The organism is Ensifer sp. MJa1, assembly GCF_037026475.1.
Taxonomy (GTDB): Bacteria; Pseudomonadota; Alphaproteobacteria; order Rhizobiales; family Rhizobiaceae; genus Ensifer.
Genome location: NZ_JAKUMO010000008.1, coordinates 55,764 through 250,856 on the forward strand (window position 1 = coordinate 55,764; position 195,093 = coordinate 250,856).

The window sequence follows — 195,093 nt, forward strand, 5'->3', positions numbered from 1 at the left end:
GCGGCATCCTGCAGACGGTTCTGCGCGACCTCGCCGCCTGATTGGTCGCGACCTGAGGAAATGATGAAGCCGGGACGCCGCAAGGCGCCCCGGCTTTTCTTTGGAGCATCGCCGGCTAAAGCCGAGGCGCGCAGCGCCGCTCACTTGCAATCTCACTCCAACGTGACTTCCCGTTGACGCGTAGCCGTCGTATGTAATGACCTCCCCAATAAGGAGTAGGCCGACGGCCCCAACGAAGTGACGCCATGACATCCGCAGACCGTTCTTTCATTCGCCCTCTTGCACTGGCTTTGGGGCTGCTTGCAGCCACAGGTGCACCGGCCGGAGCGCAGGACGGACAGGCGATCAAGGGCGTCGTCGAACTCTTCACCAGCCAGGGCTGCTCCTCCTGTCCGCCGGCGGATGCGGCACTGAAGAAGCTGATCGACGAGGGCGATGTGGTGGCGCTTGCCTACCACGTCGACTACTGGAACTATCTCGGCTGGGCCGACACACTTGCATCCAAGGAGAATACCGAGCGGCAATATGCCTATGCCCGCATGCTCGGCCGCAACGGCGTCTACACGCCGCAGGCGATCCTCAATGGCCGCGACCATCTGAACGGCGGCAACCTTCAGGCCATCAAGACGCGGCTCGAGACGATGACGGCAGAGGGCAAGGGGCTCGCTGTTCCCGTCGAGGCCAAGATCCTTGGCGAAGAAATCCAGATCACCGTTGGCAGCGGCATCGGCAAGGCGAATGTCGTGGTCGTCTATTTCGACCGTGCAAAAATCGTGAAGATGGAAAAGGGCGAAAACATCGGCAAGGAAGTCCCCTATTGGCATGCAGTGCGCGACATTCAGACGATCGGCATGTGGGACGGAAGGCCTGCGACCTTTACCCTTCCCGCAACTGTGTTGACCGAGCGCCCGGGAAATAGCGGCTGCGCCGTTCTGTTGCAGTCGATGAAGGACAAGGAAACACCGGGAGCCATCGTCGGTGCGACGGCTGTGCTCGCCGGCCCCCAAGGCAAGCTCTGAGCCCGACAAGCGGACAGGAGCGCGAAGCGCAAGGGGGTGGTTCGGCCCGGCAGCATCGAGGGGCTGGGGCTGAGGGTTCGAAGTTACCGGACCGAACCGGCCATGGCTGCGTTCGATAACTCCCGCAGCATGACGACCTGACCGGACATACGGTGGCAACGACTCTGTCCGTCAGCGCCCGCGAGTTTTGCGGTGAATTGGGGCGGCGATTTGACTGAATTGGGGCAGAGGCAAGAAATGCCCTCATCGTCCAACCGCTTCCAGCTTGCTTTTCGGCTCGTGTCAGGCACACTGTTATCGTTCTGTCACAACAGAAGGCCGGATTGCCGATGACCGATGAGCCGGACTTGCCGCCAGGCGAGGCGCGACATCAGCGCCACACCACTTCGGATGTGGTTGTCGATCTTCACGAATACCGAAATGCCAAGGACCCCCTCCCCGTCACCTTTCATCGCCGCGAACTCGACCAGATCCTCTGGGTCTATGGTCGCATGGTTGGCGAAGGTGAATGGCGGGACTACGCCATCGACCACCTGAAGGACCGCGCCGTCTTTTCGGTGTTCAAGCGTTCGGGCGAGATGCCGCTCTACCGGATCGAAAAGAACCCGAAGCTGGCGGCCAAGCAAGGCGCTTACAGCGTTCTCAACGTCCACGGCACGATCCTGAAGCGTGGTCACGAACTCGCTCAGGTGCTCAAGGTATTCGACAAGGTTCTGCGGCTGGTGGAGACCTAGAGCATCCTGCTCTGAACTGGATTGGCGGAGACAGTTCTAGAATCCAGGTTCCAGAGCGTCCTTTGTGCGTTCATCCGAACGCAAGGCGCTCTCGATCGGGCATCATCCTGCGCCTCACTTTGATCCGCTGCAGGCACTGCTTGGGTGTCGCCCGGCCCAGCTGTCGGATCGCACCGGCAGTTCGCGGCACGGGCGCGCCGAATCAGCCCCTGTAGAGCGAATCCGGATAAACGTCTTCCGGAGGGTCGCTTGCCTGGCCGTCGCCCAGCGCCAGTTGCATGATCGCGGTGTCGAGCCAGCGGCCGTGTTTGAAGCCGGTCGCCTTCATCGTGCCCTGGTGTTCGAAGCCGGCAGAACGATGCACGGCGATGGACGCCGGGTGGGCGCCGCCGATCACCGCCACCATCTGCCGAAAGCCGAGCTCGGTGCAACGCTCGACCAGGTGCGCGAGCAAGGCCTTGCCGGCGCCCTTGCCACGCGCGTCCGGCGCCAGATAGATCGAATCCTCCACCAGGAAGCGATAGGCCGTGCGCGTGCGGAAAGCCGACGCATAGGCGTAGCCGACGATGACGCCGCTGCCGTCGAGCGCGACGACGTAGGGGTAGCCGTTGCTGATGATCGTCTCGAACCGGCTTCGCATCTCCGCCTCGGACGGCGGCGTGATCTCGTAGGTGGCCACACCGTTGAGAACCGATTCACGATAGATCTCGGTGATGGCCGAAAGGTCGGCGAGCGTGGCGTCGCGTAGGGTCAGGGACATGGTGCTGAGCTGGGTCTCGAGGTTACGTCTGTTCATCACTCCCACGGAGCCTCGGTCCGATCAAGCCGGTTTCAGGCAACAAAAAAGGCGGCCGAAGCCGCCTTTCCCGTCTGTCGTTTCAAGCTTAGTTGTTCCGGTTGCCCATGAACTGAAGCAGGAACATGAACAGGTTGATGAAGTCGAGGTAGAGCGTCAGGGCGCCCATGATCGCCTTGCGGCCGGCGACAGTGCCGTCATCGGCTTCAAAGTACATTTCCTTGATCTTCTGCGTGTCGTAGGCGGTCAGGCCAGCGAAGATCAGCACGCCGATCACGTTGATCGCGAAGGCGAGCGCCGAGGAGCCAAGGAAGATGTTGACGATCGACGCGATGATGACGCCGAACAGACCCATGATCAGGAACGAGCCCATGCCGGACAGGTCCTTCTTCGTGGTGTAGCCGTAGAGCGACAGAGCGCCGAACGAAGCGGCGGTCACGAAGAACGTCTGCACGATGCTCTGGCCGGTGAAGACCAGGAAGATCGACGACAGCGACAGTCCCATCAGGGCCGCATAGATCCAGAACGTCGTCTGCGCGGCAGATACGCTCATGCTATTGATGCGGAAGCTCATGAAGAACACGAGACCCAGCGGAGCGAGCATGACGACCCACTTCAGCGGCGACGCGTAGAGAAGTTGGGCGAATGCCGGGTTGGAGGCGGCAAGCGCATAGGTTCCGTAAGCTGCCACGCCAGTGATCGCCAGGCCCAGGGCCATCAGGTTGTAGACCTTCAGCATATAGGCGCGAAGGCCCTCATCGATCATGGCACCCGCCTGAGCGCCGGCGGGCGACATTCGGGTTTGGTAGTTTCTCAGATCAGCCATTGTTTCCTCGTTTAAGCTCCGGTGGAAGTTACGGTGTCGGGCGGCGAACAGTCTCGCCTTGGAAGACTCGCTTCCACGCCCAGGCGCCGCTGCGGAGCTCCAGCATGCCTGTGGATAAATATGAGGCCGAAACCCTTTGCATACAAGACCCGAAGCCGCCGGATTTGAGCGAGCCGAACCGATTCAGGCCTTGTGCGACAGGGTTTTACGGTTAACTCGCCCCATCAAAGTTCGCGCAACACAGGCGCCGCCTTCTGCCCGAGAATACGCCAGGTGCCGGCAAGACCGATGCCGACGGTCAACACCAATGCGCCGAGCACCGTCAGGATGGCGACGTCAGGCAGGAAGCTCGAGGGCAACGTCATGACCCGGCTGACGACGAACCAGGCGGCGATACCGCCCGCAAACAGGGCAAAAACCGCCGTCGCGAGCCCAAGAATGATGTATTCGTAGCTGAATGCCCTGATGAGCGTGGCCCGTGTCGCCCCCAAAGTCTTAAGAACCACCGCGTCGTGAACCCGCGCCCGGTTGCCGGCGGCAAGCGCACCGGCAAGCACCAGAACCGAGGCCACAAGGGCGACCGCAGCAGCAGCCCGGATCGCCGTTGCAAGCTGCCCAAGCAAGCCATTCACAATGTCGAGAGCATCCTTCACCCGGACGCTGGTGATCGTCGGATAGGCGTTGGTGACCGCCTTCAGGACCGCCGCTTCCTCCGCCGGCGTTGCCGCCGGATCGATGACGGTCGCGAGCCACGCATGCGGCGCGCCGGCAAACGTGTTCGGCGAAAACACCATGACGAAGTTGATCGACAGCGACTCCCACTCGACATTGCGAAAGTTGGCAATCTTCGCCGTGATGTTGCGCCCGAGCACGTTGACGGTGACCATGTCGCCGATCTTCAGGCCAAGTTCACCCGCCTCTTCGGCCGAGAACGAGACCAGCGGCTCGCCGCTATAGTCGGCCGGCCACCAGCTGCCTTCGGAAAGCGTCGAGTTCTCCGGTTTGTTCTTGGCGTAGGTGATGCCGCGATCGCCGCGCAGCACCCATTGGCCGCCGGGCGGCACGTTGCGGCTGTTCACGTCCTCGCCGTTGAAGGCAATGATCCGCCCGCGCAGCATCGGCACCTCGATGATCTTGCCCTTGGGCATCGTCCGTTCGAGCACCGAGCGGAACCCGTCGATCTCGCTGCTCTGGATGTCGACAAAGAAGAAGTTCGGCGCCCGCTCCGCCATGTTGCCGGTGAGTTCGCGACGCAGGTTGCCGTCGATCAAAGCCAGCGTCACCAACAGTGCCAACCCCAGGCCAAGCGACAGCACCACCGAAGACGTCAGCGCGCCGGGACGGTGGATGTTGCCGATCGCGAGCCTGAGCGCCGGCGAGTTGACGCGCGGGCTCCGGCGCGCAAGCCACGCGATCGCGAGCGCCACCGCGCGTAAGACGACGAAGGCGAAGGCGATCGCACCGAGGAACACCAACGAGATGGTGCGATCATAGGCGGTCCAGATCGCCAGGCCCGCAAGCGCTGCGAGGCAGGCGAATGCGCCGAGCAGATAGGGCCAGGCGGGAAAGCCCGAGGGATCGAAGCCTTGCTGGCGAAAGAGCGCCGTTGCCGGGATGGCGCGCGCCCGGCCAAGCGGCAGGATGGCGAAGGCGAGGGCCGTCAAAACGCCGAAGAGGGCTGCAAGGCCGAGCGCACCGGGATAGAGCCGGAACGTCGTCGGAACCGGAAGCATGTCGGCGAGGAACTGCGCAGCGACGAAGGGGATCAGTGTCCCGAGCACAAGGCCGATGGCGATGCCGATCGATGCAATCAGCAGGATCTGCGCGAGATAGATCATCGCCACCAGCGCGGCCGGGGCGCCCAGGCACTTGAAGGTCGCAATCACGCTGCGCTTGGCATCGAGATAGGCGCGCACCGCATTGGCAACGCCGACGCCGCCGACGATCAGCGCCGTGAGGCCGACCAGCGTCAGGAACTGCGAGAATCGGGTGATGTTTGCCGTCAGCGACGGTGCGGCATTGCCACTGGTGCGGATCGACCATCCAGCCGACGGGAAACGTTTTTCAGCATCGCTGCGGATGGCCGTGATCCTCGTCGGATCGGCAACCCTGACCTTGTAGCTGTGCTCGACAAGGCTTCCGGTCTGCACCAGGCCGGATGCGACAAGCGCCTCCGACGACATCATCAGCCGCGGCGCGAAACCGAAACCGTCCGACAGCGCATCCGGCTCACGCACGATCGTGCCGTCGATGCGGATACGGGCATTGCCGAGCAGGATCTCGTCTCCGATCTTGGCCCCGAGACGATCGAGCAGCAGCGGCGCCACAACGCCACCGAACACGTCGCCGTCGCGCGCGAGAAGTTGAGCGAGCGGGCGGTCCGGTTCGCTTTGTACTGTGCCATAGAGCGGATAGACGGAATCGACCGCTTTCAGTTCGACCAGCGCCTGGTTGGAGCCATCGGGCAGCCGGGCCATGGAGCGCAGGCCGGCGGAAACGGAAACCTGCCCGAGGCTATCGAGGTAGGCACGTTCATCCACCGTCGCCACCCGGTTGTTTAGCTCGAAGCGGATGTCGCCGGCGAGCAGTTCCTGCCCTTGGGAAGCGATGGTCGCAGTGATCGACTGCGACAGTGAATTGACGCCCGCGATCGCCGCAGTGCCGAGCGCGATACAGGCGAGGAAGATGTAAAAGCCCTTGAGGCCGCCGCGCATTTCGCGCAGCGCCAGGCGAAGGGCAAGCAGCGGCTGGAGCCGAACCGGTGAGATGCCGCTCATGCCGAAGCCGCCTCCTGCCGCAGCGCTGAAGGCAGCACGTCCGCTTCGCCGTCCGACACGATCTCGCCCGAGCGCACCCGCACCTGCCGCACGCAGCGGTCGGCAAGGGCGGCATCGTGCGTCACCAGAACGAGTGTCATGCCCCGGTCACGCTGTTCGGCGAAAAGCAGGTCGGCGATCTGCCGCCCGGTTTCGGCGTCGAGATTGCCGGTCGGTTCGTCGGCGATCAGCAGTTTCGGCGAGGGCGCCAAGGCGCGAGCGATCGCCACGCGCTGCTGTTCGCCGCCCGACAGCTGGCCCGGATAGTGGCTCATCCGCTCGCCGAGACCGACGGCGACGAGTTCCTTGCGGGCAATCTCGAAGGCGCCGGCAACATTGGCAAGTTCGAGCGGAACGGCAACGTTTTCCAGCGCCGTCATATTGGGAATGAGGTGGAAGGACTGGAAGACGATGCCGATGTTGCGCCCACGAAAATCCGCCACCCGGTCTTCGTCGAGGCGATGCAACGGCGTGCCGTCGATGATGATCTCGCCACGGTCCAATCGCTCGAGACCGGCAAGCACCATCAGCAATGTCGACTTTCCCGAACCGGACGGACCGACGATACCGACAGACTGGCCGGCGTCGATCGTCAGGCTCATGCCTTTCAGCACATGCACGGACGCTGCCGCCTCGCCCAGGGTCAGATCCGCATTTTTGAGTTCGATGATGGTGCTGGCCAAGCGAAACAACCCTATATGAAACTGAAGTGAGAAAGCGAAAGCGGCATCCGGGATTTAGGAACAGGCCCATGGCATTAAAAGGATTTCAACGGGTTTTCTTGGCACTGATGATGACAATTGCGTTATCATCAATAGCACGCGCCGAGACAATCAGCCTTGTCGGCTTCGGCGACAGCCTGATGGCGGGTTATCAGCTCCCGCCGGAGGATGCCTTTCCGGCCCGACTTGAAAAGGCGCTGAAGGAAAAGGGGCTCGATGTGACGATCGCCAACGCCGGTGTTTCCGGCGACACCTCGTCCGGCGGCCTTGCCCGCATCGACTGGTCTATTCCCGATGGCACCAAGGGCGTGATCCTCGAGCTTGGCGCCAACGACGCGCTGCGCGGCATCGCGCCCGAAGAGACCCGCAAGAACATCGAAGCAATGATCACCCGGCTGAAGGAGCGCGGCATCGAGGTGCTGCTTGCCGGCATGATGGCGCCGCCGAACATGGGCGCCGACTATGCCGCCCGCTTCAACCCGATCTTTCCGGAACTCGCCAAGAAACATGGGCTGGAACTCTATCCGTTCTTCCTCGATGGCGTGGTGACGGAAACAAATCTCAAGCTCGAAGACGGCATGCACCCCAATGCCGACGGCGTCGGCGTCATGGTCGGCAAGGCGCTGCCTGTCGTCGAGAGGTTTCTGGCAAAGCTCAACAAGACGGAGTGATGACATCGTCCACAGTTAAGAGAACCTTAATATTCGTAAGCGTCAAATAGTAGTTGCCTGCAGACTCGATGCGTGATTCGCTGAGACATCTGCAAGAGATTCGGGGAGCTCGCCATGCCGAGACTATTCACCGCCCTCGAAATTCCGCGCAATGCTGCAATGAGTCTTTCATTGCTGCGCGGAGGTCTTCCCGGAGCTCGCTGGATCGATGTGGAGAACTACCACATCACCTTGCGCTTCATCGGCGACGTCGACTGGCGTACCGCCGACGAGATCATCGACAAGCTCGACCGGATCGAACGTCCTGAATTCCAACTGCAATTGACCGGCACCGGCGCCTTCGGCTCGAAGAAGCCGCATTCGGTCTGGGCCGGCGTCAGCAACCATCCGGAAATGTATGCGCTGCAGGCCGAGATCGAGCGCATCTGCCAAAGGCTGGGATTGCAGCCGGATCCACGCAAGTTCACGCCGCACGTGACACTCGCAAGGCTGCGCTCCAGCCGGGTCGAAGACGTCGTCGAGTATCTCTCCGGGCGCGGCAACTTCATGACCTCGACCTTCAACGTCTCGCGCTTCTTACTGCTCTCCTCGAGAGACTCGGTCGGTGGCGGCCCCTACCTGACGGAAGAAGTGTTCCCGCTTCACGAGGCCTACGCGCCGAACCTTTCGAGCAACGACGAGCATCCGGCTTCGAGCATCTGGTAAAGCGCCTCGAACGCTTCCGGCCCTTCGTAGTAGGGGTCCGGCACATTCTGGCTGCGGCCAGTGGCGTAGCTGAGGAAGAGATGCACCTTGTCCGCCGTGCCTGAGGGAGCAATGCGCGTGAGCGCCGCGACATTGCTCTCGTCCATGCCGAGGATCAGGTCGAATGCTGCAAAATCCAGAGCACCCACCTGACGTCCGCGAAGCGCGGAAATGTCGATGCCGTGGCGACGCGCCACCGCGATCGAGCGGCGGTCCGGCGGATCGCCGACATGCCAGGCGCCGGTACCGGCCGAATCGATCAACAGAGCCGATGCGAGCCCCTTCTGCGCCGCGAGCTCGCGCAAGACGCCCTCGGCAAGTGGCGACCGGCAGATATTGCCGAGACAAACAAAAAGAACTCTGACCGATTTCATGCTATGCAAATCCAGGGTTACTGCATGTTTCCTTTAATCCTAGCGGATTGAAGGATAAAAACATGCTGCACTTCAAGGTGCTACGGCGACCTTTGCGCGTCTGACAGACGCGCGGCGCTGTAGGGCGATCAGCGCCTGTACGCGACAGCTCGGTCACGGAGCAGTGGGGCCGCGAGGGAGAGAGACGATGAGACCGGACAAGCTGGACGAAGCAACGATTGCCGAGCACCTGCACAAGATGGAAGGCTGGGTCCGGGCCGAAGACGGCAACTCGATCTGGAAGGCGTTCCGGTTCAAGAATTTCGTCGAGGCCTTCGGCTTCATGACCGAATGCGCGATCGTTGCCGAAAAGCTCGACCATCATCCGGAATGGTTCAACGTCTACAACCGCGTCGACGTGACCCTGACCACCCATGACGCGCAAGGGCTGACCGAGCTCGACTTCAAGCTTGCCGCCAGAATGGACAAGGCGGCCGCCGGCCGTATGCCCGATCATTTGAAATAGGGTCGGCAATCCCCATATCAAAGCATGTCGCGCAAAACTGCGCAGCGGCTTTGCGGTAACGACATGCGAGAAGTCAAATGCTTAAGGCGCAAGACGCGAATCTGTGATTGGCGACGCGCTTTGAGGGCAGCGCTGCAACAGCGGAAGCGGGACAATGGACGACATCAAGATCGGTGAAATTCTCTTGCCTGGCGAAGAATCCGAGCAGGAGCGCAGGGAAAAGCGCGTCAAGCGCCGCTTCTGGCCGACCTTTCGCCGTGCCGCCCGGCAGATCCCCTTCAGCCGCGATCTCGTCGCGGCCTACTTCTGCGCCATCGATCCGAAAACGCCGACACGCACCCGTGGCATCCTCCTGGCAGCGCTTGCCTACTTCGTGCTGCCGCTTGATTTCGTCCCTGATGTGCTGGCGGTGGTTGGCTTCTCCGACGATGTGGCCGTGTTGACTGCGGCCTTTGCCGCCATCAGCGGGCAGATCCGGGAGACCCACTACACCAAGGCCGACGAGACGCTCGCCGACACGCCAGAAGACTAACCGCGCGCAAGGCTCGACGGTTGTGGCGCCCCATTCCCGCCTAAAAGTCAAACTCTTGCCCAAATCTTTGTGGCATAGACATGCAAATGATGCTGGTCGTGTTTCTCGACAGGGCGGGCGTCATTCAATGGCTTGGGGCAGGAATCCTTCTGGAGCAGCTTTCCGAAGCGACACGCATCCGGCATCGATCCTTGGTTTCGCGACTGCGCGAATCACGGTCGAGACGTGCCGGAGAAATGGGGCAAACTGCCCCGTTTCGGGGCTAAACCCGCGGTTTTCGGCCATCGTTGACGGTTTGGTAACCTGAATTAAGTCAAAACAAATTCAAATGATGACTACGCGTCGCCCGTCTGACCTGTTTCGGGTGATCGAAGAGCAAGAAAAGCGGCAGGACCTCATGTTTGTAAGAAAGATCGCAACCGCAATCGCACTCGTTCTGGCAACCGCCAGCATGGCTGCCGCCCAGTCTCCGACGCGCATCCAGCAGTTCAACGCCTGGGGCGCCTACTCCTACAACGCCGGTGGCGGCAAGGTCTGCTACGTGCTCTCGGTTCCGAAGGACAAGAGCCCGGCCGGCGTCGACCATGGCGACATCTTCTTCCTCGTTTCCCAGCGCCCGGGCCAGAACATCAGCTACGAGCCGCAGGCGATGATGGGTTATCCGCTGCAGGAGAACTCCAAGGTCAACGTCGTCATCGACGGCCGCACCTTCGTGATGTTCACCAAGGGCAACTCCGCCTGGGTGGAGAACGCCGCCGAAGAGCCGGCACTCGTTGCCGCGATGAAGAACGGCAAGGCCATGTCAGTCAACGCCAAGTCGCGCAAGGGTACGGCAACCTCCTACTCCTATTCGCTTTCTGGCATTTCGGCGGCACTGAAGCAGATCGAAGCCTGCAAGTAATTCTGATCTTGGCATCTGAGATTAGGCCGGCTGCAAAGCCGGCCTTTTGCGTTCTTGGGCCTGCCACGTGACTCCGAGCCAAAACAATGCTAAAGCGCGGCCAACTTGAGAGCCTCCGCGCCCCGATTGGCCGCTTTCGATGGCTCGACCGATTTCAATTCGCGCATCAGGACGAATTCCGGACCCGCTCTCCGGACGGCCTCTCGCTGTACGACAGGACATCATGAGCATGGCAGCCACTGAAATTCTGAACCGGGTGGAGATCGCTGGGGCACCGCAGGTGCGTGTTGCTCCGCAGGCCGAGAAGCCGTCGCTGATCGGCCTGTTGCGCGAGGACATGGCCAAGGCGCTCGTCGAGAAGGGTATTCCGGAGCGCCAGGTCAAGATGCGTGTCAGCCAGCTGTGGCACTGGCTCTACGTGCGCGGCGTCTCCGATTTCGACCATATGACCAACGTGTCGAAGGACATGCGTGAAATGCTGAAAGAGCACTTCACCATCGCCCGGCCCGAGATCGTCGAGGAGCAGATCTCTGGCGACGGCACCCGCAAGTGGCTGTTGCGCTTCCCGGCCCGCGGTGCCGGCCGCCCGGTCGAGATCGAGACCGTCTACATTCCCGAGGAAGGCCGCGGCACGCTCTGCATCTCGAGCCAGGTCGGCTGCACGCTCACCTGCTCTTTCTGTCACACTGGCACACAGAAGCTGGTGCGCAATCTGACGGCAGAAGAAATTCTCGCCCAGCTGCTTCTTGCCCGCGACCGGCTTGGCGACTTCCCGGAGCGCGACACGCCGCAGGGCGCGATCGTGCCGGCCGAGGGCCGCAAGATCACCAACATCGTAATGATGGGTATGGGTGAGCCGCTCTACAATTTCGAGCACGTGAAAACCGCGCTGCTGATCGCCTCTGACGGCGAGGGCCTGTCGCTCTCCAAGCGCCGCATCACGCTGTCGACCTCCGGCATCGTGCCGGAAATCTACCGCACCGGCGAAGAGATCGGCGTCATGCTGGCAATCTCGCTGCATGCGGTGCGCGATGACCTGCGCGACATGCTGGTGCCGATCAACAAGAAGTACCCGCTGAAGGAACTGATGGACGCCTGCCGCGCCTATCCGGGGCTTTCCAACGCCCGCCGCATCACCTTCGAATATGTGATGCTGAAGGACGTCAACGACAGCCTGGAGGACGCCAAGCAGTTGGTGAAGCTCTTGAAGGGCGTACCGGCAAAGATCAACCTCATCCCCTTCAATCCCTGGCCGGGCACCAACTACCAGTGTTCCGACTGGGAGCAGATCGAGAAGTTTGCCGACTTCATCAACCAGGCCGGCTACGCCTCGCCGATCCGCACCCCGCGCGGCCGCGACATTCTCGCCGCCTGCGGCCAGCTGAAGTCGGAATCCGAGCGCATGCGCAAGGTCGATCGTCTTGCCTTCGAGGCGATGATGATCGCCAATCACGGTGAGGACTGAGCCCCCGCACACCAGCGGTTCTTGGGTCGTGGCCTCACGCCATCGATGAAGAACTTTGATGGATGATGCAGTTCCTATCGATTGATTTCATGCCACCGGTTTCCTAAAGAAAGCGGGAAATCAATTGGAGGACAACCCATGCGCTCACTTCTCATCGCCCTTGCCGCTACGGTGGCATTCACCCTGCCCGCCCGTGCCGATGAGGTGACCGTCGCCGTAACCGCGATCGTCGAGCATCCGGCGCTCGATGCTGCCCGTGACGGCGTCAAGGACGCGCTGGCCGCCGCCGGCTACAAGGAAGGCGAGAACCTCAAGTTCATCTACGAGTCGGCCCAGGGCAACCCGGCAACGGCCGCCCAGATCGCCCGCCAGTTCGCTGGCGAAGGCCCGAACGTGATCGTGCCGATCTCGACGCCGTCGGCCCAGGCGGTCGTCTCCTCGACCCGCGACATCCCGGTCGTCTTCACCGCCGTTTCCGACCCGCTCGGCGCGCAGCTTGTCAAGGACATGGACAAGCCCGGTGGCAACGTCACCGGCCTCTCCGACATGTCGCCGGTTGCCGAGCACGTGGCGCTGATCAAGGAAATCCTGCCCAGCGCCAAGTCGATCGGCTACCTCTACAACTCTGGCGAAGCCAACTCCGTTTCGCTGCTCGCAGTGCTCAAGGCCGAAGCCGAAAAGGCCGGCCTGACCGTCGTTGAATCCGCAGCCACCAAGTCGGCTGAAGTCCAGGGTGCCGCCCGCGCCCTCGTCGGCCGTGCTGACGCGATCTACGTGCCCACCGACAACACGATCATCTCGGCACTCGAAGGCGCCGTCGCCGTTGCGGAAGAAGCCAAGCTGCCGCTCTTCACCGCCGACACGGATTCGGTTTCGCGCGGTTCGCTCGCAGCCCTCGGCTTCAACTACTACGACGTCGGCAAGCAGACCGGCGACGTGGTCGTGCGCATCCTCAAGGGCGAAAACCCTGGTGATATCGCCGTCAAGGTTGCCGCCGGCTCCGACCTGGTGATCAACAAGAAGGCCGCCGAAAAGATGGGCGTCACCCTTCCGGAAAGTGTCGTAAAGCGCGCAACGCGCGTTGTTGAGTAAGGCTTTCGGCCTTTTCAGGTTCAAGTTTGTTGCGTTTTGCCCGCCTCCGTTCCATACGGGGGCGGTTCGCTATAAGGGCCCTCGGATCCAGGGATGTGAAGGCCCTCCAAAGTTCCAAGCCGCACATGCGCCCGGCCACAGATGGCTCCCGTGTGCCAAGCCGGACGTCGCGCTTCTGGTATCGACAACGACGCGCGGAGTTAGAGAAGAGGGTCTGGGGTTGAGTCTTATCGCTTTCTGGGGAGCCGTGGAGCTGGGGCTGGTCTATGCCTTCGTCGCCCTCGGCGTCTTTCTCGCATTCCGGGTGCTCGATTTCCCCGACCTGACGGTCGATGGATCGTTTCCGCTCGGGGCCGCCGTTACCGCGGTGCTGATCATCGCCGGCGTCAATCCGTGGCTTGCCGCCTGCGTGGCGATGGTCGCGGGTGCTGCGGCCGGCATCGTCACGGCGATGCTCAACGTGCGCTTCAAGATCCTCAACCTGCTTGCCTCGATCCTGACGATGATCGCGCTGTTCTCGGTGAACCTGCGCGTCATGGGCAAGCCGAATGTAGCGCTGATCAATGCCGACACGATGCTGTCGCCCTTCTACGGCCTCGGCCTTCGCGATTTCTACGTCCGGCCGCTGTTCATCGGCGTGCTTGTCGTCATCGCTGTCATCGTCGTCTGGCGCTTCCTTGAGAGCGATGCCGGCCTGGCGATGCGCGCCACCGGCGCCAATGCCCGCATGGCCCGCGCGCAAGGCGTCGACACCAACCGACAGATCTATCTGGGCATGGCGATCTCCAACGCGCTGGTCGCCTTCGGCGGCGCGCTGTTTGCCCAGACCAACGGCTTTGCCGATGTCACTTCGGGCGTCGGCACCATCGTCGTCGGTCTTGCCGCCGTCATCATCGGCGAGACGCTGCTTGGCGCGCGCGGCATTCTGATCGCGTTGATCGGCTGCGTGCTCGGCTCGATCCTCTACCGCATCGCCATCCAGCTGGCACTGTCGACCGACATGCTCGGCCTGCAGGCCTCCGACCTCAATTTCGTGACGGCAGCACTCGTGACCTTTGCCCTCATCCTTCCCCGCCTGCGTCGCGGAGGTGCGGCATGATCAGCGTCAACAACATCCAGGTCGTCTTCGGCAAGGGCACGCCGTTGCAGAAGCAGGCGTTGAACGGCGTCGACCTGACGATCGAGCAGGGCTCCTTCGTTACCGTCATCGGCTCCAACGGCGCCGGTAAGTCGACGCTGCTCGGCGTGCTCGCCGGCGACGTGCTGCCGAGCGCCGGCCAGGTAACGATCGGCAAGACCGACGTGACCCGCAAGGGCACGGCTGCCCGCGCCGGCCTCGTCGCCCGCGTCTTCCAGGATCCGCTGACGGGCAGCTGCGGCGCGCTGTCGATCGAGGAAAACCTGGCGCTCGCCGCCAAGCGTGGCGAGGCCCGCGGCCTGACCGCCGCCCTCGGCCCGAAGCGCCGCGAGCATTTCCGCGAGCGCATTGCCGAACTCAATCTCGGGCTCGAGAATCGCATGGGCGACCGCATGGATCTCTTGTCCGGCGGCCAACGCCAAGCGGTTTCGCTGGTCATGGCAACGCTTGCAGGCTCGGAAGTGCTGCTGCTCGATGAGCACACCGCAGCACTCGACCCCGGCATGGCCGAGTTCGTGATGAACCTCACCCAGAAGATCGTTTCCGAGCGTAAGCTGACGACGATGATGGTAACGCATTCCATGCGCCAGGCGCTCGACTACGGCCACCGCACCATCATGCTACACGGCGGCGAGATCGTGCTCGACGTTGCCGGCGACAGCCGCAAGGAACTGCAGGTCGAGGACCTGATCGCCATGTTCCGCCGCATCCGCGGCCAGACGCTCGACGACGACGCGCTGCTGATCGGCTAAGTAACCGCCTTCAGGTTGCCCCTCACCTGCCGCCGGCATATTCTCCCCGTTCTCACGGGGAGAAGAGACAAGCGGTGATCGCTCGGCCGCCAGCCACCGGCCTAAGCAGCAATCGACCAGCCCTTCCAGGCTTGCCCACAACGCCGCTGGCGGCCGCGTTTCGCGCCGCACGGTGCGGCATGCGCTCTTCTCCCCGCCTGCGGGGAGAAGATGCCGGCAGGCAGATGAGGGGCAAGCCCCCGAAAACGCGTCCTACCGCGCCGTCGCCATGAAGATCTTCACCGCAAACACCGAGAAGACGCCGGCGAAGCTGAAGTCGAGCGCCCGCATCACGCCTTTGTTGCGCTGCAGCCAGGAGGCCAGCCAGTCGGCGGTGAAGACGACCAGCATGTTGACCGGCATGCCGATCGCAATGAACAGCATCCCGAGGAACAAAAGCTTGCCGGTGACCGAAGGATCGTCGGCGCTGACGAACTGCGGCAGGAAGGTCATGAAGAAGATGATGACCTTGGGGTTCAAGAGGTTCACCCAGAAGCCGGCAGAGATGTTCGCAAGTGCCTTGCCTTCCGTAGCCTCGACCTTCTGGACCGAGATGGTGGAGCCGTAGCGGATTGCCTGGATGGCGAGCCACAGCAGGTAGGCGGCGCCACCAGTTTTCAGGATCGTGAAGGCGGTGGGCGAGGCGGTGATCAGCGCCGAAATACCGAAGGCAACCAGCAGCGTATGCACGACGATGCCGAAGCTGGTCCCGAGCACGACGAAAAGCGCCGCCTTCTTGCCCTGCGCCAGCGCCCGGCTGATCGAAAGTGTCATGTCCGGGCCGGGCGTCGCCGCCAGAAGCAGCGTTGCTGCCGCGAAGGTGAAGAGGGTTGCAAGGCTCGGAATGAAGTCCATCGTCGGTCTCCGTGGCGCTGGGTCGCCTTGCGTAATCCCGCGCCTGCGCTTTTGCCAGCGGATTCGCGACATCCGGCGTTCTAACGCTTGTATCGCCGCAGGTTCTGGCTAAAGTGCCGCAGATTTGCACGCGGCATCGCCGCCCTCCCCAAGACCAGACGGACGGAAACCATGGCATCGCATAAAGACGTGAAAAAAGTCGTTCTCGCCTATTCGGGCGGCCTCGACACCTCGATCATCCTGAAGTGGCTGCAGACCGAACTCGGCGCGGAAGTCGTCACCTTCACCGCCGACCTCGGCCAGGGCGAAGAGCTCGAGCCGGCCCGCAAGAAGGCCGAGATGCTTGGCATCAAGGAGATCTATATCGAGGACGTCCGCGAGGAATTCGTCAAGGATTTCGTCTTCCCGATGTTCCGCGCCAATGCCGTCTATGAAGGCGTCTACCTGCTCGGCACCTCGATCGCTCGGCCGCTGATCTCCAAGCACCTGATCGACATCGCCAAGAAGACCGGCGCCGACGCGATCGCCCACGGTGCCACCGGCAAGGGCAACGACCAGGTTCGCTTCGAGCTTTCGGCCTACGCGCTGAACCCGGACATCAAGATCATCGCCCCCTGGCGCGACTGGTCGTTCAAGAGCCGCACGGACCTGCTCGAATTTGCCGAGAAGCACCAGATCCCGGTTGCCAAGGACAAGAAGGGCGAAGCGCCATTCTCCGTCGACGCCAACCTGCTGCACTCCTCCTCCGAGGGCAAGGTTCTCGAAGATCCGGCTCAGGAAGCCCCTGAATACGTGCACATGCGCACGATCTCGCCGGAAGCCGCTCCCGACAAGGCGACCGTCATCAAGATCGGCTTCGAGCGCGGTGACGCCGTCTCGATCAACGGCGTACGCCTGTCGCCGGCGTCCCTGCTTGCCAAGCTCAACGAATACGGCCGCGACAACGGCATCGGCCGCCTCGACCTCGTCGAGAACCGCTTCGTCGGCATGAAGTCGCGCGGCGTCTACGAGACCCCCGGCGGCACGATCCTTCTTGCCGCTCACCGCGCGATCGAATCGATCACGCTCGACCGGGGTGCTGCCCACCTCAAGGACGAGCTGATGCCGCGCTACGCCGAGCTGATCTACTACGGTTTCTGGTTCTCGCCGGAGCGCGAGATGCTGCAGGCGGCAATCGACAAGAGCCAGGAGCATGTGGAAGGCGAAGTGACGCTGAAGCTCTACAAGGGCAACGTCATGACCATCGGCCGCGAGAGCGACAAGTCGCTCTACTCCGACAAGCTCGTCACCTTCGAGGACGACCAGGGCGCCTACGACCAGAAGGATGCCGCGGGCTTCATCAAGCTCAACGCGCTGCGCCTGCGCACGCTGGCTGCGCGCAACCGCTAAACCGGCGCCGTCGAAAAACCAAGCCTCCGCGACCCGCTCGTGGAGGCTTTTTGTTGGCCTTACTCGGCCGCCTCGGGCAGCGGATCCTCGCGGTCAGCAGGCACGGCGAGCGGCCTCAGCCGAACCATGTGGCGGTACCAGAGATAGCTGAGGATGCAGACAAGCCCAAAGCTCGGGATGATCGTCCCGAGTGCCAGCACCGGCGCGCCGACCGCAACGGCAATCGCCCCGCCGAGAAGCCCTGAGCCCATCTGGACGAAGCCCATGACAGCCGAAGCCGTACCGGCGATATCCGGGAAAGGCGACATCGCCGCCGTCATCATATAGGGCATGACGAAGGCGATGCCGAAGGCATAGACGCCGATCGGCAGCATCACGGAAAGGAAGCTCGGTGAAAGCGCATGCATGGTATAGGCGAGTACGAGGCTGGCCGCACCGATGAACACGAGTCCCGCCGGTACCAGCGCCTGCGGCGTGAACCGCCGCATCAAGAGCCGCACCACCACGGTCCCCGAGAAGAACAGGCCCGACTGCATCAGCATGCCGACGCCGAACTCGGTCGGCGCCAGGCCGACTTCGTTGATCAGCACGAAAGGCAACATGGTCGCCCAGGCGTAGAGCGCACCGACCGCTCCGCCGATGACGAGAGTCGAGGAGATGAAGCGGCTGTCGCTCACCAAGCGCCGATAGGCCGCAAGGATCGGCTTCAGGTGGCCCTTGGCCGGATCCGGCGTCGAGGTCTCTGCCATGAAGAACTGCACGGTGAAGCAGGCCATGGCGGCAAAGCCGACCATCAGAAAGAAGATCGACTGCCAGCCGAAAAGGCCGAGCGCCAGCCCACCGAGGGTCGGCGACACCGCAGGCCCGAGCGCCAGCATCATGCCGATCATGTTCATGATCCGCGCAGCCTCAGTGCCTGTGAACTGGTCGCGCACGATCGCGCGTGCCACGGTCATGCCGACCGATGCGCCGATGCCCTGCACCAGCCGCCCGGCAAGCAACACCGCCACCGAAGGCGCAAAGGCGGCCATCAGGCTGCCGAAAAGATAGATCGCCATGAAGATCAGCGTCGCGCGACGCCGGCCGATGACGTCGGACAGCGTTCCGGAAACGAGCTGGGCAAAGGCAAAGCCGGCGAAATAGAGCGACAGCGTCATCTTGATCGCCGCCTCGCTGGAAGAGAAGGCGCGCACCAGTTCCGGCATCGCCGGGGTGTAGAGGGCCATGGAGACCGGGCCGAGCGCAACCAGGAAGGCGCCGATGATGCTCGTGCGCCGCTCGCTCATGCGCCGCGTCATCGCGAAGCTCCGGACTTCTCCTCGGTCTCCTTGCCGGCGAGGCACGGATCAAGCTCACGCAGGTTGTGGCGCAGGATGCGCAGGTTGGCACAGAGGACTTCGCGTGTCGCCTCGTCGAGCCCTGCCGTATAGGCGTTCATCATCTCGCGCAGTCCTACCATCAGCTCCGTGAGCAGAGGCGTGGCCTTTTCGGTGATCACGACATTCTTGGCGCGACGATCAGCCGGATCGGGCACGCGGGCGACAAGCCCCATCGCCTCCAGGCGGTCGAGATAGGCCGACAGCGTCATCGGCTCGATGCCCATGCGGGTGGCGATCTCGGCCTGCTTGATGCCTTCTGTCAGCGCCACCTGGATGAGCGTGCGCGCCTCGCCGGGCGTAATGCCCAGATCCATCGCATTGACCTTGCGATCGAAAGCCCCGCGCAAAAGGCGCGAGACGTCGGTCAACAGCATTCCGATGGTTTCGGATTCGAGTTTGAAGGGCATCCGGATCGTTCACAATTGAGATAATAAGTTTTACTTATCATATCTCCTGGAAACCTTCAACGCACCGGACGTTGTCGCTTAGCCCTCGAGTTCCTCGCGCAGCATCTCGAGTTCCAGCCACTCTTCTTCCATGCGGGCAAGATCGGCGCGCAGCTTCTCCAGTTCCTGGGCGAGTTTCGCAAAGGCGTTCGGGTCCTTGGAGAAGAGGTTGGGATCCGCCATCTTTTCCTCGCGCTTGGCGGCCTCCGCTTCCGCCTTGGCGATCTCCTTCGGCAGGTTTTCCAGCGCGAATTTCTGCTTATAGGAGAGCTTGCCCTTGGTCGCCTTCGGCGCCTCCGCGGCAGGTGTTGCTGCCTCGCTCGCCTTGGCCTTTTCCGCTTTCTCGGCCCTACGCTTCTCCTCGATCGCGCCCTTGCGCTGCGCCATCATGTCGGAGTAACCGCCGGCATATTCGATCCAGCGGCCGTCCGGCTCCTCGGGATTGGCCGGGGCAATCGTCGAGGTCACGGTGCGGTCGAGGAAGTCGCGGTCGTGGCTGACGAGAATGACTGTTCCGGCAAAGCCCGCAACGATCTCCTGCAGGAGGTCGAGCGTTTCGATGTCGAGGTCGTTGGTGGGCTCGTCGAGGATCAAAAGGTTCGTCGCCCGCGACAGGATGCGCGCCAGCATCAGCCGTGCCCGCTCGCCGCCCGAAAGCTCACGGATCGGCGTGCGCGCCTGCTCCGGCTGGAACAGGAAGTCCTTCATGTAGCCGGTGACGTGGCGCTGCTCGCCGTTGACGAGAAGATTGTCGCCGCGCCCGTCCGTCAGGTAGTGCGCCAGCGTGTCGTCGAGGTTGAGGTCTTCGCGCTTCTGGTCGAGCGTTGCCATTTCGAGGTTGGTGCCGAGCTTGACGGTGCCCGTGTCCGGCTCGATCTGACCGGTCAGCATCTTCAGAAGCGTCGTCTTGCCGGCGCCGTTCGGGCCGACGAGACCGATGCGGTCGCCCCGGTGCACGCGGATCGAGAACGGCGCGACGATGGTGCGGTCACCATAGGCCTTGCTGATCTTTTCGGCCTCGATCACCAGCTTGCCGGATTCCTTGGCGTCGGCGGCGGTTGCCTGCACGGTGCCCTGCGGCCCCTTGTGGCCGCGATAGGCTGCACGCATGGTCTGCAACTCGCCGAGGCGGCGCATGTTGCGCTTGCGTCGCGCCGTCACGCCGTAGCGCAGCCAGTGCTCCTCGCGCTCGATCGCCTTGCCGAGCTTGTGCTGCTCCAGCTCTTCGGCTTCAAGCACCTCGTCGCGCCAGGCCTCAAAATGGGCAAAGCCACGGTCGAGCCGCCGCGACTGTCCGCGGTCGAGCCAGACGGTTGCGGTCGACACCTTCTCCAGGAAGCGCCGGTCGTGCGAAATCAGAACCAGCGCCGAGCGGCTACGGATGAGCTCGTCTTCCAGCCATTCGATCGTCGGCAGGTCGAGATGGTTTGTCGGCTCGTCGAGCAACAGAATGTCCGGCTCGGGCGCCATGACGCGGGCGAGCGCCGCGCGGCGTGCCTCGCCACCCGAGAGCTGCTTCGGATCTTCCTCACCGGTGAGGCCCAGATGCTGCAGCAGGTAGGCGACACGGTAAGGATCGTCGCTCGGGCCGAGCCCCGCCTCGGCATAGGCCTGCACCGTGTCGTAGCCGTCGAAGTCCGGTGCCTGGTGCAGGTAGCGGATGGTCGCCGACGGATGACGGAACACCTCGCCCGTCTGCGCCTCGGCAAGCCCTGCAGCGATCTTCATCAGCGTCGACTTGCCCGAGCCATTGCGGCCGACGAGGCAGATGCGGTCGCCCGGCTCCACTTGAAAATTGGCGCCGGCAAGCAACGGCGTGCCGCCGAAGGTGAGGAAGATATCGTCGAGTTTCAGAATGGGAGGCGCCAAGGCTCAGGCTCCGGAAAGGTCATAGGGGCGGGCAAGCACGATGGCGCGTCCGCTCTTGAGAGTGAAGCGAAGGGGACCCTCCGCGACGTTGGAAACGGTTCGGGATGAGCCGAACGGCAAGGTGAAATCATCGAGCGGATAACGCGCATTGACGATCGAAAGACCGGTCAGCTCGGTCAAACCCAGCACGGAAAAGAGGCAGCCCTTCGGCAGATCGAGATCGAACGCTCCGGCAAGCAGCGGACAGGCCTCCTCCTCTCCCGAAGTCATGAGGACTGGAAGGCCGCGTTCGGCAAGAGCAACGGCCTGCAGCAGGTGCAGAAAGGCGTGGTCGCTGCGGGTGCCGCCAAGCGCACCGGCAAAGATCAATCGGTCGGCCCCACGCGACAGCGCGGCTTCAACCGCAATTTCGCCGTCCGTCGCCGCCTTTGCCGCCGGATAAGGCTCACGCGGCACGGCTGAGAATTCGGACAGCAGGGCTTCTTCGGTCGAGTCGAAATCACCCACCCAGACATCGGGCACCACGCCCAGGGTCCGCGCATGGCGCATGCCGCCATCGGCCGCGACGAAGCGGCTGTCACGGAGCTGCTCTGTCAGCCGGTCGGAGGGCGTCAACGCGCCGCCGAGAAGAATGGTGTAGGTGGATCGAGCCATGGCAAAGCCCATAGCGCAAAGGAGGGCAGAAGGAAAACGAAGAAACGCACAGCGCTACCCTCGTTTTGCAGCCGGATATCAATCGCTCTCGGCCACAACCTCGGAAGACAGCATGCCCGCATAGACACCGGGGGTAGAGTCCGGAATTTCGATCGCGCCGGCCACGCGTTCGTAGAATTTTGCCGGGCCGACGCCACCGATGACCGCATAACCGTAACCGGCATCCCGCATCGCCGTCAGGCTTTCCAGCAGCAGCACTTCGCCAATCCCCTGCCCGCGCATGCTTTCATCGACCCCCGTCGGACCGAAGAAGCCGAGCGCCGTCACGTCATGGCAGGCAAAGCCGACGACCCGGCCTTCGAAAACAGCGATGTGAATGCGCGTGGGGGTCGAGGAGAAAGCGCCTTCCGCCTCGCTCGCCCAACCGGCGCCAAACGTCTTTTCGATCCAGGAAACGACCAGGCGGCGCTCCGGCGCCATCGCGCGGCGAATGCTGATGCCTGGGCCAAGCCGCGACCGGGATTGCGACGGCAGGGCATAGAGTCGAACAAGCATATCGGGCATGACGGTCCTCCGCAGGGTCTTTGCACGCTGTCATAGCGCAGATGCCATCATGCGCAAACGCATGACGTGACGTCGCTTGGCAAGCATCACGGCCACAATCTCGACTTGCCATCAAACCGCCGTGGCGGTAAATCTCTTGCCGCTCTAACGGGGTGCCTCCCGACCGCATGGCGGCCGGAGGCTGAGAGGCGTCGAAACGCCAACCCGCGGAACCTGATCCGGCTCATACCGGCGGAGGGATTAGACGCGATCGCACCGATACGCCCTTTTCCCGTGCAACAACGAACTTTGGGAGAGAGGTGCTTTCCATGTCCAAGTTTTCACTGAAAATGTTTAGCCGGCTAGCGCTGGTAGCAACGGCTGGTCTTGTAACAGCCGGTACCGCTGCCGCGGCCGACAAGACGCTGACCGTCTACACCTACGAGAGCTTCATCACCGAATGGGGCCCCGGCGCCAAGGTCGCCGAGGCCTTCGAAAGGACCTGCGAATGCAAGGTCAACTATGTTGGCGTCGCCGATGGCGTCGAACTCTTGACGCGCCTGAAGCTCGAAGGCGAGGCTTCAAAAGCCGACATCGTGCTCGGCCTCGACACCAATCTCGTCGCTGAAGCCAAGGCCACCGGGTTCTTCGCGCCGCACGGTGTCGCCACCAAGGACCTGAAGGTCCCGGGCGGCTTCGCCGACGATACGTTCCTGCCCTATGACTACGGCCACTTCGCTGTCGTCTATGACACCGAAACGCTGAAGGCGCCGCCGAAGAGCCTCAAGGAATTGGTCGAAGGCGACGCATCGCAGAAGATCGTCATCGAGGATCCACGCACCTCGACGCCGGGCCTCGGGCTGCTGCTCTGGGTCAAGGCCGTCTATGGCGACGAGGCAGGTGCCGCCTGGGCGAAGCTTAAGGATCGCGTCCTGACGGTCACGCCAGGCTGGTCGGAAGCCTACGGCCTCTTCACCAAGGGCGAAGCGCCGATGGTGCTCTCCTACACCACCTCGCCGGCCTACCACATGGTCGCGGAAAGCACCGAGCGCTATCAGGCGGCGGCTTTCTCCGAGGGGCACTACATCCAGATCGAAGTCGCCGGCATGACCAAGAATGCCAAGGAGCCGGAACTGGCAAAGCAGTTTCTCGCCTTCATGACCGGCCCTGAGTTCCAGTCGATCATCCCGACCACCAACTGGATGATGCCGGTCGGCGCCACCAGCGAACCGCTGCCGGACGCCTTCAGCAAGCTGGTCAATCCGGAAAAGACCTTCCTTTTGCCATCGGAAGAGGTCGCGAAGAACCGCAAGGCCTGGATCGACGAATGGCTTGCCGCGATGAGCAAGAACTGAGGCCGGCTTGTTCGCGCTTCGCGAAAACCGCATGACTGTCGTCGCCGGGGCGCTTTGCCTCGGCGCCTTCCTGCTCTTCGTCAGCCTGGCGATCGCAGCCTTGCTCGCAGAGACCGGCGGCGCGAACGAGAGCACCCTGTTCGACGCCTATATCTGGCGCGTCACCCGCTTCACGCTCCTGCAGGCAAGCCTTTCCACTCTGCTATCCGTGCTCTTCGCGATACCCGTGGCGCGGGCGCTCGCACGGCGGCCACAGTTTTTCGGGCGCATCTGGCTGTTGCGGCTGATGGCGTTGCCGCTCGGCCTGCCCGTCCTCGTCGGCGCGCTCGGGCTGATCGAGATCTGGGGCCGCCAGGGGCTGTTGAATTCCGGCCTGCGCCTCATCGGACTGGAGCAACCGGTCAGCATCTACGGCCTGTTCGGCATCCTCATCGCCCATGTTTTCTTCAACATGCCGCTTGCGGCCCGCCTTTTCCTAGCCGGGCTTGAGCGCATTCCCGCAGAATACTGGCGCTCAGCCGCCAATCTCGGCATGCCCTCCCACGCGCTTTTCCGCTTCATCGAGTGGCCCGTGCTTCGCGGCCTGTTGCCGGGTGCGGCCGGCCTCGTGTTCATGCTCTGTGCCACCAGCTTCACCCTGGTACTGACGCTTGGCGGCGGGCCTGCGGCAAGCACGATCGAAGTGGCGATCTACCAGGCGCTCCGCTTCGATTTCGACCCGCCGCGCGCCATCGCCCTTTCTGGTCTGCAGATCGCCATCACCGGGCTGCTGCTGCTCATCCTTAGCCATCTGGCGACGGAACCGCAGCAGGGCATGACCGGCGGCCGCACCGTCCGCCGCTTCGATGGCGTGACATCGCTGTCACGCCTCAACGACGGGGTGTGGATCGCCCTGGCACTGCTGTTCCTCGCCGCGCCGCTGATCGCCGTCATCGCCTCCGGCCTTCAGGCCGACCTGCTCAAGCTCGCCCGCGATCAACATGTCCACCGTGCCCTGGCGACGAGTGCCGCGATCGCGCTCGGCTCGGCCCTGACTTCCGTGGCCATGGCAGCGGTGATGATCCGCACAGCTTCAACCATGGTCGCGTCACGTCACGCCGGGCCGTTTGCCCGCGGCTTTGCCGGCGCCATTGGTGCCAGTACCTCGCTCATCCTGCTGGTGCCTCCGGTGGTGCTCGGCGCCGGCTGGTTCCTCTTGCTTCGCCCCTTCGGCGACGTCGCGCGCTTTGCACCCGTCATCGTCGTGGCGATCAACGCGCTGATGGCGCTTCCTTTCGTCCATCGCATTCTGGCGCCGGCCATGGCGACCCATGCGGCGCGCTCCGGGCGCTTGACGGCAAGTCTCGGCATCCGCGGTTTCCATCGCCTGCGATGGATCGACTTTCCCGCCCTTCGCCGGCCATTGCTGATGGCGCTTTCCTTCGCCATGGCCCTGTCGCTCGGCGATCTTGGCGCCGTGGCGCTCTTCGGCTCGCAGGACATGGTCACCCTGCCCTGGCTGCTCTATAGCCGCATGGGCAGCTACCGGACCGCTGATGCCGCCGGTCTTGCCCTGTTTCTCGGGCTTCTGTGCCTGATCTTCACGATTCTCGGCACGGCGGAAGACGGCCGCCGGCCCGAAGGACGCAAAGCATGACCCATCCTGCCGCAGCCATAGAACTCCGTGACGTCGAGATCCGCTTCGAGACGACGACGCTGCAATTCGATTGCACCATCGCCACGGGCGGCATCGTCGCCGTCGCCGGCGCCTCGGGATCCGGGAAATCGACGCTCTTCCACCTAGTGGCCGGCTTAGAAGACCCCGACCGCGGCGAGGTCCGTATCCTCGGCCGGAACGTGACGACGCTGGCGCCGTCGGAGCGACCCGTCTCTATGATCTTCCAGGAGAACAACCTCTTCGCCCATCTCGATGTCGCGACCAATGTCGGCCTCGGCATCAGCCCGGCCCTGCGCCTGACGCCGGCCGACCGGGAAAAGATTGCCCACGCGCTCAGCCGTGTCGGTCTAGAAGGCTTCGAGCAGCGGTTGCCGCCGACGCTCTCCGGCGGCGAGCGCCAGCGTGTCGCGCTTGCCCGGGCGCTGGTACGACATCGCCCCGTTCTGCTTCTGGACGAGCCTTTTGCCGCACTGGACCCGGGCATGCGCGCTGGCATGCGCGCGCTGCTTGGCGAGCTTCACGCGGAAGAAGGCAACACGATCCTGATGATCACGCACCATCCCGAAGATGTGAAGGCACTGGCCGATCGCGTGCTTTTTCTCGACCGGGGGCGTATTATCGCCCATGACACGCTCGACCGCTTTCTTGAGCGGCGGGACAATGCGGCGATCGACCGCTTTCTTGGCAACGAATGATGGCAAGGACCGGGATTCTCGGCGCCTTCAGCCATTTGCCACAATTTGACCGCGACGCCATGCGACGCGCGAAACATCCGGCAGGCGCGAATATTCGCGCATCCGTTGCCGTGATACCACGGGGCAACTATTTCTACTGGGACAAACTAGGCAGGTGGCGCTGAAATCAGATACAGCAAGACCAGGGCTGACACAGTTACGGCAGATTGATGCTACCGGGCTGAAAAAGTAGGACTTTCGACGCCGCCGTTCCAATGTCTCGCTGAGTGCGGACGGTGCGGCGGACGGGAAACGGGCTGAGGCATGGAAAGGCATACAGTCATAAACGACCGGTTCCCGCCGAAACGCGGGCGAATGCCTGCACGCGCCGTGGTTGCATTGCTCGCGACCGCGCTTCTCTCCGCATGCCAGCCGCTGATCGAGCAGAGCTACGAGCCGACCGTCTCGCCCTCATCCAATCCGCAGATCGTCGACGAGGTCCAGAAAAACGATCCGCGTGCCAAGATGGGCGCCCGCGAGCATCCGCGCATCGTTGCGAGCTATGGCGGCGAATACAAGGACGCAAAGACCGAGCGACTGGTTGCCCGCATCGCCGGTGCATTGACCGCGGTCTCGGAAAACCCGCAGCAGTCCTACCGCATCACCATTTTGAATTCTCCGGCAATCAACGCCTTCGCTTTGCCGGGCGGCTATCTCTATGTCACCCGCGGCTTGCTGGCGCTGGCCAACGATGCATCGGAAGTCGCTGCCGTGCTCTCGCATGAAATGGCCCACGTCACCGCCAATCACGGTATCGAGCGCCAGCAGCGCGAGGAAGCCGAGGTGATTGCCAGCCGTGTCGTCTCCGAAGTGCTGTCTTCCGATCTGGCCGGCAAGCAGGCGCTGGCGCGCGGCAAGCTCAGGCTCGCGGCCTTCTCGCGCAACCAGGAACTCCAGGCCGACGTCATCGGCGTGCGCATGCTCGGCGAGGCCGGCTACGACCCCTACGCCGCGGCACGCTTCCTCGATTCGATGGCCGCCTATAGCCGCTTTACGGCCGTCGACCCGGAATCCGACCAGAGCCTCGACTTCCTCTCCAGCCACCCGAACGCGCCGCAGCGCGTCGACCTCGCGCGCCGCCATGCCCGCGCCTTCGGCCCGGAGGGCACCAGCGGCGATCGTGGCCGCGACTACTACCTCGCCGGCATCGACGGGTTGCTCTATGGCGACAGCCCCCAGGAAGGCTATGTGCGCGGCCAGACCTTCCTGCACGGCCAGCTCGGCATCCGCTTTGACGTGCCGGCCGGCTTCCAGATCGATAACAAGGCCGAAGCCGTTCTTGCGACAGGAGCAGGCGACATTGCCGTGCGCTTCGACGGCGTCGCCGACACCGGCGGACGAAGCCTGACGGACTACATCGCCAGCGGCTGGGTCACCGGCCTGCAGCCCGACACGATCCGGCCGATCAGCGTCAACGGCCTGGAAGCCGCGACGGCGCGTGCCTCTGCCGATCGCTGGGATTTCGACGTTACGGTTATCAGGATCGATACCCGCATCTACCGCTTCCTGACGGCGGTGCCGAAAGGCTCGGCCGCGCTGGAGGCGACCGCGAACCAGTTGCGCGGTTCGTTCCGCCGCATGACACCCTCCGAGGCGCAATCGCTGAAGCCATTGCGTATCCGGGTGGTGACGGTGAGGCCCGGTGAGACGATCGCGACGCTGTCCGCCCGCATGATGGGCACGGACCGCAAGCTCGACCTGTTCCGGGTGATCAACGCGATGCAGGTCACCTCGACGATAAAGCCGGGTGACAAGGTCAAGATCGTTGCCGAGTAAGGCCTACTGCATGTCTCCTTAAATCGACCTCGATTTAAGGAGAAAGACATGCAGCAAATCAAAGTGTTACAGCGACCTTTGCGCGTCTGATTAGACGCGCGGCGCTGTAGCTTAATCTTCGAAGGTTCCTTTGTGGCGCGCGGAACTTGCGGTCGTCTGCGGCCGTTGCGACACGCCTTGTCCGAAGCACTGCGCCACGGCACGCTCCCGCGCGCGCCAGTCGCCTGCGCCGGGTCGACAGCGTGCTATACGTCATCAGATCGCGCCAACGGGGATCACGCGGAGCCACCTGCGCGGCCCCAAGCCATCCGCGGCCTCAAGCCATCAATGAACGCCTGCCGTCAGCGCCGGTGCCCTGGTCGCAAGCGCTGCCCTGAGCTTTTCCAGTGCCCGTGTCTCGATCTGGCGAACGCGTTCCTTGGATATGCCGAGGTCGATGCCGAGCTCTTCGAGCGTGGCACCTTCTTCCGACAGCCGCCGGGCGCGAATGATCCGCATCTCCCGCTCGGTCAATGCGCCCAAGGCATCACGCAGCCAGATACGGGCGCGCTCACCATCGATCATGTCGCTGACCTGCTCGTCCGGAAGCGGCGCGTCGCTTGCCAGGAAATCCAGCCGTTCGCCGCCATCGGAATCGTTGCCGCCGACCGGCGCCTGCAGCGAGGTGTCACTGCCGGAGAGCCGCGCGTCCATGGTCTGGACATCAGCGATGCTGACCCCGAGGGCCGCCGCGATTTCCTCATGCATAGCTTGCGATGTAAGCTGCCTGTCGCCCTGTGCGAGCCGGGCGCGCAGGCGCCGCAGATTGAAGAACAACGCCTTTTGCGCCGAGCTGGTGCCGCCGCGAACGATCGACCAGTTGCGCAGGACATAGTCCTGCATCGACGCCCGGATCCACCAGGTCGCGTAGGTCGAAAAGCGCACTTCGCGGCTCGGCTCGAACCGGGCTGCCGCCTCCAGGAGGCCGATATGCCCCTCCTGCACCAGGTCGCCCATCGGCAGGCCGAAGTTGCGGAACTTCGCGGCCATCGAGATCACCAGCCGCATATGCGACATGGCAATCTTGTTGCGCGCTTCCTGGTCATTGTCGTTTCGCCAGGCCTGGGCCAGGGCGTGTTCCTCGTCGCGCTCGAGATAGGGCGCCTCCATAGCGATCTTGATCATCCGCCTGTCTGCAGTGAGAGTCTTCATCGGTCACTCCGTGACGGCGCCGGGCGCCTTTGCGTGTGAAGTCCAAATGGCCAGACGGGTGGTGGGGCGTCCGGCAGCAGGGGCGTCTGGCGCCGCAGCGTCGCGCTTGAAGAAACGACGCGGCGCCCTAGTTTCGAAACTACGAACCTGAACAGTGACGGATCACGGAACCAAGATCGCCCGGCCCGAAAGCGGCGCATTTCTGCCGGCCAATATAAATGCGCCCAGCCGCGAAAGGTTCCATTCGATCAAAGAAAAAGCCCGGCACGAAGTCCGGGCTTTTTTGTAGGCATTGCTGCGGGCAAAAGCGCTTATGCGGCTTCGTCCTGGGCGTCGTCTTCGTCGATCGTCTTGCCGCGCTTGGGGCCCTTGCTGAGGTTGGCTTCGACAAGGCGGACAGCTTCGGTTTCCGACATCTTGTTCACGGCAGCGATCTCGCGCGCCATGCGGTCGAGGGCAGCTTCGTAGAGCTGGCGTTCGGAATAGGACTGCTCAGGCTGGTTTTCGGCGCGATAGAGATCGCGGACGACTTCCGCGATGGAAATCAGGTCGCCGGAATTGATCTTGGCATCGTATTCCTGCGCGCGGCGCGACCACATGGTGCGCTTCACGCGAGCCTTGCCCTGCACAACCTTCAACGCGCGATCGACAAAATCGGTTTCAGACAGCTTGCGCATGCCGATGCTGACGGCCTTGGCCACCGGCACTTTCAGACGCATCTTGTCCTTCTCGAAATCGATGACAAAAAGCTCAAGCTTCATGCCGGCGACTTCCTGCTCTTCGATCGCTACAATCTGGCCGACACCGTGGGCCGGATAGACGATCGATTCACCGGTCTTGAAGCCCTGGCGTGTCGGAGATTTTTTCTGCTGGGTCGTCATTCGTTTCAAAAACTCCCTGTTTCGCGCCGGCCATTCTGGCCGGGGCCGGGTCAGTGAGGCCCGGGATAGACGGGGATACCGCCGGGTGGGTACATCCTGGTCCGTCCAAGGAACGCAAGCAGCCTCATCGAACGCGGTCACAACAGTGCAACGCAATGCTGCGTATTTGGGAAAACCGCGTTTTGGAGATCGTTTGCTTTCGTGATGGTTTTCGGGCGCGCAAAAACACCCTCTGTGGATCAGTAGAAGGAACCTATCACAAAAAAGTGCCGAAATCAATAATTTGCTGCATGGCGGCCATCAAGCCGCCATTCTCGCAACTGCGAGCACGGGACCCGTTTTCCCCAGCTTTGACTTGCGTGACCGTCGCCGCTTCGTCAGCACCGACGAACGGTCGCGGTCACTTCGCGTCAGTCGCCCTGGCCAGGTTCGGCAGAGAAATACTGCTCGTACTTCCCTTCGACGCCGTCCATCTCTTTCGCTTCCGGCATCGGATCGCGCTTGACGGTGATATTCGGCCACTTCGTGGCAAAATCAGCGTTCAATTTCAACCACATATCAAGACCCGGCTCGGTATCCGGCTTGATCGCCTCGGCGGGACATTCCGGTTCGCAAACGCCGCAATCGATGCATTCGTCGGGATGGATGACGAGGAAGTTCTCGCCCTCATAGAAACAATCCACGGGGCAGACTTCAACACAGTCCGTATACTTGCAGCGAATGCAATTGTCGGTCACGACATACGTCATGAGGTACTCCAGCCGATGCTCACGTTTGATGGCAGACGGCAATCAATGGTGATGCTCGTCGTCCGCGCATGCTAGGAATGTCCGGCGCGCATAGCTGCCGAAGCAGGCCCGATGCACCCAACGTGGGTTGTCAGGTAAAGGCTTTATGGACCCTTTGCAAGAATATTCAATGCGCGAAACGCCGCGGAAAAGGCAGAGTTTTCTAATCCTCGCCCGGATCGAAACCGGACTTTAGCCGATCGGTTTCCCGCCGCTCTTTCTTTGTCGGGCGCCCGGCGCCACGGTCGCGCGTTGCGAGATCAAAAGCTGACAGCTTTTCCCTCGGCTGCTCCGGCGTCAGGTCGTCGTAGAGCAGCCGCGCCTCCTCGAACGGACCGCGCCGTTCCCCCGGCGCCAGAACGCGCACCACGAGGTCACGGCGATCGAGAGCGAGTTCGAGCACGTCGCCCGTCTTCACCTGAAACGAAGACTGCGTCACACGCTGCTCATTGACGGCAACACGGCCGTCCTCGATCGCTTTCTGCGCAAGCGACCGGGACTTGATCAGCCGCGTGAAGAACAGCCACTTGTCGAGACGCTGGCGTGAGGCCGGGTTGGACGCGGGCTGTTTCTCCATGGTCTTCCTACTTCTTCATCTGCTCCTTGAGAGCAGCAAGCTTGGCGAAGGGTGAATCCGGGTCCACCGGCTTCTCGCGGCGCGGCGGGCGCGCCTCGAATTTGGCCTGGTTCGGCTTGCCGCCGCGGTCGTGACGATCGTGGCGATCGCCACGCTCCTGGCGCTGGCCGCCCTCGGGCTTACCGCCCTCATGGCGCTTGCCGCGTGCGGCCTGGCCGCCCTTGCGGCCGCCGTCACGCCCCTCGTCACGGCCCTGGCCGTGACGCTGGCCACCGCCGCGACGGTGTTCACCTTGCGGACGGCCGCCCTGGCGCTGGTTGTCCTGGCGGGTGCCGGGACGCCACAGGAGGACAGGCTTGGCTTCGGCGGGTTCGCCACCTTCAGCAGCCTGAGCTTCGGCTGACTGCGCGTCGATCGAGGCTGCAGCAGCTTCGGCTTCGCCGGCAGCAGCTTCCACGACCACCGTCTCGGCTTCGACCGCGCCGTCAGCGGCGTCCGCATCGTCTACCGCAACCGGTTCGGAGACAGCCGCGGCAGCGGTCGCCGTGCCATCCTGGCCGGCGAGGAAGGCTACGGCTTCTTCCGCCTTGACGCTGTCGGCCCTATAGCCGAGCCCCTTGAGGATCTCTTCCATGTCGTCCGGCGTCGCGCCGAGGATCGACAGCATCGACGTGGTCGCCGTGAATCGACGGCCGTCATAGGCGCCTTCCGGACGCGGCTGGGTGCCGGGCTTCCACTGCAGGAGCGGACGGATGATGTCTGCCAGGCGCTCCAGGATATCGATGCGTACCGCGCGTTTTCCGAGGAAACGGAAACCGGCGAGCTTGTAGAAGGTGCGCTCGAAGGACGGATCGGTGACAACAGAAGTGCGGCCGGCCGCCAGCATCGGGATGAGGTCACCGTAGCCGGGCTTGTCGAGGCCGTCGTTCTTCAGCGCCCAGAGAAGCGTGATGAGTTCGGCCGGAGCCGGCTTCAGCAGTGCCGGCAAGAAGATATGGTAGGCGCCAAAACGGACGCCGTACTTGCGGATCGAAGCGCGGCCGTCCTGGTCGAGCGACTTCACCTCGTCAGCGACATCGCGACGGAAGAGCACGCCGAGGTTCTCGACAAGCTGGAAGGCGAGGCCCTTGGCCAGGCCCTCAAGATCCTCAGCGCGCGAAATATCGTCGAGCGGCTTCAAGACCGTGCCGATGTGGTGGTTCACGAAGCGCTCGATGCGGGCGAGCACGTGCTCGCGGGCATTGGCCTGCAGCTGATCGTCGGCAAGAAGGATGACGCGCGGCCGCATGACATGGTCGCTGGCCGCAAGGCGCGCCACGGGATCGCCGAGCCAACGGACGAGACCATCCGACGACAGCGCCAGGTCATTGTTGCCGGACGCATGCAGACGGGCAGCCCGCGCTTCGAACTCGAGCGCCAGCGCCTTCTGCGCAGCACCCTGCACAGCCTTGGCATCCGGACCGTCGCCGCCGGTCGCCAGCGTAAACCGGAAACCGGTTAGTTGTCCTACGTGATGTCCTTCGACGAAGACATCACCATTCACACTGATTTCAGCTTCCAGCATAGCATTCTCTCTCAGGCGCTTCATGAGCACAGATGTCCTGCGATCAACAAAGCGTTTCGTCAACCGTTCATGTAGTGCGTCGGACAATCGATCTTCAATTTCCCGCGTCTTTTCTTGCCAGTGTGTCGGATCGGCCAGCCAGCCCGGCCGGTTCGACACATAGGTCCAAGTCCTGATCTGCGCGATTCGCGCCGAAAGTGTGTCGATCTCACCATCGGTATGATCGGCACGCCGAACCTGCTCAGCCATGAAATCCTCGTTCACCGTACCGCGGCGAACCAGATCTGCGTAGATCGTCGAGATCAAATCCGCGTGCTGAGCCGGCGTGATGCGCCGGTAGTCAGGCAGCGCGCAGGCCTCCCAGAGCTTTTCCACCCGCTCGGCATTGGTGGTGATGTCGACGACTTCGGGGTAGCGCGCCAAATGCTCGAACGCCTGCTGATCTACCGCAGGTAGCGCACGGGCAAGGCCCGGGACCGTGGGCGCAGCATCGAGACTTTTCTTCAAGCCGGCAAGCGACGAGTAGTCGAATGCTTTCGAGCGCCACTGCAGCACCTTCACCGGATCGAACTCATGCGCCTCGATGCGGTGGACGAGCTCGTTGTCGAACGGATCGACCCGGCCGGTCACGCCGAACGTGCCGTCGCGCATGTGGCGGCCGGCGCGGCCGGCAATCTGCGCCAGCTCGGCCGGGTTCAGATGGCGGAACTGGTAACCGTCGAACTTGCGATCCTGGGCAAAGGCGACGTGGTCGACGTCAAGGTTCAGGCCCATGCCGATAGCGTCGGTCGCCACCAGATACTCGACGTCGCCTTCCTGATAGAGCGCGACCTGGGCATTGCGGGTGCGCGGCGAAAGCGCGCCGAGCACCACGGCGGCACCGCCACGTTGGCGGCGGATCAGTTCGGCAATCGCGTAGACCTCGTCGGCCGAAAACGCGACGATCGCCGAGCGATGCGGCAGCCGGGTGATCTTCTTCGAACCGGCGTAGAGCAGCTGCGACATGCGCGGCCGCTCGACCACGGTAATGCCGGGCAGCAATTGCTCCAGGATCGGCCGCATCGTTGCAGCCCCCAGAAGCAGGGTTTCGCCGCGCCCGCGCAGGTGCAACAGCCTGTCGGTGAAGATATGGCCGCGCTCCAGGTCGCCGGCAAGCTGGACTTCGTCGATCGCGACGAAGGACGCTGTCGTCTCGCGCGGCATGGCCTCGACGGTGCAGACCGAATATCGTGCGCGATGCGGCGTGATCTTCTCTTCGCCGGTAATCAGCGCGACGTTGTGGTGCCCAACCTTCTCGACGAGACGCGTATAGACCTCGCGCGCCAAGAGTCGCAACGGCAGACCGATGACACCGCTGTCATGGGCGACCATGCGCTCGATCGCATAATGCGTCTTGCCGGTATTGGTTGGCCCGAGCACCGCAGTTACACCGCGGCCGCTCAGGATCATGGGGTGAACGGACACGTCATCGATCCCGGGCATTCTCAAGATTACGGCAGCGTCTTTTCACGCTGGCGGCAAACACATGCCCACGCGCCGAGCCAAACGCAAGGGGCGCAGACAACTAAAACCATTCAGCAGCGCTTTCCGCACCGCCACACCAGCTGTTGTGGCCGGCGCAGCCGGCATGTGGAACAGCCGTGGAACGAATCGGAGACGAATCGCAGACCCTGTGTGATTCACTGTATGTTCACGACTACATTTAGATTTCAACGACGAAGATTGCACCACATGCTGAATCTGGCGGCGACTCTGTGCTTTGTCGTCTGCGGCATGCGCCAAAATTGCCGGTTTGGCGGTCCGACAGCCCCAAGGATTCGGAATCCAAGACTCTGGAAAGCCTGGAAAATTTTTAACGAATTTGGCTGGAGATTCGCCGAAGCAGGAGAATGAGAATCGCTCTTGGCCACCGCCCTCAAAGCGGGAAGATCTGACGGCGACTCGTCGGGCGCGTATAAGTCCGCTTTTGTTCTCCACAAGATCTAGTAGGCGGGGTGCGCTCCGACAACCGATTGGCCGACCCGGTTTCAGCGATTTGGCACCGCCGAATCCGCGCGACTGCCTGCGGACCGGCATGAAAAACGGCGCCTCGAAGGGCGCCGTTCAACAGCATTCGGCACGTGTTCGGATCAGACGAAAAACTGTCCGCCGTTCGCCGAAATCGTCGAGCCGGTGATGAAGCCGGCATCGTCGGAGGCGAGGAACACGACGCAGCGAGCGATTTCTTCCGGCTCGCCGAGGCGGCCGACCGGGATCTGCGGGATGATCCGCTCGTTCAATACCTTCTCCGGCACCGCCCGCACCATCTCCGTGCCGATGTAGCCCGGGCAGATGGCATTGACGGTGATGCCCTTGGCAGCGCCTTCCTGGGCGAGCGCCTTGGTGAAGCCGAGATCACCGGCCTTGGCAGCGGAATAGTTGGCCTGGCCCATCTGGCCCTTCTGGCCGTTGATCGACGAGATGTTGATGACACGGCCGAAGCCACGGTCACGCATCGCCGACCAGAGCGGATGGGTCATGTTGAAGAGACCGGTCAGGTTGGTGCCGATCACCTCGCCCCACTGCTCCGGCGTCATCTTGTGGAACATCGCGTCCCGGGTGATGCCGGCATTGTTGACCAGGACCTCGACCGGGCCGAGATCGGCCTCGACCTTGGCAATGCCTTCAGCGCAAGACTGATAGCTGGAAACGTCCCACTTGTAGACCGGGATGCCGGTATCCTGCTTGAAGGCCTGAGCCTTCTCGTCATTGCCAGCATAGTTGGCGGCCACCCTATAGCCGGCATTCTTGAGTGCGATGGAAATTGCAGCACCAATGCCGCGCGACCCACCCGTGACCAATGCTACCCTGCTCATGTAAGCCTCCCACTTGATCAGTTCAGTTTCTCGAATGCCTTCTTCATCAGCTTTTCGCCGACCTTTTGTCCGTCGATTTCGGCAGCAGACTGAAATTGCGGCGTCGAAAGCACGGATACTCCCACATCGCACTTTGTCAGCGCGAGGTTCATCATCAGGCTGGTGAGCTGAACCAGCGACGCCTTCAGCGCGCCACTGTCATCCTTCAGCGCAGCAGCCATCATGTCCTTGAAAACGACCTCGTCGTCAGAAGTCGTATGTTCCAGCATGCACTCGACCTGCCGCGCCTCATCAAGAGGCGCGGGATTGGCATGTGCAGATACGATCGGCGAACCGGCCAGCAAGAGGGAAAACGGAACCCACCTGGCGCTGTTCATGCCATCAAACCGACTAGAGCCGTTCGACGCACATGGCGACGCCCATGCCGCCACCGATGCAGAGCGTTGCAAGCCCCTTGGAAACGCCGCGGCGCTTCATCTCGAACAGCAGCGTGTTGAGCACGCGGGCGCCGGACGCACCGATCGGATGGCCGATGGCGATCGCGCCGCCGTTGACGTTGACGATCGACGGATCCCAGCCGAGGTCCTTGTTGACCGCGCAGGCCTGGGCGGCAAAGGCCTCGTTGGCTTCGACCAATTCGACATCGCCGATCGCCCAGCCGGCTCTCGCCAGCGCCTTGCGCGAAGCCGGGATGGGCCCGGTGCCCATGACCTGCGGATCGACGCCGGCCGTCGCCCAGGAAACGATCCGGGCGAGCGGCTGGATACCGCGCTTGGAAGCCTGCGCCTCGGTCATCAGAAGGGTTGCAGCAGCACCGTCGTTGAGGCCGGATGCGTTGCCGGCGGTGACGGTGCCTTCCTTGTCGAAGGCCGGACGCAGCTTGGTCATCTGGTCGAGCGTCGCACCATGGCGGATGTATTCGTCCTGGTCGACGGTAACGTCGCCCTTACGGCCCTTGACGATGAAGGGAATGATCTCGTCGGCGAAACGCCCGGCCTTCTGGGCGGCCTCAGCCTTGTTCTGCGAGGCGAGCGCGAAAGCGTCCTGCTCCTCGCGGCTGAGCTGCCACTGGCGGGCGACATTTTCGGCCGTGATGCCCATGTGATAGCCGTAGAAGGCGTCGGTGAGACCATCCTTGATCATCGTATCGATCATCTTGAAGTCGCCCATCTTCACGCCGCCGCGCAAGTGCGAGCAATGCGGCGCCATCGACATGGATTCCATGCCGCCGGCGACGATGATCTCTGCATCACCGGTTGCAATCTGCTGCATGCCGAGGGCGACTGCGCGCAGGCCAGAGCCGCAGAGCTGATTCATGCCCCAGGCGGTTTTCTCCTGCGGGACGCCCGCCTTCATCGCGGCTTGACGCGCCGGGTTCTGGCCTTCGCCGGCCTGCAGCACCTGGCCGAGGATCACCTCGTCGACCTCGCCGGCTTCGACGCCGGCGCGCTCGAGCACGCCCTTGATCACGGCCGCGCCGAGTTCATGCGCTGGCGTATTGCCGAAAGCGCCGTTGAAGGAACCGACCGCCGTACGGGCGGCGCTGGCGATCACGATGGAGGGATTGCTCATGGGACGTTTCCTCAGATCTTCTTGCCTAATGGAGGCAGACTGGCAAAGCGCGCGGCGCAAGTCAAACGCCTTGATGCGCTGCCACAAAACCGTCATCTGAGGTTGAACCGCAAGATTTCGCACTTGCGTCGCCGCAACGCACAAAGACATTGTCAGCAGCGCTCTTTTGCGGATACTCTGAAAAACGCAATAAAGACGGGACGATGGGTGAGAGGAGACCCTGATGGCGAAGCACGAAGGCCAGATCGTTATAAAAAAATATGCGAACCGGCGGCTCTACAACACCGGGACCAGCACCTATGTCACGCTCGACGACCTGGCAGTGATGGTGAAGAAGGGCGAGGATTTCGTCGTCCAGGATGCCAAATCCGGCGAGGATATTACCCATTCCGTCCTGACGCAGATCATCTTCGAGCAAGAATCGAAGACCGGCAACACGCTGCTGCCGATCTCGTTCCTGCGCCAGCTCATCTCGTTCTACGGCGACCAGATGCAGATGGTCGTGCCAAGCTATCTCGAGCACTCGATGCAGGCTTTTACCGAGCAGCAGTCGCAGATGCGCGAGCAGATCAACAAGGCCTTCGGCGACACCCCGCTTGGCAAGAACCTGCAGGTTCCGCTGCAACTTGTCGAAGAGCAGGTCCGTCGCAACACCGAGATGTTCCATCAGGCGATGCAGATGTTCTCGCCGTTCATCACCGCCGCTCCGGTCAAGGAGACCAAGAAGGCGGAAGCCAAGGACATCGACGAGCTCAAGGAGCAACTCCGCGCACTCCAGACCAAGCTCGACAATCTCGGCTGAGCCCAGCCGCTATCAATGTCCGCGAGATTGAGCACGGGTCGCCCCCGTGCTCGAATGATCAACTTGATCCAAAATTTCGTGCAGGCAGTCTCCCAGGAGACTAGGCGCGCCACCCGACGCCCACGACGGGCCGCGGCTTCAAAGCCCGATCGACACATCCCGGCCGGCCGAGCGCATCGAGACGGCGAAGCCGGCGATGACGTCGATGAAGCTGATCGTCATCAGGATGAAGAAGAGTTGCGTCGCTGCCGGCGCCAGCAGCAGGAATTCGATCAGAAAGACGATAAAAAGCACCATCGACAGAAGGTGATCCATCAGCGCGCGCGAGCTCGTGCGCGTAGCCTTCAACAGTTCGACGAAGAGCAGGATCAGCGCCCCGACGATCAGGAGGTCTCCGAAGCGCATCGTCCAGGTCGCACCTGAAAGCATCGAGAGCGAAAGCATCTCGGCGTTAAGCCCGGCAATGCCGCCGAACATTCCGATCATAGCGAGATTGTACACTGCGAACGGCAGGATCAAGAGCGGGACGGCAGCAAGCATCGGGCACGGACTCCTTGGCCGCATCAGCGGCTTTTCCACGATAGGACGCCAGTCGTAGCACCACGTCCGAGCAAGAAAATGTCAGATGCAAAACAAAAGGGCCGGCAAAGCCAGCCCTTTATGACTTAATCCGCAAAAGGAAACGCTTATGCGTTTTCCTTCGGGGTCAGAACCTGACGGCCACGGTACATGCCGGTCTTCAGGTCGATGTGGTGCGGGCGGCGCAGTTCGCCGGAGTTCTTGTCTTCGACGTAGGTCGGAGCCTTGAGGGCGTCAGCGGAACGGCGCATGCCACGCTTGGACGGGCTCGTTTTTCTTTTCGGTACAGCCATTTCATTCTCCACTTATCGGGCAAACACTGTTCAGCAGCCGAAATGGCCGTGTAAAACAGATGTCAATCACGGAAATTTGGCGCGCTTATACATGGCCAACTCCCGTTTGACCAGTCCCCAGCGGCAATTTTTCGACTCGGCCCATTCAAACCTCGTCTTCGGCAACGACCCAGGCTTCCGCGCGGGCTGCCTCTTCCCATTTCCGGAAAGCGGGGTGTGCCTTCACGCGCTCCATGTAACCGAGCGTTTCTGGATCCGCAACGAGATCATAGACGTCGAAGCGGTTGACCACAGGAGCATACATCGCATCGGCCGCGCTGAAAGCGCCGAAGAGGAACGGGCCACCGGAGCGGGCAAGCGCCTCCTTCCAGATCTGTTCGATACGGGCCACGTCAGCGCGAATATCTGCCGCGGCGTCGAGCGCCTGCTTCTGTCGACGAATGTTCATGGGGCAGGCACCGCGCAGCGCCCGAAACCCCGAGAGCATCTCCATCGAATAGCTGCGCGCCCGGGCGCGTGCCTGACCATCTGACGGCCACAGGTCGGCATCGGGGAAGAGTTCCGCGACGTATTCGATGATCGCCAGCGATTCCCAGACGAGAAGATCGCCATGGCGCAGCAGCGGCACCTTTCCGGTCGGCGAGATCGCGCGGATCTCGGGATTTCCGGCGGCGAAATCGAAAGGAATGACCACGTCCTCGAAATCGATTCCAGCGGCTGTCAGTGCCAGCCAGGGCCGCATCGACCAGGACGAATAGTTCTTGTTGCCGACATAGAGAGTAAGTCCGGTCATCTGTTTTCCTTGGTTGCTGGCCTGGAACGCCGTGCGTTCAAACGAACTCACAAGGGACGCTCCAGCACTCTGATTTTAGAGCATCCCGCTTTCAAGCGATTCCACTTGAAAGCGGGATGCTCTGGCCCGAAAAAACGATCAGTTCCTCGAAATGGTTCATGTCCTCAAACGAGCAGAAGGCCGGCGGATCGAGTTCGATCACCGGTGTCTGCTGACGGAGAAAGGCAAGTTGCTCGTTCAGCATCACCTGCCAGCGCGGCAACGCTGCATCGTCCAGCCAATCGATGGGATAGGCGTAGGTGATGTGGAATTCGTAGTCGTCATGATCGGGATGGCGATAGCCAAAGCCTTCAGCGAAGGCATCGCGCCAACGTTTCAGGCACGAGCGGTCGGCGGCGCTGTCGCCCTCGAGCGTGAGGCCGGTCGGTGTGATATCGGTCACCCGGGCGCGAAAAGGCTCCAGCGGCGCAAAATCCTCGAGCGCCGTGCGATAGTGCTCGGTCATCGCGTCGATCGGCGTGTCGAGCGCGATGTCGGCAGGCCAGTAGGGCAACCTGCGGCGATATTCGATGATGCCCTGGAAAATCGTCATGTGCAGACTGGACGGATGCGTGAAGGCAAACTGCCGGGCCTCGGGCATCGCCATCAAGTGCTCGCGCACGGCGAGCACGGCCGTTTCGGAAACTGATCCGGCAGCGACGTGGGAGACAACCGTGTTGCCTGGCTCGCGCAGAAAACGACCATCCGCAGTGTAGCGCGTTCCCAGATGTCTTGGCGGCGCCTGGTTGGCGCTGCGGCCGAAGGCGAGAAGCGACGGGGAAATAAAGGTCATGGGGTGATCGGGCCTTCTAGAGTGGAGAGAGGCCCGGATGGCAGAACTCTACTACGCCAGGATGACATCGCCCGGCTGCGGCATCCAATGAAAAGGTCTGATCTCAATCATAAAGGCAGGTGATGTAGCCGCCCGAGCGGCTGGCGCGGCGCTCGATCAGGTTCGCCAGGCGCTTGAGCCCCCGGCCGGGCTTGCCGGCGTTGCGCTCCTTCGGATTGGGCAGCGACACCGCAAGCAGGGCGGCCTGCCGGCGTGACAGGTTGGCGGCAGAAACCCCGAAGTGGTGGCGAGCCGCCGCCTCGATGCCGTAGATCCCGTCACCCCATTCGGCGATGTTCAGGTAGATCTCCATCATCCGCCGCTTGCTCCAGACGAAATCGGCGGCAACCGCCAGCGGCAACTCCATCCCCTTGCGCAAGAACGAGCGGCCGTTCCACAGATAGAGGTTCTTGACCGTCTGCATCGGTATGGTGCTGGCGCCGCGGGTAGATTCGCCTTCGAGCGCATCTTCGACGACGCCGCGCATCTGCCCCCAGTCGACGCCGCCATGGGCGCAGAACTGGCCGTCCTCCGACATCATCACCGACTGTACGAGCACCGGCGCGATATCGTCGAACTCGACCCATTGGCGATCGTAGCCGCGCAACAGGACAAGGTCGCGCAACATCAGCGTCGAGACGGGGTGGATGAACTCGACGAGATAGAGAACAATCAGTGCATAGGGCAGGACCAGGAAGCCGAGGACTGCAAGCACGATCTGGCGGCGGCGGGTCCGCAATGTCCGTCGGAGCGAAGACCAGCGACTAGAAGGCACCTCGCCCTCCTCGCGCGCTTCCGGAACGACGTTCACGGCCTGACTGTCCACCTCACTGTCCATCCGCTTCTCTTAGTGTATAGGCCGGCAAAGTTGAACGGCCTTTCTGGCAAAAGGCAAGGCGCACGCGTCGCTGTCCCATAGAAAGCGCGCCGCTGCGACACGAATCCCCGTTGAAAGGCCTCATCGCTCATGCCAAAGAGCGCTGCATGAGACAGGACACACCGACTTTCGCCAGCCGGCTTGCCGGCAATGCCCGCGCCGTCGAAGCTCTGCTCGAGCGCCTGCTCGACGCCGCGACCGAGGTGGACGAGATCGCGCGCCCGGCAAACCTGCTCGCTGCCATGCGGCACGGCGTGCTGAACGGCGGCAAGCGGCTCCGCCCCTTCCTGGTGATCGAATGCGCCGATCTCCTCGGCGGCAACCGTGATGCCGCCTCACGCGTCGGCGCTGCACTCGAATGCGTGCATTGTTATTCGCTCGTCCACGACGACCTGCCGGCGATGGACGACGACGATATCCGCCGGGGGCAGCCCACCGTGCACAAGGCCTTCGACGAGGCGACCGCGATCCTTGCCGGCGACAGCCTGCTGACCTTCGCCTTCGACATCATCGCCGGCCCGGAAACGACGCTGACGGACACCCAGAAAGTGGAATTGATCCTGGCGCTCGGACGCGCCGCCGGCCACGGCGGCATGGCCGGTGGACAGGCGCTCGATCTGGCCGCGGAAAAGAACGCGCCCGACGAGGCCGGCATCGTCACGCTGCAGGCGATGAAGACAGGGGCTCTCATCCGCTTCGCCTGCGAGGCAGGTGCCATCGTCGCCGGCGCTTCCAAGGACGATCGCGCGCGGCTTCGCGCCTTCGGCGAAAAGATCGGCCTTGCCTTCCAGCTTGCCGACGACCTGCTCGACCTCACCGCCGATGCCGAGACCATGGGCAAGGCGACCGGCAAGGACGCCGCCCGCGGCAAGGGCACGCTGGTCGCTCTGCATGGGCAGGCCTGGGCCGAGCAGCGACTGGAGCAGCTTGTCGCAGAAGCCGAAACCCTGCTCGCACCCTATGGCGAGCGATCGCCCATTCTCATTGAAACCGCCCGTTTCGTCGCCAACCGCAGGAACTGACCCCGTGAGCAAATACTGGTCGCCGATCGTCTCCAAGCTGAAGCCATATGTGCCAGGCGAACAGCCGCGCATCGACAACCTCACAAAGCTCAACACCAACGAGTGTCCCTATGGCCCTTCTGGCAAGGTGATCGATGCGATCCGCGCGGCGGCGAGCGATGACCTGAGGCTCTATCCCGACCCATTGGCGCTGAGGCTGCGCCAGACGATCGCGGCACGCTACGGCGTGACGGCCGAACAGGTCTTCGTCGGCAACGGTTCCGACGAGGTGCTGGCGCACATCTTCGCGGGCCTGCTCAAGCACGACGCGCCGCTGCTTTACCCGGATATCTCCTACAGCTTCTATTCGACCTATGCGCGGCTCTTCGAGATCGACGCGGTCGAAGTGCCGCTGAACGATCGCTTCGGGATCGATCTCGCTGACTATGACCGCCGTTGTGGCGCGATCATCCTGCCGAATCCGAACGCGCCGACCGGCATCGTCCTGCCGCTCGCCGACATCGAACGGCTGGTCGCGAGCCATCCAGACCAGCCCGTCGTCATCGACGAGGCCTATGTCGATTTCGGCGGCCAGTCGGCAGTGGAACTGGTTTCGAAATACGAGAACCTGCTGGTCGTGCAGACCTTCTCCAAGTCGCGTGCGCTAGCCGGCCTGCGCGTCGGTTTCGCCATCGGCCAGCGCCCACTGATCGAGGCGCTGGAACGCGTCAAGGACAGCTTCAACTCCTATCCGCTCGGCCGCCCGGCCCAGGCCGGCGCCACTGCCGCGATCGAAGACGAGGCCTGGTTCGACGAGACCCGGGCAAAGATCATTGCGTCACGCGAGCGCCTGACGGCGGATCTCACCGCGCGCGGCTTCGAGGTTCTGCCGTCAGGCGCCAATTTCGTCTTTGCCCGCCATCCGGATCATGCGGGCGACACCCTGATGAAGGCGCTGCGCGAACGCGCCGTGCTGGTGCGCCATTTCGCCAAGCCTCGCATTTCCGATTTCCTACGCATCACCATCGGTACCGATGCGGAATGCGCCCGGTTGATCGAAGCGCTCGACGAGATCCTCTGAGATCTTGTCACCGTCACATTTCGCCGTTTCAAACAGGCGATGAACTGATCTAGCCTCCGGCGACCGAGCCGGAGCTTTTCTCGCATGTTCGACCCGACGCCCTATCTACCGCAGCTTCTCGTCGCCTGGACCGCTTACCTGATCGCGACGGCATCGCCGGGGCCTGCGATCCTCGCGATCATCACCACCTCGGTCAGTGAGGGGCGAAAGGCGGGTCTGGCGCTCGCCTTCGGCGTACTCACTGGCAGCTACACCTGGGCAATGCTGACCGCGTCCGGCCTCTCGGCGCTGATCCGCGCCTATGGACACGCGATCATTGTCTTGAAGATCGCCGGTGCCTGTTATCTGTTCTGGCTCGCTTACCATGCGCTGCGCGCCGCCATGCACAGCGACAAGACGCAAATCGTGCCGGTGGCGAAGGCGCAGACTTCGCTGAAACGGCTCTATCTCAAGGGTTTAGGCATCCACCTGACCAACCCGAAGGCGATCTTCTCCTGGATCATGCTGGTCTCGCTCGGCATGCCGGAGGGGGCACCGGTCGGCGTTACCGCCACCTTCATCGGCGGCTGCATGGTCTTGGGCCTGATGACCTTCTGCGGCTTTGCGATCGTCTTTTCCCTTTCGCCGGTGCACCGCGCCTATCTGAAATCCAGACGACTGATCGAAAGCCTGATGGCCGGATTCTTCGCCTTTGCCGGGCTGAAGCTGCTGACGTCGCGCCTATAGCTCGAACCGCGCGCATCCCAGCGGGACGCACGTCGTTGCATTCGAGATTTCTTGAAGTAGGCCGCAACAAAGTGCGACCACAAGCGGGGTCACCTACTCGGCGGCCGCCTGGCCGCGGCCGTAGCGCTTTTCGATATAGTCAGAGACCAGCGTCTCGAAATCAGCCGCAATGTTCGGGCCGCGCAAGGTCATCGCCTTCTCGCCGTCGATGAAGACGGGAGCTGCCGGCATTTCGCCGGTGCCCGGCAGCGAGATGCCGATGTCGGCATGTTTGCTTTCGCCGGGGCCGTTGACGATGCAGCCCATGACCGCGACCTTCAGGCCCTCTACACCGGGATATTTCTCGCGCCAGACCGGCATGTTGCGACGGATGTCGTCCTGGATCTTCTGGGCAAGTTCCTGGAACACCGTCGACGTCGTGCGGCCGCAGCCCGGACAGGCGGCAACGACCGGGATGAACTGGCGGAAGCCCATCACCTGCAGCAGTTCCTGCGCCACTTGCACCTCGCGGGTGCGGTCGCCGCCGGGCTCCGGCGTCAGCGAGATGCGGATCGTATCGCCGATGCCCTGCTGCATCAGGATGCCGAGCGAGGCCGACGAAGCGACGATGCCCTTGGTGCCCATACCGGCTTCGGTAAGCCCAAGATGCAGCGCATGGTCGGAGCGGGCCGACAGCATGGCATAGACGGCGATCAGGTCCTGAACGCCGGAAACCTTGGCCGAGAGGATGATGCGGTTGCGCGGCAAGCCGATCTCTTCGGCAAGTTCGGCCGAAAGCAGCGCCGACTGCACGATCGTTTCGCGCGTCACCTCCTGGGCGGTCAGCGGGAATCCGTTGGCCTTGTTCTCGTCCATCAGCCGCGTCAGCAGCTCCTGGTCGAGCGAGCCCCAGTTGACGCCGATGCGCACCGGCTTGTCGTAGCGGATCGCCATCTCGACGATCTCGGCGAACTGCTTGTCCTTCTTGTCCTTGAAGCCGACATTGCCCGGGTTGATGCGGTACTTGGCGAGAGCCTCGGCGCAAGCCGGATGATCGGCAAGCAGCTTGTGGCCGATATAGTGAAAGTCACCGACGAGTGGCACGTCCATGCCGAGACGCAGCAGCCGTTCGCGGATTTTTGGCACGGCGGCAGCACTCTCGTCGCGGTCGACCGTGATGCGCACCAGTTCCGAACCGGCCTTGTGCAGGGCTGCCACCTGCGCGACCGTCGCATCGATATCGGCCGTGTCAGTATTGGTCATCGACTGGACCACGACCGGCGCCCCACCCCCGACGATGACGCCGCCGACATCGACGGCGACGGAGCCACGGCGAGGTTGCGGGTCAAAATCGAAGGCGGAAGACATGAAGGCCTCTTCGTGGTCACTAAGCCGGGCGAGAATGCGGGCGGAACCCAGATGGATTTTCCTCATTCCGCCTTGGCCATTTGCCTTTCAGGTGGATGAGGAAAGCTTGATTGTCAACGGCGACATCATGCCCTGACGGCGATTTGATGGCCGCCTTGGGCGTGAAGGCCCCTCAGCCCGCTGCCGCGACCTTCTCCTCGCCTCAGTGTCCCTTGGCGTGATCCGCGTGCACCGCATGGTGCGACAACAACAGCACGACGATGAACAGCACCGGTACCGCGGTAAAGACGATGGCAAAGCCCGTATGCTCGGCGACGAAGCCGATCACCGACGGGGCGAAAAGCATGCCCGAATAACCCATGAATGTCGCAACCGAGAGGCCGATGCCCGGCTGCAGGCCCGGCATGTTGCCGGCTGCCGAAAAGGCGATCGGCACCATGTTGGAAATGCCGATGCCAGCAATGGCAAAGCCGAGGATGGCGCTGTAGGCGTTCGGCGCCGTGCCGGCGATGATCATGCCGACGAGAGCCGTGACCGTGCAGATGCGCAAGGTCCGCTTGGCACCGAAGCGATCGCGCACGAGATCCCCGGCAAAACGCATCGTCGCCATGGTTGCAGAGAAGGCAGCAAAGCCGAAGCCCGAGAGCTCAACGGAAGCGCCGAGCTCATTGCGGAGATAAAGCGCACCCCAGTCGAGCACCGTTCCCTCGGGCACCATCGAAAACAGCGCCATGATGCCGATAAGCCAGGGGAGCGGCGTCATCGGCAGGCGCAGCTTTTCCTTGGCGGCAGCCGGATGCGGCTCGTCGGCAAGGATCATCGGCCAGGCGATCGCGATCAGCGCAAGGCAGATCACCGTGACGACCAGGACATGCGGCAGCACGCCGAAGCGCGCCATCAGGAAACCGCCGATGCCGGCGCCGATCAGGCCGCCGAGGCTCCAATAGGCGTGGCAGGACGACATGATCGCCCGACGCATCGACTTTTCGACCTCGACCGCATTGGCGTTCATGGCGACGTCCATGGCGCCGACGAAGCCGCCGAGCACGAACATGCCGATCGCCGCCGTCCAGACGTTGGGCACCAGCGTCAGAAGCAGGAGCAGCGGCGACAGGACGATCGCCGTGACCTTGACGACCTTCTGCGAACCGATGCGGGCGATGTAGCCGCCGGCAATCGGCATCAGAACCAGCGAGCCGATGCCGAACATCAGGATCAAAAGACCAAGCACGCTTTCGCTGATACCAAGCCGGTCCTTGAACTCGGGGATTTTGGGCGCCCAGCTACCGGTGACAAAACCGTTCATCAGGAAAAGCAGCGAAACCGCCAGCCGGTTGCGGGTCATGTAGCCCTGGCGGACAGTCGCGGTAGGAGTACGTTGGTCCATGGTCTTGCCTCTGCGCCGGATCGGCCGGCTCAAACAGTAATTTCGATCAGATTGCCATCGGGGTCGCGAAGGACTGCCTCGTAGAAGCCGTCACCGGTGAAGCGCGGCTTTGCGATCAAAATTCCGTCCGCCTCGGCGCGCGCGGCCATGGCATCGACCGCCTGCTCGCTTCCAAGCGACAGCGCCACATGGGCCAGGCCCACGCGCTCTTGCGCCGGATCACCCGGAGCAACCCAGGGGCCTTCCATGATCTCGATCGCCGGGCCGTCGCCGAGCGTCAGGAAGCGCGAACGGAAGCCCGGTCGCCGCCGGCTTTCGTAGATCTCGCCGACCTCGGCGCCAAGGAACGTCGACCAGAAGCCGGCAATCGTCTCGAGGTCGCGGGTCCAGATGGCCACATGGGTAATGCTCATTGCTCGGTCCCTCCCGTCAATAGAATGTCTGCGCCTGTTGCCGCGAACGCCGCGCGGTGTTCAGCCGGCGCGTCCGCCTCAAGCAGCAATGTCGCCTTGCCGTCGATGTCGACGATCCCGTGGGCGGCGGCCGTGCCGAGCTTGTCGTTGGTGATGGCGACAACAAGGCGGCGGCTTTGCTGGGCAATCAGTCGCTTGAATTCCGCATCCTCGAAATAGATCGCCGTCAGACCCAATTGCGCATCGGCGCCGCAGGTGCCGAGAAAGCAGAGGTCGGGACGGAGCAACTCCGCATCGCGCTGCGCCCGCGCACTGATCGCCGCACCGACCGCACGGTTGAGTGGACCACCCAGCAGGATGAGATCGACTCCGGGCTTTTCCATAAGGGCGGCGGCGATCAGTGGCGTATTGGTAACAACGGTGACCCGTTGCTCAGGCTCGATCAGTTGAGCAATCGCAAGGTTGGTCGAACCGGCATCGAGAAACACGGTCATGCCGGGCTTGATCAGGCCGACGGCCGCGCGGGCAAGCGCCGCCTTGCGCTCCGGCGCCATCGCCACACGCTCGACCAACGTGCGATGTGCCGCAGGCACGACCGGAAGAGCACCGCCATAGACGCGCTCGCAGAGACCGGCCGCCGCCATCTCCCGGAGGTCCCGGCGGATCGTGTCTTCAGAGACATGGAGCTCGGCGGCGATTTCCGCCGCCAGCACCCGGCCATTGGCCTTCAGCCGCTCCTGGATCAGCGTCTTTCGCTCGCGAAGGAGGAGTTCACCCGACATCATTTACCAATCGTGCATAAACGTGTATGAATCGCTATAAATGTGCATATCGACTTTTGAAACCGATTTCAAGTCCTGGAACGGCTCCGACCAGGCAAGCCGGGAAAATCGCGCAAACCGTGGCTTTTGCCCGCGCTCGGCGACGTTTTGAGGAAAATTCTTCATCAAAATGCTCAGGAATTGGTGTTTTATACGCTCAGATCGCCGATCTTTTATGCGATTGTCCGCTCAATCCGGACGACGGGCCGGGCCAGAAAGAAGATGGAAAATCACGATGAAACTCCTCCCCACGCTGTTTGCCGCTGCTCTGATGCAGGTTGCCGCCCTTTCCTCCGCTCAGGCCGGTGAGAACCTCGGCGCGATCAAGTCCGCCGGCGTGCTCAAGATCGGCACCGAGGGCACTTATGCCCCCTTCACCTATCATGATGCCTCCGGCGCGCTCGTCGGCTTCGACGTCGAGATCGGCCAGGCGGTTGCGGAAAAGCTCGGCGTCAAGGCCGAGTTCCTCGAAGGCAAATGGGACGGTCTGATCGCCGGCCTCGACGCCAACCGTTACGACACGGTCATCAACCAGGTCGGCATCACCGAGGAGCGCAAGAAGAAATACGACTTCTCCGAGCCCTACATTGCCTCCAAGGCCGTGCTGATCGTTAAGTCCGACAACGAAGAGATCAAGGGCTTTGCCGATCTCAAGGGCAAGAATGCCGCCCAGTCGCTGACCAGCAATTTCGGCAAGCTCGCAACCGCATCCGGCGCCGAGCTCGTCGGCACCGACGGCTTCGACCAGTCGATCCAGCTCGTTCTGACCGGCCGCACCGATGCGACGATCAACGACAGCCTCTCCTTCCTCGACTTCAAGAAGAAGAAGCCGGACGCACCGGTGAAGATCGCTGCCGAACAGGCCGACGCCGACTTCTCCGGCATCATCATCCGCAAGGGCGAGCCCGAGCTTCTCGAAGCGATCAACAAGGCGCTCGTCGACATCAAGGCTGACGGCACCTACGACAAGATCTCGCAGAAGTACTTCGGCGCCGACGTCTCGAAGTAAGTTCCGACCGACTTGGTGGCCGGTTTTACCACCCGCCATTCTCGGCTATGAAAAGCGATCCGTTCCGGTCCCCGGGGCGGATCGCGCTTTTTGAAAGGCCCGCCCCTTGCCCACCTGGCTCCAACTCATGCTGGATTCGCTGCCGTCCCTGCTGTGGGCCGGCCTCACCTTCACCATCCCGTTGACGCTGCTTTCGTTCATCTTCGGCCTGATCCTCGGGCTCGCCACCGCCGTTGCGCGCCTGTTCGGGCCGGCGCCGGTCGTCGCGATCGCCAGGTTCTACGTCTGGGTGATCCGCGGCACGCCGCTGCTCGTCCAGCTGTTCGTGATCTTCTACGGCCTGCCGAGCGCCGGCATCCTGCTTGATGCCTTCACCGCCGCCCTCATCGGTTTCTCACTGAACGTCGGCGCCTACACCTCCGAGATCATCCGCGCGGTGATCTCCTCGGTGCCGCGCGGCCAATGGGAAGCCGCCTATTCGATCGGCATGAGCTGGAGCCAGGCGATGCGCCGCACCATCCTGCCGCAGGCGACCCGGGTTGCCGTGCCGCCGCTATCCAACACCTTCATTTCGCTGGTGAAGGACACTTCGCTTGCCGCCGCCATCACCGTGCCGGAGATGTTCCAGACGGCGCAGCGCATCGTCGCCACCACCTACGAGCCCCTGATCCTCTATATCCTGGCGGCGCTGATCTACCTTGCCATGAGCTCCGTGCTCTCGGCCCTTCAGGTAAGGCTGGAACGACGCTTCGCCCGCTATGGCGGCTTCCTGGAGGCACGCGCATGATCGAGCTCTCCCACATCGAAAAGCGCTTCGGCGACAATCTCGTGCTGAAGGACATCTCTGTCACGCTTGCCGAGGGTACGGTGACGGCCCTTGTCGGCCCTTCCGGCGGCGGCAAGAGCACGCTTTTGCGCTGCATCAACTTGCTCGAGATCCCGACGTCCGGCTCGATCCGGCTCGGCGACGAGAAGCTCGATTTCTTGCCGGGCCGCAAGGTCGGCTGGGCGGCCATCCAGCGCCTGCGCCGGCAGACCGGCATGGTGTTCCAGAACTTCCAGCTCTTTCCGCACCAGACGGCGCTCGGCAATGTCATGGAAGGCCTCGTCACCGTGCTGAAATGGCCCGCGGACAAGGCAAGGGCGCGCGCCATGGAACTCCTGGAAAAGGTCGGCATGGCGCACAAGGCGGACGCCTGGCCGGCGACGCTGTCGGGCGGCCAGCAGCAGCGCGTGGCGATCGCCCGGGCGCTCGCCCCCTCGCCGCGCGTGCTGCTCTGTGACGAGCCGACCTCGGCGCTCGACCCGGAACTGGCCGAAGAAGTGGTCGAAGTCCTGAGCCGGCTTGCCCGCGAAGGCACGACGATGGTGATGGCGACCCACGATCTGAGGCTCGCCTCGCGCGTTGCCGACAAGGTGATCTTCCTCGACGGCGGCCTCATCGTCGAAAGCGGCGCGCCGAAGGCGATCTTCTCGACGCCCGAGCGCGAACGCACCAAGAAGTTCATCGCGTCGCTGAGCGCTCCGCACGATTACGAGATCTAGGCGCGCGGGGCGATTGGCTTGACAACTCTCTCGCGTAGCGGGCGAGGAACGACATCCCTCTCGATCGTCATCCTCGGGCTTGACCCGAGGATGACAGAGGCGTGGCCGGAGCCGAGCGCATTCACAGCAACCTCGCAAAAACAAACGGCCGGGCAAAACCCGGCCGCTTCTGTTTGCAATGATGAAGGCCTCAGGCCTCGTAGACGATCAGCAGGTCCTTGGCGTCGATCTGGTCGCCGGCGCGCACCAGCACCTCGGCGATCGTGCCGTCCTTCTCGGCGTGCAGCGCCGTTTCCATCTTCATCGCCTCGATCGAAAGCAGCACGTCGCCAGCCTTGACCGCCTGACCGGCGGCAACGGCGACGGTCGAGATGACGCCCGGCATCGGCGCGCCGAGATGCGCGGCATTGCCGCCCTCGGCCTTGCGGCGCACGGCGCTCGTCGCACTGCGGTTGCGATCCGGAACCTTGATCAGGCGCGGCTGGCCGTTGAGTTCGAAGAACACCTTGACCATGCCCTTCTCGTCCGGTTCGCTCTTGGCCTGGTGCAGGATGACCAGCGACTTGCCCTTCTCGATCTCCGGCTGCAGTTCTTCGCCCGGGGCCAGACCATAGAAATAGGCCGGCGTCGGCAGCACGCTGACCGGCCCGTAGGTATCGGCGGCAACCGCGTAGTCGGTGAACACCTTCGGATACATCAGGTAGGAGGCGAACTCGAAGTCGTCGACCTTGCGTTCGAGCTTGTCCTCGATCGCTTTGCGCTCCGCATCGAGATCGGCCGGCGGCAGCAGAGAACCGGGAACGGCGGTATAGGCCTTCTCGCCCTTCAGCGCCTTCTTCTGCAGTGCTTCCGGCCAGCCGCCCGGGGGCTGGCCGAGATCGCCCTTCAGCATCGAGACGACCGAATCCGGGAAGGCAATGTCCTTGGCGGGGTTTTCGACATCGGCGACCGTCAGGTCCTGGGAGACCATCATCAGCGCCATGTCGCCGACCACCTTTGAGGACGGCGTCACCTTGACGATGTCGCCGAACATCTGGTTGGCGTCGGCATAGGCCTGGGCGACGCGGTGCCACTTGGTTTCGAGCCCCAGCGAACGGGCCTGTTCCTTGAGGTTGGTGAACTGGCCGCCCGGCATTTCGTGCAGGTAGACTTCCGAGGCTGGTCCCTTGAGGTCGCTTTCAAAGGCGGCGTACTGGTTGCGCACCGCTTCCCAATAGAAGGAGATGCGGCGGATCCATTCGGGATCGAGGCCAGGATCGCGGTCCGAACCCTTCAGCGCTTCGACGATCGAGCCGAGGCAGGGCTGCGAGGTATTGCCCGACAGCGCATCCATCGCCGCATCGACCACGTCGACGCCACTCTCGACCGCGGCAAGCACGGTCGCGGCCGCAATGCCCGAGGTGTCGTGCGTGTGGAAATGGATCGGCAGGTCCGTCGCCTCGCGCAGCGCCTTGAACAGCACCCGGGCTGCGGCCGGCTTCAAGAGGCCCGCCATGTCCTTGACGGCGATCATGTGCGCGCCGGCCTTTTCAAGCTCGGCGGCAAGGGCCGTGTAGTACTTCAGATCGTATTTCGGGCGCGCCGAATTCAGGATGTCGCCGGTATAGCAGATCGCCGCCTCGCAGATGCGATTCTCCTCGGCAACCGCCTCCATCGACACGCGCATGTTGTCGACCCAGTTGAGGCAGTCGAAGACGCGGAAGACGTCGATGCCGCCCTTGGCCGCCTGGCGGACGAAGTATTTGACGACATTGTCCGGGTAGTTCTTGTAGCCGACGCCGTTGGCGCCGCGCAGAAGCATCTGCAGGAGCAGGTTCGGCGCGTCCTCGCGGATGCGCGCGAGACGATCCCACGGATCTTCGGTGAGGAAGCGCATGGAAACGTCGAAGGTCGCACCGCCCCAGCATTCGAGCGAGAACAGTTGCGGCAGGGCACGGGCATAGGTGCCGGCGACCCGGGCGATGTCGTGCGTGCGCATGCGGGTCGCAAGCAGCGACTGATGGGCGTCGCGCATGGTCGTGTCGGTCAGGAACACCTGGCTCTGGCCCCGCACCCATTCGGCGAACTTCTTCGGCCCGAGTTCGTCGAGCTTCTGCTTCGTACCGGCGGGGATGTCACCCTGGATGAACGGTATGACCGGCTTTGCCGCGTCCGCGGACGGCTTCGGACGGCCCTTCGCTTCCGGATGGCCGTTGACGGTGACATCGGCGAGATAGGTCAAGAGTTTCGTCGCACGGTCCTGGCGCTTCACCTGCTGGAACAGTTCCGGCGTCGTATCGATGAAGCGGGTCGTATAGGTGTTGTTGCGGAACTGCTCGTGGCCGATGATCGCCTCGAGGAAGGTCAGGTTGGTGGCGACGCCGCGGATACGGAATTCGCGCAGCGCCCGGTCCATGCGGCTGATCGCTTCCTGAGGCGTGCTGCCGGAAGCCGTGACCTTGACCAGCAGCGGATCGTAGTAGCGGGTGATGTAGGCGCCGGTATAGGCCGTGCCGCCATCGAGCCGGATGCCGAAGCCGGCGGCCGAGCGGTAGCCGGTGATGCGGCCGTAGTCCGGAATGAAGTTCTGTTCCGGATCCTCTGTCGTGATGCGGCACTGCAAGGCGTGGCCGTTGAGACGGATATTCGCCTGGTCAGGCACGCCCGATGCCGGCGTGCCGATCGCCTCGCCGTCGAGAATGTGGATCTGCGCCTTGACGATGTCGATGCCGGTGACGACTTCGGTGACGGTATGCTCGACCTGGATGCGCGGGTTGACCTCGATGAAGTAGAACTTGCCGGTGTTCGCATCCATCAGATACTCGACCGTGCCGGCGCCAATATAGTTGGTCGCCTTGGCGATCTTCAGCGAATAATCGGCCAGTTCCTGGCGCTGTGCGTCCGAAAGGTAGGGCGCCGGTGCGCGCTCGACGACCTTCTGGTTGCGGCGCTGGATGGAGCAGTCGCGCTCGAAGAGATGCACGACATTGCCGTGGGTGTCGCCGAGGATCTGGCTTTCGACGTGGCGGGCACGCTCGACCAGCTTTTCGAGATAGACCTCGTCCTTGCCGAATGCGGCCTTGGCCTCACGCTTGGCTTCGGTCACCTCGCGGATCAGGTCCTTCGGGTCGCGGATGGCGCGCATGCCGCGTCCGCCGCCGCCCCAGGAGGCCTTGAGCATGACCGGATAGCCGATCTCGGCGGCCAGGCGATGGATTTCCTTCTCGTCATCCGGCAGCGGGTCGGTGGCAGGCACCACCGGTACGCCGACGGAAATGGCGAGGTTGCGGGCTGCCACCTTGTTGCCGAGCTGGCGCATGGTCGCCGGGCGCGGACCGATGAAAATGATGCCGGCGGCGTCACAGGCGTCGACGAATTCAGGGCTTTCCGAAAGCAGGCCGTAGCCCGGGTGGATGGCATCGGCGCCGGAAAGCTTGGCGACGCGGATCACCTCGTCGATCGACAGGTAGCTCTCGATCGGGCCGAGGTCGCGGGCAAGATGCGGACCACGGCCGATCTGATAGCTTTCGTCCGCCTTGAAGCGGTGCAGCGCGAGTTTATCCTCTTCAGCCCATATCGCGACCGTTTTCAGACCGAGTTCGTTTGCAGCGCGGAAAACGCGGATGGCAATTTCAGAACGGTTGGCAACAAGGATCTTCGAGATAGGCAAGTCGGTCTCCTCAATGACTTGATATTGCGGGAAATGCTGCACCCGCGAAATAAAGTATTAGCGAGTCACCGAGCAGAGCGCAATTTCAGATACGACAGGAAACCGATTGCCTTTGCGTCAGGAGATCAAACCCAGCCTAAAGGCGATCGCCACGACGTGGTGACGGTTCTTGGCCTTGAGCTTCTCCTGGATGCCGTTCATGTACCAGTCGACCGTGTGGCTGGAAATATCGAGCACCTTGCCGATGTCGTTGGATGTCATGCCGTCGGCGAGATAGTTGAGCGCTTCCATCTCGCGCCGCGTCATCTGCACCTCGACACGTGAGCCGAGTTCGGCCGAGACCTCCGGATCGGTCAATTCCAGCAACTTCCAGAACAGCCGCTTGGCGATGGCGTCGAACAGGCTGACCTCGACCGGGCTCAGATCGACGACGCGGCCACCGACCGTCAGGTTGCCGAGCAGGCCGCGCCGGCCATGTACCGGGAAGATGTAACCATCGTAGAGACCGTGGTTGCGCGCCTCGATCATCATGCTTTCCATGCGCTTGCGATGCGGATCGGAGCGGAAGGCAAACAGTGTGTCGCGCCAGCGGAAGCCGCGTTGTGCATGGCCGAGGTAGCGAATGGTCGGGTCGATCACTACATACTTCTTGCGGATGTAGATCTGCGGCCAGCCTTCCGGCCAGCGACCGGCGAGCAAGAGCCTCAGCGGATTGTCGTGTGGCTTTGGTTGCCGGACGACGCCGTAGAAGTCGAAGCCGCAGCGGTCGAGCAGGCGCTCGAATTCCGGGATGATTTCCTCGCGTGTCTTCATCTCCTCCAGAAGCGCGAGAAACTGTACGAGCAGCGTAATGTTCATGGATCACCTTCCAGGTCGATGCAGACGGTCGCGATTCCGGATCCGGACATAAAGGCACCGTTCAGCGACCATTCATGTTGCACCCGCGATAATCCGTCATACCACGCCCGGTCTTATGCGAAATATGCAAGAAATCGGAGTTGGGCACGACAGATAGCAGACTATGAATATTCTCGCCAAGCGCGCTTAAGCGTGAAACGGGAAAACGAGTGGCTGTCCATGCGTCCGGCTACGGCTTTTCTTTGTCGCCAAAGACCGTCTCAGCGCGGCCCCGAGTGTCTGGGAGCGGAATTTGAAATCCGCATTTCGAGCCTCGAGGTCGCAGGTGCATCCGCCGCAGAAGGACTGCGGCGCGTCAAATCCGGTACCCGGAAGGGGTGAGACAAGTGTCATTGTTCCAGGTGTATGCAAGAGCGCTCAGTTATCTTGCGGTTCACAAGTTCCGTGTCTCGGCGATCGTGCTCGCCAACGTCGTTCTGGCCGTCATCACGATTGCCGAACCGATCCTGTTCGGCCGCATCATCGACGCCATCTCGTCGAAGGGCGAAGTCACGCCGATGCTCTTGATGTGGGCAGGTCTCGGTGTCTTCAACACCGTCGCCTTCGTTCTGGTCGCCCGCGAGGCGGACCGGCTGGCCCATGGCCGCCGCGCCACGCTTTTGACCGAGGCCTTCGGCCGTATCGTTTCCATGCCGCTCGCCTGGCATAGCCAGCGCGGCACCTCGAACGCGCTGCACACGCTGCTGCGTGCCTGCGAAACCCTGTTCGGCCTCTGGCTCGAATTCATGCGCCAGCACCTGGCGACCGCCGTTGCGCTCGTGCTGCTCGTTCCGACCGCCTTTGCCATGGACGTGCGCCTGTCGCTGGTCCTCGTCGTGCTCGGCGCACTCTACGTGCTGATCAGCAAGGTGGTGATGAGCCGCACCAAGGAAGGCCAGGCTTCGGTCGAGAACCACTATCACACGGTCTTCTCCCACGTCTCCGACGCCATCAGCAACGTCTCGGTCGTGCACAGCTACAACCGCATCGAAGCTGAAACCCGCGAGCTGAAGAAGTTCACCGAGCGGCTGATCTCCGCACAGTTCCCGGTGCTCGACTGGTGGGCGCTCGCAAGTGCCCTGAACCGCGTCGCCTCGACCATCTCGATGATGGCGATCCTCGTCATCGGCACCGTGCTGGTGCAGCGCGGCGAACTTGGCGTCGGCGAAGTCATCGCCTTCATCGGCTTTGCCAACCTTCTGATAGGTCGCCTCGACCAGATGAAGGCCTTTGTGACGCAGATCTTCGAAGCCCGCGCCAAGCTTGAGGACTTCTTCACGCTCGAAGACGCCGTGCGCGAACGCGACGAACCGGCTGGTGCGACCGAACTGCCTGCCGTTGCCGGCGAAGTCGAGTTCCGCAACATCTCCTTCGACTTTGCCAACACGAACCAGGGCGTGCACAACGTCTCGTTCACCGCCAAGGCCGGCCAGACGATCGCCATCGTCGGCCCGACCGGCGCCGGCAAGACGACGCTCGTCAACCTCTTGCAACGCGTCCACGATCCGCGCGACGGCCAGATCCTGATCGACGGCACCGACATCGCGAAGGTGACGCGCAAGTCGCTGCGCCGCTCGATCGCCACCGTTTTCCAGGATGCGGGCCTGATGAACCGTTCGATCTCGGACAACATCCGCCTTGGCCGCGACGATGCGACGATCGAGGAAGTGATGGCCGCCGCGGAAGCTGCTGCCGCTTGCGACTTCATCGAAGGCCGCACGACCGGCTACGACACGTTGGTCGGCGAACGCGGTAACCGCCTGTCGGGCGGCGAGCGTCAGCGTGTGGCGATCGCCCGCGCCATCCTCAAGAACGCGCCGATCCTGGTGCTCGACGAGGCGACCAGCGCGCTTGACGTCGAGACCGAGGCCCGCGTCAAGGATGCGATCGATGCGCTGCGCAAGAACCGCACGACCTTCATCATCGCCCACCGCCTGTCGACGGTGCGCGAGGCCGATCTGGTGATCTTCATGGATCAGGGCCGCATCGTCGAAATGGGCGGCTTCAACGAGCTCAGCCAGAGCAACGGCCGCTTTGCAGCGCTGCTTCGCGCCAGCGGCATCCTGACGGACGAGGACGTCCGCATGAGCCACACGGCGGCGTAAGTCACCCGCCAAGATGTACCGATTTCCAATCCACCCGCTACAGAGCGGGTGGTTTTTTTTTTGTTTCCGGCTTTCTGCCAACGCCGCTTCCAGCGGCCTTGTCATTGCAAGAAATGTTGGTAGACCGGAATTCCGGCTTCAATTCCAAGGGAATCACCATGCCGGACATCTCCACCATTGCACTTTTCGCCGCGGCCAGCCTCGTGCTCACCGCTACCCCCGGGCCTGACATGCTGCTCATCGCCTCGCGCAGCATCAGCCAGGGACGCGCAGCCGGGTTCCTCACCTATGCCGGCATCGCGCTCGGCACCTATTGCCACGCGCTCGCTGCGGCGCTCGGCCTTTCCCAGCTGTTCGTGACCGTGCCGATTGCCTACGAGGTCGTGCGCTGGGCGGGCTGCGTCTACCTGCTATACCTCGCCTACAAGACGATCCGCGCGGAGGTATCGAGTGCTGCGCCGACGTCGACGCTCAAGCGACGTTCAGCCCGGCGGATTTTTGGGGAGGGCCTGATGACGAACATCCTCAATCCGAAGATGGCCCTCTTCGTGCTCGCGCTGTTCCCGCAGTTCGTGAAACCTGATAGCGGGTCGATGGTCGTGCAGATGCTTCTGCTCGCGACGATACTGAACGGGATCGGCCTCTTCGTGAACGGATCGGTCATCCTTGCCGGCAGCCATATCCGCCGGCGTCTGTCCGGTTTCAGCCGCTTCCCGAAGCTGCCGCAGTATCTGCTCGCCGGCGTTTTCGCAGGGCTAGCGTGCCGCCTCGCGCTCGGCGCCAGAAACTAGCCAAGGCTGCAAGCCTGCGGGCGGCGTGCCTCACGTCGCCCGCAGCGGCTTTGCCGCTGTCAGCCCCTTCAGCCATTCGAGATAGTAAGCGTAGGCAAAATGCAGCCCGATGCCGAAGAGGACGAAGAGGCTGCCGATGATCGGGTTGCGCCCGGTGACGAACAAAAGCACCTGGCCAGCCATCGCCAGGATCGTCCCGAAGATGAAGACGGCCAGCGAATGGCGGCCGACGACGGCGAGCGGACGATCGCTTTCGAGTTTAGCGAGACCGCTGATCCGGGGTGTTACGGCGATGATATAGGCGAGTGCCAGCACATGCAGGAGCCGCGGCAGCGAAAGGAAAGTCTTGTCAAAGCCGGTCAAGACGGCGGGAAGGCCGAAGGAGAGGTCGATGTTCCAGAAAGAGAACAGCACCCAGACTGCGGAGACCGCCAGATAGAGGCCCGAAAGAACGACCAGCCAGGGCCATCGCGGCAGCGATCCGCCATTGCGTAGATAGGTCATCATGACGACGCCGATGACGAAAAGAAACTGCCAGGACCAGGGGTTGAGGAACCAGTAGCCCTCGTCGAGGAAATTGGACGGCACGAACTTGAAGATGCCCGCCGCAAGCCACAGGGCAGCTGATAAAAGCAGCAGCAGTTTCTTGCTGATGCCGTTCAGCCAGAGGATGGCCGGCAGCATCAGGAACAGCGCCGCATACATCGACAGGATGTTGTTGTAGCCAAGCTGATGTCCGAGCAGCACCATGGCAACGATGCCCTGTTCGGTCTGCTCCACCATCGGGCGGATATTGATTTCGCCGATCAGGTCCTGCCTGCCGAAATAGAGTGCGCCGCCGGCAAAGATCGCCAGCGTGACGATGCTGGTCATGATGTGGGCGATGTAGAGTGCCAGCGCACGGCGCCAGATCTTCAGTGTCATCGCCAGCCGACCGCCGGCGACGAATTTGCCGCCATAGGCGAGCCCGACCGAGAGGCCGGAGATCAGCACAAAAGCCTCGGCGGAATCGGAAAAGCCAAAGTTCTTGTGCGTCAGATATTCGAGATATTGTCCGGGAACGTGATTGACGAAGATCGTCAGCAGACACAGCGCCCTGAAGACGTCGAGGCGGGTGTCGCGCTCCCTTGGAACCATCCGGGTCTGCGTGGGATTCACGCGACCCTGAAATGTCTTTTGCAGCATGCAGTCCGTTTTCCAGGATTTGGCGCCCCGCCCCATCCCTGTTGAAACGGGCGCCGGCGGCCGATACCGTCCGTCAGACGGAATGGCCGGCACCATGAGGAGCGGCACACCGCACAGCTTGAAACGCGCGGGGTCGCAGCTTGAATTGACACGACACCCGGCCTTCGAGGTCGTACCGCCGGTGCCTGCGCAAAGAAAAACCGGCTTTGCCCTTGCGGGAACAAAGCCGGTTTCATCCTGTCATCCATACCGGCCGTTACAGCAAAATGCCTTCATGCGCGTTTTTTGTGACACTGTTGTTTACGCTGACGATCGGCTCGCCACTTTTCTTGTCGCGCTGCACTGAAATCTTGTGCCGCGCCCCGTTGAGCGTCACCTCTGCGGAGTATCCGTCCCAGGCAGCCGGCAGCACCGGTCGAATGACCAGCTTGTCGCCCTGCCTGCGGATGCCAAGGATACCCTCGATGCCGACGCGATAGAGCCAGCCGGCAGAACCCGTATACCAGGTCCAGCCGCCGCGTCCCGCCAGGTCGCCTTCGCCATAGATATCGGCGGCCACGACATAGGGTTCGACGCGGTAGTGTTCCGCCGCCTCGCGGTTTTGGGCATGCGAAATCGGGTTCAGCATCTGGAACACGCGCCAGGCCTCCTCCGCCCTGCCCTGTTCGGCAAAGGCGAGAGCCACCCAGGTGGCCGCGTGGGTATACTGACCGCCGTTCTCGCGCACCCCGGGCGGATAGGCCTTGATGTAGCCCGGATCCTGCGACGTCCGTTCGAGTGGCGGCGTGAACAGGCGCACGATGCGCTGGTCGGGATCAACGAGTTCCGCCATGACAGCATCCATCGCCTTCAGCGAACGCTGCTCGTCGCCCTCGCCCGAGAGTACGCTCCAGGACTGGCCGATCGAATCGATCCGGCATTCCAGCGCCTCGCTCGTGCCGAGCGGCGTGCCGTCGTCGTAATAGCCGCGGCGATAGTAATCACCGTCCCAGCCGGCCGTGGCGAGCGCCGTCTTCAGAGCTTCGAGATGCGCCTCCCAGCGGGTGACGCGAGCCTCGTCCTTGCGCTCGCGAGCGTAAGGCAAGAAGCCGCGCAGCGTGCCGGCCAGGAACCAGCCGAGCCAGGTGCTGGTGCCCTTGCCCGCCTCGCCGACCCGGTTCATGCCGTCGTTCCAGTCGCCGGCGAGGAACAGCGGCAAGCCGTTCTCACCGGTCCGCTTGACCGCAAGATCGAGCGCCCGGGCGCAATGTTCGTAGACGTCGCCGACCTCTTCGGAGATCTCCGGCTTGTAGAAGGCGTCGTGCTGCCCCTCCTCCAGCGCCGGCCCCTTGATGAAGGCAAGGCGCTCGGCAAGCAGGTCGGAAGTCCCGGTCACCGTGTTGTAGCGGGTCACGGCGTGGGCGAGCCAGACGACGTCGTCGGAGATCATCGTGCGCACGCCGGCCCCTGTTCCAGGCAGCCACCAATGCTGCACGTCACCCTCGGTGAACTGCCGCGAGGCAGCGTTGAGGATCTGCGCACGCGCAAGCTCCGGACGATGGATCAGGAAGGCCAGCGTGTCCTGCAGTTGGTCACGGAAACCAAAGGCACCGCTTGCCTGATAGAAGGCCGAACGCGCCATGATGCGGCAGCCCAGGCTCTGGTAGGGCAGCCAATGGTTCACCATCGCGTTGAAGGCCGGATCGGGCGTTTCGACCTTCACGATGTCGGTGAAATCGCGCCAGAACGTCTTGTTCGCCTCGAGCACGGTGTCGAACGCGGTCTCACGCAATTCGGCAATGATGGCGCGAAGCTGGTCCTCCGTATCGGTATCGCCAAGGAAGAAGGTGACTTGGCGTTCGGCACCGGGCTCGATCACGAGATCGGTTGCGAGCACAGCGCAAGGGTCGCCATCGACGTCGACGGAACCCGAGAGCTCCGCACCCGAAATGACCGCCTGCGGCACCAGGATGCCGCCGATCGCCCCCAGGAACTCCCGACGGCTCGCCGTGTGGTCGGCGCCCTGACCACCCTCCACCGCGAAGAAGGCAGAGCGGCCGGCAAAATCGATGCTGTAGGGGTTGGTTGCCACCAGCGCCTCGGCCGTCTCGTCCCATTTGGAAAGCACGAAGGGTGCCGAGCGGGCGCGGTTGTTGCCGAGCACCCACTCATTGTAGCCGTAGAGCCGCAACTGTCGCGCCGATGCCGCACGGTTGCGGATCGACACACGCACGAGCTTGGCCGGAAGGCTGCGATGCACCGTCTGGGTGACCTCGATCTCGAGATCGTCCTGGGTGCTGCGGAAGGTCGAGTAACCGAGCCCGTGCGCCGTCTCGAAGACGACGGAGCGGCGGCGCGAGAGCGCCGCATAGGGCGTCGAGACCGTGCCGCTTACCATGTCGCGGATGAAGATCGCCTCGCCCGGACGATTGACGACCGTGTCATTGGTCCAGGGTGTGAGCTGGTAGTCGCGCGAGTTGCGGCTCCAGGAATAGGCAGCGCCTTCCGCCGCAATGTGGAAGCCGAAACCATCATTGGAAATGACATTGATCCAGGGCTGCGGCGTCGCTTCGCCGCCGCGCAGACGCACGACATATTCGCGACCGCCTTCGGCAAAACCGCCGAAGCCGTTCCAGAAGGAAAGACCGTCGCCCTTGATTTCCGCCGGAACGGCATCCGCGTTCTCCTGCGGCGCTGCCAGCAGCGGGCCTGAGAACTCGGCGGTCTTTTCGGAGCCTTTCACCGGTGCCGGCGAATAGAGCGAGTTGGCGCGGGCAATCTGGTCGGAGATCGTGCCGTTGCGGGCATGGAAGACGGCGCGCGAGGCCGACAGCAACGTCGACCAAGTTTCCGCTTCCATGAGATCGCGTCGTACCGAGAAGATATGCTGGCGCGGACCGTCGGAGAGGCCGCGCAGCCTCAGGTTTTCGCACATGGAATCGAGCGCGTGCTGCATGTCCTGGGCATAGGACGAGGCCCGCTCGTTGATAATGACGAGATCGGCGGTGATGCCGCGGGCGCGCAGGTATTCCTGGGCGCGCAGCGCCTCACGGGCGATGCCGAGATCGCCGTCGTCGTTGATCCTCAGGCAGAAGATCGGGTAGTCGCCGGAAATCGCCAGCGGCCAGAGCTTCGTCTGCGAATTGAGGCCCGCTTGCACGGTCGCCGAATCGGCACGCAAATGCATGTCCGGATAGACGAGATAGCGGCCGAGCATCTGGAAGCTGGCTGCTTCCTGCGAGGTCACGCCGACATGGCGCATCTGCACCTGGCTGCGGGTCCAGGCGTGGATGAGCTCCTGGTTGAAGGTTTCCGGATGGCGGTAGCGATCGATGGCGCGATCGACCTCTTCGCGGCTTGGTGCTGCGATCGTCCAGAAGACGACGCTCACCTTCTTGCCGGCAGGCACGCGAACGACGCGGCGCAGCGACATGATCGGATCGAGCGTGAAGCCGTGCGTTCCCGAAAGCACCGCGTCGGCATCGAAAGCGGCTGCTTCCGCAAGCGTGCGGCCCGGGCCGATAAAGCGGCGACGGTCGGTCTCTGCTTCCGTATCGCGGTCGCTGCCGGCATTGTCGGTGACGAGATGGGCGACTTCCATGTCGGGGTCGCCGGCACTGCGCTTGTTACGGCTGACGCGGATGACGTCGCCGCGACGGCTGATTTCCGTGCGCAGGAACATCTTCGAGAACGCCGGATGGGCGCTGTCGGCCTCATCGGTCGAAAGCACGGGCTCGGCATAGGAGGTCACTTCGATGAAGCGATCCTGGGTGCCGGTGTTGAGCAGGATGACGCGACGCCCTTCGGCATCGTGTTCGGTGGCGACGATGCATTCGACCTCGCTGGTGAGATCGCCGACCGTCTTGACGAACTCGGCCTTGTCATCACCGAAGCGGGTCAGCATCTTTTCGCCAGGCGCACGTCGCGGTTCCGATGTCGCCGACCACCATTCGCCCGTCGTCGTGTCACGCAGGAAGATGAAGGTGCCGGTGCGGTCCTCGACCGGGTCGGGCTTCCAGCGGGTGACGGCCTGGCCATTCCAGCGGGCATAGCCGGCGCCGTTGGCCGTCAGCATCACCGAGTAGTGACCGTTGGAGAGAAAAACCGTCTCGCGGTCCTGTGCCAGCGGGTTCTCGATAACGCGGACTTCCGGACGCAGAAGGTCGTCCTGACCCTTGCCGACCGATTCCGGCTCACGCTTGGCATTCATGATCGGGATGTCGCGCGGCGCCTTTTCCTGCAGCAGCAGTTCGGCCGCCTCGATCACCGGATCGGCGTGGAACCACTCACGCAGTCGGCCATTGAAGACGACGTTGGCGACAGCCGCGATCGACATGCCATGGTGGTGGGCATAGTAGTTGCGCACGACGGCGCATTTCTGGCCGTCCGGCACGCGCGTCGGCGTGAAGTCGACGGCGTCGTGGTAGCCATATGCGCCAAGCGCACCGACTTCACGCAGGCGTGCGAGGTTGGCGAGCGCCGACTTTGGGTCATACATGCAGGCAAGGATCGAGGCGTAAGGCGCAATGACCGCATTCTGGCCAAGGCCACGCTTCAGGCCGAGCGTCGGCACACCGAAGTTGGTGTACTGGTAGGTGAGTTCGTGGTCGCGTGCGTTGAACGCGGCTTCCGAAATCCCCCACGGCGTGCCCAGACGACGGCCGTGATTGATCTGCTCCTTCACGACCAGATTGTTGGTCTGGTTGAGGATACCGCCCTGCCGCTCCTGCATCACCAGCGGCGGCATCAGGTATTCGAACATCGAGCCGGACCAGGAGATCAGCGCGCCGCGGGCGCCGATCGGCACGATCGGCCGACCGAGCTTGTACCAGTGCTCGGTCGGCAGGTCGCCCTTGGCGATGGCGAACAGACTGGTCAGGCGGGCTTCGGAAGCCAGAAGGTCGTAGCAGGCCTCGTCGAGCTCGTTGGCGTTGACCCGGAAGCCGATCGACAGCAGCCGCCGTTCCGGCCGGAACAGGAAGCCGAAGTCCATCGAGAAGGCGATGTCGCGAGCGCGATCCTTGAGCACCAGCAGGCGCTGGCGCAGCGCCTCGATGGCGCTAAGATCAAAGACGCCATCGGCGATATGAGCTTCGCAGGTGGTCACCAGCGAGTTGGCCCATTTCGTCACTTCGCCGCTCTGCGGCGTGCGCACCTCGTGATCGAGATTGACCGTGAGCTTGTGCATGTCGCGCGCAAGCACCGCGAGATTGATCACTCGGATCGAGGCGAACTCGTGCTCGCGCTTGACCGCGGCGAGCGCGTTCTGGAAGCCGACGATGCGCTCCTCGATCAGGCGGCGCAGCGGCCGCACCGTCTTGCGGTCGTCAGGCAGGTCGCGCAGCACCTCCTGAAGGATCGCGACGACGTCGCCGATACCATCGAGGCTGCCCTGGACGTGCGCCGACGGCGCCTCGGCCCAGTCGCGGCACATCGACGAGACGGCGATCAGGTGGCCGGCAAGGTTGCCGCTGTCGACCGCCGAGATATAGCGCGGCTCCATGGTTTCGAGCGTGTTCGTCCGATACCAGTTGAACAGGTGGCCACGGTATTTCGGCAGGCGGTCGAGGGTGGAGATCGTCTGCTCTAGGCGTGTGATCGTCTCTTCAAAGCCGATCCAGCCGAAATCGCGTGCCGACATGACCGACAGCAGGTAGACGCCGATATTGGTCGGCGACGTCCGCTCGGCGAGCACCGGCTGCGGCGTTTCCTGGAAGTTGTCCGGCGGCAGGTAATGCTGCTCGGCGGTCACGAAGGTCTCGAAGTAGCGCCAGGTGCGCCGGGCGATCAGGCGCATTTCCTCGATCGCTTCGTCCGTGACGACAAGCTGGTCCTCGGTTTCTGCCGACTGGCTGACGAACCATGCAATAGCGGGCGACAACGCCCAGAGCAGTGCAAAGGGAATACCGATGAAAGGCAGGCCGGTGTCTGAAACCGCTGCAAGCGCCAGCGAGATCGCCGACAGCGCCGGCGCGATCCACATGGCGCGGTAGTAGTCGCCGATCGTGCCGTGGCCGGCGCTCTGGACCTGCGCGGCCGTGCGCCATTCGAGCATCAGCTTGCCGCTGACGAAAGTGCGGTAGAGCGAGCGTACGATCGCATCACCCATCATCGCCGCATTGTGGGCGATGAAGACGATACGCAGCGCCACTTGCGCATTGGCGGCGCGGATTTCGGTCAGCACAGCATGAAGATGGGCGCGGGCCACGATGTCGTTTCGGCGTGGCAAGAGGCCGTTGATCAGCGAGAGGGTCGGTGCCACGAACAAGCTGAAGATCAGCACGATCTGCCAGATCAGCGCTTCGGTCGGCTGCATGTAGTACCAGCCCATGACGGACGCGACGAGCCAGGCGAGCGGGATCAGCGAGCGGCGAAGGTTGTCGTACATCTTCCATCGGCCGAGCATCGACAGCCCGTTCGACAGATTGAAGATGTAGGGCAGCAATTGCCAGTCGCCACGCGCCCAGCGGTGCTGACGCGACATCTCGACCTCGTAGCGGGTCGGGAAATCCTCGACGAGCTCGACGTCGGTCACAAGTGCGCAGCGCACATAGGAGCCTTCGAGCAGGTCGTGGCTGAGAACGGCGTTTTCCTTGATGCGGCCCTTCAGCGCCGCCTCGAAGGCGTCGACCTGATAGAGGCCCTTACCGGTGAAGCTGCCTTCGCCGGCGATGTCCTGATAGACATCGGAAACGGTGAAGACGTAGGGGTCGATACCGCGGTTGGCCGAGAAGATGCGCTGGAAGGCCGAGGCTTCGCTGCCGGTGGTCAGCGACGGCGTCACGCGCGGCTGCAGCAGGCTATAGCCGGCAATAACGTCCTGAGTTTCGGGATCGACCACCGGACGGTTGATCGGGTGATACATCTTGCCGACGAGCTTCGTTACCGCATCGCGCATCAGGCGCGTGTCGGAATCGAGCGTCATGACGTATTGTACATTCTCCGGCACCATGTTGGCGCCCTGCAGGAACGAGGTGTCACGGTCGCCACGCAGGAGCATGTTCAGCTCGTGCAGCTTGCCGCGCTTGCGCTCCCAGCCCATCCACACGCCTTCCTGCTCGTTGTAGAGCCGGCGGCGATGCAGCAGATAGAAGCGGGTCTTGCCGTCATAGGCGTAACGCGCCGAGAGCTGGGCGATCTCGCGCTTGGCGTAGTCGAGAACGTCCGTATCGGTGCCGGATTCCTCGACCTTGCTGTCGGCCCAGTCGCTGACGAGCGCGAAATAGATCTCGCCACGCGGATTGGCGAGGTAATGCACCTCGAGATTGCGCACCAGTTCGTCGACATGGTCGCGCTTGGAGATGAGGCAGGGCACGGCGACGAGGGTACGGGCGTGCTCGGGAATGCCGTCGATGAACTCGTAGCCGACAAGCCGGGACGGTTTGACGAACAATGTCACCAGCGTGTTGAACAGCCCCATCGCGCCTTCCGAGGCCGGCAGTGCGAAGAGCAGCAACATGATCAGCTTCGCGCCGCTTGGAATATCCATCGGGCTGACGAAGGAGTAGACGGCGATCATCGCCAGGATGGTCAGAAGAATGTTCGGTCCGGCGATCGCGAACCAGTCCAGCTTGCGGCTGAAGCGGATGATCGTCTGCAGCAGCGACGGTCGGTAGTTGATCTTGTTTTCAAGCATCTTGCGCTGCTTGCCGACGAGGAAGGAGCCAACATTCGGCTCCTGCAGCGGCGCCTCGGTCTCAGCCGCGGCTTCAGCCTCGCGAACCATCTCGACGGCGATCTGGGTCACCTCGTATTCGCTGTGGCCGGAGCGGCGGGCCAGCTTCTCGATCGTGTCGCGATACTTGTTGCGCGAGCCGAAATCGAGCGCCGCATAGTCGGAGCCTTCGCGCAGCGCCGCATCGATCTTGCTGACGCTTTCAAACCAGACCGCCCAGTCGGTGTCGTCGATCTCGCGCAAGGAGCGGATGATGTTGCTCATCGTCGCGTTGCCGGACGACAGGCGGTTCTGCTCGGCAACCAGCGCGCTCTCGACGTCGCTGCCGCGCTTTTCGAGCCGCTCTTCGATCCAGGCGATCACGGCACCCGAGGTCTGAGAGCCGTCCCGCATGCGGTAGAGCAGCTGCGCTACGAAGGTGTTGTCGGCCGCCAGCGCCTCCGATTCGGCGAGCAGGGCCCGGCATTTTTCTGGGTCGTTCAGACGGATAATCTGGTCGGCGACGTCGTTTGCCTTGCGGCGCATGCCGCGCGAACGCTCGACGCGGATGGCGATCCGACGCAGGTTCTCGATCAGCACGAAACGCAGGATCGACGGCAGCGCCCAGAGTTCACCGATCTTGAAGGTCTCGTGCTTCTGGAAGCCTTCAACCATCGCCGTGATGCTTTCACGCGTCACCGTGCTGTGGGTATGGGCGACATAGAGCCAGGCAAGCGCCATGGTACGCGGGATGACCGTTCCAGAAACCGACAGCGTCGGAAGCTGACGATAGAACCGCCGCGGGAAATCGCGCCGCACTTCCTGGATCGCCTCTTCGACGACGTGATGGTTGTCGAGCAGCCACTCGGCGGCCGGCGTGATCGTCGCCCCGGCCTCCACGTCTGCAGCCGTTGCCCGGTAGACCCGCAGGATCTCGTTCTCGTTTTCGCGGTGCCGCGGCCGGAACTCGAACGGAAAGAAGCCCGGCAGCGAAGAGACGCCCTTCAATGCGAGGTCTTCACCGCATTGCCGGAGGTCCTCCATCGAGAAGAAGGTTGCACGGATCGAATCGTTGTAATCGATCTGCTTCGCTTCCGGTTCGCGGGAAGAGGCGGGCGGCGTAGTTTGAAGCTGCATGGGTACGGGTTCTGAATCCAACCGGGGTTGATCGGCCCGGCCCTCGTTGGGGTGCCGGGTTGGCTGCGGACCTGAGAAATCAGGCTGAGCCGGCGCGTTGCTAGACACGGTCATGTGTCCTCCCATCCACCGTCATCTCCCGGGAAACCGGGAACTGGCGGCAACAGGCACCGCCCGCGACTGGGCATCGGAGATTGCAAAGCCGGCGGCGCATTGGTTTTCAAGGCCGCGGTGATGCATGAAAATGGCATTTTTTAGCCGTGGTGCCAACAGCTTGCAAGGATTGCTCATGTAAGTTTGGACGAATTGCGCACAGGCGTTTCGGCCCCAAACCGGCCGCCGCGCGCGCCCCGATGGCACGTAGTTCCAGCTATTTCAAATGCCCCCTTCCAGGCCTCATCGCGTATGGCAGACGATGTCAAACGTGAAGCGACGAGGAAGGTTCCCTCGAAATCAATAAAAGCGCGAGCGGTATCAGCCCACCTGCTCGGTAATCCACTCGCGAAAGGCAAGGCTGATCGGGTTCTCGAGTTTGCCCTCGGGCACGGCAAGATAGTAGCTGTTTTCCGTCTGCATCGGCCGATCCAGCACGATCTGCAAGGTGCCCGCGGCCAGTTCCTGCTCGATCAGGTAGCGTGGCAAAAGCGCAAAACCGAGCCCGGCGGTCGCCGCCTCGATCACCATGGCGAACTGGTCGAAACGGTTGCCGCGATAGGCGCCCCTCCCGTCCATGTCGTTGGCCTCGAACCATTGCGCCCAGAGCTTCGGCCGGGTGGCGAGATGCAGCATCGGCCCTGTGACGATATCTTCCGGGGATGCAACCGGATGCGCTGCCAGCATGGCGGGACTTGCGGCCGGCACGATGATCTCGCTGCAGAGGTAGCTGCAAGTCGCTCGCGCCCAGACGGGCTGGCCATAATGAATGGCGAGGTCGAAATTCTGTTCCTCGAAATCGAACGGCGCCGAGCGCGAGGCGATGTTGATCACCGTGTCCGGATGGCGCTTGAGGAAGTCGGGAAGCCGCGGCACCAGCCAGCGACTACCGAAGGTCGGCAGCGATGCAATCGACAGCGTCGAGTCCGCCCGCGCCGACGCCATGGCCCGCACCATCAGTTCCTCGGTCTGGTTGAGCAGGCGCCGGACCTCGGGCAGGAACTTCTGTCCGGCATCCGACAGGATCACGCGCTGGCGCACGCGCTCGAACAGGAGCACGCCAAGCTGGTTTTCGAGATCCTTGATCTGGCGGCTGACGGCACTCTGGGTCAGGTTCAGCTCGGCCGCGGCCTGCGTGAAGCTGCCATGTCGCGCCGCGCACTCGAACGCCTGCAGCGTCGTTACGTCGGGAACCAGCCTGCGGCTCAACTTCATTCCGCCCTCGCATCAACATAGTCAGAAGCAACGCGATCAATGGCCAGTTCGATCGGATATCATCCGAAATGAGAATGACCTTGTCCTTCACCCATAGCGCGAGGCGAGCCCCAGTGAAAGAGAATAGTTTCGTATCGGCCGATGACATCCGTTCGGCCTTTTCCGCCGCCATGTCGGTCATGTACCGCGAAGAGGTGCCGGCCTATGGCACGCTGATGGAGCTGGTTGCCAAGGTAAACGACGATGCGCTCGCCGCCGACCCGGCCCTGAAGGAGCGTCTTGACGCGACTGACTCGCTTGATCGCATTTCCGAAGAGCGTCACGGCGCGATCCGGCTCGGCACGCCGGCCGAACTTGCGATGATGCGCCGCGTCTTTGCCGTCATGGGCATGTACCCGGTCGGTTACTACGATCTGTCGACCGCCGGCGTCCCGGTTCATTCGACCGCCTTCCGCCCGGTCGGCGAGACCGCGCTGAAGCGCAACCCCTTCCGCGTCTTCACTTCGCTGCTGCGCCTCGACCTGATTGCCGACGAAGCGTTGCGTGCCGAAGCCGAGATTGTCCTTTCCGCGCGCCATATCTTCACAGCCGGCGCCGTGAAACTGACGGAAAAGGCCGAACGCGACGGCGGCCTCGACAAGGCGGAGGCCGAGCGCTTCGTCTCGGAAGTGCTTGAAACCTTCCGCTGGCACGACAAGGCCAATGTCAGCGCCGACATGTACAAGCGCCTGCATGACGCCCACCGCCTGATCGCCGATGTCGTTTCCTTCAAGGGCCCGCACATCAACCACCTGACGCCGCGCACGCTCGACATCGACAAGGTGCAGGCGCTGATGCCGGAATATGCGATTGCCCCGAAGGCCGTCGTCGAGGGCCCGCCGACCCGTAAGTGCCCGATCCTGCTTCGCCAGACTTCGTTCAAGGCGCTGGAAGAGCCGGTTTCCTTTAGGGATGCCGACGGCACCTGGAAGGCCGGTTCGCACACCGCCCGCTTCGGCGAGATCGAACAGCGCGGCATAGCGCTGACGCCGAAGGGCCGCGCGCTCTATGACGACCTGCTCGACGCCTCGCGCAAGATCGTCCGCCCGGCTGCCGACGGCTCCAATGCCCGCGAATACGAAGCAGCCCTTGCCAAGGCTTTCGAGCCCTTCCCGGACACCTGGGCAGGCATCCGCGAAGCCGGGCTCGGCTATTTCAGCTACTCGCTGACGGAAAAGGGCCGCAAGGCCGGGATTTCCGCCAAGCGCGACATCGAAGCGCTGATCGCCGACGGCCTCGTCCAGTTCGACGCCATCGTTTACGAAGACTTCCTGCCGGTCAGCGCCGCAGGTATCTTCCAGTCGAACCTCGGCGACAGCGCCCAGCAGGACTTCGTTGCCAGCCCGAACCAGAAGCGCTTCGAGAGCGATCTCGGCGCCACAGTTCTCAACGAGTTCGACCACTATGCCGGGATCGAACAGGCTTCGATCGAAAACTGCATCCGGGCCTTGACCGGTGCCATCGCTGCGGAATGATGCTTACCCCATGATCGACCAACGGCACATCGACGCGCTCGCCGGCATCCTTGGAGACAAGGGTGTCGTCACGCGTCCGGAAGATCTGGAAGCCTACGAGACCGGCGCGCGCTATGATCGCGGCCGGACATCGCTCGTGCTACGGCCGGCGACGACCGAGGAGGTTTCCGCCGCCGTCGCCTATTGCGTGGCGAACGGCATCGCGCTGATCCCACAATCCGGCAACACCGGGCTTGTCTCCGGCTCGACCCCGGATCAGTCCGGCGATGAAGCCGTGCTCAGCCTCGACCGGCTGGCGAAGCGCTTCGAACTCGACCTCGACAACCGTTCGGTACGTCTCGATGCCGGCTTCCGGCTGTCCGATCTCAACCGGCGGCTGGAAGAGCACGGGCTGTTCTTCCCGATCGACCTTGGTGCCGACCCGCGCATCGGCGGCATGATCGCCACCAACACCGGCGGCTCGCGCTTCCTGAAATATGGCGACGTACGCCGCAATACGCTCGGCCTCAAGGTCGTGCTGGCGGACGCCGAAGGCACCGTGCTCGACCTGCAATGTGACCTGCGCAAGAACAACACCGGCGTCGACTGGAAACAGCTTTTCGTCGGCACGTCAGGCGCCTTCGGCATTGTCACCGAGTGTGTGCTCAACCTCGAGCGCCTGCCGCAGCAGACCGCGACCGCGCTGCTGGTTCCGGCAAGTGGCGCGCAGGTGCTGCCGCTGCTGCGGGCCATGGAAGAGCGCCTCGGCGCCTATCTCTCGGCCTTCGAGGGCATGTCGAGCAATTCCGTCAGGGCCGCCTTTGCCCACGTGCCGTCTCTGAAAAACCCGTTCCAGGGCGGTAACGTGCCTGATTACGTCATCCTAGCCGAGATCAGCCGCACCTGGGCCCCGCGTGAAGGCGAGCAATCGCTCGACGCCGTGCTTGAGACCGCACTCGCCGAGATCTGGGAGATGGAGGAGGCACCGCTCGCCGATGCCTTCGTCGGCCCGCCACACGAAATCTGGGCGCTGCGCCACGCGCTGTCCGAGGGCGTCAAGCATCTCGGCAAGCTGATCGCCTTCGACGTCTCCTTCCGCCGGGGTGACATCATGGCCTTCTGCGACCATATGAAGGCCGAAATGCCCTCGAAATTCCCCGATGTGACCGTCTGCGATTTCGGCCATATCGGCGACGGCGGCGTGCACTTCAACCTCGTCGTTCCGAAGGACAGCCCGCTTCTCAAGGACGAAACCTTCGAACCGCGGCTTCGCGAATGGGTTTTCGCCGTCGCCGTCGAGGAGTATCACGGCAGCTTCAGCGCGGAACATGCGATCGGCCGCCGCAATCAGGCCTATTACGACTTTTATACGCCAGACAAACTCAAGGATATGGCCGCGGGCCTGAAGACGCTGACCTCACCGGGCAAACTCGGCAGCGTGCGTTTCGGATAGGCCAGAGTGGATTGAGGAAAAGCGTGTGCGGTTTTCCGCCCGCATTCCGCTCCAACGAATGATCTAAACCAATAAAACGGGAGTCAGACCATGAACATCGCAACCAAGAAAGTCGACGTGACCAAGGAAGCTGCAGCGCTTCTCGAAAAGATGGGCGTCGCCAAGGAACTCTACACCGGCGGCGACATGCCGTCCTACAGCCCCGTCACCGGCGAAAAGATCGGCAATCTCAAGACGGTTTCGGCCGCCGAAGCCGCCGCCAAGATCGAAAAGGCCCATGAGGCCTTCAAGGCCTGGCGCCTCGTTCCGGCGCCGAAGCGCGGCGAGCTGATCCGCCTGCTCGGCGAAGAACTGCGCGCGTTTAAGGCCGACCTCGGCCGCCTGGTTTCGATCGAAGCCGGCAAGATCACGTCGGAAGGCCTCGGCGAAGTCCAGGAAATGATCGACATCTGCGATTTCGCCGTCGGTCTTTCGCGCCAGCTCTACGGCCTGACGATCGCCACCGAGCGTCCCGGCCACCGCATGATGGAAACCTGGCATCCGCTCGGCGTCGTCGGCGTGATCTCGGCCTTCAACTTCCCGGTCGCCGTCTGGTCGTGGAACACGGCGCTGGCCCTCGTCTGCGGCAACTCCGTCGTCTGGAAGCCGTCGGAAAAGACCCCGCTGACGGCCCTTGCCTCGCAGGCGATCTTCGAGCGCGCCGTCGCCCGCTTCGGTGATGCCCCGGAAGGCCTGTCACAGGTGCTGATCGGCGATCGCGCCATCGGTGAAGTCCTCGTCGACAACCCGAAGGTTCCGCTCGTATCGGCCACCGGATCCACCCGCATGGGCCGCGACGTCGGTCCGCGCCTTGCCAAGCGCTTCGCCCGCGCCATCCTCGAACTCGGTGGCAACAATGCCGGCATCGTTTGCCCCTCGGCCGATCTCGACATGGCGCTGCGCGCCATCGCCTTCGGCGCCATGGGCACCGCCGGTCAGCGTTGCACCACCATGCGCCGCCTCTTCGTACACGAAAGCGTCTACGACCAGCTCGTTCCGCGCCTGAAGAAGGCCTATGGTTCGGTTTCGGTCGGCAACCCGCTGGAATCGACCGCCCTCGTCGGCCCGCTGGTCGACAAGGCTGCCTTTGACGGCATGCAGAAGGCAATCGCTGAAGCCAAGTCGCACGGTGGCAGCGTCACCGGCGGCGAACGCGTCGAGCTCGGCTATGACAACGGCTACTACGCCAAGCCGGCTCTCGTCGAAATGCCTGTCCAGGCCGGCCCGGTCTTTGAAGAAACCTTCGCGCCGATCCTCTACGTCATGAAGTACAGCGACTTCGACGCCGTTCTTGACGACCACAATGCGGTCGCAGCCGGCCTGTCGTCCTCGATCTTCACCCGCGACATGCAGGAATCGGAACGCTTCCTCGCCGTCGACGGCTCGGATTGCGGCATCGCCAACGTCAACATCGGCACCTCGGGCGCTGAAATCGGCGGCGCCTTCGGTGGCGAAAAGGAAACCGGCGGCGGTCGCGAATCCGGCTCGGACTCGTGGAAGGCCTACATGCGCCGCGCCACCAACACGGTGAACTATTCGAAGGCTCTGCCGCTGGCGCAGGGCGTGTCGTTCGACATCGAATAACCGGCGCACCCAGGTAGGCAACGACCATGACCATCAACCAAACGGTCAAGGAGGCGGGCTTTCAGCCCGCCTCGCGGATCTCCTCGATCGGAGTGTCCGAAATCCTCAAGATCGGCGCCCGCGCGCAGGCGATGAAGCGCGAAGGTCAGCCGGTGATCATTCTGGGCGCCGGCGAGCCGGACTTCGACACGCCGGATTATGTCAAGGATGCCGCCTGCGAGGCGATCAAGCGCGGCGACACCAAATACACCGCACTCGACGGCACGCCGGAGCTGAAGAAGGCGATCCGCGAAAAATTCCAGCGTGAAAACGGCCTTGCCTACGAGCAGGACGAGATCACGGTGGCAACGGGCGCCAAGCAGATCCTGTTCAACGCCATGATGGCGTCGATCAATCCCGGCGACGAAGTGGTCATCCCGACGCCCTACTGGACCTCCTATTCGGATATCGTCCAGATCTGCGAAGGCAAGCCGGTCCTGATCCCCTGCAATGCCTCCTCCGGCTTCCGGCTGACGGCCGACAAGCTCGAAGCGGCAATCACGCCGAAAACGCGTTGGGTGCTGCTCAACTCGCCGTCGAACCCGTCGGGTGCCGCCTACAGCGCTGCCGACTACCGGCCGCTGCTCGATGTTCTCCTGAAGCACCCGCACGTGTGGCTGCTGGTCGACGACATGTACGAGCACATCGTCTATGACGGCTTCCGCTTCGTCACGCCGGCCCAGCTCGAGCCCAGGCTCAAGGACCGCACGCTCACGGTCAACGGCGTTTCCAAGGCCTATGCCATGACCGGCTGGCGTATCGGCTATGCCGGTGGCCCGCGGGATCTGATCAAGGCGATGGCCGTGGTTCAGAGCCAGGCGACCTCCTGCCCCTCCTCGGTCAGCCAGGCCGCTTCGGTGGCAGCGCTCACCGGTCCGCAGGAGTTCCTGCATGAGCGCACCGCGAGCTTCCAGCACCGTCGCGATCTGGTCGTCAATGGCCTCAACGCCATAGCCGGTCTCGACTGCCGCGTTCCGGAAGGTGCGTTCTACACCTTCTCCGGCTGCGCCGGCATGCTCGGCAAGGTCACGCCCTCGGGCAAGAGGATCGAGACGGATACGGACTTCTGCGCCTACCTGCTCGACGACGCCCATGTCGCCGTCGTTCCGGGCTCGGCCTTCGGTCTCTCGCCGTTCTTCCGCATCTCCTATGCGACCTCGGAAGCGGAGCTGAAGGGAGCGCTGACGCGCATCGCCGACGCCTGCGCGCGGCTTTCTTAGTCGGGTCATAAGCGGGCGCTCTGAACTCGGAAACGCCCCTCACCCTAGCCCTCTCCCCGCTTGCGGGGAGAGGGGACAGCGTCGAGATCGCTGCACCAACCCCTTTTCCACACGACGAATCTTCTGCCTTCGCTCCGCACGGAGCGCAGCTGCTTGGCGTGCCCCCAGGTATTGAGAGGGATATGCGGCAGCGGGATGAGGGGCAGTCCCGAACTCCTCCCCGTCAAAACGTTGGCGGCGTACAGGCGCTGATCACTTCGCAGGGCACAGGCCCGACGCAGCGAAACCGATGCGGTCGCCGGCTTTCGAAGTAGTAGGCATCCCCCGGCCCAAGAATGCGCCGCTCGTCGTCGACCGTGACCTCGATGCGGCCCGAAAGCACGATGCCCCCCTCCTCGCCGTCATGCACCAGCGGCACCTTCCCGGTGTCGGCGCCCGGCTGATAGACCTCTTTGAGGATCTGCAGGCTGCGGCCGAAGAGGTTTTCGCCGATCTGGCGATAGGAGATCGGTCCCTTGCCGATCTCCACCAGTTCTTCCGCCGCATAAAACGCCTTGCGCGGCTTCTCCGGCTCGAAGGAAAAGAACTCCGCAAGCCCGATCGGGATGCCGTCGAGAATGCGCTTGAGCGCGCCGACGGACGGGTTGGAGGCGTTCGATTCGATCAGCGAGATCGTCGAGTTGGTGACGCCCGCCCGCTTGGCGAGTTCACGCTGCGACAGATTGTGCATCAGCCTCAGATGGCGAAGCCGGTTTCCGATGTCGACGCTCACGGTGCACGTTTCCCTGTTCAGGTTGTTCGGAATAGCGCAAATACGCCATACCATAGCATTTAAAATCAATGCTTTAACTGACAGCAGAAAAGGACTTGTTTGGCAAATCAAATCATGGCGTCAATCGCCGACTTCAGGAGGATGCCATGAACCAGCACACCAAACCCAACGCCCCCGTTCTCGACAGCTATTGGATGCCGTTTACCGCCAACCGGCAGTTCAAGCAGGCGCCGCGCCTGCTCGCCTCGGCCGAAGGCATGCACTACACCAGCACTGATGGCCGCACGATCCTCGACGGCACCGCCGGGCTCTGGTGCGTCAACGCCGGCCACGGCCGCCGCCAGATCGCGGCCGCCGTCGAGCGCCAGCTTTCGACCATGGATTTTGCCCCCTCCTTCCAGATGGGCCATCCGATCGCCTTCGATTTCGCCGAGCGCCTCGCCGAGATCGCGCCCGGCCCTGAAGGCCAGAAGCTCGACCGCGTGTTCTTCACCGGATCCGGCTCGGAATCGGTCGACACGGCGTTGAAGATCGCGATCGCCTACCAGCGCGCGATCGGCCAGGGCACCCGCACGCGCTTGATCGGCCGCGAGCGCGGCTATCACGGCGTCGGTTTCGGCGGCATCTCGGTCGGCGGCATCCTCAACAACCGCCGCGTCTTCCCACAGCTGCCGGGTTCGGACCATCTGCGCCATACGCATGACCCCGCCAAGAACGCCTTCGTCAAGGGTCAGCCGGAACACGGCGCCGAGCTTGCCGACGATCTTGAGCGTCTGGTGGCGCTGCATGGCGCCGAGACCATCGCCGCCTGCATCGTCGAACCGGTCGCCGGCTCCACCGGCGTGCTGATCCCGCCGAAGGGCTATCTCGAGCGCCTGCGCGCCATCTGCGACAAGCACGGCATCCTCCTGATCTTCGACGAAGTCATCACCGGCTTTGGCCGCCTCGGCGCCGCCTTCGCCACCGACTACTTCGGCGTCACCCCTGATATGGTGACGGCGGCCAAGGGTCTCACCAACGGCGCCATCCCGATGGGCGCAGTCTTTGCCAGCCGCAAGGTGCACGACGCGCTGATGCATGGCCCGGAAAACGCGATCGAACTCTTCCACGGCTACACCTATTCCGGCCACCCGGCCGCCTGCGCCGCCGGTATTGCCACGCTCGACATCTACCGCGACGAGGACCTGATGACCCGCGCCGTCGAGCTGCAGGACGCTTGGCACGACGCCATGCATTCGCTCAAAGGTCTGCCCAATGTCATCGACATCCGCACGATCGGGCTCATTGCCGGCATCGAGCTGCAATCGCGCGACGGTGCGATCGGCGCCCGCGCCTATGACGTCTTCGTCGATTGCTTCGAAAAGGGCCTGCTGATCCGCGTCACCGGCGACATCATCGCCTTCTCGCCGCCGCTGATCGCCGAAGAAAAGCATTTCGGCGAGATCGTTTCGATCCTCGGCGATGCGCTGAAGCGCGCCAAGTAAGTCTAACCGAAACAAGTCAAAACAACGTCGCCGCCGAAGACTTCGGCGGCGGCGTTTGCTTTTCGAACGGCAGGCCGAATCCGGCTAATCTTTCGCGAAAGAACCGCGCCCTAACGGATCAGCAGCGCCCGGAAATCGTTGACGTTGGTGCCGGTCGGTCCCGGCACGAAGAGATCGCCGCTCGCCGAAAAGGCCGTCCAGGCATCGTGGCAGGCGAGACTGAGCCGCGGATCGATGCCCGCTGCCCGCATGCGGGCGATGCTCTCGCCATCAGCAAAGGCCCCGGCATTGTCTTCCGAGCCATCGATGCCGTCCGTATCAGCCGCGAGCGCATCGATCCCCGACACGCCATCGATATCGAGTGCCAGCGACAGCAGAAACTCGCTGTTGCGCCCGCCCTTGCCGTAATCCTTGCCGGAAATTGTCACCGTCGTCTCGCCGCCGGACAAAAGCACCACCGGCTTGTCGAAGGGACGGTTTCTCAGCGCCACCTCGCGGGCAAGGGCCGCATGCATGCGGCCGATGTCGCGCGCCTCGCCTTCGATCGCATCGGAAAGGATGCGCGTCTCGATGCCGAGTTCGCGTGCCTTGGTGGCGGCCGCCTCGAGCGAAACGCTCGCCGAAGCAATCACATGGCATTCATGCCGGGAAAACCGCGGATCGTCGGGGTCGGGTGCTCCAGCCGCCTCCGAACGCAGATGCATCATCACACCGTCGGGAAGTTCCATCCGGTAGCGAGCAACGATCTCGAGCGCCTCCGCCGCCGTGCTGCGATCCGGCACGGTCGGGCCCGAAGCAACGAAGGCCGGGTTGTCGCCCGGCACGTCAGAGACGACGAGGCTGACGACACGCGCCGGAAATGCCGCCGCGGCGAGCCGTCCGCCCTTGATCCGTGACACGTGCTTGCGCACGACGTTCATCGCCGAGATCGGCGCCCCTGAGGCAAGCAGCGCCTTGTTGACGGCAATCTCATCGGCAAGGGTCAGACCCGCGGGTGGTGCCGGCAGCAACGCCGAACCGCCGCCGGAGATCAGCGCGATGACGAGGTCGTCCGAGGTCAGTCCAGCAACGGCCTTGAGCAACGCATTCGATGCGGCAAGCCCAGCTTCATCCGGCACCGGATGGGCCGACTGCAGCACGGTGATCGACTCGCAATGCTCCACCGGACCGTGGCGCGCCACCACCGTGCCACTAAAGGGGTGCTGCCAAAGCTTCTCGAAGGCGGCCGCCATCTGGCTCGCCGCCTTGCCGGCGCCAACGACCACCGTCCGCCCCTTCGGCAGGTCGGGCAGATGCGCCTGGATCGCCTCGTAGGGGTCGGCGGCTCGAACGGCTTCCTCGAACAACCGGGTCAGGAAGGGGCGCGCTTCAATCATGGCTTTCGCTCAGTCGGCTATTTCGAGGTCGTAGACGAAGATGCCGGCAATGCCGCCTTCGGCCGCTGCCACGATCTTGGCGCCGGTCTTGCGATGCTCCTCGTCCTCCAGATAGGCGTCGCGTGCGGCCGCATCGGTAAAGTCGACGATGAAGCCTTCGCCAAAGCCTTTGTCCATGCCTTCCTCCGGGCTGACATTCGCGCCGATATGGGCGGCGAGAAAGCCGCGCAAACGCGCCTTCAGCGCGGCGATCTCCGCAAAGATGGCCGCTTTCTCCTCGCTGGAAATTTCGGGGCGGAAACGGATGAAGACACAGTGGCGGATCATGGGGACCTCAACGGATATCGGCGCGGGCGCGCGGGCGGCTGTCGTTTCGTTCGTGGGCGAAGATCGCCGGCGGCAGGGGTTGATGTTCACGGATGATGTCTGCGCCCTTCTCGCCCATCATGATCGTCGGCCCGTTGGTGTTGCAAGAGGGAACGCGCGGCATCACCGAGCTGTCGCAGACGCGCAGGCCTTCGAGCCCGCGCACCTTCAGGTCGAGACCGACGACGGCCGTCGCATCCGTACCCATCTTGCAGGTGCCGACGGGGTGGTGGTCGGTCTTGGCGTTGGCGCAACCATAGTCGAAGAACTGCTCATCGCTGACGACCGAATTGCCCGGAAGACGCTCCGCCAGCACGAAGGGCTTGAGGGCTGCCTGCTGCATGATTTCGCGAGCGATCTTCAGGCCCTCGATCGACATCTTGCGGTCGTGCGGGTCTTCCCAGTAGTTGGGATCGATCAGCGGCGCTGCGGCCGGATCGGAGGATTTGAGCCGCACGGTCCCGCGCGAGCGCGGATGCAGATAGGCCGAATTCAGCGTCACGCCCGCATTCTTCAGCTTCTCGACGCCGGCCTCGATGCCGGAACCGAGACCCAAGTGGAACTGGATATCGGGCGAACGGGCGTTCGGATCGGCGTACCAGAAGCCGCCGGTTTCAAACAGCGAGGACGCGACCGGCCCGGAGCGGAAGAGCACATATTGCAGCCCAGCCCATAGCGTACGATGGAGTTTCGCCACGCCGTCATAGGTGTGGTCGCCGGTGCATTCGGAAATCACGAAGAGATCGAGGTGATCCTGCAGGTTGCCGCCGACGCCCGGCAGGTCATGTTTCACCGAAACGCCTGCTGACTTCAGGTGATCGGCCGGACCAATGCCGGATTGCAGCAGTAGCTTCGGCGATCCGATGGCGCCGGAGGAAACAAGCACCTCCCGCTCCGCCCGGACGATCTCGCTGCCCTTGGCCGTGACAACCTCGACGCCGACGGCGCGTGTGCCTTCAAGCACGATCCGCGCCACGCGCGCGCCGGTGCGAACCGTCAGGTTGCGCCGGTCCTTGATCGGCGAAAGGTAAGCAAGCGACGCACTCGAGCGACGGCGGTTGCGCTGGGTGAGCTGGTAGAAACCGACGCCCGCCTGCTGGCGGCCGTTGAAATCATGGTTGTAGGGAATGCCGAGCTCCTGGCCGGCACGGATATAGGCGTCGCAGATCGGTAGCGCCGAAACCGGCATCGAGACGCCGAGCGGCCCGCCATAGGCATGATAGTCGTCGGCAAAGCGCTGGTTGTCTTCCGAGCGCTTGAAATAGGGAAGCACGCTGCGATAGTCCCAGCCGGTGCAGCCGTCCTCGGAGGCCCAAAGGTCGTAGTCGGCGGCATTGCCGCGGGTGTAGAGCTGGGCGTTGATCGACGAGCCGCCGCCGATGACCTTGGCCTGGGTGTAGCGCAGTACCCTGCCCTTCATGTGCTTCTGCGGCACCGTTTCCCAGCCCCAACTGGCGACCCCTTTGGTCATCTTGGCAAAGCCCGCCGGCATGTGGAACAGCGGGTTCCAGTCGCCGCCGCCGGCTTCCAGCAACAGGACACGCACCGACGGATCCTCGGACAGCCGATTGGCAAGAACGCAGCCGGCCGGGCCGGCACCGGTGATGATGTAGTCGTAGCTCATTCCCTGTTTTCCTCCACCGCCGCCATTTGGAACGTTCCAAATTTTCGGCGTGTTCAACTCAGTTCCGCCCGTACTGACGAGCCCATATTTCCTGCGCTATTCCTAGAGTCGGCCGATCGAAAGCCCGCCATCCGCCTGGATGACCGAGCCCGTCGCAAAGCCGAATTTGCCGCCGGCAAGCGAGGCAGCGATGTTGCCGATATCGTCGGGTTCGCCCCAGCGGCGCATCGGCACCAGCCCGCCGTCGATGAGGGCGTCGTATTTTGCCGAGACGCCGGCGGTCATGTCGGAGCGAATAATGCCCGGCCGGACCTCGAAAACGGAGATGCCGGTGTTGGCAAGCCGGAGCGCCAGCCCCTGGCTGAAAGCGGCAAGACCGGCCTTGGTCATGCAATAGTCGAGCCTCTCCGGCGAGGTCATCGTTGCCGAAACCGAGGTGATGTTGATGATCGAGCGTGGTGTCGGACCGCCCGGATCGGTCAGCATCGAGAGCAGAACGGCCTGGGTGAAAAACACCGTGCCGCGCAAGTTCGTGGCGACGATCGTGTCGAAATTCTCCGGCAGAAGGTCGAGGAAATCGCCGCGGACCACCGAGGCGATGCCGGCATTGTTGACGAGGCAGCGGATAGGGCCGAGCTCGGCGCGAATGCGCTCGACGGTCGCCGCATGACCGCCGACATCGGCAAGATTCGCCTCGATGTAGATGGCCCGGCCGCTATCGCCCGCAAGTTCGGACAGCGTCTGCGCGGTCGTGGCATCTGCGGCACCAAGCCCGGTAATCGCGATATCGAATCCTTCACGGGCAAGCGCACGGGCAACGCCGAGACCGATGCCGCGGCGACCGCCGGTGACGATGGCGACGGGACGCGTCGATGACGTCATGATCGGATCTCCTTCGCAAGGATATGGTCGGCGACCCTCAGCGCCTGGGCGGCAATTGTCAGCGCGGGGTTGACGGCGGCGGACGTCGGCAGGCAGCCGGCATCGACGACGAAGAGATTGGGATGATCAAAGGCGCGGCAGTAGGTATCGAGCGGCGCGTCCTTCGGGTCCTTGCCCATCCGAACCGTGCCGCACTGGTGCGACGGCGTGCGCTTATCAAACGGCTGGGACAGAACGATCGGATAACCGGCCGCCTTGAAATGCTCCCGCATCTTTGCCTCGAGGCTGGAGAGCGCTTCCATGTTGGAGCGCCGCCACTGCATGATGATGCCCTTGCCGTCGACCATGATGCGGCTTTCCGGGTTCGGCAGGTCCTCCGTCATCATGTACCAGTCGACCGCATGACCGGCCATCAGGTCGAAGGCGAAGCGTGGACCCCAGACCGGTGCATTGGCCTTGAGGATGTCGGCGTTGATCTTGCCGAGCAGTTGCACATTGCCGAGCGGAAGATCGTTCCTGCCGCCGGTCAGGTAATAGTCGTTGAGCATCAGCGTCTTCTGGTAGACGCTGTCATTGCGCTTGAACGGGCTGATCGCCAGCATGGCGCTGCAATTGTGGTTCATGAAGTTGCGACCGACCTGGTCGGAGGCGTTCGCCAGCCCCTTGCCGTCGCCGGAGCGCAACAGAATGGCGGCCGAATTGATCGCGCCCGCCGACAGGATCACCAGCTTTGGCGACAGCTTCTTCTTCTCGCCTCGATGGGTGTAATGGATCGCCCCGATCCGGCCCCCCGGACCGGCCTCCAGCGTATCGACATGCGCCGAGGTGATCAGCTCGATGTTCGGATCGTTCAGCGCGGCAGCGAGCGGCGCGGTCTCGGCGTCCTTCTTGCCCTTTCCGGTGTTCGGAAACCCGTCCCAGGGCGTGCGCCCGCCGGCAAGCCACGTGTCGATATCGACGCCGAGCGGCAGCGTCGCCGGATGCAGCCCCTGCGCCTTCAGCTCAGTGCGGGCACGGGCGATGGCCGGCTCGTCCGGTACCGGACCAAAGCTATAGGGCGAGCTATGGAACGGCTCCGTCGGGTCGTCGCCCAGTTCACCACGCACCTCGAACAATCGCTCGGCCTTGCCGTACCACGGTTCCAGCTCCTCGTAGGGGAAGGGCCAGGCCGGCGAAATGCCGCCGAGATGTTGCATCTCGGTGAAGTCCTCGGCGCGGTAGCGCAGGAGCACCGCGCCGAAGAGCTTGGAGTTGCCGCCGACGAAATAGAAGTTTCCCGGATTGAACTCAGTCCCGTCAGGCTCGCGCCACATCTCCCTCGGCCGGAAGTGACCCTTGACGAAGATCGAACTGTAGTTGCGCGCCTCCGGCGTATCGGGCAGCCGCTCGCCGCGCTCGAGGATGGCGATGCGGGCACCGGAGCCAGCAAGCCCCGCCGCAAGCGTGGAGCCGCCGATCCCCGACCCGATGATGACGATGTCCGGCTGCTCCTGCATGATCGGTTACGCGATCCGCTGCTGGCTCTGCGGATCGAAGAACACCGCCTTGTCGAGGTTGAAGGCAAGCCGCGACGTCTGGCCGGCCGCGATACGGGCATCGGCTCTGAGCCGGGCAACGATTTCCTTGCCACCAAGACGGGTGACCGCGAAGGTGTCGGAACCGGCAGGCTCGACCACCTCGATCAGGCAATCGCCTTCGGCGACGACCTTGGCATTGCGGTCGGCACCGTCAGGATCGGTCAGCGCTTCCGGGCGGATGCCGAAGACCACGTCCTTGCCGGCATAGGCCGAAAGCGCGCCGTTGGCATGTGGCATCGCGAGCTTCAGCGGTTCGGCATTCGGCCGCGCCAGTGTCACGGCAACATCGGAGCCGCTCTTTTCGATCCGTGCGGTCAGAAGGTTCATTGCCGGCGAACCCATGAAGTCGGCGACGAACATGTTGGCCGGGTTGTTATAGATCTCGGCCGGCGTTCCGAACTGCTGCAGCACGCCGTCCTTCAGGACCGCGATCTTGGTCGCCAGCGTCATCGCCTCGATCTGGTCGTGGGTGACGTAGACGATCGTCGTCTTCATGCGGTTGTGCAGCCGCTTGATTTCCGTGCGCATGTCGACGCGCAGCTTGGCGTCAAGGTTGGAAAGCGGCTCGTCGAACAGGAAGACCTGCGGGTTGCGCACAAGTGCACGGCCCATGGCGACGCGTTGGCGCTGGCCGCCGGAAAGCTGGCTCGGCTTGCGATCGAGGAGATGGCCGATCTGCAGCATGTCGGCGACTTGGCGGATCGCCTTCTCGCGTTCTTCCTTCGGCACGCCGCGGATTTCCATGCCGAAGGCGATGTTCCCGGCGACCGTCATGTTCGGATAGAGCGCGTAGGACTGGAACACCATGGCGATGTCGCGCTTCGACGGATGCAGATCCGAGACCGAGCGACCCTTGATGGCGATGTCGCCCGAGGTGATCGGCTCCAGCCCGGCAATGGTGTTGAGCAGCGTGGACTTGCCACAGCCGGACGGGCCGACGAGCACCAGAAAGCCGCCTTCCTCGATCTCCAGGTTGATGTCCTTCAGGATCTCGAGCGAGCCATAGGATTTGCGCAGGTTGCTGATTTTCAAGAAAGACATGAGCTTATCCTTTCACGGCGCCCGACATCAGCCCGCGAACAAAGTAGCGGCCGGACACGATGTAGACGATGAGCGTTGGCAGGGCGGCAAGGATCGCGCCCGCGAAGTGGACGTTGTATTCCTTGACGCCTGTCGAGGATGCAACGAGGTTGTTGAGCGCGACCGTCATCGGCGTCGAATAGGGTCCGGAAAAGGACGCGCCGAACAGGAAGTCGTTCCAGATGTTGGTGAACTGCCAGATGACCGAGACGACGATGATCGGGCCGGAGGACGGCAACAGGATGCGCCAGAAGATCTGGAAGAAGCTGGCGCCGTCGATCTGCGCTGCGCGCACCAGCTCCGTCGGGAAGGCCTCATAGTAGTTGCGGAAATAGAGCGTCGTGAAGCCGATGCCGTAGATCACGTGCACCATGATCAGGCCCCAGATCGAACCGGCAAGCCCGAGGATGCCAAGGATGCGCGCCATCGGGATCAGCACGATCTGGAACGGGATGAAGCAGGACAAGAGCAGCATGCCAAAGAAGATGTTGGCACCGGGAAAGCGCCACTTCGTCAGCACGTAGCCGTTCAGCGCCCCGACGATCGTCGAGATCGCCACGGCCGGCACCACCATCAGGATCGAGTTGATGAAGAAGGGTTTCAGGCCGGTCGGCTGCACGCCGATCTGCGCCGTCGACCAGGCCTGAAGCCAGGGCTCGACCGTGAAGGTCTGCGGCAGGTTGAGCATGCCCCCCTGGCGGATCTCGTCGAGCGGCTTCACCGAGTTCACCAGCATCACGTAGAGCGGCAGCAGCGAATAGAGCGCAAAGAGGATCAGTGCGGTGTAGATCAACGCCCGGGTGAGGCGGTTGTGCGAGATGATGTTGTCTGGGCTCGGAGTGCTCATCAGCGTTTTGCTCCGCGGATTTCGGAATAGAGATAGGGAACGATGATCGAGAAGATCATCACCAGCATGATGATCGCCGAGGACGCGCCGATGCCCATCTGGTTGCGGGTGAAGGTGTAGGAATACATGAAGGTCGCCGGCAGCTCGGTCGCCTGGCCCGGGCCACCGCCGGTCAAGGCGATGATCAGGTCGTAGGCCTTGATCGCCAGATGCGCGAGCACCACGAAGGCCGAGAGGAACACCGGCCGCATCAGCGGAATGATGATCCGGCGATAGATCGTCGAGGTCTTGGCGCCGTCGATCTGGGCTGCCTTGATGATCTCGTTGTCGACGCCGCGAAGGCCCGCCAGGAACATTGCCATGATGAAGCCGGTCGACTGCCAGACGGCGGCGATCACCACACAGTAGATCGCGTAGTTGCGATCCTTGATCCAGTTGAAGGAGAAGCTCTCCCAGCCCCACAGATGCATGGTGTTTTCAAGCCCGATGCCCGGGTCGAGGAACCACTTCCAGGCCGTTCCCGTGACGATGAAGGAAAGCGCCATCGGATAGAGATAGATTGGCCGCAGGAAACCTTCGGCGCGGATCTTCTGGTCGAGCAGGATCGCCAGTCCAAGGCCGAGCACGGAGCAGATGGCGATATAGAGTGCTGCGAAGATCGCCAGGTTGCTCACCGCCCGCCACCAGTGCGGCAGGGCCCACAGCTTGCCATAGTTGCTCAAGCCCACGAAATTGTAGGACGGCAGCATCTTGCTGTCGGTCATCGACAGGAAGCCGGTATAGGCAATGAAACCATAGACAAAGATCAGGACGATGAGGAAGCTCGGGGCAAGGACCAGCTTCGGTATCAGGTCCTGCAGTCGACTGCGGCTATCCATGAACGTTCACCACTTCTGGCGCGGCCGTCGGGAACAACCCTGATATCGGCATCCGCGCGAGGTTCTGGGTATCAAAGCGCCTTTCCGCGCGTCCCATTGGCCACGGCGGTTCGACGGCGCCTGCATGTCGGAATGGGTGTCCGGGGCGCGCTTGCAGCGCCCCGGAACGAGCCCGTTACTTCGCGGCTTCGACCGCCGAGACGAGTTCCTTGACGGCCTCGTCGGACGTCAGTTCGCCGTTGAACTCACGCGTCACGACGTCGTAGATCGCGTTCTTGACGGCAGCCGGGTTGGCATGGCCGTGCGCCATGGAACCGAAGAGCTTGCCGCTGGCATTGGCTTCGGCGAGGTCCTTGATGCCCTTCTTGCCGCAGGCGTCGAAGTCCGTGTCCGGAACGTCGGTGCGGGCCGGGACCGAGCCCTTGACCACGTTGAAGGCCGACTGGAAGGTCGGGCTTTCGATGGCCGAAGCCATGGCGAGCTGTGCCGGCACCTTGTCGTCGGCAACCTTGAACATCGCGAACTGGTCGGAGTTGAAGGTAACAGAGCCCTGCGTGCCCGGGAAGCGCATGCAGACGAAGTCGGTGCCCGGCACCTTCTTGGCCTTCAGGAACTCACCCTTTGCCCAGTCGCCCATGAACTGCAGGCCGGCCTTGTTCTCGATGACCATGGCCGAAGCGAGGTTCCAGTCACGGCCGGAGAAGTTGTCGTCGACATAGGAGCGCAGCTTCGTCATGCGATCGAAGGCTTCCTTCATCTTGTCGCCGCCGAGCGCTGCCGGGTCGAGATCGATGAAGGCCTGCTTGTAGAAGTCCGTGCCGAGCGAAAGTACGACGGCGTCGAAGATCGTCGCGTCCTGCCAGGGCTGGCCGCCATGGGCGATCGGGGTGATGCCTTGAGCCTTGAAGTTGTCGAGAAGCGCGATCAGCTCATCCCAGTTGGCCGGCTCCTTGCCGCCAGCCTTGTCGAGTGCCGCCTTGTTGATCCAGACCCAGTTGGTCGAGTGAACGTTGACCGGAGCTGCGATCCAGTGGCCGTCATACTTCGAGAACTGCTGCAGGGCCGTCGGGACAACCTTGTCCCAGCCTTCCTTGGCAGCCGTTTCGTCGAGGTTGCCGAGTGCGCCTTCCTTGGCCCAGTCGAGAATGTCGAAGCCGAGCATCTGAACGGCGGTCGGGGCATTGCCCGCGGTGACGCGAGCGCGCAGAACGGTCATGGCTTCCGTACCGCCACCACCGGCAACCGGCATGTCGGTCCAGGAAATACCCTTGCTTTCCAGATCCTTCTTCAGAACGTCGAGTGCGGCGGCTTCGCCACCGGAAGTCCACCAGTGCAGCACTTCCACATTCTCGGCTGCGCGCGCGGCGGTGGCCGCCATCATCAGCGCCACAACGGCCGTCGTCGTCATCAACTTGCGCATCGTTATCCTCCCGTTTGCAAGTTTTCGAAGTGGAACCTCCTTCCACCCCGGAATTCGCGCCGCTTGAGCCAGCGGCTGGCCATTTAAAACGTTATAAATTCAGCAAGTCAAGCATTCCGCGATTTTGTATTTTAGCGCCTTCAGAACCTTTTGAAATTACTGAATTATATAGCACACTTTGGCTTGTGCGACGCAGCATTTCATCTCGCGTTGCGAGATTTAAAACGTTTGCATGATTCGATTGCCTAAGCGTTCGTGCCACGTTACAAAATCCGCTCTCGCCCGCTTTCAGGATGACTAGCATTGGCCGATCCCTCCAAGCCCGCCCACGCCGAAGACAGTGGTTCCGCCGCCAAACGCGGCAAGCCGACCCTTCGCACGATCGCGGAAATCACCGGCCTTGCGGTCACCACCGTGTCCCGCGCGCTCTCCGATGCGCCGCAGATCTCGCTTGATACCCGCAAGCGGGTGCGCGAAGTGGCCGACGAGATTGGTTACTCGCCCGATCGCGCCGCCCAGCGCCTGAAGACCGGCCGCACCAATGTCATCGGCGTGCTGCTCGACCCGCATGAGGAAATCCTCGGCTACGGCACCTCGATCATGAGCGGCATCGCCAAGGCACTGCAGGGCACCGCCTACCACCTGATCGTCATGCCGAACTTCCTGAACTCGACCAATGTCGAAGCGGTCAACTACATTACCCGCAACGCCATGGCCGACGGCCTGATCTTCTCGCGCACGGAACCGCTCGATCCGCGTGTCCGACTGCTCTCCGATCTCGGCTTTCCCTTCGTCACACACGGGCGCACCGAGCTTTCGACCCCACACCCCTATGTCGACTACGACAACTTCACCTTTTCCTACCAGGCAACGAAGCGACTGATCGCCAAGGGCAGGCGCAAGCCGGCGCTGATCAGCGGACCCGCCGGCTTCACCTTCGCCGGCCATCTGCAACACGGCTTCATGACCGCCGTGCGCGAGGCCGGCTGCGCCTACGAAATCCTCTCGGGCATCGATCTCGACAGCCCCGCCGGCGCGATCCGTGATCGCGTCCGCCAGCGCTACGCCGAACCCGACCCGCCGGACAGTTTCATGTGCGGTGGCGAGGTCTGCGCGCTCGCGACCATCACCGGCATGAGCGATTGCGGACTGACGCTCGGCCGCGAATACGACATCGTCGCCAAGCAGACCTCGCATCTGCTGAGCGCCATTCAGCCGCAGGTCGAGACGATCTACGAAGACCTGACGGCAACCGGCGAGGACATGGGCCGGGTGCTTCTGCAGCGTATCGGCGGCGAGAGCGACGTCAGCAGGCTGCAACTGCTGCTCTGTCCGCAGATCCCCTCGAGCTTCGACGCAGCCGGCTAGGCGGGCGGAGCGAGCGCAAAGGACGGCGCCGTGCGGCGCTGCCCCCCGTCTCTGATCTCCGCTCCTGATGCGCATGGTTTCCTCCCTCGCCCGAGACTTAACGCGGCATCCACCAGCCGGTGCGCGCGCCCATATGCATGTTGAGCGTCTTGGTCTCGGTGTAGTCCTCGACCGCATGCCGGCCGAGCTCGCGGCCAAGGCCGGACTGGCGATAGCCGCCGAAGGGAAGTTCCGACGCACCATCCATGAAGGTGTTCATCCAGATGGTTCCGGCGCGCACCCGGCGGCCGATCGTCAGGCAGGTGTCGAAATCGCGGCTCCAGACCCCGGCCGACAGGCCATAATCGATCGCATTGGCAATGCGGATCGCCTCTTCCGTCGTCTCGAAGGTCAGCACCGACAGAACCGGTCCGAACACCTCTTCGCGCGCCACCGCCATGTCGGGACGCACGGCCGACAGGATCGTCGGCGCCATGAACTGGCCCATGCCGAGGTCGAGCGCCGTGCCGCCATGGGCAACCGCCGCTCCGTCCTTCGACGCAGCCGAAACATAGCCGGCAATCTTTTCCAGGTGCTGCGGCGTGATGATCGCGCCGACCTGGGTTTGTGGGTCGAGCGGATCACCGACCTTCACCTTGGCCGAAAGCTCGGCAATGCGGCGTGTCACCTCGTCAGCGATATCGCGGTGCAGGATCAGCCGCGAGCCGGCATTGCAGCATTCGCCGGCGTTGAAATAGGCGCCGAAGACGGCGGCATCGATGAACTCGTCGAGATTGGCGTCCGGAAACACGATCTGCGGGTTCTTGCCGCCGAGTTCGAGCGAAACTTTCTTCAATGTCTGCGCCGCATTGGCCATGGTCAGGCGACCGACGCCGGTCGAGCCGGTGAAGGACACCATGTCAACATCCGGATGCGTCGTCATCGGCGCACCGACTTCTGGTCCAGTGCCTGTGATGATGTTGACAACGCCGGCCGGAACGCCGGCGGCTTCCAAGATTTCGCCGAGCAGCAGCGTCGAAGCAGATGTCAGCTCCGACGGTTTCACGACCGTGGTGCAACCAGCGGCGAGCGCAAAGGGCAGCTTCTGGCTGACGATCAGGAACGGGAAGTTCCAGGGCGTGATGATCGAGACGACGCCGATCGCCTCGCGCAGCACGACGCCGAGCGTGCCATCGCCAAGCGTGTTGTAGCTTTCGCCATGCAGATCGCGGGCGAGGGCCGCGGCATAGCGCCAGATATCGGCGGCACCGCCAAGCTCGCCCTTGGCCTGGCTGATCGGCTTGCCGGACTCGATCGCGTCGAGATAGGCAAGCTCGTCGGCCCGCCCGGCGATGATGTCGGCGGCACGAAGCAGCACCAGCGAACGCTGCGAGGCCGTCATGCGCGGCCAGGCGCCGTCGTCAAAGGCGCGACGGGCGGCGGCGATCGCCTTTTCGGCGTCAGCCTTGGTGCCCGCCTGGTAACGGCTGACCACGACGCCATGGCCCGGCGCCACGCGCTCGATCGTGCGGCCTTCGGCGCTGTCCACCCAATTGCCGTCGATCAGCATCTGGAAGGCGCGGACCTTGTGGCCCTCGATCGGCTTGGGTTTCACGAGCACGGTCATTACCATTCTCCCTTGAATTGGGCTTCACGCTTCTGCGAGAACGCGGCGACGCCTTCCTTGAGGTCGCCGGTCTTGGCGACAAGGATCGAGCCGAGGGCCTCGACCGCAGAACCGTTGTCCTCGCCATTCGCCGACGCGATCATCAGTTTCGAAATTTCGAGCGCCGCAGGGCCGCGCTTGGCCACACGCGCTGCATAGTCGCGAGCAGCTGAAAGCACCGTTCCGGTCTCGACGACAGCATCGATCAGACCTTCCTGGAGGGCGGCATCGGCCGTAAACATCTCGCCGCCGAGCACCATGCGCCGGACGATCTGCGCGCCAAAGCGGGAAACCAGACGTTGCGTGCCCGACCAGCCCGGCACCATGCCAAGACTCGTTTCCGGAAGGCCTATCTTGATCTGCGCTTCGGCAAGGCGAATGTCGGCTGCCGCGGCAAGTTCCAGCCCGCCGCCGAGCGCGTGGCCGTTGAGCGCGGCGACCACAGGCATGCGCAAGGTCGCCAGTCTCTCGAAGACACGGTGGCCGAAACGCACCCAGTCATGACCAAACTCGGGGGCATCCATGCCGCCCCAGGCCTTGATGTCGCCGCCGGCGGAAAAGGCCTTGCCTTCACCGGTCAGAATCACGACGCGGATGTTGCGGTCGGCTTCCACTGTATCGCAGGCGGATGCCAGCGCCTTCAGCATGTCGATGTCGAAGGCGTTGAGCTTTTCCGGACGGGCGACCGTCATGGTCGCGATCGCCCCCTCCACTTCAATGCGGATGCGCCCCTCAGCCACGATCACCTCCCAAGATTTTACGCGCCGGCTTGTTCGGCAGCTCAAGGCCGAGCAGAGCGTCCTGGAACAGCGCAGCGTCCATCGTCTTAAGCTTGTCCGAAACGATCAGCGGGAACTCGGACTGGTCGAGGATATGGGCCTGCAAATCAACGCCCGGAGCGATCTCGGTCAGCGTGACACCAGCAGGCGTCAGCTTCATCACGCAGCGCTCGGTCACATAGGTGATGTCCTGGCCCTGCTCGATGCCGCGGCGGCCGGAGAAGGTGACGTGTTCGACCTCGTTGACCAGCTTCTTGAGCTTGCCTTCCTTCTCGATCACCAGCTGGCCACCCTCGATCGCAAGCTTGGCGCCGGCATTGAACATGCCGGAAAAGACGATCTTCTTCGCCCGCGCGGTAATGTCGACGAAGCCGCCGGCACCCGCCGTCACATGCGGACGGAAGGAGAGTTTTGACACATTGACCGAGCCATGGCGGTCGATCTCGAGGAACGAGAGCAGCGAGGCATCGAAGCCGGCGCCTTGAAAATAAGTGAACTGGTAGGGCGAGGGCATGAAAGCATCGGCGTTCGACGCACAGCCAAAGGCAAAGTCCAAGAGCGGCACACCGCCGACGGCGCCCTGTTCGATCACCCAGGTGACGGCGCCATGCAGACCCTCTTCGAGCAGGATGCGCGGCACGTTGGCCGAGATGCCGAAGCCGAGATTGACGGCGCTGCCGGCTTGCAGTTCCTGCGCCACGCGACGGGCAATCACCTTCTGGATGTTGAATTCCGGTACGCGGAAGCTGTCGAGCGGCCGGAAGATTTCGCCCGAGATCGCCGGATCGTAAAGCGTCTGAGTCGTCTGTTTCTGGTCAGGATCGATGATCACATAGTCGACGAGCACGCCCGGCACCCGCACATCATGGGGCTTCAACGATCCTTCCTTGGTGATGCGCTTGACCTGGGCAATGACGATGCCGCCATTGTTGCGGGCAGCGAGCGCCTGGTCGAGACCGCCGAGATACGCGCCTTCGTGCTCGTAGGTGAGGTTACCGCGCTCGTCGGCCGTCGTCGCGCGAATGATCGCCACCTGCGGCGCGATCGCCTTGAAATAGAGCCAGTCCTCGCCCTCGAAGGAGACCTTCTTCACGACCGGTTCGGCTGCAGCCGAAGCATTCATGGCGCAGCCTTCCCGCGACGGATCGACGAAGGTGTCGAGCCCGACCTTGGTCATCACTCCCGGCCGCTTGGCCGCCGCCTCGCGATGCATATCGAAGAGGATACCCGAGGGCACGTTGTAGGCGGCCACTTCATCAGCGCCGATCATCTGCCAGATCAACGGTGGTTCCGCGCTCGAGGGCCCGGACGGGTAGGAGCCGCCGATAATCTTCCTCAGAAGACCCTTCTTGGCGATATAGTCGACCCCCTTGATGCCGCTCATGTCGCCGGCGGCGATCGGGTGCAGCGTGGTGAGGTTGCGCGGGTGGCCGGTCGCCTCGAAGCGTTCGCCGATCGCCTTCAGCATCAGGTCGGGGCAGCCGAGGCCACTGGACGAGGAGACGGAAACCACCGCGCCATCCGGGATCAGGGCAGCCGCTTCGGCCGGCGAGATATGCTTGTTCGTCGACATCAGTTCAAAGTCCCGTTTCGATCGCCACGGCCTGGCCGGTCGCAGCCGCCTTGACGACGGCAAGACCCGTTGCCAGCGACCAGACGCCATCTTCTCCCGTCGCCGACGGACGGCCTTCGCCTCTGACGGCGGCATGGAAGGCAGAAAGTGAGGTTTCGTAGAGATTGGCGTGATCGAGCGGGAGCTCGGTTTCGCCATCGGCATTGCGCAGTATGACCTTGCCAACCGGCTTTTGGGTCATGACGTTGCGGCCGATCAGCGAGCCGTCCGTGCCATGCACCTCAAGCCCGGTATCGGCAAACCTGATGGTAAAGGCATCATGGAACTGGGCGATGACGCCGGAGCGGAAGTGCAGAACGCCCATCACACCGTCCTCCAGCCCTTCCTTGCCCATGCCGGCGCTATGGCTGATGGCGACCGCTTCGATCGGGTCGTCATTCAGAACGAAGCGCAGCGTATCGGCATCGTGCACGGTGATGTCGAGGATAACGCCGCCGCCGGCGTCCGGCCGCTCAAGACGCCAGCCTTGAAGGTGTGGCGGCAGGTAGACGGCGTGGAAGACGCGCGCCGCAATCGGCCGGCCGATCTTTCCCTCGGCGATCGCCTCACGCATGGCGCGGTGGCTGGCGGCATTGCGCAGGTGGTGGTTGGTGGCAAGCACGACGCCCGCTTCGCGCGCCGCAAGCACCATTTCGCGCGCGTCCGCGAGCGTCATCGCCAGCGGCTTTTCGCACAGCACGTGCTTGCCGGCCGCAATGGCTGCGAGCGTCTGCTCACGATGCAATTCGTTGGTGGTCGACACGTAGACCGCATCGACGTCGGGGTCGCCGACCAGATCGGCAACCGATGTCACCGACTTCGAAATGCCGTTCTCCGCGGCGTAAGCCACACCGCGCTCGGCATTCGTGCTCATGACCGAGACGACCTCGCCACCGGCGGCGCGGATCGCGCCGATCACCCATTCGCGCGCAATCGTGCTTGCGCCGATCAGACCCCATCTTGTCATGCCAGTGCCTCCCTTTTCCTCTCCACCTGAGCGCCGCAGCTCTGACGAACGACGAGACGGACCGAACCGACGATCGCCTCCGGCTCCGCCTTTCCAGCCTTGATCTGCTTCAACAGCAGTTCGGCAGCCCGCTGGCCCATGCCCTGCGGGTCGACGGATACCGTCGTCAGCGCGGGCACGGCCGTCTTTGCCTCGATCACATCGTCGAAGCCGATGACGGCGAAATCGGCGCCCGGCTCCAGCCGCCGCGCCCTCAAGCCGTCGCAGACGCCGAAGGCAACCGCATCGTTGAAACAAAGTGCAGCCGTTGGCCGGTCAGCGAGCATCATCGCCTGCTCCACAGCCGTTACCCCGCCGGCACGCGACGGCGCCGAACCGATAACCAGCGCGTCGGAAACCGGAATGCCCGCTTCGATGAGTGCATCGCGGTAGCCGCGCATGCGCGCCTCGAAAACGGCGGTATCGGGGAAGCCTCCGAGGAAGGCGATGCGCTGGTGACCACGTTCGATCAGGTGACGCACCGCAGCCATGGCACCGGAGTGATTGTCGGAGATCAACGACGAAACCTCGGCTCCGGCGATATCGCGAACGACAAGCACCACGGGAATGCCGCTCTCGACCAGAGGCGCGAGATCGGCCGCATCCGTACCGCGCGCCGGCGAGACGATCAGGCCGGAGACGCCGTGCTCGCGCATCGATGCGACGACCTCCCGCTGGCGTTCGATCTTTTCGCCGGTATTGGCAAGGAACTGCACAAAACCCGCCGACTGCACGACCGCGTCCACACCGACGGCCAGTTCCGCAAAGAAGCTGTTGGTAAGATCGTTGACGACGATGCCGATGATCTTGGACTTCGCCTGGCGAAGGTTGGCGGCACTGCGATTATAGACATAGCCGAGATCGCGGATGGCGGCATTGACCTTGGCGCGCGTCGCCTCGTTGACGAGCGAGCTGCCCTGAAGGACGAGCGAAACGGTCGACTTCGACACGCCGGCGGCGCGCGCAATATCGATGACCGTTACCCTTTCCTTGACCACAGCATCCTCCCGAATTCTCGTGCCTGCTTTTCCCCTTCATAATTGGAACGTTCCAATTCCGTCAAGTCTTTGCCGGTCACTTTTTCTGGACTTGCGGTTCGACATGCCATAGATCGCTGCCGTTTACTCGCCGAAAAAGTTCTGGCCTCCGTGAATTAATATCATGGAAAATAACAATATTATTGCTGTTTCGCCATCGTCGCGGAGGTGAATGCCGACATCCGAAAAAGATTGCCGCTTGCCATTTGGAACGATCCAAAGTATTCCAAGACAAACTTCTGCGGAGGAGATAGACCTCGATGACAAGCCTGACGCTGCCGCGCCAAGACGGTTCGCTCGAACACTACCGCCTGACGGGAACGCCGATCGAACGGCCGCAGACGCCGCCGACGTTCAGCCGCATCGCCTATGCTGCCGCCCATGTGGTCTCCGATCCGCTGAGAGATCTCGATCCCTGGGGCAATCCGGCAATCGACTGGGAGGCGACGATGGCGTTTCGCCATCACCTCTGGAGCCTGGGCTTCAAGATCGCCGAGGCGATGGACACTGCCCAGCGCGGCATGGGCCTTGCCTGGCCAGGCGCGCAGCAACTGATCCGCCGCTCGCTTGCCGAAGCACGCCGGGTCCCGGGCGCCGATCTCGCCTGCGGCGCCGGCACCGACCATCTGGCGCCGGCTGACACAAGGTCGCTCGACGACGTGATTGCCGCCTATGAGGAGCAGGTCGGCTTCGTCGAGGGCGAGGGGGGCAGGGCGATCATGATGGCAAGCCGGGCGCTCGCCCGCGTCGCCCGTTCGGCCGACGACTACCGACATGTCTACGGGCGCATCCTTGGTCAGACAAAGCACAAGGTGGTGCTGCACTGGCTCGGCGACATGTTCGACCCGCAACTGAAGGGATATTGGGGCTCCGAAGACTTCGACCAGGCGCTCGATACCGTGCTTTCGATCATCGAGGCCAATCGCGACAAGGTCGAGGGCATCAAGATTTCGCTGCTCGACAACGCCAAGGAAGTGGCGCTGCGCAATCGACTGCCCGAAGGCGTGCTCTGCTTCACCGGCGACGACTTCAATTATGCTGAACTGATCGAAGGCGACAGCAGGAAATACAGCCATGCGCTGCTCGGCATCTTCGATGCCGTGGCACCCTCCGCCTCCAAGGCGCTTGCAGCCCTCGCGAAGGACGATCTTTCAACCTTCCGCGGCGTGATCGAGCCGACCGTGCCTTTGTCGCGCAAGATCTTCGAAGCGCCGACGCAGTACTACAAGGCCGGCGTCGTCTTTCTCGCCTGGCTGAACGGCCACCAGCGCCATTTCACCATGCCGGCCGGCATGCAGTCCGCCCGCGGCGTGCTGCACTATGCCGATATCTTCCGGCTCGCCGACGGTGCCGATGTTCTCGATCGGCCGGAACTGGCAACCGTACGGATGAAAAGCCTGCTATCAACGTTAGGCGTCGAGCAAGACGCCTGAATTCAGAACGGCACCCGAACCGGGCGCCGTTTTTTTATTGTCCTAGACCAGTCGGAAGGCGGCCCTCAAGCCGCCAGTCCCTTCTTCGCCAGCATCGCGTCCGGGCTCGGCAGCTTGCCGCGGAAGGCCTTGTAGGCATCTTCCGGATCGACCGAACCGCCGACCGAATAGATGTGATCCTTGAGGCGTGCGGCCATTGCCGGATCAAAGGCGTTGCCGGTTTCCTCGAAGGCGGCGAACGCGTCGGCGTCGAGCACCTCGGACCACATGTAGGAATAGTAGCCCGCCGAGTAGCCATCGCCCGAGAAGACATGCAGGAAATGCGGGCTGCGGTGGCGCATGACGATGGATTTCGGCATGCCGATCTCATCGAGCTTCTTCGCCTCCAGCGCCATCGGCTCCGGGACGGTTTTCGCCGTATGGTAGGCCATGTCGACCAGCGCTGAGGAGGTGAACTCGACAGTGGCGAAGCCGGAATTGAAGGTCCGGGCCGAAAGCACCTTGTCGAGCAGCGCCTGCGGCATCGGTTCGCCGGTCTGGTAGTGCACCGCGTAGCGCTTGAGAATGTCCGGCACCGTCAGCCAGTGCTCGTAAAGCTGCGACGGCAGCTCGACGAAGTCACGCGACACGCCGGTGCCCGAAACCGATGGATAGGTGACGTTGGATAGCATGCCATGCAACGCGTGCCCGAACTCATGGAACAGCGTGCGGGCGTCGTCCAGCGAGAGAAGCGCCGGCTTGCCCTCGGCGGGTTTGGCGAAATTGCAGACATTGTAGATGATCGGTAGTTCGCCGACGGCGCCGTTCTTCAGTTTCAGCCGGTGCTGCGACTGGAACGAACTCATCCAAGCGCCGGAGCGCTTCGACGACCGGGCGAAATAGTCGCCGAGGAAGAGCGCCACCAGTTTGCCGGAGGCGTCCTTGATCTCGAACACCCGCACATCGGGGTGATAGCCGGCGGCACCCTTCTTTTCGGTAGCGGTGATACCGAACAGGCGCTTGGCGACGTCGAAGCAGGCACCGATGATCTTTTCAAGCTGCAGATAAGGCTTCAGTTCGCTTTCGGAGAAGCTGAATTTCTCGGCCCTGAGCTTTTCGGCGTAGTGGCGCCAGTCCCAGGGCATGACGTCATGGTTGCGGCCTTCAGCGGCAACGACGCGGGCAAGCTCGGCTTCTTCCTCACGGGCGCGGGCAACAGCCTTCTCCCAGACCTGCATCAAGAGACCGTTCACGGCATCTGGCGTCTTTGCCATGGTGTCGTCGAGCTTCAGTGCCGCGAAGTTTTCATAGCCGAGCAGCTTTGCCTTTTCGGCCCGCAGCGCCAGCATTTCGGCAATCAGTCCGCGGTTGTCGGTATCGCCTCCGTTTTCACCACGCGCAATCCAGGCGCGGAACGCCTGTTCGCGGAGCTCGCGATTGTCCGAGAAGGTGAGGAACGGCTCGATGATCGAGCGCGACAGAGTGACGGCGTATTTGCCCTTCTCGCCGCGATCCCCAGCCACGGCCGCCATAGCGTCGCGCAGGAAATCCGGCAGCCCGGCCAACTGTTCCTCGGTTTCCAGGAACAGCACCCAGTTCTTCTCGTCGGCAAGCACGTTCTGGCCGAATTTTGCCCCGATGCCCGCGAGCGTCTCGTTGATGGCAGCAAGCCGCTCCTGCTCGGGCCTCTCAAGCTTGGCGCCGGATTTGACAAAGCCTTTCCAGTGCCGCTCGAGAACGCGGGTGGCTTCGAGATCGAGGCCAAGCGCGTCCCGTCCTTCCCACAGCGTGTCGATGCGCTTGAACAGCGCCGCATTCATGCCGATCTTGGAATAATGCCGCGACATCTTCGGCGCGATATCGCGCTCGAGCGCCTGGATCGTCTCGTTGGTGTCGGCGCCGGCCTTGTTCCAGAAGATCGAAGAGACCCGCGAAAGACCGTCGCCCGCGATTTCCAGGGCGATGACGGTGTTCTCAAAGGTCGGCGCAGCCGGGTCGCCGGCAATCGCATCGATCTCCGCCTCATGCTCGCGGAATGCCGCTTCGAAAGTCGGAGCAAAATCCTCGTCCTTCACGAGGTCGAAGCGAGGCAGACCCTCGTGGCCGGTCCATGACGTGAGCGCGGGGTTGAGCGGTGTGCTGGTGGTCATCGAAAATCCTTTCGCATGCGATCCGGCCCGGAGCCGGGGAGGGGCGCCGCTAACCTAAAAGCGAGGAAACGGCGGAAATGGAGGTGGTTGCCCGCAGGTCTGCCGTCAAGGCTTGCGCAGGCCAAGGAGGCCGGGAGCGGCGTGCCAGACGGCCTGGACCGCAAAACCGATGAACAGCAGGCCGGAAAGCCGGACGATCGCCAGTTCGTGGCGGCGATAGAAACGCCGCACGACCGAAGCGCCGATGACGACGATCAGGATCAGGTCGGCGACGAGAAAACCGACGAGCGAGACGGCAAGCAGCGCCGGCAGCGCGTCGAACTCCAGCGCGTTAGCGGAGCCGGCAAGCAGCGCCGTGAAGGTGGCGAGCGCCACCGGATAGCCCTTGGGATTGGTGAGCCCGAAGATCAGCCCGCGCCGCAAGGGGCGCTCGACCGTCATCAGCGCCCGGTTCTCACCCGCCGGCCGGGCCCGAAGCGCCGTCCAGCCGATCCAGCCGAGATAGACGCCGCAGAAGAGCCCGAGAATATCGAAAATCGTCGTTCCGACCGAGCGCGCCCCGACGATGGCGACCAATGCCAGGGCCGACCACAGTATATCGCCGGCGAGATGCCCGCCCATGAAGAGGGCGCCTGCCTTACGTCCCTGGCCAGCGCCGATACCGAGCAACGCCAAGAAAGCAGGGCCGGGAATGAGCGTATAGGAAAGAGCGGCGAGGAAAGCTCCGATCAGCAGCGTCTCGGACATGGCGGATCCTTGGGTTGTGTTCCCCCATTCGATCCGGAGGCACCGATTCAGTCAAGAGGAAAGCTAAGCCAGCTATAGGACGACGCGGGTGAACGCTTGCCACGCCACGTGCCAGCAAAGGTTAAGTTCTTGGTCGTGTCGCGGATATGTACGGCGACGGCGTGGACGAAATTGTACATGATCTTCTCCTCGAAGGGTCGATGGCCGGGCAGGTGCGCGACTTTCAAAAGAACATGGCACTCCCGCGGCAGAGCGGCTGTTCCGTGGGGAACGTTTCGCTCGCGAGCGCGCACAAATCTTTCGTTTGGCCGATTTCCCTCGATACGAAGTTGCGCTAGAACGCCGCCGAGTTTTCCCCCCGCGAGAAGGACTATCCATGACTGCGCGCAACCTCTTCCTTCTGCCCGGCGACGGCATCGGCCCGGAAGCCATGGCGGAAGTCCGCAAGATCATCGCCTACATGAATGCCGAGCTTGGTGCCGGCTTCGTGACCGACGAGGGCCTGGTCGGTGGCTCGGCCTATGACGCCCATGGCCAGGCGATCTCGGAAGAGGACATGGCAAAGGCGCTTGCCGCCGACGCGGTGCTGTTTGGCGCCGTCGGCGGTCCGAAGTGGGATGCGGTGCCTTACGAGGTCCGCCCGGAAGCCGGCCTCTTGCGCCTGCGCAAGGATCTCGAGCTCTTCGCCAATCTGCGTCCGGCGATCTGCTACCCGGCGCTGGCGGCCGCCTCGTCGCTCAAGCCCGAACTGGTCGAAGGCCTCGACATCCTGATCGTGCGTGAACTGACCGGCGGCGTCTATTTCGGCGAACCGAAGGAGATCATCGATCTCGGCAACGGCCAGAAGCGCGGCATCGACACCCAGGTCTATGACACCTACGAGATCGAGCGCATCTCAGGCGTCGCCTTCGAGCTGGCCCGCACAAGGCAGAACCGCGTCTGCTCGATGGAAAAGCGCAACGTCATGAAGTCGGGCGTCTTGTGGAACCAGGTGGTGACCGAGACGCACAAGGCGAAGTATTCCGACGTTCAGCTCGAGCACATGCTGGCCGACGCCGGCGGCATGCAGTTGGTGCGCCAGCCCAAGCAGTTCGACGTGATCGTCACCGACAACCTGTTCGGCGACATGCTGTCGGATGTGGCCGCCATGCTCACCGGTTCGCTCGGCATGTTGCCGTCGGCCTCGCTCGGCGCACCTGATGGTGTCACCGGCAAGCGCAAGGCGCTCTATGAGCCGGTGCATGGCTCGGCGCCTGATATTGCCGGCAAGGGCATCGCCAACCCGATCGCGATGATCGCCTCCTTTGCCATGTGCCTGCGCTATTCCTTCAATCTCGTGAAGGAAGCCGACAATCTGGAAAAGGCGATCGCCAACGTGCTCGATAAGGGCATCCGCACCGGCGACATCATGGCCGAGGGGGCCAGGAAGGTCGGCACCACGGAGATGGGCGACGCCATCCTTGCCGAGTTCAAGGCGCTGTCGGCCTGATCGGCAGACGATCCGCGCACGGTCTCAAGCTGATGCGAAAAAAACACCTCCGGAGCACATCCGGAGGTGTTTTGCCTTGGGTGACCTTGAATTTGCCGGAAGAACCGACACATCGGGGAGAAAGCGGCAAAGGCCGCAGGAAAAGAGCAACGATTGCCGCACATTTCACGAGCGGCAGGACGGAGATTCATGAACCGCCCCCTTGCGGCCACCGGATGGATTGTATTGACGACAATCGTCCTTGTGTTCGCCCTTATCCCGCTGGACCCGTTCCTGTCGCAAAGGGCTCAAGGCCTGCCGGACAGCATTGTCAGTTTCAACAGATTGATCACGGACTTCGGCACCTTCGGCTGGATGATCTACCTTTCCGCTGCAATCCTCGCAGCCGCCTTCGTCCTGCGCCGTGCCGCGATCCTGGAACCACTTCAACGCAAGGCGATCACAGCCCGTGATCTGGCTGCCTATTTCCTCCTGACGATCGGCACCGCAAGTGCGCTGGTCCATACGCTGAAGTTTCTCTTTGGTCGGGCCCGGCCGGAGCTTTTCGCTGAACTCGGGGCCTACAGCCTGACGCCGTTCACCAACGCGGATCTCTATGCGAGTTTCCCCTCCGGCCATTCGACCGCGGCCGGCGCCTTCTTCGGCGTCTTCGCCATGCTGTTGCCGAGGCTCGGGCCGCTGTTTCTTGTCCTGGCGCTGATGATCGGCGTTTCCCGCGTCATCGTCGGTGCACACTATCCGAGCGATGTTGCCGCGGGGCTTCTGCTCGGCCTCTGGACGTCGGTTATGATGGCGTTTGTCTTCGCCAAATACGGTCGGGTGTTCCATCTGGGCCCGGGCGGTTGGCCATTGGTCGGACGCAGCGGTCCGGGCGCATAAAAAAGCCGGCGCGGAAGGCCGCGCCGGAGTCAGGAGAGCCGTGATAGCTCGGGGAAGAATTCGATCGGCTCCGGGAAAACGTCGGTGATTTCCCGGAACCGCACCACTTCAAATGTTAGTCCATCGCGTGGATGTCACGATCCTTCGTTTCCGGCAGGAACAGGAGGCCAATCACCAGCGTGATGCCTGCAAAGACGATCGGGTACCACAGGCCGTAGTAGATATCGCCCTGGGCAGCGCTCATTGCGAAGGCCGTTGCTGGCAGCAGACCACCGAACCAGCCGTTACCGATGTGATAGGGCAGCGACATGCCGGTGTAGCGGATGCGGGTCGGGAAGAGTTCAACCAGCAGTGCTGCGATCGGGCCGTAGACCATCGTCACATAGATGACGAGCACGGTGAGTACGGCAATGATCGTCGTCCAGTTGACGTTGGCCGGATCCGCGACCATCGCGTATGTACCGCCGCCGGCGATCGTGTAGACGGCCATTTCGGTGGCAGCGCCCACTTCATCCTTGGTCAGCAGCTTGTCGGCGACCAGCTTCTCGGCCGGAACCATGGCCTTTTCCCCGCCGCGAACGGCAGCGGCATCAAGCGCCAGTTCCGGATTGGCGGCTACGAAGCCGTCAAGCTTGGATTCCGGAACCTTTGCCGCACCACGAACCAGCGGATAGCCGGCATTGTGGAGAGCCGTGTTGGTCTGCTTTTCGAAGGCGGCATTGGCAGCCTTGGCACCATCGCCGGCGGCGATCGCGTCATAGCTATTGATCGTGGTTTCGCCGACCTTGACCGTCGCCGCGGTGCCCGCAGCAGCCGTGGTTACGACATCATAGGGCACCGAGTTCCTAGTGAGGAACGCAGTAGCGATATCGCACGAGGTCGTGAATTTCGCGGTGCCCGTCGGGTTGAACTGGAATTTGCAGTCACCGGGGGCCGCAGTCACCGTTGCACGAACCGTGGACTGGGCCTGAGCGAGTGCCGGGTTACCGGCCCAGGTCAGCGCCTTGAACAGCGGGAAGTAGGTGAGCATCGCAAGCAGCAGGCCGGCCATGATGATCGGCTTGCGGCCGATCTTGTCGGACAGCCAGCCGAAGAACACGAAGAAGCCGGTGCCGAGAATGAGCGAGACGGCAACCATGATGTTGGCCGACTGCGCATCCACCTTGAGCACGCCGGTCAGGAAGAACAGCGCGTAGAACTGACCGGAATACCAGACGACGGCCTGACCAACCACGGCGCCGAAGAGGGCGAGCAGGGCGATCTTGGCATTCCGCCACTGGCCGAAAGCTTCCGACAGCGGCGCCTTGGAGGTCTTGCCCTCTTCCTTCATCTTTTTGAAGGCGGGCGATTCGTTCATTTTCAGGCGGATCCAGACGGAGATGCCGAGCAGGACGCAGGACAGCAGGAACGGAATGCGCCAGCCCCAGGCGGCGAAGGCTTCCTTGCCGAGGGCGAACTGCACGAGCAGGATCACCATCAGAGACAGGAACAGACCAAGCGTTGCCGTGGTCTGGATCCACGAGGTGAAGTAACCACGACGACCGTTCGGCGCGTGCTCGGCCACGTAGGTCGCGGCACCGCCATATTCACCGCCGAGCGCCAGGCCCTGCAGCATGCGCAGCACGATGAGCAGGATCGGAGCGGCGATGCCGATCGAGGCAGCGCCGGGCAGGATGCCGACCAGGAAGGTCGACAGACCCATGATCAGAATCGTAACGAGGAAGGTGTACTTGCGGCCGACGAGGTCACCGAGGCGACCGAAAACCAGCGCGCCGAATGGGCGGACGAGGAAGCCGGCGGCAAACGCCAGCAGCGCGAAGATGTTGCGCGTCGTTTCCGGATAGGAACTGAAGAAGGTTGCGCCGATATAGACGGCGAGCGAACCGTAAAGATAGAAATCGTACCATTCAAACACGGTACCAAGCGACGAGGCGAAGATGACCTTCTTCTCCTCGCCGGTCATCGGACGCGTTTTTGCGTCGTCCGCTGTCGCGACATTTGCCATTTTGCTTATCCTCCACTCCAAAACAGCCTATTGGAGCGCCCATTGGCTGGCCCGGCATTCCTCCCTAGAACGTCCGGGCGTGGTGCGCCTGAGATGAGGATGTCAGAAAAGTGTCACGGCAGGCAGAGATGCTTTCGGCTTATGACTTTCGTCTAATGCGGCGATCGACCGCGCATGGTCGCATGCCAGGGTATTCCAGCGCCGCCGTGTCTTGACTCTTCTTCAAAACCGCGTAAGAGCAGCTTCGAACGAGGAAATCACCATGCGACCGATCGGTCCAGCCATTGCAACCATGATCCTGCCGGCACTTGCCGCGGGGCGGGATTGCGATTTTTCGTTCGCTTGCAAAACAACGGCCAAAACGACGACGAAAACCGTCTGACGTCTCTGGCCACCGCTCTCTCCCCGGTATGGCCGGGGACAGGAACCTTCGCGGCAATTCGCGCGGTTCCCCCTCCACCCGACGAGGAGAGACAGAAAGAGAGCTTAGATCATGGGTTTCAAGATTGCAGTCGCAGGCGCTACCGGCAATGTCGGCCGGGAGATGCTGAATATCCTTTCGGAGCGCGGTTTCCCCGCTGATGAAGTCGTGGCGCTCGCCTCGTCGCGCTCGATTGGCACCGAAGTCTCCTACGGCGACAAGACGCTGAAGGTCTCCAACCTCGAAACCTACGATTTCTCCGACACGGACATCTGCCTGATGTCGGCCGGCGGCGCGGTTTCGCTCAAGTACTCGCCGAAGATCGGCCAGCAGGGTTGCGTCGTCATCGACAACTCCTCGGCCTGGCGCTACGACGCCGAAGTGCCGCTGATCGTTCCGGAAGTGAACCCGGACGCGATCGCGCAGTTCACCAAGAAGAACATCATCGCCAACCCGAATTGCTCGACCGCCCAGCTGGTCGTCGCGCTGAAGCCACTGCACGACCACGCCAAGATCAAGCGCGTCGTCGTCTCGACCTACCAGTCGGTTTCCGGCGCCGGCAAGGACGGCATGGACGAACTGTTCAACCAGACCCGCGCGGTCTTCGTTGCCGATCCGATCGAATCGAAGAAGTTTACCAAGCGCATCGCCTTCAACGTCATCCCGCACATCGACGTGTTCATGGAAGACGGCTACACCAAGGAAGAGTGGAAGGTTCTGGCCGAGACCAAGAAGATGCTCGACCCGAAGATCAAGGTCACCTGCACCGCCGTGCGCGTTCCTGTCTTCATCGGCCATTCGGAATCGGTCAACATCGAGTTCGAAAACGAGATCACCGCTGACGAAGCGCGCGACATCCTGCGCGAGGCACCGGGTTGCCTCGTCGTCGACAAGCACGAGAACGGCGGCTACGTCACGCCTTACGAATGCGCCGGCGAAGACGCGACCTACATCTCGCGCATCCGCGAAGACGCAACCGTCGAAAACGGCCTCAACCTGTGGGTCGTCTCCGACAACCTGCGCAAGGGTGCCGCACTGAACGCGATTCAGATCGCCGAGCTGCTCGTCAACCGCGGCCTGATCAAGCCGCGCAAGCAGGCAGCCTGATCGAACGGGCAAGAGAATGCATGGATCCCGCCGGGCCGGCCTGGCGGGTTTCCTGTTTCACGGGCGCCGGGCGCTTCTCGTCCCGGATTCACGTGAAACCACGAATAGGTTACCGCCGCCCGGCGGCAGGTGACACAACCGGCGAACGCTGGCATTTTTTAGAGAGAAACGAGATTCGGGCTATGACGGGGTATTTCATGCACAGGGCAAAGTGCGTAGCGGTGGGGCTTGCGGCCCTGATTTCAACCGTGGCTTTTCCGGCAGCGGCGTCGGCCGCCCAATGCGGCAATGATGGCAGCGGCTTTGCCGCTTGGGTTGCTAACTTCAAGCAGCAGGCCCCCGGCAACGGCATCAGCCCGGCCGTGCTCGACCGCGCCCTGTCCGGCGTCTCTTACAACAAGGCGACGATCCGTGCCGACCGCGGCCAGAAGAGCTTCAAGCTGTCGCTCAACCAGTTCATGCAGAAGCGCGGCGGCCAGGCGATCATTTCCCGCGGAAAGAAGATGAAGCAGCAGAACGCTGCACTCTTCGACAGCATCGAACGCCGCTTCGGCGTACCGGCCGGCCCGCTGATCGCCATCTGGGGCATGGAAACAGGCTTCGGCGGTTTCATGGGCAAGGAGCACACGCTTTCGGCCGTTTCGACGCTTGCCTACGACTGCCGCCGTTCCGACTATTTCACCAACCAGCTCTACGCCGCCCTGCAGCTCGTCCAGCGCGGCGATCTGAGCCCCGATGCGCGCGGTGCTGCCCACGGCGAAATCGGCCAGACGCAGTTCCTTCCGGCAAACGTCTTGAAGTTCGGGGTCGATGGCGACGGCAATGGCCATATCGACATGGTTCGCTCCAAGGCCGACGCGCTCGCGTCCACCGCGAACTTCCTGCGTGGCCATGGCTGGCAGCCGGGTGCCGGCTATCAGCCCGGCCAGGCGAACTTCGGCGCGATCCAGGGCTGGAACGCAGCAAGCGTCTACCAGCAGGCGATCGCCATCATCGGCGCCGAGATCGACGGGCTCTGAGAGAGCCCGTGCCGCGTCTTTGAGGGGCGCGACACCGCGTTGAAACAACATTGAGAAAGCCCGGCTCGTTTGATCCGGGCTTTTTGTTGCCTACATGCCGGGACGGGCAAAGTCGCCGGTCACCGGATCCATCACCCAGAGCTCGCCGGTCGAGATGTCGAACCAGGCACCATGCAGATTGAGCTTGCCCTTGGCCTCGAGGATCTGGACACACGGGAAGGTCCTGAGGTTGGCAAGCGAATTGCGGATCGACACCCGCTCGAGCGCCCGCTGGCGCTCCGCCTGCGTCATGACGTCATTGCTCTGGATCTGTTCGGCGGCGGGCTTCAGGAGGTGCATCCAGCGCCCGATGAAATCGCCCGGCGACAAGGGTTCGGCATCCGGATCGAGCGCCGCCTTGATACCGCCGCAGCGGCCATGGCCCATGACGACGATGTCGCTGACGCGCAGGGACTGCACGGCAAACTCCAGCGCCGCCGATGTCGAGTGATAGTGGCCATCCGGCTCGTAGGGCGGCATCAGATTGGCAACGTTGCGCACGACGAAGAGTTCGCCCGGGCCGCTATCGAAGATGGTTTCCGGCGCTGCCCGCGAATCACAACAGGCGATCACCATGGTCTTTGGCTTCTGGCCGGATTCTGCCAGCGCCTTGTAACGCTTCTGCTGCTCGCTGAAGCGGCCGTGCATGAAATTGTTGTAGCCGTTCAGAAGGTAGTCGGGAAAACGCTGCTGCTGCTTGTCCATCGGTTACTCCGCTGTGCCTTGAGCGGGATGATCGGATTTCCGCCCGCATCACGCCCACGCCATGAAGATCATCATGACCTAAAGTTCAATCCACGCTGCCACGGGGCCGGCGCCCATGAACAGCTTCTTCTATTTCCGGCGCATCTGGCTCGGATGCACGAGGCGTCGCATCTGAACCATTGCCATCGGCGTCGACAGGCTTGAAGCGTCCTGCTCGATTGTCAGCTCATCGGCACCGCGCTTGACGCTGCGGGCGATGATTTCAAACACGCTCGCGGTTGCCATTTGCAAGGCGCGTTCTTCTGAAAGACCTTCAAGAAGCCGCGCGAGAAACACCGCCGCCAGAAGGTCCCCCGTGCCATTCGGAGGGTTCTCGACCAGTCGATGCTCGGCGAGCAGCGCATGGTTGCCGGAAAGAAAGAGGTTGCCCGTGCCGCCGCTCATCATCGGCACGGCCGAAGTCACCAGCACCCTTGCCGGCCCGAGGCCGAGTGCGGCATCCAGGATCGCCGTGTTCGTATCAAGTGTCGCGCCCGCAAGCCATGCAAGCTCGAAGCGGTTCGGCGTTGCCAGATTGGCGAGCGGCAGCAGGCGGTCGCGAATAGCGTTTGCCGTCGCCTCCGGCACGTAAAGACCACCGGCATCGCCGATCACCGGGTCGCAGGCGTAGATCAGGTCGGGATTTCTCGCGCGCAGCGCTGTGACCAAGCGGGCAACGCCATCGGCTTGCCCGGGCGAACCGAGATAGCCGGAAAGCACGGCGCGCACCTCGCCCGCCCAGGGCGCGGCAGCGAGATCGTCGATAACCGATTGGAAATCCGCGTCGGCGATTGCGATGCGCGTCGAACGACCATGACCGGGATGCCAGGGCAGAATGACGGTCGGCAGCGCCCAGACCGGACGCCCGAGCGTCTCAAGCGCAAACACCACGGCCCGATTGCCGACCTTGCCGCGCACGACATGGCTTGAGATGACGATGACGGCGCCGGGCAGGGAGGGCATTTCGGGCATCGACCAGTCCAATCCTTCGATCTTAGAACTCTGATCACCGACTGTCACCGCGCTGTCAACAGGCGATGGCAAATGGGATCCGTCGAAGCCGCTGGCGTTTTCGTGCTTTTAAATCGATTTTCGAGCAATTTTCGCGAAATTGCCTTCGATTTAAATGGATTTAAGCTGTTTTCGCGTGAAATTCTCCAATTTTCGGCTCGATTTTGCCGAAATCAGCGTAAAAAGCGGTCGCCATTAGCCATGGTTCTGATAGGGTTTGGCCTAGCATGAGTGGGAGAGACTTCATGGGCGTGAAATACAATCCGAAGCGGGACAGACACATCGACGCAGCGAAGGCGGCCGCCATCAAACTGGGCGTCGACGCGCTGGCGCCGGAAATCCTCTTCGGCGGGGCCAGCAACGACGACCTCGACCTCTATTCGGCGGACATGCTGGCACTGACCGCAGCCCATGCACGGCACGAACTGGCGCGCTGGAACGGCGGCAAGCCGCAGGTCTCGGTGGAAACCGTCGCCGGCATCGCACCCGGCGGCACCGAGGTTTCGGTCATCGCCGTCACCGAACACAACATGCCGTTCCTCTACGATTCGGTCATGGGGGAAATCACCAGCACGCACCGCGACATTCATCTGGCGATCCACCCGATCCTGGTGCAGGAGCCTGGAAAGCCCGCCAAACTCTTCGATCCCGAGGAGCCGAGCGATCCCGCCCACCGCGTCAGCCACATTCAGATCCACCTGACCAAACTGGCACCCGTCGAAGCCGAGCAGCTCAGCAACCGCATTCGCGACGTGCTGGAGCAGGTGCACCAGGCCGTCCATGACTGGCCGGCGATGACGACGCTGCTCGACCATGCGATGCAGGAGCTCGAATCCTACAACGCCTCACGCAAGAAGAGCGACCGCGACGAGGCGCTCGCCTTCCTTCGCTGGCTGCGCGACAACAATTTCACCTTCCTCGGCATGCGCGAGTATACCTATTCCGGCAAGGGCGGAAAGGCGAGCGTCGAGCGCGGCAAGGGCAGGGGTCTTGGCATCCTGTCCAATCCCGACGTGCGCGTCCTGCGCCAGGGCAAGGATGCGGTGCTGACCACGCCGGAAATCCTCGCCTTCCTCGAAAGCCCGGACTTCCTGATCGTCACCAAGGCCAACGTGAAGTCGGTGGTGCACCGCCGCGCCTACATGGACTATATCGGCGTCAAGCGCTTCGATGCCGAAGGCAATGTTGCAGGCGAACTGCGCATCGTCGGCCTGTTCACATCCTCGGCCTACACGCGCCAGGCGGCCGAGATTCCGCTTCTACGCCATAAGATCGAGAAGATCGTTGACCACTTCGGCTACGACCCGCAGAGCCATTCCGGCAAGATGCTGGACAACACGCTGGAATCCTATCCGCGCGACGACCTCTTCCAGATCGATGTTGGTCTGCTTGCCGCCTTCTGCGAACAGATCAACGAACTCGGCGACCGGCCGCGCATCCGCGTGCTGCCGCGCATCGACCACTTCGACCGCTTCGTCTCGGTCATCGTCTTCGTGCCGCGCGAACAGTACGATTCCGACGTTCGCGAAAAGATCGGCGACTATCTGAAGACCGTCTATGACGGCCGCGTGTCCGCCTACTATCCGGCCTTCCCGGAAGGCGGCCTCGCCCGCGTTCACTTCATCATCGGCCGTTCGACCGGAAAGACGCCGCGCATTCCGCAAGCCAAGCTCGAAGAAGCGGTTCGCGGCATCGTCACCCGCTGGATCGACCGGTTCGACCTGCTTGCCCGCAAGGACGGCATCGAACTCGATGTCGACAATGCCTACCAGTCGTTCTTCACGCCGGCGGAAGCCTATGCGGATCTCGCGGATATCGCCGCCTGCCGGGGACAGGATCCGATCCGGATCTCTTTCTACAACTATCCGCGCGCCGTCGCCCGCCAGGACACAGCCGAGCTCAAGATCTTCCACGCCGGCGAGCCCGTATCGCTGTCGCGCCGCGTGCCGCTGCTCGAAAACCTCGGCTTCCGGGTGATCAGCGAGCAGACCTACGACATCGGCGTCAACGCCCATGGCGAAGAGAAGCGCAAGGTCGTGCTGCACGACATGGAGTTGATCCACCGTGATGGCCTGGCACTGAACCTCGACAAGAGCGGCCCGGCGCTGGAAGAAGCCTTCCTTGCCGCCTGGAACGGCACGATCGAGGACGACAACTTCAACCGGCTGATCCTGCTTGCCGGCCTCAATGCCCGCGAAGTTACGGTGCTGCGCGCCTATTCCCGCTATCTGCGCCAGGCCGGCATCACCTATTCCCAGGGCTATATTGCCGACACGCTGAACAAGTATCCGGCGATTGCCGCCGATATCTTCAAGCTGTTCGTGACCCGCATGGATCCGAAGCTCGAGGAAAAGCCGCGCGCCAAGAAATGCAACGCACTGCTCGCCTCGATCGAGGACGCGCTTTCGGCGGTTCCGAGCCTCGACGAAGACCGGATCCTGCGCCGCTACGTCAACGCGATCGAAGCGACGCTTCGCACCAATTACTTCCAGCACGACGCAGACGGCAAGCCGCGTGCGGTTCTCGCCTTCAAGCTTGACCCGAAAGCGCTAGACGGCCTGCCGGAACCGCGGCCGTTCCGCGAAATTTTCGTCTACGGCACCGAGGTCGAGGGTGTGCACCTGCGCTTCGGCAAGGTTGCCCGCGGCGGCCTGCGCTGGTCCGACCGCGCCCAGGACTACCGCACGGAAGTGCTCGGCCTGGTCAAGGCACAGCAGGTCAAGAACGCCGTCATCGTGCCCGTTGGCGCCAAGGGCGGCTTCTATCCGAAGCAGCTTCCCCTGAATGGCACCCGTGATGAGGTCTTCAAGGCGGGTACCGAGGCCTATAAGACCTTCATCCGCACCCTCCTTTCGGTCACCGACAATATCGTCGGCCAGGACGTCGTACCGCCGGCCGACACGCTTCGCCACGACGGCGACGATCCATATTTCGTCGTTGCCGCCGACAAGGGGACGGCGACCTTCTCCGACACCGCCAACGGCCTGGCGCAGGAAGCGGGCTTCTGGCTCGACGACGCCTTTGCATCTGGTGGATCGGCCGGTTACGACCACAAGAAGATGGGCATTACCGCTCGCGGCGCCTGGGAAACCGTCAAGCGGCACTTCCGCGAGATGGACATCGACATCCAGACGACGCCCTTCACCGTCGCCGGTGTCGGCGACATGTCGGGCGACGTCTTCGGCAACGGCATGCTGCTGTCGGAAAAGATCCGCCTGATCGCTGCGTTCGACCATCGCGACATCATCATCGATCCGAATCCGGATATCGATGCCTCCTTCGCGGAGCGCAAGCGCATGTTCGCACTGCCGCGCTCCAGCTGGCAGGACTACGACCGCAAGACGCTCTCGGAAGGCGCGATGATTATTTCGCGCGCCGAGAAGTCGGTGACGCTCACGCCTGAGGCGATGGCCGCGATCGGCCTCGACAAGCCGAAGGCAACGCCCTTCGAGATCATGAATGCGATCTTGAAGAGCCAGGTCGACCTGCTGTGGTTCGGCGGTATCGGCACTTACATCCGCGGCAGCAACGAGACGGATGCGGAAGTCGGCGACCGTGCCAATGATGCCATCCGCGTGACGGCGGAAGAAGTCCGCGCTCGTGTGATCGGCGAAGGCGCCAACCTTGGCGTCACCCAGAAGGGTCGTATCGGCTTCGGCCTCAACGGCGGCCGCTGCAACTCGGACGCAATCGACAACTCCGCCGGCGTCAACTCTTCCGACGTCGAGGTCAACATCAAGATCGCGCTGGCCTCCGCCATGCGCGATGGACGCCTGACCCGGCCGAAGCGCAACACGCTGCTTGCCTCGATGACCGAGGAAGTCGGCCATCTCGTGCTGCGCAACAACTACGAGCAATCGCTGGCGATCTCGCTGACCGCCATGCAGGGCCTCGGCAACCGCACGACGCTTGGCCGGCTCATGACCCGGCTCGAGGCCGACGGCCTTCTCAACCGCAAGGTCGAGACATTGCCGACCGATCAGGTGATGACCGAGCGCTACCAGGCGGGCAAGCCGCTGACCCGTGCCGAGATCGGCGTGCTGCTCTCCTACTCCAAGCTCGTTCTCTTCGATGAGCTGATTGCGAGCGAGCTGCCTGACGATCCGTACTTTACGGCAACGCTTGAGCGTTACTTCCCGGCCAAGATGCGCAAGTCCTATGCCGGCGATATTCACGGCCATCGCCTGCGCCGCGAAATCATCGCGACGATCCTCGCCAACGAAGTCATCAACCGTGGCGGTCCGGCCTTCGTCTCCACCTTGACGGATGCCACCGGCTACCTGTCGGCCGATGTGGTCAAGGCGGCGGTGCTGGCGCTGGACGGCTTCGACCTGCCGCGCATCTATGACGAGATCGACGCGCTCGACAACAAGATCGGCGGCGGCCTGCAGAACATCCTCTACCAGGAAGTCGGCCGCATCTTCACGCTCGTCACCGAGCGGGCACTTCGCACCCATGCGGCGACCGGCTCCGTCTCGGAAGCCGTATCGCGCTTACGCGACGGCCTGCAGAAGCTGCGTGGCACGATGCGCACTGCCGTCTCCGGCGAAAGCGCCGAGGAAGCACGCTTGAAGACGGCAGCCTTCGTCGAGGGCGGCGTGCCGGCCAAGCTCGCCGAGGAAATCTCGGAGCTGGCGTTGATGACGCTGGTGCCGGAGATCATGCAGATTGCCGCGGAGACCGGCGAGACGCTGAGCCGGACGGCGCAGGGCTACTTCGCCGTCACCGACACACTTCGGATTACCCGCCTTCTGGCAGCCTCCGACCGTGTACCGGCAACCGAGCAGTTCGAGGCGATGGCGCTGTCGCGTGCCATATCCGATATCGCCGCCGCAAGGCGGGATATCACCGCAGCGGCACTGCGCGAGCAGAAGAAGGAGCGCAATCCGGTTGCCGCCTGGGAAGAGAACGAGCGCGAGCGCGTGACGCAGGCCACGGGTCAGCTGAGGCTGTTGACCGAGAAGGGCGAAACCACGCTTGCCAAGATCACGGTTGCCGCCGGTCTCCTCAACGACCTGGCACGCGGAAGGGCGAAGTGATCCTGGCCCTTTGGGGTCGGTCTAAGGGATGAGCAGAAATGCGGGCAGTTTTTTTCGCCCGCATCCAGCTCTAAACCTTTTGGAATCGCCCGGATTGAAGATAGGCTGCGCCGCGCGTTCGAGGGGACGCGCGGCGCAGTCGTTTTCGGGGAGAGGACCTTGCAGATTTCGACCGAGAGGACTGAAGCACACCCCCGCGCGTCTCGCGCGGGCATCGCCGGCTGGATGATGTTCGACTGGGCGGCCCAACCGTTCTTCACGGTCATCACCACCTTCATCTTCGGGCCCTATTTCGTCTCGCGGCTGACGGAAGACCATGCACTCGGTCAGGCGATGTGGGGCTATACGCTCACCGTTTCCGGCATCATCATCGCGGTGCTTTCGCCCGTGCTCGGTTCGATCGCCGACGCCACCGGCCCACGTAAGCCCTGGATCGCTTTCTTCGCCGTCATCAAGATCGTATCGCTGGCTATGCTCTGGTTCGCGGCCCCCGGCTCGCCGATCCTCTATCCGGCAATCTTCATGATCCTTGCGACGGTCGCGGCCGAGTTCTCGATCGTCTTCAACGATTCGATGATGCCACGTCTTGTTCCGGAAAAGGACGTCGGTCGGATTTCCAACATCGCCTGGGGGCTCGGCTACCTCGGCGGCATGATCGTGCTGATTGCTGTCGTCGCCCTGCTTGCCGGTAGTCCCGAAGACGGCAAGACGGCAGCCGGCATCGACCCCCTGTTCGGGCTGGATCCAGCCAAGGGGGAGGATGCGCGCATCACCGGACCGATCTCCGCCATCTGGTACCTGGCCTTCATCCTGCCGATGTTCCTGTTCACGCCCGACGCGACCAGGGCGACGATGTCGCTCGGCAAGGCGACCGTCACCGGCCTTCGGGAACTCAAGGGAACACTCGTCGAGCTCAAGGAGCGGTCGGGCATTCTTCGCTTCCTCGTCGCACGGATGATCTTCCAGGACGGCGTCAACGGCCTCCTGGCGCTGGGCGGTACCTTCGCGGCGGCGATGTTTTCGTGGCAGACGCTTGAGCTTGGCATCTACGGCATCATCCTCAACATCGTCGCGATTGGCGGCTGCCTTTGCGCAAGCTGGCTTGATGCCCACCTTGGCTCCAAGACGATCGTCACCACCAGTCTGGTCTGCCTGACGGTGGCGACGATCGGCATCGTCTCGACCGGCCCGGGCTTCACGCTCTTCGGCCTGATGCCCTTGTCGACCGCAGATTCCGGCGCCCTGTTCGGCACGGCGGCCGAAAAGGCCTATATTCTTTACGGCCTCTTGGTCGGCATCGCCTTCGGCCCTGTGCAGGCCTCGTCGCGCTCCTATCTCGCCCGCAGCGTCAGCCTGGACGAGGCCGGACGCTATTTCGGCCTCTATGCGCTTTCCGGACGCGCCACATCGTTCCTGGCCCCGGCATCCGTCGCCACCATCACGCTCGCCACCGGCTCCGCTCGTATCGGCATGATGGCGCTCATCGCCTTCCTGGTCGTTGGCCTCATGATCCTGCTGCGCACGCCCTATCCGGCCGACGACGGACGCAAGAAAGCCGCCGCACCCTTTGGACGCGACGGCTTCTGACGATCGGCGGATAGCCTAATGGGGACGGGCAGAAGGCGCCTGTCCCCAGTAATCCTAGTGGCGGAAGTGGCGCATGCCGGTGAAGACCATGGCAACGCCATGCTGGTCAGCAGCCGCAATCACCTCTTCGTCGCGCATCGAGCCGCCGGGCTGGATGACGGCGGTGGCGCCGGCAGCAATTGCTGACAGCAGGCCATCGGCAAACGGCAGGAAGGCTTCGGAGGCGACGGCAGAGCCCTTGGTGAGCGGCGTTGCAAGACCCAGCGCCTTGGCGGCTTCCTCGGCCTTGATCGCGGCGATACGGGCGGAATCGACGCGGCTCATCTGGCCGGCGCCGATACCGGCGGTCTGACCGTCATTGGCATAGACGATCGCGTTCGACTTGACGTGCTTGGCCACCTTGAAGGCGAACTTCATGTCTTCAAGTTCCTGGGCCGTCGGCGCGCGCTTGGTCACGACCTTGAGCTCGAGATCTTCGACCATGCCGTTGTCGCGTGTCTGCACTAGGAGACCACCGGAAACGGTCTTGGCGGCAAGGCCGGGAATGCGCGGGTCCGGCAGGCCGCCGGTCGAAAGCAGGCGCAGGTTCGGCTTGCGGGCAATGACCGCCTTGGCCGCATCGCTGACCGAAGGCGCAATGATGACCTCGGTGAAGAGCTTGACGATTTCTTCTGCGGTTTCGGCATCGAGCTCCTGGTTGAGCGCAATGATGCCGCCGAAGGCAGAGGTGGAATCACAGGCCAGCGCCCGGCGATAGGCTTCGGCAAGCGTCGGCGCTGTCGCAACGCCGCACGGATTGGCGTGCTTGATGATCGCGCAGGCCGGGGCCTTCTCCGGCAGGAACTCGGCGACGAGCTCAAAGGCCGCGTCCGTGTCGTTGATGTTGTTGTAGGAGAGCTGCTTTCCCTGCAGCAGAGTTGCCGTGGCGACGCCCGGACGGTTCTCGCCGGTCAGGTAGAAGCCGGCCTTCTGGTGCGGGTTCTCGCCATAGCGCATTTCTTCCTTCAGCACGCCGCCGATAACGCGGTGGCGCGGCATCGGCGTATCGAGCGCCTCGGCAAACCAGTTGGAGATCGCGGCATCGTAGGCAGCGGTGCGTGCATAGGCCTTGGCCGCCATCTTCTGGCGGAAGGCATAGGTCGTCTTGCCCGCCGCAAGTTCTTCGAGCAGCAGCGGATAGTCTGCCGGATCGGTAACGATGGTGACATAGGCGTGGTTCTTGGCCGAGGCGCGGATCATCGCCGGGCCACCAATATCGATATTTTCGACCGTGGTCGGATAGTCCCCGCCCTGGGCGCGGACCTCTTCGAACGGGTACAGATTGATGATCGCAAGGTCGATGGCGGTGATGCCGTGTGCTGTCATGGCCGCCACATGGTCGGCATCGTCACGGATCGCCAGCAGGCCGCCGTGAACGCCCGGATGCAGGGTCTTTACGCGCCCGTCCATGACTTCGGGGAAGCCCGTCAGTTCGGACACGTCGCTCACCGGCAAGCCGGCTTCAGAGAGGGCCTTGTGCGTGCCGCCGGTTGAAACGAGCCGAACGCCCTTTTCATTCAGCGCGCGCGCCAGCTCGACGACGCCCGTCTTGTCGGAGACGGAGAGGAGGGCGGTGCGAACCGGTACCTCGTTCGGGGCGGGGATTTTCTTGGAGGCGACAGCCATCACCATGCTCCTTTGGCGGCGCCGGAGGCCCGGGAGAAGGTCCGGCGATTGGGATGGCTGCCCGTTAGCATAGCTTGCCGGGCGAAGAAACCTCGGTAAGCCGGCAGCGCTAAAATAAGGCTCAGTTTGGACGAGAGCTTCAGTTCGTGCGCGAGAAGGTCCACTGGATCTCGGGCTGTTTGGCAAGCGCAAAGGTCACGGTCAGTTGTGACGAGGTGCGGATGCCGGAGGCATCGGCAAAGAAGATGTCCTCTTCGACGGCGAGTTCGCCATCCTGGCAGGCAAAGAGCCAGATCTCGCCGTCCGGTGCAGTCAGAAAGATCTCGCGCGCACTGTTCTGGCGAATGCCGACTGCGGGGTGAATGTGGAAGCGTGCCACCGCGATCGCTTCGCTGCCCGGCTCCGGATCGCTGCCGTCGGCCTTCGCCAGCCGATCGCGGCCGCGGATGATGCGCCCGCCGTTCAGAACGCCGATGTCGCGCTCGTGGATCAGCCCGAAGGCGGCGAGATAGCCATCATGGCTCGCCGTCACCGTTTCCGGCCCTCCGGGATCGTCCTTGCGCGTGACCGTCACCTTCGACACGCCGCTGGTCATGATCGGACCGAGGAAGCGCGACTGCGAAAACCGTGACGACGAGGTGTCGTTGACGGTCACGGTCGAATGGGCGGCCGTCATGCGCGCCATCTGGCGGAAGCGATCGCCGGCAAATTTCGGCGCGCCCGAATTGACGACGAAGCGCGTCTTTCCGGACGACATTTCAAAGGAAAGGCATCCGGCATGGGCGCTGCGCGAAAGATCGACGGAGAGCGGCTTGCCGGTATCCATGATGACAACCGTGTTTTCCATCGCCAGCCGCTCGTAATGGGCGTGCGGCAGCGAGCGGAACGGTTCGCCGGCAGTCTCGTCATAGCGCAGGACCGAGGCGAGTTCGTGCGCCAGAACCGAGGTCGCGCCATTGAACAGCGCCAGTTCCCCGCTCTGGTGCCGGAAAAACCGCAGCGCCGGATACATCCGGTCAATGCAAGGGATGAGGCGCGACGGCACATCGTGGCCGAGATTGACATAGGTCTGCCTGAGCGGCAGCAGATCCAGCAGCAATTCGAGCGCCGCGCGGGGATTGCGCGAGAAATGGCTGCCGTCCGGCAGGATTTGGCGATCCAGTTCGAAATCGAGATGACGCGACGCCTTCCGGATCGCGCTTGGGGAGGCGGGCATGGAGACCGAAGCCATGGCGAGCGCGAGCCGCACCCGTAATTTCGCCTCGCCGTCGCGCACCGTCTCAGCGATATGGCGCAGATAGCGGATCTGAAGCGCGAGGCTCTTCAGGAACCGCCGATAGAACCCATGCTCCGCATTGCGCAGGACGACAGGCGAATGGGAGAGCCAGGCGATGATGCGCTGGGCGATGATGTCAGCGTCCCAGGCGAGGCCCCCAAGGTCGCGGCCATGGGTGCTGATCCAGTCGTCAACGATCTGCCGCAGACGGACGAAACCCGCGTCCTCTCGAATGGCGCGCAAGTGCCTCAACCAGCCGAACGAATGCAGGCGAACGGCGAATTCGTGCGATGGCAGGTCGATTTCGAACGGCGATTCGCCTTCCGTGTCGAGCACGCGACCCGCCAGTGGGAAGCGTCCGGCGAGAATCTCTTCGGCAACGAAGGGATCGACGGCTCTCAGATCGGTCGGCGCGACGATCAGGCGGTTGGGTGTCTTGCCGGCAAAACGCAGCGTGGAGACGCGCCCGATCGATAGCCGGCGCGATACGCGGCGCCAGCCTTCACGAACATACAGGTAAGAAAGCCTTCGCCTGCCGGAAATCAACGCTGCCGGTTTCCTCATTACTGGCACGACCGCTCACAACGGCTGAACGGGCGATGGTCCCGCGCCAGCCGCCGCATGGTGCCAGAGAGACCGTTAAACTTTTATCAATCCTACCATCTTTGATAGGCCCCCGGCTCGAAAGCGTCAAATGACGCGACAAAACAGGGCTTTGATCCCTGTCTTGATCCGTTCAAATCCGCTTTTTTGGCTATTTGCGGCGAATCACCGCCGCGTAAAAGCCATCGAGCCCGCTCGCAAAGGGCGGATCAAGCGCCAACATCGCCGGTGTGGTCCGCATCTCGCCGAGCGGCGTGATCGCGTTCTCGAGACCAGGCCAGTCTGCGGCCGAGATCGACACCCGCTCATAGTGATCGCCGGCACCAATAACCCGGGCGACGACTTCTTCCCCTTCACGCGGATCAAGCGAGCAGTTCGAAAAAACCACCGTGCCGCCGGGCTTGACCACGGTCAGCGCATGGCGAAGCAGGCGCTCCTGCAGATCAGCGAGCTTTTCGATGTCCTCCGGACCCTTGGTCCAAAGCACATCCGGGTGGCGTCGGGTCGTGCCAGTGGACGAGCAGGGCGCGTCGAGCAGCGCTGCATCGAACAGGCTTTCCGGCTGGAAGTCCGCCATGTTGACTTCCTTCGTCTCGGCCTCGAGGCCGAGGCGCTTGAGGTTACCCTTCAGCCGGCGCAGGCGGCTGCCGGACTGGTCGAGTGCAGTGACCGCAGCACCGGCGAGTATGAGCTGGGCGGTCTTGCCACCGGGGGCAGCACAAAGATCAACAATCCGTTTGCCCTTGAGATCGCCGAAAAGCCGCGCCGGCAGCGAAGCTGCCGCATCCTGCACCCACCACGCGCCATCATCGAATCCGGCTAAGGAAGGGATGGAGCCTGAGAAATCGCCGAGGCGGACCGAGCCGGTCGCCAACACCGTGCCGCCCAGTCGCTCGGCCCAGAGGGCGGGATCCGATTTGACCGAGAGATCGATCGCAGCTGGTGTCAGCTGCGCCTCGGCGATCTTCTCCGCCTCGGCCGCACCGTAGTGAGCCTCCAGCCGCTCGAAGAACCAGGTCGGCATCGCCGGAACCTGGCGCGTGCTTTCCAGGATGGCATCTTTTTCGCGCGACAGGCGTCGCAGGACGGCGTTCACCAGGTTGGCAAAACGGCGATTGCGCGGATCGGCCTGCGCCTGCTCGACAGCGATGTCGACCGCGGAGTGGTCGGGCACGTCGAGGTAGAGGACCTGCGCTGCCGCGACGGCAAGAACGTGTTCGAGTGCCCGCGCGCCTTCCGGCAGCGGCGTCTGCAGCAGGGAATTGATCGCAGCCTGGATGCGCGGCAGGTGTCGAAGCGCCGAGTTCAGGATCGCCCGCACCAGCGCGCGGTCAGCTTCGCTGAGCTCGCGATAGGCCGGATTGCCGTGTTCGTGGTCGAGCATGCCATCAAGCGATGTCCTGCGGTCAACGACGGCGGCGAGGATCTTGGCGGCCGCCTGGCGCGCCTTCATGCCAGGCTTTTCCGGGCCACGCGGCGCGGCCGCGGGCTTCTTGGACTTCGCGCCACCCTTATGCGGCGATGGTTTCGGGCGTGAATCGTTCTTGTTATCTGCTGACATCAGGACCAGGGACCTTTGGGCGGTTCGGAACCACCGCGACCCCAGCCGGTGGAAGGCACGGAGCGCGATTTGCGCACCGGATTATCAGCACGAACCGGCGGCGTCGAGACTTGAGACATCTCGCCCGCCATCTGCTGCAAGGCGGCAATCCGGTTTTCCGTGTTCGGATGGGTCGAAAACAGGTTGTCCATGCGCTCGCCCGAGAGCGGATTGATGATGAACATATGCGCCGTTGCCGGATTGCGCTCGGCGTCGTCATTGTGGATCTGATGCGCCGCTCCGGCAATTTTCTGCAGCGCAGAGGCAAGCGCCAGCGGCTTGCCGCAAATATCCGCGCCACGGCGGTCGGCGGAATATTCCCGCGTGCGGCTGATCGCCATCTGCACCAGCATCGCTGCCATCGGTGCGACGATCATGGCAACCAGCGTGCCGATGAAACCGAGCGGATTGTTGTTTTCACGGTTGCCGCTGAAGAAGAAGGCAAAGTTGCCGAGCATCGAGATCGCGCCGGCAAGCGTTGCCGTCAAGGTCATCGTCAGCGTGTCGCGGTTTTGGATATGGGCGAGCTCGTGCGCCATGACGCCGGCGACTTCATCGTAGTTGAGCGCATGCAGCAGACCGGTGGAGGCAGCGACAGCGGCGTTCTCCGGATTGCGGCCCGTCGCAAAGGCGTTCGGCTGCGGGCTGTCGATCACATAGACGCGCGGCATCGGCAGGCCGGCATTCTGGGCGAGGTCGCGCACAATGCCATAATATTCCGGTGCGCTGCGTTCATCGACCTCCTGCGCGCGATACATGCGCAGCACCATCTTGTCGGAATTCCAGTAGGAAAAGAAATTCATGCCCGCCGCCATGATGAAGGCGACCATCATGCCGCCGCGCCCGCCGATGGCGAAACCGACGGCCATGAACAGGGCGGTCATGACTGCAAGCAGCATGGCGGTGCGAACAAGGTTCATCAGAGAGGCTCCGGATCGTCGACGTTTCACGTGAATCAAGGGTTCCCGTTGAGGGAACGGCACCCTATATGATGGGTGCAAACGCCCCATTCTTCAATATTGATGCTCGAATCCGGATACCGTTCAGATGCAGAACGACAATGACAACGCCGCCGATCGCCCGAAACGACCGTTACCGCCCGCAGCTGTGCGGGCCCTGAAGGAAGCAGAGGAACGGCGCCAGGCGGAGACGAAGAAGGATCTGCCGCCCGAAATTGGCGGCCGCGGCGGCGAGGACCCCGCACGCTTCGGTGACTGGGAGATCAAGGGCAGGGCGATCGACTTCTAAGTCGCCGACCGATCATCGCCAGTTTTGCGGCTCGGACCTTCGCAACGGCAACGATCCGAATCCGGCTCACAAAATTGCTTGGACGCCGCAGGTCTTCAACCTGCGGCGTCCTTTTTATCAAGCCTTGTTCTGACGGTTGGCGATCAAGTCGTCGACAACGGCCGGATCGGCGAGCGTCGAGGTGTCGCCAAGCGCGCCGAAATCGTCCTCGGCGATCTTGCGCAGGATGCGACGCATGATCTTGCCAGATCGGGTCTTCGGCAGGCCCGGCGAGAACTGGATCTTGTCCGGCGTCGCAATCGGGCCGATTTCCGAGCGGACGTGCTTCACCAGCGCCTGACGCAACTCGTCATTGCCGACTTCGCCGGCCATCAGCGAAACGTAGCAATAGATGCCTTGGCCCTTGATCGGGTGCGGATAGCCGACGACGGCCGCTTCCGAGACGAGGTGGTGTGAAACCAGCGCCGATTCCACTTCGGCCGTGCCGAGGCGGTGGCCGGAGACATTGAGCACGTCATCGACGCGACCAGTGATCCAGTAGTAGCCGTCTTCGTCGCGACGGCAGCCGTCGCCGGTGAAATACTTGCCCTTGTAGGTGGCAAAGTAGGTCTGGCCGAAGCGCGCGTGATCGCCGTAGATGGTGCGCATCTGGCCCGGCCAGCTGTCGGTGATGCAGAGGTTGCCGTCGGCAGCACCCTCGAGCACATTGCCTTCATTGTCGACCAGTTGCGGCTGCACGCCGAAGAACGGCCGGGTGGCCGAACCGGGCTTGAGGTCGGTCGCGCCGGGCAGCGGCGTGATCAGGATGCCGCCGGTTTCCGTCTGCCACCAGGTATCGACGATCGGCGATTTCTGTTCGCCGACGACGTTGTAGTACCACTCCCAGGCTTCCGGGTTGATCGGCTCACCGACCGAACCAAGCAGGCGCAGCGACGAGCGCGACGCGCGCTTGACGAAATCGTCGCCCGCACCCATCAGCGAGCGGATCGCGGTCGGCGCCGTGTAAAAGACGTTGACCTTGTGCTTGTCGACCACTTCCCAGAAACGTCCGGCATCCGGGAAATTGGGCACGCCCTCGAACATCACGGTCGTCGCGGCATTCGCGAGCGGGCCGTAGACGATGTAGGAATGGCCGGTGACCCAGCCGACGTCGGCCGTGCACCAGTAGATATCGCCGTCGCGGTAGTCGAAGACATACTCATGCGTCATCGACGCGTAGACGAGATAACCGCCAGTGGTGTGCAGCACGCCCTTCGGCTTGCCGGTCGAACCGGAGGTGTAAAGGATGAACAGCGGATCTTCCGCCTTCATCTTTACCGGCTCGCAATGCGGCTTCACCGTCGCAATTTCCTGGTGGTACCAGAGGTCACGACCCGGCGCCCAGGCGGTCTTGCCGCCGGTGCGGCGCACGACCAGCACCTTGTTGACGATCACATGCTGTTTGGCGGCAATGTCGATCGCCGTGTCGGTGTTTTCCTTGAGCGGAACCGGCTTGCCGCCGCGTACGCCCTCATCACAGGTGATGACGAAGGTGCTCTCGCAGTCGACGATACGACCGGCAAGTGCGTCCGGCGAGAAACCACCGAAGACGACCGAGTGGATGGCGCCGATGCGCGAACAGGCGAGCATCGCATAGGCCGCTTCCGGGATCATCGGCATGTAGATGGTGACACGATCGCCCTTCTTGACGCCGTGCTTCTTCAAGACGTTGGCAAGCCGGCAAACCTGCTCGTAGAGTTGGTTGTAGGTGATCTTCTTGTCGATATAGGGGTTGTCGCCTTCCCAGATGATCGCGGTCTTCTCACCATGGGTCTTCAGGTGGCGATCGATACAGTTGTAGGAGACGTTGGTAAGGCCGTCCTCATACCATTTGATCGAGACCTTGCCCTTGAAGGAAGTGTTCTTGACCTTCGTATAGGGCTTGAACCAGTCGATCCGCTTGCCGTGCTTGCCCCAGAACTTTGCCGGGTCCGAAATGCTCTCCTCATACCACTTCAGGTAAGTTGCGTTATCAAGCAGCGTCCGGCTCTTGGCAGACTTCAACACCGGATAGTTCTTGGCGGACATATTTTCCTCCCTACGCATTCCTAGTGCGGCTCGCCACTCCCCGGCCAGCCCGTTTCGCGGACATTCATAGCAGGTCAAATGCCCGCCGCAATTAGACAAAAGGACATTTGGAACTGAAGAATTGCAATTTCGCGACAACGACGGTATAGAGGCCCACATTTCCCGGAAATCAGTGGTAGACTCCACGGCCCGCGACACCGGCGCGGACGGACAAAAGGACTATATCCATGGCTCAGCAACTGCTTATGCCCAAGGCAACAGCCGTCTGGCTCGTTGACAATACCGCGCTGTCCTTCGACCAGATCGCGCAGTTCTGCAAGCTGCACCCGCTTGAAGTAAAAGCGATCGCCGACGGTGAATCCGCGCAGGGCATCAAGGGTCTCGATCCGATTGCGACCGGCCAGCTTTCGCGCGACGAGATCGCACGCGCAGAAGGTAACCCCAACCACAAGCTGAAGCTTTCGGAGCCGAAGGTTCGCGTCCCTGACTCGAAGCGCAAGGGCCCCCGCTACACGCCGGTTTCCAAGCGCCAGGACCGGCCCAATGCCATTCTCTGGCTCGTTCGCAACCACCCCGAGTTGAAAGACGCGCAGATTTCGCGCCTGGTTGGCACGACCAAGTCAACGATCGAGCAGATCCGCGAGCGCACCCACTGGAATTCGACCAACCTGACGCCGATGGATCCGGTGACCCTCGGCCTCTGCTCGCAGATCGACCTCGACCTCGAAGTCGAACGCGCCTCCAAGGGTCGTCCGCTGCCGACCGCCGCCGAACTCGGTGCGACGCTCGAATCGGCCCAGGAAACCGAGAAGCTCGGTTTCAGCTACGAGCGCGAGGAAGAGAAGGAAATCGACGCCGATGCCGTCTTCGCCAAGCTCAAGTCGCTGAAGTCGGATCGCAAGGACGAGGACGAGGACGATCACTACTGATTGTCGCTCAGCCGAAACTCGAAAAGCCCGGATCATCGATCCGGGCTTTTCGTTGCACGTCTTTCAGTAGGCTGATCCCGACAGATCGTTGAGATTGTGGCGCTCGGTGCCCTTGAGCGGTGGATTGAAGATGCTGACAAGGATCAGATCCTCCTTCTTGCCACCACGCAGGTAGTGCTTGTCGTGCTGGTCCAGCACATAGATGTCGCCCTGACGAATGGGGAAGATATTGCCCTGCATGTCCTCGACCTCGCCTTGACCGGCAATGCAGTAGCAGGCTTCCAGATGGTTGCGGTACTCGAGTAGCGACACAGTGTTGGCCCGTACCACCGTGTGGCAGACGGTAAAGCCCATGCCGTCCCTTTCCGTCAGCAGGCGATGGCTGGTGCCGCTGCCCCATTCGACAAAATGATCCGTTGCTTCGATATCCTGCAGGCTGCGCACGAACATGGCTCTCTCCAGCTGTAAGTAATCCTCATGCCTTGGAGCAAACGCTTCGGTCGCTCCGGCAATGCAGCCAGTATTCGTTGACAAGTGAGGCAGCTCAAACGACGATTTCTCGCACGATAGATGAGGAAAACATACAGATGCTGCCACCCCTCGGCATGCTTCGCGCCTTCGAGGCGGCAGCAAGGTTGCAGAGTTTCTCGCGCGCCGCAGATGAACTGCACGTCACCCATGCCGCCGTCAGCCATCAGATCCGCCTGTTGGAGGATTGGTTCGGCCGGCCGCTGTTCGTGCGCGAGAAACGCGGCGTGCGGCTGGCGGCAGAGGCCGAGGGACTGGCGGCAACGCTGAGGTCCGCCTTCGAGCGCATCGCGGTGGAAACCGAACTGCTCAGGCTCAACACCAAGGCACAGGTGAGTGTCGCCTGTATTCCCTCGATCGCCACCCGCTGGCTGATCCCGGCACTCGGCGAGTTTCTCCGGCTGCACCCCGAGATCGACGTGAAGGTGGTCTACGCGATGGCCGAACAGCAATTGCGAGAAACCGGCTGCGATGTCCTCATCACACTGGGTGCTGACCGCAGCGACGGCACCCGTTCGGACCGACTGTTCTCGCGCATCAATCGCCCGGTCGCCAGCCCCCGCTATCTCGAACGGGCGGGTGACTTGCGCACGCCCCAGGCGATCGCCTCGGCCGACCTGCTGCACGACGAGACGACGTCTCGGTGGCGCGATTGGTTCGCCAGGGCAGGGCAGGCGAGCGGACAGGCCTTACGAGGCCCCGTCTTCCAGGATTTCAACCTTCTCGCCACGGCCGCGATTGCCGGCCATGGCGTAGCGCTTTGCCCGATCGAAGTTTTCCGGCGCGAGATCGAGAGCGGCGACCTCGTGGTGCTGTCCGAGGTCGCCACGCTGCAAGACGAAAACTACTTCCTGATCACCAGGGCGACGCGTTCAAAGGCCGTGGCCGCCTTCGGCGACTGGTTCTCGGGCGTCGTCGACGACCACAAGCCTGCGAAATCCTAAGCCGGCTCAGGAATTCTCACCGGGACCGTCACACACCGATACCGCGCGCATGCAGGACCACGGTGATTTCGTCGAGGATGGCCGGATCATCGATCGTCGCCGGCATCTTCCAAGGCTGCCGGTCGGCAATCTTCTGGATCGTCGCCCGCAGGATCTTGCCGGAGCGTGTTTTCGGCAGCCGCTTGACGCAGATCGCCATGCGGAACGCGGCCACCGGCCCGATGCGTTCGCGCACAAGCCCGATCACTTCACGCTCGATGTCAGATGTTTCACGGGAAACATTGGAATTGATGACAAGAAACCCCGCAGGCACCTGGCCCTTCAGATCATCAGCTATGCCGATGACCGCACACTCCGCGACATCAGGATGGCTGGCACAGACTTCCTCCATCGCACCGGTGGAGAGGCGGTGGCCCGCCACGTTGATGATGTCGTCGGTGCGCGCCATGATGAAGACGTAGCCGTCATCGTCGAGATAGCCGGCATCGGCGGTCTTGTAGTAGCCGGGAAACTCCTCGAGATAGGCAGCACGAAAGCGATGGTCGGCATTCCAGAGCGTCGGCAGACAGCCGGGCGGCAGCGGCAGTTTGACAACGACATTGCCGAGCGTGCCGGGGCCGACCGGATGGCCGGCGTCATCGAGGATTTGGACATCGTAGCCGGGTAGCGGCACGGCCGGGGAGCCGTATTTCACGGGCAAGAGCCCGAGACCCATGGGATTGCCGGCAACCGGCCAGCCGGTCTCCGTTTGCCACCAATGGTCAATGACCGGTACGCTGAGCGCCTTTTCCGCCCAGTGGATCGTATCCGGATCCGCCCGTTCGCCCGCCAGGAATAGCGCCCGGAACCGGGAAAGATCATACCGGGCGGCAAACGAGGCGTCAGGATCCTCCTTGCGGATCGCCCGCAGAGCGGTCGGCGCCGTGAACATGACCACGACGCCGTGCTCGGCGATGATCCGCCAATAGGTGCCGGGGTCCGGTGTGCCGACCGGCTTGCCTTCAAACAGGATCGAGGTGCTGCCGTTCAGAAGCGGCCCGTAGACGATATAGGAGTGACCGACGACCCAGCCGATATCCGAGGCCGCCCAGAACACCTCGCCCGGCTGGACCCCGAAGAAGTTCTCCATCGACCATTTGAGCGCGACCATGTGGCCGCCATTATCGCGCACCACGCCCTTGGGCTGGCCGGTCGTACCCGATGTGTAGAGCACATAAAGCGGATCGGTGGAGCGGACCGGCACACAATCGACCTGTTTGCCAGCTGCTTTCGCCGATGCCAGCGCCTGCGCGAAATCGATGTCGCGCCCGGCCGTCATGGCCGCCTCCACCAACGGCCGCTGGAAGACGAGGCAGTGCTGTGGCTTATGGGTGGCAATCTCCAGCGCCGCATCGAGCAGCGGCTTGTAGGCGACGGTGCGGCCGGGTTCGATGCCGCAGCTTGCGGAAACCACGAGCTTCGCCTCGCAGTCGTCAATACGCACCGCCAGTTCGTTGGCGGCAAAGCCGCCGAAGACCACGGAATGCACCGCGCCGATCCGGGCTGCGGCAAGCATCGCGACCGCGGCCTGGGGGATCATCGGCATATAGATGATGATCCGGTCGCCCTTGCCGACGCCGAGCTCCCTGTAGACCGCGGCAAGCGCCTTCACGTCGGCAAGCAGAGCCGCATAGGAGATGCGCTCGATCGTTCCCGTCACCGGGCTGTCGTAGATGAAGGCGGTCTGCTCTCCGCGGCCGGCGGCCACGTGACGGTCGAGGCAATTGTAGCAGGTGTTGGTCGAGCCGCCGGCGAACCAATGGCCGTAGATGCCGCTCTCGCCATCAAAGACGCGCTCCGGCTTTTCGAACCAGTCGATGGCGCCGGCAGCACTTGACCAAAAACCTTGCGGATCCGCCTTCCAGGCGGCGTACACTTCGGAATAGCGACTCGCCACTTCCGTTCCTCCCTATGCATTTCGCCGGACAGGTCCGGCCTCCTCATGCACAAGGATAGGCTAATGGGAGGGGAGGGAAACCCCGACGAAAGCGTAATGCGACGAACCGCCTTGCGCCGAGCCGACCGTCAGCGGGTGCCGAAGATCGCCGAGCCGACCCGCACGCTGGTTGCGCCGAACTGGATCGCCGTCTCGAAATCGCCGGACATGCCCATCGACAGCTTTTCCAGCTTGCAGGCGGCCGCCAGCTTGGCGAGCAGCGCGAAATGCGGGCCGGGATTTTCCTCGACCGGTGGAATGCACATCAGACCCTCGACCGTCAGGCCGAGTTCCCGGCGGCAGAGATCGACAAAAGCGACGGTTTCCTCCGGTGCAATCCCAGCTTTCTGCGGCTCCAGCCCGGTATTGACCTGCACGTAGAGCTTCGGCTTTCGTCCCTGCTTCTGCATTTCCGCGGCCAGAGCGCGAGCGATCTTCTCGCGATCGACGGTCTCGATGACATCGAACAGCGCGACGGCTTCAGCGGCCTTGTTCGACTGCAACGGGCCGATCAGATGCAGGACGAGATCGGGCGTCTCGCCCTTCATCTCCGGCCATTTCGCCTGTGCTTCCTGCACCCGATTTTCACCGAAGACCCGCTGCCCGGCGGAAATCGCCGGCCGAATGGCTTCCGCGTCGAAGGTCTTGGAAACCGCGACCAGTTCCACAGCGCCCTTCGTCCTCTTTGCAGACCTTTCCGCCGCTTGAATCCGGCTCACGACATCCTGCAGCCGCTCTTCAACTTCCATGAACATGCTCTCCGATGAAGGAATTTCAAACCACTGACCGAGCGGATTAGGCAAAGTTCGGCCCCTTGCCAAGGCCGCAGCCACAGCTGCGGACCCAAATCCGCCAAAGTGTCGCGGCAAACCCTTCAAAAACTTGACCCTCAGGCGGTTTCGTGGTGAAGGTCACGCCTATTGTCATGAGGGCGCTGCCATGCCCTCCAGAACTTCCGGAACATCGAAAAGACATGTCTAGCGAACGATACAATCCGCGTGATGCCGAACCCCGTTGGCAACAGGAATGGGAAAAGGAAGAGGTCTTCCTGACCCGGAACGACGATCCGCGCGAAAAGTACTACGTGCTCGAGATGTTCCCCTATCCGTCGGGCCGCATCCACATGGGCCACGTGCGCAACTACACCATGGGCGACGTGGTCGCGCGTTACAAGCGTGCCCGTGGCTTCAACGTGCTGCATCCGATGGGCTGGGATGCCTTCGGCATGCCGGCCGAAAACGCCGCCATGGAACGTGGTGTGCATCCGGCCAGCTGGACCTACCAGAACATCGCCTCGATGAAGGCGCAGTTGAAGGTCATGGGCCTGTCGCTCGACTGGAACCGCGAGTTCGCAACCTGCGACCCGGAATACTACCAGCGCCAGCAGCACCTGTTCCTGGATTTCCTGGACAAGGGCCTCGTCTATCGCAAGCAATCCAAGGTCAACTGGGACCCGGTCGACAACACCGTGCTCGCCAACGAGCAGGTGATCGACGGCCGTGGCTGGCGTTCGGGCGCGCTGGTCGAGCAGCGTGAACTGACACAATGGTTCTTCCGCATTACCGATTTCAGCCAGGAACTGCTTGATGCACTGGATACGCTGGATCAGTGGCCCGAAAAGGTCCGTCTGATGCAGAAGAACTGGATCGGCCGCTCGGAAGGCCTGTCGCTGCGCTGGGAGCTGGTCAAGGGCACGGCCGGCGACGAGACCGAAGTGACCGTCTACACCACCCGGCCCGACACACTTTTTGGTGCCTCCTTCCTGGCGATCGCCGCGGATCACCCGCTGGCCAAGCAGGTGGCTGCGAGCAATCCGGAAGTGGAAGCCTTTTGCGACGAATGCCGCCGCGCCGGAACCTCGCTTGCTGCGCTGGAAACAGCTGAAAAGAAGGGCATCGACACCGGCATTCGCGCCAAGCATCCGCTTGATCCGACTTGGGAACTGCCGGTTTATGTCGCCAACTTCGTGCTGATGGACTACGGCACAGGCGCCATCTTCGGCTGCCCGTCCGGCGACCAACGTGACCTCGATTTCGCCCGCAAGTACGACCTGCCGGTCGTGCCGGTGGTCATGCCGAAGGACGCGGATGCTGCGACTTTCACGATCGGCGACGAAGCCTATGTCGGCGACGGTGTGATGATCAACTCGCGCTTCCTCGACGGTCTGTCGATCGAAGAAGCCTTCGCGACCGTTGCCGCGAAGCTCGAGAAGGAAACGCTGGGCAATACGCCCCGCGCCGAGCGCAAGGTCAACTTCCGCCTGCGCGACTGGGGCATCTCCCGCCAGCGCTATTGGGGTTGCCCCATCCCGGTCATCCATTGCGAAGACTGCGGGGTCGTGCCGGTTCCCAAGGCCGACCTGCCGGTCGTGCTGCCGCCGGATGTCACGTTCGACAAGCCGGGCAACCCGCTCGACCGCCATCCGACCTGGCGCCACGTCGCCTGCCCGCATTGCGGCAAGGATGCACGTCGCGAGACGGATACGATGGATACGTTCGTCGATTCGTCCTGGTACTTCACCCGCTTTACGGCACCTTGGGAAAACAACCCGACCGATCCTGCGGTTGCCAACCACTGGCTGCCGGTCGATCAGTATATCGGCGGCATCGAGCACGCGATCCTGCATCTGCTCTATTCGCGCTTCTTCACCCGCGCGATGAAGGAAACCGGCCACGTCGCGGTCGACGAGCCGTTCAAGGGCCTGTTCACCCAGGGCATGGTCGTGCACGAGACCTATAGCCGCGGCGAAGGCGCCCAGCGCGAATGGGTCACACCGGCCGAAATCCGTATCGAGGAAGTCGACGGACAGCGCCGCGCCGTGCTCATCGAAACCGGCGAGGACATCGCCATCGGCTCGATCGAGAAGATGTCGAAGTCGAAGAAGAACGTTGTCGACCCCGATGACATCATCGCCTCCTATGGCGCCGACACGGCACGCTTCTTCGTGCTCTCCGATTCGCCGCCGGACCGCGACGTCATCTGGTCGGAAGCCGGTGTCGAGGGCGCCCACCGCTTCGTCCAGCGCGCCTGGCGCCTGATCAGCGAAGCAGCCGAGAAGCTGCGCGCGATCGAGGCAGCGCCCGCACGCGAAGGTGATGCACTTGCCGTCTCGCAGGCCGCACATCGCACGCTGCGCGCCGTCGAGGCGGACTACGACAAGCTCGCCTTCAACAAGGCCGTGGCGCGCATCTATGAGCTCGTGAACACGCTTGCCGCACCGCTGACGCAGGTGGCAGCCGGCAAGGCCGACGCGGCACTCGCTGCGGCCGTGAAGGACTCGACAGCGATCCTGATCAACCTCATCGCCCCGATGACCCCGCACCTCGCCGAGGAATGCTGGCGCGAGATCGGTGGCAAGGGTCTGATTGCGGAATCCGGCTGGCCGACCTTCGACGCGGCGCTTGTCGTCGAGAACGAAGTCACCCTGCCAGTGCAGATCAACGGCAAGAAGCGCGCCGATTTGACAATCTCCCGCGATGCGGATCAGAGTGCGATCGAAAGCGCCGTCCTGGCGCTCGATGCCGTCAAGTCTGCGCTCAACGGCAGCAGCCCCAAGAAAATCATCGTCGTGCCGCAAAGGATCGTCAATGTCGTTGTCTGATAGAGCTGGCTTCCGCATCCGGTCGATTCCGGTGCTGGCAGGTGTTCTTGTGTTGACCGCGCTCGCCGGCTGCCAGGTCAGACCGCTATATTCCGACAGCGTCGGCACATCGACGGCCTTGGCCGCAATCGAAATTTCGGAAGCTGACGACCGTGTCGAGCAGGAAGTCCGCAACGCCTTGATCTTCCTTGCTGCAGGCGGGAAGGGCGAACCGGCGAACCCGCAATACCATCTGGCGCTGGAAGTCACGAGCCGCGCCATGGGCGTGCTTTACGATCAGGACAAGGATCGGGTGGACCGGGCAAGCGCCGGCCGCATCGTCGTCAAGGCGGATTACAATCTGACGAAGATCGGCACGGGCGAAACGGTCAAGTCAGGCAACCGCACTGCGGTGGCCCTCGTTGACTTCCCGGTCCAGGAATTTGCCAAGTTGCGCGCCGTTCGCGACGGCGAAAACCGTGCAGCAAAGGAACTGGCGGAATTGATCCGGGCCGATATCGCTGCGGCCCTCAGCCGCTAGCCGGTGTAGGCATGAGCGAAGTCAAGTCGCACGAATTCGAAACCTTCGTCCAGAAGTCTGCTGGCGTCTATCGCTTGTTCATTCTCTACGGTCCCGATCGCGGGCTCGTTTCCGAGCGCGCCGCTGCGCTTGCGGCCCGATGTGGCGTTCCGCTCGACGATCCCTTCTCCGTCCTGAAGCTCGATGTCAGCGAATTGACGCAGTCGCCCGGCCGGCTGCTGGACGAGGTCAATGCGATCGGCCTGTTCGGTGGCGACAAGCTCATCTGGGTGAGGGGAGCGGCCAATGAGAAAGCGCTCGTCGACGCTCTGCAGATCCTTGCCGCCGAACCGCCGACCGGAAGCTACGTCATCATCGAGGCCGGAGACCTGAAGAAGGGCGCCGCCCTGCGCAAGATCGGTGAGACGGCGCGATCGGTCGCCTGCATCGCCTGCTACAGCGACGACGCCCGCAGCCTTCAGGCGCTGATTGACAAGGAACTCGGCGACGAGAAGCTCGGGATCACGCCAGCCGCCCGCGCGCGGCTGCTGGAGGCGCTTGGCGGTGACCGACTGGCCTCGCGCAACGAACTGCGCAAACTCGCCCTTTACTGCCGTGGCAAGCCAACCGTCGACGAAGACGATGTCCTTTCGATTGTCGGCGATGCCAGCGCCATCTCCGTTGACGATGCCGTCGACGCTGTCTTGAAGGGCGACCTCGACGGACTGCTGCATGCGATGCAGAAGATCACCACGTCGAAGACGCCGGCGTTCCTTGTGCTGCAGGCCTGCCTGCGTCAGTTTCAGCAACTGGATGTGATGCGCGCCGAGATGGATTCGACCAGACAACAGGCCGGGCAGGTGATTGCCACGCTCGGACGTGGACTGCATTTTCGCCGCAAGCCAATCGTCGAGGCGGCGCTGAAACATTGGTCCTCGCCGGCAATCAGGCGTGAACTCAACCGGCTCCAGACCACGATCTTCCAAAGCCGCAGCCGCGCCAGCCTCGAAGAGAGCCTTGTGCTGCAGAACCTCATGGCAATCGCGGTGCAATCGGCAAGACGCTGAAGCCACGCGTGCAGCGGATTTGCGCGATGTAAACCCAACGGGGTCAGGATGCTCAAAGCGCGGAGATAGCGGCGTGCTTTGTGCGTGAACGACCGCCGCACGGGTTCACCGTCTCGACCGCAGCCAACGTCTATCGCCGCGACATACCCGCAAAAGCGCCGATCGAGGGAAGCATGAAAGACCCAAGCGACCCATGACTGTTGCGCGGGTCATTCTCACGCGCCGTCGCCGGCAGTCTCATCCTTCTTGAGTAGCCGGACTACGAACGGAGAAGGCGGGCCCGTTTTTTGTTCGGGCACGCCTCTGGCATTTCTGGAGCGGCACTTTTCAGCGCCGTTCAAGCAGCCGGCAAATTTCTTCTAGCTGATCGAGGGTCTTGTAGGCGATGCGCAGATGACCGCCGGACGCCTTGTGATTGACCGTCACCTCGAGACCGAGGCTGTCAGACAGGGTCCGTTCCAGCGCCAGCGTGTCTGCATCCTTCTCGTCGCGTCTGGCCGCCTTGCCGTAGTTCGGATCATTCTGGGCGCGGATATCGTTCTGCGCCATGCGCTCGGCATCACGCACTGAGAGCCCCTTGGAAATGATCGCGCGCGCCAGCGTCGCCGGATCGGACGTCGGGATCAGCGCGCGGGCGTGGCCGGCCGACAGCGTCCCTTCAAAAAGCATGTCGCGCACCGGTTCCGGCAGTTTCAACAGCCGCAGGCTGTTGGCAACGTGACTGCGGCTCTTGCCGATGATCTCGCCGAGATCGTTCTGCGTGTAGCCGTGTTCTGCGATCAACTGCTCGTAGCCAAGCGCTTCATCGAGCGGATTGAGGTCTGAGCGCTGGACGTTTTCGACGATGGCGATCTCAAGAGCCGTACGATCGTCGACGTCCCGGATGATAACGGGGATCTCGGTGAATCCGGCTAATTGAGCAGCACGCCAACGGCGTTCACCGGCGATGATCTCGTAGCGATCGACCCCGATCGTGCGGGCAACGACCGGCTGGACGATGCCATGCTGGCGGATTGAATTCGCGAGATCCTGAAGCTCGGATTCGTCGAACTGACGGCGAGGGTTGCGCGGATTTCTCGACACGAACTCGATCGGCACGCGCCGGTCGGGATTGACCGGGGCAGGGGCAGCGGCACCCGCTTGCAGCGGCTGATCCATCTCACCGATCAACGCGGCCAATCCGCGACCAAGTCGCCGCTTCGAGCTATCGTCGTTCATATCGTCACCCGATTTATATTACGCTACCGAAATGGTTATGCGGCCTTGCGCTGGCGCTCACGCTGAATCACTTCGGACGCCAACTGCAGATAAGCCTGACTTCCAGCACACTTCAGATCGTAGAGGATCGCCGGCTTGCCATAGGACGGCGCCTCGGAAACCCGGACGTTGCGCGGAATCAAGGTGTGATAAACCTTGTCACCGAGGTGAGTCCTGACGTCGCTGACGACCTGTTGCGCCAGATTGTTGCGCGAATCGAACATGGTGAGCACGATGCCCTGAATATCGAGCTCTGGATTCACCGAGCGCCGCACCTGGTCCACCGTTTCCAGCAATTGGCTTAGACCTTCGAGCGCGAAGAACTCGCATTGCAGCGGCACCAGCACCGAATGCGCGGCCGCCATGGCGTTCATCGTCAAAAGATTGAAGGAGGGCGGACAATCCACCAGGACGTAGGAGTAGTCCAGCGCTGCCTGGCTTGCCAACGCCTTGCGAAGGCGGAAGACTCGGTCTGCCTCGCGCGAGATCTCCATCTCGACTCCGAGCAGGTCCATCGTCGACGGGACGATCGACAGATTTGGCACTGCGGTTTGCTGGGCAATCTCGGCTATGCCGTGCGAACCAATCATCAGCTCATAGGACGAAAGATTGCGATCACGCCGTTGAATGCCCAACCCGGTGCTGGCATTGCCCTGAGGGTCGAGATCGACGATCAGAACTTTCTCGCCGATCGCCGCCAAAGCGGTCGCCAGATTGATGGCCGTTGTCGTTTTTCCGACTCCGCCCTTCTGATTTGCGATTGTGATGATCCGGTTTTTTGCGCCAAACATATTCCCGCTCGCCGATCACTGAACCTTGCGCGACAAATTTGCGATTTCGAGCACAACAGAATCCGGCTCGACCACACTTGGATGTTTTACCAGATCAAACTGATAGCGGCCAACGGCTTTATCGATCTCGCGCTGGTAATCCCGCCCTTTGTGGAAGAAGGCGATGGCGTTGCGCCCCTCTGCGACCATCCATGGCGCCGAATAATCGAGCAGCAGCGACAGATCGGCCAGAGCGCGAGCGGAAACAGCGTCGGCCTGGGCGATGGCTTTGCCGGCTTCCTCGATCCGAATCGGATGAACGGAACCGCGCGCGCCTGTTTCAGCCAGGGCGACACGCAGGAAGGCGGCCTTCTTGTTGTTGCTCTCGACCAGATGCACCCATCCATCCGAAAGCTCGGCTAGATAGATCGCGGTGATTACGCCTGGAAACCCGCCGCCGCTGCCAAGATCAACCCAGGTTTTCGGGCCGGGAGAAAGTTGTGCCAGCTGCAGGCTATCGACGATATGACGGCTCCAAAGGTCTTCGATGGTGGACGGTGCCACAAGATTGATCGACTTTGCCCACTTCTGAAACAGCCGCGCGAAATGCGCCAGCCGTTCATTCGTTTCACGTGAAACACGCAGTCCGTTCAACGCAGCAATAGGACTCGTTTTCATTGTGCACTGGCCTTTTCTTCGCGTTCTACGCGGTTCTGGCGCTTCAGCCATGCCAGGATCAACGAGGCGGCGGCCGGTGTCATCCCGTCGACCTTCATCACCTGTGCGAGATTGCGCGGCGCCTGCTGCTTCAACTTCAGCTTCAACTCATTCGAGAGGCCCGAGAGCGCATCAAAATCAAAGTCGTCGGGTATCAACAGATTCTCTTCGCGCCGCATACCGGCAATGTCCGCTGCTTGCCGGTCCATGTAGACCGCATAGGCCGCATCAATCTCCAGTGCCTCAACGACCGAAGGCGCGATGGTCGCCAGCTCCGGCCAGATTGCCACCAAGCCGGCGATCGATTGCTCTGGGTAAGACAGAACCTCGAACGCAGTGCGGCGTTGTCCGTCCTGATTGAGCTTGAGCCCGTGACGTGCACCTTCCGCAGGCGTCATTGACAGACCCTTGAGCAAGTGCCGTCCCTCGTCAAAGCGCCGGCTCCATTCAATGAAGCGATCGCGTCTAGCGTCCGAGACACAACCAAGCTCGATCGCCAGCGGCGTCAGCCGGGCATCGGCGTTATCGGCGCGCAACGAGAGCCGATACTCGGCCCGCGACGTAAACATGCGGTAGGGTTCGGTAATGCCGCGCGACGTTAGGTCGTCGATCATCACGCCGATATAGGAGTCGGTTCGGCTGAAGACGACGTCTTCGCGCCCGATCGCCGTCGCCGCGGCATTGAGACCCGCAACCAGACCCTGTGCCCCGGCCTCTTCGTAACCGGTCGTGCCGTTGATCTGCCCAGCGAGGAACAGTCCCGGCATCTTGCGGACCGCCAGCGTCGCGTTCAGTTCACGCGGATCGACATGATCATACTCGATCGCATAACCCGGCTGCAGGATCGTCACCGCTTCCAAGCCGGGGATCGTCTTGATGAAGGCCTCCTGGATGTCAGCCGGAAGCGATGTCGAGATGCCGTTCGGATAGATCGTGTCGTCATCAAGCCCTTCCGGCTCAAGGAAGATCTGATGGCCATCCCGTTCGCCGAAGCGCACGATCTTGTCCTCGATCGACGGGCAATAACGCGGACCCACACCTTCGATCTGACCCGAATACATCGCCGACTTGCCGATGTTGTCGGCAATGATCTTGTGGGTGGCATCCGTCGTGCGCGTCACGCCGCAGTCGATCTGGCGGTTCAGGATGCGGTCGGTCATGAAGGAGAAGGGGACCGGGTCTTCGTCCGGCCCTTGCCGACCGACGCGGTTCCAATCGATCGTTCGCCCATCGAGACGCGCTGGCGTTCCGGTCTTCAACCGACCGAGCCGCAGTCCATAGCGCAGCAACGTGCCCGACAAACCAACCGACGGTTCCTCGCCCACCCGTCCGGCCGGGATCTTCTGGTCGCCAATGTGGATGAGACCTTTCAGAAAGGTGCCGGTGGTGAGGACTATCGACGTCGCAGAGAAGCTGCGCCCGTCCTTCATCACGACGCCGCTGATCTTGCCATCGGCATCGATCAGATCGAAAGCATCGCCTTCGATCACCTGCAAATTCTCGATTGCCGCGATCTCGCGCTGCATCGCTTCGCGATAGAGCCGACGATCGGCCTGGGTCCGCGGGCCACGAACCGCTGGTCCCTTGCGACGGTTGAGCAACCGAAACTGGATTCCGGCGGCGTCAGCGACGCGTCCCATCAGCCCGTCCATCGCATCGATTTCGCGGACGAGGTGCCCCTTACCAAGGCCACCGATCGCCGGGTTGCAGGACATCACGCCAATCGTTGAGGCCTTGTGAGTAATCAGCGCCGTTTTCGCGCCGAGCCTTGCGGCCGCCGCCGCCGCTTCACAACCGGCATGTCCGCCGCCAATAACGATAACGTCAAACTGCATCATTGTTCGCTCTCCGGCGCAGTCATAACCGCGCGAATCGTTTCACGTGAAACACAACAAAAGACTCGCAAACGTTGTATCGTTGTTTCCACAGACTATTTTCCGATACAGAATTCGGAAAATATCACATCCAGAAGGTTCTCGACATCCACGCGACCGGTGATACGCCCCATCGCGTCTCCGGCCAAGCGCAACTGCTCCGCCCGGATATCGAGACCTTGATGATGGCCGGCCAAGCTCTCATCGAGGGCGCGCTGGGCCTGCCGTAGACAATCAACATGGCGCCGCCGTGACGGCAGCGACAGCGACGTCCGGCCACTCAGATCCGGGAGATGGCCCGCGATGGCATCCAACAATCGATCCATGCCTTCGCCGGTCCGGGTCGAAATCATGACGTCAGCGTCTCCGGTCATCCAAGCGCCGTCGACCCGGTCAAGCTTGGTGCCGACACGCAAGACGGGTGTATCGCCGGAAGCCACCCCGGAAAGAGTGTGGAAACCGGTTGGTGTTTCCGACAGCAGAAGGATCAGATCTGCACGCTCGATAACTTCTCGTGCGCGACGGATTCCTTCCTGTTCGACGATTTCGTCGGTCTCGCGCAAGCCCGCGGTGTCGTAAAGCTTGACTGAGAATCCGGCTAACGAAAGGTCGACAGACAACACATCGCGCGTGGTGCCGGCTATCTCCGTTACGATCGCGATGTCCCGTCGTGCCAGCACATTCAGCAAGCTGGACTTCCCGGCGTTCGGCTCACCGGCAATGACAATCTTCAATCCGTCGCGAATGATCTCTGCAATCGGCGCCTCGGCGATATGCGCGGCCAATTCTCCAGACAGGAGCGACATGTCCTGCCAGATCCGTTCGCTGACTGAACCCGGAATGTCATCCTCGTCGGCGAAATCGAGCTCCGCTTCGATCATGGCGCGGGCATGGGTCAATCGCCTTGCCCATTCCGCGTACACCTTAGACTGTCCGCCGCCCGAATGCTCGATCGCCAGCCGTCGCTGAATCTCGGTTTCGGCGGTGATCAGATCGGAAAGCCCCTCGACTTCGACCAGATCCAGCTTGCCGTTCTGGAAAGCGCGCCGCGAAAACTCACCCGCTTCCGCGTGCCGCAAACCCTCGAATGCTGCCAGCTCCTCGAGCAACGCGTGGACCGCCGCACGTCCACCGTGAATTTGCAGTTCACCGCAATCCTCGCCGGTAAACGAAGCCGGACCCTGAAAATAGAGCAACAGGCCGCTATCGATGATGTGACCGTTGCGAGACCGAATCGATCTCAGGGTGGCGGTGCGCGGGGCCGGAAGGGTGCCGCACAGAGCCCCAAGAACCAATCGCGTTTGCGGACCGCTGATGCGAACCACGGCGACGCCAGCGGGCAGGGCACCGCTGGATAGCGCATAGATCGTATCAACAGTTGCCATCGGCTCACCTGAAGGGACCGCTCGGAGCGGTCGGAGCGCTCATCGGTCAAGTTACTAGACATCGTCGAGTTCCGGACCGGATCGTTCAACTCCGCGGAGGAAGCTCACGCTAGGAGATACCGGCAGACCGAAAGGTCGCCGGAGCTTATGCCGAAGTCGCCGTGAAAGATCAAGGCTTCCCGCATAGTCGTGTTTCACAAGCGGACCTGTTTCACGTGAATCACCACGAAACGCGGTTAGCTCTGTCTGTATGTCCGTCTGATCGTTGCGGAAGCGAATCGGAACCAGTGCGAGGAATCTGGATAGCGGAAATGAAAAGGCCGGTCGATTGGATCGACCGGCCTTGTCATTAAGAGGGGTGCAACTTCGATCAGGTGTTCATCGAGTCGAAGAAGTCGCCGTTGTTCTTTGTCTGCTTCAGCTTGTCGATCAGGAACTCGATTGCATCGGTCGTTCCCATCGGAGCGAGAATCCGGCGAAGAACGAAGATCTTCTGCAGATCCTGGCGCGGCACCAGCAGGTCTTCCTTACGCGTGCCGGACTTGAGAATATCCATTGCCGGGAAGATGCGCTTATCGGCAACCTTGCGGTCGAGCACGATTTCCGAGTTACCGGTACCCTTGAACTCTTCGAAGATCACTTCGTCCATGCGGCTGCCGGTATCGATGAGGGCGGTCGCGATGATCGTCAGCGACCCACCTTCTTCGATGTTACGTGCGGCGCCGAAGAAGCGCTTCGGACGCTGAAGGGCGTTGGCGTCGACACCGCCGGTCAGGACCTTGCCGGATGACGGAACGACAGTGTTATAGGCGCGGCCAAGGCGGGTGATGGAGTCGAGCAGGATAACGACGTCGCGGCCATGCTCCACGAGGCGCTTGGCCTTCTCGATCACCATTTCCGCAACCTGGACGTGGCGCGTTGCCGGTTCGTCGAAGGTCGAGGAAACGACCTCACCCTTCACCGAGCGCTGCATGTCCGTCACTTCTTCCGGACGTTCGTCAATCAGCAGAACGATCAGATAACATTCTGGATGGTTGGCCGTGATCGAATGGGCGATGTTCTGCAACAGCACCGTCTTACCGGTGCGCGGCGGAGCGACGATCAGACCACGCTGGCCCTTGCCGAGCGGCGCCACCAGGTCGATGACTCGCGCCGAAAGATCCTTCGACGTCGGAACGTCGAGTTCCATCTTGAAGCGCTCGTTCGGATAGAGCGGCGTCAGGTTGTCGAAGTGAACCTTGTGACGGATCTTTTCCGGATCGTCGAAATTGATCGTGTTAACCTTGAGGAGCGCGAAGTAGCGCTCGCCTTCCTTCGGTCCGCGGATCGGGCCCTCAACCGTGTCGCCAGTCTTCAGGGAGAAACGGCGGATCTGGGAGGGAGAGATGTAGATGTCGTCAGGGCCGGGGAGGTAGTTCGCATTCGCCGAGCGGAGAAAGCCGAAACCGTCCTGCAGCACTTCAACGACGCCTTCACCGATGATCTCGATATCCTGGGCCGCGAGCATCTTGAGGATTGCAAACATCAGCTCCTGCTTGCGCATCGTGCTGGCGTTTTCCACCTCGAGCTCCTCGGCAAAGGCGAGCAGATCGGTCGGCGTCTTGTTCTTGAGTTCTTGTAGCTTCATTTCAGCCATGAAGGATCCATGTTTGGTATGGGTATGGAGAGACGGCGAGTTTTCGTCAGGGAGGAGCTGCGGCTGGAAGAGGCAGGCTCTTGTCTTTGTCACAAGCCATGAAGAGGAGATGGCAGAAAATAGCGATTCACGTGAAACGCCGCAAGGGGCTGTCGCAAATTAGCGACGACTATTGCAAGTGCAAATCGATTAAATTCAAAACGGCTTCACCACCACCATGATGACGATGAGGATCATCAACAGGGTCGGGGCCTCGTTCATCAGCCGCCAATAGCGGGCATTGTGCCTGTTTTCGTCGCGCTGGAAAGCACGGACGGCGCGGCTGAAACGCATGTGGATAACGGTCAAAAGCACGACGAACAACAGCTTGGCGTGCAACCAGCCGCCCTGGAACCCGTAGACGCTCCAGGCGAGATACAACCCCAGCACCCAGGAGATCATCATCGCCGGGTTCATGATGACCTTCAGAAGGCGCAACTCCATCATCTTGAAGGTTTCTGACTGCGCGGAGCCGGGCTCGGCGTCCGTGTGGTAGATGAACAGGCGCGGCATGTAGAGCAGGGCGGCCATCCACGACATCACCGCGATGACATGCAGCGCCTTGATCCACAGATAGAGATCATCGGGCTGCCAGACAAACAGACCCGCCAGCAAGGCCACGAAAGCACCAAGTGCGATCGCGGCCCTCAGCCGTGCTCTGTTGCCAGGTGCCTCATCCGTCTGCCGCTCGGCCATCATCGCGCTCCGCGAACGCGGTCAACGAGCGCGGTGACGTGGTCCGGATCAGCCTGCGGCGTTATGCCGTGGCCAAGGTTGAAGATCAGCGGACCCTGGCCAAGCGCGTCGAGGATGCGGTCGATACCTTCGTCCAAGGCCGTCCCACCGGCCACAACCCGCATCGGATCAAGATTGCCCTGCACGGGTCCGTCCTTCTGCAGTTCGCGGGCAAAGGACAGGGGAACGGTCCAGTCGAGACCGATCGCGTCTGCACCCGTCGCCTGCCGGTATCCCTTCAAGAGCTGCCCGGCGCCCTTGGCAAAGGCAATGATCCTGGCATTGGGTCTTTGCGCCCTGACCGAGGCGATGATGCGCTGCACCGGCTTGACGGCATAGCGTGCAAATTCCTCCTCGCCGAGAACACCCGCCCAGGAATCGAAGATCTGCACCGCATCGGCGCCGGCATCGATCTGCCGCACGAGATAATCTGCCGAGACATCCGCTAGCAAGGACAGCAGATGATCGAAGGCTTCCGGATTGCGATAGGCGAACAGGCGGGCAGGGGCCTGGTCCGGCGTTCCATGTCCGGCAATCATATAGGTCGCAACCGTCCAGGGAGCCCCACAGAAGCCGAGCAGCGTCGTTTCGGCTGGAAGTTCAGCACGCAACCGCGACACCGTCTCAAAGACCGGCTGGAGGTGCTCTGCGATACCCTCAGGCTTCAGGGACAGGATACCGTCAACATCAATCGGATCCATCCGCGGTCCATGTCCTTCCTCGAAGCGAACATTGCGCTTCAGAGCGTCGGGAATGACCAGGATATCGGAGAACAGGATGGCAGCATCGAAAGCGTAACGTCGGATCGGCTGAAGCGTCACTTCCACAGCCAGTTCGGGAGTGTAGCAGAGGTCGAGAAAACTGCCCGCCTGAGTCCTGGTCGCCCGATACTCCGGGAGATAACGACCAGCCTGGCGCATGAGCCAGATGGGAGGAGGCGACACCGTCTTCCCGGCCAAAACCTCCAGAACCTTTCTGCGCGTTTCGGTCACGGATTGTCTCTCCCAATTTAAAATCAAAGATATTTAGAAGGTTTCTATTTCTTAGAGTCGGTGGGTATCAAGGATTAAAACAACCCACGCACTTGTCCACGAAGCCTGAACGAACCGCCCGCGAACGGGAGACGAGAGACACTGTTTGAACAAGCAGCGTGGAAGGACGACGAAACGCTTTTTGAATCAGCGTATTATAGAAAGTCAAAATTTCCGGTCGCCTGTGGATAGCCGGTCGATAAGCGTGACACTTTGTCATCACCGCGAGTCTTTTCCACATTTGCCACGGAGTGATTTCCGCGCTTGCGCCAATTGTGAATAAGTCGCCTGTTTTCCACTTGCCTGGATCCGTGCCCCGTCGTTAGCTGTCGTTCATCCCGGTTTATCAACAGCACCCGGAGAATTGCGTGGAGAACAAGAAAAACTACTTCCACCTTCACCTGATTTCGGACTCGACCGGCGAGACTCTGATTGCCGCCGGCCGTGCTGCCGCCGCACAATTTCAGACGTCTCATGCGTTGGAGCACGTCTATCCGTTGATTCGGAATCGCAAACAGTTGCTGCAGGTCCTCGACGCAATCGACGGCGCACCTGGTATCGTTCTCTATACGATCGTCGACCGGGAACTGGCCGACGTGATCGATCAGCGTTGCCGCGAGATGGGCGTTCCGTGTGTCTCGGTTCTTGATCCGATCATCGATCTCTTTCAGTCCTATCTCGGCTCGCCGTCACGCCGCCGCTCCGGCGCGCAGCATGTGATGGACGCGGAGTATTTTGCCCGTATCGATGCGCTCAATTTCACCATGGACCATGATGACGGGCAGCTGCCTGCCGACTTCAATGACGCGGATGTCGTTCTCATCGGCATCAGCAGAACGTCGAAGACACCCACCAGCATCTATCTTGCAAACCGCGGCATCAAGACGGCGAACATCCCGATCGTGCCGGGCGTGCCGCTTCCCGATAAATTGATGGTGGCGACAAAGCCGCTGGTCGTCGGTCTGATCGCAACGGCCGAGCGTATCTCCCAGGTCCGCCAGCACCGGGTGCTTGGAACCACGCAAGGCTATCAGGGCGAACAATACACCGACAGGGCCGCCATCACCGAGGAGCTGAAATATGCCCGGGCGATCTGCGCGCGCAACAATTGGCCGGTTATCGACGTCACCCGGCGATCGATCGAGGAAACCGCGGCGGCGATCGTTGCCCTGCGCCCGCGTCTGCGCTAGAGCGGAATCGAACAATTCAGGAACTTCAAGATGACAACCTCGCTCGTTCTGGCGTCCGCCAGCCCGTTCCGTCGGGCGCTCCTGGAAAATGCCGGCCTCGTCTTTGAAGCCCAGGCCGCCCGGATCGATGAACGCGGATTGGAGAAGCCGCTGGAGGACGCCGGGGCGGCGCCCGAGGACGTGGCGCTGGCGCTTGCCGAGGCAAAGGCTTTCGATGTTGCCCGACATTTCGGCGATGCCCTGGTCATCGGCTCGGACCAGACCATGTCGCTTGGTTCGCGTGTCTACCATAAGCCGCAGAACATGGTGGAGGCTGCCGAGCATTTGCTGTCGCTCTCCGGCAAGACCCATCGTCTCAATAGTGCGATCGTGCTTTTGCGCGGCGGCGAGATTGTCTGGCGACATGTCTCGTCGGCTCATATGACGGTGCGGCCGCTGACGGCAGCGTTTGTCGACCGGCATCTGCAGCGGGTTGGAGAAAAGGCGCTTTCGAGTGTCGGCGCCTATCAGCTTGAAGGCGAGGGGATCCAGCTGTTCGAAAAGATCGAGGGTGACTACTTCACTATCCTCGGCCTTCCGATGCTGCCGCTGCTCGCCAAACTTCGTGAACTGGGAACGATCGATGCGTGATTCACGTGAAACATTTGTTAACCACGCCTTCGTCACCGGCTATCCGATCAAGCATTCCCGGTCGCCGTTGATCCACGGCTACTGGCTGAAACAGCTCGGCCTGCCTGGTAGCTATCGCGCCCACGAGGTGAAGCCGGAAGAGTTCGAAACCTTCATCGCCAAGTTGAGGGACGGTACCGCCGGATTTTGCGGTGGCAATGTCACGATCCCGCACAAGGAACTCGCCTGTCGCCTGGCTGACAGGCCGGACGAACTCAGCCAAGAGCTCGGCGCCGCCAACACGCTCTGGCTTCAGGACGGCAAGGTCCACGCCACCAATACCGACGGCCGCGGCTTCGTCGCCAATCTTGACGAGCGGGCCGAGGGCTGGGAGCGCGCGTCGACCGCCGTGGTTCTGGGCGCCGGCGGCGCCAGCCGCGCCGTGATCCAGGCTGTTCGCGACCGGGGCATCAAGACGATCCATGTCGTCAATCGCACGGTCGAACGGGCACAGGAACTCGCCGACCGCTTTGGCTCCGCCATCAAGGCGCACCCGATGGGCGCGCTTCAGGAGGTCATGACCGGCGCTGGCCTCTTCATCAACACCACTTCGCTCGGCATGGATGGAAACGAGGCGCCGGTGATCGACTTCGGCGTCATGGCGGCGGACGCTGTCGTCACCGATATCGTCTATGTTCCGCTGAAGACGCCGATCCTTGCTCAGGCCGAAGCACAAGGCTTCACCATTGTCGACGGCCTTGGCATGCTCTTGCATCAGGCCGCACCTGGTTTCGAACTGTGGTTCGGCTGTCGGCCGACCGTCGATGCAGCACTCCGACAGCTCATTATTGATGACATGGACAAGCACTGATGATCGTTGTCGGACTGACGGGATCGATTGGCATGGGTAAGTCGACGACGGCCCAGATGTTTCGCGACTTCGGCGTGCTGGTGAACGATGCCGATGAGGTCGTCCATGAACTTTATCGCGGCGAAGCGGTCGCACCGGTCGAAGCCGCTTTCCCGGGAACGACGAAGGACGGAACGGTCGATCGGGCCGAATTGTCGCGCCAGCTCATGGCAGCGCCGCAGCGGCTGCCGGAACTCGAGGCGATCGTGCATCCGCTGGTGCGTGAGAAAGAAAAAGAATTCCTGTCGCGAAGTGCCGATGCGGGCGCCGCCTTCGTCGTTCTCGATATCCCGTTGCTGTTTGAAACCGGAGCGGAAAAACGGGTGGATCGTATCGCGGTCGTGACCTGTTCGCCCGAACTCCAGCGCGAGCGGGTGCTGAAACGCCCAGGAATGACGGAGGAAAAGTTCGCAATGATCCTTGCGCGGCAGGTCCCCGACAGCGAGAAGCGTAAACGCGCCGACTACATCATCGATACCAGCGACAGTTTCGACGTCACCCGCGCCCAGGTGAAGGCGATCGTCGGCCAACTGGCGGCAAGCAAGGGAGACGCGGATGCGTGAGATCATCTTCGATACGGAAACGACGGGCCTCGACAATCGCGAGGACCGGGTGATCGAAATCGGCGGCGTCGAGCTCGAAAACCAGTTTCCGACCGGACGCACCCTGCACATCTTCATCAATCCCGGCAATCGCAAGGTTCATCCGGATGCGCTCGCCATCCACGGGATCACCGATGAATTCCTGAAGGACAAGCCGCCCTTTGCCGACGTCGTCGACCAGATCCTCGATTTCTTCGGCGATGCGCGCTGGGTTGCGCACAACGCCACCTTCGACATGGGCTTTGTCAATGCCGAGTTCGCACGGCTCGGCCTGCCACCGATTGCCATCGACCGGGTAACGGATACGCTGGCGCTTGCGCGCCGCAAGCATCCGATGGGGCCAAATTCGCTGGATGCGCTCTGCCGTCGTTACGGCATCGACAATTCCCATCGTGCAAAGCACGGCGCTCTTCTCGACTCCGAGCTTCTCGCCGAAGTCTATATCGAGATGATCGGTGGCCGTCAGGCGGCCCTGGGTCTGGTCGCGAGCAAATCGACTGGCCAGGCCATTGAACTCGACGATGCGCCGATCACAATCGGACAGCGTCCGCGCCCGTTGCCGAACCGGCTTTCGCAGGACGATCTTGCAGCCCACGCGGCGCTGATTTCGAAGATCGGCGGCAAGGCGATCTGGGCGAAGTACGAGCCGCAGGAATAAAAAAAGCCCGGCAACCGCCAGGCTTTCTAATTCAGCCGTCCTGAAACTTGATCAGTTGGCCGTCTCGTTGGCGACCTGAGCGCGGACCTTCTCTTCGGCCATGCGCTGGGCGAACATCTGCGCGAAATCGATGGGGTCGATCATCAGCGGCGGGAAGCCGCCATTGCGGGTCGCGTCGGCAACGATCTGGCGCGCGAAGGGGAACAGCAGGCGCGGGCACTCGATGAAGAGCAGCGGCAGCATGTGCTCCTGCGGGAAGCCGGCAACGCGGAAGACGCCGCCATAGGCGAGCTCGACGTTGAACAGGACGCGGTCACCGTCCTTTGCCTCGGCGTTCAGCGAAAGAACGACGTCGAAATCGTTCTCTGCGAGCGGGTTGGCGTTGACGTTGACATTGATGTTGATCGACGGCGCCTTGTCACGGGCCTGGAGCGAACGCGGGGCACCCGGATTCTCGAAGGAAAGGTCCTTGATATACTGGGCGAGGATGTTCAGCGTCGGGCTCTGCGCACTGCCGTTGCCGTTGGATGCGGTATCAGTCGTCATAAGGGTTTCCTCGACATAATTCGGTGAGGCCATCTAGCATTTCGGCCTAGGCCTTACAACCCTGAGGGTCCGGCGCTTGCGGCCGGGGTCTCGGCTTTTGAATTCAGAGGTCGACGCAGCAATTATGCCGCGGAATCTGGGCGACAGAACGATCCCCGCGCAATCCTGCAGATGCCTTCTTGCTAGGGCCGATGACGGTCATCGGCAGGCGGGGTTTCATCGTCTTCTGTCCGCGAGAATTCGCCCTCTTCAAGATCGATCACGCGCGGCGAGGGCCGGGCTTCGCGTGTCGTGTTTCCATCGTGCCAGCTTGCTCCTGCGGATGCCGCGGTCACGACCGTCATCCGATTGCGTAGATAAAGTGCAACGGCATTGCGCACGAACGGCAGGAACAAGGCGAGGCCGATCACGTCGCTGATGAAACCCGGTACCACGAGCAGGATCGCCGCGACGAACAACAAGGCGCCGCCAAGGACCTCGCGTCCCGGGTCGCTACCGGTTCTGGCAGCCTCCTGGACACGCCGCATGACGGCAAATCCCTGGATACGGAGCAGGATCACGCCGAAAAATGCGCTTGCCAGCACCAGCAGCAAGGTCATCATCAGGCCGATCTCGCGCCCGACGATGACGAAGCCGGCGATCTCGGCCAGCGGCAATCCGAGGATGACGAGAGGGAGAAAAAGTGAACGCATCGATATTGCCTAAAATGAAACCTCTTGCCGCATCCCGCTCTAAGGGTGCGACAACGCCATTTGAATGATCTATCTTGGCGGACTATATGGAATAGTTACCAGATATTCTAACAGCGGTTCCGGGTGGAAATGGGCTCCTTCGACTTCATCACGTTTTTTTTCCTGATCGCCGCGGTGGTCATTTTCCTGCAATTGCGCAGCGTCTTGGGCCGGCGGACAGGCAGCGAGCGACCGCCGTTCGATCCTTATTCGCCGCGCGACATGAGCCAAGGGCCTGAAAACGGCGACAAGGGCAAGGTCGTGCAGTTGCCGCGGCGGGAAAGTGTTGAAGACGAAGCGAACCGCTACGAAGCGATCGATGCCTTTGCCAAGGCTGGCACGACGCTGAACACCCAGCTTCGGGGCTTGAGCGATGCCGATCCGAGCTTTGATCCCAAGGAATTCGTCAACGGTGCCAAGATGGCTTACGAGATGATCGTCATGGCGTTTGCCGACGGCGATCGCAAGACGCTCAAGAACCTGCTTTCCCGCGAGGTTTACGAGGGCTTCGATGCGGCGATTACTGATCGCGAGCGCAAGGGAGAGGTGGTCAAGTCCACCTTTGTCGGTATCGACAAGGCCGATATCATCCACGCCGAGGTCAAGGACAGCGAAGAAAACATCACGGTGCGCATCGTCAGCCAGCTGATCTCCGCAACCTATGACAAGCAGGGCGGCCTGGTGGACGGCGATGCCGAGTCCGTCGCCGAGGTCAACGACCTCTGGACCTTTGCGCGCGACATTCGCTCGCGGGATCCGAACTGGAAGCTGATCGCGACCGAATCCGAAAATTGAACGGACGTGGCGACGATGTCCTTCCGACTTGAGCACGTCAGTTTTGCCGATCTCCCGGGCTGGCTGGACGATGACCCAACCGCGGTGATCGAGGCGATGCGCCGCTGTCATAGCCATGTTTCGACGGTGAAAGCCTATCGGACGGGTTCGCTCGGCATTTCGGTCGACGATCTGATGCCGGCCTTCTCCGCATCGCCGGTGCCCGTGGCTGCACCCGAGGCGGCGCGGGCCTTCTTCGAAAGCCAGTTCGTGCCGTTCCTGATCAGACCCGATGCCGGTCCCGGATTTGTCACCGCCTTCTATGAGCCGGAAATCGAGGTCCGCGCCGAACCGGACGAGATTTTTCGGTATCCGCTTTACCGCCGCCCCGAAGACCTCGTCGACATCGACGATAGCAATCGGCCAAGCGGCATGGATCCCTATTTTGCCTTCGGCCTTTCCCGCGACGGGCAGATCAGCGAGTATCCGGATCGCCCGGCGATCGAAAAGGGCCTTCTTGCCGGGCGCGGCCTGGAGATCGCCTACGCCAAATCGAAGATCGATGTCTTTTTCGTTCATGTGCAGGGCGCGGCCCGGCTCGTCTATCCCGACGGTTCACGCCGTCGCGTGACCTATGCAGCCAAGACCGGCCACTATTTTTCGCCGATCGGCAAGCTTTTGATCGAACGAGGTAAGATCGACGCGGAAACGGTGTCGATGATGAGCATCCGCGCCTGGCTTGAAGCCCATCCGGACGAGGTCGACGAGGTGTTTTGGCACAACCGGTCCTTCATCTTCTTTCGCGAGGCCGCCGTCGAAGACGAGCGCCTGGGCCCGGTTGCTGCCGCAAAAGTCTCTCTCGAACCCGGTCGGGCGCTGGCCGTGGATCGTCTGATCCACACCTTCGGCGTGCCTTTCTATATCGCCAGTGAGAGTCTGACGCGTCTTGATCAGGGAAAACCGTTCCGCCGGCTGATGCTGGCGCTCGACACCGGCTCGGCGATCGTCGGCCCGGCGCGCGGCGACATCTTTACCGGCTCCGGCTTCGAGGCGGGCGAGTTGGCAGGAGCGGTCCGCAACACTGCCGATTTCTATGTGTTCGTTCCAAGAGCCGCTGCGGCACGCTACGGCCATGCCTAAGGACAAGAAGCTTTCGGCCGAAGATCGAATTCTCTGGGGGAAGGTTGCGCGCTCGGCGCGACCGATGCCCGGCCGGCTCGGCGAACTCGAGGATCTGTTGGCTCTCGACGAACAGCCGAAGGCAGAGGACGAGGCCAGGGCCTCGCCACAGCAGAAGCAGCCGCCGGCAGCTGCCGAGCCACAGGGCATAGCGCTCACGAAAAAGCCGGGCGCAAAGGTGCATCACCCGCTGGAACGGCCGGTCAAGCGCAAGCTTGCCAAGGGCCATCTCACGCTCGAGGCCCGTCTCGATCTGCACGGCATGATCCAGAGCGAAGCGCATGGCCTGCTCCTGCAGTTTCTTCTCCGGGCGCACGAGCGGGGACTGCGGCACGTGCTGGTGATCACCGGCAAGGGAACCTCGTTCGGCAGCGACGGTGCGCTGAAGCGAGCGGTGCCGCTCTGGTTTTCGTTGCCGGAGTTTCGACCGTTGATCTCATCCTACGAGCCGGCAGCGCGCAATCATGGCGGCGAGGGCGCCCTCTATGTCCGTCTGGCACGGTTGCGAGGAAGTGCCCTATGACGCCCTTCGGGCAGGCGCTGCGGGAGCTGCGACGCCGGAAGGGCGTGTCGCAGAAGCAGATGGCGGCGGCAATCGGTGTGTCGGCGGCCTATCTTTCCGCACTGGAACACGGAAAGCGCGGCGCGCCGAGTTTCGACTTTCTCCAGCGCGTCACCGGCTACTTCAACGTGATCTGGGACGAGGCGGAGGAACTGTTCCGCATCGCCCATGTGTCCAGCCCGAAAGTCGTGCTCGACACCTCGGGCCTGACGCCTGCGCACACGGCATTTGCCAACCGGCTCAGCGAGCAAATTCGCGGTTTGTCGCCACAGACGATCCGCGCCCTGGAAGATGTTTTGGAAAAAGCCACATTTCCTGATAATGACAGGGGATGAATGCTGTTTCCGGCCGCTGCCCGGCGGTCCGGGATTTGGAACCGTGGACAAATTTTCTATAGTCCACGAGGCGTCCGAGACGTGATTCGCAACGAATCACCGCGTCCGAACAACCTGGAAAGACCCGTAGCTGAATGACCGATACTCCTGAGACCGAAACCGGCGCCAGCGCCGAATATGGTGCCGATTCCATCAAGGTGTTGAAGGGCCTGGATGCCGTGCGCAAGCGGCCGGGCATGTATATCGGCGACACCGACGACGGGTCTGGTCTGCACCACATGGTGTATGAAGTCGTCGACAACGCGATCGACGAGGCACTTGCCGGTCATGCCGACATCGTCACGGTGACGCTCAACCCGGATGGGTCCGTAACCGTGACCGACAACGGCCGCGGTATCCCGACCGACATTCACAAGGAAGAGGGCGTTTCGGCGGCGGAGGTCATCATGACCCAGCTGCACGCCGGCGGTAAGTTCGACCAGAACTCCTACAAGGTTTCGGGCGGTCTGCATGGCGTTGGCGTGTCGGTCGTCAATGCGCTTTCGGTTTCCTTGAAGCTGAAGATCCGCCGCGCCGGCAAGGTTCACGAGATGAGCTTCACCCACGGTGTTGCTGACGGCTCTCTCGCAGTTACCGGTGACGCCGGCGATGCGACCGGGACCGAGGTGACGTTCCTGCCGAGCAGCGAGACCTTCACCAAGACCGAGTTCGACTACAACACGCTCGAGCACCGCTTGCGCGAACTCGCGTTCCTGAATTCAGGCGTTCATATCATCCTCACCGACAAGCGCCATTCGGACATCCGCCAGGACGAGATGATGTATGAGGGCGGCCTGGAGGCCTACGTCGCCTATCTCGACCGCGCGAAGAAGCCGCTGGTGCACAAGCCGGTATCGATCCGCGGCGAGAAGGACGGCATCACCGTCGAAGTGGCGATGTGGTGGAACGACAGCTACCACGAAAACGTGCTCTGCTTTACCAACAACATCCCGCAGCGCGACGGCGGCACGCATATGGCGGGCTTCCGCGGCGCGTTGACCCGGCAGGTCACGTCCTATGCCGATACGTCCGGCATTACGAAGAGAGAGAAGGTCACGCTCCAGGGTGAAGACTGCCGCGAAGGCCTGACGGCCGTGCTCTCGGTCAAGGTTCCGGACCCGAAGTTCTCGTCGCAGACGAAGGACAAGCTCGTTTCCTCTGAAGTCCGTCCTGTTGTCGAAAGCCTCGTCAACGAGGCGCTCAGCACCTGGTTTGAAGAGCATCCGACCGAAGCCAAGATCTTGGTTGGTAAGGTGGTCGAAGCGGCTGCCGCGCGCGAAGCCGCTCGCAAGGCGCGCGAACTGACCCGCCGCAAGGGCGCACTCGATATCTCGTCGCTGCCCGGCAAGCTTGCCGACTGCTCGGAGCGCGATCCGGCCAAGTCCGAAGTCTTCCTGGTGGAAGGTGACTCGGCAGGCGGGTCGGCCAAGCAGGGCCGCTCACGCGAAAATCAGGCGATCCTGCCGCTGCGCGGCAAGATCCTGAACGTAGAGCGCGCCCGTTTCGACAAGATGCTGTCGAGCCAGGAAATCGGCACGCTGATCACCGCACTTGGCACGTCGATCGGCAAGGACGAGTTCAACGCCGATAAGCTGCGTTACCATAAGATCATCATCATGACGGACGCCGACGTCGACGGCGCCCATATCCGCACCCTGCTGCTCACCTTCTTCTTCCGCCAGATGCCGGAACTGATCGAGCGCGGCCATATCTATATTGCCCAGCCGCCACTCTATAAGGTCACGCGCGGCAAGTCGGCGCAGTACCTGAAAAACGAGCAGGCGCTGGAAGACTATCTGATCTCGATGGGCCTCGAGGAAGCGACGCTGGAGCTTGAATCCGGCGAAGTCCGCGCCGGCCAGGATCTGCGCGAGGTCATCAACGACGCGCTCCGCCTGCGCAATCTCATGAACGGGCTTCACTCACGCTACAACCGCGCAATCGTCGAACAGGCAGCCATTGCCGGTGCTCTGAACGTCGAACTTAACGGCCAGCGCGACGAGTATGAGAAGACCGCTGCGGAGATCGCCCGCCGTCTCGACGTGATTGCCGAGGAGACCGAGCGTGGCTGGGTCGGTACGGTGACGACCGAAGGCGGCTTGCGGTTCGAACGCATGGTCCGCGGCGTCAAGGAAGTCGCCGTGCTCGACATGGCGCTGATCGGTTCGTCCGATGCGCGCTACATCGACCAGTTGGCGTCAAAGCTCAAGGAAGTCTATGCAGCACCGCCGGTGCTGCGCCGCCGTGACGGCACGCAGGAGGTCAGCGGACCGCGTGCGCTTCTCGATGCGATCTTTGCCGCTGGCCGCAAGGGTCTGTCGATGCAGCGCTACAAGGGCCTTGGCGAAATGAATGCCGAGCAGCTCTGGGAAACGACCCTCGATCCGAACGTCCGCTCGCTGCTGCAGGTCCGGGTTACTGACGCCACGGATGCCGATGGCCTGTTCTCCCGCTTGATGGGCGATGAGGTCGAGCCGCGGCGCGACTTCATCCAGGAGAACGCGCTGAGCGTTGCCAACCTCGACATCTGATCAAGGTCTGAGAGAGACAATTGAAAATCCCGGCTCAAAGGCCGGGATTTTTTGTTTGCGTTCATTCGCCCTTGAACTGACCTTCGAAGGCAAACTCGCTGACCGGCTTGCGCTGGCTCGGGATTTCGCGTGCGCGCAAATCATCCGGCAGTGTCGAAGGATCGGCGAGCTTGCCGATCGCAACGGCGGCCTCGACGCGGTGATACTCGGGGACGTTCAGCACCTGCATGGCCTTGTCGCGATCGATGCCTGCCATGCCGTGGGTGTGCCAGCCGGAAAGGGAAGCCTGCAGCGCAAGGCTGTACCAGGCCGAACCCGTGTCGAAGGCGTGGGTATAGGCCGGTCGCATTTCGCCGCTCTGTGCCTGGTTGTGCGTCCGGGATATGACGATAAGCAGTGCGGCGGCATTCTTCGCCCAGCGCTGGTTGCTTTCGTCAAGAATGTCGAGCAGCGTAGCGAAGTGATCCGTGCCACGACGGGCGTAGACAAATCGCCAGGGCTGCCGGTTGCTCGCCGACGGCGCCCACCGCGCGGCCTCGAAGAAGGAGAGCAACATCTCCTCCTTGATCTCCTCGTTGGTAAAGGCGCGGGGTGACCAACGCTCCACAAACATATCGTCGATCGGATAGTCGGTCTTTCTGTTGTCGGTTGCTGCCATGGACAGGCCTCTTCTGGTGTCGATAATCCTTTGGGGACCTTCGGCGCCGGGGCGGTCACCGACCCGAACCTCACGCTATGGTCCGATTCGCTTGCGACGCTACATGAGGTCCGATGCCGATGAAACCGGGTTTGGCCCACGCAACGGTCAAGCAACCGGCATGCTGGGTCCGGTCTCACGAAAGTGAAGAAATGGCGCACGGGGTCATTGCTGTTTCTCGGAAAAAAGTTGTATAAGTTCTGTAGCTTTTGAGAGAGGACGGATCATGTCGTTTAAAGACCCATCATTGTTTCGCCAGGCGGCCCTCGTCGGTGGCGAGTGGATCGAGGCGGACGCAGCAAACGCGATCGAAGTGAACAACCCCGCGACGGGCGAGATCATCGGTCGGGTGCCGAAGCTCGGCGCCAAGGAAACCAAGGCGGCGATCGAGGCAGCGCGCCTGGCCCAGAAGGCCTGGGCGGCCCGCACCGCCAAGGATCGCGCCGGGATCTTGCGCAAATGGTTCGAGCTGATGATCGAGAACAAGGAGGATCTCGGCCGCATCCTGACGCTCGAGCAGGGCAAGCCGCTGGCGGAAGCAACAGGCGAAATCGTCTATGGTGCAAGCTTCGTCGAATGGTTCGCCGAAGAGGCCCGTCGTCTCTATGGCGACCTGATCCCGGGCCACCAGCCCGACAAGCGCATCCTTGTGATGAAGCAGCCGATCGGTGTCGTTGCGGCGATCACGCCGTGGAACTTTCCGAACGCGATGATCACCCGCAAGGCCGGCCCGGCTTTTGCTGCCGGCTGCGCCATGGTCCTGAAGCCGGCCGCCCAGACGCCGTTCTCGGCGATCGCCATTGCGATCCTTGCCGAGCGTGCCGGCCTGCCCAAGGGCCTCTTCAGCGTCATCACCGGCTCTGCCCGCGAGATCGGCGCCGAAATGACCTCCAACCCCGTGGTGCGCAAGCTGACCTTCACCGGCTCGACCGAAGTGGGGGCCGAGCTCTATCGCCAGAGTGCGGCCACCATCAAGAAACTCGGCCTCGAGCTCGGCGGCAATGCGCCGTTCATTGTCTTTGACGACGCCGATCTCGATGCGGCGGTCGAAGGCGCGCTGATCGCCAAGTTCCGCAACAACGGCCAGACCTGCGTCTGCGCCAACCGCATCTATGTGCAGGACAAGGTCTATGACGCCTTTGCCGACAAGCTCGCCAAGGCGGTGGCCAAGCTGAAGATCGGCAACGGCGTCGACGAGGGCGTCATACTCGGCCCGCTGATCGACAAGGCGGCGCTCGACAAGGTCGAAGAGCACATTGCCGATGCGACGTCCAAGGGCGCGCGCGTCATCCAGGGTGGCAAGCGCCACGCGCTCGGCGGCACCTTCTACGAGGCGACGGTTCTGGCCGATGTCACGCAGGCGATGGCGGTCGCGCGCGAAGAAACCTTCGGACCGGTGGCGCCGCTCTTCCGCTTCACCGACGAAGCGGACGTCGTCGCCCAGGCCAACGACACCGAATTCGGTCTCGCCTCCTACTTCTACGCCAAGGATCTCGCGCGGGTGTTCCGGGTGGCCGAAGCGCTGGAATACGGCATGGTCGGCGTCAACACCGGGCTGATCTCGACGGCGGAAGCGCCGTTCGGCGGCGTCAAGCTCTCCGGCCTCGGCCGCGAAGGCTCGCGCTACGGCATCGAGGAGTTCACCGAGATCAAATACGTCTGCCTCGGCGGCGTTGCGTAAAACAGGCGAAAATCCAACTTGCAGAAAACCGGCCAAAATTTTGGCCGGTTTTCTTTTGCCAGCAAGCCGTTAGTGTTTGCAGTTGAGACTAATTATGGCGACGAGCGTTGCCCTCACCCTAGCCCTCTCTCTACAAGCAAGGAGAGGGGACCTGCGATCGTGCGGCATCGTCCTTCTCCTCGTCCTTGACGGGGAGCGGGTGCAGGTGGATGAGGGGCGGTAGGGTCTCCACGCGACGTTTAAGGAGAGTAGGCATGCCGGCACCCGTGAACCTTTTCAAGGCAGCTCTGCGCGAAAACCGCTTCCAGCTTGGGCTCTGGGTGGCGCTCGCCAGCCCTTACGCGGCTGAAGTCGTGTCGGGCAGCGGCTATGATTGGCTGCTGATCGACGGGGAGCATGCGCCCAATGACATTCCGCTGCTGGCGGCACAGTTTCGCGCCGTTGCGGCATCGGCGAGCCATGCGATGGTGCGTTTGCCGGTTGGCGATACGGTGCTCATCAAGCAGATCCTTGATACCGGCGTGCAGACGCTTCTGATTCCGATGGTCGAAAGCGTCGAGCAGGCGCAGCAGCTGGTGCGCGCCACCCGCTATCCGCCCCACGGCGTTCGTGGGGTTGGCGCAGGACTTGGCCGTGCCTCGCAGTTTGGCCGCATCGCTGACTATCTTCAGACAGCCGGCGAAGAAATCTGCCTGATCCTGCAGATCGAAAGCCGGGCGGGGCTTGACGCGCTCGACGAGATCGCCGCGCTCGATGGTGTCGACGGCCTCTTCATCGGCCCGTCGGACCTGGCGGCCGACATGGGCTACCTCGGCCAGCCCGGCCACCCGGATGTCCGCGCGGCCATCGCCGACGCCTTTGCCCGCATCAGGAAGGCCGGCAAGGCAAGCGGTATCATGACGCTCGATCTCGAACAGGCCCGAGACTATCGCGCGCTCGGTGCCGATTTCATGGCAATCGGCACCGACGTCACGTCGCTGGTGCGTGCGACGACGGCGCTGCGGCAGGATTTCCTCGGCCAGGCAGCGCCGACTCTAAAGAAGACTGAATCCGGCTACTGATCGGCGATCGCCATCAGCTTGGGCATCGGCACCCCCGGGCTCCAGCGCTGGAGCCCACGGATTCGACGCTCGATCTTTTCCTGATGGTGGTTGGCGATATCGCTAATGCGGTGATTGAGGAACGGGTTGCGGAACCGCTCCAGCGTCGCGGCGACATAGTCGGCCGCCTCGCTTTCAAGATGTCTTGCCGAAAAGGCGGGCAGGACTTCGGTACGGTAGATGGCGTCGAGTCGGGCCGCGACGGTGGCATCGGCGAGTATCTCGCGAACAGTCTCGTCACCGTCGCGCCCTTGCTTGAGCCAGATATCCGCAAGCACCGTGTGGCCGAGATTGAGGATATGCAGCTTCAGCTTCTCATGGGGCGTCAGGTCGTCGACGAGTTTCACCGACGGGTGGAGGCAGGGGAGCTGCAGACCGGGCTGGTTTTCGATTGCCCAGAGGGCATAGGGTTCGGCAATCGCGCCGGCGGGCTCCAGCGGTTCGGAGACGATGCGGTCTACCAGCGTGTTTGCCCAGACGACCGCCTCGTCCAGCCAGCGGGCATAAGCGGCGTCTTCGATGCGCTCGGCCGCGAGCCGCAGCATCAGCGCCTTCAGCACATCGCCGTTACGTGAAACGAGCTCGCAGGGAAGGATCGTCAGCGGCCGTCGGCTGATATTGAAGCGCGCCTTTAGCAGGAGCAGAAGTTTGCCCGGGAAGGAACGCGGGATCTCGGTTGCCCGGTCGTCCCCGCCGATCTGGTAGCCCGTATCGCCGGTATTCGAGATCAGGATTTCGGCCTCATCGGCAATAACCTGCTGGACCTCGTTCCAGTTTTCGCTGGTCGAAAGCGCCCGTGTTACGCTGGTCACACGTTCTGTCCGGTCAATTCGCGCGCCGTGGAGGAGGCCACGGATGACGATCGGAAAGCCCTCGGGTCTGGTGAGCGCTGCAAGTCGTCCCGAGCGCTCCTTCGACCCGGTTGTCTGCACCACCGTGATCGGTCCCGGTGCCGCTCCCGTCTTCAGCGCCTCGCTGATGAAGAGATCGGCATGCGCCTGCAGAAAGCGGCTCGTCCCGAATTGCACGATCGGCGTCGGCATGCGTTCGCTCCGATAACTGGCTATGGAATGGATTGAAGAAGGGTCTCGCGCGCGGACTGGAGATGCCGGCGGCAGGCCTGTTCGGCCCTTGCCGGATCGTGCGAGCGCAATGCCTCGATATAGGCGAGATGTTCTTCGAGCGCCCGGGCGTTGCGCTGCCGGGCATTCGTCTTGTTCCACTGGTAGTGATAGTGGAAGACGATGGCGATGATGTCGTAGAAGTCGACGATGAAGCGGTTGCTTGATGCCTTGTGCACCAGGAGATGGAACTGTTCGTCGAGTTCGGAAAATTCCCGGTAGCGCTTGTCGATGTCGGCCAGGATCTCCCGGTGTAGCGCCTCGATCTTTGTCAGTTCGTCCCAGGCCGGGTGGTCGTCCGGAAGAGCGACGAAACGTGCGGCCGAGCGCAGCTCGAACATTTCGCGCACTTCCGTCAACTCCAATGCGAATTCGCGCGTGAAGCCTTTGAGGATCCAGTGGCTGTTCGGCCGCTTCTCGATCAGGCCGAAGCGGCTGAAGCGGATCAGGAATTCGCGCACGCTGGTCGTGCCAGTGCCGATTTCGCGCGCCAGTTCGAGCTCGTTGATTTGCATACCCGGTTCGGCGCCGCCAGCGAGAATCCGGCGCATGAAGCTGCGCTCGATGATCTCGGCAAGCGAATCAGTCTCTTCCGTCGGAAAGTAGTCGTCGGGGCGCGGCTGCCGCAGGACGCTTTTCTTGCGCTTGTCCCAGGTGATGAGCTGCAGTTCCTCGAAGCGACCGAGGATGGCCCGCACCGTCGTCCGGCTGACGCCAAGCACCTGCCCGAGCTCCGGTTCGGAGGGCAGGGAGGATGTGTCAGCCAGCAGCTTCAGGCAGCGGTTATAGGCATCCTTGAAGACGGTGTTTTGTTTTGCCATGGGCTTAAGTCCGGCCGGTTCGAATACTCTGCGACTACGCGGAGGCTCCTCTATCCCGTTGATCCGATTTTGTCTCCGTTCCAATCGTCGACGTTTGATCCTCCCACTCCGACGACTGACCTCGTCGCCGCGGTCTTTCTACATAATACCCATTGACGACAATCTGTCTATTGTAGATAAAAGACAAAACAAGTTGGCCGCTCCAATGAGCCATCAGGGAGGAAATCGGGTGTCTGCGCCGTCCACGATCCTGCTTTCGCCGGAGGACAATGTCGTCGTCGCGACGCTTGCGATCGCGGCCGGTGACGCCCTGCCAAACGGCGCCCGCGCGGCGGCAAAGGTCGATGCCGGCCACAAGATTGCGATCCGACCCATCAAGGCCGGGGAACCCGTTGTCAAATATGCCCAGGCCATTGGCCGGGCGACCCTCGACATCGCGGCGGGCGAACACGTGCATTCCCACAATCTCGCCTTCGATAGCGGCCGTCTTGCAATTGGCGCGCAGGGGATGCCGGAAGTAGCGAGCGAATCCGACAAGGCGCGCACATTCCACGGCTACCGGCGCGGCGACGGTCGCGCAGCCACACGAAACTACATCGGCGTCATCGCCAGCGTGAACTGTTCCACCACGGTTTGCCGCGCCATCGCCGAGGAGGCGAACAGGCGCATCCTGCCGAAGTATGAGGGCATCGATGGTTTCGTACCGATCGTGCACGACCAGGGTTGCGGCATGTCGTCCACCGGTGACGGCATGGCCAACCTGCACCGCACGCTCGCCGGCTATGCCCGCCATGTGAACTTCGGCGGCGTGCTGATGGTGGGTCTCGGCTGCGAGGTCAACCAGTTGACGCTCTACGGTCAAAGCAGTGCCGGCGCCGAGAAACGCCATTTCAACATCCAGGAGGCCGGCGGATCGCGCCGTTCGGTGGAAAAGGCGCTCGGCATTCTCGACGAGATCGCCGCTGAAGTCGGCAGGGAACGCCGGGTCGCAATCCCGGTGAGCGAGATCGTCGTCGGCCTGCAATGTGGCGGATCGGACGGCCTTTCGGGCATTACCGCCAATCCGGCGCTCGGGGCGGCGGTCGACATACTGGCGGCCGCCGGCGGCACCGCAATTCTCTCCGAAACCTCGGAAATTTATGGCGCCGAGCATCTGCTGCGCAGCCGTGCCGTCAGCGAGGCGGTGGCCGTGAAGCTCGATGGCCTGATCGCCTGGTGGGAGAATTACGCGGCGATGCACGGCGCCTCGCTCGACAACAATCCTTCGCCGGGCAACAAACGCGGCGGCCTGACGACCATTCTCGAGAAGTCGCTCGGCGCTGTCGCCAAGGGTGGCCGTTCGCCGCTGAACGCCGTCTACCGCTACGCCGAGCGGGTGACCGAGCACGGGTTGGTCTTCATGGATACGCCCGGCTACGACCCGGTATCGGCGACCGGCCAGGTCGCTGGCGGCGCCAATGTCATCGCCTTTACCACCGGTCGCGGCAGCTGTTTCGGCTGTCGCCCGGCGCCGTCGATCAAGCTCACCAGCAACACGGCGCTCTTCCGAGCGATGGAAGAGGACATGGACATCGATTGTGGCGTGATCGCTTCGGGTGAAGCAACCATTGCCGGGCTCGGCCGCGAGATATTCGACCTGATCATCGACACCGCATCGGGCCGCAAGACCAAGAGCGAACTCTTCGGCTATGGCGACAACGAATTCGTGCCCTGGCATCTCGGGGCGACGCTTTAGAACCTGACGACCGGCATCCTTGGGGGAGGAGAACAGGGAATGCAGACGAGACGGATCGGTCGGACCGGACTTTCGGTGACCGAGTACAGCTTTGGCGCCGCCGGCCTCGGTGGCCTCTACCGGGAGTGCACGCGCGACGCGGCCATGGCGACCCTGGATGCCGCCTGGCAGTCGGGCATGCGCTATTTCGACGTGGCGCCCTTCTATGGGCTCGGCCTTGGCGAGCGCCGCGTGGGCGATTTCCTGCGGGATAAGCCGCGCGACCAGTTCGTCCTCTCCACCAAGGTCGGGCGGCTGCTTTATCCGGTGCCGGAAGACAAGGTGCCTGACTATTCCTATGTGAAGCCGCTCAATTTCGACGTCAAATACGACTACAGCTATGACGGCATCATGCGCTCCGTCGAGTTCAGCTATGCCCGGCTCGGTCTCAACCGCATCGACATCCTCTATGTCCACGATATCGGCGTCTACACCCATGGTGCCGCCCGCAATACCGTCTATCTCAAGCAATTGCTGGACGGCGGCTTGAAAGCGCTGGAGGAGTTGAAATCATCCGGGGTGGTCGCTGCCTATGGTCTCGGCGTGAACGAAGTACCGGTTTGCCTCGACGTCATACGCCAGGCGGATATCGACTGCATTCTGCTTGCCGGCCGTTACACTCTGCTCGACCGCACCGCGGTCGCAGAGCTCCTGCCGCTTTGCGAAAAGAAGCAGACGTCGCTTGTGGTCGGAGGCGTGTTCAACTCCGGCATCCTGGCGACCGGTCCTGTCGATGGTGCCCATTTCGACTACATGCCGGCGACTGCCGAAATCAGGCAGAAAGTCGGGGCCATGGACGAGATTGCGCGTAGGATGGGGGTGCCGCTTGCAGCGCCCGCCATGCGGTTTCCGCTTGGTCATCCGCTGGTCGCCTCCGTGCTTCTCGGAACCGCCAAGCCCGAGAGCCTGAGGCGCAACATGACACTTCTAAAACACAGGTTCTCGGCAGCCGATCTTGCTGCCTTTGAGCCATTTACGCTGGTCGCGCCTGAACTGGGGGATGAGCCGGTTCGCGTCTAGCAGTCGGGGCCGCAAGGGCGGCCGGAAATGCTTTCCCGGCCGCTTGCCAAGCCGGAACTGTCGTACTAGCATCTGAATATGTTTTTTATCGATAAAAGGTCGATAAGCCGGCACCTGCGATCGATCTCCAAGACGTGGAACACGGTGCACTGAGAGGAGAAACCTGGGATGAGCATTCTGAAAAGCAGCCTTACCCGTCGTACCTTCACCGCCTTGGCGAGTGCGGCAATGATCGCCGGCATGACGCCGGTCGCGTCCTTTGCCCAGGACGTGACGATCCCGATCATCGTCAAGGATACGACGTCCTTCTACTGGCAGATCGTCTTGGCGGGCGCGCGCGCCGCCGGCAAGGATCTCGGCGTCAATGTGCCGGAACTCGGCGCCCAGGCCGAATCCGACATCAATGGCCAGATCAGCATTCTCGAGAACGCGGTCGCCGGCGCCCCTGCTGCCGTCGTCATTTCACCGACCGAGTTCAAGGCGCTCGGCAAGCCGATCGACGAGGCAGCCAAGGCCGTGCCGATCATCGGTATCGATTCCGCCGCCGACTCGAAGGCCTTCGCGTCGTTCCTGACCACCGACAACGTCCAGGGCGGCCGCATCGCCGCCGACGGTCTCGCCGCGGCGGTGAAGGAGATGACCGGCAAGGAAGAGGGCGAAATTGCCATCATCACCAACCTGCCTGGTGTCGGTTCGCTCGACCAGCGCCGCGAAGGTTTCCTTGATCAGGTCAAGACCAAATATCCGGGCTTCAAGGTCGTCGCCGACAAGTATGCCGACGGTCAGGCAACCACCGGCCTCAACATGATGACCGACCTGATCACCGCCAATCCCAATCTGGTCGGCGTCTTTGCGTCCAACCTGATCATGGCGCAGGGTGTCGGCCAGGCGATCGCCGAAAACAAGCTCGGCGACAAGATCAAGGTGGTCGGCTTCGACAGCGACGACAAGACGGTCGGCTTCCTCAAGGAAGGCGTCCTCGCGGCTCTCGTCGTTCAGGATCCCTATCGCATGGGCTATGATGGCGTGAAGACGGCCCTGGCCGTCTCCAAGGGTGAGAAGGTCGAGGCGAATGTCGATACGGGCGCCAACTTGGTGACCAAGGCCAACATGGCGGACCCGAAGATCGACGCGCTCTTGAACCCGAAGATCAATTGACGATGGCGGCGGCGGGCTCTTCGCCCGCCGCGCCTGCTTGCGACCGGAACGAGGACCGGTCGCAAGCAATCTCTGCGATGGGAGGAATGCGCAGATGACCGAGTTGCAAGAGGCACGCGACACCAGGACCGAAGGCCTGCAGGTGGCGACGCGCCATCCGGTTCCAAAGGGCGAGCCGATCCTGGAACTGCGCGGCCTGCAGAAGAAGTATGGCGCGGTCGAAGCGCTGAAACCGGCCTCCCTGACGTTTCTTTCCGGTGAGATCCACGCGATCGTCGGCGAAAACGGCGCCGGCAAGTCGACACTGATCAAGCTTCTGACCGGCGTCATCCGGCGCACGTCCGGCGAAGTCTTCTGGTGTGGCAGGCCCGTGCAACTGGCCACGCCGCAAGAGGCGATCGAGCGCGGCATCAACGCCGTGCATCAGGAGGTCGTGCTCTGCTCTCACCTGACGGTCGCCGCCAACATGTTTCTCGGCGATGAGATCAACCGCAGCGGCCTGATGCGCAAGCGCGCCATGACCGACGCGGCCCAGCGCGTGCTCGACGATCTCGGCTTCAACCTGCCGGCCGGTGCTGTGCTTGGCAGCCTGACCATCGGCCAGCAGCAACTCGTCGCCACTGCCCGTGCCGCCATGCGCGGTACGCAGTTCCTGATTTTCGACGAGCCGACGGCCTATCTCACCCGCCAGGAGTCGGCTCAGCTCTTCCGGCTGATCCGCAGGCTTCAGGCCGAAGGCGTGACCATCGTTTATATCAGCCATCGCATGGAGGAAGTTTTCGAGCTTGCCGACCGGGTCTCGGTCCTGCGTGATGGCACCCATGTCGGCACCCGCAAGATTGCAGAGACCAACGAGGCAGAACTGATCGCCTTGATGATCAACCGCACGATCGAGCAGATCTATCACAAGGAGCATTTCCCGCCCGGCGAGGTCATTGTCGAGACGCGCGGCCTCAGTGGTCCCGGCTTCCGGGATGTCTCGCTCACGGTTCACGCCGGCGAGATCGTCGGCCTTTATGGGCTGATCGGGGCAGGCCGCAGCGAGTTCGCGCTCGGGCTCTATGGCCGCCATCGACCGACAGCCGGTGAGGTCTACTGGCAAGGGCGCAAGGTGGAGATCGCCAGCGAACGCACGGCCATGGATCTCGGCATCGCGCTTGCGCCGGAAAGCCGCCGCGACCAGGGCCTCTGCCTCAATCTGCCGATCGGCCTCAACATCAATCTGCCGGTCTTTGGCCGGCTGACGCGCGGGCTGACGATCAACGGGCAGCAGGAGCGGGAGAACGCCGATCGCCAGATCCGCGACCTGAAGATCAAGACACCGTCGCGTCGGGTGCTGGCGTCTGCCATGTCCGGTGGCAACCAGCAGAAGATCGTCATTGGCAAATGGCTGAGCCATGGGGCCAAGCTGTTCATTTTCGACGAACCGACCGTCGGCGTCGACGTTGGCACCAAGGCGGAAATCTACCGGCTGTTCGCGCGGCTTCTCGAGAAGGGGGCAGGTATCATTCTGATCTCCTCCTATCTGCCGGAAGTCTACGAATTGTCCGACAGGCTGCATGTCTTCCGGCGCGGGCAGCTGGTTGCGAGCCACGACTATCGCGCCGCCAGCCATGAGGAAGTGCTGACGCAGGCGATCGGCGTTTGAACGGATAAAAACAAACTCGAGGGAGCAGGGAGGAAGACGATGAGTGCGGAAACGGTGGAAAGCGGCGCGAGCGCTGCACCGCGCAAAGGCGTGAGCATTCTGTTTGGTCTTACCCTTCTGGGGCTGCTGCTGTTCCTCTGGTTGCTGCTTGGCTTTGCCACCAACAGCTTCTGGACACCCAACAACATCAGCAACTTGCTGCGCCAGGGCGCGATGACGGCGATCCTCGCGGTCGGCCAGACCTTCGTCATCATTACCGCCGGCATCGATCTTTCGGTCGGCGCCGTGGTCGGCTTCACCAGCGTCATCGTCGCCTGGCTGCTTGCGGCTGGCGTGCCGCTGTGGGCCGCGATCCTGCTCACGCTCGCCTTCGGCGTGCTGATCGGCGCCTTCCACGCCTTCGGCATCGTGCGCATGGGCCTGCCACCGTTCATCATCACGCTGGCCACGCTCACCTCCTTGCGCGGCATCGGCCTCCTGATCACCAACGGCTCGACGATCTCGATCACCAACGAGGCCTTCACCAACTTTTCCCGCGCGGACTTCCTCGGCGTGCCCAGCCTGTTCTGGATGGTGATCGTGGTGGCGATCCCGGCCTATGTCTTCCTGCACCTGAGCCGCTTCGGTCGCTATCTCTTCGCCGTCGGCTCCAACAGCGAAGCCGCACGCCTCTCCGGCGTCAATGTCCACCGCACGATCTATCTCGCCTATATCCTGTCTTCGACCTGCGCCGCCTTCGTCGGCCTCTTGCTTGCTTCGCGCATCGGCATCGGCAATGCCACCCAGGCCGAAGGCTGGGAACTGCAGGCGATCGCCTCCTCGGTCATCGGCGGCACCAGCCTGTTCGGAGCGGTCGGCTCGGTGCACGGGCCGTTGCTCGGCGCCTTTATCCTTGCAACGATCAACAACGGCGCCAATCTCCTGAACGTCAACTCGTTCTGGCAGCGCATCATCACCGGCGTGCTGATCATCGTCATCGTCTATTTCGATCAACTCCGGCGCCGCAGCGCCCGCTAGGCGCTGCCGCCTTTGAGAGAACTGTCATGAAAGCCGTGCTCTGTCTCGAACCCGGCCGCCTGGAGGTCGTTGACCATCCACCGGCTGAAATTGTGCCTGACGGTTGGGTGCGTCTCGCCGTCAGCCATGTCGGTATCTGTGGCACCGACTACCATATCTTCGCCGGCAAACATCCGTTCCTCGAATACCCCCGCGTCATGGGCCACGAGATCTCTGCAACGGTCGTTTCCGGTGGCCGGGGCACGGAGATCGCCCCCGGTACATCTGTCGTGGTCAACCCCTATCTGTCCTGCGGCACCTGCGCTGCCTGTCGCCACGGAAAGCCGAACTGCTGCACTGCCATCAAGGTGCTCGGCGTGCACACCGATGGTGCCTTTTGCGAAGAAATCGTCGTGCCCGAGGGTAATCTTTATCCGGCGCACGGCCTGTCCGCTGAAGCTGCGGCGACGGTCGAATTCCTGGCGATCGGTGCCCATGCGGTTCGCCGCGCATCCACGGATGCGGGCGCGCGGGCGCTGGTCATCGGCGCAGGGCCGATTGGCCTCGGCACCGCGATCTTCTCACGCATAGCCGGCCATCAGGTGACGCTCGTTGATACCAGCGACGAACGGCTGAACTTCGCCGCCGAGAAACTCGGCTTTGCCAATGGCATCGTCGCGGATGCTGATGTGGCCTCACGCATAGCCGAAGCGACGGAAGGGGACGGCTTCGACGTCGTCTTCGATGCCACCGGGTATAGTGGCTCGATGCAGGCCGCCTTCGCCTATGTCGCCCATGGCGGCGCGCTGGTCTTTGTCAGCGTCGTCAAGGACGAGATAAGCTTCTCCGATCCGGAGTTCCACAAGCGTGAGATGACCTTGATCGGCAGCCGCAATGCGACCCGCCAGGACTTTGATCACGTCGTCGCGTCGATTGCTTCCGGCCTTGTGCCTGTGGAGGCGCTCATCACCCACCGCACGACGCTGGATGGAGCAGTGGCCGATCTTCCGCGATGGGCCGATGAAAAGTCGGGTTTGGTCAAGGCGATCGTCAAGGTGGCTGCTGCATGAGCGAGGGCGGCCTTGTTGCATTGCCGCAGGGGCCATGCGCGACATTCGCTCCATTTTCTTCCTGAAAATGCCGGCATAGGCTCTCAACGTACGAAAATAGCGGAAAACCGCCAGTTTCGGACAAGCTCGTTTGCAAATCGTCAGGAATCCAGATTCATTCTGGTCACAGGCCTTGTATCGAGTCGAGCCGGGTATATTTGTTGCACTGCACAAGAAAAGTGGTAGTCTGGCAGCGATTGCGGACACCAAGACAAACAATCGCAAGCTTGCGTCCGACCGGGAGCGGCGTTGTCGTTGATTGAACCAAGGGGTACGCTTCCCATGTTCTACCAGCTCTATGAACTGAACCATGCGATGATGGCGCCGTGGCGCACGGCAGCCGACGCCATGCGGCTTGCCTTCAGCAACCCGATGAACCCCGTCTCGCACACCTATTTCGGCCGGGCCGCCGCTGCCGGGCTCGAGGTTTTCGAGCGCTCGACCCGGCGCTACGGCAAGCCGGAGTTCGGACTTCCCCAGACGATCATCGATGGTCAATCGGTTTCCATCTACGAGCGCATCGTCTGGCGCTCGCCGTTCTGCAACCTCATCCATTTCGAGCGCGCTTTGCCCAAGGGCCGCGCTGCAGACCAGAAGGTGCTGATTGTCGCGCCGATGTCCGGCCACTACGCAACCCTGTTGCGTGGCACGGTCGAGGCATTGCTGCCGCATTCTGACATCTACATCACCGATTGGATCGACGCGCGCATGGTGCCGCTCAGCGAAGGCACCTTCGACCTTGATGACTATATCGACTACGTCATCCAGATGCTGCATTTCCTCGGGCCGGACACCCACGTGATCGGCGTCTGTCAGCCGGCCGTTCCGGTGCTTGCCGCCGTCGCACTGATGGAGACTGCCGATGATCCGCTGTCGCCGGCAACGATGACGCTGATGGGCGGGCCGATCGACACGCGCATCAACCCGACCGGCGTCAACCAGCTGGCGGAAGAGCGCCCGATCGAATGGTTCCGTGACAATGTCATCATGCCGGTGCCGTGGCCGCAGCCCGGCTTCATGCGCATGGTCTATCCGGGCTTCCTGCAGCTTTCAGGCTTCATGTCGATGAACCTCGACCGCCACCTGATCGCCCACAAGGAGTTCTTCGCCCATCTGGTGAAGAACGACGGCGATGCCGCCGAGAAGCACCGCGACTTCTATGACGAGTATCTGGCGGTCATGGACCTGACCGCCGAATTCTACCTGCAGACCGTGCAGGTGGTCTTCATGCAGCACGCGCTGCCCAAGGGCGAGATGATGCATCGCGGCAAGCGTGTCGACACGACGGCGATCAGGAAGGTCGCGCTTTTGACCGTCGAAGGCGAGAACGACGATATCTCCGGCGTCGGCCAGACCAAGGCGGCGCAGACGATCTGCACCAACATCCCCGACCACATGCGCATGCATTACATGCAGCCGGATGTCGGCCACTACGGCGTCTTCAACGGCACGCGCTTCCGCCGGGAAATTGCCCCGCGCATCGTCGCCTTCCAGCGCGAGCATTCGCGCCATGTGAAGCCGGTCAAGCAGCTGATCAAGGGCGGCAAGTCGGCGTAGTCTAGCAAAACGGGTCGTTTTGGCCGCGTAGAGTCAAGGGTTTGTCCGAATCCGGGGGAGGGTGCCTTGCAGAGCCAAGGGCGCCTTCCCACATCGTTTTCATCGGGTCGCATGGGCGACCCGGATGATTGCGAGGAATCCTGAAGATGAACCAATCTGCAATGATCCGTCCGGATTGGACGCCCGCGACCATCGCCCTGATGGTGCTTGGCTTCGTGGTCTTCTGGCCGCTCGGCCTGGCCATGCTCGCCTACATCCTGTTCGGTGAAAAGCTGAAGACTTTCAAGAAAGACGCCAACGACACGGTGGATGGCATGTGTTCGGCGTTCAAGCGCAATGGTCGCCGTCCCAACTGGACGCACCGCACCGGCAACGTCGCCTTCGACGACTGGCGTGAAGCCGAGCTTGCTCGCCTTGACGAGGAGCGCCGCAAGCTCGACGAGATGCGTGAGGAGTTCGACACCTATGTGCGCGAGCTTCGCCGCGCCAAGGACCAGGAAGAGTTCGACCGCTTCATGCGCGACCGCAAGAACGGTGGCCCCGGCCCGATCGTCGACGCCCAGTAATCCGAAAACGCTTCCGGCGTTTCACATGAAACGCCGGATTATCTTTTTGGCGCCGTTCGGCGCTGTAGGCGAAGGCCCCGCGAATCGGTTAGAAAGCCTGCATGTTCCCTTCCTTCAAGCGGCGCATCCAACCTGCTCCCCCCGCCACGACGCGGCAGATCGAGGTCGCCGGCAAGTCTCTGCCGCTGACGATCAAGCAGAACGCACGCGCGACCCGCATGACGCTGCGCATCGAGCCGGGCGGCCGGGCATTGAAGCTGACCGTTCCTCAAGGCTTGCCTGAGCGGGAGGTCAACGCCTTTATCAGCCGGCACCAGGGCTGGCTGATGACCAAGCTTGCGCGCTTCTCGGGCGAGAGCCAGATCGAGGAGGGCGGCTCGATTCTGATCCGCGGCGTCTCGCACCGCATCGAGCGCACCGGCAAGATCCGCGGCCTGACGGAAGCGGTGATGATCGACGACGATCCGGTGCTGCGGGTCAGCGGCGACGAGGAACACCTCAACCGACGCATCGTCGATTTCTTGAAGAAGGAAGCGCGCCAGGATCTCGACCGGCTTGTCGCGATCTACACCGGCCGCATCGGTCGTCGTGCGAAGTCGCTGTCGCTGAAGGATACGCGCAGTCGCTGGGGCTCCTGCTCGGCCGACGGCGCCCTCAGCTTCTCCTGGCGGATCGTCATGGCGCCGCCGAAGGTCATCGCCTATCTCGCCGCCCATGAGGTCGCACATCTTAAGGAGATGAACCACGGGCCGGATTTCTGGGCGCTCTGCGCAAGGCTATGCCCCGAGACCGAAGAGGCCAAACGCTGGCTCCGGCGCAACGGCACCATGCTGCACGCGATCGATTTCGATTGAACAGCGTGCTGAACTATCGCCCGTGCTGACAGGATGACCCTATCCGCGAGCGCGCATCGCCTCGCGGATCTTCTCGTCGGTCTTGTACTGGCTAAGCGCATAGACCGACCAGATTGCCGCCGGTACCCAGCCGATCAGGGTCAGCTGCAGGATCAGGCAGACAAGCCCGGCGAAGGGGCGGCCGATGGTAAAAAACTGCAGCCAGGGCAGGATAAGCGCGAGCAAAAGGCGCATCAGTCTCTCCATTGTGGTAAAATTCATATGGTGAAAGCCGACTGGACCCGCAAGAGGCGTCAACCGCTCCTGGGACATTGTCGGCCGGCGCCGTTGAAAGTGGCGAAACGGCTATCGATATGTCACTGAAGATGATGCTGGCGAAGCGGCTTTGAGGCCGCTTACCGGTCAGTTGCGCGTTGGTTTTTGGCTCGACTCGCGCGACATTTCATGCAAGGTCGCTTCTCATGAAAACCGAAGTCAAGATATGCGGGCTGAAGACCGCGGAAGCGGTGGATCGCGCTGTGGCGCTTGGCGCATCGCATACCGGCTTCATCTTCTTTCCGAAAAGTCCGAGAAACATCGAGCCCGATGATGCCGGTCGCCTGGCGGACCGTATTCGCGGCCAGGCGAAAATCGTTGCGGTGACGGTCAATGCCGACAATGACGAACTCGATGAGATCGTCTCGGCGCTTAAGCCCGACATCCTGCAGTTGCATGGCGGCGAGAGCCCGGAACGGCTGCTAACGGTGAAGGCGATCTACGGCCTTCCAGTCATGAAGGTCTTTTCGGTCCGCGAAGCGGCCGATCTCGAAAAGATCGACGCCTATGTCGGGATTGCCGATCGCTTCCTTTTCGACGCCAAGGCCCCGGCGGGTTCAGATCTGCCTGGAGGCAACGGCGTTTCCTTTGACTGGAAGCTGCTGGATGCGCTTGACGGAAGCGTCGATTACATGCTTTCCGGTGGTCTGAACGCCGAAAACATCGGCGAGGCCATGGCGCAGACCGGCGCCCGCGCCATCGATATCTCCTCCGGCGTCGAGAGCGCGCCGGGCGTCAAGGATCTGAAGCTCATGGAATCGTTTTTCAATGCCGTTCGCCAGGCGGAGGCGGGCATGCCACGGTTAGGGAGCAGGACGTGAACCAGGCGCCAAAGTTGAATTCCTTCCGGGGCGGCCCGGATGAAGACGGTCGTTTCGGCATTTTTGGCGGCCGTTTCGTCGCCGAGACCCTCATGCCCTTGATCCTCGACCTGCAGAACGAGTGGGACAAGGCGAAGAACGATCCGGCCTTCAAGGCGGAGCTGGAACATCTCGGCGCCCATTACATTGGCCGGCCGAGCCCGCTCTATTTCGCCGAACGGCTGACGGCCGAGCTCGGCGGCGCCAAGATCTACTTCAAGCGCGAAGAGCTGAACCACACCGGTTCGCACAAGATCAACAATTGCATCGGCCAGATCCTGCTTGCCAAGCGCATGGGCAAGACCCGCATCATCGCTGAAACCGGTGCCGGCCAGCATGGCGTCGCGTCGGCGACCGTTGCCGCCCGCTTCGGCCTGCCCTGCGTCGTCTACATGGGCGCGACCGACGTCGAGCGCCAGGCGCCGAACGTCTTCCGCATGAAGCTGCTCGGTGCCGAGGTGAAGCCGGTGACCGCCGGCAGCGGCACGCTCAAGGACGCCATGAACGAGGCGCTGCGCGACTGGGTCACCAATGTCGACAACACCTATTATTTGATCGGCACGGCCGCCGGCCCGCATCCCTATCCGGAAATGGTTCGCGATTTCCAGGCGGTCATCGGCCAGGAAGCCAAGGAGCAGATGCTGGCAGCCGAAGGCCGGCTGCCGGATCTCGTCGTTGCCGCCGTCGGCGGTGGCTCGAATGCGATCGGCATCTTCCATCCGTTCCTCGACGACGAAAGCGTCAAGATCGTCGGCGTCGAAGCTGGCGGTAAGGGCATCGAGGGCGACGAGCATTGCGCCTCGATCACCGCCGGCTCGCCCGGCGTTCTGCACGGCAACCGCACCTATCTGCTGCAGGACGGCGACGGCCAGATCAAGGAAGGCCATTCGATATCGGCCGGCCTCGATTACCCTGGTATCGGGCCGGAGCACGCCTGGCTGAACGATGTCGGCCGCGTCGAATATGTGCCGATCATGGACCACGAGGCGCTCGAAGCGTTCCAGACGCTGACCCGCCTCGAGGGCATCATCCCGGCGCTTGAGCCGTCGCATGCGCTTGCCGAGGTGATCAAGCGTGCGCCGAAGATGGGCAAGGACGAGATCATCCTGATGAATCTCTCCGGTCGCGGCGACAAGGACATCTTCACCGTCGGCAAGATTCTGGGAATGGGGCAGTAAGATCATGACCGCACGCATGGACAAGAAATTTGCCGATGTGGCGGCCGAAGGACGTCCGGTCCTCGTCACCTACTTCATGGGCGGCGATCCGGATTTCGAAACCTCGGTCTCGATCATGAAGGCGCTGCCGAAGGCCGGCGCCGACGTCATCGAGCTCGGCATGCCTTTTTCGGACCCGATGGCCGATGGCCCGGCCATCCAGCTTGCCGGCCAGCGTTCGCTGAAGGGCGGCCAGACGCTTGCCAAGACGCTTGAGATCGCCCGTCGCTTCCGCGAGGACGACCAGCGCACGCCGATCGTGCTGATGGGCTACTACAATCCGATCTATATCTACGGCGTTGATCGCTTCCTGACGGATGCGCTTGCCGCCGGCATCGACGGCCTGATCGTCGTCGACCTGCCGCCGGAGATGGACGACGAGCTCTGCATCCCGGCGCTTCAGAAGGGCATCAGCTTCATTCGCCTGGCGACGCCGACGACGGACGACCGTCGCCTGCCGAAGGTGCTCGAAAACACCTCCGGTTTCGTCTATTACGTGTCGATGAACGGCATCACCGGTTCGGCTCTGCCCGACCCGTCTTTGATCGCCGGCGCCGTCGGACGTATCAAGGCGCACACCAACCTGCCGGTCTGCGTCGGTTTCGGCGTCAAGACGGCGGAACATGCAAGGGCCATCGGTGCATCCGCCGATGGCGTGGTCGTCGGTACGGCCATCGTCAACCAGATCGCGTCGAGCCTGACCGAAGAGGGCAAGGCAACCGATGCGACGGTTCCGGGTGTCGAAGCGCTGGTAAGAGGGCTCTCGGCCGGCGTGCGTTCCGCACGCCTCGCAGCAGCCGAATAATTGCCTATATTAGCGCGCACAACCCGAAGGAAATCTTCAGGAGTTACTAAGTGAACTGGATCACAAACTACGTTCGGCCGAAGATCAACTCGATGCTGGGCCGCCGGGAAGTTCCGGAAAACCTCTGGATCAAGTGCCCGGAAACCGGCGAGATGGTGTTCCACCGCGATCTCGAGGAAAACAAGTGGGTCATCCCGCAGTCGGGCTTCCACATGAAGATGCCGGCCAAGGCCCGGCTCAAGGACCTGTTCGACGGCGGCATCTATGAGGCGTTTCCGCAGCCGAAGGTTGCTCAGGATCCGCTGAAGTTCCGCGATTCCAAGAAGTACTCGGACCGCCTGCGCGACAGCCGCGCCAAGACCGAGCTCGAAGACACGATCGTTGCCGGCCTCGGTCGCGTTCAGGGCGTCAAGCTTGTCGCCGTCGTGCACGAGTTCAACTTCATCGGCGGTTCGCTTGGCATGGCCGCTGGCGAGGCGATCATCAAGGCATTCGAAAGGGCGATCGCCGAGAAGTGCCCGCTGGTCATCTTCCCGGCTTCGGGCGGCGCCCGCATGCAGGAAGGCATCCTGTCGCTGATGCAGTTGCCGCGCACCACGGTTGCCGTCAACATGCTGAAGGAAGCCGGTCTTCCCTACATCGTCGTGCTCACCAACCCGACGACCGGTGGCGTGACCGCGTCCTATGCGATGCTTGGCGATATCCACATGGCCGAGCCTGGCGCCGAAATCGGCTTTGCCGGCAAGCGCGTGATCGAGCAGACGCTGCGCGAAAAGCTTCCGGAAGGCTTCCAGACTTCGGAATATCTGCTGGAGCACGGCATGGTCGACATGGTCGTCAAGCGCCATGACCTGCCGTCGACGCTTGCCCGGGTCCTCAAGATCCTGATGAAGAAGCCGGCCGAAGCCTCCAAGCTCAACGGCGGCACGCAGCCTGCCGCCTTGCCGGTCGCGGCAAGCGCTTAAAGTTCCTGTTCGCGCAGTGGTTTCCGATAACCGCTGCGCGACCAAAGCAGACAGGGCATGTCCGTGCCGGCGGATGACGGAGATGCCGCAGCATTCGATCGGATCGGGGCGGGGTGAGATGACAGCGGTGGAAGCCAGCCAGGCAGGCTACGAGATCGAAAAACTTCTCGCGCTGCACCCGAAAGGGTTCGACCTGTCGCTCGACAGGATCACCCGGCTTCTCGCCGCGCTCGGCAACCCCCAGGACCGCCTGCCACCGGTAATCCATGTCGCCGGCACCAACGGCAAGGGTTCGGCCACCGCCTTTTCCCGCGCGATCCTCGAGGCTGCCGGCCTCAGTGTCCACGTTCACACCTCACCGCATCTCGTCAACTGGCACGAGCGCTACCGTCTCGGCGTCAGGGGCGGCAAGGGCAGGCTCGTCAGCGATCCGGTGCTGGCCGACGCGGTCAGGCGCGTGGCCGAAGCCAATGGCGGCGAGAAGATCACCGTTTTCGAGATCCTGACCGCCGTTACCTTCCTGCTCTTTGCCGAACACCCGGCGGATGTGGCGATCATCGAGGTCGGTCTCGGTGGCCGCTTCGACGCCACCAATGTGATTGCCCGCCCGGCCGTCTCGGTGATCATGCCGATCTCGCTCGATCACCAGGCCTATCTCGGCGATCGGGTGGAGCTGATCGCCGCGGAGAAGGCCGGCATCATGAAGCGCGGTTGCCCCGTGGTCATTGGCCAGCAGGAAGAGGAAGCCGCGCGCGACGTGCTGATTTCGACGGCCGAGCGGCTTGGTTGCCCGATGTTCGTCTATGGCCAGGATTTCATGGCGCATGAGGAATTCGGCCGCCTCGTCTACCAGGACGAGGGCGGCCTTGCGGATCTGCCGCTGCCGAAGCTGCCGGGGCGCCATCAATATGCCAATGCCGCAGCCGCCATCCGTGCGGTGCGGGCTGCCGGCTTCGACGTGTCGGAAGCGGCGATCGAGAAGGGGCTTGCCGGCGTGCAATGGCCCGGTCGCCTGCAGCGGCTCACCAGCGGCAAGCTGACGCACTATGGACCTTCGGATGCCGAGATCTGGGTCGATGGCGGCCACAATCCGGGTGCGGGCCAGGTGATCGCCGAGGCGATGGCGAATTTCGAGGAGCGCGAATCGCGCCCGCTGTTCCTGATCATCGGCATGATCAACACCAAGGATCCGATCGGTTACTTCCGGGCTTTCCTTGATCTCGCCGAGCAGGTCTTCACCGTGCCGATCCGTGGTTCGGACGCAGGTCTTGATCCGGTGGCACTGGCGAGCGATGCGGCTGCGGTCGGTTTCGAGGCGTCGGCCGTCTCTTCCGTTGCCGAGGCGCTGACGATCATCGCCAATCTGGTCGACGAAGATCCGATGCCGCCCCGTATTCTGATCGGTGGCTCGCTCTATCTGGTCGGCGACGTTCTTGCCGACAACGGTACGCCACCGAAGTGATCGCCAGCCTCAGGTCGTTGAGGCACCAAGGGCACGTCCCGACAAGAAAAAAGCCCGGCTTGCCGGGCTTTTGAACGATCTCTAGCGGCAGGCCTCAGGCGGCTGCAGTGGAAATCCACGAGGAGAGAGCCGTCTTGGGAGCGGCACCGACCTTGATGTCGGCCACTTCGCCAGCCTTGAACAGGGCGAGCGTCGGGATCGAGCGAACGCCGTACTGGGCTGCCAGTTCCGGGTTTTCATCGATGTTGAGCTTCGCGACCTTGACCTTGCCGGCGAGTTCGTTCGAGATCTCCTCGAGGCTCGGTGCGATCATCTTGCACGGGCCGCACCATTCGGCCCAGAAATCGACAACCACCGGCTCGGCGGAGTTCAGCACTTCCTGCTGAAAATTGGACGTATCGACTTTTACAGTAGCCATAGGCTGCTCCTTGGTTCGGAATGGAGTATCCAGATGTTGTGTCTCATGTGAGAGGGACGCGCCGGATTTTCAATATCGGGTATCTCACTTTGTCGCGAGGTCTTCAAGGCTCCTGTCGAGCGCCTGATCGGCAACCACGTGGATTGCCGGTCCTTCGGTGAAGATCAGGACGCAGCGGAACGCGTGTCCCGGGTAAAGCGGCCGCAACAGTTCTCGGTAAATTGCCAACTGCGCCCTGTAGGCGAAGGGAATGTCGTCAGACATGGCGGGCACCTGCCTGTTCGTCTTGAAGTCGGCGATCGTCACGATGCCGTTGCTGACCGACAGGCGGTCGATGCGTCCGGAGACCGCATGGTCGCGGCTGCCGAGCGTAAGCGTGCCCATAACCGAGACTTCGGCACGACTGCCGGCGGAAAAGAGCGCTATGAGGTCGGGATGGTCGAGCACGTTCTCGACGCCGGCAATGAGGGCTGCGCGCTGGTCAGCCGACCAGCGGGGCACGGAACGGACGAGGTAGCGTTCGGCCGCGGCTCGGCGATCGTCAGTGGTAATCGACGGCAGAACTTGCAGCAGGCGATGGAGAATGGCACCGCGCAGCAGCGAAAGGTTGGCAGGCGCCTTTGCCGAGAACAGTGCTGATCCAATGGGCGCGTCGCCATCGTCTTCGTCGACGGCAATGCCGACACCCGAGGGGCTAAGCGGCCGCGGCAGCCGCTTCTGCGGCGGCAGGGGGGTCGAAAGCGCCTTTGGCAGGCCTGTTGCGGTTCGCCCGACCTCCGACACCGGCTCGTCCTTGGAGGGAACATCGCGCTCGACCCGCCTGTCGCGCCAGGCGTGGCCGGACCATTCCTCGCCGCCGGCGCGAAAGGTGATCGACTGGCCGCGTTCGTCCTGTGCGACGCTCGCCTGAACCATGGCATGCCACGTATCGGCAACGGCCCGTTGCCCGCGATAACCGCAGACGATCAGGCGGTCGGCAGCACGCGTCATGCCGACATAGAGCAGGCGGCGGTACTCTTCCTCGGCAAGCGCCTTCAGGCGATCGCTGTCGGCCGTCACCAGCGAGTTCGATGCCGAGCCCGGCGCGCGCCAGACGGGCAGTGAAAGGACGGTGCCGTCGTGCTCAGAGAGCTCGAGGAAACGAAGGTCGGGGACATGCTGCGAATTGAACGGCTTTCCGCCGCCGTCGACAAGGAAGACGACCGGGGCCTCGAGGCCCTTGGCGGCGTGAACGGTCATCACCCGCACTTCGTCGCGCTCCTTGTCTTGCTCGCGCTTGACGGTCGGCGCCTCCATTTCCAGCGTCGACACGAAGGCCTGCAGGCCTGGCAGGCCGCTTTTTTCCTGATCGAGAGCGAAGGTGAGAAACTCGTCGAGAATGTCGCTGACCTCGGTTCCGAGACGCGCCAGGAAGGCGGCCCTGCCGCCGTGCACGCCGAGGATGCGGGCATAAAAATCGTGCGGCGCAAGCTGGCCCGCGAGCACGATATAGGACTTCAGCGTCTTGGCGGCTGCGTAGAACAGGACGCCTCCGACTGCCTCGTCCTGCAGGCGCTGCCACAGGCTTTCGCCCACGCCACGCCGGGCGGCGAGTTCAAACAGTGCATCCTCGCCGAGATTGAGCAGCGGCGACTTCAAAAGCGCTGCAAGTGACAGATCGTCCTCAGGCAACAGCACGAAGCGTCCGAGCGCCAGCAGATCCTGGACGGCGATGTGCTTGGTGAGCACCAGCCGGTCGGCGCCGGCGACGGGGATGTTGTTGCGGCGTTTCAGCGCCCGGGTCAGGGCGTTGACGAAAGCATCGCGCTTGCGCACCAGCACGATCACATCGCCCGGACGCATCGGCCGGCGTACGCCCTTTTCGATGATCGTTTCGCGGCCGATCCAGCTCTCCAGCACATTCGCGATCCGCCGCGCGAGAACATTGACTGGCGCGCTCTCAGGCGTGGCGTCGAAGGCCGCGGTCCACTCGTCGTCCGTATCAACAGGTTCGCTGGCGATAACGTCCCAGACATCGACAGCGCCGGGATGGCCGATGCGGTTTGAGGCATGCACCACCGGCTCGTTGCGCGCGCTCAAGCCTCGCGCATGCACCGGATTGGCAAAGACCGCATCGACCGCCGAAAGCACGTCGACGGTCGAGCGGAAGGAAAGCTGGAGCCGGATGGGCTCAAAAGCCTTGCCGCCGTCGCGCACCCGCCGTTCGGTCTCCTGGCTCTCGCGCGAGAACCGTTCGGGGCGCGCGCCCTGGAAGGAGTAAATCGACTGCTTTTCGTCACCGACGGCGAACATCGTACGGTTGCTGCCGCTGCGCGCGCTTTCGCCTGAGAAGAAATCCGCGGCCAACGCCTGGATAATCGTCCACTGGGCGGGGCTGGTGTCCTGGGCCTCGTCGACGAGAATATGGTCGATGCCCTGGTCGAGCTTGTAGTGCACCCAGGCACTGACGTCGCCACGGGCGAAAAGGGCGGCCGTACGATTGATCAGGTCCTCGAAGTCGAGCTGGCTGCGTCTGCGCTTCAACTCCTCATAGTCGGCGTTCAGTCGATCGGCGAGCGTCAGCGCCGAAAGCGTTGCCTCGAACATCTGGACAATACTGACGCGATCGATGCAGGCCACGACATGATGACAAGCCTTGTCGACCAGATCGGCAAGGTCGGGTGCGGCCTGTTGCATCGCCTTGTTGAGGAAGGCGGATTGCGCGCGCGGCTTGCCGGTGCCGGTGAAAAACAGATGCCGCAGGCCTTCGTAGCGGGCCATCGGATCGGCGAGCCTGGATACGGTTCTCAACCCTTCCGAAAACTCGAGCACCTTCGATCCGCCGACGTCCCTGGCGATGGAAAGATAACGATCGAGCGCCGCGCCACTGAGACCCGCAAGCGGCCAGACGCTGGCGATCGCACTGGCAACGCTGTCATCCGGAGCAAGCTTAAGTGCTCGGCGCAGCTCGGCCTCCGTGCCGCCATTTGCATCCGCGCGCTCAAGGAAGGCGTGGATTGCTGTGCGATTTTCGATGATGGCAGCAAGCAGCTTCTCAAGACCGGTGTCATCGGCGAGATCGAGCACAGTCGCAAAGGCGCGCGCCAGACCGGCGTCGTCCTTGGCCGCCGTCGCGGTGAGCAGCAAGCGGCGCGCATCGGCGAGCAAGACGGCGGCGGCGCGGTCGTCGAGAACCGAGAAATGTCCGGCGACATTGGCTTCGAGTGGAAACTGGTGCAGCAGCGCCTCGCAGAAGGCGTGGATCGTCTGGATCTTCAGCCCGCCCGGCGTTTCCAGCGCGCGGGCAAACAGCCGGCGGGCCTCCTGCAATTTGAAGAGCGATGGACGCTCGCCCTCGATCGCCTCTATTCGGTCTTCAAGCGTTTGATCGTCGAGCGTCACCCATTCGGCCAGCCGCTCGAAGACGCGATTCGACATTTCGGAGGCCGCCGCCTTGGTATAGGTGAGGCAGAGAATGGCCGAGGGACGGCAGCCGGCGAGCAACAGCCGGATCACGCGCTGGGTCAGCACATGCGTCTTGCCGGAGCCGGCATTGGCCGAAACCCAGGCGGAACGCTGAGGGTCGGAGGCAAGCGATTGCCGGCGCGAGGTCCAGTCGAGCCAGGCCTGCGGTGTGCTCTCGCTCGGGCCGAGGCTGTCATCCCTCATCGCCGTCCTCCTCGTCGCTATCCGCCGTCGACCATTCGGCAACGCGTGCCAAATGGTCATATTCGCCGCCGTATTCGCGCTCTTTCTGAACAATCAGCCGCGAGGCGAAGCCGTGTTTCCCGACAAGCAGCGCGCTCAGCAGCTTGCGGAGTTCGGCAAGGGATTCATCAGCGAGCTGGTCGGCGGACCTGGTCTCCTTGGCTTTGCTGCCTTCGTTGTTGACGGTTTCCGACTTGAAGCGCGAACCGGGCTTGAGCCGGACATAGGTGAGCGACTGCGGGTGGCTGGGGGGCACATCCTTGAAGGCACCGGCCTTGAGCGCTGCCGCCTCCAGGGCGAGCTGCGGGTCGAGCAGCACACGTGCCTCCTTGACCGATGGGCTGGAGCCGGTCTTGTAGTCGATGATCTCGACGCTGCCGTCGGCAAGCGTATCCAGCCGGTCGGCGATCCCCGTCAGCCGCATGTCGGCGACCCCGAGGTCCATTGAGGCCGGCGCCTCCGTGCGCGAGCGCCGTATGTGGCGTGCGCGCTCCCGTTCCCATTGAATGAAGGCCTTGCCGACGGCCGCAAAGCGCGGTCGCCAGATGGTGTCGATGTGCAGCGGCAGTGCGGCCTCATCAAACGCCTCGTTCAGCAGTCGCTGCATAACCGCTTCGGCCTCGGCCAACATGACGTCGATCCCGCCGCGCACGAAACGCTCGACGATCTGGTGGTAGAGCGTGCCGCGCTCGGCCGCACCTGGATCGCTGTTGAAAGGATCGAGCGGGTGCAGGCGCAGAATGCGACGGGCGTAGATGGCATAGGGGTCGCGCCTGAGCCGCGAGACCTCGCTGAAGGAATATTTGCGCGGCTGCAGATCGGCCGGCGGTTTGGGCGCGGGGCGTTCGGCAAGCGGCTGGCGATCACCGTCGTCGAGCATGCGCGCCCAGGTGAGGTAATCGGCGCCTTGGGCGCGCAGTGTTTCGCCCAGATGTTCGCCGCCGAGCGCCAGCAGGCGCTGCAGCCAGCGCGAGGCGACCGTTGGCGCGGATCCCTGGCGCATCGAGCGGGTGAAGATCAGACGCCGCGTGCCGCAAGCCATTTGGAAGTCGTGCGCGAGCTGGCCGATGCGCCGTTCGGGCGGCTCAAGCCCGATGCCGGTCTTCATGGTGCGCGAAAGGAACGGATCATTAGCCGTCTGGCCTGGCCAGTTGCCTTCGTTCATGCCGCCGAGCACCACCAGGTCCATGCTCTGCAGGCGGGACTCCAGCGCGCCGAAAATGAAGACGCGCGGGTGGCGCATGGAGCGAGGCTTGACCGCAGCACTTGCCCCGAGCGCTTCCATCACGTCGCACCATTGCGGCCCGTCGGCCGTCATCTGGCCCTCGGTCTCGATGATGCCGCGAAGCAGGGTCGCCAGTGTGTCGGCAGCCTCGCCGGACCAGAGGCCACCAAGATCACCGCGTTCGTCGGCACAGGCTGCTTCCAGCGCCTGTCCGGTGCGTGTCGCCCAGTCGGCGAAGCTGAACTCTTCCGAGTAGACGCGGCTACCGTCGCGGGCACGCGTGATCGCCGAGGCCAGAGGCTTTACCGCAAGGCCGATCCTGGTGGCCAGCGCGCCTGCCGCCTGGAGGTCCTCGTCGGTTGTGCCGATGCGCCATTCCGGCGGGTGGCGATCCGCCTTGTGGCGGACAAGGGCTGCGTCGAGCAGCGTCCCCAGCGTGAGGAGATCGACGGTCGTGGTGCAGCCACGCAGCGCCATTCTTTCCAGCGCATCGGCGCCGCGGCGAGCGGTATCGCGGGAGAGGCCGAAGCGCGCCAGCGGATGCTTGAGCAGCGCGACGAAGGGAACCGGATCGCCGGGCCTCAGACTCGCCTCCAGAAGCAGCCGCATCAAGCTGCCCTGCGGCGTCGACGACAGCGGCGTACCGGCAGAATCGTCGGCCTCGATGCCGAAGCGTGCGAGCTCGGCAGCGACCCGTCGCGCGAGATTTCGATCCGGCGTGATCAGCGCCGCCTGGCTGTCCGCGCTGCCTTCGAGTGCCAGGCGCAGCGCAACGGCGATTGCGGCCGCCTCCTCGCGTTCATTGGCGGTTTCGATGAGGGCGGTCTCTTCAAACGCCGCTTGTAGCCGCCTTTGATCGAGGTCACCGCGCATCTCGGTCCAGGCATTGGTTGCCTTGGCCGGCAGGAGGGCGTGAGACAGGATGCCCGCCCGGAACTCGAGATCCGTTTCGGCGTCGGTCAGTGCTGTGACGTCGGGCCGCAGAACGCCCATGCGCTTCAACAGCCGGTAGAAGCCATACTGCGGGTGGCTGCGGCTTGCCGGGTCCGGCCGGCCGTCAAGGGCCGCGTCGGCGACGATCATGTCCCATTCGGCATCGCTCATCGTCTGGTCGAGGCCCGGCAGTACGATCGTTCCGTTGGCAAGCTTCTGTACGGCAGCAATCAGAGCGGCGGTTGCCGGGATAGATCCGGTCGAACCGGCAATGATGATCGGACCTTCGATCTTGCCGGCGGCGATGCGTTGCGTTTCGGCCTGGAGGATGGCGTTGCGGTGACGCGCCGGTGAGGACTGCTTGAGCTCTTCCAGCCGTTCCGGCCAGTAGGTGCGGGCGATCTTCAGGAACTCGAGCGTCAGTTGCCACCAGAGCGCATGCTCACCGGCGTCGAGCCGGTCGAGTTTGTCCCAGTCCAGCTCTTCCGTCTCCATCGCATCGATGAGGTCGGCAAGGTTGCGGGCGAGCCAGATCGCGTCGGCGGGGCTCGCCGGCGCAATCAGTGGGCTTTCCGCATGGATGTCGAGCACCACCTTCGGCAGGCGGTTGCGCCAGGCGAGAATGAGGCGGCCAAGCTCGATCAGGCGGGCCGTGCCCGGAAGCGGCGGCGCGAGATCGAGGATTGCCGGCACTTCGGCATCGAAGAAGCCGCTGTCGTCGTCGGTCTCGCCGAGCGCCTTGATGGTGGGCAGGATGGTCGAGCGGCCGCCGAGCAGGTCGACGAATTCCGATCGAAGCACACGGGCCGAACGCCGCGTCGGCACGAAGATCGTCACGCCGGCGAGCGGCAGGGGATCGGTGGCATCGTAGCGGAAGTCCGGTGTCAGGCTTCCGTCGCAGAGCTTTTCGGCGAGCGTCTTCAGGAAGGGGAGGCCGGGCGGGATCGTGAAGACGTTGGACCGGCGGCCGCGCACGCTCATCCCTCCGGCTGATGGCGGCGGATCGCCGCTTCCGCTTCGTCAATCGCCTCGGGCGTGCCGACCGTCATCCAGTGCCCGTCGAGCAGCAGGCCATGGAGGCGTCCCTTTTCGGAGGCGCGGTCGAAGTAGATGTTGAGGTTGAAGGCGTCATCGGGCGCATCGGCAAAAAGCCGGGAGTGAAGGGCGATGGCACCGGCATAGACAACCGGGTTCGGCAGGCCTTCCGCGTAACGCTCGAGCTTGCCGTCATCGCCGAGCGAAAAGTCCTTCTTGCCGTTGTGCCCGGTCGTGTCCTCGACGCGCACGCACAAGAGCAGCATGTCCATGCTGTCCGCATCGAAGGCATCGGCAAGGCGCGTCAGGTTGCTGGGCACGCCCTTCGGTTCGCCGACCCAGAAGAGGTCGGCATTCATCACCAGGACCGGGCCCGCGGGCAGCAGTTTCAGTCCTTTGACCAGGCCGCCGCCGGAATTCATCAACGCGTCGCGCTCGTCGGAGATGATGATCTCGGGCGTCGTCCGCTGGCCGAGATGGCCTTCCATCTGGTCGGCGAAATGGTGGACGTTGACGGCTGCCTTGCTGACGCCGGCCTCGGCCAGCAGGTCCAGCACATAGTCGATCATCGGCTTGCCGGCGATCTTGACGAGCGGCTTCGGCACGGTGTTGGTGATTGGGCGAAGCCGGGTGCCGAGGCCCGCGGCGAGCACCATCGCATTGCTGATCGACATTGCTTCTCTGTCAGTTCGCTGATTCGGAATCGAGGATTCCGGTCTTCATACACCAGTCGCGCAAGGGTTTCAGCGATTGATGTGAAAGCGCTGCCTGAAGATAGGTGAAAGTGCGCGGCATGTGTTTCATGTAGCCGGGCTTGCCGTCGCGCTGCATCAGCCGCACCCAGATGCCGACGAGCTTGCAGTTGCGCTGCGCCGACATCAGGTGCCAGTCGCGCAGGAACGTCGCCTCGTCGAAACTACTGCTTGCATGGCGTTCCGCAAGGTAGGTTTCCATCATCCGGCTGGCGAGTGGAGGCGCAATGGTGACGCGCGCGTCCTGCACCAGTGACGCCACGTCATAGGCCGTCGGGCCGATCATCGCGTCCTGGAAATCGATGAGGCCAACCCGGTCCAGTCCCTGGCGCTCGTTGCGCCAGATGATGTTCGGCGAGTGGAAATCGCGTAGCAAAAGGTTGGTCTCGGAGGTCTGAAGCAGATCGATCAACCCATCCCAGATCTCGGCATAGTCACGTTTCTCTACGTCGCTCGCCGGCTCGCCGCGTTTCCAGGGCAGGTACCAGTCGGTCAAGAGCCGCGTCTCGATCTTCATCGCCGTGCGATCGAAATCCGGGATGTGGTGGACGACCGCTTGCGCGACGTTGACGTCCCTTGGAGCCTGCTTGGCATGCAGGCGTGCCAGCAGTCGCGCGCTTTCGATGTAGCGTTCGTCGATCGGCTCCCCGGCCGGATCGAGTACGCCATCCGATCCCAGGTCCTCGATCAAGAGGATGCCCTGGTCAAGATCGCGGGCGTAGATCTCAGGCGCGGCAAGGCCGCGGGCAAGCAGCAGCTGATCGATTGCCACGAAGGGCACGACGTCTTCGGCGATATGCGCGAGCTGCTGATAGTATTTGCCGTTCTCAAGGATCGGGCCCGGCTTGTGTCGCGGCGAATCCATCAGAATCCGGCTAATGGATTCGTCCGCCGGGTATATGCGTTCATAGGCACGGATGGAGGCGTCGCCGCTCAGGTGGCGGCGCCGCGCCTTGGCATGGCCGTTACTGTCGAGGAAGTCGCGGATCGCCAGCGAGCGGGCGATGCGCTGCATTTTCTCGTCCGGACCGGAGATCTCTACGCGTCGACCGCCACCTTCGTGGGTGATAGCGAGCGTGATGCGGTCGGAAGCAAGGGCGTCGTCGGCCCGTTGAGGCCATTCGACCAGACAGATGCCCTGCGACAGGGCCTCGTCGAATCCCAGTTCGTCCAGTTCGCTCGAATCCGCCAACCGGTAGAGATCGAAGTGGGCGACGGGAATGCGAAGCTCGTAGGTCTGAACCAGCGTGAAGGTCGGGCTCGGCACTTCCAGGCCATCGTCGTCGGCGAGCGCCCGAAGAAAGGCGCGGGCGAAGGTCGATTTGCCGGCGCCGAGATCGCCCGAAAGTGCGACACAGTCGCCAGCCTTCAGGGCCAGCGCCAAGTCTTCGCCGAGCTCGATCGTTGCCGCCTCGTTCGCAAGAGTGCGCTCGATCTTAGGCATCATTCAGCCGCGATGATCTTCGGCGCTTCGGCCGAGGGGATGCGGCAGGTCACTTCCGTGCCTTCGCCTTCCCTGCTGCGGATCGAGACGGTGCCGTGATGCAGGCTGACAAAGCTCTCGACGATCGACAGTCCGAGGCCGGCGCCACCGCGCTGGCCATAGCTTTCGAAGCGGTTGAACACGGTATCGAGCACGTCCTGCGGTATGCCGGGGCCGCTGTCGGAAACCGAGAAGATAAAGTCGCTGCCCTCGCGGCGGCATGCAAGGTCGATGACGCTGCCGTCGGGCGCGAAATTTGCGGCATTGGTCAGCAACTTGACGAAGATCTGCTTCAGTCGCTGTTGATCGGCGACCATGCGGCCGAGGTTGTCGGGCGCGGCAATCCTGAGCGTCACCCCGCTCTCGATCAGCCGGTCCGCCATCTGGTGGGCGATGTCGTCGAGGAAATCGGTGAGGCTGATATCGGCCATGTCGAGTTCGACGATGCCGGCATCGACGGTGGCGAGATCCAGGATGTCGTTGACGATCGTCAGCAGCAGCGACGAAGAGGTGGCGATGTGATCGACATACTCGGCCTGGCGGTCGTTGAGTTCGCCAAAGGCCGGGGTCTTCAAGAGGTCGGCAAAACCGATGATGTTGGTGAGCGGCGAGCGCAACTCATAGGACACGTGGTGTACGAAGTCATTCTTCAGCGCGTCTGCCTTGCGTAGCGCATCATTCTTTTCGGTGAGCGCACGCTCGACGCGCACGCTGTCCGTGATGTTGACGAAGGTCAGCATCGTCTGGGCGTTCGGCAGCGGAATGACCGCATAGTCGAGGATCAGCCCGGTTCTGAGCTCCAGAATGCCGCGGCTCGAGGGACGCTCATCGTCGAAGCTGGTGATGATGTGTGCGAAACGCTTCCAGCCGTCCGGCTGGTCGTAGGAAATGAGGCAGGCCTGCTCGATCGCCTTGATATGGGTGCCGGGCTTGGCTTCCGCCTCGCTGATGCCCCAGATGGCGCGGAAGGCCGGGTTCGACAGGCGGATGCGACCGTCCGGCCCGAACACGGCAACCCCTTCGGCCAGATGGTCGATGGTCTCGCCCTGGACCTGCACCAGCGTGTTGTAGCGCGTTTCCAGGTCGACCTTCTCGGTCAGGTTCTCGAACACCCAGGTGACGCCGCCCTGCGGGCGGGCGGTGGCAAAGACGCGCAGCGTCTGGCCGTTCGGCAGGTGCCAGAGGTCGCTTTGCGTATCGAGCGCCTGATAGACGGAGAGCGCGTTCGCCTTCCATTGTTTCCAGTTGAGCTGCTCGGGCAGCTGCCCGCCGGCGCGCAGCCGGTCGAGCACTTCGCCATTGTCAGGCTTGCGCTCCAGGAAGCCGATGTCGAGATTCCACAGGCGCTGGAAGGCCTGGTTGTAGAATTGCAGACGCTGGTTGCCGTCGAAGATCGCGACGGGGGTGGCGAGGTGGTCCAGCGTTTCGGCGTGGCTCTTCAGGGTGCGGTTGAGCTCCTCGCGCACGGCTTCTACCCCGGACACGTCGACGGCGATGCCGGCGGATCCGGCCGGGCTTCGCGCATCGACCACGTCGAAGAAGGTACGGTTGCCCTTGACGACGGTCGAAACCTTGTCGCGGAACGGCGTGTCGAAGGTCGACACCGAGCGGATCTTCTCGCGCGCGACGGTCGCGAGCAGCTCGCGTCCCTCGACAAGGGCGGTCGAGACGCTCGGCGCTTCCACCGCGTCGGCATAGGCCTCATTGACCCAGGTCAGCGCACCTTCGGGACTGCGCTGCCAGACCGGCAGGTCAATCGCATCGAGCAGTGTGCGGAAGGAGAGGAGGGCGGCATGGAGCCGGTCATGCTCGAGCTTCAGCTCGGCGAGCTCCGCCCGCATGTTGTTGAGCGCGATGAAGCGAACGAAGGCGCGGCCGCCGGACACGCGTCCCTGGGCTTCGAGCACCTCGTTGCGTTGCGTTTCGAGCACGAGATCGAAGCTGCGCGCCTGGGTACGCAGCGTGTCGATTGCCTTCTCCAGTTCACCGGCGGATTGCGCCTTGAGCCAGCGGCCAAAGGCCAGGAATTCACGATCATCGGCGGGTGCGCCGGTTTCGGCCGGTAACTGCCCGAGCAGTTCGGCGCGCTCCAGGAGGCCGTCCCAGATGACGATCCGCCGGTTCTTGTCGGCGACGAGCGCCTGATAGCGCGAGAGGCGCTGGTTGGCGTCGGAGAGGTCCGACCGGAGTTCGCGATTTTCCGCTTCGATATTGCCGCGCTGGCGGATCAGCCAGATCGCTGAAATCATCGCAGCCGAGATGACGCCGATGAGAACGGAGAAGGTGACAACTTCCGACGATCCGAAGATGTTGGCCTTTTGCGGGGCAACCTGCGCAAGCGCATCGGTTGCGGCAAAAAGGGCGGTGCCGGCCAGGAGGCGGCGCAAGAACTTCGGGCCCTTGCGGCGGGTGCCCGGAGTGGCTGTTTGATCTGTGTTCATGGCGCTGCCGTCCCCGTCTGTCCGCAGGGTGCTGCCGGCCTTGCTCCGCCTTGCACAGTTCCACCGAGGCCCTGGTCAAGGGCCTGCGTCAGTTCCGATTGCATCCCCGGTCTGTCTCCGTCTGTTTGCCGCTTGTCCGACAAGACATCCCATCCGCGATGCCCAAGGTCCGCACCGACATCACGAATCAATGGGTTAGAGCATACTTCCTAGTCGAATCGTCGGGAAGGGAGACGCCCAAAAAAGCGGCCGCGCTCTCTTGTCAAGAACGCGGCCACAAGATGTTGTGGATTGCCCGGGTAAGGATTAGTACCGGTAGTGCTCAGCCTTGAACGGGCCCTGCGTCTTCACGCCGATGTAGTCGGCCTGCTCTTCCGAAAGTTCGGAGAGCTTGGCGCCGAGCTTCTTCAGGTGCAGGCGAGCGACCTTCTCATCGAGCGACTTCGGCAGGACGTAGACTTCGTTCTTGTAGTTTTCGCCCTTGGTGAAGAGCTCGATCTGGGCGAGCACCTGGTTGGAGAACGAGGCCGACATCACGAAGGACGGGTGACCGGTGGCGTTGCCGAGGTTGAGCAGGCGGCCTTCCGAAAGAAGGATCATGCGATTGCCCTTTGGGAACTCGATCATGTCGACCTGCGGCTTGATGTTCGTCCACTTCAGGTTACGCAGAGCGGAAACCTGAATTTCGTTGTCGAAGTGGCCGATGTTGCCGACGATCGCCATGTCCTTCATCTCGCGCATGTGGTCCATGCGGATGACGTCCTTGTTGCCGGTCGTGGTGATGAAGATGTCGGCCGACGAGACGACGTCTTCGAGCTGAACGACTTCGAAGCCGTCCATGGCTGCCTGCAGCGCGCAGATCGGATCGATTTCCGTGACCTTGACGCGGGCGCCGGCGCCCGAAAGCGAGGCAGCCGAGCCCTTGCCGACGTCGCCGTAACCGCAGACGACAGCAACCTTGCCGGCCATCATCACGTCGGTGCCGCGGCGGATGCCGTCGACCAGCGATTCCTTGCAGCCGTACTTGTTGTCGAACTTCGACTTGGTGACCGAATCGTTGACGTTGATCGCCGGGAACGGCAGCAGGCCCTTGGCCTGGAGCTGGTACAGGCGGTTGACACCGGTGGTGGTTTCTTCGGTTACGCCCTTGATGGCGTCGCGCTGCTTGGTGAAGAAGCCCGGCGAAGCTTCGAGGCGCTTCTTGATCTGTGCGAAGAGGATCTCTTCTTCTTCCGAGCCCGGGTTGGAGAGCACGTTTTCGCCGGCTTCGGCGCGGGCGCCGAGCAGGATGTACATGGTGGCGTCGCCGCCATCATCGAGGATCATGTTGGAGACGCCGCCGTCGGCCCACTGGAAGATCTTGTCCGTGTAGGTCCAGTATTCTTCCAGCGTCTCGCCCTTGACGGCGAAGACCGGAACGCCGCTGGCAGCGATCGCTGAAGCTGCGTGGTCCTGGGTCGAGAAGATGTTGCAGGACGCCCAGCGCACGTCGGCGCCAAGGGCGACCAGCGTCTCGATCAGGACGGCGGTCTGAATGGTCATGTGCAGCGAGCCGGTGATGCGCGCGCCCTTCAGCGGCTTGGAGGCGCCGAACTCTTCGCGGCAGGCCATCAGGCCCGGCATTTCCGTTTCGGCGATCGCAATTTCCTTGCGCCCGAAATCGGCAAGTCCGATGTCGGCGACGATATAATCCTGAGTGGTGGTCATGGAATTCTCCGGGCTGATCTCTTCAAGCCGCGCGGCCCTGGCCGTGTTGCGGCGCGATTATGCCTCCCACGCCTACTCGACGCGGTGAGAGTGCGACCGATCTATCAGGATTCCAGGAGGAGGGCAACCTCGATATAAAGAAGTCTTTATATCTTTATATTGTCCGTTACATTTCTTCGCCGAACTTGTCGGCGACCAGCGCGTCGAGTGCGTTCAGCGCCTCTTCGGCCTGCGCGCCGCTGGCGGTGACGCAGACGCTGCAGCCGGTGCTGGCGGCCAGCATCATCAGCCCCATGATCGACGTCCCGCCGACGGTCATGCCGTCTTTCGACACGGTGATTTCGGCGTCATAGGCCTCGACTGTCTGAACGAACTTCGCCGACGCCCGCGCATGCAGGCCGCGCTTGTTGATGATCAGAAGCTCGCGCGTCAGCGACATGTCGGGGCGATGATCCATTACTTTCCACTCAGGACGCGGCTGGCGACATTGATGTATTTACGGCCGGCTTCCGAAGCCTCGAGGAGCGCCTTGTCCATGTCGCTTTCGCCGCGCACGCCGGCAAGCTTGATCAGCATCGGCAGGTTGACGCCAGCGATCACTTCGACGCTGCCGCTGCGCATCACGGAGATGGCAAGATTGGATGGCGTTCCACCGAACATGTCAGTCAGGATGATGACGCCGTTGCCTTCGTCGACATTGGTCACCGCGTCGAGGATGTCCTGCCGACGCTGATCCATGTCGTCCTCGGGGCCGATGCAGACGGTCTCTATAGCTTTTTGCGGACCGACGACATGCTCAAGCGCAAGTCGAAATTCCTCAGCCAGCTTGCCATGGGTGACAAGCACAAGTCCGATCATGGGTATCTTCGCTCCAACTGCACACGCAATTCACTGATGGCCAGATATCGCAATGCAGCAATTTCGTCCACCTGTTGGGGAGGGCATCTTGGCAAGGAAAAGGGGAAGTGCAAGCCAAAAATGCCGAAAAACCAGCCCCACTGCCGGTAAATAGGGCTAGAATCCTAATTTTTCGGCGAGCAGTGCACGCAGCACAGCAAGAACAGGCGTCCCATTTTCAACGGGAACGCGAACAATTGGCAGTGCTCGCCCTAGTGGTAGCGATAACGTTTCATCTTCCGGCGGCAAACGCGGGTTGAAGGGAGCGTGAACGGGCAGGATTGCCCAGTCGATAACGGCCGCGGGCACAGTGTCGATCGTGCCGATCCCCGCGCCACGTATCTCGATCAGGCCGTGGATCGAAGGCGGGCAGCGGGCGACGATCCGGTCGTGTTCGAGCGTGAGGTCGACACGGTCGTCGGCAATGAGGGCCGCAAACTGCCCCGCTTCTCGTGCGGCTGCAATGCAGGCAAGCGCCAGGCTGGATTTGCCGATGCCGGAAGGGCCGGTGATCAGGAAGCCGCGCGTTCCAAGCACGATCGCTGTGCCGTGGACATTGGCGCGAGCGGTCGTCACGCGTGCGGCTCGGCGGGCAGCGACAAGATGAAGCGCGCACCCGTTACGTGGCCATTCGGCCCGATGATGTTTTCAGCCTTCAGCGTGCCGCCGTGCGCCTCGGCGATCTGCCGGGAGATCGACAGGCCGAGACCGGAGTTCTGGCCGAAATCCTCGCCTTCGGGCCTGTCGGTGTAAAAGCGCTCGAAGATCCGGTCGATGTCTTCCGCCTGAATGCCCGGGCCGTTGTCCTCCACATAGACGAGGCAGCGGGAGCGCGACCGTGCCAGGCGCAGGACGATCCGTCCGCCATCTTCGGGAACGAAGGAGCGGGCGTTTTCGATCAGGTTGGTGATGATCTGGCCGATACGCAGTTCGTAGCCGCTGACGGCAAAGCGCGCCTTGGGGCTGTCCTTGCGGTCGACGACGAAGTCGAGCAGCACCGACTTCTTCTTGCTGCGAACCTGGCGCGAAATGTCGACGAGATCGCCGAGCAGCTTTTCGAGGTCGATGACCTTGGCGTCGCTGCGGGCAAGCTCCGCGTCAAGCCGCGAGGCGTCGGAGATGTCGCTGATCAGGCGGTCGAGGCGTCGCACGTCGTGCTGGATGACATCCATCAGCCGCTTCTTCGATTCGTCGGTGCGCGCCAGCGGCAGGGTCTCGACCGCACTGCGCAGCGAGGTGAGGGGATTCTTGAGCTCGTGGCTGACATCGGCGGCAAAATTCTCGATCGCGGCGATCCGGTCGTAGAGCGCAGTCGTCATCTCGCGCAGCGCCACCGACAGGTTGCCGATTTCGTCCTGTCGCGACGAGAAGTCGGGAATTTCCTCGCGCTCCTTGGCGCCGCCGCCGCGGCGAACACGAACGGCTGCCGCCGCCAGACGCCGGAGCGGGTTGGCGATCGTCGAAGACAGCAGCAGCGACAGGATGATGTTGACGAGCGCGGCCACGCCGAAGACGCGGATGATGGCGAGGCGTTCGGCCTGGACGATCTTGTCGATATCGCCCGCCTGGGTGGACAGCAAAAGCACGCCGAGCACGGCGCGGAAGCGCTGGACCGGCACGGCCACCGAAACGATCAGCTCGCCCTTCTCGGTGACGCGCTCGACATAGCCGCGCACGCCGGTCAGCGCGTTGGTGACCTCCGGATAGATCGAGCCGTTACCGCCCGGCGGCTCCTTGTAGAGCGGCAGGTTTCCGGGTTGGAGCAGCTTGTTCAGCCAGCTGTTGAGCTTTCCGCCAAGCCCGGTCGATTCCGGTTCGAGCGGCGGCAGGTCGAAGCGCAGCACCTGGCCGCCGCTGTAGAGATGGCGCGAATCCAGCAGCAGGTCGGCATCGGCATCAAACAGGCGGGCGCGGGTCCGCGTCGGCGAAATCAGGCGCCTCAGAACCGGTGCGACACGCTCCTGGATGATCGGGAAATCGAGATCCTCGTCGCTCGGCAATGGCGTGATGCTCTGGCCAGCCTGCAGTTCGAGCAGCTTTTCCGGATCGATGGTGATCGAGTTGGTATCGACCGAGGCGGAAGCCGAGATGGCGCCGGCGATGATTTCGCCTTGGGTCAGAAGGCTTTCGACCCGTGCATCGATCAGCCCCTCGCGGAACTGGTTGAGATACATGATGCCGCCGACGAGCACGACGAGCGCGACGAGGTTGAAGAAGACGATGCGGCGGGTGAGGCTCGAAAAGACGGCGTTGCCGAACAGGCGGCGAATGAGCGTGAAGGGATGCGCCCAGCGGCGCTGGCCCATCTGTGCCTGCGCACGCCCGTCAAGATCTTCGATATCGCCCTGCAAGACTTCTACCAAGTGTCCCGCTCCCGCGCGGACTATTCGTCACGTTCTTTCGATCGCAGCGATGACGCCGCCCGAAGGCCGGGCATGACGTCTCGTTGTCTTTAGTGTTCCGGTCCAAAAGGGTCCGAGAACGCGAAGGGGCCCAAGAGGCGGCTTCAAGCCGTATTCACCGTCGCATCGCCCCTGAATGCGCCACAATGGCCCCGATGGCAAGCCCCGTGGCTCAGGCCGACTCGCGGAACCGGTAGCCGACGCCGTAGAGCGTTTCGATCATGTCGAAGTCGTTGTCGACCATCTTGAACTTCTTGCGCAGCCGCTTGATGTGGCTGTCGATGGTGCGGTCGTCGACATAGACCTGCTCGTCATAGGCAGCATCCATCAGCGCATCGCGGCTCTTGACCACGCCAGGGCGCTGGGCGAGCGAATGGAGAATGAGAAACTCGGTCACCGTCAGGGTCACCGGTTCGTTCTTCCAGGTGCAGGTGTGGCGCTCCTGGTCCATGACCAGCTGCCCGCGCTCCAGCGAGCGCGACGGCACGTCGGATGCCTTGGTGGTCGTCGTCGCATTGGCGGCGGCCGCTTCCCGGTTTGCCGCGCGGCGCAGGATCGCCTTGACGCGTTCGACCAGGAGGCGCTGCGAGAAGGGTTTGGTGATGAAGTCGTCGGCGCCCATCTTCAGGCCGAACAGTTCGTCGATCTCTTCGTCCTTGGACGTCAGGAAGATGACCGGCAGGTCGGACTTCTGTCTGAGGCGACGCAACAGCTCCATGCCATCCATGCGCGGCATCTTGATATCGAAGATCGCAAGCTGTGGCGGGCGGGCAAGCAGCCCCTCGAGCGCGGAAGCGCCATCGGTATAGGTCTCGACCTTGTAGCCCTCCGCCTCCAGGGCGATGGATACGGACGTGAGGATATTCCGGTCATCATCGACAAGCGCGATGGTCTGCATCGTGTTCAACTCCGTCTTTTGAGGTGCCGGCTCCGTCCCCGAAATTCCGGCATTCGCGAGTCACGGGTGCGTTAGTGAGTATAAAGGTGGAACAAATTGTGGCGAAGCGCAAAAAGCACCTGTCTTGACCGTGGGATAGCGTCCGCCAGATCAGTATTCAGCTGGTCGAATTCAACCGATTAAAAAAACGATAATTTTCTTTAAATCGATTAATATACTGAAATCATTATTCTTTTTTTGACGGCGCCTTGTTTTTGAGCGAGCATGCAAGTATGGTCCGGCGAAATTCAACGCCAATGGCCAAACACGAAGGAAGCTTGACCATGGAGCAACTCGGCACTCGCAATCTCGCGAACGGCTTGGAAAAACTCGGCTTTTCCGACCTTGAAACGGTCCGGTACAATCTCGAAGCCGCAGAGCTTTACGAAGAAGCCATTCGCCGCGGCGAGGCTCAGCTGACGGCGCATGGCGCGCTGGTCGCCCGCACCGGCCAGCACACCGGCCGTTCACCCAAGGACAAGTTTGTCGTTCGGGATGAAAACACCGACGGCCAGATCTGGTGGGACAACAACAAGCCGATGTCGCCGGAGCATTTCGCTCTGCTGCGACAGGACATGCTCGAGCATGCCAAGGGCATGTCGCTCTATGTTCAAGACCTCGTCGGCGGTGCCGATGCTGACAATTCGCTGCCGACCCGCGTCGTCACTGAATATGCCTGGCACTCGCTTTTCATCCGCAACCTGTTGATCCGCCCGGCCCGCGAGGCACTCGCCTCGTTCCTGCCGAAGCTGACGATCATCGACCTGCCGAGCTTCAAGGCCGATCCGGAGCGCTATGGCTGCCGTACCGAAACGGTCATCGCCTGCGACTTCACCAACGGCCTCATCCTCATCGGCGGCACGTCCTATGCCGGTGAGATGAAGAAGTCGGTCTTCACCGTTCTCAACTACCTGCTGCCCAACAAGGGCGTCATGCCGATGCATTGCTCGGCCAATGTCGGCCCGCAAGGCGATACGGCGATCTTCTTCGGCCTGTCGGGTACCGGCAAGACGACGCTTTCGGCCGATCCGACCCGCACGCTCATCGGCGACGACGAGCACGGCTGGGGCGAACATGGCGTCTTCAACTTCGAAGGTGGCTGCTATGCCAAGGCGATCCGCCTGTCGGAAGCCGCCGAGCCGGAAATCTACGCCACCACCCGTCGTTTCGGCACGGTCATGGAAAACGTCGTTCTCGACGAGAACCGCGTTCCGGACTTCGATGATGGTTCGCTGACGGAAAACACCCGTTGCGCCTATCCGCTCGATTTCATTCCGAATGCCAGCGCCACCGGCACCGCACCGCAGCCGCGCACCATCATCATGCTGACGGCCGATGCCTTCGGCGTGATGCCGCCGATTGCCAAGCTGACGCCAGAACAGGCGATGTACCACTTCCTCTCCGGCTACACCGCCAAGGTCGCCGGTACGGAAAAGGGCGTCACCGAGCCGGAAGCGACCTTCTCGACCTGCTTCGGCGCGCCGTTCATGCCGCGCCATCCGTCGGAATACGGCAACCTCTTGAAGGACCTGATCGCCAAGAACGGCGTCACCTGCTGGCTGGTCAACACCGGCTGGACTGGCGGCGCCTATGGCACCGGCAACCGCATGCCGATCAAGGTGACGCGTGCTCTGCTCGCCGCTGCCCTCGATGGCTCGCTGAACTCGGCTGAACTGCGTACCGACGCCAACTTCGGCTTCGCCGTTCCGGTTTCGGTTCCGGGCGTCGACAAGGGCATCCTTGATCCGCGTTCGACCTGGGCCGATGGCGCAGCCTACGACGCGCAGGCCAACCGTCTCGTCGACATGTTCATCACCAACTTCGCCAAGTTCGAAGAACATGTGGACGGCAGCGTTCGTGACGCCGCTCCGGGCACCCAGATCGCCGCCGAATAAAGATTGCCGGCTATGATTCACGTGAAACCCGGTCCTTGTGGCCGGGTTTTTCGTTTTTGCGGCGAATGTTTTCAAGAGGTTCGCTCTGTGCCATAGATCGGGACGAGGTGAACCATGGCCAGCGACCCGCTCTACATCAACGACAGCATCATCATTGCCGGATGGGAACTGACGGAGCAGTTCGTGCTGGCCGGTGGTCCCGGCGGGCAGAACGTCAACAAGGTCTCGACGGCGGTGCAATTGTTCTTCAACGTGCTGGCCTCGCCGGCGCTCTCCGATCGGATCAAGACGAATGCACTGAAGATCGCCGGCCGCCGCGCCTCGAAAGAGGGCGTGCTGATGATCGAGGCCAGCCGCTTTCGCAGCCAGGAGCGCAACCGAGAGGATGCGCGCGAGCGCTTGAAGGAGTTGATCCTCAAGGCGGCCGAGCCCCCGCCGCCGCCGCGCAAGAAGACGAAACCGACGCGCGGCTCCGTCGAGCGCCGCCTCAAGGAAAAGTCCGGACGCGGCGAGATCAAGAAGCTCCGCGGGCGGCCAGCCGGCGATTGATTTCTTTTGTGCCGCTCCTTGCCTTTGCCAGGTGGCGCCCTCTCTTATCGAGCAGTGTTTTTGCAAAAGGAGGTGGCATGAAAGAGACCGCGTCCGCTGAGAGAACGGATCACTGAGATGCCGGTGATGATTGAGGGACAGCC

The 195,093-nt window shown here is 62.7% G+C and carries 161 protein-coding genes and 1 riboswitch (1 of these 162 cut by a window edge); of the genes, 73 read left to right on the top strand and 88 right to left on the bottom strand.

Translation table 11 applies throughout. The features are described from left to right. From acnA to MKZ91_RS13105, 3 genes are all read left to right on the top strand, one after another. Positions 1-41 carry the 3' end of an aconitate hydratase AcnA gene (gene acnA / locus MKZ91_RS13095; protein WP_336171301.1) on the top strand. Its footprint begins 2,650 nt before the window's first position, so 41 of the gene's 2,691 nt are visible here — the last part of the coding sequence; its start codon lies beyond the left edge, outside the window; its stop codon occupies positions 39-41. A gap of 204 nt (positions 42-245) precedes the next feature. Next, complete coding sequence (locus MKZ91_RS13100; protein WP_336171302.1) at positions 246-1,019, top strand: DUF1223 domain-containing protein; 774 nt, start codon at positions 246-248, stop codon at positions 1,017-1,019. A 329-nt stretch (positions 1,020-1,348) separates the two neighbouring features. Beyond that, positions 1,349-1,753 (top strand): DUF2794 domain-containing protein, encoded by a 405-nt coding sequence (locus MKZ91_RS13105; RefSeq protein ID WP_336171449.1) that lies wholly within the window; start codon positions 1,349-1,351, stop codon positions 1,751-1,753. Positions 1,754-1,955: 202 nt separating this feature from the next. Here the strand turns inward: MKZ91_RS13105 and MKZ91_RS13110 are convergent, their stop codons facing one another. From MKZ91_RS13110 to MKZ91_RS13125, 4 genes are all read right to left on the bottom strand, one after another. Next, positions 1,956-2,513 carry a GNAT family N-acetyltransferase gene (locus MKZ91_RS13110; RefSeq protein ID WP_336171450.1) on the bottom strand — a complete coding sequence of 186 codons (558 nt, stop codon included), beginning with the start codon at positions 2,511-2,513 and terminating at the stop codon, positions 1,956-1,958. Between the two features lie 124 nt (positions 2,514-2,637). Then, entirely contained in the window at positions 2,638-3,375 is a 738-nt protein-coding gene (locus tag MKZ91_RS13115; protein ID WP_336171303.1) for a Bax inhibitor-1/YccA family protein, read from the bottom strand. A 224-nt stretch (positions 3,376-3,599) separates the two neighbouring features. Then, positions 3,600-6,152 carry an ABC transporter permease gene (locus MKZ91_RS13120; protein ID WP_336171304.1) on the bottom strand — a complete coding sequence of 851 codons (2,553 nt, stop codon included), beginning with the start codon at positions 6,150-6,152 and terminating at the stop codon, positions 3,600-3,602. After that, a complete protein-coding gene (locus MKZ91_RS13125) occupies positions 6,149-6,874 on the bottom strand; it encodes an ABC transporter ATP-binding protein (protein ID WP_336171305.1) in 726 nt (241 codons plus the stop codon). The genes MKZ91_RS13120 and MKZ91_RS13125 overlap by 4 nt, the downstream gene beginning before the upstream one ends. A gap of 107 nt (positions 6,875-6,981) precedes the next feature. Between MKZ91_RS13125 and MKZ91_RS13130 the strand changes: the two genes are divergently transcribed. Next, positions 6,982-7,584 (top strand): arylesterase, encoded by a 603-nt coding sequence (locus MKZ91_RS13130; protein ID WP_442892276.1) that lies wholly within the window; start codon positions 6,982-6,984, stop codon positions 7,582-7,584. A 114-nt stretch (positions 7,585-7,698) separates the two neighbouring features. Then, positions 7,699-8,289, top strand: coding sequence for an RNA 2',3'-cyclic phosphodiesterase (thpR, locus tag MKZ91_RS13135; RefSeq protein ID WP_336171307.1), 591 nt, complete (start codon positions 7,699-7,701; stop codon positions 8,287-8,289). On the opposite strand, the gene MKZ91_RS13140 is transcribed toward thpR, so the two are convergent. Continuing rightward, positions 8,235-8,702 (bottom strand): low molecular weight protein-tyrosine-phosphatase, encoded by a 468-nt coding sequence (locus MKZ91_RS13140; protein ID WP_336171308.1) that lies wholly within the window; start codon positions 8,700-8,702, stop codon positions 8,235-8,237. The genes thpR and MKZ91_RS13140 overlap by 55 nt on opposite strands. Before the next feature lie 187 nt (positions 8,703-8,889). Here MKZ91_RS13140 and MKZ91_RS13145 point away from each other — a divergent pair, with 187 nt between their 5' ends. The 7 genes from MKZ91_RS13145 to MKZ91_RS13175 all read left to right on the top strand — a co-directional run bounded on the left by MKZ91_RS13145 (position 8,890) and on the right by MKZ91_RS13175 (position 15,087). Then, complete coding sequence (locus tag MKZ91_RS13145; protein WP_336171309.1) at positions 8,890-9,207, top strand: 4a-hydroxytetrahydrobiopterin dehydratase; 318 nt, start codon at positions 8,890-8,892, stop codon at positions 9,205-9,207. 154 nt (positions 9,208-9,361) lie between these two features. Continuing rightward, positions 9,362-9,739, top strand: coding sequence for a YkvA family protein (locus MKZ91_RS13150; protein WP_336171310.1), 378 nt, complete (start codon positions 9,362-9,364; stop codon positions 9,737-9,739). A 397-nt stretch (positions 9,740-10,136) separates the two neighbouring features. Beyond that, positions 10,137-10,640, top strand: a complete 504-nt coding sequence (locus tag MKZ91_RS13155; RefSeq protein WP_113535432.1) for an invasion associated locus B family protein — start codon at positions 10,137-10,139, stop codon at positions 10,638-10,640. A gap of 229 nt (positions 10,641-10,869) precedes the next feature. Then, positions 10,870-12,105 carry a 23S rRNA (adenine(2503)-C(2))-methyltransferase RlmN gene (gene rlmN, locus MKZ91_RS13160; protein ID WP_336171311.1) on the top strand — a complete coding sequence of 412 codons (1,236 nt, stop codon included), beginning with the start codon at positions 10,870-10,872 and terminating at the stop codon, positions 12,103-12,105. 138 nt (positions 12,106-12,243) lie between these two features. Beyond that, a complete protein-coding gene (locus MKZ91_RS13165; RefSeq protein ID WP_336171312.1) occupies positions 12,244-13,197 on the top strand; it encodes an ABC transporter substrate-binding protein in 954 nt (317 codons plus the stop codon). A gap of 220 nt (positions 13,198-13,417) precedes the next feature. Continuing rightward, positions 13,418-14,296 carry an ABC transporter permease gene (locus MKZ91_RS13170; RefSeq protein WP_065776860.1) on the top strand — a complete coding sequence of 293 codons (879 nt, stop codon included), beginning with the start codon at positions 13,418-13,420 and terminating at the stop codon, positions 14,294-14,296. After that, the gene (locus MKZ91_RS13175; RefSeq protein ID WP_336171313.1) at positions 14,293-15,087 is read left to right on the top strand and encodes an ABC transporter ATP-binding protein; all 795 of its coding nucleotides are present in this window, start codon (positions 14,293-14,295) and stop codon (positions 15,085-15,087) included. Before MKZ91_RS13170 ends, MKZ91_RS13175 begins: the two co-directional genes overlap by 4 nt. Positions 15,088-15,339: 252 nt before the next feature. Here the strand turns inward: MKZ91_RS13175 and MKZ91_RS13180 are convergent, their stop codons facing one another. Further along, positions 15,340-15,981 carry a LysE family translocator gene (locus MKZ91_RS13180; protein ID WP_336171314.1) on the bottom strand — a complete coding sequence of 214 codons (642 nt, stop codon included), beginning with the start codon at positions 15,979-15,981 and terminating at the stop codon, positions 15,340-15,342. A gap of 171 nt (positions 15,982-16,152) precedes the next feature. Here MKZ91_RS13180 and MKZ91_RS13185 point away from each other — a divergent pair, with 171 nt between their 5' ends. Then, positions 16,153-17,370, top strand: coding sequence for an argininosuccinate synthase (locus MKZ91_RS13185; RefSeq protein WP_336171315.1), 1,218 nt, complete (start codon positions 16,153-16,155; stop codon positions 17,368-17,370). A gap of 59 nt (positions 17,371-17,429) precedes the next feature. Here the strand turns inward: MKZ91_RS13185 and MKZ91_RS13190 are convergent, their stop codons facing one another. The 5 genes from MKZ91_RS13190 to MKZ91_RS13210 all read right to left on the bottom strand — a co-directional run bounded on the left by MKZ91_RS13190 (position 17,430) and on the right by MKZ91_RS13210 (position 22,282). Continuing rightward, a complete protein-coding gene (locus tag MKZ91_RS13190; protein ID WP_336171316.1) occupies positions 17,430-18,668 on the bottom strand; it encodes a multidrug effflux MFS transporter in 1,239 nt (412 codons plus the stop codon). Then, positions 18,665-19,156: a MarR family winged helix-turn-helix transcriptional regulator gene (locus MKZ91_RS13195; protein ID WP_336171317.1), complete on the bottom strand. Its 492-nt coding sequence runs from the start codon at positions 19,154-19,156 to the stop codon at positions 18,665-18,667. Before MKZ91_RS13195 ends, MKZ91_RS13190 begins: the two co-directional genes overlap by 4 nt. A gap of 78 nt (positions 19,157-19,234) precedes the next feature. Beyond that, a complete protein-coding gene (locus tag MKZ91_RS13200) occupies positions 19,235-21,064 on the bottom strand; it encodes an ABC-F family ATP-binding cassette domain-containing protein (protein ID WP_336171318.1) in 1,830 nt (609 codons plus the stop codon). Positions 21,065-21,067: 3 nt separating this feature from the next. Continuing rightward, on the bottom strand, positions 21,068-21,718 hold the full coding sequence (locus tag MKZ91_RS13205; protein WP_336171319.1) for a thiamine diphosphokinase: 651 nt from the start codon (positions 21,716-21,718) through the stop codon (positions 21,068-21,070). Positions 21,719-21,796: 78 nt separating this feature from the next. Next, on the bottom strand, positions 21,797-22,282 hold the full coding sequence (locus MKZ91_RS13210) for a GNAT family N-acetyltransferase (RefSeq protein WP_336171320.1): 486 nt from the start codon (positions 22,280-22,282) through the stop codon (positions 21,797-21,799). A 138-nt stretch (positions 22,283-22,420) separates the two neighbouring features. Continuing rightward, positions 22,421-22,539, top strand: a riboswitch (TPP riboswitch). A gap of 72 nt (positions 22,540-22,611) precedes the next feature. Here MKZ91_RS13210 and thiB point away from each other — a divergent pair. From thiB to MKZ91_RS13230, 4 genes are all read left to right on the top strand, one after another. Next, entirely contained in the window at positions 22,612-23,616 is a 1,005-nt protein-coding gene (thiB, locus tag MKZ91_RS13215; protein ID WP_336171451.1) for a thiamine ABC transporter substrate binding subunit, read from the top strand. 31 nt (positions 23,617-23,647) lie between these two features. Further along, entirely contained in the window at positions 23,648-25,252 is a 1,605-nt protein-coding gene (gene thiP, locus MKZ91_RS13220) for a thiamine/thiamine pyrophosphate ABC transporter permease ThiP (RefSeq protein ID WP_442892271.1), read from the top strand. Continuing rightward, entirely contained in the window at positions 25,249-25,968 is a 720-nt protein-coding gene (gene thiQ, locus MKZ91_RS13225; protein ID WP_336171322.1) for a thiamine ABC transporter ATP-binding protein, read from the top strand. The genes thiP and thiQ overlap by 4 nt, the downstream gene beginning before the upstream one ends. Positions 25,969-26,322: 354 nt before the next feature. Beyond that, positions 26,323-27,783 (top strand): M48 family metalloprotease, encoded by a 1,461-nt coding sequence (locus tag MKZ91_RS13230; RefSeq protein ID WP_442892272.1) that lies wholly within the window; start codon positions 26,323-26,325, stop codon positions 27,781-27,783. 324 nt (positions 27,784-28,107) lie between these two features. Here the strand turns inward: MKZ91_RS13230 and MKZ91_RS13235 are convergent, their stop codons facing one another. The 8 genes from MKZ91_RS13235 to MKZ91_RS13270 all read right to left on the bottom strand — a co-directional run bounded on the left by MKZ91_RS13235 (position 28,108) and on the right by MKZ91_RS13270 (position 37,211). After that, positions 28,108-28,974: an RNA polymerase factor sigma-32 gene (locus MKZ91_RS13235; RefSeq protein WP_336171324.1), complete on the bottom strand. Its 867-nt coding sequence runs from the start codon at positions 28,972-28,974 to the stop codon at positions 28,108-28,110. 311 nt (positions 28,975-29,285) lie between these two features. Further along, the gene (locus tag MKZ91_RS13240; protein ID WP_336171325.1) at positions 29,286-29,855 is read right to left on the bottom strand and encodes a CarD family transcriptional regulator; all 570 of its coding nucleotides are present in this window, start codon (positions 29,853-29,855) and stop codon (positions 29,286-29,288) included. Between the two features lie 410 nt (positions 29,856-30,265). Beyond that, positions 30,266-30,604, bottom strand: a complete 339-nt coding sequence (gene fdxA, locus MKZ91_RS13245) for a ferredoxin FdxA (protein WP_336171452.1) — start codon at positions 30,602-30,604, stop codon at positions 30,266-30,268. Positions 30,605-30,806: 202 nt separating this feature from the next. Beyond that, the gene (locus tag MKZ91_RS13250; protein WP_336171326.1) at positions 30,807-31,220 is read right to left on the bottom strand and encodes an RNA-binding S4 domain-containing protein; all 414 of its coding nucleotides are present in this window, start codon (positions 31,218-31,220) and stop codon (positions 30,807-30,809) included. A gap of 7 nt (positions 31,221-31,227) precedes the next feature. Continuing rightward, the gene (locus MKZ91_RS13255; RefSeq protein WP_336171453.1) at positions 31,228-34,233 is read right to left on the bottom strand and encodes a helicase-related protein; all 3,006 of its coding nucleotides are present in this window, start codon (positions 34,231-34,233) and stop codon (positions 31,228-31,230) included. Positions 34,234-34,913: 680 nt separating this feature from the next. Next, a complete protein-coding gene (locus MKZ91_RS13260; RefSeq protein WP_336171327.1) occupies positions 34,914-35,639 on the bottom strand; it encodes a beta-ketoacyl-ACP reductase in 726 nt (241 codons plus the stop codon). A 17-nt stretch (positions 35,640-35,656) separates the two neighbouring features. Beyond that, a complete protein-coding gene (locus MKZ91_RS13265) occupies positions 35,657-36,016 on the bottom strand; it encodes a hypothetical protein (RefSeq protein WP_336171328.1) in 360 nt (119 codons plus the stop codon). A gap of 13 nt (positions 36,017-36,029) precedes the next feature. Then, the gene (locus MKZ91_RS13270; RefSeq protein WP_336171329.1) at positions 36,030-37,211 is read right to left on the bottom strand and encodes an acetyl-CoA C-acetyltransferase; all 1,182 of its coding nucleotides are present in this window, start codon (positions 37,209-37,211) and stop codon (positions 36,030-36,032) included. A 223-nt stretch (positions 37,212-37,434) separates the two neighbouring features. Here MKZ91_RS13270 and phaR point away from each other — a divergent pair, with 223 nt between their 5' ends. Next, entirely contained in the window at positions 37,435-38,013 is a 579-nt protein-coding gene (gene phaR, locus MKZ91_RS13275; protein ID WP_336171330.1) for a polyhydroxyalkanoate synthesis repressor PhaR, read from the top strand. 138 nt (positions 38,014-38,151) lie between these two features. Here phaR and MKZ91_RS13280 read toward each other — a convergent pair whose 3' ends face one another. The 5 genes from MKZ91_RS13280 to mtgA all read right to left on the bottom strand — a co-directional run bounded on the left by MKZ91_RS13280 (position 38,152) and on the right by mtgA (position 41,387). Beyond that, complete coding sequence (locus MKZ91_RS13280) at positions 38,152-38,553, bottom strand: hypothetical protein (RefSeq protein WP_336171331.1); 402 nt, start codon at positions 38,551-38,553, stop codon at positions 38,152-38,154. A gap of 146 nt (positions 38,554-38,699) precedes the next feature. Then, positions 38,700-38,885: a 50S ribosomal protein L32 gene (rpmF, locus tag MKZ91_RS13285; RefSeq protein ID WP_026186748.1), complete on the bottom strand. Its 186-nt coding sequence runs from the start codon at positions 38,883-38,885 to the stop codon at positions 38,700-38,702. Positions 38,886-39,030: 145 nt separating this feature from the next. After that, positions 39,031-39,678, bottom strand: coding sequence for a glutathione S-transferase family protein (locus tag MKZ91_RS13290; protein ID WP_336171332.1), 648 nt, complete (start codon positions 39,676-39,678; stop codon positions 39,031-39,033). Positions 39,679-39,769: 91 nt separating this feature from the next. Continuing rightward, positions 39,770-40,510 carry a DUF1868 domain-containing protein gene (locus tag MKZ91_RS13295; protein WP_336171333.1) on the bottom strand — a complete coding sequence of 247 codons (741 nt, stop codon included), beginning with the start codon at positions 40,508-40,510 and terminating at the stop codon, positions 39,770-39,772. Positions 40,511-40,613: 103 nt separating this feature from the next. Further along, positions 40,614-41,387 carry a monofunctional biosynthetic peptidoglycan transglycosylase gene (gene mtgA / locus MKZ91_RS13300; RefSeq protein ID WP_442892273.1) on the bottom strand — a complete coding sequence of 258 codons (774 nt, stop codon included), beginning with the start codon at positions 41,385-41,387 and terminating at the stop codon, positions 40,614-40,616. A gap of 146 nt (positions 41,388-41,533) precedes the next feature. Between mtgA and MKZ91_RS13305 the strand changes: the two genes are divergently transcribed. From MKZ91_RS13305 to MKZ91_RS13315, 3 genes are all read left to right on the top strand, one after another. Further along, positions 41,534-42,448, top strand: a complete 915-nt coding sequence (locus tag MKZ91_RS13305) for a polyprenyl synthetase family protein (RefSeq protein WP_336171334.1) — start codon at positions 41,534-41,536, stop codon at positions 42,446-42,448. Positions 42,449-42,452: 4 nt separating this feature from the next. Then, the gene (hisC, locus tag MKZ91_RS13310; protein ID WP_336171335.1) at positions 42,453-43,508 is read left to right on the top strand and encodes a histidinol-phosphate transaminase; all 1,056 of its coding nucleotides are present in this window, start codon (positions 42,453-42,455) and stop codon (positions 43,506-43,508) included. A gap of 84 nt (positions 43,509-43,592) precedes the next feature. Then, positions 43,593-44,234, top strand: a complete 642-nt coding sequence (locus tag MKZ91_RS13315) for a LysE family translocator (protein ID WP_336171336.1) — start codon at positions 43,593-43,595, stop codon at positions 44,232-44,234. Positions 44,235-44,327: 93 nt separating this feature from the next. On the opposite strand, the gene ispG is transcribed toward MKZ91_RS13315, so the two are convergent. From ispG to MKZ91_RS13335, 4 genes are all read right to left on the bottom strand, one after another. Next, positions 44,328-45,581 carry a flavodoxin-dependent (E)-4-hydroxy-3-methylbut-2-enyl-diphosphate synthase gene (gene ispG, locus MKZ91_RS13320; protein ID WP_336171337.1) on the bottom strand — a complete coding sequence of 418 codons (1,254 nt, stop codon included), beginning with the start codon at positions 45,579-45,581 and terminating at the stop codon, positions 44,328-44,330. 202 nt (positions 45,582-45,783) lie between these two features. After that, positions 45,784-46,968, bottom strand: a complete 1,185-nt coding sequence (locus MKZ91_RS13325) for an MFS transporter (RefSeq protein WP_336171338.1) — start codon at positions 46,966-46,968, stop codon at positions 45,784-45,786. 29 nt (positions 46,969-46,997) lie between these two features. Next, on the bottom strand, positions 46,998-47,381 hold the full coding sequence (locus MKZ91_RS13330) for a VOC family protein (RefSeq protein WP_336171339.1): 384 nt from the start codon (positions 47,379-47,381) through the stop codon (positions 46,998-47,000). Continuing rightward, positions 47,378-48,163: a DeoR/GlpR family DNA-binding transcription regulator gene (locus MKZ91_RS13335; protein ID WP_336171340.1), complete on the bottom strand. Its 786-nt coding sequence runs from the start codon at positions 48,161-48,163 to the stop codon at positions 47,378-47,380. The genes MKZ91_RS13330 and MKZ91_RS13335 overlap by 4 nt, the downstream gene beginning before the upstream one ends. Positions 48,164-48,437: 274 nt before the next feature. Between MKZ91_RS13335 and MKZ91_RS13340 the strand changes: the two genes are divergently transcribed. The 3 genes from MKZ91_RS13340 to MKZ91_RS13350 all read left to right on the top strand — a co-directional run bounded on the left by MKZ91_RS13340 (position 48,438) and on the right by MKZ91_RS13350 (position 50,756). Continuing rightward, positions 48,438-49,211, top strand: a complete 774-nt coding sequence (locus MKZ91_RS13340) for an amino acid ABC transporter substrate-binding protein (RefSeq protein WP_336171341.1) — start codon at positions 48,438-48,440, stop codon at positions 49,209-49,211. Positions 49,212-49,317: 106 nt separating this feature from the next. Continuing rightward, positions 49,318-49,998: an amino acid ABC transporter permease gene (locus MKZ91_RS13345; RefSeq protein WP_082616163.1), complete on the top strand. Its 681-nt coding sequence runs from the start codon at positions 49,318-49,320 to the stop codon at positions 49,996-49,998. Further along, positions 49,995-50,756, top strand: a complete 762-nt coding sequence (locus MKZ91_RS13350; RefSeq protein ID WP_336171342.1) for an amino acid ABC transporter ATP-binding protein — start codon at positions 49,995-49,997, stop codon at positions 50,754-50,756. Before MKZ91_RS13345 ends, MKZ91_RS13350 begins: the two co-directional genes overlap by 4 nt. 190 nt (positions 50,757-50,946) lie before the next feature. Here the strand turns inward: MKZ91_RS13350 and pyc are convergent, their stop codons facing one another. Both pyc and MKZ91_RS13360 read right to left on the bottom strand, forming a co-directional pair. Then, on the bottom strand, positions 50,947-54,405 hold the full coding sequence (pyc, locus tag MKZ91_RS13355; protein WP_336171343.1) for a pyruvate carboxylase: 3,459 nt from the start codon (positions 54,403-54,405) through the stop codon (positions 50,947-50,949). A 117-nt stretch (positions 54,406-54,522) separates the two neighbouring features. After that, on the bottom strand, positions 54,523-55,263 hold the full coding sequence (locus tag MKZ91_RS13360) for a helix-turn-helix transcriptional regulator (protein ID WP_336171344.1): 741 nt from the start codon (positions 55,261-55,263) through the stop codon (positions 54,523-54,525). A 386-nt stretch (positions 55,264-55,649) separates the two neighbouring features. Here MKZ91_RS13360 and MKZ91_RS13365 point away from each other — a divergent pair, with 386 nt between their 5' ends. Both MKZ91_RS13365 and MKZ91_RS13370 read left to right on the top strand, forming a co-directional pair. Then, positions 55,650-57,407: a glucan ABC transporter ATP-binding protein/ permease gene (locus MKZ91_RS13365; protein WP_336171345.1), complete on the top strand. Its 1,758-nt coding sequence runs from the start codon at positions 55,650-55,652 to the stop codon at positions 57,405-57,407. 158 nt (positions 57,408-57,565) lie between these two features. Continuing rightward, positions 57,566-58,198, top strand: coding sequence for a LysE family translocator (locus MKZ91_RS13370; RefSeq protein ID WP_336171346.1), 633 nt, complete (start codon positions 57,566-57,568; stop codon positions 58,196-58,198). 30 nt (positions 58,199-58,228) lie between these two features. On the opposite strand, the gene MKZ91_RS13375 is transcribed toward MKZ91_RS13370, so the two are convergent. The 3 genes from MKZ91_RS13375 to MKZ91_RS13385 all read right to left on the bottom strand — a co-directional run bounded on the left by MKZ91_RS13375 (position 58,229) and on the right by MKZ91_RS13385 (position 69,521). Further along, positions 58,229-59,383, bottom strand: a complete 1,155-nt coding sequence (locus MKZ91_RS13375; protein ID WP_336171347.1) for an OpgC family protein — start codon at positions 59,381-59,383, stop codon at positions 58,229-58,231. 256 nt (positions 59,384-59,639) lie between these two features. Further along, the gene (gene ndvB / locus MKZ91_RS13380) at positions 59,640-68,267 is read right to left on the bottom strand and encodes a cyclic beta-(1,2)-glucan synthase (protein WP_336171348.1); all 8,628 of its coding nucleotides are present in this window, start codon (positions 68,265-68,267) and stop codon (positions 59,640-59,642) included. A gap of 360 nt (positions 68,268-68,627) precedes the next feature. Continuing rightward, a complete protein-coding gene (locus MKZ91_RS13385; protein WP_336171349.1) occupies positions 68,628-69,521 on the bottom strand; it encodes a LysR family transcriptional regulator in 894 nt (297 codons plus the stop codon). Positions 69,522-69,634: 113 nt separating this feature from the next. On the opposite strand from MKZ91_RS13385, the gene hglS reads away from it, so the two are divergent. From hglS to MKZ91_RS13405, 4 genes are all read left to right on the top strand, one after another. Beyond that, positions 69,635-71,035 carry a 2-oxoadipate dioxygenase/decarboxylase HglS gene (gene hglS / locus MKZ91_RS13390; protein ID WP_336171350.1) on the top strand — a complete coding sequence of 467 codons (1,401 nt, stop codon included), beginning with the start codon at positions 69,635-69,637 and terminating at the stop codon, positions 71,033-71,035. A gap of 10 nt (positions 71,036-71,045) precedes the next feature. Next, on the top strand, positions 71,046-72,467 hold the full coding sequence (locus tag MKZ91_RS13395) for an FAD-binding oxidoreductase (protein WP_336171351.1): 1,422 nt from the start codon (positions 71,046-71,048) through the stop codon (positions 72,465-72,467). Between the two features lie 90 nt (positions 72,468-72,557). Beyond that, positions 72,558-74,090: an L-piperidine-6-carboxylate dehydrogenase gene (amaB, locus tag MKZ91_RS13400; protein ID WP_275021913.1), complete on the top strand. Its 1,533-nt coding sequence runs from the start codon at positions 72,558-72,560 to the stop codon at positions 74,088-74,090. Between the two features lie 26 nt (positions 74,091-74,116). After that, the gene (locus tag MKZ91_RS13405) at positions 74,117-75,349 is read left to right on the top strand and encodes a pyridoxal phosphate-dependent aminotransferase (RefSeq protein WP_336171352.1); all 1,233 of its coding nucleotides are present in this window, start codon (positions 74,117-74,119) and stop codon (positions 75,347-75,349) included. 223 nt (positions 75,350-75,572) lie between these two features. Here the strand turns inward: MKZ91_RS13405 and MKZ91_RS13410 are convergent, their stop codons facing one another. Next, the gene (locus MKZ91_RS13410; RefSeq protein ID WP_065374039.1) at positions 75,573-76,121 is read right to left on the bottom strand and encodes a cupin domain-containing protein; all 549 of its coding nucleotides are present in this window, start codon (positions 76,119-76,121) and stop codon (positions 75,573-75,575) included. 146 nt (positions 76,122-76,267) lie between these two features. Here MKZ91_RS13410 and MKZ91_RS13415 point away from each other — a divergent pair, with 146 nt between their 5' ends. Beyond that, positions 76,268-77,605 carry an aspartate aminotransferase family protein gene (locus tag MKZ91_RS13415; RefSeq protein WP_336171353.1) on the top strand — a complete coding sequence of 446 codons (1,338 nt, stop codon included), beginning with the start codon at positions 76,268-76,270 and terminating at the stop codon, positions 77,603-77,605. 110 nt (positions 77,606-77,715) lie between these two features. Here MKZ91_RS13415 and MKZ91_RS13420 read toward each other — a convergent pair whose 3' ends face one another. From MKZ91_RS13420 to MKZ91_RS13460, 9 genes are all read right to left on the bottom strand, one after another. Then, the gene (locus MKZ91_RS13420) at positions 77,716-78,981 is read right to left on the bottom strand and encodes a glycerate kinase type-2 family protein (RefSeq protein WP_336171354.1); all 1,266 of its coding nucleotides are present in this window, start codon (positions 78,979-78,981) and stop codon (positions 77,716-77,718) included. Positions 78,982-78,990: 9 nt separating this feature from the next. Then, the gene (locus MKZ91_RS13425) at positions 78,991-79,308 is read right to left on the bottom strand and encodes a Dabb family protein (RefSeq protein WP_336171355.1); all 318 of its coding nucleotides are present in this window, start codon (positions 79,306-79,308) and stop codon (positions 78,991-78,993) included. Between the two features lie 7 nt (positions 79,309-79,315). After that, complete coding sequence (locus tag MKZ91_RS13430; RefSeq protein ID WP_336171356.1) at positions 79,316-80,971, bottom strand: GMC family oxidoreductase; 1,656 nt, start codon at positions 80,969-80,971, stop codon at positions 79,316-79,318. Between the two features lie 102 nt (positions 80,972-81,073). Next, positions 81,074-81,853, bottom strand: coding sequence for a 3-ketoacyl-ACP reductase (locus MKZ91_RS13435; RefSeq protein WP_336171357.1), 780 nt, complete (start codon positions 81,851-81,853; stop codon positions 81,074-81,076). Continuing rightward, complete coding sequence (locus MKZ91_RS13440; RefSeq protein WP_336171358.1) at positions 81,850-83,349, bottom strand: GMC family oxidoreductase; 1,500 nt, start codon at positions 83,347-83,349, stop codon at positions 81,850-81,852. The genes MKZ91_RS13435 and MKZ91_RS13440 overlap by 4 nt, the downstream gene beginning before the upstream one ends. Positions 83,350-83,355: 6 nt before the next feature. Further along, positions 83,356-84,471 (bottom strand): ABC transporter ATP-binding protein, encoded by a 1,116-nt coding sequence (locus tag MKZ91_RS13445; protein ID WP_336171359.1) that lies wholly within the window; start codon positions 84,469-84,471, stop codon positions 83,356-83,358. 4 nt (positions 84,472-84,475) lie between these two features. After that, a complete protein-coding gene (locus tag MKZ91_RS13450; protein WP_336171360.1) occupies positions 84,476-85,357 on the bottom strand; it encodes a carbohydrate ABC transporter permease in 882 nt (293 codons plus the stop codon). Beyond that, on the bottom strand, positions 85,357-86,235 hold the full coding sequence (locus tag MKZ91_RS13455) for a carbohydrate ABC transporter permease (protein WP_336171361.1): 879 nt from the start codon (positions 86,233-86,235) through the stop codon (positions 85,357-85,359). The genes MKZ91_RS13450 and MKZ91_RS13455 overlap by 1 nt, the downstream gene beginning before the upstream one ends. A gap of 175 nt (positions 86,236-86,410) precedes the next feature. Beyond that, positions 86,411-87,643 carry an ABC transporter substrate-binding protein gene (locus tag MKZ91_RS13460; RefSeq protein ID WP_442892278.1) on the bottom strand — a complete coding sequence of 411 codons (1,233 nt, stop codon included), beginning with the start codon at positions 87,641-87,643 and terminating at the stop codon, positions 86,411-86,413. 315 nt (positions 87,644-87,958) lie between these two features. Here MKZ91_RS13460 and MKZ91_RS13465 point away from each other — a divergent pair, with 315 nt between their 5' ends. After that, on the top strand, positions 87,959-89,023 hold the full coding sequence (locus MKZ91_RS13465) for a LacI family transcriptional regulator (RefSeq protein ID WP_336171363.1): 1,065 nt from the start codon (positions 87,959-87,961) through the stop codon (positions 89,021-89,023). A 97-nt stretch (positions 89,024-89,120) separates the two neighbouring features. On the opposite strand, the gene MKZ91_RS13470 is transcribed toward MKZ91_RS13465, so the two are convergent. Genes MKZ91_RS13470 through MKZ91_RS13490 form a run of 5 tightly spaced genes read right to left on the bottom strand, consistent with a single transcriptional unit; the run spans position 89,121 to position 95,063 of the window. Further along, complete coding sequence (locus MKZ91_RS13470; RefSeq protein WP_336171364.1) at positions 89,121-90,629, bottom strand: aldehyde dehydrogenase family protein; 1,509 nt, start codon at positions 90,627-90,629, stop codon at positions 89,121-89,123. Beyond that, positions 90,629-91,408 carry an enoyl-CoA hydratase/isomerase family protein gene (locus MKZ91_RS13475; RefSeq protein ID WP_336171365.1) on the bottom strand — a complete coding sequence of 260 codons (780 nt, stop codon included), beginning with the start codon at positions 91,406-91,408 and terminating at the stop codon, positions 90,629-90,631. Before MKZ91_RS13475 ends, MKZ91_RS13470 begins: the two co-directional genes overlap by 1 nt. Continuing rightward, positions 91,401-93,020 carry an acyl CoA:acetate/3-ketoacid CoA transferase gene (locus tag MKZ91_RS13480; RefSeq protein WP_442892275.1) on the bottom strand — a complete coding sequence of 540 codons (1,620 nt, stop codon included), beginning with the start codon at positions 93,018-93,020 and terminating at the stop codon, positions 91,401-91,403. Before MKZ91_RS13480 ends, MKZ91_RS13475 begins: the two co-directional genes overlap by 8 nt. Before the next feature lie 4 nt (positions 93,021-93,024). Beyond that, a complete protein-coding gene (locus MKZ91_RS13485; RefSeq protein ID WP_336171366.1) occupies positions 93,025-94,026 on the bottom strand; it encodes a Gfo/Idh/MocA family protein in 1,002 nt (333 codons plus the stop codon). Next, positions 94,023-95,063 carry a LacI family DNA-binding transcriptional regulator gene (locus MKZ91_RS13490; protein ID WP_336171367.1) on the bottom strand — a complete coding sequence of 347 codons (1,041 nt, stop codon included), beginning with the start codon at positions 95,061-95,063 and terminating at the stop codon, positions 94,023-94,025. Before MKZ91_RS13490 ends, MKZ91_RS13485 begins: the two co-directional genes overlap by 4 nt. Before the next feature lie 299 nt (positions 95,064-95,362). Here MKZ91_RS13490 and MKZ91_RS13495 point away from each other — a divergent pair, with 299 nt between their 5' ends. After that, positions 95,363-96,535: a dihydrodipicolinate synthase family protein gene (locus MKZ91_RS13495; protein ID WP_336171368.1), complete on the top strand. Its 1,173-nt coding sequence runs from the start codon at positions 95,363-95,365 to the stop codon at positions 96,533-96,535. 65 nt (positions 96,536-96,600) lie between these two features. Here the strand turns inward: MKZ91_RS13495 and MKZ91_RS13500 are convergent, their stop codons facing one another. The 3 genes from MKZ91_RS13500 to MKZ91_RS13510 all read right to left on the bottom strand — a co-directional run bounded on the left by MKZ91_RS13500 (position 96,601) and on the right by MKZ91_RS13510 (position 99,590). Next, positions 96,601-98,664 (bottom strand): M3 family metallopeptidase, encoded by a 2,064-nt coding sequence (locus tag MKZ91_RS13500; protein WP_336171369.1) that lies wholly within the window; start codon positions 98,662-98,664, stop codon positions 96,601-96,603. A gap of 105 nt (positions 98,665-98,769) precedes the next feature. Beyond that, positions 98,770-99,411: a LysE family translocator gene (locus MKZ91_RS13505; protein ID WP_336171370.1), complete on the bottom strand. Its 642-nt coding sequence runs from the start codon at positions 99,409-99,411 to the stop codon at positions 98,770-98,772. Between the two features lie 47 nt (positions 99,412-99,458). Then, the gene (locus MKZ91_RS13510; protein WP_336171371.1) at positions 99,459-99,590 is read right to left on the bottom strand and encodes a hypothetical protein; all 132 of its coding nucleotides are present in this window, start codon (positions 99,588-99,590) and stop codon (positions 99,459-99,461) included. A gap of 197 nt (positions 99,591-99,787) precedes the next feature. Between MKZ91_RS13510 and leuB the strand changes: the two genes are divergently transcribed. Together leuB and MKZ91_RS13520 are read left to right on the top strand one after the other, a co-directional pair. After that, positions 99,788-100,900 carry a 3-isopropylmalate dehydrogenase gene (gene leuB / locus MKZ91_RS13515; protein ID WP_336171372.1) on the top strand — a complete coding sequence of 371 codons (1,113 nt, stop codon included), beginning with the start codon at positions 99,788-99,790 and terminating at the stop codon, positions 100,898-100,900. Between the two features lie 189 nt (positions 100,901-101,089). Beyond that, positions 101,090-101,779, top strand: coding sequence for a phosphatase PAP2 family protein (locus MKZ91_RS13520; protein WP_336171373.1), 690 nt, complete (start codon positions 101,090-101,092; stop codon positions 101,777-101,779). 115 nt (positions 101,780-101,894) lie between these two features. On the opposite strand, the gene MKZ91_RS13525 is transcribed toward MKZ91_RS13520, so the two are convergent. After that, positions 101,895-103,784 carry an MFS transporter gene (locus MKZ91_RS13525; protein ID WP_336171374.1) on the bottom strand — a complete coding sequence of 630 codons (1,890 nt, stop codon included), beginning with the start codon at positions 103,782-103,784 and terminating at the stop codon, positions 101,895-101,897. Between the two features lie 493 nt (positions 103,785-104,277). Between MKZ91_RS13525 and MKZ91_RS13530 the strand changes: the two genes are divergently transcribed. Both MKZ91_RS13530 and MKZ91_RS13535 read left to right on the top strand, forming a co-directional pair. Continuing rightward, positions 104,278-105,312 (top strand): aspartate-semialdehyde dehydrogenase, encoded by a 1,035-nt coding sequence (locus MKZ91_RS13530; RefSeq protein WP_336171375.1) that lies wholly within the window; start codon positions 104,278-104,280, stop codon positions 105,310-105,312. A gap of 197 nt (positions 105,313-105,509) precedes the next feature. Then, on the top strand, positions 105,510-106,331 hold the full coding sequence (locus tag MKZ91_RS13535) for a lytic murein transglycosylase (protein ID WP_336171376.1): 822 nt from the start codon (positions 105,510-105,512) through the stop codon (positions 106,329-106,331). Between the two features lie 90 nt (positions 106,332-106,421). Here MKZ91_RS13535 and MKZ91_RS13540 read toward each other — a convergent pair whose 3' ends face one another. Both MKZ91_RS13540 and pdxY read right to left on the bottom strand, forming a co-directional pair. Beyond that, positions 106,422-107,075 (bottom strand): carbonic anhydrase, encoded by a 654-nt coding sequence (locus MKZ91_RS13540; RefSeq protein WP_336171377.1) that lies wholly within the window; start codon positions 107,073-107,075, stop codon positions 106,422-106,424. A 129-nt stretch (positions 107,076-107,204) separates the two neighbouring features. Beyond that, on the bottom strand, positions 107,205-108,086 hold the full coding sequence (pdxY, locus tag MKZ91_RS13545; protein WP_336171378.1) for a pyridoxal kinase PdxY: 882 nt from the start codon (positions 108,084-108,086) through the stop codon (positions 107,205-107,207). A 284-nt stretch (positions 108,087-108,370) separates the two neighbouring features. On the opposite strand from pdxY, the gene MKZ91_RS13550 reads away from it, so the two are divergent. Next, the gene (locus tag MKZ91_RS13550; RefSeq protein WP_336171379.1) at positions 108,371-113,164 is read left to right on the top strand and encodes an NAD-glutamate dehydrogenase; all 4,794 of its coding nucleotides are present in this window, start codon (positions 108,371-108,373) and stop codon (positions 113,162-113,164) included. A 159-nt stretch (positions 113,165-113,323) separates the two neighbouring features. Further along, positions 113,324-114,751: an MFS transporter gene (locus MKZ91_RS13555; protein ID WP_336171380.1), complete on the top strand. Its 1,428-nt coding sequence runs from the start codon at positions 113,324-113,326 to the stop codon at positions 114,749-114,751. Between the two features lie 54 nt (positions 114,752-114,805). Here MKZ91_RS13555 and purH read toward each other — a convergent pair whose 3' ends face one another. From purH to htpX, 4 genes are all read right to left on the bottom strand, one after another. Next, a complete protein-coding gene (gene purH / locus MKZ91_RS13560; RefSeq protein WP_336171381.1) occupies positions 114,806-116,416 on the bottom strand; it encodes a bifunctional phosphoribosylaminoimidazolecarboxamide formyltransferase/IMP cyclohydrolase in 1,611 nt (536 codons plus the stop codon). Positions 116,417-116,555: 139 nt separating this feature from the next. After that, positions 116,556-118,256, bottom strand: coding sequence for a heparinase II/III family protein (locus MKZ91_RS13565; RefSeq protein WP_336171382.1), 1,701 nt, complete (start codon positions 118,254-118,256; stop codon positions 116,556-116,558). Positions 118,257-118,446: 190 nt separating this feature from the next. Next, entirely contained in the window at positions 118,447-119,856 is a 1,410-nt protein-coding gene (locus MKZ91_RS13570) for an RsmB/NOP family class I SAM-dependent RNA methyltransferase (protein ID WP_336171383.1), read from the bottom strand. Next, on the bottom strand, positions 119,856-120,815 hold the full coding sequence (gene htpX, locus MKZ91_RS13575) for a zinc metalloprotease HtpX (protein WP_336171384.1): 960 nt from the start codon (positions 120,813-120,815) through the stop codon (positions 119,856-119,858). Before htpX ends, MKZ91_RS13570 begins: the two co-directional genes overlap by 1 nt. A 127-nt stretch (positions 120,816-120,942) precedes the next feature. On the opposite strand from htpX, the gene MKZ91_RS13580 reads away from it, so the two are divergent. Next, positions 120,943-121,143 carry a DUF1674 domain-containing protein gene (locus tag MKZ91_RS13580; RefSeq protein ID WP_336171385.1) on the top strand — a complete coding sequence of 67 codons (201 nt, stop codon included), beginning with the start codon at positions 120,943-120,945 and terminating at the stop codon, positions 121,141-121,143. Positions 121,144-121,260: 117 nt separating this feature from the next. On the opposite strand, the gene acs is transcribed toward MKZ91_RS13580, so the two are convergent. Beyond that, positions 121,261-123,210: an acetate--CoA ligase gene (gene acs, locus MKZ91_RS13585; RefSeq protein ID WP_336171386.1), complete on the bottom strand. Its 1,950-nt coding sequence runs from the start codon at positions 123,208-123,210 to the stop codon at positions 121,261-121,263. Between the two features lie 227 nt (positions 123,211-123,437). On the opposite strand from acs, the gene MKZ91_RS13590 reads away from it, so the two are divergent. Beyond that, positions 123,438-124,139: a DUF1013 domain-containing protein gene (locus tag MKZ91_RS13590; protein WP_336171387.1), complete on the top strand. Its 702-nt coding sequence runs from the start codon at positions 123,438-123,440 to the stop codon at positions 124,137-124,139. Between the two features lie 63 nt (positions 124,140-124,202). Here MKZ91_RS13590 and MKZ91_RS13595 read toward each other — a convergent pair whose 3' ends face one another. Beyond that, positions 124,203-124,589 (bottom strand): ectoine synthase, encoded by a 387-nt coding sequence (locus MKZ91_RS13595; RefSeq protein WP_336171388.1) that lies wholly within the window; start codon positions 124,587-124,589, stop codon positions 124,203-124,205. A 137-nt stretch (positions 124,590-124,726) separates the two neighbouring features. Between MKZ91_RS13595 and MKZ91_RS13600 the strand changes: the two genes are divergently transcribed. Then, positions 124,727-125,611, top strand: coding sequence for a LysR substrate-binding domain-containing protein (locus tag MKZ91_RS13600; RefSeq protein ID WP_336171389.1), 885 nt, complete (start codon positions 124,727-124,729; stop codon positions 125,609-125,611). Positions 125,612-125,639: 28 nt separating this feature from the next. On the opposite strand, the gene MKZ91_RS13605 is transcribed toward MKZ91_RS13600, so the two are convergent. Together MKZ91_RS13605 and MKZ91_RS13610 are read right to left on the bottom strand one after the other, a co-directional pair. Next, positions 125,640-127,547, bottom strand: a complete 1,908-nt coding sequence (locus MKZ91_RS13605) for a propionyl-CoA synthetase (RefSeq protein WP_336171390.1) — start codon at positions 127,545-127,547, stop codon at positions 125,640-125,642. Between the two features lie 128 nt (positions 127,548-127,675). After that, positions 127,676-128,335, bottom strand: coding sequence for a YggS family pyridoxal phosphate-dependent enzyme (locus MKZ91_RS13610; RefSeq protein ID WP_336171391.1), 660 nt, complete (start codon positions 128,333-128,335; stop codon positions 127,676-127,678). A gap of 224 nt (positions 128,336-128,559) precedes the next feature. Here MKZ91_RS13610 and leuS point away from each other — a divergent pair, with 224 nt between their 5' ends. Genes leuS through holA form a run of 3 tightly spaced genes read left to right on the top strand, consistent with a single transcriptional unit; the run spans position 128,560 to position 132,753 of the window. Next, positions 128,560-131,187, top strand: a complete 2,628-nt coding sequence (gene leuS / locus MKZ91_RS13615; RefSeq protein WP_336171392.1) for a leucine--tRNA ligase — start codon at positions 128,560-128,562, stop codon at positions 131,185-131,187. Next, a complete protein-coding gene (lptE, locus tag MKZ91_RS13620) occupies positions 131,174-131,707 on the top strand; it encodes an LPS assembly lipoprotein LptE (RefSeq protein ID WP_336171393.1) in 534 nt (177 codons plus the stop codon). The genes leuS and lptE overlap by 14 nt, the downstream gene beginning before the upstream one ends. Before the next feature lie 11 nt (positions 131,708-131,718). After that, positions 131,719-132,753, top strand: a complete 1,035-nt coding sequence (holA, locus tag MKZ91_RS13625; protein ID WP_336171394.1) for a DNA polymerase III subunit delta — start codon at positions 131,719-131,721, stop codon at positions 132,751-132,753. 327 nt (positions 132,754-133,080) lie between these two features. Here holA and MKZ91_RS13630 read toward each other — a convergent pair whose 3' ends face one another. From MKZ91_RS13630 to hemE, 8 genes are all read right to left on the bottom strand, one after another. Then, positions 133,081-133,971 (bottom strand): ParB/RepB/Spo0J family partition protein, encoded by an 891-nt coding sequence (locus MKZ91_RS13630; protein ID WP_336171395.1) that lies wholly within the window; start codon positions 133,969-133,971, stop codon positions 133,081-133,083. Positions 133,972-134,006: 35 nt separating this feature from the next. Beyond that, entirely contained in the window at positions 134,007-134,801 is a 795-nt protein-coding gene (locus MKZ91_RS13635; RefSeq protein ID WP_336171396.1) for a ParA family protein, read from the bottom strand. A 15-nt stretch (positions 134,802-134,816) separates the two neighbouring features. Beyond that, positions 134,817-135,458 carry a 16S rRNA (guanine(527)-N(7))-methyltransferase RsmG gene (rsmG, locus tag MKZ91_RS13640; RefSeq protein ID WP_336171397.1) on the bottom strand — a complete coding sequence of 214 codons (642 nt, stop codon included), beginning with the start codon at positions 135,456-135,458 and terminating at the stop codon, positions 134,817-134,819. Then, entirely contained in the window at positions 135,455-137,335 is a 1,881-nt protein-coding gene (mnmG, locus tag MKZ91_RS13645) for a tRNA uridine-5-carboxymethylaminomethyl(34) synthesis enzyme MnmG (protein ID WP_336171398.1), read from the bottom strand. Before mnmG ends, rsmG begins: the two co-directional genes overlap by 4 nt. Positions 137,336-137,427: 92 nt before the next feature. Continuing rightward, a complete protein-coding gene (gene mnmE / locus MKZ91_RS13650) occupies positions 137,428-138,756 on the bottom strand; it encodes a tRNA uridine-5-carboxymethylaminomethyl(34) synthesis GTPase MnmE (protein ID WP_336171399.1) in 1,329 nt (442 codons plus the stop codon). A gap of 370 nt (positions 138,757-139,126) precedes the next feature. After that, positions 139,127-140,392, bottom strand: a complete 1,266-nt coding sequence (gene rho, locus MKZ91_RS13655) for a transcription termination factor Rho (RefSeq protein WP_089044254.1) — start codon at positions 140,390-140,392, stop codon at positions 139,127-139,129. A gap of 195 nt (positions 140,393-140,587) precedes the next feature. After that, positions 140,588-141,130, bottom strand: coding sequence for a protoporphyrinogen oxidase HemJ (gene hemJ / locus MKZ91_RS13660; protein ID WP_336171400.1), 543 nt, complete (start codon positions 141,128-141,130; stop codon positions 140,588-140,590). Then, positions 141,127-142,158, bottom strand: coding sequence for a uroporphyrinogen decarboxylase (gene hemE, locus MKZ91_RS13665; protein WP_336171401.1), 1,032 nt, complete (start codon positions 142,156-142,158; stop codon positions 141,127-141,129). The genes hemJ and hemE overlap by 4 nt, the downstream gene beginning before the upstream one ends. Positions 142,159-142,565: 407 nt before the next feature. Between hemE and MKZ91_RS13670 the strand changes: the two genes are divergently transcribed. Genes MKZ91_RS13670 through dnaQ form a run of 5 tightly spaced genes read left to right on the top strand, consistent with a single transcriptional unit; the run spans position 142,566 to position 146,166 of the window. After that, a complete protein-coding gene (locus MKZ91_RS13670; RefSeq protein WP_336171402.1) occupies positions 142,566-143,387 on the top strand; it encodes a pyruvate, water dikinase regulatory protein in 822 nt (273 codons plus the stop codon). Positions 143,388-143,417: 30 nt separating this feature from the next. Continuing rightward, the gene (locus MKZ91_RS13675) at positions 143,418-144,017 is read left to right on the top strand and encodes a Maf-like protein (RefSeq protein WP_336171403.1); all 600 of its coding nucleotides are present in this window, start codon (positions 143,418-143,420) and stop codon (positions 144,015-144,017) included. Then, positions 144,010-144,867: a shikimate dehydrogenase gene (locus MKZ91_RS13680; RefSeq protein WP_336171404.1), complete on the top strand. Its 858-nt coding sequence runs from the start codon at positions 144,010-144,012 to the stop codon at positions 144,865-144,867. Before MKZ91_RS13675 ends, MKZ91_RS13680 begins: the two co-directional genes overlap by 8 nt. Next, complete coding sequence (gene coaE / locus MKZ91_RS13685) at positions 144,867-145,469, top strand: dephospho-CoA kinase (protein ID WP_336171405.1); 603 nt, start codon at positions 144,867-144,869, stop codon at positions 145,467-145,469. Before MKZ91_RS13680 ends, coaE begins: the two co-directional genes overlap by 1 nt. Then, positions 145,462-146,166 carry a DNA polymerase III subunit epsilon gene (gene dnaQ / locus MKZ91_RS13690; protein WP_336171406.1) on the top strand — a complete coding sequence of 235 codons (705 nt, stop codon included), beginning with the start codon at positions 145,462-145,464 and terminating at the stop codon, positions 146,164-146,166. The genes coaE and dnaQ overlap by 8 nt, the downstream gene beginning before the upstream one ends. Before the next feature lie 51 nt (positions 146,167-146,217). Here dnaQ and secB read toward each other — a convergent pair whose 3' ends face one another. Together secB and MKZ91_RS13700 are read right to left on the bottom strand one after the other, a co-directional pair. After that, the gene (gene secB / locus MKZ91_RS13695) at positions 146,218-146,712 is read right to left on the bottom strand and encodes a protein-export chaperone SecB (protein WP_336171407.1); all 495 of its coding nucleotides are present in this window, start codon (positions 146,710-146,712) and stop codon (positions 146,218-146,220) included. Between the two features lie 182 nt (positions 146,713-146,894). Further along, entirely contained in the window at positions 146,895-147,404 is a 510-nt protein-coding gene (locus MKZ91_RS13700) for an FxsA family protein (protein WP_336171408.1), read from the bottom strand. 129 nt (positions 147,405-147,533) lie between these two features. Between MKZ91_RS13700 and MKZ91_RS13705 the strand changes: the two genes are divergently transcribed. From MKZ91_RS13705 to gyrB, 5 genes are all read left to right on the top strand, one after another. After that, complete coding sequence (locus MKZ91_RS13705) at positions 147,534-148,238, top strand: Tim44/TimA family putative adaptor protein (protein WP_336171456.1); 705 nt, start codon at positions 147,534-147,536, stop codon at positions 148,236-148,238. Positions 148,239-148,253: 15 nt separating this feature from the next. Beyond that, complete coding sequence (mltA, locus tag MKZ91_RS13710; RefSeq protein ID WP_336171409.1) at positions 148,254-149,357, top strand: murein transglycosylase A; 1,104 nt, start codon at positions 148,254-148,256, stop codon at positions 149,355-149,357. Beyond that, complete coding sequence (locus tag MKZ91_RS13715; protein WP_336171410.1) at positions 149,350-149,919, top strand: Smr/MutS family protein; 570 nt, start codon at positions 149,350-149,352, stop codon at positions 149,917-149,919. The genes mltA and MKZ91_RS13715 overlap by 8 nt, the downstream gene beginning before the upstream one ends. Continuing rightward, on the top strand, positions 149,916-150,293 hold the full coding sequence (locus tag MKZ91_RS13720; protein ID WP_336171411.1) for a helix-turn-helix domain-containing protein: 378 nt from the start codon (positions 149,916-149,918) through the stop codon (positions 150,291-150,293). The genes MKZ91_RS13715 and MKZ91_RS13720 overlap by 4 nt, the downstream gene beginning before the upstream one ends. Before the next feature lie 134 nt (positions 150,294-150,427). Further along, a complete protein-coding gene (gyrB, locus tag MKZ91_RS13725) occupies positions 150,428-152,863 on the top strand; it encodes a DNA topoisomerase (ATP-hydrolyzing) subunit B (RefSeq protein WP_336171412.1) in 2,436 nt (811 codons plus the stop codon). Between the two features lie 61 nt (positions 152,864-152,924). Here gyrB and MKZ91_RS13730 read toward each other — a convergent pair whose 3' ends face one another. Further along, entirely contained in the window at positions 152,925-153,521 is a 597-nt protein-coding gene (locus MKZ91_RS13730) for a nitroreductase family protein (protein ID WP_336171413.1), read from the bottom strand. 265 nt (positions 153,522-153,786) lie between these two features. Between MKZ91_RS13730 and gabD the strand changes: the two genes are divergently transcribed. Together gabD and MKZ91_RS13740 are read left to right on the top strand one after the other, a co-directional pair. After that, positions 153,787-155,241, top strand: a complete 1,455-nt coding sequence (gene gabD, locus MKZ91_RS13735; protein WP_336171414.1) for an NADP-dependent succinate-semialdehyde dehydrogenase — start codon at positions 153,787-153,789, stop codon at positions 155,239-155,241. A 254-nt stretch (positions 155,242-155,495) separates the two neighbouring features. Then, positions 155,496-156,302 carry an HpcH/HpaI aldolase/citrate lyase family protein gene (locus tag MKZ91_RS13740; protein WP_336171415.1) on the top strand — a complete coding sequence of 269 codons (807 nt, stop codon included), beginning with the start codon at positions 155,496-155,498 and terminating at the stop codon, positions 156,300-156,302. Here MKZ91_RS13740 and MKZ91_RS13745 read toward each other — a convergent pair. Both MKZ91_RS13745 and MKZ91_RS13750 read right to left on the bottom strand, forming a co-directional pair. Beyond that, positions 156,296-157,384: a mannitol dehydrogenase family protein gene (locus tag MKZ91_RS13745; protein ID WP_336171416.1), complete on the bottom strand. Its 1,089-nt coding sequence runs from the start codon at positions 157,382-157,384 to the stop codon at positions 156,296-156,298. The genes MKZ91_RS13740 and MKZ91_RS13745 overlap by 7 nt on opposite strands. 20 nt (positions 157,385-157,404) lie before the next feature. Next, entirely contained in the window at positions 157,405-158,283 is an 879-nt protein-coding gene (locus tag MKZ91_RS13750) for a GntR family transcriptional regulator (protein WP_336171417.1), read from the bottom strand. 229 nt (positions 158,284-158,512) lie between these two features. Here MKZ91_RS13750 and MKZ91_RS13755 point away from each other — a divergent pair, with 229 nt between their 5' ends. The 9 genes from MKZ91_RS13755 (at position 158,513) to MKZ91_RS13795 (ending at position 168,965) form a co-directional block, all read left to right on the top strand. Beyond that, the gene (locus MKZ91_RS13755; protein ID WP_336171418.1) at positions 158,513-160,018 is read left to right on the top strand and encodes a UxaA family hydrolase; all 1,506 of its coding nucleotides are present in this window, start codon (positions 158,513-158,515) and stop codon (positions 160,016-160,018) included. A gap of 39 nt (positions 160,019-160,057) precedes the next feature. After that, complete coding sequence (locus tag MKZ91_RS13760) at positions 160,058-161,077, top strand: aldo/keto reductase (RefSeq protein WP_336171419.1); 1,020 nt, start codon at positions 160,058-160,060, stop codon at positions 161,075-161,077. Between the two features lie 168 nt (positions 161,078-161,245). Then, a complete protein-coding gene (locus MKZ91_RS13765) occupies positions 161,246-162,235 on the top strand; it encodes an ABC transporter substrate-binding protein (RefSeq protein ID WP_336171420.1) in 990 nt (329 codons plus the stop codon). 94 nt (positions 162,236-162,329) lie between these two features. After that, positions 162,330-163,883, top strand: coding sequence for a sugar ABC transporter ATP-binding protein (locus tag MKZ91_RS13770; RefSeq protein ID WP_336171421.1), 1,554 nt, complete (start codon positions 162,330-162,332; stop codon positions 163,881-163,883). Between the two features lie 39 nt (positions 163,884-163,922). Next, positions 163,923-164,900, top strand: a complete 978-nt coding sequence (locus MKZ91_RS13775; RefSeq protein WP_173517966.1) for an ABC transporter permease — start codon at positions 163,923-163,925, stop codon at positions 164,898-164,900. A gap of 26 nt (positions 164,901-164,926) precedes the next feature. Further along, entirely contained in the window at positions 164,927-165,949 is a 1,023-nt protein-coding gene (locus tag MKZ91_RS13780; RefSeq protein WP_336171422.1) for a zinc-binding alcohol dehydrogenase family protein, read from the top strand. 321 nt (positions 165,950-166,270) lie between these two features. Continuing rightward, positions 166,271-167,545: a polyhydroxyalkanoate depolymerase gene (phaZ, locus tag MKZ91_RS13785; protein ID WP_336171423.1), complete on the top strand. Its 1,275-nt coding sequence runs from the start codon at positions 166,271-166,273 to the stop codon at positions 167,543-167,545. 146 nt (positions 167,546-167,691) lie between these two features. Continuing rightward, positions 167,692-168,111 carry a DUF2852 domain-containing protein gene (locus MKZ91_RS13790; protein ID WP_336171424.1) on the top strand — a complete coding sequence of 140 codons (420 nt, stop codon included), beginning with the start codon at positions 167,692-167,694 and terminating at the stop codon, positions 168,109-168,111. 101 nt (positions 168,112-168,212) lie between these two features. Further along, positions 168,213-168,965 (top strand): M48 family metallopeptidase, encoded by a 753-nt coding sequence (locus MKZ91_RS13795; RefSeq protein WP_336171425.1) that lies wholly within the window; start codon positions 168,213-168,215, stop codon positions 168,963-168,965. 39 nt (positions 168,966-169,004) lie between these two features. Here the strand turns inward: MKZ91_RS13795 and MKZ91_RS13800 are convergent, their stop codons facing one another. Beyond that, the gene (locus MKZ91_RS13800) at positions 169,005-169,199 is read right to left on the bottom strand and encodes a YqaE/Pmp3 family membrane protein (protein WP_336171426.1); all 195 of its coding nucleotides are present in this window, start codon (positions 169,197-169,199) and stop codon (positions 169,005-169,007) included. A 227-nt stretch (positions 169,200-169,426) separates the two neighbouring features. Between MKZ91_RS13800 and MKZ91_RS13805 the strand changes: the two genes are divergently transcribed. From MKZ91_RS13805 to MKZ91_RS13825, 5 genes are all read left to right on the top strand, one after another. Further along, a complete protein-coding gene (locus tag MKZ91_RS13805) occupies positions 169,427-170,101 on the top strand; it encodes a phosphoribosylanthranilate isomerase (protein ID WP_336171427.1) in 675 nt (224 codons plus the stop codon). Next, a complete protein-coding gene (trpB, locus tag MKZ91_RS13810) occupies positions 170,098-171,318 on the top strand; it encodes a tryptophan synthase subunit beta (RefSeq protein ID WP_336171428.1) in 1,221 nt (406 codons plus the stop codon). The genes MKZ91_RS13805 and trpB overlap by 4 nt, the downstream gene beginning before the upstream one ends. A 4-nt stretch (positions 171,319-171,322) precedes the next feature. Beyond that, positions 171,323-172,162, top strand: coding sequence for a tryptophan synthase subunit alpha (trpA, locus tag MKZ91_RS13815; RefSeq protein ID WP_336171429.1), 840 nt, complete (start codon positions 171,323-171,325; stop codon positions 172,160-172,162). A 50-nt stretch (positions 172,163-172,212) separates the two neighbouring features. After that, complete coding sequence (gene accD / locus MKZ91_RS13820; RefSeq protein ID WP_065376348.1) at positions 172,213-173,127, top strand: acetyl-CoA carboxylase, carboxyltransferase subunit beta; 915 nt, start codon at positions 172,213-172,215, stop codon at positions 173,125-173,127. Positions 173,128-173,245: 118 nt separating this feature from the next. Then, the gene (locus tag MKZ91_RS13825) at positions 173,246-174,589 is read left to right on the top strand and encodes a bifunctional folylpolyglutamate synthase/dihydrofolate synthase (RefSeq protein WP_336171430.1); all 1,344 of its coding nucleotides are present in this window, start codon (positions 173,246-173,248) and stop codon (positions 174,587-174,589) included. 94 nt (positions 174,590-174,683) lie between these two features. On the opposite strand, the gene trxA is transcribed toward MKZ91_RS13825, so the two are convergent. The 12 genes from trxA to chvI form a co-directional block, all read right to left on the bottom strand. Continuing rightward, a complete protein-coding gene (trxA, locus tag MKZ91_RS13830; RefSeq protein ID WP_336171431.1) occupies positions 174,684-175,007 on the bottom strand; it encodes a thioredoxin in 324 nt (107 codons plus the stop codon). Between the two features lie 84 nt (positions 175,008-175,091). Next, the gene (addA, locus tag MKZ91_RS13835; protein ID WP_336171432.1) at positions 175,092-178,655 is read right to left on the bottom strand and encodes a double-strand break repair helicase AddA; all 3,564 of its coding nucleotides are present in this window, start codon (positions 178,653-178,655) and stop codon (positions 175,092-175,094) included. Then, on the bottom strand, positions 178,645-181,827 hold the full coding sequence (addB, locus tag MKZ91_RS13840) for a double-strand break repair protein AddB (protein WP_336171433.1): 3,183 nt from the start codon (positions 181,825-181,827) through the stop codon (positions 178,645-178,647). Before addB ends, addA begins: the two co-directional genes overlap by 11 nt. 2 nt (positions 181,828-181,829) lie before the next feature. Further along, on the bottom strand, positions 181,830-182,561 hold the full coding sequence (locus tag MKZ91_RS13845; protein ID WP_336171434.1) for a nucleotidyltransferase family protein: 732 nt from the start codon (positions 182,559-182,561) through the stop codon (positions 181,830-181,832). Positions 182,562-182,571: 10 nt separating this feature from the next. Then, complete coding sequence (gene tsaE, locus MKZ91_RS13850) at positions 182,572-184,083, bottom strand: tRNA (adenosine(37)-N6)-threonylcarbamoyltransferase complex ATPase subunit type 1 TsaE (protein WP_336171457.1); 1,512 nt, start codon at positions 184,081-184,083, stop codon at positions 182,572-182,574. After that, positions 184,083-186,563, bottom strand: coding sequence for a sensor histidine kinase (locus MKZ91_RS13855; RefSeq protein ID WP_336171435.1), 2,481 nt, complete (start codon positions 186,561-186,563; stop codon positions 184,083-184,085). The genes tsaE and MKZ91_RS13855 overlap by 1 nt, the downstream gene beginning before the upstream one ends. Before the next feature lie 306 nt (positions 186,564-186,869). Next, on the bottom strand, positions 186,870-188,270 hold the full coding sequence (gene ahcY, locus MKZ91_RS13860) for an adenosylhomocysteinase (protein ID WP_336171436.1): 1,401 nt from the start codon (positions 188,268-188,270) through the stop codon (positions 186,870-186,872). A 166-nt stretch (positions 188,271-188,436) separates the two neighbouring features. Next, entirely contained in the window at positions 188,437-188,727 is a 291-nt protein-coding gene (locus MKZ91_RS13865; RefSeq protein WP_336171437.1) for an HPr family phosphocarrier protein, read from the bottom strand. After that, positions 188,727-189,128 (bottom strand): PTS sugar transporter subunit IIA, encoded by a 402-nt coding sequence (locus MKZ91_RS13870; protein ID WP_336171438.1) that lies wholly within the window; start codon positions 189,126-189,128, stop codon positions 188,727-188,729. The genes MKZ91_RS13865 and MKZ91_RS13870 overlap by 1 nt, the downstream gene beginning before the upstream one ends. Before the next feature lie 156 nt (positions 189,129-189,284). Further along, positions 189,285-189,743 carry an HPr kinase/phosphorylase gene (locus tag MKZ91_RS13875; RefSeq protein ID WP_336171439.1) on the bottom strand — a complete coding sequence of 153 codons (459 nt, stop codon included), beginning with the start codon at positions 189,741-189,743 and terminating at the stop codon, positions 189,285-189,287. Further along, positions 189,740-191,473: a sensor histidine kinase gene (locus MKZ91_RS13880; RefSeq protein ID WP_336171458.1), complete on the bottom strand. Its 1,734-nt coding sequence runs from the start codon at positions 191,471-191,473 to the stop codon at positions 189,740-189,742. Before MKZ91_RS13880 ends, MKZ91_RS13875 begins: the two co-directional genes overlap by 4 nt. 268 nt (positions 191,474-191,741) lie before the next feature. Further along, positions 191,742-192,467, bottom strand: a complete 726-nt coding sequence (chvI, locus tag MKZ91_RS13885; RefSeq protein WP_336171440.1) for a two-component system response regulator ChvI — start codon at positions 192,465-192,467, stop codon at positions 191,742-191,744. A 323-nt stretch (positions 192,468-192,790) separates the two neighbouring features. Here chvI and MKZ91_RS13890 point away from each other — a divergent pair, with 323 nt between their 5' ends. After that, the gene (locus MKZ91_RS13890; protein ID WP_336171441.1) at positions 192,791-194,401 is read left to right on the top strand and encodes a phosphoenolpyruvate carboxykinase; all 1,611 of its coding nucleotides are present in this window, start codon (positions 192,791-192,793) and stop codon (positions 194,399-194,401) included. Between the two features lie 114 nt (positions 194,402-194,515). Then, positions 194,516-194,950, top strand: a complete 435-nt coding sequence (gene arfB, locus MKZ91_RS13895) for an alternative ribosome rescue aminoacyl-tRNA hydrolase ArfB (protein WP_336171442.1) — start codon at positions 194,516-194,518, stop codon at positions 194,948-194,950. Positions 194,951-195,093 lie beyond the last annotated feature (143 nt).

Bases quoted from the DNA above. Each gene is read 5' to 3' on its own strand.
- MKZ91_RS13385 (WP_336171349.1), bottom strand. From the start codon at position 69,521: ATGAAGTTGAGCCGCAGGCTGGTTCCCGACGTAACGACGCTGCAGGCG.
- MKZ91_RS13825 (WP_336171430.1), top strand. From the start codon at position 173,246: ATGACAGCGGTGGAAGCCAGCCAGGCAGGCTACGAGATCGAAAAACTT.
- MKZ91_RS13525 (WP_336171374.1), bottom strand. From the start codon at position 103,784: ATGGCAAATGTCGCGACAGCGGACGACGCAAAAACGCGTCCGATGACC.
- fdxA (WP_336171452.1), bottom strand. From the start codon at position 30,604: ATGACGTATGTCGTGACCGACAATTGCATTCGCTGCAAGTATACGGAC.
- MKZ91_RS13185 (WP_336171315.1), top strand. From the start codon at position 16,153: ATGGCATCGCATAAAGACGTGAAAAAAGTCGTTCTCGCCTATTCGGGC.
- purH (WP_336171381.1), bottom strand. From the start codon at position 116,416: ATGGCTGTCGCCTCCAAGAAAATCCCCGCCCCGAACGAGGTACCGGTT.
- MKZ91_RS13730 (WP_336171413.1), bottom strand. From the start codon at position 153,521: ATGGCAGCAACCGACAACAGAAAGACCGACTATCCGATCGACGATATG.
- MKZ91_RS13255 (WP_336171453.1), bottom strand. From the start codon at position 34,233: ATGATCCTGAGCGGCCGCGGTGTAACTGCGGTGCTCGGGCCAACCAAT.
- MKZ91_RS13495 (WP_336171368.1), top strand. From the start codon at position 95,363: ATGACAAGCCTGACGCTGCCGCGCCAAGACGGTTCGCTCGAACACTAC.
- MKZ91_RS13140 (WP_336171308.1), bottom strand. From the start codon at position 8,702: ATGAAATCGGTCAGAGTTCTTTTTGTTTGTCTCGGCAATATCTGCCGG.
- MKZ91_RS13335 (WP_336171340.1), bottom strand. From the start codon at position 48,163: ATGTCGGGTGAACTCCTCCTTCGCGAGCGAAAGACGCTGATCCAGGAG.
- addA (WP_336171432.1), bottom strand. From the start codon at position 178,655: ATGAGGGATGACAGCCTCGGCCCGAGCGAGAGCACACCGCAGGCCTGG.
- MKZ91_RS13455 (WP_336171361.1), bottom strand. From the start codon at position 86,235: ATGGATAGCCGCAGTCGACTGCAGGACCTGATACCGAAGCTGGTCCTT.
- MKZ91_RS13770 (WP_336171421.1), top strand. From the start codon at position 162,330: ATGACCGAGTTGCAAGAGGCACGCGACACCAGGACCGAAGGCCTGCAG.
- MKZ91_RS13180 (WP_336171314.1), bottom strand. From the start codon at position 15,981: ATGGACTTCATTCCGAGCCTTGCAACCCTCTTCACCTTCGCGGCAGCA.
- MKZ91_RS13470 (WP_336171364.1), bottom strand. From the start codon at position 90,629: ATGACCGTGCTCGTGAAACCCAAGCCGATCGAGGGCCACAAGGTCCGC.
- MKZ91_RS13270 (WP_336171329.1), bottom strand. From the start codon at position 37,211: ATGAGCAATCCCTCCATCGTGATCGCCAGCGCCGCCCGTACGGCGGTC.
- MKZ91_RS13195 (WP_336171317.1), bottom strand. From the start codon at position 19,156: ATGCCCTTCAAACTCGAATCCGAAACCATCGGAATGCTGTTGACCGAC.
- MKZ91_RS13715 (WP_336171410.1), top strand. From the start codon at position 149,350: ATGCCTAAGGACAAGAAGCTTTCGGCCGAAGATCGAATTCTCTGGGGG.
- MKZ91_RS13145 (WP_336171309.1), top strand. From the start codon at position 8,890: ATGAGACCGGACAAGCTGGACGAAGCAACGATTGCCGAGCACCTGCAC.
- MKZ91_RS13540 (WP_336171377.1), bottom strand. From the start codon at position 107,075: ATGGACAAGCAGCAGCAGCGTTTTCCCGACTACCTTCTGAACGGCTAC.
- MKZ91_RS13780 (WP_336171422.1), top strand. From the start codon at position 164,927: ATGAAAGCCGTGCTCTGTCTCGAACCCGGCCGCCTGGAGGTCGTTGAC.
- MKZ91_RS13330 (WP_336171339.1), bottom strand. From the start codon at position 47,381: ATGAGCATTACCCATGTGGCCATCTGGACCCGCGACCTCGAGACGATT.
- MKZ91_RS13790 (WP_336171424.1), top strand. From the start codon at position 167,692: ATGAACCAATCTGCAATGATCCGTCCGGATTGGACGCCCGCGACCATC.
- MKZ91_RS13485 (WP_336171366.1), bottom strand. From the start codon at position 94,026: ATGACAAGATGGGGTCTGATCGGCGCAAGCACGATTGCGCGCGAATGG.
- MKZ91_RS13350 (WP_336171342.1), top strand. From the start codon at position 49,995: ATGATCGAGCTCTCCCACATCGAAAAGCGCTTCGGCGACAATCTCGTG.
- MKZ91_RS13425 (WP_336171355.1), bottom strand. From the start codon at position 79,308: ATGATCCGCCACTGTGTCTTCATCCGTTTCCGCCCCGAAATTTCCAGC.
- MKZ91_RS13765 (WP_336171420.1), top strand. From the start codon at position 161,246: ATGAGCATTCTGAAAAGCAGCCTTACCCGTCGTACCTTCACCGCCTTG.
- MKZ91_RS13155 (WP_113535432.1), top strand. From the start codon at position 10,137: ATGTTTGTAAGAAAGATCGCAACCGCAATCGCACTCGTTCTGGCAACC.
- ispG (WP_336171337.1), bottom strand. From the start codon at position 45,581: ATGTCTTCCGCCTTCGATTTTGACCCGCAACCTCGCCGTGGCTCCGTC.
- MKZ91_RS13230 (WP_442892272.1), top strand. From the start codon at position 26,323: ATGCCTGCACGCGCCGTGGTTGCATTGCTCGCGACCGCGCTTCTCTCC.
- MKZ91_RS13570 (WP_336171383.1), bottom strand. From the start codon at position 119,856: ATGTCAGCAGATAACAAGAACGATTCACGCCCGAAACCATCGCCGCAT.
- MKZ91_RS13240 (WP_336171325.1), bottom strand. From the start codon at position 29,855: ATGACGACCCAGCAGAAAAAATCTCCGACACGCCAGGGCTTCAAGACC.
- leuB (WP_336171372.1), top strand. From the start codon at position 99,788: ATGACTGCGCGCAACCTCTTCCTTCTGCCCGGCGACGGCATCGGCCCG.
- MKZ91_RS13800 (WP_336171426.1), bottom strand. From the start codon at position 169,199: ATGCGCCTTTTGCTCGCGCTTATCCTGCCCTGGCTGCAGTTTTTTACC.
- phaZ (WP_336171423.1), top strand. From the start codon at position 166,271: ATGTTCTACCAGCTCTATGAACTGAACCATGCGATGATGGCGCCGTGG.
- MKZ91_RS13295 (WP_336171333.1), bottom strand. From the start codon at position 40,510: ATGACCTTTATTTCCCCGTCGCTTCTCGCCTTCGGCCGCAGCGCCAAC.
- MKZ91_RS13115 (WP_336171303.1), bottom strand. From the start codon at position 3,375: ATGGCTGATCTGAGAAACTACCAAACCCGAATGTCGCCCGCCGGCGCT.
- MKZ91_RS13505 (WP_336171370.1), bottom strand. From the start codon at position 99,411: ATGTCCGAGACGCTGCTGATCGGAGCTTTCCTCGCCGCTCTTTCCTAT.
- MKZ91_RS13845 (WP_336171434.1), bottom strand. From the start codon at position 182,561: ATGTCGATCAGCAATGCGATGGTGCTCGCCGCGGGCCTCGGCACCCGG.
- thiQ (WP_336171322.1), top strand. From the start codon at position 25,249: ATGACCCATCCTGCCGCAGCCATAGAACTCCGTGACGTCGAGATCCGC.
- MKZ91_RS13565 (WP_336171382.1), bottom strand. From the start codon at position 118,256: ATGAGGAAACCGGCAGCGTTGATTTCCGGCAGGCGAAGGCTTTCTTAC.
- leuS (WP_336171392.1), top strand. From the start codon at position 128,560: ATGTCTAGCGAACGATACAATCCGCGTGATGCCGAACCCCGTTGGCAA.
- MKZ91_RS13595 (WP_336171388.1), bottom strand. From the start codon at position 124,589: ATGTTCGTGCGCAGCCTGCAGGATATCGAAGCAACGGATCATTTTGTC.
- mnmG (WP_336171398.1), bottom strand. From the start codon at position 137,335: ATGATGCAGTTTGACGTTATCGTTATTGGCGGCGGACATGCCGGTTGT.
- MKZ91_RS13750 (WP_336171417.1), bottom strand. From the start codon at position 158,283: ATGGCAAAACAAAACACCGTCTTCAAGGATGCCTATAACCGCTGCCTG.
- thiP (WP_442892271.1), top strand. From the start codon at position 23,648: ATGACTGTCGTCGCCGGGGCGCTTTGCCTCGGCGCCTTCCTGCTCTTC.
- MKZ91_RS13590 (WP_336171387.1), top strand. From the start codon at position 123,438: ATGGCTCAGCAACTGCTTATGCCCAAGGCAACAGCCGTCTGGCTCGTT.
- MKZ91_RS13360 (WP_336171344.1), bottom strand. From the start codon at position 55,263: ATGAACATTACGCTGCTCGTACAGTTTCTCGCGCTTCTGGAGGAGATG.
- rpmF (WP_026186748.1), bottom strand. From the start codon at position 38,885: ATGGCTGTACCGAAAAGAAAAACGAGCCCGTCCAAGCGTGGCATGCGC.
- amaB (WP_275021913.1), top strand. From the start codon at position 72,558: ATGAACATCGCAACCAAGAAAGTCGACGTGACCAAGGAAGCTGCAGCG.
- holA (WP_336171394.1), top strand. From the start codon at position 131,719: ATGAGCGAAGTCAAGTCGCACGAATTCGAAACCTTCGTCCAGAAGTCT.
- MKZ91_RS13510 (WP_336171371.1), bottom strand. From the start codon at position 99,590: ATGTACAATTTCGTCCACGCCGTCGCCGTACATATCCGCGACACGACC.
- MKZ91_RS13870 (WP_336171438.1), bottom strand. From the start codon at position 189,128: ATGATCGGACTTGTGCTTGTCACCCATGGCAAGCTGGCTGAGGAATTT.
- MKZ91_RS13280 (WP_336171331.1), bottom strand. From the start codon at position 38,553: ATGCTTGCTGCCGTCCCGCTCTTGATCCTGCCGTTCGCAGTGTACAAT.
- MKZ91_RS13720 (WP_336171411.1), top strand. From the start codon at position 149,916: ATGACGCCCTTCGGGCAGGCGCTGCGGGAGCTGCGACGCCGGAAGGGC.
- MKZ91_RS13580 (WP_336171385.1), top strand. From the start codon at position 120,943: ATGCAGAACGACAATGACAACGCCGCCGATCGCCCGAAACGACCGTTA.
- pdxY (WP_336171378.1), bottom strand. From the start codon at position 108,086: ATGCCCGAAATGCCCTCCCTGCCCGGCGCCGTCATCGTCATCTCAAGC.
- gyrB (WP_336171412.1), top strand. From the start codon at position 150,428: ATGACCGATACTCCTGAGACCGAAACCGGCGCCAGCGCCGAATATGGT.
- gabD (WP_336171414.1), top strand. From the start codon at position 153,787: ATGTCGTTTAAAGACCCATCATTGTTTCGCCAGGCGGCCCTCGTCGGT.
- MKZ91_RS13480 (WP_442892275.1), bottom strand. From the start codon at position 93,020: ATGTCGACGAACAAGCATATCTCGCCGGCCGAAGCGGCTGCCCTGATC.
- MKZ91_RS13375 (WP_336171347.1), bottom strand. From the start codon at position 59,383: ATGCTGCAAAAGACATTTCAGGGTCGCGTGAATCCCACGCAGACCCGG.
- MKZ91_RS13775 (WP_173517966.1), top strand. From the start codon at position 163,923: ATGAGTGCGGAAACGGTGGAAAGCGGCGCGAGCGCTGCACCGCGCAAA.
- MKZ91_RS13600 (WP_336171389.1), top strand. From the start codon at position 124,727: ATGCTGCCACCCCTCGGCATGCTTCGCGCCTTCGAGGCGGCAGCAAGG.
- htpX (WP_336171384.1), bottom strand. From the start codon at position 120,815: ATGAACCTTGTTCGCACCGCCATGCTGCTTGCAGTCATGACCGCCCTG.
- MKZ91_RS13290 (WP_336171332.1), bottom strand. From the start codon at position 39,678: ATGACCGGACTTACTCTCTATGTCGGCAACAAGAACTATTCGTCCTGG.
- MKZ91_RS13680 (WP_336171404.1), top strand. From the start codon at position 144,010: ATGCGTGATTCACGTGAAACATTTGTTAACCACGCCTTCGTCACCGGC.
- chvI (WP_336171440.1), bottom strand. From the start codon at position 192,467: ATGCAGACCATCGCGCTTGTCGATGATGACCGGAATATCCTCACGTCC.
- MKZ91_RS13120 (WP_336171304.1), bottom strand. From the start codon at position 6,152: ATGAGCGGCATCTCACCGGTTCGGCTCCAGCCGCTGCTTGCCCTTCGC.
- MKZ91_RS13805 (WP_336171427.1), top strand. From the start codon at position 169,427: ATGAAAACCGAAGTCAAGATATGCGGGCTGAAGACCGCGGAAGCGGTG.
- MKZ91_RS13745 (WP_336171416.1), bottom strand. From the start codon at position 157,384: ATGCCGACGCCGATCGTGCAATTCGGGACGAGCCGCTTTCTGCAGGCG.
- MKZ91_RS13340 (WP_336171341.1), top strand. From the start codon at position 48,438: ATGAAACTCCTCCCCACGCTGTTTGCCGCTGCTCTGATGCAGGTTGCC.
- MKZ91_RS13260 (WP_336171327.1), bottom strand. From the start codon at position 35,639: ATGAGCAGGGTAGCATTGGTCACGGGTGGGTCGCGCGGCATTGGTGCT.
- hemJ (WP_336171400.1), bottom strand. From the start codon at position 141,130: ATGATGGCCGAGCGGCAGACGGATGAGGCACCTGGCAACAGAGCACGG.
- thiB (WP_336171451.1), top strand. From the start codon at position 22,612: ATGTTTAGCCGGCTAGCGCTGGTAGCAACGGCTGGTCTTGTAACAGCC.
- MKZ91_RS13205 (WP_336171319.1), bottom strand. From the start codon at position 21,718: ATGGCTCGATCCACCTACACCATTCTTCTCGGCGGCGCGTTGACGCCC.
- MKZ91_RS13630 (WP_336171395.1), bottom strand. From the start codon at position 133,971: ATGAACGACGATAGCTCGAAGCGGCGACTTGGTCGCGGATTGGCCGCG.
- MKZ91_RS13325 (WP_336171338.1), bottom strand. From the start codon at position 46,968: ATGGACCAACGTACTCCTACCGCGACTGTCCGCCAGGGCTACATGACC.
- MKZ91_RS13265 (WP_336171328.1), bottom strand. From the start codon at position 36,016: ATGAACAGCGCCAGGTGGGTTCCGTTTTCCCTCTTGCTGGCCGGTTCG.
- arfB (WP_336171442.1), top strand. From the start codon at position 194,516: ATGGCCAGCGACCCGCTCTACATCAACGACAGCATCATCATTGCCGGA.
- MKZ91_RS13795 (WP_336171425.1), top strand. From the start codon at position 168,213: ATGTTCCCTTCCTTCAAGCGGCGCATCCAACCTGCTCCCCCCGCCACG.
- secB (WP_336171407.1), bottom strand. From the start codon at position 146,712: ATGACGACTGATACCGCATCCAACGGCAACGGCAGTGCGCAGAGCCCG.
- MKZ91_RS13105 (WP_336171449.1), top strand. From the start codon at position 1,349: ATGACCGATGAGCCGGACTTGCCGCCAGGCGAGGCGCGACATCAGCGC.
- mtgA (WP_442892273.1), bottom strand. From the start codon at position 41,387: ATGGACAGTGAGGTGGACAGTCAGGCCGTGAACGTCGTTCCGGAAGCG.
- MKZ91_RS13530 (WP_336171375.1), top strand. From the start codon at position 104,278: ATGGGTTTCAAGATTGCAGTCGCAGGCGCTACCGGCAATGTCGGCCGG.
- MKZ91_RS13370 (WP_336171346.1), top strand. From the start codon at position 57,566: ATGCCGGACATCTCCACCATTGCACTTTTCGCCGCGGCCAGCCTCGTG.
- mltA (WP_336171409.1), top strand. From the start codon at position 148,254: ATGTCCTTCCGACTTGAGCACGTCAGTTTTGCCGATCTCCCGGGCTGG.
- MKZ91_RS13315 (WP_336171336.1), top strand. From the start codon at position 43,593: ATGTTCGACCCGACGCCCTATCTACCGCAGCTTCTCGTCGCCTGGACC.
- MKZ91_RS13250 (WP_336171326.1), bottom strand. From the start codon at position 31,220: ATGGAGAAACAGCCCGCGTCCAACCCGGCCTCACGCCAGCGTCTCGAC.
- MKZ91_RS13175 (WP_336171313.1), top strand. From the start codon at position 14,293: ATGATCAGCGTCAACAACATCCAGGTCGTCTTCGGCAAGGGCACGCCG.
- MKZ91_RS13165 (WP_336171312.1), top strand. From the start codon at position 12,244: ATGCGCTCACTTCTCATCGCCCTTGCCGCTACGGTGGCATTCACCCTG.
- MKZ91_RS13460 (WP_442892278.1), bottom strand. From the start codon at position 87,643: ATGACGACGACGGCCGTTGTGGCGCTGATGATGGCGGCCACCGCCGCG.
- MKZ91_RS13520 (WP_336171373.1), top strand. From the start codon at position 101,090: ATGAACCGCCCCCTTGCGGCCACCGGATGGATTGTATTGACGACAATC.
- MKZ91_RS13445 (WP_336171359.1), bottom strand. From the start codon at position 84,471: ATGTCTTTCTTGAAAATCAGCAACCTGCGCAAATCCTATGGCTCGCTC.
- rsmG (WP_336171397.1), bottom strand. From the start codon at position 135,458: ATGAAAACGAGTCCTATTGCTGCGTTGAACGGACTGCGTGTTTCACGT.
- coaE (WP_336171405.1), top strand. From the start codon at position 144,867: ATGATCGTTGTCGGACTGACGGGATCGATTGGCATGGGTAAGTCGACG.
- MKZ91_RS13610 (WP_336171391.1), bottom strand. From the start codon at position 128,335: ATGGAAGTTGAAGAGCGGCTGCAGGATGTCGTGAGCCGGATTCAAGCG.
- MKZ91_RS13535 (WP_336171376.1), top strand. From the start codon at position 105,510: ATGCACAGGGCAAAGTGCGTAGCGGTGGGGCTTGCGGCCCTGATTTCA.
- mnmE (WP_336171399.1), bottom strand. From the start codon at position 138,756: ATGGCAACTGTTGATACGATCTATGCGCTATCCAGCGGTGCCCTGCCC.
- rho (WP_089044254.1), bottom strand. From the start codon at position 140,392: ATGGCTGAAATGAAGCTACAAGAACTCAAGAACAAGACGCCGACCGAT.
- MKZ91_RS13110 (WP_336171450.1), bottom strand. From the start codon at position 2,513: ATGTCCCTGACCCTACGCGACGCCACGCTCGCCGACCTTTCGGCCATC.
- MKZ91_RS13430 (WP_336171356.1), bottom strand. From the start codon at position 80,971: ATGAGCTACGACTACATCATCACCGGTGCCGGCCCGGCCGGCTGCGTT.
- MKZ91_RS13150 (WP_336171310.1), top strand. From the start codon at position 9,362: ATGGACGACATCAAGATCGGTGAAATTCTCTTGCCTGGCGAAGAATCC.
- MKZ91_RS13305 (WP_336171334.1), top strand. From the start codon at position 41,534: ATGAGACAGGACACACCGACTTTCGCCAGCCGGCTTGCCGGCAATGCC.
- MKZ91_RS13235 (WP_336171324.1), bottom strand. From the start codon at position 28,974: ATGAAGACTCTCACTGCAGACAGGCGGATGATCAAGATCGCTATGGAG.
- MKZ91_RS13420 (WP_336171354.1), bottom strand. From the start codon at position 78,981: ATGATTGAAGCGCGCCCCTTCCTGACCCGGTTGTTCGAGGAAGCCGTT.
- MKZ91_RS13705 (WP_336171456.1), top strand. From the start codon at position 147,534: ATGGGCTCCTTCGACTTCATCACGTTTTTTTTCCTGATCGCCGCGGTG.
- MKZ91_RS13395 (WP_336171351.1), top strand. From the start codon at position 71,046: ATGATCGACCAACGGCACATCGACGCGCTCGCCGGCATCCTTGGAGAC.
- trpA (WP_336171429.1), top strand. From the start codon at position 171,323: ATGACCGCACGCATGGACAAGAAATTTGCCGATGTGGCGGCCGAAGGA.
- phaR (WP_336171330.1), top strand. From the start codon at position 37,435: ATGGCGAAGCACGAAGGCCAGATCGTTATAAAAAAATATGCGAACCGG.
- MKZ91_RS13635 (WP_336171396.1), bottom strand. From the start codon at position 134,801: ATGTTTGGCGCAAAAAACCGGATCATCACAATCGCAAATCAGAAGGGC.
- MKZ91_RS13415 (WP_336171353.1), top strand. From the start codon at position 76,268: ATGAACCAGCACACCAAACCCAACGCCCCCGTTCTCGACAGCTATTGG.
- MKZ91_RS13855 (WP_336171435.1), bottom strand. From the start codon at position 186,563: ATGAACACAGATCAAACAGCCACTCCGGGCACCCGCCGCAAGGGCCCG.
- ndvB (WP_336171348.1), bottom strand. From the start codon at position 68,267: ATGACCGTGTCTAGCAACGCGCCGGCTCAGCCTGATTTCTCAGGTCCG.
- acs (WP_336171386.1), bottom strand. From the start codon at position 123,210: ATGTCCGCCAAGAACTATCCGGTGTTGAAGTCTGCCAAGAGCCGGACG.
- MKZ91_RS13130 (WP_442892276.1), top strand. From the start codon at position 6,982: ATGATGACAATTGCGTTATCATCAATAGCACGCGCCGAGACAATCAGC.
- MKZ91_RS13700 (WP_336171408.1), bottom strand. From the start codon at position 147,404: ATGCGTTCACTTTTTCTCCCTCTCGTCATCCTCGGATTGCCGCTGGCC.
- trxA (WP_336171431.1), bottom strand. From the start codon at position 175,007: ATGGCTACTGTAAAAGTCGATACGTCCAATTTTCAGCAGGAAGTGCTG.
- ahcY (WP_336171436.1), bottom strand. From the start codon at position 188,270: ATGACCACCACTCAGGATTATATCGTCGCCGACATCGGACTTGCCGAT.
- MKZ91_RS13880 (WP_336171458.1), bottom strand. From the start codon at position 191,473: ATGGGCCAGCGCCGCTGGGCGCATCCCTTCACGCTCATTCGCCGCCTG.
- MKZ91_RS13405 (WP_336171352.1), top strand. From the start codon at position 74,117: ATGACCATCAACCAAACGGTCAAGGAGGCGGGCTTTCAGCCCGCCTCG.
- MKZ91_RS13675 (WP_336171403.1), top strand. From the start codon at position 143,418: ATGACAACCTCGCTCGTTCTGGCGTCCGCCAGCCCGTTCCGTCGGGCG.
- MKZ91_RS13440 (WP_336171358.1), bottom strand. From the start codon at position 83,349: ATGCAGGAGCAGCCGGACATCGTCATCATCGGGTCGGGGATCGGCGGC.
- MKZ91_RS13210 (WP_336171320.1), bottom strand. From the start codon at position 22,282: ATGCCCGATATGCTTGTTCGACTCTATGCCCTGCCGTCGCAATCCCGG.
- MKZ91_RS13550 (WP_336171379.1), top strand. From the start codon at position 108,371: ATGGGCGTGAAATACAATCCGAAGCGGGACAGACACATCGACGCAGCG.
- rlmN (WP_336171311.1), top strand. From the start codon at position 10,870: ATGGCAGCCACTGAAATTCTGAACCGGGTGGAGATCGCTGGGGCACCG.
- MKZ91_RS13100 (WP_336171302.1), top strand. From the start codon at position 246: ATGACATCCGCAGACCGTTCTTTCATTCGCCCTCTTGCACTGGCTTTG.
- lptE (WP_336171393.1), top strand. From the start codon at position 131,174: ATGTCGTTGTCTGATAGAGCTGGCTTCCGCATCCGGTCGATTCCGGTG.
- MKZ91_RS13865 (WP_336171437.1), bottom strand. From the start codon at position 188,727: ATGGATCATCGCCCCGACATGTCGCTGACGCGCGAGCTTCTGATCATC.
- MKZ91_RS13740 (WP_336171415.1), top strand. From the start codon at position 155,496: ATGCCGGCACCCGTGAACCTTTTCAAGGCAGCTCTGCGCGAAAACCGC.
- MKZ91_RS13760 (WP_336171419.1), top strand. From the start codon at position 160,058: ATGCAGACGAGACGGATCGGTCGGACCGGACTTTCGGTGACCGAGTAC.
- MKZ91_RS13450 (WP_336171360.1), bottom strand. From the start codon at position 85,357: ATGAGCACTCCGAGCCCAGACAACATCATCTCGCACAACCGCCTCACC.
- MKZ91_RS13435 (WP_336171357.1), bottom strand. From the start codon at position 81,853: ATGACGTCATCGACGCGTCCCGTCGCCATCGTCACCGGCGGTCGCCGC.
- MKZ91_RS13500 (WP_336171369.1), bottom strand. From the start codon at position 98,664: ATGACCACCAGCACACCGCTCAACCCCGCGCTCACGTCATGGACCGGC.
- MKZ91_RS13890 (WP_336171441.1), top strand. From the start codon at position 192,791: ATGGAGCAACTCGGCACTCGCAATCTCGCGAACGGCTTGGAAAAACTC.
- tsaE (WP_336171457.1), bottom strand. From the start codon at position 184,083: ATGCCTAAGATCGAGCGCACTCTTGCGAACGAGGCGGCAACGATCGAG.
- dnaQ (WP_336171406.1), top strand. From the start codon at position 145,462: ATGCGTGAGATCATCTTCGATACGGAAACGACGGGCCTCGACAATCGC.
- MKZ91_RS13190 (WP_336171316.1), bottom strand. From the start codon at position 18,668: ATGACGCGGCGCATGAGCGAGCGGCGCACGAGCATCATCGGCGCCTTC.
- thpR (WP_336171307.1), top strand. From the start codon at position 7,699: ATGCCGAGACTATTCACCGCCCTCGAAATTCCGCGCAATGCTGCAATG.